Origin of the sequence: Microbacterium sp. PAMC22086, from assembly GCF_019443525.1 — a bacterium.
Classification (GTDB): Bacteria; Actinomycetota; Actinomycetes; order Actinomycetales; family Microbacteriaceae; genus Microbacterium; species Microbacterium maritypicum.
In genome coordinates, this window is record NZ_CP080380.1 from 342014 (window position 1) to 571868 (window position 229855).

Annotated in this window: 210 protein-coding genes, 3 rRNA genes and 8 pseudogenes (2 of these 221 cut by a window edge); 88 read left to right on the top strand and 133 right to left on the bottom strand. The window is 67.8% G+C overall.

Annotated elements, in window-relative coordinates:
- Together KY497_RS01620 and KY497_RS01625 are read right to left on the bottom strand one after the other, a co-directional pair.
- Positions 1-330, bottom strand: partial view of a carbon starvation CstA family protein gene (locus tag KY497_RS01620; protein WP_219869663.1) — the start only. 1956 nt of this gene lie to the left of the window's left edge; the window shows 330 of its 2286 coding nt (coding positions 1-330); it begins with the start codon at positions 328-330; the stop codon falls past the left edge of the window.
- A gap of 184 nt (positions 331-514) precedes the next feature.
- Positions 515-3742: a S8 family serine peptidase gene (locus KY497_RS01625; RefSeq protein ID WP_219869664.1), complete on the bottom strand. Its 3228-nt coding sequence runs from the start codon at positions 3740-3742 to the stop codon at positions 515-517.
- A 187-nt stretch (positions 3743-3929) separates the two neighbouring features.
- Here KY497_RS01625 and KY497_RS01630 point away from each other — a divergent pair, with 187 nt between their 5' ends.
- Positions 3930-4475 (top strand): ECF transporter S component, encoded by a 546-nt coding sequence (locus KY497_RS01630; protein WP_017831382.1) that lies wholly within the window; start codon positions 3930-3932, stop codon positions 4473-4475.
- On the opposite strand, the gene KY497_RS01635 is transcribed toward KY497_RS01630, so the two are convergent.
- Entirely contained in the window at positions 4447-5775 is a 1329-nt protein-coding gene (locus KY497_RS01635) for a heparan-alpha-glucosaminide N-acetyltransferase domain-containing protein (RefSeq protein ID WP_219869665.1), read from the bottom strand. The genes KY497_RS01630 and KY497_RS01635 overlap by 29 nt on opposite strands.
- Before the next feature lie 184 nt (positions 5776-5959).
- Between KY497_RS01635 and KY497_RS01640 the strand changes: the two genes are divergently transcribed.
- The 4 genes from KY497_RS01640 to KY497_RS01655 are packed head-to-tail and all read left to right on the top strand — an operon-like array spanning position 5960 to position 9939.
- Positions 5960-7666: an ABC transporter ATP-binding protein gene (locus KY497_RS01640; RefSeq protein ID WP_219869666.1), complete on the top strand. Its 1707-nt coding sequence runs from the start codon at positions 5960-5962 to the stop codon at positions 7664-7666.
- The gene (locus tag KY497_RS01645; RefSeq protein WP_375140918.1) at positions 7663-8481 is read left to right on the top strand and encodes an energy-coupling factor transporter transmembrane component T; all 819 of its coding nucleotides are present in this window, start codon (positions 7663-7665) and stop codon (positions 8479-8481) included. The genes KY497_RS01640 and KY497_RS01645 overlap by 4 nt, the downstream gene beginning before the upstream one ends.
- 10 nt (positions 8482-8491) lie before the next feature.
- Positions 8492-9367, top strand: coding sequence for a siderophore-interacting protein (locus KY497_RS01650; protein ID WP_141386534.1), 876 nt, complete (start codon positions 8492-8494; stop codon positions 9365-9367).
- Positions 9364-9939 carry an ECF transporter S component gene (locus tag KY497_RS01655; protein ID WP_219869667.1) on the top strand — a complete coding sequence of 192 codons (576 nt, stop codon included), beginning with the start codon at positions 9364-9366 and terminating at the stop codon, positions 9937-9939. Before KY497_RS01650 ends, KY497_RS01655 begins: the two co-directional genes overlap by 4 nt.
- Before the next feature lie 101 nt (positions 9940-10040).
- Here the strand turns inward: KY497_RS01655 and KY497_RS16560 are convergent, their stop codons facing one another.
- From KY497_RS16560 to KY497_RS01670, 4 genes are all read right to left on the bottom strand, one after another.
- Positions 10041-10343: an HNH endonuclease gene (locus KY497_RS16560; protein WP_308813127.1), complete on the bottom strand. Its 303-nt coding sequence runs from the start codon at positions 10341-10343 to the stop codon at positions 10041-10043.
- A complete protein-coding gene (locus KY497_RS01660) occupies positions 10319-11428 on the bottom strand; it encodes a 13E12 repeat family protein (RefSeq protein WP_258185806.1) in 1110 nt (369 codons plus the stop codon). The genes KY497_RS16560 and KY497_RS01660 overlap by 25 nt, the downstream gene beginning before the upstream one ends.
- Positions 11429-11635: 207 nt before the next feature.
- Positions 11636-12799: an acyl-CoA dehydrogenase family protein gene (locus tag KY497_RS01665; RefSeq protein WP_219869668.1), complete on the bottom strand. Its 1164-nt coding sequence runs from the start codon at positions 12797-12799 to the stop codon at positions 11636-11638.
- A 152-nt stretch (positions 12800-12951) separates the two neighbouring features.
- Positions 12952-13881, bottom strand: coding sequence for a M15 family metallopeptidase (locus KY497_RS01670; RefSeq protein ID WP_141386531.1), 930 nt, complete (start codon positions 13879-13881; stop codon positions 12952-12954).
- Between the two features lie 74 nt (positions 13882-13955).
- Between KY497_RS01670 and KY497_RS01675 the strand changes: the two genes are divergently transcribed.
- Both KY497_RS01675 and KY497_RS01680 read left to right on the top strand, forming a co-directional pair.
- Positions 13956-15047 (top strand): Rv2578c family radical SAM protein, encoded by a 1092-nt coding sequence (locus KY497_RS01675; RefSeq protein ID WP_219869669.1) that lies wholly within the window; start codon positions 13956-13958, stop codon positions 15045-15047.
- A gap of 46 nt (positions 15048-15093) precedes the next feature.
- Positions 15094-15633 carry a YaeQ family protein gene (locus tag KY497_RS01680; protein ID WP_141386530.1) on the top strand — a complete coding sequence of 180 codons (540 nt, stop codon included), beginning with the start codon at positions 15094-15096 and terminating at the stop codon, positions 15631-15633.
- A 60-nt stretch (positions 15634-15693) separates the two neighbouring features.
- On the opposite strand, the gene KY497_RS01685 is transcribed toward KY497_RS01680, so the two are convergent.
- Positions 15694-17970 (bottom strand): DEAD/DEAH box helicase, encoded by a 2277-nt coding sequence (locus KY497_RS01685; protein ID WP_141386529.1) that lies wholly within the window; start codon positions 17968-17970, stop codon positions 15694-15696.
- Positions 17971-18251: 281 nt separating this feature from the next.
- Between KY497_RS01685 and KY497_RS01690 the strand changes: the two genes are divergently transcribed.
- On the top strand, positions 18252-19148 hold the full coding sequence (locus KY497_RS01690; protein ID WP_218683057.1) for an aldose 1-epimerase family protein: 897 nt from the start codon (positions 18252-18254) through the stop codon (positions 19146-19148).
- A gap of 144 nt (positions 19149-19292) precedes the next feature.
- Here the strand turns inward: KY497_RS01690 and KY497_RS01695 are convergent, their stop codons facing one another.
- The 5 genes and pseudogenes from KY497_RS01695 to KY497_RS01715 all read right to left on the bottom strand — a co-directional run bounded on the left by KY497_RS01695 (position 19293) and on the right by KY497_RS01715 (position 24816).
- Entirely contained in the window at positions 19293-22505 is a 3213-nt protein-coding gene (locus KY497_RS01695) for an efflux RND transporter permease subunit (RefSeq protein ID WP_219869670.1), read from the bottom strand.
- A gap of 16 nt (positions 22506-22521) precedes the next feature.
- Positions 22522-23109 (bottom strand): TetR/AcrR family transcriptional regulator, encoded by a 588-nt coding sequence (locus KY497_RS01700; RefSeq protein ID WP_219869671.1) that lies wholly within the window; start codon positions 23107-23109, stop codon positions 22522-22524.
- Positions 23110-23249: 140 nt separating this feature from the next.
- Positions 23250-24074 (bottom strand): annotated as a pseudogene (locus KY497_RS01705) (Gfo/Idh/MocA family protein); the annotation flags it as partial.
- Positions 24075-24085: 11 nt separating this feature from the next.
- A complete protein-coding gene (locus KY497_RS01710) occupies positions 24086-24445 on the bottom strand; it encodes a CrcB family protein (protein WP_055876617.1) in 360 nt (119 codons plus the stop codon).
- Complete coding sequence (locus KY497_RS01715; protein ID WP_258185807.1) at positions 24442-24816, bottom strand: CrcB family protein; 375 nt, start codon at positions 24814-24816, stop codon at positions 24442-24444. The genes KY497_RS01710 and KY497_RS01715 overlap by 4 nt, the downstream gene beginning before the upstream one ends.
- A gap of 87 nt (positions 24817-24903) precedes the next feature.
- On the opposite strand from KY497_RS01715, the gene KY497_RS01720 reads away from it, so the two are divergent.
- Positions 24904-26430: an FAD-dependent oxidoreductase gene (locus tag KY497_RS01720; RefSeq protein WP_219869672.1), complete on the top strand. Its 1527-nt coding sequence runs from the start codon at positions 24904-24906 to the stop codon at positions 26428-26430.
- On the opposite strand, the gene KY497_RS01725 is transcribed toward KY497_RS01720, so the two are convergent.
- The 5 genes and pseudogenes from KY497_RS01725 to KY497_RS01750 form a co-directional block, all read right to left on the bottom strand.
- Positions 26399-27238, bottom strand: coding sequence for a nitroreductase family protein (locus tag KY497_RS01725; RefSeq protein ID WP_219869673.1), 840 nt, complete (start codon positions 27236-27238; stop codon positions 26399-26401). The two genes, KY497_RS01720 and KY497_RS01725, sit on opposite strands and share 32 nt — an antisense overlap.
- A 5-nt stretch (positions 27239-27243) precedes the next feature.
- On the bottom strand, positions 27244-27615 hold the full coding sequence (locus KY497_RS01730; RefSeq protein WP_219869674.1) for a hypothetical protein: 372 nt from the start codon (positions 27613-27615) through the stop codon (positions 27244-27246).
- A gap of 142 nt (positions 27616-27757) precedes the next feature.
- Entirely contained in the window at positions 27758-28555 is a 798-nt protein-coding gene (locus KY497_RS01735; RefSeq protein ID WP_141386518.1) for a MerR family transcriptional regulator, read from the bottom strand.
- 139 nt (positions 28556-28694) lie between these two features.
- A pseudogene (locus KY497_RS16565) lies at positions 28695-29672 on the bottom strand (nucleoside hydrolase).
- Positions 29673-29675: 3 nt separating this feature from the next.
- Complete coding sequence (locus tag KY497_RS01750; protein ID WP_219869677.1) at positions 29676-29957, bottom strand: hypothetical protein; 282 nt, start codon at positions 29955-29957, stop codon at positions 29676-29678.
- A 93-nt stretch (positions 29958-30050) separates the two neighbouring features.
- Between KY497_RS01750 and KY497_RS01755 the strand changes: the two genes are divergently transcribed.
- Positions 30051-30206: a hypothetical protein gene (locus KY497_RS01755; RefSeq protein WP_174799556.1), complete on the top strand. Its 156-nt coding sequence runs from the start codon at positions 30051-30053 to the stop codon at positions 30204-30206.
- Between the two features lie 223 nt (positions 30207-30429).
- Here KY497_RS01755 and KY497_RS01760 read toward each other — a convergent pair whose 3' ends face one another.
- Positions 30430-30975 carry a universal stress protein gene (locus KY497_RS01760; RefSeq protein ID WP_017831340.1) on the bottom strand — a complete coding sequence of 182 codons (546 nt, stop codon included), beginning with the start codon at positions 30973-30975 and terminating at the stop codon, positions 30430-30432.
- Between the two features lie 150 nt (positions 30976-31125).
- Between KY497_RS01760 and KY497_RS01765 the strand changes: the two genes are divergently transcribed.
- Positions 31126-31311, top strand: coding sequence for a DUF3073 domain-containing protein (locus KY497_RS01765; RefSeq protein WP_017204296.1), 186 nt, complete (start codon positions 31126-31128; stop codon positions 31309-31311).
- A gap of 128 nt (positions 31312-31439) precedes the next feature.
- Positions 31440-32525 (top strand): MOSC domain-containing protein, encoded by a 1086-nt coding sequence (locus tag KY497_RS01770; protein WP_375140919.1) that lies wholly within the window; start codon positions 31440-31442, stop codon positions 32523-32525.
- Positions 32526-32620: 95 nt separating this feature from the next.
- Here KY497_RS01770 and purF read toward each other — a convergent pair whose 3' ends face one another.
- The 4 genes from purF to KY497_RS01790 form a co-directional block, all read right to left on the bottom strand.
- A complete protein-coding gene (purF, locus tag KY497_RS01775; protein ID WP_017831330.1) occupies positions 32621-34093 on the bottom strand; it encodes an amidophosphoribosyltransferase in 1473 nt (490 codons plus the stop codon).
- Between the two features lie 24 nt (positions 34094-34117).
- Positions 34118-35227: a phosphoribosylformylglycinamidine cyclo-ligase gene (gene purM / locus KY497_RS01780; protein ID WP_219869678.1), complete on the bottom strand. Its 1110-nt coding sequence runs from the start codon at positions 35225-35227 to the stop codon at positions 34118-34120.
- A 108-nt stretch (positions 35228-35335) separates the two neighbouring features.
- Entirely contained in the window at positions 35336-36400 is a 1065-nt protein-coding gene (locus tag KY497_RS01785) for a macro domain-containing protein (RefSeq protein WP_219869679.1), read from the bottom strand.
- Between the two features lie 4 nt (positions 36401-36404).
- Positions 36405-37055: a DUF4433 domain-containing protein gene (locus KY497_RS01790; RefSeq protein WP_219869680.1), complete on the bottom strand. Its 651-nt coding sequence runs from the start codon at positions 37053-37055 to the stop codon at positions 36405-36407.
- A 184-nt stretch (positions 37056-37239) separates the two neighbouring features.
- Here KY497_RS01790 and KY497_RS01795 point away from each other — a divergent pair, with 184 nt between their 5' ends.
- Positions 37240-37845 (top strand): zinc-binding alcohol dehydrogenase, encoded by a 606-nt coding sequence (locus KY497_RS01795; protein ID WP_219869681.1) that lies wholly within the window; start codon positions 37240-37242, stop codon positions 37843-37845.
- Between the two features lie 3 nt (positions 37846-37848).
- Here KY497_RS01795 and KY497_RS01800 read toward each other — a convergent pair whose 3' ends face one another.
- From KY497_RS01800 to KY497_RS01810, 3 genes are all read right to left on the bottom strand, one after another.
- Positions 37849-38163, bottom strand: a complete 315-nt coding sequence (locus tag KY497_RS01800) for a hypothetical protein (RefSeq protein ID WP_017831327.1) — start codon at positions 38161-38163, stop codon at positions 37849-37851.
- Positions 38164-38270: 107 nt separating this feature from the next.
- Complete coding sequence (locus KY497_RS01805; RefSeq protein WP_219869682.1) at positions 38271-38429, bottom strand: hypothetical protein; 159 nt, start codon at positions 38427-38429, stop codon at positions 38271-38273.
- A 70-nt stretch (positions 38430-38499) separates the two neighbouring features.
- A complete protein-coding gene (locus tag KY497_RS01810; RefSeq protein ID WP_210699244.1) occupies positions 38500-38868 on the bottom strand; it encodes a sterol carrier family protein in 369 nt (122 codons plus the stop codon).
- 49 nt (positions 38869-38917) lie between these two features.
- On the opposite strand from KY497_RS01810, the gene KY497_RS01815 reads away from it, so the two are divergent.
- Positions 38918-39592 (top strand): CoA pyrophosphatase, encoded by a 675-nt coding sequence (locus KY497_RS01815; protein ID WP_219869683.1) that lies wholly within the window; start codon positions 38918-38920, stop codon positions 39590-39592.
- Positions 39593-39635: 43 nt separating this feature from the next.
- On the top strand, positions 39636-40913 hold the full coding sequence (gene purD / locus KY497_RS01820) for a phosphoribosylamine--glycine ligase (protein ID WP_219869684.1): 1278 nt from the start codon (positions 39636-39638) through the stop codon (positions 40911-40913).
- Between the two features lie 98 nt (positions 40914-41011).
- Here purD and KY497_RS01825 read toward each other — a convergent pair.
- From KY497_RS01825 to KY497_RS01860, 8 genes and pseudogenes are all read right to left on the bottom strand, one after another.
- Positions 41012-41740, bottom strand: a pseudogene (locus KY497_RS01825) (amino acid ABC transporter ATP-binding protein).
- Positions 41737-42801: an ABC transporter substrate-binding protein/permease gene (locus KY497_RS01830; protein WP_375140920.1), complete on the bottom strand. Its 1065-nt coding sequence runs from the start codon at positions 42799-42801 to the stop codon at positions 41737-41739. The pseudogene KY497_RS01825 and the gene KY497_RS01830 overlap by 4 nt, the downstream one beginning before the upstream one ends.
- Before the next feature lie 278 nt (positions 42802-43079).
- Positions 43080-43634 carry a GNAT family N-acetyltransferase gene (locus KY497_RS01835; RefSeq protein WP_219869685.1) on the bottom strand — a complete coding sequence of 185 codons (555 nt, stop codon included), beginning with the start codon at positions 43632-43634 and terminating at the stop codon, positions 43080-43082.
- Positions 43635-43675: 41 nt separating this feature from the next.
- Complete coding sequence (locus KY497_RS01840) at positions 43676-43912, bottom strand: DUF2442 domain-containing protein (RefSeq protein WP_036323853.1); 237 nt, start codon at positions 43910-43912, stop codon at positions 43676-43678.
- Positions 43893-44129 carry a DUF4160 domain-containing protein gene (locus KY497_RS01845; RefSeq protein ID WP_141386512.1) on the bottom strand — a complete coding sequence of 79 codons (237 nt, stop codon included), beginning with the start codon at positions 44127-44129 and terminating at the stop codon, positions 43893-43895. Before KY497_RS01845 ends, KY497_RS01840 begins: the two co-directional genes overlap by 20 nt.
- A gap of 110 nt (positions 44130-44239) precedes the next feature.
- On the bottom strand, positions 44240-45811 hold the full coding sequence (locus tag KY497_RS01850) for an MFS transporter (protein WP_375140921.1): 1572 nt from the start codon (positions 45809-45811) through the stop codon (positions 44240-44242).
- Complete coding sequence (locus KY497_RS01855; protein ID WP_141386511.1) at positions 45808-46434, bottom strand: PadR family transcriptional regulator; 627 nt, start codon at positions 46432-46434, stop codon at positions 45808-45810. Before KY497_RS01855 ends, KY497_RS01850 begins: the two co-directional genes overlap by 4 nt.
- A gap of 73 nt (positions 46435-46507) precedes the next feature.
- Positions 46508-47056, bottom strand: a complete 549-nt coding sequence (locus KY497_RS01860) for a GNAT family N-acetyltransferase (protein WP_219869686.1) — start codon at positions 47054-47056, stop codon at positions 46508-46510.
- Between the two features lie 75 nt (positions 47057-47131).
- Between KY497_RS01860 and KY497_RS01865 the strand changes: the two genes are divergently transcribed.
- Entirely contained in the window at positions 47132-48010 is an 879-nt protein-coding gene (locus KY497_RS01865) for a phosphoribosylaminoimidazolesuccinocarboxamide synthase (RefSeq protein WP_141386509.1), read from the top strand.
- 238 nt (positions 48011-48248) lie between these two features.
- Positions 48249-49577: a uracil-xanthine permease family protein gene (locus KY497_RS01870; protein ID WP_017831308.1), complete on the top strand. Its 1329-nt coding sequence runs from the start codon at positions 48249-48251 to the stop codon at positions 49575-49577.
- A 98-nt stretch (positions 49578-49675) separates the two neighbouring features.
- Here the strand turns inward: KY497_RS01870 and KY497_RS01875 are convergent, their stop codons facing one another.
- Genes KY497_RS01875 through KY497_RS01890 form a run of 4 tightly spaced genes read right to left on the bottom strand, consistent with a single transcriptional unit; the run spans position 49676 to position 55100 of the window.
- The gene (locus KY497_RS01875) at positions 49676-51415 is read right to left on the bottom strand and encodes a biotin carboxylase N-terminal domain-containing protein (protein WP_219869687.1); all 1740 of its coding nucleotides are present in this window, start codon (positions 51413-51415) and stop codon (positions 49676-49678) included.
- Positions 51412-53031 (bottom strand): urea amidolyase family protein, encoded by a 1620-nt coding sequence (locus KY497_RS01880; protein ID WP_219869688.1) that lies wholly within the window; start codon positions 53029-53031, stop codon positions 51412-51414. Before KY497_RS01880 ends, KY497_RS01875 begins: the two co-directional genes overlap by 4 nt.
- Positions 53032-53050: 19 nt before the next feature.
- Complete coding sequence (locus tag KY497_RS01885; protein ID WP_219869689.1) at positions 53051-53818, bottom strand: LamB/YcsF family protein; 768 nt, start codon at positions 53816-53818, stop codon at positions 53051-53053.
- Between the two features lie 4 nt (positions 53819-53822).
- Positions 53823-55100: an NRAMP family divalent metal transporter gene (locus KY497_RS01890; RefSeq protein WP_055869339.1), complete on the bottom strand. Its 1278-nt coding sequence runs from the start codon at positions 55098-55100 to the stop codon at positions 53823-53825.
- A gap of 1120 nt (positions 55101-56220) precedes the next feature.
- On the opposite strand from KY497_RS01890, the gene KY497_RS01895 reads away from it, so the two are divergent.
- Together KY497_RS01895 and KY497_RS01900 are read left to right on the top strand one after the other, a co-directional pair.
- Entirely contained in the window at positions 56221-56859 is a 639-nt protein-coding gene (locus KY497_RS01895; protein ID WP_219869690.1) for a GntR family transcriptional regulator, read from the top strand.
- 236 nt (positions 56860-57095) lie between these two features.
- Positions 57096-57914: a matrixin family metalloprotease gene (locus KY497_RS01900; protein ID WP_055869336.1), complete on the top strand. Its 819-nt coding sequence runs from the start codon at positions 57096-57098 to the stop codon at positions 57912-57914.
- A gap of 75 nt (positions 57915-57989) precedes the next feature.
- Here KY497_RS01900 and KY497_RS01905 read toward each other — a convergent pair whose 3' ends face one another.
- Complete coding sequence (locus KY497_RS01905) at positions 57990-58676, bottom strand: TetR/AcrR family transcriptional regulator (RefSeq protein WP_082531486.1); 687 nt, start codon at positions 58674-58676, stop codon at positions 57990-57992.
- Positions 58677-58764: 88 nt separating this feature from the next.
- On the opposite strand from KY497_RS01905, the gene KY497_RS01910 reads away from it, so the two are divergent.
- Positions 58765-59046: a hypothetical protein gene (locus tag KY497_RS01910; RefSeq protein WP_141386505.1), complete on the top strand. Its 282-nt coding sequence runs from the start codon at positions 58765-58767 to the stop codon at positions 59044-59046.
- Positions 59047-59157: 111 nt separating this feature from the next.
- Here KY497_RS01910 and KY497_RS01915 read toward each other — a convergent pair whose 3' ends face one another.
- From KY497_RS01915 to KY497_RS01930, 4 genes and pseudogenes are all read right to left on the bottom strand, one after another.
- The gene (locus tag KY497_RS01915) at positions 59158-60153 is read right to left on the bottom strand and encodes a LacI family DNA-binding transcriptional regulator (RefSeq protein WP_127483329.1); all 996 of its coding nucleotides are present in this window, start codon (positions 60151-60153) and stop codon (positions 59158-59160) included.
- 141 nt (positions 60154-60294) lie between these two features.
- Positions 60295-61725 (bottom strand): GH1 family beta-glucosidase, encoded by a 1431-nt coding sequence (locus KY497_RS01920; protein ID WP_219869691.1) that lies wholly within the window; start codon positions 61723-61725, stop codon positions 60295-60297.
- Between the two features lie 5 nt (positions 61726-61730).
- Positions 61731-62621 carry a carbohydrate ABC transporter permease gene (locus tag KY497_RS01925; RefSeq protein ID WP_219869692.1) on the bottom strand — a complete coding sequence of 297 codons (891 nt, stop codon included), beginning with the start codon at positions 62619-62621 and terminating at the stop codon, positions 61731-61733.
- Positions 62618-63433, bottom strand: a pseudogene (locus tag KY497_RS01930) (carbohydrate ABC transporter permease); the annotation flags it as partial. The gene KY497_RS01925 and the pseudogene KY497_RS01930, both read right to left, overlap by 4 nt.
- 178 nt (positions 63434-63611) lie before the next feature.
- Here KY497_RS01930 and KY497_RS01935 point away from each other — a divergent pair.
- From KY497_RS01935 to purQ, 3 genes are all read left to right on the top strand, one after another.
- Entirely contained in the window at positions 63612-64145 is a 534-nt protein-coding gene (locus KY497_RS01935; protein WP_017831296.1) for an adenine phosphoribosyltransferase, read from the top strand.
- Positions 64146-64249: 104 nt separating this feature from the next.
- Complete coding sequence (purS, locus tag KY497_RS01940) at positions 64250-64498, top strand: phosphoribosylformylglycinamidine synthase subunit PurS (RefSeq protein ID WP_017831295.1); 249 nt, start codon at positions 64250-64252, stop codon at positions 64496-64498.
- Positions 64495-65202 carry a phosphoribosylformylglycinamidine synthase subunit PurQ gene (gene purQ / locus KY497_RS01945; RefSeq protein WP_141386501.1) on the top strand — a complete coding sequence of 236 codons (708 nt, stop codon included), beginning with the start codon at positions 64495-64497 and terminating at the stop codon, positions 65200-65202. The genes purS and purQ overlap by 4 nt, the downstream gene beginning before the upstream one ends.
- A 678-nt stretch (positions 65203-65880) precedes the next feature.
- On the opposite strand, the gene KY497_RS01950 is transcribed toward purQ, so the two are convergent.
- Positions 65881-66309, bottom strand: a complete 429-nt coding sequence (locus KY497_RS01950; RefSeq protein ID WP_055869326.1) for a DUF1761 domain-containing protein — start codon at positions 66307-66309, stop codon at positions 65881-65883.
- A gap of 226 nt (positions 66310-66535) precedes the next feature.
- Between KY497_RS01950 and KY497_RS01955 the strand changes: the two genes are divergently transcribed.
- Positions 66536-68206: a glycoside hydrolase family 13 protein gene (locus KY497_RS01955; RefSeq protein ID WP_219869693.1), complete on the top strand. Its 1671-nt coding sequence runs from the start codon at positions 66536-66538 to the stop codon at positions 68204-68206.
- Positions 68207-68292: 86 nt separating this feature from the next.
- Complete coding sequence (locus KY497_RS01960) at positions 68293-69300, top strand: LacI family DNA-binding transcriptional regulator (RefSeq protein ID WP_218682071.1); 1008 nt, start codon at positions 68293-68295, stop codon at positions 69298-69300.
- Here KY497_RS01960 and KY497_RS01965 read toward each other — a convergent pair.
- Entirely contained in the window at positions 69297-70943 is a 1647-nt protein-coding gene (locus KY497_RS01965) for an FAD-dependent oxidoreductase (protein WP_219869694.1), read from the bottom strand. The two genes, KY497_RS01960 and KY497_RS01965, sit on opposite strands and share 4 nt — an antisense overlap.
- Positions 70944-71201: 258 nt before the next feature.
- Between KY497_RS01965 and KY497_RS01970 the strand changes: the two genes are divergently transcribed.
- Complete coding sequence (locus tag KY497_RS01970; protein ID WP_141386496.1) at positions 71202-71489, top strand: metal-sensitive transcriptional regulator; 288 nt, start codon at positions 71202-71204, stop codon at positions 71487-71489.
- Positions 71490-71540: 51 nt separating this feature from the next.
- Here the strand turns inward: KY497_RS01970 and KY497_RS01975 are convergent, their stop codons facing one another.
- From KY497_RS01975 to fdxA, 4 genes are read right to left on the bottom strand one after another with little or no spacing between them, the layout of a single operon-like run.
- On the bottom strand, positions 71541-72170 hold the full coding sequence (locus KY497_RS01975) for a superoxide dismutase (protein ID WP_141386495.1): 630 nt from the start codon (positions 72168-72170) through the stop codon (positions 71541-71543).
- Positions 72171-72182: 12 nt separating this feature from the next.
- The gene (locus KY497_RS01980; protein WP_055869321.1) at positions 72183-72692 is read right to left on the bottom strand and encodes a flavin reductase family protein; all 510 of its coding nucleotides are present in this window, start codon (positions 72690-72692) and stop codon (positions 72183-72185) included.
- The gene (locus KY497_RS01985) at positions 72689-74047 is read right to left on the bottom strand and encodes an FAD-dependent oxidoreductase (RefSeq protein WP_219869695.1); all 1359 of its coding nucleotides are present in this window, start codon (positions 74045-74047) and stop codon (positions 72689-72691) included. Before KY497_RS01985 ends, KY497_RS01980 begins: the two co-directional genes overlap by 4 nt.
- On the bottom strand, positions 74044-74370 hold the full coding sequence (gene fdxA, locus KY497_RS01990; protein WP_055869319.1) for a ferredoxin: 327 nt from the start codon (positions 74368-74370) through the stop codon (positions 74044-74046). Before fdxA ends, KY497_RS01985 begins: the two co-directional genes overlap by 4 nt.
- 117 nt (positions 74371-74487) lie before the next feature.
- On the opposite strand from fdxA, the gene soxR reads away from it, so the two are divergent.
- From soxR to KY497_RS02005, 3 genes are all read left to right on the top strand, one after another.
- On the top strand, positions 74488-74937 hold the full coding sequence (gene soxR / locus KY497_RS01995; RefSeq protein WP_218682218.1) for a redox-sensitive transcriptional activator SoxR: 450 nt from the start codon (positions 74488-74490) through the stop codon (positions 74935-74937).
- A gap of 320 nt (positions 74938-75257) precedes the next feature.
- Positions 75258-75905 carry a TetR/AcrR family transcriptional regulator gene (locus KY497_RS02000; RefSeq protein ID WP_219869696.1) on the top strand — a complete coding sequence of 216 codons (648 nt, stop codon included), beginning with the start codon at positions 75258-75260 and terminating at the stop codon, positions 75903-75905.
- Positions 75906-75958: 53 nt separating this feature from the next.
- Complete coding sequence (locus KY497_RS02005) at positions 75959-77173, top strand: amidohydrolase (RefSeq protein ID WP_219869697.1); 1215 nt, start codon at positions 75959-75961, stop codon at positions 77171-77173.
- A gap of 18 nt (positions 77174-77191) precedes the next feature.
- Here the strand turns inward: KY497_RS02005 and KY497_RS02010 are convergent, their stop codons facing one another.
- From KY497_RS02010 to KY497_RS02050, 9 genes are all read right to left on the bottom strand, one after another.
- On the bottom strand, positions 77192-77446 hold the full coding sequence (locus tag KY497_RS02010) for a hypothetical protein (protein WP_055869309.1): 255 nt from the start codon (positions 77444-77446) through the stop codon (positions 77192-77194).
- A complete protein-coding gene (locus KY497_RS02015) occupies positions 77439-77708 on the bottom strand; it encodes a ribbon-helix-helix domain-containing protein (protein WP_055869308.1) in 270 nt (89 codons plus the stop codon). The genes KY497_RS02010 and KY497_RS02015 overlap by 8 nt, the downstream gene beginning before the upstream one ends.
- Before the next feature lie 71 nt (positions 77709-77779).
- Complete coding sequence (locus KY497_RS02020; protein WP_218682826.1) at positions 77780-78358, bottom strand: hypothetical protein; 579 nt, start codon at positions 78356-78358, stop codon at positions 77780-77782.
- Positions 78359-78362: 4 nt separating this feature from the next.
- Positions 78363-79031 carry a uridine kinase gene (locus KY497_RS02025; protein ID WP_141388202.1) on the bottom strand — a complete coding sequence of 223 codons (669 nt, stop codon included), beginning with the start codon at positions 79029-79031 and terminating at the stop codon, positions 78363-78365.
- A 6-nt stretch (positions 79032-79037) separates the two neighbouring features.
- Positions 79038-80129: a GTP 3',8-cyclase MoaA gene (moaA, locus tag KY497_RS02030; RefSeq protein WP_141388204.1), complete on the bottom strand. Its 1092-nt coding sequence runs from the start codon at positions 80127-80129 to the stop codon at positions 79038-79040.
- A 116-nt stretch (positions 80130-80245) separates the two neighbouring features.
- Positions 80246-81325, bottom strand: coding sequence for a sulfate/molybdate ABC transporter ATP-binding protein (locus KY497_RS02035; RefSeq protein ID WP_219869698.1), 1080 nt, complete (start codon positions 81323-81325; stop codon positions 80246-80248).
- A complete protein-coding gene (gene modB, locus KY497_RS02040) occupies positions 81322-82110 on the bottom strand; it encodes a molybdate ABC transporter permease subunit (protein ID WP_055876433.1) in 789 nt (262 codons plus the stop codon). Before modB ends, KY497_RS02035 begins: the two co-directional genes overlap by 4 nt.
- Positions 82107-82883, bottom strand: coding sequence for a molybdate ABC transporter substrate-binding protein (modA, locus tag KY497_RS02045; RefSeq protein ID WP_141388208.1), 777 nt, complete (start codon positions 82881-82883; stop codon positions 82107-82109). The genes modB and modA overlap by 4 nt, the downstream gene beginning before the upstream one ends.
- 1 nt (position 82884) lies before the next feature.
- On the bottom strand, positions 82885-83277 hold the full coding sequence (locus tag KY497_RS02050; RefSeq protein ID WP_127481664.1) for a molybdopterin-binding protein: 393 nt from the start codon (positions 83275-83277) through the stop codon (positions 82885-82887).
- Between the two features lie 141 nt (positions 83278-83418).
- Between KY497_RS02050 and KY497_RS02055 the strand changes: the two genes are divergently transcribed.
- From KY497_RS02055 to KY497_RS02080, 6 genes are all read left to right on the top strand, one after another.
- Complete coding sequence (locus KY497_RS02055; RefSeq protein ID WP_258185810.1) at positions 83419-84807, top strand: D-alanyl-D-alanine carboxypeptidase family protein; 1389 nt, start codon at positions 83419-83421, stop codon at positions 84805-84807.
- Between the two features lie 85 nt (positions 84808-84892).
- Positions 84893-85672: a triacylglycerol lipase gene (locus KY497_RS02060; protein ID WP_219869699.1), complete on the top strand. Its 780-nt coding sequence runs from the start codon at positions 84893-84895 to the stop codon at positions 85670-85672.
- Positions 85673-85676: 4 nt separating this feature from the next.
- On the top strand, positions 85677-86462 hold the full coding sequence (locus tag KY497_RS02065; protein ID WP_055869299.1) for a HesA/MoeB/ThiF family protein: 786 nt from the start codon (positions 85677-85679) through the stop codon (positions 86460-86462).
- Complete coding sequence (gene glp, locus KY497_RS02070; protein WP_219869700.1) at positions 86459-87694, top strand: gephyrin-like molybdotransferase Glp; 1236 nt, start codon at positions 86459-86461, stop codon at positions 87692-87694. Before KY497_RS02065 ends, glp begins: the two co-directional genes overlap by 4 nt.
- On the top strand, positions 87691-88185 hold the full coding sequence (gene moaC, locus KY497_RS02075) for a cyclic pyranopterin monophosphate synthase MoaC (protein ID WP_219869701.1): 495 nt from the start codon (positions 87691-87693) through the stop codon (positions 88183-88185). Before glp ends, moaC begins: the two co-directional genes overlap by 4 nt.
- Positions 88182-88415 (top strand): MoaD/ThiS family protein, encoded by a 234-nt coding sequence (locus tag KY497_RS02080; protein ID WP_055869296.1) that lies wholly within the window; start codon positions 88182-88184, stop codon positions 88413-88415. The genes moaC and KY497_RS02080 overlap by 4 nt, the downstream gene beginning before the upstream one ends.
- 117 nt (positions 88416-88532) lie before the next feature.
- Here KY497_RS02080 and KY497_RS02085 read toward each other — a convergent pair whose 3' ends face one another.
- From KY497_RS02085 to KY497_RS02110, 6 genes are all read right to left on the bottom strand, one after another.
- Positions 88533-88967 carry a molybdenum cofactor biosynthesis protein MoaE gene (locus tag KY497_RS02085; protein ID WP_017831259.1) on the bottom strand — a complete coding sequence of 145 codons (435 nt, stop codon included), beginning with the start codon at positions 88965-88967 and terminating at the stop codon, positions 88533-88535.
- A complete protein-coding gene (locus tag KY497_RS02090; RefSeq protein WP_055876411.1) occupies positions 88964-89452 on the bottom strand; it encodes a molybdenum cofactor biosynthesis protein B in 489 nt (162 codons plus the stop codon). The genes KY497_RS02085 and KY497_RS02090 overlap by 4 nt, the downstream gene beginning before the upstream one ends.
- Before the next feature lie 41 nt (positions 89453-89493).
- On the bottom strand, positions 89494-91110 hold the full coding sequence (locus tag KY497_RS02095; protein WP_219870279.1) for a molybdopterin-dependent oxidoreductase: 1617 nt from the start codon (positions 91108-91110) through the stop codon (positions 89494-89496).
- 96 nt (positions 91111-91206) lie between these two features.
- Entirely contained in the window at positions 91207-91494 is a 288-nt protein-coding gene (locus KY497_RS02100; RefSeq protein WP_219869702.1) for a hypothetical protein, read from the bottom strand.
- Positions 91495-91556: 62 nt separating this feature from the next.
- Entirely contained in the window at positions 91557-92291 is a 735-nt protein-coding gene (locus tag KY497_RS02105; protein WP_055869293.1) for a GTP pyrophosphokinase family protein, read from the bottom strand.
- A gap of 11 nt (positions 92292-92302) precedes the next feature.
- On the bottom strand, positions 92303-93391 hold the full coding sequence (locus KY497_RS02110) for a VanZ family protein (RefSeq protein WP_258185813.1): 1089 nt from the start codon (positions 93389-93391) through the stop codon (positions 92303-92305).
- A gap of 223 nt (positions 93392-93614) precedes the next feature.
- Between KY497_RS02110 and KY497_RS02115 the strand changes: the two are divergent.
- A pseudogene (locus KY497_RS02115) lies at positions 93615-93953 on the top strand (amino acid permease); the annotation flags it as partial.
- Between the two features lie 232 nt (positions 93954-94185).
- Here the strand turns inward: KY497_RS02115 and KY497_RS02120 are convergent.
- A complete protein-coding gene (locus tag KY497_RS02120) occupies positions 94186-94752 on the bottom strand; it encodes a TetR/AcrR family transcriptional regulator (protein WP_219869703.1) in 567 nt (188 codons plus the stop codon).
- 288 nt (positions 94753-95040) lie between these two features.
- On the opposite strand from KY497_RS02120, the gene KY497_RS16870 reads away from it, so the two are divergent.
- Positions 95041-95256 carry a hypothetical protein gene (locus KY497_RS16870; RefSeq protein ID WP_219869704.1) on the top strand — a complete coding sequence of 72 codons (216 nt, stop codon included), beginning with the start codon at positions 95041-95043 and terminating at the stop codon, positions 95254-95256.
- Positions 95257-95281: 25 nt separating this feature from the next.
- The gene (locus KY497_RS16575; RefSeq protein WP_219869705.1) at positions 95282-95761 is read left to right on the top strand and encodes a helix-turn-helix domain-containing protein; all 480 of its coding nucleotides are present in this window, start codon (positions 95282-95284) and stop codon (positions 95759-95761) included.
- Between the two features lie 215 nt (positions 95762-95976).
- Here KY497_RS16575 and KY497_RS02135 read toward each other — a convergent pair whose 3' ends face one another.
- Entirely contained in the window at positions 95977-96750 is a 774-nt protein-coding gene (locus KY497_RS02135) for a hypothetical protein (protein WP_218682844.1), read from the bottom strand.
- A 243-nt stretch (positions 96751-96993) separates the two neighbouring features.
- Here KY497_RS02135 and KY497_RS02140 point away from each other — a divergent pair, with 243 nt between their 5' ends.
- Both KY497_RS02140 and KY497_RS02145 read left to right on the top strand, forming a co-directional pair.
- On the top strand, positions 96994-97353 hold the full coding sequence (locus KY497_RS02140; RefSeq protein ID WP_141388383.1) for a helix-turn-helix transcriptional regulator: 360 nt from the start codon (positions 96994-96996) through the stop codon (positions 97351-97353).
- A complete protein-coding gene (locus KY497_RS02145) occupies positions 97350-98006 on the top strand; it encodes a cation transporter (RefSeq protein WP_141388386.1) in 657 nt (218 codons plus the stop codon). Before KY497_RS02140 ends, KY497_RS02145 begins: the two co-directional genes overlap by 4 nt.
- A gap of 6 nt (positions 98007-98012) precedes the next feature.
- On the opposite strand, the pseudogene KY497_RS02150 reads toward KY497_RS02145, so the two are convergent.
- A pseudogene (locus tag KY497_RS02150) lies at positions 98013-99049 on the bottom strand (IS30 family transposase).
- 251 nt (positions 99050-99300) lie between these two features.
- Positions 99301-100554, bottom strand: coding sequence for an ISL3 family transposase (locus KY497_RS02155; protein ID WP_219869706.1), 1254 nt, complete (start codon positions 100552-100554; stop codon positions 99301-99303).
- 187 nt (positions 100555-100741) lie between these two features.
- Here KY497_RS02155 and KY497_RS02160 point away from each other — a divergent pair, with 187 nt between their 5' ends.
- Positions 100742-101563, top strand: a complete 822-nt coding sequence (locus KY497_RS02160) for an alpha/beta fold hydrolase (protein ID WP_219870281.1) — start codon at positions 100742-100744, stop codon at positions 101561-101563.
- Positions 101564-101673: 110 nt separating this feature from the next.
- Here KY497_RS02160 and KY497_RS02165 read toward each other — a convergent pair whose 3' ends face one another.
- The 11 genes from KY497_RS02165 to KY497_RS02215 all read right to left on the bottom strand — a co-directional run bounded on the left by KY497_RS02165 (position 101674) and on the right by KY497_RS02215 (position 113193).
- A complete protein-coding gene (locus KY497_RS02165; RefSeq protein WP_219869707.1) occupies positions 101674-102636 on the bottom strand; it encodes a siderophore-interacting protein in 963 nt (320 codons plus the stop codon).
- Positions 102626-103426, bottom strand: a complete 801-nt coding sequence (locus tag KY497_RS02170; RefSeq protein WP_127481648.1) for an ABC transporter ATP-binding protein — start codon at positions 103424-103426, stop codon at positions 102626-102628. The genes KY497_RS02165 and KY497_RS02170 overlap by 11 nt, the downstream gene beginning before the upstream one ends.
- The gene (locus KY497_RS02175) at positions 103423-104505 is read right to left on the bottom strand and encodes an iron chelate uptake ABC transporter family permease subunit (protein WP_141387222.1); all 1083 of its coding nucleotides are present in this window, start codon (positions 104503-104505) and stop codon (positions 103423-103425) included. The genes KY497_RS02170 and KY497_RS02175 overlap by 4 nt, the downstream gene beginning before the upstream one ends.
- On the bottom strand, positions 104502-105551 hold the full coding sequence (locus tag KY497_RS02180; RefSeq protein WP_219869708.1) for an iron ABC transporter permease: 1050 nt from the start codon (positions 105549-105551) through the stop codon (positions 104502-104504). Before KY497_RS02180 ends, KY497_RS02175 begins: the two co-directional genes overlap by 4 nt.
- A 33-nt stretch (positions 105552-105584) precedes the next feature.
- Positions 105585-106610 carry an iron-siderophore ABC transporter substrate-binding protein gene (locus tag KY497_RS02185; RefSeq protein ID WP_055869272.1) on the bottom strand — a complete coding sequence of 342 codons (1026 nt, stop codon included), beginning with the start codon at positions 106608-106610 and terminating at the stop codon, positions 105585-105587.
- A 192-nt stretch (positions 106611-106802) separates the two neighbouring features.
- Complete coding sequence (locus KY497_RS02190; protein WP_017831237.1) at positions 106803-107006, bottom strand: cold-shock protein; 204 nt, start codon at positions 107004-107006, stop codon at positions 106803-106805.
- Between the two features lie 230 nt (positions 107007-107236).
- Positions 107237-108349 carry a DUF998 domain-containing protein gene (locus KY497_RS02195; RefSeq protein WP_258185815.1) on the bottom strand — a complete coding sequence of 371 codons (1113 nt, stop codon included), beginning with the start codon at positions 108347-108349 and terminating at the stop codon, positions 107237-107239.
- Between the two features lie 71 nt (positions 108350-108420).
- Complete coding sequence (locus KY497_RS02200) at positions 108421-109971, bottom strand: hydantoinase/oxoprolinase N-terminal domain-containing protein (RefSeq protein ID WP_219869709.1); 1551 nt, start codon at positions 109969-109971, stop codon at positions 108421-108423.
- A complete protein-coding gene (locus KY497_RS02205; RefSeq protein WP_219869710.1) occupies positions 109971-111119 on the bottom strand; it encodes a DUF917 domain-containing protein in 1149 nt (382 codons plus the stop codon). The genes KY497_RS02200 and KY497_RS02205 overlap by 1 nt, the downstream gene beginning before the upstream one ends.
- Positions 111116-112429 (bottom strand): cytosine permease, encoded by a 1314-nt coding sequence (locus KY497_RS02210; RefSeq protein WP_258185816.1) that lies wholly within the window; start codon positions 112427-112429, stop codon positions 111116-111118. The genes KY497_RS02205 and KY497_RS02210 overlap by 4 nt, the downstream gene beginning before the upstream one ends.
- A gap of 185 nt (positions 112430-112614) precedes the next feature.
- A complete protein-coding gene (locus KY497_RS02215) occupies positions 112615-113193 on the bottom strand; it encodes a TetR/AcrR family transcriptional regulator (RefSeq protein ID WP_055869267.1) in 579 nt (192 codons plus the stop codon).
- Between the two features lie 98 nt (positions 113194-113291).
- Between KY497_RS02215 and KY497_RS02220 the strand changes: the two genes are divergently transcribed.
- Genes KY497_RS02220 through deoD form a run of 6 tightly spaced genes read left to right on the top strand, consistent with a single transcriptional unit; the run spans position 113292 to position 117265 of the window.
- A complete protein-coding gene (locus KY497_RS02220; protein ID WP_055869266.1) occupies positions 113292-114329 on the top strand; it encodes an aromatic acid exporter family protein in 1038 nt (345 codons plus the stop codon).
- Between the two features lie 19 nt (positions 114330-114348).
- The gene (locus KY497_RS02225; RefSeq protein WP_219869712.1) at positions 114349-115017 is read left to right on the top strand and encodes a DNA alkylation repair protein; all 669 of its coding nucleotides are present in this window, start codon (positions 114349-114351) and stop codon (positions 115015-115017) included.
- Positions 114957-115382, top strand: coding sequence for a hypothetical protein (locus tag KY497_RS02230; protein ID WP_229778980.1), 426 nt, complete (start codon positions 114957-114959; stop codon positions 115380-115382). The genes KY497_RS02225 and KY497_RS02230 overlap by 61 nt, the downstream gene beginning before the upstream one ends.
- A 44-nt stretch (positions 115383-115426) precedes the next feature.
- Positions 115427-116020 (top strand): hypothetical protein, encoded by a 594-nt coding sequence (locus KY497_RS02235; protein ID WP_219869713.1) that lies wholly within the window; start codon positions 115427-115429, stop codon positions 116018-116020.
- Entirely contained in the window at positions 116017-116535 is a 519-nt protein-coding gene (locus tag KY497_RS02240) for a hypothetical protein (protein WP_219869714.1), read from the top strand. Before KY497_RS02235 ends, KY497_RS02240 begins: the two co-directional genes overlap by 4 nt.
- A 19-nt stretch (positions 116536-116554) precedes the next feature.
- Entirely contained in the window at positions 116555-117265 is a 711-nt protein-coding gene (deoD, locus tag KY497_RS02245; protein ID WP_141387238.1) for a purine-nucleoside phosphorylase, read from the top strand.
- Positions 117266-117294: 29 nt separating this feature from the next.
- Here the strand turns inward: deoD and putP are convergent, their stop codons facing one another.
- Positions 117295-118806, bottom strand: coding sequence for a sodium/proline symporter PutP (gene putP / locus KY497_RS02250; RefSeq protein WP_219869715.1), 1512 nt, complete (start codon positions 118804-118806; stop codon positions 117295-117297).
- A 151-nt stretch (positions 118807-118957) separates the two neighbouring features.
- On the opposite strand from putP, the gene KY497_RS02255 reads away from it, so the two are divergent.
- Positions 118958-121492, top strand: a complete 2535-nt coding sequence (locus KY497_RS02255; protein ID WP_219869716.1) for an RNA helicase — start codon at positions 118958-118960, stop codon at positions 121490-121492.
- On the opposite strand, the gene KY497_RS02260 is transcribed toward KY497_RS02255, so the two are convergent.
- Genes KY497_RS02260 through KY497_RS02275 form a run of 4 tightly spaced genes read right to left on the bottom strand, consistent with a single transcriptional unit; the run spans position 121470 to position 126350 of the window.
- Complete coding sequence (locus KY497_RS02260; RefSeq protein WP_219869717.1) at positions 121470-123155, bottom strand: ABC transporter ATP-binding protein; 1686 nt, start codon at positions 123153-123155, stop codon at positions 121470-121472. The genes KY497_RS02255 and KY497_RS02260 overlap by 23 nt on opposite strands.
- Positions 123152-124786, bottom strand: a complete 1635-nt coding sequence (locus KY497_RS02265) for an ATP-binding cassette domain-containing protein (RefSeq protein WP_258185817.1) — start codon at positions 124784-124786, stop codon at positions 123152-123154. Before KY497_RS02265 ends, KY497_RS02260 begins: the two co-directional genes overlap by 4 nt.
- Positions 124783-125805: a hypothetical protein gene (locus tag KY497_RS02270; protein WP_219869718.1), complete on the bottom strand. Its 1023-nt coding sequence runs from the start codon at positions 125803-125805 to the stop codon at positions 124783-124785. Before KY497_RS02270 ends, KY497_RS02265 begins: the two co-directional genes overlap by 4 nt.
- 8 nt (positions 125806-125813) lie before the next feature.
- Positions 125814-126350 carry a hypothetical protein gene (locus tag KY497_RS02275; RefSeq protein WP_219869719.1) on the bottom strand — a complete coding sequence of 179 codons (537 nt, stop codon included), beginning with the start codon at positions 126348-126350 and terminating at the stop codon, positions 125814-125816.
- 17 nt (positions 126351-126367) lie between these two features.
- On the opposite strand from KY497_RS02275, the gene KY497_RS02280 reads away from it, so the two are divergent.
- Positions 126368-127171 (top strand): ABC transporter substrate-binding protein, encoded by an 804-nt coding sequence (locus KY497_RS02280; RefSeq protein WP_258185818.1) that lies wholly within the window; start codon positions 126368-126370, stop codon positions 127169-127171.
- A 99-nt stretch (positions 127172-127270) separates the two neighbouring features.
- On the opposite strand, the gene KY497_RS02285 is transcribed toward KY497_RS02280, so the two are convergent.
- The 4 genes from KY497_RS02285 to KY497_RS02300 are packed head-to-tail and all read right to left on the bottom strand — an operon-like array spanning position 127271 to position 128432.
- Complete coding sequence (locus tag KY497_RS02285; RefSeq protein ID WP_219869720.1) at positions 127271-127534, bottom strand: type II toxin-antitoxin system RelE/ParE family toxin; 264 nt, start codon at positions 127532-127534, stop codon at positions 127271-127273.
- The gene (locus tag KY497_RS02290) at positions 127531-127791 is read right to left on the bottom strand and encodes a type II toxin-antitoxin system prevent-host-death family antitoxin (RefSeq protein WP_055869246.1); all 261 of its coding nucleotides are present in this window, start codon (positions 127789-127791) and stop codon (positions 127531-127533) included. Before KY497_RS02290 ends, KY497_RS02285 begins: the two co-directional genes overlap by 4 nt.
- 47 nt (positions 127792-127838) lie before the next feature.
- On the bottom strand, positions 127839-128228 hold the full coding sequence (locus tag KY497_RS02295) for a VOC family protein (RefSeq protein ID WP_029260102.1): 390 nt from the start codon (positions 128226-128228) through the stop codon (positions 127839-127841).
- Between the two features lie 54 nt (positions 128229-128282).
- Positions 128283-128432 carry a hypothetical protein gene (locus tag KY497_RS02300; RefSeq protein WP_167497440.1) on the bottom strand — a complete coding sequence of 50 codons (150 nt, stop codon included), beginning with the start codon at positions 128430-128432 and terminating at the stop codon, positions 128283-128285.
- A gap of 155 nt (positions 128433-128587) precedes the next feature.
- Between KY497_RS02300 and KY497_RS02305 the strand changes: the two genes are divergently transcribed.
- Positions 128588-129058, top strand: coding sequence for a HAMP domain-containing sensor histidine kinase (locus KY497_RS02305; protein ID WP_307723090.1), 471 nt, complete (start codon positions 128588-128590; stop codon positions 129056-129058).
- Between the two features lie 123 nt (positions 129059-129181).
- Here the strand turns inward: KY497_RS02305 and KY497_RS02310 are convergent, their stop codons facing one another.
- Both KY497_RS02310 and KY497_RS02315 read right to left on the bottom strand, forming a co-directional pair.
- On the bottom strand, positions 129182-130702 hold the full coding sequence (locus tag KY497_RS02310; protein ID WP_055876293.1) for an SDR family NAD(P)-dependent oxidoreductase: 1521 nt from the start codon (positions 130700-130702) through the stop codon (positions 129182-129184).
- A gap of 143 nt (positions 130703-130845) precedes the next feature.
- The gene (locus KY497_RS02315) at positions 130846-131034 is read right to left on the bottom strand and encodes an SDR family oxidoreductase (protein WP_229778981.1); all 189 of its coding nucleotides are present in this window, start codon (positions 131032-131034) and stop codon (positions 130846-130848) included.
- A gap of 191 nt (positions 131035-131225) precedes the next feature.
- On the opposite strand from KY497_RS02315, the gene KY497_RS02320 reads away from it, so the two are divergent.
- From KY497_RS02320 to KY497_RS02340, 5 genes are all read left to right on the top strand, one after another.
- Positions 131226-131669 carry a hypothetical protein gene (locus KY497_RS02320; protein ID WP_219869721.1) on the top strand — a complete coding sequence of 148 codons (444 nt, stop codon included), beginning with the start codon at positions 131226-131228 and terminating at the stop codon, positions 131667-131669.
- Positions 131670-131748: 79 nt separating this feature from the next.
- Positions 131749-132819, top strand: coding sequence for a M4 family metallopeptidase (locus KY497_RS02325; RefSeq protein ID WP_141387266.1), 1071 nt, complete (start codon positions 131749-131751; stop codon positions 132817-132819).
- Entirely contained in the window at positions 132794-133099 is a 306-nt protein-coding gene (locus tag KY497_RS02330; RefSeq protein WP_017831187.1) for a protealysin inhibitor emfourin, read from the top strand. The genes KY497_RS02325 and KY497_RS02330 overlap by 26 nt, the downstream gene beginning before the upstream one ends.
- 60 nt (positions 133100-133159) lie before the next feature.
- Complete coding sequence (locus KY497_RS02335; protein WP_151486729.1) at positions 133160-133495, top strand: hypothetical protein; 336 nt, start codon at positions 133160-133162, stop codon at positions 133493-133495.
- 83 nt (positions 133496-133578) lie between these two features.
- Complete coding sequence (locus KY497_RS02340) at positions 133579-133830, top strand: hypothetical protein (RefSeq protein ID WP_219869722.1); 252 nt, start codon at positions 133579-133581, stop codon at positions 133828-133830.
- Here KY497_RS02340 and KY497_RS02345 read toward each other — a convergent pair.
- Positions 133782-134861 carry a mechanosensitive ion channel family protein gene (locus KY497_RS02345; RefSeq protein ID WP_219869723.1) on the bottom strand — a complete coding sequence of 360 codons (1080 nt, stop codon included), beginning with the start codon at positions 134859-134861 and terminating at the stop codon, positions 133782-133784. The genes KY497_RS02340 and KY497_RS02345 overlap by 49 nt on opposite strands.
- A 118-nt stretch (positions 134862-134979) precedes the next feature.
- Between KY497_RS02345 and KY497_RS02350 the strand changes: the two are divergent.
- The 4 genes and pseudogenes from KY497_RS02350 to KY497_RS02365 all read left to right on the top strand — a co-directional run.
- Positions 134980-135543: pseudogene (locus KY497_RS02350) on the top strand (ABC transporter ATP-binding protein); the annotation flags it as partial.
- A 34-nt stretch (positions 135544-135577) separates the two neighbouring features.
- Positions 135578-136360, top strand: coding sequence for a ribonuclease H (locus tag KY497_RS02355; protein WP_219869724.1), 783 nt, complete (start codon positions 135578-135580; stop codon positions 136358-136360).
- Between the two features lie 29 nt (positions 136361-136389).
- Positions 136390-136779 carry a MauE/DoxX family redox-associated membrane protein gene (locus KY497_RS02360; protein ID WP_055876235.1) on the top strand — a complete coding sequence of 130 codons (390 nt, stop codon included), beginning with the start codon at positions 136390-136392 and terminating at the stop codon, positions 136777-136779.
- Between the two features lie 103 nt (positions 136780-136882).
- Positions 136883-137608, top strand: a complete 726-nt coding sequence (locus KY497_RS02365; RefSeq protein ID WP_219869725.1) for a Pr6Pr family membrane protein — start codon at positions 136883-136885, stop codon at positions 137606-137608.
- On the opposite strand, the gene KY497_RS02370 is transcribed toward KY497_RS02365, so the two are convergent.
- On the bottom strand, positions 137599-138951 hold the full coding sequence (locus tag KY497_RS02370) for an FAD-dependent oxidoreductase (protein ID WP_219869726.1): 1353 nt from the start codon (positions 138949-138951) through the stop codon (positions 137599-137601). The genes KY497_RS02365 and KY497_RS02370 overlap by 10 nt on opposite strands.
- 78 nt (positions 138952-139029) lie before the next feature.
- Between KY497_RS02370 and KY497_RS02375 the strand changes: the two genes are divergently transcribed.
- Positions 139030-139872 carry a hypothetical protein gene (locus KY497_RS02375; protein ID WP_219869727.1) on the top strand — a complete coding sequence of 281 codons (843 nt, stop codon included), beginning with the start codon at positions 139030-139032 and terminating at the stop codon, positions 139870-139872.
- 191 nt (positions 139873-140063) lie between these two features.
- Here the strand turns inward: KY497_RS02375 and KY497_RS02380 are convergent, their stop codons facing one another.
- The 5 genes from KY497_RS02380 to KY497_RS02400 are packed head-to-tail and all read right to left on the bottom strand — an operon-like array spanning position 140064 to position 145702.
- Positions 140064-141002 (bottom strand): carbohydrate kinase, encoded by a 939-nt coding sequence (locus KY497_RS02380; protein ID WP_219869728.1) that lies wholly within the window; start codon positions 141000-141002, stop codon positions 140064-140066.
- On the bottom strand, positions 140996-142507 hold the full coding sequence (locus KY497_RS02385) for a glycoside hydrolase family 32 protein (RefSeq protein ID WP_219869729.1): 1512 nt from the start codon (positions 142505-142507) through the stop codon (positions 140996-140998). The genes KY497_RS02380 and KY497_RS02385 overlap by 7 nt, the downstream gene beginning before the upstream one ends.
- A 36-nt stretch (positions 142508-142543) precedes the next feature.
- Positions 142544-143377: a carbohydrate ABC transporter permease gene (locus KY497_RS02390; protein ID WP_055876214.1), complete on the bottom strand. Its 834-nt coding sequence runs from the start codon at positions 143375-143377 to the stop codon at positions 142544-142546.
- Between the two features lie 7 nt (positions 143378-143384).
- Positions 143385-144320 (bottom strand): carbohydrate ABC transporter permease, encoded by a 936-nt coding sequence (locus tag KY497_RS02395; RefSeq protein WP_200935179.1) that lies wholly within the window; start codon positions 144318-144320, stop codon positions 143385-143387.
- Positions 144320-145702, bottom strand: a complete 1383-nt coding sequence (locus KY497_RS02400) for an extracellular solute-binding protein (protein ID WP_218682119.1) — start codon at positions 145700-145702, stop codon at positions 144320-144322. The genes KY497_RS02395 and KY497_RS02400 overlap by 1 nt, the downstream gene beginning before the upstream one ends.
- A gap of 195 nt (positions 145703-145897) precedes the next feature.
- Here KY497_RS02400 and KY497_RS02405 point away from each other — a divergent pair, with 195 nt between their 5' ends.
- Together KY497_RS02405 and KY497_RS02410 are read left to right on the top strand one after the other, a co-directional pair.
- The gene (locus KY497_RS02405; RefSeq protein WP_219869730.1) at positions 145898-146923 is read left to right on the top strand and encodes a LacI family DNA-binding transcriptional regulator; all 1026 of its coding nucleotides are present in this window, start codon (positions 145898-145900) and stop codon (positions 146921-146923) included.
- A 131-nt stretch (positions 146924-147054) separates the two neighbouring features.
- Complete coding sequence (locus KY497_RS02410; protein ID WP_055869213.1) at positions 147055-147807, top strand: SDR family NAD(P)-dependent oxidoreductase; 753 nt, start codon at positions 147055-147057, stop codon at positions 147805-147807.
- A gap of 3 nt (positions 147808-147810) precedes the next feature.
- Here KY497_RS02410 and KY497_RS02415 read toward each other — a convergent pair whose 3' ends face one another.
- Complete coding sequence (locus tag KY497_RS02415; protein WP_258185819.1) at positions 147811-148128, bottom strand: metalloregulator ArsR/SmtB family transcription factor; 318 nt, start codon at positions 148126-148128, stop codon at positions 147811-147813.
- The gene (locus KY497_RS02420) at positions 148125-148598 is read right to left on the bottom strand and encodes an SRPBCC domain-containing protein (RefSeq protein WP_258185820.1); all 474 of its coding nucleotides are present in this window, start codon (positions 148596-148598) and stop codon (positions 148125-148127) included. The genes KY497_RS02415 and KY497_RS02420 overlap by 4 nt, the downstream gene beginning before the upstream one ends.
- Positions 148599-148998: 400 nt before the next feature.
- Between KY497_RS02420 and KY497_RS02425 the strand changes: the two genes are divergently transcribed.
- Positions 148999-150543, top strand: coding sequence for an SDR family oxidoreductase (locus tag KY497_RS02425; protein WP_219869732.1), 1545 nt, complete (start codon positions 148999-149001; stop codon positions 150541-150543).
- A 3-nt stretch (positions 150544-150546) separates the two neighbouring features.
- Here KY497_RS02425 and KY497_RS02430 read toward each other — a convergent pair whose 3' ends face one another.
- The 3 genes from KY497_RS02430 to KY497_RS02440 all read right to left on the bottom strand — a co-directional run bounded on the left by KY497_RS02430 (position 150547) and on the right by KY497_RS02440 (position 155082).
- Positions 150547-152547 carry a BCCT family transporter gene (locus KY497_RS02430; RefSeq protein WP_151486718.1) on the bottom strand — a complete coding sequence of 667 codons (2001 nt, stop codon included), beginning with the start codon at positions 152545-152547 and terminating at the stop codon, positions 150547-150549.
- Positions 152548-152682: 135 nt separating this feature from the next.
- Complete coding sequence (locus tag KY497_RS02435) at positions 152683-154398, bottom strand: AarF/ABC1/UbiB kinase family protein (protein WP_219869733.1); 1716 nt, start codon at positions 154396-154398, stop codon at positions 152683-152685.
- A gap of 48 nt (positions 154399-154446) precedes the next feature.
- Complete coding sequence (locus KY497_RS02440; RefSeq protein ID WP_141387299.1) at positions 154447-155082, bottom strand: PadR family transcriptional regulator; 636 nt, start codon at positions 155080-155082, stop codon at positions 154447-154449.
- 225 nt (positions 155083-155307) lie between these two features.
- Between KY497_RS02440 and KY497_RS02445 the strand changes: the two genes are divergently transcribed.
- The 3 genes from KY497_RS02445 to KY497_RS02455 all read left to right on the top strand — a co-directional run bounded on the left by KY497_RS02445 (position 155308) and on the right by KY497_RS02455 (position 157794).
- Entirely contained in the window at positions 155308-156963 is a 1656-nt protein-coding gene (locus tag KY497_RS02445) for a glycosyltransferase family A protein (RefSeq protein ID WP_219869734.1), read from the top strand.
- 115 nt (positions 156964-157078) lie between these two features.
- Entirely contained in the window at positions 157079-157567 is a 489-nt protein-coding gene (locus KY497_RS02450) for a DUF2975 domain-containing protein (RefSeq protein ID WP_055869207.1), read from the top strand.
- The gene (locus KY497_RS02455) at positions 157567-157794 is read left to right on the top strand and encodes a helix-turn-helix transcriptional regulator (RefSeq protein WP_219869735.1); all 228 of its coding nucleotides are present in this window, start codon (positions 157567-157569) and stop codon (positions 157792-157794) included. The genes KY497_RS02450 and KY497_RS02455 overlap by 1 nt, the downstream gene beginning before the upstream one ends.
- A gap of 71 nt (positions 157795-157865) precedes the next feature.
- Here KY497_RS02455 and KY497_RS02460 read toward each other — a convergent pair whose 3' ends face one another.
- From KY497_RS02460 to hutH, 10 genes are all read right to left on the bottom strand, one after another.
- The gene (locus KY497_RS02460; protein ID WP_219869736.1) at positions 157866-159122 is read right to left on the bottom strand and encodes a hypothetical protein; all 1257 of its coding nucleotides are present in this window, start codon (positions 159120-159122) and stop codon (positions 157866-157868) included.
- A 187-nt stretch (positions 159123-159309) separates the two neighbouring features.
- Positions 159310-159564, bottom strand: coding sequence for a hypothetical protein (locus tag KY497_RS02465; protein ID WP_219869737.1), 255 nt, complete (start codon positions 159562-159564; stop codon positions 159310-159312).
- Complete coding sequence (locus KY497_RS02470) at positions 159512-160378, bottom strand: hypothetical protein (RefSeq protein ID WP_219869738.1); 867 nt, start codon at positions 160376-160378, stop codon at positions 159512-159514. Before KY497_RS02470 ends, KY497_RS02465 begins: the two co-directional genes overlap by 53 nt.
- A 53-nt stretch (positions 160379-160431) precedes the next feature.
- Positions 160432-161358 carry a chitobiase/beta-hexosaminidase C-terminal domain-containing protein gene (locus KY497_RS02475; protein WP_219869739.1) on the bottom strand — a complete coding sequence of 309 codons (927 nt, stop codon included), beginning with the start codon at positions 161356-161358 and terminating at the stop codon, positions 160432-160434.
- 169 nt (positions 161359-161527) lie between these two features.
- The gene (gene panB, locus KY497_RS02480) at positions 161528-162397 is read right to left on the bottom strand and encodes a 3-methyl-2-oxobutanoate hydroxymethyltransferase (RefSeq protein WP_219869740.1); all 870 of its coding nucleotides are present in this window, start codon (positions 162395-162397) and stop codon (positions 161528-161530) included.
- Complete coding sequence (gene panC / locus KY497_RS02485) at positions 162394-163278, bottom strand: pantoate--beta-alanine ligase (protein WP_141387311.1); 885 nt, start codon at positions 163276-163278, stop codon at positions 162394-162396. Before panC ends, panB begins: the two co-directional genes overlap by 4 nt.
- Positions 163275-164036 carry a Rossmann-like and DUF2520 domain-containing protein gene (locus tag KY497_RS02490; RefSeq protein WP_219869741.1) on the bottom strand — a complete coding sequence of 254 codons (762 nt, stop codon included), beginning with the start codon at positions 164034-164036 and terminating at the stop codon, positions 163275-163277. Before KY497_RS02490 ends, panC begins: the two co-directional genes overlap by 4 nt.
- A 189-nt stretch (positions 164037-164225) precedes the next feature.
- Positions 164226-165389, bottom strand: a complete 1164-nt coding sequence (hutI, locus tag KY497_RS02495) for an imidazolonepropionase (RefSeq protein WP_219869742.1) — start codon at positions 165387-165389, stop codon at positions 164226-164228.
- Between the two features lie 12 nt (positions 165390-165401).
- The gene (gene hutU / locus KY497_RS02500; RefSeq protein WP_055869199.1) at positions 165402-167066 is read right to left on the bottom strand and encodes a urocanate hydratase; all 1665 of its coding nucleotides are present in this window, start codon (positions 167064-167066) and stop codon (positions 165402-165404) included.
- Positions 167059-168600, bottom strand: a complete 1542-nt coding sequence (gene hutH / locus KY497_RS02505; protein WP_219869743.1) for a histidine ammonia-lyase — start codon at positions 168598-168600, stop codon at positions 167059-167061. The genes hutU and hutH overlap by 8 nt, the downstream gene beginning before the upstream one ends.
- A 58-nt stretch (positions 168601-168658) precedes the next feature.
- Between hutH and KY497_RS02510 the strand changes: the two genes are divergently transcribed.
- From KY497_RS02510 to KY497_RS02530, 5 genes are all read left to right on the top strand, one after another.
- Entirely contained in the window at positions 168659-169441 is a 783-nt protein-coding gene (locus tag KY497_RS02510; protein ID WP_219869744.1) for an IclR family transcriptional regulator, read from the top strand.
- Positions 169442-169509: 68 nt separating this feature from the next.
- Entirely contained in the window at positions 169510-170718 is a 1209-nt protein-coding gene (locus KY497_RS02515) for an OmpA family protein (RefSeq protein ID WP_219869745.1), read from the top strand.
- A gap of 18 nt (positions 170719-170736) precedes the next feature.
- On the top strand, positions 170737-171270 hold the full coding sequence (locus KY497_RS02520; RefSeq protein ID WP_219869746.1) for a DUF3060 domain-containing protein: 534 nt from the start codon (positions 170737-170739) through the stop codon (positions 171268-171270).
- A complete protein-coding gene (locus KY497_RS02525; RefSeq protein ID WP_219869747.1) occupies positions 171270-171995 on the top strand; it encodes a response regulator transcription factor in 726 nt (241 codons plus the stop codon). The genes KY497_RS02520 and KY497_RS02525 overlap by 1 nt, the downstream gene beginning before the upstream one ends.
- Positions 171992-172927, top strand: a complete 936-nt coding sequence (locus KY497_RS02530; RefSeq protein WP_219869748.1) for a sensor histidine kinase KdpD — start codon at positions 171992-171994, stop codon at positions 172925-172927. The genes KY497_RS02525 and KY497_RS02530 overlap by 4 nt, the downstream gene beginning before the upstream one ends.
- Before the next feature lie 139 nt (positions 172928-173066).
- On the opposite strand, the gene rrf is transcribed toward KY497_RS02530, so the two are convergent.
- The 4 genes from rrf to KY497_RS02550 form a co-directional block, all read right to left on the bottom strand.
- A 5S ribosomal RNA gene (rrf, locus tag KY497_RS02535) occupies positions 173067-173183 on the bottom strand.
- 108 nt (positions 173184-173291) lie between these two features.
- A 23S ribosomal RNA gene (locus KY497_RS02540) occupies positions 173292-176396 on the bottom strand.
- A 418-nt stretch (positions 176397-176814) separates the two neighbouring features.
- A 16S ribosomal RNA gene (locus KY497_RS02545) occupies positions 176815-178338 on the bottom strand.
- The 16S, 23S and 5S rRNA genes sit together here, the layout of an rRNA operon.
- Positions 178339-178870: 532 nt before the next feature.
- Positions 178871-179191: a hypothetical protein gene (locus KY497_RS02550; protein ID WP_258185821.1), complete on the bottom strand. Its 321-nt coding sequence runs from the start codon at positions 179189-179191 to the stop codon at positions 178871-178873.
- 174 nt (positions 179192-179365) lie between these two features.
- Here KY497_RS02550 and KY497_RS02555 point away from each other — a divergent pair, with 174 nt between their 5' ends.
- Both KY497_RS02555 and KY497_RS02560 read left to right on the top strand, forming a co-directional pair.
- Positions 179366-179569, top strand: a complete 204-nt coding sequence (locus KY497_RS02555; RefSeq protein ID WP_219869749.1) for a DUF2283 domain-containing protein — start codon at positions 179366-179368, stop codon at positions 179567-179569.
- 131 nt (positions 179570-179700) lie between these two features.
- Positions 179701-181203 (top strand): SulP family inorganic anion transporter, encoded by a 1503-nt coding sequence (locus tag KY497_RS02560; RefSeq protein WP_219869750.1) that lies wholly within the window; start codon positions 179701-179703, stop codon positions 181201-181203.
- Positions 181204-181362: 159 nt separating this feature from the next.
- Here the strand turns inward: KY497_RS02560 and KY497_RS02565 are convergent, their stop codons facing one another.
- Positions 181363-182046, bottom strand: a complete 684-nt coding sequence (locus KY497_RS02565) for a DUF6994 family protein (RefSeq protein WP_219869751.1) — start codon at positions 182044-182046, stop codon at positions 181363-181365.
- Between the two features lie 20 nt (positions 182047-182066).
- Entirely contained in the window at positions 182067-183161 is a 1095-nt protein-coding gene (locus KY497_RS02570; RefSeq protein WP_258185823.1) for a DNA cytosine methyltransferase, read from the bottom strand.
- Positions 183162-183301: 140 nt separating this feature from the next.
- On the opposite strand from KY497_RS02570, the gene KY497_RS02575 reads away from it, so the two are divergent.
- The gene (locus KY497_RS02575) at positions 183302-183775 is read left to right on the top strand and encodes a very short patch repair endonuclease (RefSeq protein WP_258185955.1); all 474 of its coding nucleotides are present in this window, start codon (positions 183302-183304) and stop codon (positions 183773-183775) included.
- Here the strand turns inward: KY497_RS02575 and drmB are convergent.
- The 3 genes from drmB to KY497_RS02590 are packed head-to-tail and all read right to left on the bottom strand — an operon-like array spanning position 183680 to position 193279.
- On the bottom strand, positions 183680-185458 hold the full coding sequence (gene drmB, locus KY497_RS02580) for a DUF1998 domain-containing protein (RefSeq protein WP_219869753.1): 1779 nt from the start codon (positions 185456-185458) through the stop codon (positions 183680-183682). The genes KY497_RS02575 and drmB overlap by 96 nt on opposite strands.
- A complete protein-coding gene (locus KY497_RS02585) occupies positions 185451-188648 on the bottom strand; it encodes a helicase-related protein (protein WP_219869754.1) in 3198 nt (1065 codons plus the stop codon). The genes drmB and KY497_RS02585 overlap by 8 nt, the downstream gene beginning before the upstream one ends.
- A complete protein-coding gene (locus tag KY497_RS02590; RefSeq protein WP_219869755.1) occupies positions 188645-193279 on the bottom strand; it encodes a DEAD/DEAH box helicase in 4635 nt (1544 codons plus the stop codon). The genes KY497_RS02585 and KY497_RS02590 overlap by 4 nt, the downstream gene beginning before the upstream one ends.
- 256 nt (positions 193280-193535) lie before the next feature.
- Between KY497_RS02590 and KY497_RS02595 the strand changes: the two genes are divergently transcribed.
- From KY497_RS02595 to KY497_RS02610, 4 genes are read left to right on the top strand one after another with little or no spacing between them, the layout of a single operon-like run.
- Complete coding sequence (locus KY497_RS02595) at positions 193536-196385, top strand: DEAD/DEAH box helicase (RefSeq protein ID WP_258185824.1); 2850 nt, start codon at positions 193536-193538, stop codon at positions 196383-196385.
- Between the two features lies 1 nt (position 196386).
- Positions 196387-201084, top strand: coding sequence for a DNA methyltransferase (locus KY497_RS02600; RefSeq protein ID WP_219869756.1), 4698 nt, complete (start codon positions 196387-196389; stop codon positions 201082-201084).
- The gene (locus tag KY497_RS02605) at positions 201081-207461 is read left to right on the top strand and encodes a DEAD/DEAH box helicase (protein ID WP_219869757.1); all 6381 of its coding nucleotides are present in this window, start codon (positions 201081-201083) and stop codon (positions 207459-207461) included. Before KY497_RS02600 ends, KY497_RS02605 begins: the two co-directional genes overlap by 4 nt.
- 1 nt (position 207462) lies before the next feature.
- Entirely contained in the window at positions 207463-209673 is a 2211-nt protein-coding gene (locus tag KY497_RS02610; protein ID WP_219869758.1) for a 3'-5' exonuclease, read from the top strand.
- A gap of 37 nt (positions 209674-209710) precedes the next feature.
- Here the strand turns inward: KY497_RS02610 and KY497_RS02615 are convergent, their stop codons facing one another.
- The 3 genes from KY497_RS02615 to KY497_RS02625 form a co-directional block, all read right to left on the bottom strand.
- Positions 209711-210490 (bottom strand): hypothetical protein, encoded by a 780-nt coding sequence (locus KY497_RS02615; RefSeq protein ID WP_219869759.1) that lies wholly within the window; start codon positions 210488-210490, stop codon positions 209711-209713.
- 33 nt (positions 210491-210523) lie between these two features.
- On the bottom strand, positions 210524-211186 hold the full coding sequence (locus tag KY497_RS02620) for a hypothetical protein (RefSeq protein ID WP_219869760.1): 663 nt from the start codon (positions 211184-211186) through the stop codon (positions 210524-210526).
- A gap of 765 nt (positions 211187-211951) precedes the next feature.
- Positions 211952-212563, bottom strand: coding sequence for a MerR family transcriptional regulator (locus KY497_RS02625; protein ID WP_219869761.1), 612 nt, complete (start codon positions 212561-212563; stop codon positions 211952-211954).
- A gap of 72 nt (positions 212564-212635) precedes the next feature.
- On the opposite strand from KY497_RS02625, the gene KY497_RS02630 reads away from it, so the two are divergent.
- Positions 212636-213145: a DUF4188 domain-containing protein gene (locus KY497_RS02630; protein ID WP_219869762.1), complete on the top strand. Its 510-nt coding sequence runs from the start codon at positions 212636-212638 to the stop codon at positions 213143-213145.
- On the opposite strand, the gene KY497_RS02635 is transcribed toward KY497_RS02630, so the two are convergent.
- A complete protein-coding gene (locus KY497_RS02635) occupies positions 213142-213762 on the bottom strand; it encodes a hypothetical protein (RefSeq protein WP_141385527.1) in 621 nt (206 codons plus the stop codon). The two genes, KY497_RS02630 and KY497_RS02635, sit on opposite strands and share 4 nt — an antisense overlap.
- 200 nt (positions 213763-213962) lie before the next feature.
- On the opposite strand from KY497_RS02635, the gene KY497_RS02640 reads away from it, so the two are divergent.
- A complete protein-coding gene (locus KY497_RS02640; RefSeq protein WP_258185956.1) occupies positions 213963-216044 on the top strand; it encodes a DUF262 domain-containing protein in 2082 nt (693 codons plus the stop codon).
- Positions 216045-216124: 80 nt separating this feature from the next.
- A complete protein-coding gene (locus KY497_RS02645; RefSeq protein WP_219869764.1) occupies positions 216125-216553 on the top strand; it encodes a polynucleotide kinase in 429 nt (142 codons plus the stop codon).
- Here KY497_RS02645 and KY497_RS02650 read toward each other — a convergent pair.
- Entirely contained in the window at positions 216550-217122 is a 573-nt protein-coding gene (locus KY497_RS02650) for a TetR/AcrR family transcriptional regulator (protein ID WP_258185825.1), read from the bottom strand. The two genes, KY497_RS02645 and KY497_RS02650, sit on opposite strands and share 4 nt — an antisense overlap.
- A gap of 86 nt (positions 217123-217208) precedes the next feature.
- Between KY497_RS02650 and KY497_RS02655 the strand changes: the two genes are divergently transcribed.
- Positions 217209-218210, top strand: a complete 1002-nt coding sequence (locus KY497_RS02655; RefSeq protein ID WP_219869765.1) for an SDR family NAD(P)-dependent oxidoreductase — start codon at positions 217209-217211, stop codon at positions 218208-218210.
- A gap of 231 nt (positions 218211-218441) precedes the next feature.
- On the opposite strand, the gene KY497_RS02660 is transcribed toward KY497_RS02655, so the two are convergent.
- Together KY497_RS02660 and KY497_RS02665 are read right to left on the bottom strand one after the other, a co-directional pair.
- Positions 218442-218918: a hypothetical protein gene (locus tag KY497_RS02660; RefSeq protein ID WP_218026588.1), complete on the bottom strand. Its 477-nt coding sequence runs from the start codon at positions 218916-218918 to the stop codon at positions 218442-218444.
- A gap of 39 nt (positions 218919-218957) precedes the next feature.
- On the bottom strand, positions 218958-219734 hold the full coding sequence (locus KY497_RS02665; protein WP_141385533.1) for a hypothetical protein: 777 nt from the start codon (positions 219732-219734) through the stop codon (positions 218958-218960).
- 302 nt (positions 219735-220036) lie between these two features.
- On the opposite strand from KY497_RS02665, the gene KY497_RS02670 reads away from it, so the two are divergent.
- Complete coding sequence (locus KY497_RS02670; protein WP_219869766.1) at positions 220037-220987, top strand: hypothetical protein; 951 nt, start codon at positions 220037-220039, stop codon at positions 220985-220987.
- Between the two features lie 18 nt (positions 220988-221005).
- Positions 221006-222415, top strand: a complete 1410-nt coding sequence (locus KY497_RS02675) for a M1 family aminopeptidase (protein WP_219869767.1) — start codon at positions 221006-221008, stop codon at positions 222413-222415.
- Between the two features lie 99 nt (positions 222416-222514).
- On the opposite strand, the gene KY497_RS02680 is transcribed toward KY497_RS02675, so the two are convergent.
- The 5 genes from KY497_RS02680 to KY497_RS02700 form a co-directional block, all read right to left on the bottom strand.
- Positions 222515-222961: an NUDIX domain-containing protein gene (locus tag KY497_RS02680; RefSeq protein WP_141385535.1), complete on the bottom strand. Its 447-nt coding sequence runs from the start codon at positions 222959-222961 to the stop codon at positions 222515-222517.
- Positions 222962-222986: 25 nt separating this feature from the next.
- Positions 222987-223757, bottom strand: coding sequence for a 3-keto-5-aminohexanoate cleavage protein (locus KY497_RS02685; RefSeq protein WP_219869768.1), 771 nt, complete (start codon positions 223755-223757; stop codon positions 222987-222989).
- A complete protein-coding gene (locus KY497_RS02690) occupies positions 223754-223984 on the bottom strand; it encodes a hypothetical protein (RefSeq protein ID WP_219869769.1) in 231 nt (76 codons plus the stop codon). The genes KY497_RS02685 and KY497_RS02690 overlap by 4 nt, the downstream gene beginning before the upstream one ends.
- 95 nt (positions 223985-224079) lie before the next feature.
- Positions 224080-225276 (bottom strand): MalY/PatB family protein, encoded by a 1197-nt coding sequence (locus tag KY497_RS02695; protein ID WP_219869770.1) that lies wholly within the window; start codon positions 225274-225276, stop codon positions 224080-224082.
- A 295-nt stretch (positions 225277-225571) separates the two neighbouring features.
- Positions 225572-226504 (bottom strand): hypothetical protein, encoded by a 933-nt coding sequence (locus tag KY497_RS02700; RefSeq protein WP_219869771.1) that lies wholly within the window; start codon positions 226502-226504, stop codon positions 225572-225574.
- Positions 226505-226798: 294 nt separating this feature from the next.
- On the opposite strand from KY497_RS02700, the gene purL reads away from it, so the two are divergent.
- The 4 genes and pseudogenes from purL to KY497_RS02720 all read left to right on the top strand — a co-directional run.
- Positions 226799-229129, top strand: a complete 2331-nt coding sequence (gene purL, locus KY497_RS02705) for a phosphoribosylformylglycinamidine synthase subunit PurL (protein WP_219869772.1) — start codon at positions 226799-226801, stop codon at positions 229127-229129.
- Positions 229126-229281: a hypothetical protein gene (locus KY497_RS02710; protein ID WP_170287942.1), complete on the top strand. Its 156-nt coding sequence runs from the start codon at positions 229126-229128 to the stop codon at positions 229279-229281. Before purL ends, KY497_RS02710 begins: the two co-directional genes overlap by 4 nt.
- An 89-nt stretch (positions 229282-229370) precedes the next feature.
- Positions 229371-229721 carry a TraR/DksA C4-type zinc finger protein gene (locus KY497_RS02715; protein WP_219869773.1) on the top strand — a complete coding sequence of 117 codons (351 nt, stop codon included), beginning with the start codon at positions 229371-229373 and terminating at the stop codon, positions 229719-229721.
- A gap of 38 nt (positions 229722-229759) precedes the next feature.
- Positions 229760-229855: pseudogene (locus tag KY497_RS02720) on the top strand (VOC family protein); it runs 363 nt beyond the window's last position.

The following is a 229855-nucleotide window of genomic DNA, read 5'->3' on the forward strand; positions in this document are numbered from 1 at the left end:
CGTGGCCCTGCGGTCATCGGGGCGGGTGATGTACTTCTCGATCACCTTGGAGTAGAACCGATAACCGATGAGGTAGGTGCACACCGCGGCGAACACGAACCAGATCGCGTTGACGGTCTCGCCGCGGACGATCGCGAGCATGGTCCAGGCGACGGCGCCCAGGAGCGCGATCGCGGCCCACAGGATGATCTTCGGCACAGTCCAGCGGTTCGCCTTCTCGTGGTGCTCCTCGGTGAGGGCGACGGAGGGGAGTTTCGGATCGGTGACGATCACGGGCTCGTCGTCGACGAGTCCGGCGCCGTCGCGGCGGCGCGACGAAGGTGCGGTCATGGAGGTCTCCTCGGGATACGCGACGTTGCGTTCCCCCACGTTAGGAAAGCGATGCCGCCGCACGGGGCCGAGCGAGTGGATGCTGCGACGAGCGGCGCGGATCACGCGGTGAACGGATGCGCGCACGCAGCACAGCACCCCGCGGTCCATCGACCACGGGGTGCTGTGCGGTGTCGCGTGCGGACTACTCCCTCTTCTCCCCGCGCGGTGCCGGGGTCTCCGGTGCGGGGGTCTCCGGTGCGGGCGTCGCCGGGGCGCTCGTCTCCGGTGCCGGGGTCTGCGGTGCAGGAGCCTCCGGTGCCGGGGTCTCCGGCGCCGGGGTCTCCGGCGCCGGGGTCTCCGGCGCCGGGGTCTCCGGCGCCGGAGCCTCCGGTGCCTTCGCCTTCGGCACGTCGACCGTCAGCACGGTGCGTACATCGGAGTCGCCGTACTGCACGAGCCCGAGGTAGCGCGTGCCGGCGGTCAGACCGGTCCAGCTGAGGTCGTACGACATCTGCTTACCGCGGACCGCGGCGAGCGGGTTCGGCGTGGCGGTGAGGTCGCCCTCGCCGTCGGGCAGCACGTTGGCGTAGGTCATGTCCCACGTCATCGGGCCCGTCGTGGAGTAGATGTTCGCCACCACGAGGTACGTACCGGCCGTCGGCGACGGGATCGTGACCTGCTCGTCCGCCGAGCCGTTCGCCGAGCGCCAGCGCTGGTAGTACTGCAGGTCGTCCGGGCTCACCACCCGGTACACGGTGAGGTCGAGGTCGCTGCCCTTGTCGTCGGACGAGTCGAGGTCGAACCTCGACAGCGTCGTCCCCTCGGGCACGTTCACGATCCACGACACGTCCTTGTTCGCGTCGCCCGACTTCTCGTCTCCCGAGTGACCGTCGACGGGGTTGTCCGCGTCGGCGAGCATCTCGAACGGCGTCAGACCCGAGAGTCCGAGTGCCAGATCACCGGTGAGGCCGGGGGTGATGTCCACCGTGGTGCTGCCGTCGACGCCGGTGCCCGTGACCTCCGCCGGAGCGTCGGCCGTGACCGGGAACAGCGCGATCGGCGACCGCACCGAGTTCTTCGCACTCGTCCAGGTCAGCGAGCCGGTGGCCCACTGCTCCACGGGGGCGCTGGCGTTGTCGAACGTGACCGTGAAGGTCTTCGTCTGGCCGGGGCGGTCGAACTTGAGCTGCTGAGGTGTGACTTTGATGTTCACTCCCGGCACCGAGGCCTTGGCGGTGAAGGTGCCCTTCTCGGTCGAGGTGACCGTGCGGGTGACGGTCTGCGCGCTGGTCAGCGAGCCGATCGAGATCGACGCCTGGTTCAGATCGCTGCCGTCGATCGGGTCGATGCCGGGGAAGTCCGACAGCCCCTTCCCGTCGAGGAACGCCGCCCAGTCCTTGACCCCGTTGAGGTAGAGCAGACCCGGGTTCAGGTACCGCTTCGGATCGACCTGCCCCGCACCCTGCTCGAACGGGTTCTTGTTCTTCGATCCGTCGGGCAGCACCGTGTCGTAGGCGGTGGTCATCATCGCCGACTTGATCTCAGCCGGCGTCGCCTTGGGACGCTCGCCGAGGTACAGAGCCGCGAGACCTGCGACGTGCGGAGAGGCCATCGACGTGCCGGAGAGGATGCCGAAGGTCGGCTTCTCGCCCGGTGCGTTCTCGGTCGCCGCGAGGATCGCGACACCGGGAGCCGCGACGTCCGGCTTCATGACATCGCTGCCGTCGGCCAGCATCGGTCCGCGGCTCGAGAATCCCGCGATCTGCGGCGTCGGGGTGGTCACGCCCGTGGTGTTCTCACCGACGAGGGTGATCGGACGGTCCACGCCGCCCTGCACGTACGCGAGCACGGCGGCGCGGTGCACGGCGTTCAGGTGCACGGTCGGAACGGCGTGGAAGTCGTTGTCGAGCGAGTCGGCTCCACCGGGCACGTTCACGAGGACCATGCCCATGCCACCGGCGTCCTTGACCACCTGCGACTTCTCGGCGCGGGCGTTGCCTCCGCGATCGCAGACCACGATGTGGCCGGCGACCTTCGCGGGGTCGAGGGTGCCGGGCAGGCAGAGCTGCGGATCGGCGGCTCCTGCGGCGGCGGCATCCACGGCGGCGATCGAGGGACCGGTGACCTTCTGCCCGAACGGCACGCTCACCGAGGCTCCGGCCTGCGCGAATCCGTCGAACTGCACCGTGCCCTCCCAGGTGGGGATGGTGGAGGCGGCGACCGTCGTGTACCAGGGCGATGCGTGATCGGCCGTGACCGGGTCGGGGCCGTCGTTGCCGGCGCTCGTCGCGACGAAGACACCCGCGGCTGCGGCGTTGAAGAACGCGAGGTCCTCCGGAGCCATCACGGTGCTCGCGGCGCCTCCGCCGATGGAGTAGTTGATCACGTCGACGCCGTCGGCGACGGCCTGGTCGATCGCGGCGATCAGGTCGCTCTGCGCGCAGATATCATCCGTGGTCACCGTCGTGTCTGGACCGACGTAGCAGGCCTTGTAGGCCGAGATCTTCGCCGCGGGCGCGACTCCCGAGATCGTGCCGAAATCGACGTTCTCGATGCTGGCCTTGACCTTGAAGTTGCCCGCCGCGGTGCTCGCGGTGTGAGAGCCGTGGCCGTCACCGTCACGGGGCGAGAGGTAGTCGTACTGGAAATCGAAACCGGCCGCCTCAGCTCCGGCGTAGAAGTACTGTCCGCCGATGAGCTTCGACGAGTAGTCGCTCTTGTCCCAGTCCTGGCCCTCGACCATCGCTGCCTGGAACTGCCCGCCGTCCGACTTGTCGAAGTAGACGTAGGTGCCGTCGGTGTAGGGCTGAGCGCCCTTGTTGCGGTTGTGCTGCTTCTTCTGCTTCTTGATCTTCTTGCCCTCGAACGAGGGGTGCTCGGGGGCGATGCCGGTGTCGATCACGCCGACCACGACGCCCTCTCCGGCTTTCTCGACCCCGCCGGTCTGCTGCCACACGCCGCCGCGGCCCTTGCGGTCGTCGCCGAGCCCGAGGTAGTCGGTCGACGTCTGCGCATCGGGGTGACGGATCTCATCCGGGTACACCCCGATGACGTCCTTCGACGCACGAAGCGCGTCGACCTGTTCGCCGCTGAGGTCGGCACTGAAGCCGTTCAGCACCACCTGGTAGGTGGTGTCGGGGGTGACGCCGATGTCGCTGACGAGGTCGGTCTGCTCGGTCTGCAGATGCTCGACATAGCGTTGCGAATCCTGCGACTGCGTCTCCAGCTGCTCGCCTTCGGCGGGCTTGGTGGCCTTCAGACCCGTGACGTCGCCTTCGTAGGTGGCGAGCGGATCCGACTTCATCACCACGATGTAGTGCCCGGGGGTGCCTGCGACGGGGACGGGGTGCGTCACGTCCTCCGTCGCGGCGTAGCCGGTGGTTGCCGTCGATGCGATGAACAGCGTGGCCAGGGTGGTGGCGGCTGCCATCCGGAGGGGTGTTCGACCCATGTGGTGCTCCCGATGATCACGGCGCAGCCGCGTGCTGCACCGCGGCCAACATAGTCCGGCTCTCGGCGATCGACGCAAGATCTGGCCGATCGACCAACCCGCATTCGCCGATCGACCAGGGTTATCCACGGCCGCCCTCCCGATACGTCGACAGTAAGCTGGAGAGGTGGCCCGCACCTCCGTCCTGTCGACCCGCGTACTGCTCGTCTGCGCGGCGATCGGTGTCGCGACGGGCATCCTCGCGGGCATCGCCGGCTGGGTGACGCCTGTCCTGCTGGCCAGTCCGCTGCTGTTCCTCTACGGCCTCGTGCTCGGTTCGCACGTGCTGCCGGGCATCATCGCGCAGGAGGTGCTGCGCCTTCCGCTCGTCGCGCTCATCACCCATGTGTTCGCCGCCCTGATCGCGAGCGCCTTCAACCCCGCCTGGGCGCTGCGCTTCATCGGCACCGCGCTGCTGTTCGGCCTGATCCAGGAGGGGGTGGCCGCCCTCACCCGCTATCGCTCCTGGGGACCGTGGCGCTTCTTCCTCTCGGCGGCGATCATCGGCGTCTTCGTCGCGGTCGTGGTGTTCTTCGCCGCTCACCTCTCGGTGATGCCGCTGTGGGCGCAGCTGCTGTACCTCGCGATCTCCGTGCTCGGACCCATCGCGTGGACCGCTGTCGGCCTCGCGATCGGCTCGGCGCTCAGTCGCGCCGGCGTCGCCCGCCGGTAGGCATCGCTCCCAGCCGTCTCGCGACCGCGCCCGAGATCGAGCTCACGAGCGCTTCGAGCGGACCACGACGCTGCAGCGCGGCCAGGATCGCACCGACGACGAGCGCCCCCAGGATGTGGACCCCGAGGATCCCCGGCCCGAGGTACCACCACGGGATGTCGGCCGGCGCGTCGATCTGACCGACGGACGCCAATGCGACGGTCGCGGCAGCCGCCGCGAGGACGTGGAGCGTGTAGACCGTGAGCGGTGCGGCTCCCGCCGCCCTGATCGGCTCCAGCACGCGGAGGGCGGCCTTCGGGAGGACGCCGGCGAGGAACAGCATGCTCGCGATGACGAAGAGGGCGATGCCGACGCCGCGCAGGATGTCGAGGGTCGTTCCCGTGTGCGGAGTCTGCAGCGCGAGCGCCCACCACTCCGGGGAGAGCGGTGCGCCGAAGCCCGGGGATCCGACCAGGCCGTCGATCGCCTCGGCGGCCTCCACCGGCATCGTCGCGACCACCGCAGCGCGCCCGAAGAGACCGTCGACCAGGGCACTGACCGACACCGCGAGCACGGCGAGAAGAGCGCCGACTCCGGCCATCCAGGCGAGGAGACGGGGCTCCGCCGCATTCCGGCGTGCGCCGATCAGCAGCTTCGCTACGGCCATGCCCACGAGCACGTAGACGATCCAGGTGATGACGGGGTAGGTCCCGGTGACGAAGACCGCCAGCAGAGCCACCAGCGGCTCTCCCCACTGCGGCCAGCTCACACCGCCGCCCTCTCCGACGACGCCGATCATCCCTCGCAGCTGGGCGTTGAGGATGGGGCCGACGACCGCGAGGACTCCTGCCCACACGAGCAGTCCCTTCGCGCCCATCCGCAGGAACGGGATGCTGCCCAGCATCGCCACCCCGAAGTAGACGAGGACGACGACGATGCTCCCCGGCGCCAGGGCGAGCGTGGCCCCGAGCACGATGACGAGGAGACCGCGCACAGCCATCGCCCACCGGGCCGCCGCGATGTGCCCCCGCTCCAGGTAGGAGCGGGTCGCCAGGACCACGCTGATCCCGCCCACGACCGCGAACAGGGTCGACGCGTTCCCGTCGACGACGTTCGACAGCCAGGAGATGTGGCCCGGCATGCCGACCGGCGGGAGGAGGTGCGCGCAGAACATGCCGATGATCGCCAGGAACCGGGCGAAGTCGATGCCGACCATACGGCCGAGCTCTCCCCGGGATCCGGTCCCGCCTTCGCGGCGCGTCGGCGCGCGTCCGCTCTCCTGCGGCTTCGCGATCGCGATCGTGTTCGTGTCTTCTCGCACGTTCTCCCCTTGTTCCGTTCGGCGCACAGAATGCCGCCTCTACGACGATGCCCTGCGGGCGGGCGCAGCGCGTCCGCCTTCGGGACGACCGCTGTCATCCGGAAGAGGGCTTCTGCGCGCATGGATTATCAGGTAAGGCTCAGCTAAGTTAGAGGGGTACGATCCGCCGACCCGGGACTCCACCGTGCGCCCATCCGCGCCCCTGCTCCGCGTGCGTGAGCTCTCGCTCACCCACGCCGATGCGGCGCACCCCTCACCGCGCGATGTGACCTTCGACATCGACGCGGGCGAAGTCGTGCTCCTGCTCGGGCCGTCCGGTTCCGGCAAGTCGACGCTCACCCTCGCGCTGAACGGCCTGATCCCCCACGCGCTCCCCGCGCGTATGGTCGGCACCGTCGAGGCGGGCGGGATCGACACCGCGAGCGCGCAGACGGCCGTGCTGAGCACACAGGTCGCGATGGTCTTCCAGGACCCCGATGCGCAGATCGTCGCCGGAAGCGTCTACGACGAGGTCGCGTTCGGCCCCGAGAACCTGCTGCTCCCGCTCGATGTCGTCGAGAGTCGCGTCGAGGAAGCGCTGCGACGGGTCGGCCTCTGGGATCGGCGCGAGGAGAACCCCGACCATCTCTCCGGCGGAGGGAGGCAGAGACTCGCGATCGCGGGCGCTCTCGCGATGGGATCGGCGCTGATCGTGCTCGACGAGCCGACGGCCAACCTCGACCCCCAGGGCATCGACGACGTGTACGCCGCCCTGGCGGAGGTCGTCGCCGCCGGAGACCGCGCCATCCTGCTCGTGGAGCACAACCTCGACGCGGCGATGGCGTTCGTCACGCGTGCGATCGTGCTCGACCGCGAAGGCCGCGTCGCCTTCGACGGACCGGCCGCCGAGGTCATCCGCGAGCATGCCGATGAGCTGGTAGGGATGGGCGTGTGGCTTCCCGGCGCCACCCTGGCGGCGCTGCGCCTTCGGAGCCAGGGGATCTCCCTCGACCCACTGCCGCTGTCGCCGCAGGAGCTCGCTGCCGCGCTCGAGCGCGAGGGACTCTCCTCCCGCTCCGCCCGGCCGCCCGGCGCCGGAGGTTCCGGGCCGCTGAGCGACCAGAGCGACGGCGAGACGGGACGCCAGGCGCCGCCGATCATCCGCGCCCGCGGGCTGACCGTGCGCCGACGCCGGACGGAGATCCTGCACGGGATCGACCTCGACCTCGAGGCCGGCAGCCTCACGGCCATCGTCGGGGCGAACGGTGCGGGCAAGACCACGCTGATCCAGGCACTCGCGGGCGTCGTCCCCCCACCGCGCGGGCAGGTATCCGTGGACGGCGTCGACGCGGGGGCCGCGTCTCCGCGCGACCTCGCCGCACGCATCGGGTTCGTGTTCCAGAATCCGGAGCACCAGTTCATCGCGGCGACGGTCTTCGACGAGCTGGCCCACGGTCTGCGGCTGCGCCACGTGCCGGATGCCGAGATCTCGGCCCGCGTCGACGAGATGCTCATTCGCTTCGGGCTGGAGCACAAGGCGGACGTGCATCCGTTCCTGCTCTCCGGCGGCGAGAAGCGGCGACTGTCGGTGGGTACCGCGCTGATCACCCGTCCGCGCGTGCTGGCGCTCGACGAACCCACCTTCGGACAGGATCGCGCCAGGGCCGCCGAGCTCCTCAATCTGCTGCAGAACCTGCGTGAGGAGGGCACGACGATCGTGATCGTCACGCATGACCTCCAGCTCGTGGCCGAGCACGCCACTCACGTCGTCGTCCTCGCCGATGGTCGGGTGCGGGCGGTCGGGCCCACCGCCGCTCTTCTGCAGGACGAGCAGCTGTTCGCCGCGGCGGGACTGCGCCTGCCGGCCCTGCAGCGCGTGCTGACCTCCGCCGGGCTTGGAGCGACCTCGTGACCACGGCGACGTTCGACCCTTACGCACGGATGACGGCGACATCGCGGCGACAGTTCCTGTACGCGCTGAACCCGCTCGCGAAGATCGCCGGATTCGCGCCGGCGATGGTGCTGCTGGTCTTCGTGCGGGATCTGGCCACCCCTGTGGCCTTCCTGGTGCTCGCCTACGCCCTGATCCTGGTCGGCGCACGCCTGACGGGCAGACTCCTCGCCCTGCTGCTGCTCGGGCTCCCCGCCGGCATGCTTCTGATCGGTGTCGGCTTCTCGCTGTGGGTCGATGCCGGCCTCGTCGCCGGCAGTGCCCCCGTCCTGCAGATCGGCGACTGGACGCTCTACAGCAGGGCCCTGCTGATCGGTTTCGCGACCGCGCTGCGGCTCGGCTCCATCGTCGCGCTCGCGCTCATCGGCGGACTCACCACCAGCGGCCCCGATCTCGTGCGGGCCAGTGTGCAGCAGCTGCGGGTTCCCTACCGGATCGGCTACACGGCCCTGGCCGCGTTCCGGTTCGTGCCGCGGTTCGGCCATGAGCTGTCGGTGATCAGGGCCGCTCATCGGGTGCGCGGGTATCACGGCGGACGCGGACCCTTCGCGCGCATCGCTCGGGGGTGGGGGTACATCGTGCCGCTGCTGGCCGGGGCCATCCGTCACGCAGAGCGCGTGGCACTCGCGATGGACTCGCGTGCATTCGGTGCGCACTCGACGCGCACAGAACGACACCTCGTCCCGTTCCGCACACGGGACACCGTCTTCACCGTCGCGACCCTGCTGGCGTCGGCGGCGATCTTCGTCGTGTCCTTCCCCTGGCAGCTTCCCTGAAAGGCGCATCGTGGCCTACAGCAAGATGGTCAAACCCGAGTCGGCCGATCTCATCCACCTGGTCGTGCTGCGCACGCAACGGCTGTCGACGCACTGGATCCGTGTGACGCTCGGCGGCGGCGAGATCGAGAAGTTCCGCCCGATGGGGTTCGACCAGTGGTTCCGGCTGTTCCTCCCGATCGGGGGTGATGCGGGCCTGGAGCGGGTGCCGGCGAAGGCGAACAAGGTGTTCGGGTATCTGAAGTTCCTGCGCATCCCCGACGGCGAGCGTCCGGTGATGCGCAACTACAGCGTGCGGGCATTCCGCCCGGCGACCGCGGATGCCGGCGCCGAGATCGACGTGGACTTCGTGCTGCACGGATCGGCGGCCGACGGTACCGCCGGACCGGCCTCGCGGTGGGCCGAGACCTGCCGGCCGGGCGAGCATGTTCTGATCATCGACGAGGGGCTCACGTTCAATCCGCAGCGCGGCGTGGATCGCGTCGTGCTCGTCGGCGATGAGACCGCCCTGCCCGCGATCGCCTCGATCTGTGCCTCGCTTCCGGCCGGCGCCATCGGTACCGCGATCGTGGAGACGCCGAGCGAGGAGGATGCGCTGGAGTTCGCGCATCCCTCGGGCATCGAGGTCGTGCGGATCGTGCGACCGCACGGCGTCGCTCCCGGTTCGCTCGCTCTGGACGCGCTCGCCCGCACAACCCTGCCGGAGGCTCCGTTCCACGCCTATGCGGCGGGCGAGCAGGCGCTCGCCTCCGGCGCCCGCAAGCACCTCGTCGGTGAGCGCGGGGTGGACAAGAATGCGGTGAGCTTCTGCGGGTACTGGCGGGTCGGTGCAGCCTCCCCCGCGTCGAAGGCCGCTCGCGAGGCCGCGGCGGAGCCCCTGGCATGAGCGCGGATGTCGCGGGCCGGTCGCCCCGCACCGGCGGACGATTCCGCTTCCCCACCGTCATCCTGCTGACCTGTGCGGCGCTCGGTGTGGCGGGAGCGGTGCTTCTCGCACCGATGAACTGGTTCTCGACCGTGCTGACCGGGCCGCTCCCGTTCGCGGGCATGGCGCTCGCCGGTCTCTGGCTGCTGCCGTCGGTGATCGCGCTGCGGCTGCTGCATCGTCCGCTCGTCGGACTGCTCGTCGCGCTGATCGCCGGTCTCGTGATGGTGCCGTTCTCCGGATACGGTTTCAGCACCGTGCTGACCAATCTCTGGTGGGCCGCCTTCACGGAGCTGCCGTTCCTGTTCGTGCTCTGGCGCTACTGGGGCACCTGGATGCACTATCTCGGTGCCCTCATCGTGGGCATCGTGTATCCGATCTCGGCGTGGGCGTGGTTCGACCTCGGGTCCATGTCTCTCTTCGCCCAGATCGCCTTCTTCGCCGTGACGATCGCCAGCTGTGTCGGCGGCACGGCCCTCGGCATCCTGATCGCCGACCGTCTCCGCAGGGCGGGAGTCGGCAGGCGCCGCTGAACCGCGCGAGCGCAGCCGCACACGCCGGGCGGTGACATCGCCGGGCCGTGACGTCGAGCCGCGACGTCGTCAGACAGCGACGTGGTCAGGCAGCGACGTGGTCAGGCCGCGATGTCGAAGCGTGCGCGGCCTCCGAGCCTCGGGGTTCGTGCAGAGTCGACGTATCGCGGCGGAATGAACCACACCCGCCCCGCCGCACCGATCCCGCTCCCGCTCCCACTCCCGCTCCCGCTCCCGCTCCCGCTCCCGGCAGTATCGATGCGGATCTGCCACCCGTTGTCGTGGATGCGATGGTGACATGTTTCGCACAGCAGCACCCCGTTGGAGAGATCGGTCGGCCCGTGGTCTCGTCTCCACCATCGAATGTGATGCGCCCTCGTCATCTCCGGCGGCAACCCGCACATCGCGCATCCCCCATCACGCTCCACCAGCGCCAGCCGTTGCGCCCGGGTGAACAACCGCTTCTCCCGTCCCAATCGAGGATCTCGCTGTCTCCGCCGAGAACACACGGGATCACGCCGCCCCCGGCCGCCATCCGCCGCGCGGCCCCGACGCTGACCGGCTGATCGACCCCGTCCACGGTCGCCGACCCCGTGCCGGCCTCCAGATCGTCGAGGTTCATCCGCACGATCACCGTCGCACCGGCGACCGGCGCCCGCTGCTCGCACCCGAGCACGTGCGCGCAGAACACCGCGAGGGCGTCGGCCTGGATCATCGGCACCGTCCGCCGATCCGCATCGGGCGCCTCCGCATCGGGCGCGTCTTTCCGCGCGGCGAACACGGCGGTCACATAGCCCCGGATCGCGGTGACCACGGGCGCAGCGGTCTCGACATCGAGCACCGCGTTCAGATGCACCATTCCCTCACGCTCGAACAGTGTCAGCGCGCGCCTGCCGCGGCGCTCTTCCTCCCGAGGCTCCAGACCATCCGGATCGAGCCATGCTTCTGCACGGACCACGAGCTTTCGCACATGGTCGAGTGCCAGACCTGCCGCCTTCTCCGCCAGCATGCGCTCGGCTTCGACGACACGCTCCACCCCCGTGGCGACCCGACAACGATCGAGCAACCCGATGATCATCGCGGCGGCGGGAGCACCGAGGGCCCCCGATTCCAGCGCCTCGCTCACCAGCGGATACTTCGCCGGCAGACGCGCACCCAGAAGGTCGCTCCGGGGTGCCGTCGCCTCTCCCACCTTGACGAGGCGCGACGCATCACCGGTCGACACCCCCGTGGCTGCCGCGATCAACGTCGCCGGGCTGCGGTAGCCCTGCTGCTTGGCCAGGCTCTCCGCCCCGAGCTCTGGACGCGACTCGCGGGAGATGCACGCCGCCACCGACACATGCACGGCATCCAACCGACGCCGCAGCACCCCGATAGACGCGCTCACCTCGATCAGCTGCTCGCGGGACAGATCCCCGGAGTCACCGGCATCTGACCACGCCTCATCGAGGCGTGACATCGCCTCGTGCAACGCGGTCAATTTCGACATACTCGATTCTACCGCGAACGGTCTCGACATTCGAAGTTATGTTCTATTGAATGCCGGTACGACCAGCATGTCGTGAAGACCGAGAACCGAGTCAGCCGCCAGGAGTGCGTCGCTCCGAATGCCTGGTGGCACCGAGGTCCGGCGATACAGCAGGGACAGGAAGAGGCCCCGGATGTCGCATCCGGGGCCTCTTCTGCGTAGGTGACGTCAGCGCTTGCCGACGATCTGACGGCCGACGAGATCGCGCATGATCTCGTTCGTGCCGCCGTAGATGCGGTGCACGCGAGCATCGGTGAAGGCGCGGGCGATCGGGTACTCCATGATGTAGCCGTAACCGCCGTGCAGCTGCACGCCCGTGTCGAGCACCTCCCACTCGCGCTCGGTAGCCCAGAACTTGACCTTCGCGGCATCCTCGGCGGTGAGCGTGCTGTTCTTGTAGGCGAGCAACGCGCGGTCGATGTACGCCCACATCGCGTCCGTGGTCGCGGCCATGTCGGCGAGCCGGAAGCGGGTGTTCTGGAAGTCGGCGATGCGCTCGCCGAACGCCTCGCGGTCCTTCGTGTAGGCGACGGTCCAGTCGAGGGCGGCCTGCGCGGCTGCGGCTGCGGCGACACCGATCGAGAGACGCTCGAGCGGCAGGTTCAGCATCAGCTGGATGAAGCCCTGACCCTCCTTGCCGCTGATGAGGTTCTCGTCGGGGACGAACACGTCGGTGAAGCTGAGCTCGGCTGTGTCCCAGCCGTGGAAGCCCATCTTGCTGAGCTTCTTGCCCTGGTCGAAGCCCTCCATCCCCTTCTCCACGAGCAGCAGGCTGAAGGCGTCGGGACGGTTGCCCTCACCGGTCTTGACGAAGGTCACGACGACGTCGGCCGTCGTACCGGAGGAGATGAACGTCTTCGCACCGTTGAGGATGTAGCCGCCGTCGACCTTCTTGGCGTTGGTCTTGATGCCACGCAGATCCGAACCCGCACCCGGGTCGGTCATGGCGAGCGCGCCGAGCACCTCGCCCGTGGCCATGCGGGGAAGCCACTTCTCCTTCTGCTCCTGCGTTCCCATGTGCACGAGGTAGGGCACGGCCAGGTCGTCCTGGATGCCGAAGGCACCGGCCAGCGAACCCGCGCCGGAGGCGATGACCTCCTCCATCACGATCGTGCGGAAGCGGTAGTCCTGCAGCATGCCGGCGCCACCGAACTCCTCCGGGACCGACAGGCCGATCAGACCCGCGTCTCCGGCGGCCAGCATCGTCGCCCGGTCGATCTCCCCCGCGGCGTCCCACCGCTCGATCGCCTCGTTGGTCACGTGGCGCTTGACGAAGTCCTTGACCAGGTCCCGGAATGCCTCGTGATCCTCGTCGTAGATGTCGCGTTCCATGCCGTCCTCCTGAACGTCTCATGCATCGTTGCTCCGGCGATTCTACGTCGCACAACCGGTCCAGGACAGGACGTTGTGAGAATGCATCCCATAAAACGTGACACTGGGTACCGCGGTTGTCGGATGCCGCAACCGTGGCGTTCCGCGCCGATTCAGTGCGCGTAGTCGGGGGCGGCCGGCAGCGCGAAGAACTCCTCGAGCGTGTGGAATCCACCCTCGTGATAGGCGGCGGCGAGGTCGACGCCGACATAGCGGAGGTGCCACGGCTCCGGCGCATACCCCGTGACCGGGGTGCCGACCTGCTCGTAGCGCACGATGAATCCGTACTCCCAGGCGTGCGCCGCGACCCAGTCGCTCTGCGCCGTGGCACCGAAGCCGTCGAGTCCGCCGCAGCCCGTCCCGCACGCGACCACGTCGAGCGCGAGACCCGTCTGGTGCTCACTGTGGCCCGGACGCGCCGAGCCGGCATCCGCCTCGGCCTGGCCCTGCGATCGCACGTGCGAGCCGTAGGTCGTCACCTGCAGACCGTACGAGCGGTATCCGTTGTTCGCGCCGATCCGCCCGACACCGGCAGCGACCGCCGCATCCGCCATCTCGCCGACGGCAGCGGCCACGTCGGTGCGCACGCGCCCGGACGGCGTCGTCATCTGCAGCGGCACCGAGGCGAGGTCCGTCGGCTCGTACTCGGGCGGGTTCAGCGGCGACGACTTGTTCACCACGACCCACAGCCGCGCCGGATCACTGAGCGAGATGCAGGGAGCGTTGCCCGCGACGACGGCCTCGCGGAAGGCCGCGCCACCCCCGAACGCCGCGATCGTCGCCGCGTCATCGCCGTTCGCGATCGCCTGCTGCACCGAGGAGTCTGCGCAGGGGTCGGCCGCCGTGGTCGCGGCGACCTTGACCGGCGGGACCTGCATGATCGCGACCGGCACCGGCATCGAGTCGGCGCCGGAGGACGGCACCGGACCGGAACCGATCGACAACAGGACCCCGATCGCGGTCACGGCGACACCGATCGGCAATGCAGGTCCGCGGATCGGGGACCGCGGTGCCGCATGCTGAGGGTGCGGCAGGAAGGGCATTGATCCATCCTCTCATTCGAAGATAGGTTGCAGAGTCGCTTGCGTTAACATCGTCTTTCTGTTCGAATTGTCGAATGAGGTGGCAGGGACAGAAGCTCGGAGAGACGGATGCAGCGGCGCTGCCCGGCCTCGAAGACCGATCGAGCGTCCTGCGCTCCGTCACGACTCCCGAGTTCGCCGGGATGACGTTCCACGAGGTGCTGTCGAAGTCGGCGCTGAATCATGTGCCCGGCGCCTCGCGCATGCCCTTCGCCTGGACGATCAACCCCTATCGGGGGTGTTCGCATGCCTGCGTGTATTGCTTCGCCCGCGGAACCCACGAGTACCTCGACCTCGACGGCGGGGCCGACTTCGACTCGCAGATCGTCGTCAAGGTCAACGTGGTGGAGGTGCTCGAGAAGGAGCTGCGACGCGGCAGCTGGGAGCACGAGACCGTCGCCCTCGGCACCAACACCGACCCGTACCAGCGGGCCGAGGGCAGGTACAAGCTCATGCCCGGCATCATCGAGACCCTCGCCGCGTCCGGCACCCCGATCTCGATCCTCACGAAGGGGACGCTGATCCGCCGGGACATCCCGCTGCTCGTGAAGGCCGCGAAGCGGGTGCCGATCGATGTGCAGATGTCGATCGCGATGTACGACGACGACCTGCAGAAGGCGATCGAGCCCGGGGCTCCGACGACTCAGGCGCGACTCGACACCGTGCGGGCGCTGGCGGATGCCGGGTTCCCGGTGACCGTGTTCCTCATGCCGATCATGCCGCACATGACCGACTCGCTCGCCGCGATCGACAGTGCCCTCGTGCGCATCAAGGAGGCCGGGGCGCGCGCCGTCATCTACGGAGCGCTGCACCTTCGTCCGGGAGTGAAGCCGTGGTTCTTCGAGTGGCTCGGCGAGGCGCGGCCCGAACTGGTGTCGTCTTACCGCGGGCTGTACCCGGGAGCGTCGGCCGAGGCCCCGAAGGGGTACCGACAGTGGCTCGCCAAGCGCACCCGTCCGCTGATCCGCATGCACGGCCTCGACGGCCGCCACGAAGACGATTACTCCCGCCGCGGGTTCCGCCCGGGGCAGGGCCACGTGCAGACGACGGTGTCGACCGCCGCGACCGTGCGCTTCACGCCCAGCGCACGATCCGAGGCGTCACCCGCGCAGCCGATGCTCTTCTGACCCGACGGTCAAGCGCGCATCCCGCAGCCGCGTAGGCTCGGGGATCATGGCGATCGGTTCCACAGTCCACACATTCGAGGTGCAGCTCGCTGACACCGATCGCGGCGTCTACGAGGACTACTCGCTGCGCGTGGCGCGGCATCCGTCCGAGACCGATGCCTACATGCTCACGCGCGTGCTGGCCTACGGGCTCGAGTTCGCCGAGGGCATCGCCTTCGGCGGCAGCATCTCCTCGACCGAGGAACCGGCTGTGCTCGTGCGCGATCTCACCGGCCTCATCACCGCCTGGGTCGAGATCGGTGCGCCCGACGCCGAACGCCTGCACTACGGCAGCAGGCTCGCCGAGCGCACCGTGGTCTACACCCACCGCGACCCCGCCAAGGTGATGGCACCGTGGACGGACAAGCGCATCCACCGCCGCGAGGACATCCGCGTCTACAGCTTCGACCCCGGCTTCATCGACAGCGCGGCCGCCCTCATCGAGCGCCGCAACACCATGACCCTCACCGTGACCGAGAGCGTGATCTACCTCGACCTCAACGGCACGAACCTCACCTCCGCCGTGCACGTGCACGAGCTCTCCTGACCCCGCACACGCGAAAGGCCCCGCCCCGCGGAGGCGGGACAGGGCCTTCGGAGAGGTGACTCAGGCGGTCAGGTCAGCCGCGGTCGGCACGCGACCGGCGATCTCCTCGATCACGTCGTCGTCGAGACGGGCGTTCTCGAACGGCGCGTCGATCTCGGCGCGGTCGAGCAGCTCGGTCATGCGACGCTGGCGCTGACGCGTGATCAGCGTGACGACACGGCCCGAACGACCCGCGCGACCGGTGCGACCCGAGCGGTGCAGGTACGTCTTATACTCGTCCGGCGCATCGGCCTGGACGACCAGGTCGATGTCGTCGACGTGGATGCCGCGGGCGGCGACATCGGTGGCGACGAGCACGTTCACGCGTCCGGACGTCAGACGCTCCAGGTTGCGCGTGCGCTTGGCCTGGTTCAGGTCGCCGTGCAGCGAGACGGCCGGGATGCCGGCGTCGTCGAACTGCTCGGCGAGCATGTCTGCATAGGCACGGGTGCGGGCGAAGACCAGCGTCTTGCCATCGCGGTCGACGAGTGAGGTGAGGATGTCGGCCTTGTCTCGGTGCTCGATCACGAGCACGCGGTGCTCGATCGTGCTGGAGTCCTGGTCCTCTCCCGCGACCTCGTACACGGCCGGGTCGACGAGGAACTCGTCGACGAGAGCCGCGACCTCACGGTCGAGCGTGGCCGAGAACAGCAGCTTCTGGCTGCCGTCGGCGGTGTGACGCAGAATGCGCTGCACCGGCTCGACGAACCCGAGCTCGCACATGTGGTCGGCCTCGTCGAGCACCGCGATGCGGCAGTCCGAGAGGTCGAGCTTGCCCTGGTTGATGAGGTCCTCGACACGACCGGGGGTGCCGATCACGATGTCGACGCCCTTCTTGAGCGCACCCACCTGGCGGCCCTGCGGCACACCACCGTAGATCTGCGTGGTGAACAGGCCGACACTGCGAGCGATCGGCTGGATCGTGCGGTCGATCTGCAGCGCGAGCTCGCGCGTCGGAGCGAGGATGATCGCACGCGGCGACCGTCCGAACTCACGGCGCTTGCCGGCCTGCGACTGCAGCACGCGCTCGACGAGCGGAGCACCGAAGGCGATGGTCTTGCCGGAGCCGGTGCGGCCGCGGGCGAGGACGTCACGCCCTGCGAGCACGGCCGGGATGCTGGCGGCCTGGATCGGGAACGGCGTGGCCGCACCCATACCGACGAGGGTCTCGACGATGTTCGATCCGAGTCCGAGGTCGCCGAAGGTCACACCATCGACCTCGACGGCCGCGACGGACTTCGCCTCGAGGCGCTCGTGCACGACGTCGTCGCCCGGTGCGAACTTCGCTCCGGTCGAGGCCGGACGGCTGGTGGCGTTCCAGTCGTTGCGGCTCGGACGCTCGTTGCGCGCCGGACGCCCCCGGGTGTCGGAGGTCAGCGGGCGCGGGCGCTCGGTGCGGTAGGCGCCGCCGGTCGACGGACGCGAACGCTCGTCGCGGCCACCCTCGTACGAACGCTGCGTGCGGTCGCGGTCGAAGGCACGGCGTGCGCGGTCGGCGTCGAAAGAGCGCTCAGGGCGCGCGGCGCCACGGTCGTTCGACCGGGTCCGGTCGCCGGCACGGTCGTCGCGACGCGGACGCTCGTCGCGGTCGAACCGCGAACGATCGGCACCGCGGTCGTTGTCGAACCGGGGGCGATCTCCACCACGGTCGTTGGCGAACCGGGGACGCTCGGCGCCACGTCGATCGTCGCGACCCGGACGCCCACCATCGCGGTGGTCGTTGTCGCGGAAGCCCTGACGCTGGGTGCCGGCACCGCGGTCGTCACGACGCGCGCGGTCATCGCGGTCGAACCGGGGGCGGTCGCCGCCACGCTCGTCGCGGTAGGTGCCGGGTCCGGTCGGACGCTGTCCGCCGCGATCGTCCCGACGCGGGCGGTCGGCGAAGCGTCCGCCGGCGGTGGGCCGGTCGTTGAAGCGGGGGCGCTCGGAGCGCTCGTCGTTGCGGTGGTGCGGGGCCTCACGACGCCCGGACTCCGCGCGGTTGCGGATGCCGCGGGCCTCGTCGCGGCCGGCGCGCTCAGACGCACCCCAGCGCTGCTTGGGCGCACCCGACTCGGCTTCGGCCGGACGGTAGCCGCGGTGGCCGGCGCTGCGGCTGCCGGGGCGACGGTCGTAACCGCCTGCGGCAGGAGCGGTGCGGCGATCGCCGGCATCCGCTCGTCCACCGCGCTCATCGCGCGCACCGTCACGGGCGGGGCCGCCGTTGTGACGATCGTGGAAGGAGGTCTTCTTCGCGCCGTAGCGCGGCTCGAAGTTCGCGGACGGGCGTCCGCCGCGGGGCTTCTTGTTCTTCGGCATTGCGTGTCTTTCTGTGTTCTCGCACGAGAACAGCGCCGCGCGCACGCGCGAGCACCCTGCGCCTGGTCGAACTCGACCAGCGGGGTTCCGGACTGTCAGCGGCCGGGGCCATTCATGTGATGGTTGATTAGCGTCGAGCGACGCTCACCATCGGCCCCTGGACTCACACTTCACACACATAAAACGTCCGCGCCAACGCGCGGGTGTCCGAAGCCGACCGGTCAAGTGTAGCCGACGCGCCTGAGAGACTGCCGACCCGATGGTGGCCGTACGATGACGAGGTGAGTACCGCTTCCCCCACCGGCGCCCAGATCACCCTCCGACTCGGCGAGGTGGACGCGCAGATCGCTCAGGTCGGCGCATCCCTGCGTTCGCTGCGCATCGGCGGTGTCGACCTCGTGCCGCCGTACCCGTACGACCTGCCCACCCCGGCCTGCTCCGGCGTGGTCCTCACCCCCTGGCCGAACCGGGTGCGAGACGGGGAGTGGGACGACGAGGGCACCACGCGAAGGCTCGCGATCACGGAGCCGAAGCTGCGCAACGCGAGCCACGGCCTGCTGCGATTCACGGCCTACGAGGTGGCGCACACCGACAGCGAAGCCGTGCTGCGGGCGAACATCGTCCCCCAGACCGGGTACCCGTACCTGATCGAGACGACCGCGACGTACGCCCTCACCACCGACGGCATCGAGGTGACGCACACGCTCACCAACCGCTCGAGCACGCCGGCGCCGGTCGCCCTCGGCACGCATCCGTTCGTGACGATCGGCGACGTCGATCCGCACGACCTCGTGCTGCGGGTGCCCGCGGAGGCGGCGTTCGAGACCGACGAGCGGATGCTCCCCACCGGCACCCGACCGGTCGGACCTGAGCTGCGCGAAGGTGTGCGCCTGGGGGATGTCACCCTCGACACCGGATTCACCGATCTCGCACGCGACCCCGACGGGCGCGTGCGCCACTCGCTCACCGCGCCGGACGGTCGTCGCGTCACGCTCTGGCAGGGCGAGGGCTTCGACTACGTGCAGGTGTACACGACGCCCGCCTATCCCGGGCAGAGCCTCGCGGTCGCGATCGAGCCGATGACCGCGCCCGCCGATGCGTTCAACAGCGGCCTCGGCATCCGTCGCCTCTCCCCCGACGAGACCTGGACCCTGCACTGGGGCATCACGCTGTCCTGAGCCCGGCCGCTTGCGCTGTGGGCGGCTCGTTGCGGGGCCGCAGCAGTGAGCACCTCCTCGACGATCACGTGGAAAGGCCCCGAATCACGCATCTGGATGCGGATCCGGGGCCTTTCTGCGGAGGTGATCACCACCCGAGCGCGGCTACTCCCCGCGCTCGCGCAGTTCGCGGCGGGTGAGCTGCGATGCGTGCGGCAGGCCGGAGGCGTCGATCAGCACCGGCTGCCCCGACGCCGCAGCGGCACCGGACGCATCAGGCCCGACCGGAGCATCCGGCGTCGGGGTCCCGCCGGCACCCGCTCCACCGGCCTTGCGAGCCGCACGCCGCTCCTTGGCGCCCTCGACGAGGTTGTAGAGCGTCGGCAGCACGATCAGCGTCAGCACGGTCGACGAGATCAGACCGCCGATCACGACGATCGCGAGCGGCTGCGAGATGAACCCGCCGTGCCCGGTGATGCCCAGAGCCATCGGGGTCAGGGCGAGGATCGTCGCGAGCGCGGTCATCAGGATCGGCCGCAGACGCTTCTCGCCTCCGGCCTTGACCGCCTCGATGGTCGACAGACCCTTCTCTCGATACTGGTTCACGAGGTCGACGAGCACGATCGCGTTCGTCACCACGATGCCGATGAGCATCAGCACCCCGATCAGCGACGCGACGCCGAGCGGCACGCCCGTGAGGATCTGCAGCAGGATCGCACCCGTCGCCGCGAACGGCACCGACACGAGCAGCAGCAGCGGCTGACGCAACGACTTGAACGTCGCGACCATGACCACGTAGACGATCAGGATCGCCGCGAGCATGGCGAGGCCCAGCTGCGAGAACGAGTCGGCCTGCTGCGAGGCGACACCGCCGACCTCGGCGGAGGCTCCGTCGGGCAGGTCGACTGCCGCGAGCGCCTCGTTCACCGACTGCGTGGCGGTGGCGAGGTTGTCGGATGCCGGAGGCACGGTGATCGTCGCCGTCCGACGGCCCTGCTCGGTGGTGATCGAGGTGGGTCCGTTCTGCTGCTCGACGGTGGCGATGTCCTGCAGCTGCACGATGCCGGCGGGGGTCGGGATCGCGAGCGTCCTGAGCGCCTCGACCGTGGTCGGCGGGTTCGGGGTGACGATGTAGACCGTGAGGGCGGTGTCGTCGATCTCGACGGATCCCGCCTGCTGCGGGCGCATGGTGCCCGACACAATGCCTCCGACGGCGACCTCGGAGAGTCCGCGCTGTGCGGCAGCCTCCCGGTTGACCACGACGGCGATGTACGGCAGCGACGCGGCGAGGTTGTCGCTCACCTGGCCGACGCCGTCGCGCCCGTCGAGCTCTTCGACCAGCGTGGTCGTCGCGGTCTGGAGGTCGTCGGAGTTCGAGGCGCTGACCGTGATCTCGATATCGTTCGATCCGAAGCCGGCCGATGCCGAGACGGCCACGTCGCCCACGTCGTCGCCGAGTCCGTCGATCGCATCCTGCACGTCGGCGCGGAGCTTCTCCTGGTCGGCATCCGAGTCGGTCAGCACCGAGTAGGTGACGCCCGCACCGCCGGAGAAGGCATCGCTGAGCGCCGAGCCGCTGGTGCCGATCGAGGCCTGCACATGCTCGATGCCGTCGATGTCGAGGAGGGCATCCTCGACCGCGACCGCGGCATCCGACTTCGCCTGCAGGCTCGCCGACGGGCCGAGGTCCTGCGTGATGGTCATGGTGTTCTGACCGGAGTCGCCGAGGAAGTTGACCTTCATCAGCGGCGCAGCGGCCAGGGTGGCGCCGAGCACGACGACCGCGAGGATCACGGTGATGCCGGAGTGCTTCAGCGTCCAACCCAGGATCGGGCGGTACTGCCGCTGCAGCCAGGTCGGCGGGGCGTCGGGGTGCTCGGGGTCGATCGCGTCGCCGTGCTCGTCGAGCAGCGGCTTGCCGGGCTTGAGGAACCAGTATGCGAGGACCGGCACGATCGTGAGTGCGACCAGGAGCGACGCGACCATCGCGATCGTCACGGTCATCGCGAACGGACGGAACAGCTCGCCGACCATGTCGCCGACGAAGACGATCGGCAGGAACACCGCGACCGTCGTGATGGTAGATGCGGTGATCGCCATGGCGACCTCACGCACCGCGAGACGGATCGCATCGCCCTTGTCGGCATCGCCGACGTAGTGGCGTTTGATGTTCTCGATCACGACGATGGAGTCGTCGACCACTCGACCGATCGCGATCGTGAGCGCGCCGAGCGTGAGCACGTTCAGCGAGTAGCCGAACGCCTGCAACCCGATGAACGTGATGAGCACGCTGGTCGGGATCGAGATCGCCGTGACGAGCGTCGACCGGACCGACAGCAGGAACACGAGGATCACGAGCACAGCGAAGACCAGGCCGAGAAGACCCTCGGTGGCGAGCGTCTCGATCGACTGCACGATGAACGGCGCCTGGTCGAAGATCACCGTGAACTGGGCGTCGGGGAAGGCCTCGCCGATCGTGTCGAGCGCGGCGATCACGCCGTTGGACACCTCGACCGTGTTCGCCGCGGGGAGTTTGGTGATCGAGATCGAGAGCGCGTCCTTGCCGTCCACGCGCGAGATGGAGGTGACGGGGTCGGACTCCTGCACGACCGACGCCACATCGCCGATGGTGGCATCGGTGCCGACCAGCGGAAGCGCGGCGATCTCCTCGACCGAGGTGATCTTCGCCCCGGTCTGGACGGTGAGCGTCTGCCCGTTCTCGGTGATGTCACCGCCGGGGAAGAGCGTGCCGTTCTGCTTCAGGGCATCGCTGATCGCCGTGGTGCTCGTGCCGACGGCGGCGAGCTGCGCGACGTCGGGGGTGATGCTGATGCGCTGCCCGACCCCGCCGACGATCTCTGCGGCGTTGACGCCGTCGACGTCTTCGAGTTCGGGGATCGCGACGGACTCGAGCTCGGCCTGGGCGTTCTCGGCATCCTCGAAACCCGTGACGGCGACCTGGATCACCGGGAAGTCGTCGATCGAGACCGAGAGCACCTGGGGGCTCACATCCTCCGGCAGCTGCGAGGAGATGCGGTTGATCGCCTGCTGGATCTTCTGCTCGGCCGTGGCGAGGTTCGTGCCGTAGGCGAACATCGCCTGCACGATCGACGCGTTGGTGGTGCTGGTCGCCGTGGTCGATTCCAGACCGGGCACGCCCTGGATCGCCGCTTCGACCGGCGTGGACACGTCGTTCTCCACCACCTCGGGCGATGCGCCGGTGTAGGTCGTCATGACCACGAGCGCCGGCAGCTCGAGCGAGGGGATGAGCTCCTGCTTGAGGTTCGTGAGCGCGAGACCGCCGAACACCGCCGCGACGATGGTGATGAGGGCGATGAGCGCGCGGTTCTTCAGGCTCAGGATGGCGAGTTTCGACAAGGCGGTTTCCTCGGTGTCAGGGGGTGGCTGTCGCTGCGGAAGGGGTGGAGACGGCGTCTCCGAGGATCCGCGCCAGTGCGGATTCGATGAAGGACTGGGCGAGGCGATCGTCACGGATCTGCATGCTCCACATGACGCCGTCGATGAAGATCATCGCCGCTCTGGCGCGTTCTTCACCGTAGGTCGGCGCGAGCAGTTCGACGAGGCGGTTCGACAGGTGTCGCGCGAGTTCACGAAGGCGAGGGTCGTGCACGGCTGCCGTGACCACGGCGCGGTCGGCCTGGACGGCGTGGTGGTCGTCCATGCTCTCGAACACGAGAGTGGCGATCACCTCGGGGCTGTCGCCGCGCTCGGCGAGGGTCTGCCGGACACCGTCGAGACGCGCGTCGACCTCTTCGGCGAGCGCACGGAAGGCTGCGGCCCTGAGGTCGTCGAGGGTGTCGAAGTACTGGGTCGTCGCCCCGAGGGGCACCCCGGCGCGCGCGGCGACCATGCGGTGCGTTACGGCCTCTGCGCCCACCTCGACGATGAGCTCTGCGGCAGCGGTGACGATCTCGAGACGGCGCGCTTCAGGGTCACGTCGACGACGCGCACCATGCTTCATCCTGCCCCCTTGGACATCCGTACATGTACGTTTGTACATTTTAGGATTGTGAGGATGCTGGGAGCGGTCCCTCCGAATCGCGCGATGGGTTCCATCCGGGCCGCTGGTGCAGCCGGTCGCGCGATTCGAAGACAGTTGCCTCAGACCAGAGCGGCCTCGACCTGGCCCCGCTCGAAGTAGGCGACGAGCTCGGGATCCAGCGGCGGGATCTCGATCGCCGAGCTGTCACCTCGCAACGACGCGGTGGCGAGGATGCCCGCGGCCACTGCCTCGCGCGCGGCGACGGGAGAGGTCTCGGTCAGACCGCCGTGGCGGACGAACCGCAGGAACTCGGCGACGAGCAGCGCGTCGGCGCCGTCGTGACCCGCATCCGGCACCTCGGGGACGATGAAGGTCTCGTCGGCGTCGGCCGCGCCGGCATGCCGCCGATTCCACAGCTTGACCTCGCTGCCGGCCACATCGCCGAAGTTCTCGATGCGCCCCTCGGTGCCGATCACGGTGTAGTTGCGCCAGTAGTCGGGGGTGAAGTGGCACTGCTGGTACGACGCGAAGATGCCGCCCTCCAGCTGCATGTTCACCATCGAGATGTCTTCGACGTCGACCACGGGGTGGAGTCCCGTGAGCGCGGTGGGCGGCCAGTTGTCCATGCTGAACCAGTCCGGCATCCGCTCCCCCGCCCTGTCGCGGCGGTCGGTGATGTCACCGTAGACGCTCAGCGCCCCCATCGCGGAGACCCGCTCGCTGTAGGCGCCGGCGAGCCAGTGGATGATGTCGATGTCGTGCGCACCCTTCTGCAACAGCAGTCCGGTGGTGCGGCGGCGGTCGGCGTGCCAGTCCTTGAAGTAGAAGTCGCCGCCGTGGCCGACGAAGTGCCGCACCCACACGGCCTTGACCTGGCCGATGCGGCCGCTCTGGATCAGCCCGCGCATGAGCGTGATCACGGGCATGTGCCGCATGTTGTGACCGCACCCCCGGATCAGAAGAGGGAGCCGAGAGCCAGGCCGAGGCCGGCCGCGAGCACGCCGAGCAGCAGCATCCCGATCGCATTGAACGCGGATGCCCGGCGTTCGCCGTCACGCCACAGAGCGACCGTGTCGAGCATCGCCGTGCTGAACGTCGTGTAGCCGCCGAGCAGCCCCGCCCCGAGGAGGAAGGCGGCATCCGGCAGCGCGGCGGTCACGAGACCGAGCGCGAACGATCCCGAGATGTTCACCAGCAGGATGCCCCAGGGGAAGCGGCGTCCGGCCAGACGAGCGACCCCGAGGTCGACGAGATAGCGCAGCACCGCGCCGATCCCTCCGGCGAGCGCGGCACCGAGGAACAGCAGCGGACTCACGATGTCCTCCCGGTGCGGGGGCGACCGAGATGCAGCCCCAGTGCCGCCGCACCGAGACCGAGCACGAGGGTGCCCACGGCGTAGACGATGGCGAGGATCGGCGCGCTCGTCCACAGGTCGAGCGTGCCCGTCATGAAGGCGCTGTACGTCGTGAAGCCTCCGAGCACGCCGGTTCCGAGCATCAGCCGCAGGTCGGCCGATGCCGGAAGACGCGCGGCCAGCACGCCGATCAGCAGCGCCCCGACCACGTTCGCGATGAGCACCGCGACGGGGAATCCCCCGGTGTCCGGGAGCACGAGCCCCAGGCCGAGCCGCGCCGCCGTACCCATCGTGCCGCCGGAGGCGACGAGGAGGATGCGGCGGAAGTTCACGTCCGCCACTGTAGTCCCCGACTGGCAGTGCGCCGTTCGGATGTCAAGGCGGTGGATACCGGATCGCGAACAGCGTTGACTGACGACATGAATCCCCTGTGGAAGCTCGACCGGACACTGCCCGCCGGATCGCCCTTCGAGCCCGGAGCCCTGCACGACGTCGTGATCGTGGGCGCCGGGATCACCGGCCTCTCGACGGCGGTGATGCTCACCAGGGCCGGCCTCGATGTCGCGGTGATCGACGCGGGCGGCATCGCCCAGCTCGCGACGGGCGCGAATACGGGAAAGCTCTCCCTCTTGCAGGGCGCACAGCTCGCGACCATCCGACGGCACCACCCGGCAGCGCTCGTCCGCGCGTACGTCGACGCCAACCGCTCGGGGATGGAGTGGCTGCTCGCGTTCGCGGAACTCGCGGGAGTCCCCTTCACGCGCCACACCGATCACTCGTACGCCCAGGGTCCCGCCGGGAAGGACACCGTCGACGAGCAGCATTCCGCCGCACGCGAGGCGGGCGTGCCGGCGAGGCTGCTGCCGCCCGCCTCGCTCCCCGCGACGCCGTTCCCCGTGGCCGGCGCCGTGGCGCTCGACGATCAGGTCGCGATCGACCCCGTGGCCGTGTCGGTGGCCCTCGCCCAGGAGCTGCTCACCGCGGGCGGCACGCTCCACACCGGCGTCAGAGCGACGAGGACCAGAGCGCTGACCGGACGTGTCGACACCACGCAGGGCCCGCTCTTCGCCGACCACATCGTGCTCGCGACAGGCACCCCGATCACCGATCGCGGGCTGTACTTCGCCAAGACGCGGGGGCTCCGGTCCTACTGCGTGTCCTTCCGGGTGCCGGACGACCTCCCCGAGGGGATGTTCCTCTCCGTCGACGGACCGACGCGCTCCATCCGCCCGGTCACCGCAGCGGACGGCCCCGGCGGCGACGCGCGGCTCGTCGTGGGCGGCAACGGCAACCCGGTCGGACGCTCGGATGGCGAGGCGGCAGCGGTGGAGGATCTCATCGCCTGGACGCAGCTGCACTTCCCCGGCGCCGAGGAGACCCATCGGTGGTCGGCGCAGGACTACGAGTCGCACGACCTCATCCCGTTCGTGGGGGCTATGCCCCGCGGCCTCGGTCGCATCCGCTTCGCGACGGGCTACGCCAAGTGGGGGCTCTCGAACGCTCCCGCCGCCGCGCAACGACTGACCTCCGAGATCCTCGGCACGCCCCGACGCGACCGCCCGAGCTGGATCACGACGATCGGCACGCGCCTGACGGTCCCCGCCGACATCCGTCGTGGGGCCGTGGAGGGCGGCAAGGTCGCCACGGCACTCGTCTCCGGTTGGGCGGATGCCGAAAGTCGCCGCACCCCCGTCCCCCAGCCCGCCGAGGGCGAGGGTGTGGTGGCGAATCGGGCCGGGCGCCCGGTCGCGGTCTCCACCGTGGACGGTGTGACCCGCGCCGTGAGCGGCGTGTGCCCGCACCTGGGCGGGGTGCTCGCCTGGAACGACGCGGAGTGCTCCTGGGACTGCCCGCTGCACGCCTCCCGCTTCGCTCCGGACGGCACGCGTCTGGAGGGTCCGGCGCTGCGGGACCTCACCCCGCTGTCGCCGACGGACCCGGAGTGATGTCGCCGGCGGGAGGGGCACCGTCCCACCCCTGCTGCGGCGTGTCGCCGTTCTCTCGGAACACGTACTGCGACACGAGCTTGCGCTGACTGCTCGACCAGTCGATGGCGGGTCGACGCTGCTCCGGCGGCAGGTAGCCCAGCCGATAGACGGCCATGAGCTCGAGGTCGTCCGGCACCCGCAGCAGCTGCACGATCTCCTCCCAGCGCCCCGGAACCTCCATCGGGAACGAGATGAACTGGATGCCCATGCCGAGCTCGACCGTGGTGAGCCAAACGTTCTCCATCGCCGCGCCCATGCTGAACAACGAGTAGAACGAGGAGAGCTGTCCCGGCCGGTACTCGCTGCGGTCGAGCATCACGCCCAGCAGCAGCGGTGATCCCGCGACGAGCTTCCGGTTCTCGGCGCCGAGGGTCTTCGGCACCCCGAAGGTGTTCATCAGCGTCTGCCCGCGCTTGGTGAACACCTGACTCGTGAACGGCCGAAGAGCGGCGGGCAGCTTGTCGAACAGCATGCCGCTGCGCTTCTCCTCCATCTCGGCCTGGCTGAAGCGGAAGTAGGGCTTGTAGCGCTCGAAGAACGTACCGTTCGACATCGCCTCGGTCATGCTCTCCCCCGAGATGCGGGCGATCTGCTCGATCGTGTCGCGACTCTCGATCACGACGAACCGCCAGGGCTGACTGTTCAGCTGCGAGGGGGCACGCCCTGCGGCCTCCAGGAGGATGCGCTGGTGATCCTCGGAGACGGGGTCGGGGAGGAAAGCGCCGTTCGTGGTCTTGCGGCGTCGGATGGCATCGAGCAGTTCCATACGTTTCACTTCCGGTCGGCGGCGGATAGCGAGAGCACCAGCCCCGCGACGATGAAGGGAGCAGCGGCGAGCGCGACCAGCGGGTGCCGTCGGGTGTGAGTGCCGAGGTAGGGGATCGCCGCGAGGGGCACGGCCGCGGGCAGCAACGCGAGAGCGGCACGGCGCCCGGCGGTGCGGGGACCCCGCGACCAGCCCGCCACGAGGGCGGACACAGAGGTCGCGCACGTCGCGATGTACAGCGCGTGGTGCAGCCAGCGGAAGCGACGGGTGTCGATCAAGCGCAGGGCGACGGATGCTCCGAGTGCGACGTTCACGGCGTAGGCCGTGGCCGCAGCGATGAACAGTCCCGTCGATCCTGGGTCGTCGCGCCGCCTCATGGCATGACCCTACGCCCGGACCCGGGCCACGACCTCCCCCTTGCACCCGGGTGAGGCGGTCCGGTACGCGCTGTGCCCGGACGGAGAAGCCCCCTCGTGCGCGAGATCGCACACGAGGGGGCTTCTGCCGTCGAGCCCGGAGCTACAGGTTGCCGTCCGCGTAGACCCGAAGCGCGTCCCGGACGAACTCGGCGCCGTGCGTGCCTCCGGATGATGTCGCGTAGTTCGCACCGAAGCGCGGGTCCGCGACGTACATCTCGCCGAGCCCGATCACGTACGCCTTGACGTCACCGCCGGAGGCGGCGGCAGGCGTACCCGGGATGCCCGTGAGCCACTCGACGTGACGCCGAGCGACCTCCTGGGCCGCGGGGGACGCCGGATCGATGCCGCTCTCCGCCGCGGCGATCCAGTCGCGCCCGAGGTCGGACACGCGCTGCTGCCAGTCGGTGCGCTCGGCGTCGGTCATCCCCCGCCACCAGCTGTCGCCGTCGGCGTACGCCTTCTCGCCCCAGCGCTCCTCGACCTCCTGCTTGTAGCGGGTGTGATCGAAGCCGTCGAACATGTTCTCTGCCATGAGGTTCTCACCTCCTCTCAATGCCGTGATGGTGGATACGACCGACGCGATCTGCCGCGCCAGCCGGGTCTGCTCTTCGCGCAACAGCGCGAGATGGGTCTCGAGTGCCGTCGCCTCGCTGCCGGCGCCCTCTCCGACGGATGCCGCGCCGAGCACCTCCGCGATCTGCGGCAGTCCGAGTCCGAGCTCGCGCAGCAGCAGGATGCGCTGCAGACGCACGAGCGCCTGTCCGTCGTAGTGCCGGTAGCCGTTGTGGGCGATGCGCGACGGCGGCAGCAGACCGATGTCGTCGTAGTGCCGCAGCGTGCGGCTGGTGGTGCCGGCGAGGCGGGCGATCTCCTGGATCGACCAGTCCTCCTTCTCCATCGCTCCTCCTTCCTTCGCGCTCTGCGTGGGTGTCTTGAACTCTAGAAGTTGACGTTGCGTCAAGGTCAACTCGCTCCTGAAAACGACGAACGGCCTCACCCCTATCCGAGGGTGAGGCCGTTCGTCGGCGAGGCGCGAATCAGTCGGTGGTTGTTCCGAACGCGGTGAGCGAAGCCGTCAGCGCGTCGGCGACCGCCTGAGCATCGATGTCGAACAGCACGTCGACGTTCGGCACACCCTGCCAGCGATCGATCATCTGCACGACGGTCTGTCCGCGGGTGTGCGTGCCGTTCAGCTCGACATCCACACGGAGGTTGCGCACCGTGAACCAGTCGGGGTTGAGGGCATAGGCGACGCAGGGCACGTCGTTGAGGTGCATGCCCTCGGTCTTCCACTCGGGCATCTCGTCGGGGTCATCCTGACGATCCGGGTATCCGATCATCTCGCACAGTGCCAGGCCCATCGGCGAGCGCGACTCCCAGAGCGTGCGGACGTGGTCCGGCGTGAGGGCGAAGCTCCGGGAGACGTCCAGTCCCACCTGCGTGAGGGGCGCGCCGGACTGGATGACGATCTCCGCGGCTTCGGGATCGTTGAAGATGTTCGCACTCGCGACGGGGGTCACGTTGCCTCACGTGAGCGCCGCCCCACCCATGTAGATGATGCGGCGCACCGAGCGCGCGAACTCCGGCTCCAGCTTGATGGCCAGAGCGACATTGGTGAGTGGCGCGAGCGCCATGATCGTCACCTCGCCCGGCGCCGACATGACCGTGTCGATCATCCGACGCACGGCGTCGGGCTCGACCTCTGCATGAGGATCCGGATCCGGGTACTCCCAGAAGCCCACCCCGCCGGGACGGTGGATGTGCTCCGCGAAGTGCGGCTCGCCGACCAGCGGTCGGCTCGCGCCCTTCCAGATGGGCAGGTCGGAACGGCCGGCCACGGCGGCGATCTTGCGGGCGTTCGCCGTGGCGGTGTCGACATCCACGTTGCCGAAGACCGTCGTCAGCGCTTCGATGTGGAAGGCATCCGAGGAGAGCGCCCAGAAAAGCGCCCCCGCGTCGTCGATCCCGGGGTCGGTGTCAATGATCAGTCGTTCCATACTCATACTTTCTGTCATGTCCTAGCGGCGAGCGTGCCGGCCGGACTCTTCACTGAGCGCGGTTGCGTTCGCCATCTTCGCCCGCGCGGCGCGCGCGACGACGAACAGGTACCAGCAGTTGATCGCGATCAACGTGATGTTGAGTGCGACCATGGGCGCGCTGCCGAGCATCAGGTTGTACGCCATGAGCAGCGACGAGGCTCCGAGGTTCAACCAGCGCAGGCGCGAGATCGTCGGCTGCAGGATCGAGATGATCAGGAGAGCACTGCCGGCCCAGCCGACGATCTCGCGCCAGAGATCCATCAGGAGGTCACTTGCCCACGAAGAGGCCGTTGCGCCGCTTCGCGAGGATGTAGAGCACCACGCTGATCGCGCACAGGGTCGCGATGTAGATCGGTGATCAACGCCTTCCGAGCCAGGGTGCGCACCGACCTGCGCACCCATATCGCCAAGGGCGGCACGCTGTCGCCGTCGGTCGTGACCGAGCTCGAGACGGCACTGGACACTGCGGCACGCGGCGTGACGGTCGCCCTGAGCGCTTCCCGGTCGTGAGCGGGTCGACCCGCGCCGCAGCATCTCCGCGGCCGGAAGAGACCCCACGCCGGACAGAGCCTTCCTCTCCGATGACGCAGCCGTCGCTCGGCGCCGCGCCGGTCTTGCACCCCGCACCGTCGGCACGACGTCACGGCATCGTCATCCACAGGGGGTGAGATACACAGAAGAGGCCCCGCAGGCGATACGCCTGCGGGGCCTCTGCTGTGTTCGGAACCGCCCGCTACTGCTCGGGCCAGATCTCCTTCTGCTCGTCCGGCACCGACTCGCCGAGCGGCACGACCAGGATCGAACGATGCTGTCGGTGCGCAAGACGTGCGGCGACCGATCCGGTGAAGAACTCCCTGATCGACTCGCCGATGCCGCGTTTGCGCGTGCCGACGACGATCAGCTGGGCGTCGAGCTTGTTGGCGAGCTGCTTGATGGCCAGGGCCGGGTCACCGACCAGCTGCCGAGCCGTCCAGGTGATGTCGGTCCCCGCCAGAAGCCGGGCGGCCGTGGCCTCGACCGCCTCGAACTCCGCGGCACCGGCGTCGAAGTTGATGTCGATCGGAGCCGAATGGACGTAGCCGTCCGGGTCCTCGTACGTCACGAAGCGCGTGACGTCGACGTGCGCGACGACCAGCGGCGCGCTCAGCAATCGCGCGTAGCGGACAGCCTCGTCGATCACGTGCCGATCCTGGTCGACCTGCATGCCGACGATGACGGCTTTCTGCAGCGCCACGTTCTGTGCGGCCTCGTCGGAGGGAGTAGAGGTGTTGTCGGTCATGGAGATCGTTCCCTTCACCTGCCTGGCGTCGGCCAGAGGGTCTTACCCGCGTGCTATTCTGAATGCTACTCTTACCGGCTTTAGACCGGTGTCGTGAAAAATGCCGCGGGCCTTCAAACCCGCCGCTTAACTCGTGAGGGGGTCTCGCGCATGGGCCGTGGCCGTCAGAAGGCGAAACACACCAAGATCGCCCGCGAACTCAAGGCGTACAGTCCGTCGGTGAACTACTCCGCTCTCGAGCGCGAGTTGGCTCACCCGACCGACGAAGACGCATATGTCGACAAGTGGGCCGATGACTATGCCGACGAAGACGAGGACGAACTAGAGAAGGCCTGACCGCCCCTCTGTTCGTCACACCCGCACGTGGTGCGTGTGTTTCGTCGTGGCCTGGTGCCGAGGAGACAATCTCGGCACCAGTGCTTCATTCGTCGTGCGCGGGGTTCGGCAGCTGAGAGGATCTCCTCATGGCACGCGTCGTCTCCCTCTATCGCCACCCGATCAAGGGGCTCACTCCCGAGCACCGCGACTCCCTGACCGTGCACCCCGACGGCAGAGTCGCCGGCGACCGCGTGCTGGCGTTCCGATTCGCGGATGCCGCTGAGCCGGAGCACCGCGATGGCGTCGATCACTGGCCCAAGGCCAAGGGACTCGCCCTGCAGGACTTCCCCGGTCTCGCCGCGCTGCACACCCGCTACGACGACGAGACGCGGCGCATCCGCATCGAGCACGCCGGCGCGACTCTCGTGGAGGCCGACCTCGACCCACAGGGACGGCGCGATCTCGCGGATGCTCTCTCCGAGTTCGTCCTCGCGACCCCGGAGGGGCGCCGCCTTCGTCGGCCAGGCCGGCTCCCGCTGGTGCTCGTCGGCGACGGGCAGACGCCTCGCTTCCACGACCGCGCGCGCGGCTACGTCTCGGTGCATGGCCGAGGCAGCGTCCGCGCACTGGGAGAAGCGCTCGGGATGGGCATCGACGACCGGCGCTTCCGCTCGAACATCGTGATCGACGACGCCGCTGCGTGGCAGGAGCTCGCGTGGACCGGCGAGGTGTGCATCGGCGATCTCACCTTCCAGACCGCCGGTCCCATCGTGCGCTGCCTCGCGACCCATGCGAATCCCGACACCGGCGTGCGCGACGCGAAGGTGCTCACCACTCTCACGGGAGCGCTCGCGCAGCAGGAACCGACCCTCGGACGCCTGCTGCTGCCCGGCTGGACGCCGTCGGATGACGGCTCGACCCCTGGCGGCGGAGTGATCCACGTCGGTGACGAGGTGCGCGCGCACCACGTTGCCCGAGCCGACCCCCGCGAACACCACGGCCGTCGCCGCGAGCAGGGTCGTCGAATCCACGGCGAAGCCGCGCAGGAGCAACCCCAGAGCCATCAGCGTGATCGCGGCGACGGCCATCCGCTCCAGACCGAATCGGCGCTCGAACAGCGGCGTGAGCAGACCGAAGATCGCGAAGCACACCGGTGGCGCGGCGCCGATCAGGCCGATGACGACCGGCGAGACCGGGAAGTCCGCGGCGACATGATCGATCACCGGGGATAGCGAGGCGACCGCCGAGCGCAGCGAGAACGCCACCAGGACGATCCCCACGAGTGCGAGTGCCCGACCCTGCCACAGCGGTCGTGCGCTCGGCATCGTCATGAGGTCTGCGACCCCTCCACCCAGGCCAGATACTCATCCGATACGGTGCCGGTCACATAGCGGCCGTCGAAGCAGCTCATGTCGAGGTCGGTGAGAACCGATCCCTCGATGATCGCCGCCTTGAGGTCTTCGACCTCCTGATAGACGAGGTGGTCGCAGCCGAGCTCCTCGGCGATCTCGGGAATCGTCCGCCCGTGAGCGATGAGCTCGTGCCGCGAGGGCATGTTGATGCCGTACACGTGCGGGTGCCGCACGGGAGGAGCTGCAGAGGCGAAGGTCACCGAGGCGGCCCCGGCATCCCGCGCCATCTGGATGATCTCCTTCGAAGTGGTCCCGCGCACGATCGAGTCGTCGATGAGGAGCACGTTCTTGCCCTGGAACTCGGTCGACATCGCATTCAGCTTCTGACGGACGCTCTTCTTGCGCACCGCCTGCCCCGGCATGATGAAGGTGCGACCGACATAGCGGTTCTTGTAGAACCCCTCGCGGTACTCGATGCCGAGCTTGCGGGCGACCTCCATCGCGGCGGGGCGCGAGGAGTCGGGGATGGGCATGACCACGTCGATCTTGTCCATCGGCACGTGCTTGGCGATCGTGTCGGCGAGACGATCGCCCATGCGCAGCCGCGACTCGTACACCGAGATGCCGTTCATGACGGAGTCGGGGCGGGCGAGGTAGACGTACTCGAAGGCGCACGGTGCGAGAGTCGCGGCCGTCGCGCACTGCTTGGAGAACAGCTCGCCGTCGTTGGTGATGAAGACGGCCTCGCCGGGCTCGACCTCGCGCACGACCTCGTAGTCGCCGTTCTCGAGCACGAGCGATTCGCTGGCGACGACCCACTCGTCCTTGCCGTGCGCACCGTCGACCGTCGAGGGACGACGACCCAGAATCAGCGGGCGGATGCCGAAGGGGTCGCGGAATGCGAGCAGGCCATAGCCGGCGATCACCGCGATCACCGCATAGGCGCCCTCGATGCGCTCGTGCGTGCGGGCGACGGCCTCGAACACACGCTCGGGGTCGAGATCGACGGTCGAGGTCGTGTTCTGCAGCTCGCCGGCGAGCACGTTGAGCAGCAGCTCGGTGTCGCTCGAGGAGTTGAGGTGACGGCGGTCGCGCTGGGCCATGTCGGCCGTGAGCTCACGGGTGTTGGTGAGGTTGCCGTTGTGGATGAGGATGATGCCGTACGGCGCGTTCACGTAGAACGGCTGCATCTCCTCTTCGTTCGACGCCGTGCCCTTGGTGGCGTAGCGCACGTGACCGAGCCCGACGTTGCCGAGCAGCGCGCGCATGTCGCGGGTGCGGAACGCTTCGCGGACCATGCCCTGCGCCTTGGCGTTGTGCATCACGCCGTTCGCCTCGGCGGTGGCGATGCCCGTCGCATCCTGGCCGCGGTGCTGCAGCAGCAGGAGTGCGTCGTAGATGTCCTGATTGACCGGGGCAGAGCCCACCATTCCGACGATGCCGCACATGGGGTGGTTACTTCATCCGTTTCTTCAGTGGGAGGAGTAGGCGCCCACGAGGCGCACCGCTCCGCCGTCGACGCCCTTGGCGCCCTGTTCGAACTCGCCGGCCGGACGCGCGCCGAAGCCCACGGTCGCGACCTGCCAGGCGGGCATGCCCTCTGCGGCGAGCGCAGCGATGGCGGCATCTTTCTTGTCCTGCGCGATCACCGCGAGGAACCCGATGCCGAGGTTCCAGGTGCCCTCCGCCGACTCGAGCGAGGAACCTGCGATGTCGCTGAGCACGCGGAAGACCGGGCTGGGCGACCACGTGCCGCGATCGACCTCCGCCCAGGTTCCCTGCGGGAGCACACGGGCGAGGTTCGCCGCGATGCCGCCGCCGGTGACGTGGCTGAGCGCGTGAACGCCGCCGCCGAGCGCATCGATGAGGCGCAGCAGCGGGAGCGTGTAGAGGCGGGTCGGCTCGAGGAGGGCCTCACCCCAGGTGGTACCGAAGTCGGCCGCGGTGTCTGCGTAGCTGATGCCCGCGCCGGTGACGATATGGCGAACGAGGGAGTAGCCGTTGGAATGCAGACCGCTGGACTGCACGGCGAGCACGACGTCGCCGTCCTGCACGCGATCGGCGCCGAGGATGGCGTCGGCCTCGACCACGCCGGTGGCGGCACCCGCGACATCGTAGTCGCGCGGCCCGAGGAGACCAGGGTGCTCTGCCGTCTCGCCGCCGACAAGTGCGGTACCCGTGGCGGAGCAGGCCTCGGCGATGCCGCGCACGATGTCGGCGATGCGCTGAGGCACGACCTTGCCGCACGCGATGTAGTCGGTCATGAAGAGCGGCCTGGCACCCACCACGACGATGTCGTCGACGACCATCCCGACCAGGTCCTGCCCGATCGTGTCGTGCTTGTCGATCGCCTGGGCGATCGCGACCTTGGTGCCGACGCCGTCTGTGCTGCTGGCCAGCAGCGGCCGACGATAGCCGAGCAGCGCGCTGGCGTCGAACAGGCCGGCGAATCCGCCGACACCGCCGAGCACTTCGGGTCCGTGCGTCGCGCGCACGGAGGACTTCATCAGCTCGACGGCGAGATCGCCTGCAGCGGTATCGACGCCGGCTTCGGAATAGGGATTGGTGGGGGAGGCAGCCACACCTCGATCCTACCGTCAGCAGCCGGTCCGACTCTCCGCGAAGTCGGGCCTCGGATCCGGACGCCCTCCCCGCCTACGATGGGGCCATGGCCGACAAGCCGCAGTGGCTCATGCAGCAGTCGAGAGCATCCCATGCGAACGCAACGTTGACAGAGCACTACTAACGTGGTTCGGAGTGAACATCCTTGCCTTGCGAGCTGACCACTGCGCAACAGTCATCGATATATCGGAGTCCGTCGCGCCCTCCGGGGCTCGCGACGCCACCCAGTGCACTGTGGCGAGAAGTTCCATGCCGTAAGTTGACTCAAATCCTTCGGCAAGGCTTAGAACTCGCTCCATCCGCATGCGCGTATCTGGGTTTAGCAGAAGTTGAGTTTCAACGACCTCGGACACACCGGGAACGGGGGTGAGGGGCATCGCATCAAGCACCTTCGCACTCCCATCCCCATATCCAGAAAGATAATGTCCCTCAATCTGCTTGAGCACATGTCTCAGATTGTCCGCGTATGGACCGTACCTATTCGGCTTAAAGGCGAGATTGAGTGGCTCGCCCGCGAGCTGCAAGAAGTACATTAGCTTCTGAGTTTCGACCAATGAAGGCTCGGCCATCGCTTGCTTCGCGTAGCGGCTCACCATACCAACCAGAGCCGCACGGCCCGGCGTCATCTTTGGTTTCTCAGAGTTCACCAACATGTCTGAGGGTGAAGGTGCACCCGCCGGCGCGAAGATCCGAGCATCGACATCCGGGATCGCGTCAAATGCATCACGAATACGAGGCTCGACCTCCGCCCAGTCAAGCCCCCCATTCCCACACCCCAGCGGCGGCAAAGCGATTGAGGTGATTCCGAGCTCCTGAATCACATGAACCAAATCAGACAATCCAGCTTCGATGTCCGAAAGCCTGGACTTCGAACGCCAATGGCCTTTGGTTGGGAAATTAATTATGTACTGCGGACCCGTCAGCGTTTGGGTGCTCCAGACCTGCATCCGACCAAGACGAATTTCCCCCCGCTTAGCTGCTGCAGCGTAGTCCTTGAACATCGCCGGAAATGCGTTCTTAAACTGCAGGGCTATTCCCTTACCCATAACGCCCTGCGTGTTGACAGTGTTCACGAGCGCCTCAACGGGAGCCTTGAGTAGGTTCCCTCGCTGTTGGGTGATCATGGCGTTCATACTCCTAGAAATACCAGGGGGCACGGACATCGACAGGGACGGTCGATCCGAAGCCCGCGAGAACCTCGCGAACCTCGTCTGCGACAGTCTCGTTTTGAGTGCGAACAGCACCGATGGCTTCCCACGGCACGCGGTCGTAGGCGAGCGCCTCAGCCATCCGGCGCTCGCGTCGCTCCGGTTCTGCGTCCGTGTTTGCCCAGTAACGCGCCCTCATCAAGTCCCAGTCCACAAATCCATCATCGATCGGGTCACCCAGATCGAAGACACGATACTCCGCGTAGTTGAGTGCAGCGTTCCGATCTGTGAGCACCGGCTGGCACCCAGCCGCCTCCAACCGCTCGAGCGTGGTCACGAAGTAGATCAGCCTTGCGGTTCCGCCCAGGTAGGAAGGGACGTTACCGCTTGCGATCGCAAACATCATCGGGCTGCGCGGCGCAAAGTAGAAGGGCACATAGTCGGCCACGAACCCGCCTGGTGGGACGGGGACGGCACAACGACGCCTCTGGTCCTTGATTCCTCGGTTCCCCACCTCAGTTGTCAGAAGCGAACCCGCGGCAGCGGACGCATCCGAGAGGAGCCCATGCTCGACGATCGTGGACAGATGGTCGACGTGTGTGAAGTGATAGACGATGGTCGGTTGCTTGCGCTCTACCACTTACTCACCACAATCTTTCTGTTCAGTCTCTGCGGGGCTTGTCGAACTGACCCCCGACCAACGCCATGTAAGCAGCATTCAGTTCAATCTTGGCGCACGGACGAGCGTAGGTCATGTGCTCATGCGCACGCGAGCGAAAAGCAGTCTTCGCCGTTCGGCGTGTCACCAGCCCTACGATGGGGCCATGGCCGACAAGCCGCAGTGGCTCATCCGCGAAGACGCGAGCGTTCCGGTGCTCGTCGCGCTCGCGCTGCGGCAGCGCCTCGGGATCAGGGTTCCGGAAGACCTCCCGAGTCTGCGCGAGCTCGCCGTGCGCGCACCGGACGCCGCCGACGCCTCGCCCGCGATCGAGGCGCAGTGGCGCGACTACTGGGACATGACGGTCGAGCCTCGCGCGCATCCCTCCGACGTGCCCCTCGAGCTCATCGACGGATTCGACACACTCGTCGTGCTGCCTGCCCGCGGCGCGGAGGAACTCGCCGACGCTATCGCCCCGCAGGCCACGTCCGCCCTCCTCTACGCGCGGGCCGCACACGACCGGTATGTGAGCTCGATGAAGAGTCACACCGGCGGCGATGCCTACCGCGCCTATGCGAGTGCGATCGCGGAGTTCGAGCGCGAGGTCGGTCGCCGCGCGCATTCGTTCGAGCTGAACGTGCAGGTGCTGCCGTTCTCGCAGCGGGGGATCTGGTGGATCGGAGCACTCACGGTGGCGGTGACCGATGGCCTGCGTCGGGACGTCGTGGCGTTCGACGCCGCGATCCGCCCGGTGATCGCCGAACTCGCGTAGAGGTCAGTCGTCTTCGACGACTGTCTCGCGGTCGACTCGCACGACCCGGTCGTGACGACGGGCGAGGCGCTCCATGATCAGGCCGGCGATGCCGCCGAGCGCGATGCCGATCGGAACCGTCCACAGCAGCAGGAAACCGAACACCTGACCGGGCGGGTAGACGACGTCGAGGGCCTGCGACTCGTCGAAGCTGCCGGTCCAGGTGAGGATGCCGGCCGCGATCACGCCGACCACGACGCCGATGCCCATGAGCACGCCGTACCGCGGCACGCGGCGCACGGTCGCTTCGACGGTCTGGTGGGAGTCGGTGGGGGCCATGCATCCATTGTCCCACCACCGACGGATGCCGCGTACCCGAGATCGGGACGGAGGAACGGCTCTCCCCGCGTCCGCCGCGGGGAGAGCCGTTCCGTGGTGCGCGTCGGCTAGAGCTCGGTCGCCGTGTCGGCGGTCTCGGCCTCGCGGTTGCGGCGGACGATGAGCACACCGCCAGTCGCCGCGAGCAGGATGACGACCAGGCCGCCGACGATCCACGGCCACACCGGGGCGCCTTCGGCGTCAGCAGGCTCGTTCGCGGTGGTCACCACTGCGGTCGCCGCGGAGTCGGAGTCGGGCTTCTCCTCGGCGACGCCGCAGTCGGCGCCGACCGGGATTCTACGGACGCACGGGAAGGACGTCGCTCAGGTCGGCACGCGTGCCGGACGCGTGGATGCGTCCGCCGGACGCGGCATCCGCCCATCGCTCCGCGCCGGTGGAGACGGCGATCCAGGTCGCGGCATCCATCTCGACGACGTTCGGCGGGGTGCCACGGGTGTGTCGAGGACCCTGGATGACCTGGACCGCACCGAACGGCGGCACCCGCACCTCGACACTGTTGCCCGGCGCCTTCTCATCGAGCAGCTGCAGCAGGTAGCGCACGGCGGTGGCGAGGTCGGTGCGCTGCGGCTTCGCACCCGCGGCCTCCGCGGCGCGGACGGCATCGAGAGCCGTGCGTCCGTCCACGATGTCGATCTTCCTGGCCATCAGTCCAGACTACGACCGACCGTGCGAGACGAGTTCTAAGCTCGGACGCATGAGCATGCATCCCCAGGGCGCCCGCGCCGAGCTGCTCGCCGCCGTCGCCGACCACTCGTGGGGAGGGCGCATCCCCCCACTCGCCGACCCGCAGAGTGCCCACGATGCGGCCGTGCTCATCTTGTTCGGCGTGCTCGATCGCATCCCCGCGTCCACCACCGGCCCCGCCGTCGCGCGTGACCTCGACGTGCTGCTGCAGCGGCGCGCGCCCACGCTCTCCTCACATCCCGGACAGGTCTCCTTCCCCGGCGGCCGCGTGGACCCGGGCGATGCCGATGTCGTCGCGACGGCCCTCCGCGAGGCCGAGGAGGAGACCGGGCTCGACCCGACCGGCGTCGAGATCCTGGCCACGCTGCCCGTGATCCCGCTCGCCGCGAGCAACCATCTCGTCACGCCGGTGCTGGCGTGGTGGAGGTCGCCCTCGCGGGTCGTGGCGGTCGACCATGCCGAGACGGTCGAGGTGTTCCGCGTGCCCGTCGCGCAGCTGCTCGACCCGGAGACCCGGTTCACATCGACCATCACACGGATGGGGCACACGTTCCGCGGCCCGGCGTTCGACGTCGACGGCACGATCGTCTGGGGCTTCACCGCGATGGTGCTCGACGCGCTCTTCGACGCGGCCGGTTGGACCGTGCCGTGGGACGCCACCGTAGAGCGGAGCGTCGACCTCTGAGCCGGACCGAAATCCGGAGCTCCACCCTCGGTAGTCTGGACGGGTGAAGATTCTCGTCCTCGGTTCCGGTGCCCGTGAGCACGCGATCATCCTCGCCCTGCGGGCCGAGCAGACGGAGCACGAGATCTTCGTCGCTCCCGGCAACGCCGGCATCGCCCAGGATGCGACCCCTGTCTCGGTCGATCCCCTCGACGGCGGGGCGGTCACCGCATTCGCGCACGAGCACGCGATCGACCTTGTCGTGGTGGGCCCGGAGGCTCCCCTCGTCGCCGGCGTCGCCGATGCCCTGCGGGTACGCGGCATCCCCGTGTTCGGCCCCGGCAAGGCGGCCGCACAGCTGGAGAGCTCGAAGTCGTTCGCGAAGCGGGTCATGGACGCCGCCGGCGTGCCCACCGGTCGCGCCGTCCGCGCCGTCACCACCGCCGAGGTCGAGAGTGCGTTCGACGAACTCGGTGCCCCGTACGTGGTCAAGGCCGACGGTCTAGCTGCGGGCAAGGGTGTCATCGTCACGTCCGACCGCGCCGAGGCCCTCGCGCACGCCGAACAGTATCTTCCCGCCGGCCCGGTGCTGATCGAGGAGTTCCTCTCCGGCCCCGAGGTCTCCCTCTTCTTCCTGAGCGATGGCGACACCGTGCGTGCGCTCAGCCCCGCGCAGGACTTCAAGCGTGCGCTCGACGGCGACGCCGGACCCAACACGGGTGGCATGGGCGCCTATTCGCCGCTGCCCTGGCTCGCCGAGCAGTTCGGCAGCGAGCAGGCCTTCGTCGAGGAGGTCACGCGCGACGTGGCGCTCCCCGTCGTCCGGCAGCTCGACGCCGAGGGCACGCCGTTCATCGGTCTGCTGTACGCGGGGCTGATCCTGACCCCGGCAGGTGTGCGCGTCATCGAGTTCAACGCGCGTTTCGGCGACCCCGAGACGCAGATCGTGCTGCCGCGGCTGGTCACCCCGCTGTCGGAGCTGCTGTTCGCCGCGGCATCCGGAACCCTCGAGGACCAGCCCGAGCCCGTGTTCAGCGACGAGGTCGCGATCACGGTCGTGCTGGCCAGCGAGGGCTACCCCGAGGCGCCGCAGACCGGGCGGCCGATCGAGGGCCTCGCAGACGCCGCCGCCGTCGAAGGCGTCCGCCTCGTGCACGCCGCGACCGCGAGCCCGGATGCGCCCGGTGGATCGCTCATCGCCACGGGCGGCCGTGTGCTGAACGTGGTGGCCGTCGCCTCCGACTTCCGCACTGCGCGCGACCGGGCCTACGAAGCGATCGCCCACATCCGCCTCGACGGATCGCACTACCGCACCGACATCGCCGCCCGCGTCGCCGAGTAGCCTCCGCGAGCGCACGACCTCCCTACGCAGACTTCCCGTGCACTCGGCGAGTGCACGGGAAGTCGATGCGAATGCGTGGAGCGCGGAGCGGACGCCCCTCAGAGGACCTTCGAGAGGAAGTCCTTCAGGCGCTCATTCTTGGGCGAGCCGAAGAGCTCCGCGGGCGGGGCCTCCTCGACGACGACGCCGCCGTCCATGAAGACCGTGCGGCCGGAGACCTCGCGGGCGAAGCCCATCTCGTGCGTCACCAGCACCATGGTCATGCCGGCGGAGGCCAGGTCGCGGATGACCTGCAGCAGCTCGCCGACCATCTCCGGGTCGAGCGCGCTCGTGGCCTCGTCGAACAGCATGATCTCGGGGTCCATCGCGAGTGCACGGGCGATAGCCACGCGCTGCTTCTGCCCGCCGGAAAGGGACGCCGGCTTCGCATCCGCCTTCTCCGAGAGACCGACCCGCTCCAGGAGCGACAGCGCCCGCTCACGCGCCTCGGCCTTCGTCATCTTCCCGCACTCGACCGGCGCGAGCGTGATGTTCTCGAGCACGGTCATGTGCGGGAACAGGTTGAAGTGCTGGAACACCATGCCGATGCGCTAACGCACCTCGTCGAGCTTCACGCTCTTGTCGGTCAGGTCGATGCCGTCGATGACGACGTGTCCCGACGTGGGCTCTTCGAGCTTGTTGAGGCAGCGCAGCAGGGTGGACTTGCCCGAGCCCGAAGGCCCGATGACCGCCACGACCTCGCCGTCCTCCACACCCAGGTTGATGCCCTTGAGCACCTCGTTGTCACCGAACGACTTGTGCAGGTCCTGCACCAGGATCTTGCTCATGCGTTGAACGTCCTCTCCAGGCGGTTCGCGAGCAGCGTCAGCAGCGTGATCACGACGAAGTAGATGATGGCGACGATCGTCAGCACCTGGGCCGACAGGTACGTCGAGGCGATGATCTGACGGGAGACGAACGTCAGCTCCGCGAGGCCGATCACGCTGATCAGCGAAGTGTCCTTGAGGGTGATGATGCCCTGGTTGACGAACGAGGGGATCATGATGCGGAACGCCTGCGGGAGCACGACCTTCTGCATCGTCTTCCAGTGTCCGAGACCCAGCGAGCGCGAGGCCTCGTTCTGTACGGGATCGACGGCCTGGATGCCACCGCGGATGATCTCCGTCATGTACGCACCCGTGTTGAGCGAGAGCGTGATGGCACCGGCGACGAACGGGTTGAACGTGAGGCCCGGGAACAGCTGCGGGATCGCGAAGAACACGAAGAAGGCCTGGATGAGGATCGGCGTGCCGCGGAAGACGTAGACGTAGGCGGTGGCGATCCAGCGGAACGGGGCGAACTTCGACACCCGGCCGAAGCCGAAGATCAGCCCGAGGATGAACGCGGCCACGATGGCGACGATGGTCGCCAGGATCGTGAGCCACAGACCCTCCATGAGCGCCGGCCAGTACTGCACCGCCACCGAGATGATGTCGGTCGGCTGGGCCGATTCCTCACCGCCGGACAGGTATGTGTCGACGATCTCGTCGTACTCGCACGAGGACTTGAGGTTCGCGAGCCCGGCGTTGAACATCTCGATCAGCTCGGGGTTCTGCCCCTTGTTGACCGCGAAGCCGTACTCGCCGCCGAGCTCGGGCTCGCCGATGAGGCGGAAGCCGGAGCCCTGCTGGATGCCGTAGGCCAGCACCGGGAAGTCCTCGAAGTAGCCGACCGCCTGGCCGGCCTTCACGGCATCCACCATGTCGGTCGTGTCCTGGTAGGGCGTGACCCGGAAGCCGTACTCGTCCTTGTTCTCGTCGGCGAAGGTCTGCCCCTGCGTACCGGTCTTGACGGCGACGGTCTTGCCGTCCAGGTCGTCGAGGGACTGGATGTCGCTGGCTTCGAGCACGCCGAGCTGGACACCACTGGTGAAGTACGGCTCGGGTGAACTCGAACGGCGCGAACGTCGTGTCCGTACCGATGACGTACTTGTCGCCGTCGGTCGCGGCGGTGGCGGGTGCGGCTCCGGCGAGGAGCGCTCCGACGGCGACGAAGGCGACGAGCGCGGCAGCACCTGCGGTGCGCACCGAGCGGCGCAGACGGCTCACCGCGGCGGATGGGTTTCGGATCACGACGTGTGCTCCCCGGGTCGACAGCAGCGACCGGACGACCGCCGAGGATCTCGCCCTAGCTCGCGGCGAGTCGTGTGCCCGAAACGTCGATCCAGTAGCGCCGCACCAGGGGCTGCCCGGCTTCTGGCGCATCGATCACGTCTTCGAGCTCGCCACCGGCCCCCTCGATGGTGCGGATGGAGCCGATGTTGTCGTCGTCGCAGGTGAGCATCACGCGGTCGTAGCCGTCGGCCTTCGCGGCGCGCAGCATGAGGCGCAGAGCCTCGCGCACGATCCCCTCGCGACGCCTCGTCGGGATCACGGAGTAGCCGATGTGGCCGCCGAAGCGGCGGAGGTAGTCGTTGAGTTCGCGGCGGAAGGAGAGGAAGCCGACCACCTGGTCCCCCTCGGTGATCCAGTAGTAATCGCACGGCACGTGGCCCTCCGGGAGCACCGCGCCGGGTGTGGCGTACAGCTCTGCACGCTCGACGAACTCCTCGAAAGCGGCCCGGTCGGGGACGAAACCCTTCTCGATACCGCCGCCGGCGATGTGTCCGCCTTCGAACTCGGCCACCGCGGCGGCCCAGGAGTCGAAAAGGTCGATGCTCGGTCGTGAGAGTGCGATCGTCATCGCACGATGACACCACATTCGCCGGACCACCGCAAAACCTGTCAGCGACCTCGGAGGAGATCGGCGATGGAGACATCTTCATCGAGCTGAGGCCAGTGGATGCCCTCCCCGACGCCGATCAAGCGCCAGACCGCACGTTCCGCGACGCTCGCAGCGGCTAGCCGCGGGAACCAGTCGAGAGGAACGCTGATCGTGCGTCCGTCCTTCATCCGCACGTGCAGTTCGCGCTCATCGATCACGACGCCGACCGCGACAGCGTCATCCACCGAAGTGCTCATGCCACGCCTCCTCGATCAGATCGCGTCGGTGTTCGATCAACCGACGAAGCAGTCGCAGCTCTCGGTCGTCGAATCTCGTCTTCGCGGCCGATTCTACTGGCCGCAGCCAGAACTTCGCGGTGAATTCCGCCCGCTCCACGTGCACATGCGGGGGCTCCGATCCCTCGTTGCTGTAGAAGAAGAATCGGTACCCGCGCACTCGCATGACCGTAGGCACGGGGTGACGGTAACGTGATCGCCCTCCCTCTCCAGGGCGCGAACGAAGACGATCCCGAGAGGTGCGGGATACACACCTCTCGGGATCAATCGTGGAGGGAGGGTCGTCGACTACTCGGCGCGTGCAGCCACGGGCGCCGCAGCCTCCGTCTTTTCATAGCGGCCGAGGAACAGCGAGGCGATGAGGGCGACCACCATCACGCACGCCGGCAGCAGGATCGCCTGCGACATTCCTGCGGCGAAGCCTTCGGCCACCTGGGGCGGCAGCGTCCCTCCGGTGGAGCCACCCGCCGGCGAATCGGCGAGACCCGGAAGGTTCGCCTCGAGCCGGGACTGCATGAACGCGGCGATGGAGGCCGAGCCGATGACCGAACCGATGGTCCTGGTGGTGTTGTAGATGCCGGCACCTGCACCCGCCTGGCGCGGCGGGAGCTTGCGCGTCGCGGTCGTGGCGAGCGGACCCCACATTCCGGCGTTGCCGACGCCCATCAGCGCGGAGGGCAGCAGGAACATCCAGATCGCGGTGTCCATGTTGATCAGAGCCGAGTACCAGATGAGTGCCCCGGCGACGCAGAGCAGCCCCGGGATCAGGATGATGCGCGGATCCACGCGGTCGAGCAGCTTCCCCGCGACCGGAGCGAGAACGCCCGAGAGCACGGCCATCGGGATCAGCAGCAGCGCGGCCTCGGTGGGGGTGAGACCGCGCGCGGTCTGGAGGAAGAACATCATCGGCAGCGACATGCTCGTCACCGTGAAGCCGACCGCGGCGATCGCCACGTTCGCTCCCGAGAAGTTGCGGTCGCGGAACAGTTCGAGCGGAACCAGGGGCTCGCTGCGGGTCTTGGCCTGCTGCAGGATGAACAGTCCGAGCACCACGAGTCCCACGATGATCAGGCTCCACACGGAGATCGGACCCCAGATCACACCCCAGTCGTACTTCTCCCCCTCTTGGAGACCGAACACGATGAGGAAGAGGGCCACAGCGCTCAGCACCACGCCCACGACGTCGAAGCGGTGCGGGTGAGTCGCCAGCTTCGGGACCAGGCGCCAGGCGAGCACGAAGGCGACGATGCCGACCGGGATGTTCACGAAGAAGATCCACTCCCAGCCGAACCCGTCCACGAGCAGGCCGCCGACGAGCGGGCCGACGAGGGTGGCGACACCGGCAGTGGCGCCCCAGAGGCCCATCGCGGCGCCGCGGCGGTCCGGCGGGAACGTGCGGGTGATCACGGCCATGGTCTGCGGAGTCATGAACGCGGCACCGAGGCCCTGCACAGCACGAGCGACGATCAGACCCTCGAGGGTCGTCGACAGTCCGCACCACAGCGAGGCGAGAGTGAAGACCGCGAGACCGATCAGGTAGATGTTCTTCGGGCCGAACCGGTCACCCAGGCGTCCGGTGATCAGCAGCGGCACGGCGTAGGCGAGCAGGTAGGCGCTCGTGACCCACACGACGTTGTCCAGGTTGTTCGTGTTCGGGTCGAGCGCCGCCTTGATCGCCGGGTTCGCGACCGACACGATCGTGGTGTCGACGAGGATCATGAAGAAGCCGATGACCAGCGCCCAGAGGGCAGGCCACGGGCTCGTGGGCTTGTGCCCCGCGGAGTAGGTGCCGGTCGACGGACCGGAGGTCGAGGGCACGGACGCCGGCGGGCGGTCTCCGTCGCGAGGGGTATCTGTCATTGCTGTGCTGCCTTTCGCTGAGCGCGGTAGCGGTCTGAGTTCTGGAATGCCGAGGGACCCCACGGCAGGACTTGGGTCTCGAGGCGGTCGAGGAGGGAGTCGAGCCAGCCGAGCTCGGCGGCCAGCAGAGCCTCCTGGCGTTCGATCTCGACGAGCACCTGCTCGGGAACGCTCTTCTCCCGGGCCGCGTGGAGACCGTCGCGGTGCCTCGCGTGATCCTCGACGAGGGCGAGGCGCCTCGCCCTCAGGAGGTCGATGACCTCCGGTCGCTCGAGGTTGTGCGCCTCGGCGAGCGCGATACGGAAGTCCGCAGGGCGATCGATGCGGGGCAGCTCGCGCTGCACCCACGTCATGACCGCTTCGCGTCCGGCATCCGTCAGGGCGTAGATGGTGCGCTCCGGGCGGTTGCCCTCGCGGCCGATGCCCAGCTCGTCGATCAGACCCGCGCGGTGCAGTCGGGAGACCGTGTGGTACAGCGTCCCGTTGGTGATCGTGAGCAGGCGGTCGTCGTGACGGGCGCGCATGAGACGCAGCATCTCATAGGGGTGCATGTCGCCCTCGCGCAGCAGCGCGAGCACCATCACCCCCATGGGGGTGAGCCGATCGACAGCGTCCTTCGCCATGCCCCTCACCTCAAATAGTCCATGTGGACTATACGCCTCTTTCGGCGGAGCGAACAGCTGCGATCCGCCTTCTCTACAGCGACACGGCTGTGAGCTGGGCCGGATCGAGCGGACGGTCTGCGTAGACGAGGCGCCAGACAGACGGATCGGGGTTGCCCGCATCCGGTGCCCTGTGGACGAGTTCGAGGCCGACCTTCTCGGCGACCTTCGCCGACGCATGGTTGTGCTCTACGAGATAGGCGATCACGGGGCGGTCGGGATCGACCGCGCGCGCCTGCTCGACAGCGGCGAACGCGAGTTCGGTGGCGTACCCGTTCCCGTGATGATCGGCCGACAGCCGGTACCCGAGGTTCCACACCGCGTCGCCGAGGAGCGTGCACCCGCCGTTGCCGATCACCTCACCCGTGGAACGCAACCGGACCACCCACGATCCCAACCCGGCACGGGCCCAGCTCGCCTCCCAGCGCGCCATGCCCGCAAGAGTGTCTTCCGGTCGCTGATGCCGAAGGAACGGATAGTGCGTCCACACCCGCGGATCGGCGGAGATCGCGAACAGCGCGTCGAGATCGCCCTCGACGGGACGCGAGAGTCGAAGACGCGGCGTGAGGATGTCGTCCGTCATGCCACCAGGCTAGATCGCCCCTCTGACACCGGGACCACGGCATTCGGTGACCGTGGGAACCGGGATAATGGGCGGGTGAGCACACCTTCAGAAGGCACGGCACAGAGCATCCCCGGCTGGCGGCACATCTACTCGGGCAAGGTCCGCGACCTGTACGCCTCGGAGGATCCGGCGGACACGCGCATCCTCGTCGTGGCCTCCGACCGCGTGAGCGCCTTCGACTTCGTGCTCTCCCCCGGCATCACCGAAAAGGGTGCCCTGCTGACGCGACTGAGCCGCTGGTGGTTCGCACAGCTCTCCGATTTCCCCAACCACATCGCCGAGGGCGAGCTCCCGGACGCGGTCGCCGATCGGGCGATGCTCGCGCAGTCGCTCGAGATGCTGCCGATCGAATGCGTCGTGCGCGGCTACATCACGGGGTCGGGCTGGGTCGAGTACCAGGAGAGCGGCACCGTCTGCGGCATTCCGCTGCCCGCCGGCCTGCAGAACGGCGACCGCCTGCCGGAGCCGCTGTTCACCCCGGCCTACAAGGCACCGATGGGCGAGCACGATGAGAACATCACGTTCGAGCGCGCCGTCGAGCTGGTCGGCGCCGAGCGCGCGGCCGAACTGCGCGACACCTCCCTCGCGATCTACGCCCGCGCGGCGGCGATCGCCGAGGAGAAGGGCCTGATCCTCGCCGACACCAAGTTCGAGTTCGGGACGGATGCCGACGGTACCCTGCGCCTGGCGGACGAGGTGCTCACGAGCGACTCCTCGCGGTACTGGGATGCGGAGGCCTGGCGCACCGGTACGACGCCGAACGAGCGGATGGCGAGCTTCGACAAGCAGATCGTGCGCGACTGGATGGCCGCGCACTGGGACCAGCAGGGCGAGCCGCCTTTGCTTCCGGAAGATATCGTTGCACGCACCGCCGACCGTTACCGCGAGCTGATCGAGCGCCTCGGCGCCTGAGCGCTCCCGATCGCCGGGTCCCGATCTCCGGGTCCCGATCTCCGGGTCCCGACCTCCGGGGTCCGACCTCCGCACAGATGCATGACGATCGGGCGGATGCATGACTCTCGGCCGCGGGCCCCTCATGCATCCGTCGCTCACACCTGCACATGCGAGAGGGTGGGCGCTCAGGGAAAACTCAGGAATCGGTAGTGTTGCTCCGGCACCCCTGCCATCCCCCGAACCTTGAGGAGCCCGCATGGCCCTGTGGAAGCTGCACGGAAACGGCCGCACGGTCGAGCCCGGCGCCGTCGTCCGTCCCGATGAGCGTTTGAACTGGCCCGCCACGATCGCGATCGGTCTCCAGCATGTCGTGGCCATGTTCGGCGCCACGTTCCTGGTGCCGATCATCACCGGGTTCCCGGTCGCCACCACGCTGCTCTTCAGCGGCGTCGGCACGATCCTGTTCCTTCTTGTAACCCGCAACAAGCTGCCCAGCTACCTGGGCTCGTCGTTCGCCTTCATCGCACCGGTCACTGCCGCGACCGCCTCCGCGAACATGGGAACCGCCCTGGCCGGAATCGTCGCGGTCGGTGTGCTCCTGGCGATCATCGGCGTCGTGGTGCACACGGTCGGTGTGAAGTGGGTCGACCGTTTCCTCCCGCCGGTCTTGGCCGGAACCATCGTCGCGCTCATCGGTTTCAACCTCGCGGGCGCAGCGCACAACAACTACGCCGCCGCCCCTGTGACCGCGACGTTCACCCTCGCCATCACGATCCTCTTCGCCGTCGTCTTCCGCGGATTCCTCGGACGCATCTCGATCTTCCTCGGCGTCATCGCCGGGTACATCTTCGCGGCGTTCCGCGGTGAGCTCGACTTCTCGGCCGTGGAGAAGGCCGACTGGGTCGGTCTTCCCACCTTCACCTTCCCGAACTTCACCGAGCCCGGAACCCTTACGGCACTCGCGATGTTCCTCCCGGTCGTCCTCGTGCTGATCGCCGAGAACGTCGGACACGTACGCGGTGTCGCGACCATGACCGGTGACGCGACCGTGAACCAGCAGACCGGCAAGGCGCTGATCGCCGACGGCGTCTCGACGACCCTCGCCGGATTCTTCGGCGGATCGGGCACCACGACCTACGGCGAGAACATCGGCGTGATGGCGTCGACGCGCGTGTACTCCACCGCGGCATACTGGGTGGCCGGCGCAGCCGCGATCCTGCTCAGCCTCTCCCCCAAGTTCGGCGAGGTCATCAACTCGGTGCCCGCCGGTGTGCTCGGCGGCGTGACGACCGCACTGTACGGCCTGATCGGCGTCATCGGCATCAAGATCTGGGTCGACAACCGCGTCGACTTCTCGCGCCCGGTCAACCAGTACACGGCAGCCGTCGCGCTCATCATGGCCGTCGGCGGGTTCATGATCAAGGACGAGGCCTCCGGCTTCGAGCTCGGCGGCATCGTCATCGCCACGGTGGCGGCGATCCTGATCTACCACTTGGGCAACCTGATCGCCCGCCTGCGCAAGACGGGTGCCGACGACCCGAAGCCGCTCGAAGCCGTCGGCCCGCTCGGCGGAGACCCCGCCTGATCACTCCGGCGCATACTCCGGTCGCACTCCGGTCGCACTTTCAGCCGCTCTCGGGCCTCTAAGACGACAGAAAGTGCGACCGGAGCAGGACTGGCTGCTCAGGATATGAGGGCGAGAACGGCGTCAGCGGGAATCATCGCTGCGAGCTCTGCACGCTGCGACAGGATCCCTGCCCGGTGGGCGGCGACCGTGGTCTCCATCTTCATGGCGTCGAGGACCGCGACCGGGTCGCCCTCCCCCACATCGGCTCCGTCGTCGACGAGCCACCGCACGAGCGTGCCCGGAACCGGCGAGCGCAGTTCTGCCGGATCGGCCGTGGGCGTCTCCGCCGCAGGATCAGCCGGCCGACCGAAGCCGGCCAGCAGCGCGGCGGGCAGTCCGAGCACGACCCGTCGCCCGTCGATCTCGACCGGGAAGCGCTGCAGAGCGGCATCCGGCACGACTGCAGGCCGCGCCTGCATCTCCAGCTTCGACAGCAGAGCGCTCTCGATCCACTGCGTGTGCACCGCGAAGGACTCCGTGGCGAAGGCCTCGTCGTCGAGCGCCATCACATCGAACGGGATCACCGTCGCCGGGCCTTCGACGGTGAGCTCGCGCAGAGCCCTCCGCGCGCGCACGATGGCCGCGTCGCGGGACTCGGCGTGCACGATGAGCTTGGCGATCATCGAGTCGAACGCCGGCTGCACGACATCCCCCTCTTCGATGCCGCTGTCCCAGCGCACACCAGGGCCGCCGGGGATCCGCAGCCGCTCGACGCGACCGGGGCTCGGCAGAAAACCGCGGCCGGGGTCCTCAGCGTTGATCCGAAACTCGAAGGCGTGCCCGACCGGGTTCGGTGTCTCGACGATCGACGGGCCTTCCCCGAACGCGATGCGGAACTGCTCGCGCACGAGGTCGGTTCCGGTGACCTCCTCGGTGACCGGATGCTCCACCTGGAGCCGGGTGTTGACCTCGAGGAACGAGATGGTGCCGTCGGCCGCGAGCAGGAACTCCACCGTGCCCGCCCCGCGATACCTCACCTCACCGCAGATCGACCGCGCCGCATCGTGGAACCGTGTGCGCTGCCCGACGGAAAGGCCGGGAGCCGGCGCCTCCTCGATGAGCTTCTGATTTCGACGCTGCATCGAGCAGTCGCGATCGCCGACGACCACGACGCCGCCGAGCCCGTCACCGAGCACCTGCACCTCGATGTGTCGCGGGCTCTCGAGGAAGCGCTCGACGAAGCACTCCCCCCGGCCGAACGCCGCGACCGCCTCACGGGTGGCCGCGTCGAAGGCCTCGGCGACCTCGGACAGCTCCCGCACGACCTTGAGCCCGCGACCGCCCCCGCCGAATGCCGCCTTGATCGCGATGGGGAGTCCGTGCTGCTCGGCGAACGCCACGGCCTCCTCGGGCCCGGCCAGCGGCTCATCGGTGCCGGCAGCCAGCGGCGCTCCGACCTGCTGAGCGATACGGCGGGCGGTCATCTTGTCGCCGAGCGCGTCGATGCTCGCCGGCGTCGGTCCGATCCAGACCAGCCCCACGTCCTCCACGGCCCGCGCGAACGCAGCGCTCTCCGAGAGGAATCCGTATCCGGGGTGCACGGCGGTCGCCCCGGACTTCCGTGCGGCGGCGAGCAGCGCATCGATGGAGAGGTACGTGTCGGCGGCAGTGACACCCCCCAGTCCCACGGCCTCGTCGCCCAGACGCACGTGCAGGGCGTCGGCATCCTGATCCGCATAGACCGCGACGGATGCGTACCCGGCTTCGGCGCAGGCGCGGATGACGCGCACGGCGATCTCCCCGCGATTCGCGATCAGGACCCGCTGCGTGGTCGGCACGGTCGACACGGTGGTCATGAGGACTCCTTGACGGTGAAGCGGAGGCGCACTCCCGGAGCCAGCTGACCTGCGAGGTCGAGACTGCGATCCGTGAGCGCTCCGATGATGGGGTATCCGCCGGTGAGCGGATGGTCGGGCAGGAACAGGACCGGCTGTCCGTCGGGCGGCACCTGGATCGCGCCGGTGACGGCGCCCTCGCTCGGGAGCTCTCCTCCGAGGGCGCGCTCGAGCGGCACCTGGCCCTGCAGTCGGATGCCGACGCGGTCGGAACGCGGCGTGACGGTCCATTCCTGACCGGTGAGGGTCTCGACCGCTGCGGTCGTGAACCAGTCGTCGCGCGGGCCGAGGGTGATCTCCAGGTCGACGAGATCCCCGGGCGCGGGGAGCTCGCGCGCAACGACGGACGGGTCGACGGCGTGCCGGCCGGCGTCGCCGATGGGGAGCACCGTGCCCGCTGTCAGTGCGAGGGGCCCGAGTCCGGCGAGGGTGTCGGCGGCACGACTGCCGAGGGCCGGGGCCGCATCCACTCCACCGCGGACGGCGATGACGTAGCGCAGCCCGCGCTCGGGGTGACCGAGCGTCAGTTCGTCTCCGTCGACGGTGGCGAAGGGCTCGCCGTGCGTGACAGGACGAACGCCTCCTCCGGCCTCTTCCAGCGTGAGCGCGCCGGAAGCCCCTGTGACGGCGGCGACACCGGCTCCGCGGAACCGCAGCACGACACCCCCGACGCTCTCGAGAACCGCAGCCCGGGCCGTATTGCCCACTGCGCGGTTCGCGTCGCGCATCGCCCGGCGGTCCGCCACCCCGGATGCCGAGACCCCGAGCGCGGCATAGCCCGAGCGCCCGGCATCCTGCACCAGCAGCTGCAGCGACGCACGGACGACCTCGACGGCCGCCTCCGCGCCGCGACCCGCGCCCTCCGCATCGGCTGGAGTGGGTTGCGGCGCGGCTCGCCGGGCGGGCTCCAGAGAGCCTCCGGTTCGGTCCAGCCGAGCAGCGTCCAGCCCCATCACGTCCAGCCGAGCCTCGTCCCGCACACGTTCGAACCGCACGGCGGTCCCCGGCGACAGCAGGGCGGGCGGGTCCCGGTCGATGTCCCACATCGCGGCGTCCGTGCGTCCGATGAGCTGCCATCCGCCGGGGCTCTCGCGCGGGTACACCCCGGTGAACTCCCCCGCGAGCGCGACCGATCCGGCGGGCACGCGGGTGCGCGGAGACGCGCGGCGGGGCACATCGAACAGGGGATCGCTGCTCACGACGTATCCGAAGCCCGGGGCGAATCCGGAGAATGCGACCCGCCAGTGGGCAGCGAGGTGCCGGTTCACGAGTTCCTCCGCCGTCACGCCCAGCAGAGATGCCGCTTCCTCGAGGTCCTCGCCGTCGTACCGCACGGGCACCGTGACCTCTCCCGTGCCGGGCAGATGCGCGGTGTCGATCGGCGTCGCGGCGAACGCGGCCGCAAGGTCGGATGCCGAGACGCGAAGCGGATCGAAGCGCACGAGCACGGTGCGGGCGCCGGGGATGCGCTCGACGATGCCGGGAATGCCCTCCCAGGCGAGGTTCAGACGCATCGCCTCGTCGAGGTCGTCCGCCTCGACGAGAAGAGCATGATCGGATGCCGTGCGGATGCGCATCAGACGAGGTGCTCCGTGTTCATCGCGCGCCCGCGAACGGTGCGATCGTGATGCCTACGTCCTGCAGCATCCGCTTGGTCGCAGCCGCCATCGCCACCGAACCAGGGCTGTCGCCGTGCACGCAGATCGACTGGGCGACCACGGGTACGTCGGTGCCGTCGATCGCACGGATCACGCCCTCCGAGGCGAGGCGCACCATGCGCTCCGCGACCGCATCCGGGTCGTGCAGCACGGCCCCCTCCTCGGTACGCGACACCAGCTGCCCGTCGGGCTGATAGGCGCGGTCGGCGAAGGCCTCAGCGGCGACCGCGAGTCCGGCGCGCGCGGCGACATCGAGCACGACGCCCCCGGAGAGCCCCAGCAGGACCAGGCTCGGATCGATCGCGCGGATCGCCGCCACGACGGCCTTCGACTGCCGTTCGTCGCGCGCGATCGTGTTGTAGAGCGCACCATGCGGCTTGACGTACGAGACCCTCCCGCCCACAGCGGCGGCGAGTCCCACGAGAGCACCGAGCTGGTACTCGACGTGCGCCTGCAGCGAGGCCGAGTCGATGTCGACCTTCGTTCGTCCGAAGTTCTCGTAGTCACGGTAGCCAGGATGCGCGCCGATCACGACGCCGCCCTGCACTGCTGCTGCGAGCGTCTCGCGGATGCCCTCAGGGCTCCCCGCATGGAACCCGCATGACACGTTGGCGCTCGTGACGAGGCGCAGCATGCTCGCATCGTCACTGACGATCCGGTCGGCGACGTTCTCGCCGAGGTCCGAGTTCAGGTCGATCGACGTCATGCGATCACGCTCCGATTCCGAGGAAGGCAAAGATGGGGCCGACCGAGACGATCCCCATGTACCAGGTGAGCAGCGTCACGAGCGTACCGGCGACGAGCAGCCACATCGGGTACTTCTTCGAGCCGAGCAGGTCGCGGCGGAACCAGCCGATGTACATGAACACCGTGAGTCCGATCGGCAGGATCAGGCCGTTGAAACCGCCGACGAAGACGAGGATCGCCGCGGGTGCCGTGCCGATCGACAGATACACCGCCAGCGACACCACGATGAAGGCGACGGTCGCCAGCTGCAGGGGCCAGCCGCCCTTGAGCTTCTTGGTGAAGGTGGAGAGGAAGGTGGCGGAGGTGTACGCCGCCCCGATGACCGAGCTGATCGCGGCGGCCCAGAAGATCGCGCCGAAGATGCGGAGTCCGGCATCGCCGAGCACCGCGCCGAACGCCTGACCGGCGGGGTTCGCGCCCTGACCGGAGAGGTCGAGCGTGACACCGGAGGCCACGACCCCGAGGATCGCGAGGAACAGCACGTAACGCATGACACCCGTGACGAGGATGCCGTTGGTCGCCGCACGCATCACGGAGCGGGCGTGCTCCGGTCCGGTGTGGCCGGAGTCGAGGTAGCGGTGGGCGCCGGAGTAGGTGATGTACCCGCCGACGGTTCCGCCGACGATGGTCGTGATGGTGGCGAAGTTCAGTTCATCCGGCGCGAACGTCTGGCGCAGGGCCTCGCCGATCGGCGGCTGCGCGATGACGGCCACGACCACGGTCATGACGATCATGCCGATGCCGAGCACGACCAGCACGACGTCCATCACCGGCCCCGCCTTCTTCACGAGGAAGATGATGATCGCGAGGGCCGCGGTGACGATGCCGCCGAGCTTGGTGTCGATTCCGAGCAGAGCGTTCAGTCCGAGCCCACCACCGGCGATGTTGCCGATGTTGAACGCCAGCCCGCCGATCACGACGAGCACGGCGATCAGGTGCCCCGAGAAGGGGATGGCGCTGTTGGCGAGTTCGCCGGCGCGCTTGCCCGAGGAGGTGATCATGCGCCAGACGTTCAGCTGCACCGCGATGTCGACGAGGATCGAGATGAGGATCGCGAACGCGAAAGCCGCCCCCATCGTCGCCGTGAACGTGGCGGTCTGCGTGATGAAGCCGGGGCCGATGGCGCTGGTGGCCATGAGGAAGATCGCGCCGATGACGGCACTGCGGCCCGCGCGCTTCTTGACGGACGAGAGGCGGGCCTCGTCCTCCGGGGAGAGGGAGGCGGTGGTCTGCTCAGACATGCGGGGGGATTCCCATCGTCGTTGGTGGGTGTCGGGTGACCCCCAGTGTAGAACGGATAAAACCCGATTGTTCAACAATCATGTTACGGCCGTGCTACAGAGCGGTTGCTTTCGTGTAATGGCCCACATGCGACCGCAGAGGTGGAGGTCGTACCCCGCCAGCGTGAACACAGAGTTTCCGCATCGCTACCGCCCGACGCGCGACAAAGGGGTTGGGGTGTGGACGAAGGGAGACGCCACCTGGACAGAGGAATGGTCTTTCCCTCCGTCCAGGCCCGCCCTTCGTCTGTCGGCCAGACGGGGGACAGACAAGAGTCACGCGGGAGACAAGGATGGGAGAGACCCCGGGGAGCCTTGGGGTGCCGATGACAAATGGGGGAACCTCCTGATCAATGCCGGAATTGCGCAGTGGGCTGTCACGGCAGTCGGTGTCGCTTGCGCTCTTCTGTGTGCAGGCACCGCCGGGCTGGGATGTGTGGCGTGCGTCGTCGCGACGGCTGGAGTGATCGGCACGACCGCGGGCACCTGCGTGGCTCAAGCGATGGTCTCCTAGGCCCCGCATGAAGGCACACGTCGCGCTACGCGCCACTATCATCGCCCTCCTGCTCCTCGCAGCAACTCTTCCGCTGCTCGCTCGGATCGACGTCTTCCACGACGCGGTCTGGGCGTTCTGGGGCGTTTCTCTCGTACTGGTGATCGTTGCTCTCGCGCTTAGCATCAAGAACTTCGCGCGAAGGCAAGACGGACCACACGAAAGAAGCGAATAAGGAGAACAGAACGTGAGCAGCACTGTTCACTCATGCGAAACGCTCGGCTGTGTCTTTCAGCCGAGCGTTTTGCGTCGCTTGACCTGGGGGTAGGGGCGTGGAAACCGTTGGCAGTTACTCGATCGTGGGTCCGCACGCTGATGTACCGGTCTGCTGGTGCTCCTGCAGCCCGTCTTTACCGTGCACCAGGACGGCACGATTCGCCTCCACGTCCTCGCGGCTGTTCGCGAGGACCTGGACAGTGTCGGGCACCCGGCGGAGACGGGCGGGATTCGGGGCCCTCCCCAACTGTGCATGTCGGCAGCGCGGCCACCCGCAGACGATCCGACCACGGCGCCACCTACGATGAAGGCATGAACCAGCATGGCGTGCTCGCCGACGTGCTCCGACAGCGCATCATCGACGGCGACTTCGCGCCGGGGTCGCGACTGTCCGAGTCCGCCCTCGCCGAGCAGTTCGATGTCTCGCGCAACACCCTCCGTGAAGCGTTCCGTGTGCTCGCCGAGCAGGGACTCGTCGAGCACATCCCGCATCGCGGCGTCTCGGTGGCGTCGCCGACCATCGCCGATGTGATCGACATCTACCGTGCCCGCCGCGTGATCGAGTGCACGGCGCTGCGCCAGTCCGAGCCGGAGCACCCCGCCGTACAGCTCATGCGCGATGCCCTGGCCGAGGCCGAGGAGCAGCTGTCGCACAAGGACTGGCGGCGCATCGGCAGCGCCAACATGGCCTTCCACGACGCGATCGTCGCCCTCGCCGACAGTGCACGCCTCTCCCGCACCTACCGAGACGTCGCCGCCGAGCTGCGCCTCGTCTTCCTCGAGATCGACGAGCCGCGATCACTGCATGAGCCGTTCGTCCGGCGCAACCGCGCGGTGCTCACCGCGCTGCTGGAGCGCGGGCCCGAAGCGGCCACCGAAGAGCTCGAGCGCTACCTCACGGCATCCGAGCGCAGCGTGTTGGGGGCCTTCGCCCGCATGGGTCACCCCTGACCCCCGACGTCTCGCGACGTCGGACAGCACGTTCGACTAGAACAGCATTCAGTATTTCTGACCTGAGTTCATAAATCTATGAACGTGCCGGGAGATGCCTTGCGATTCCGTGAAAGGCATGGTTACCGTGAGCGGACTTCGGGGCGAACGACGACGCAGAGTTGCCCGCCTTTCTCCCCGGGGGCCGCGCACCGAGGGGGCGCGCGGAATCGTTCAGATCGAAAAGGACCAGTACTTTGCGACTCACGAGAAAACTGGCGTTCGCCGCTACCGCGGCTGCTGCGCTCTGCCTCGGCACGGTCATCCCCGCTGCCGCGAATTCCGCACCCGACGCCGACGACATCCCCACCTTCCAGGAGTTCGAGGCGTCGACCTACCGAGACATCGACGGAGCCTACGTCGTCAACGGGGACGAGGTGATCTCCAACCAGGGCGAACTGCGGTCGTTCTACGAACAGCTCCTCGGCGCCGATCCCGTGACCAACGGCCTCATCGTCAACACGGTCAACAGCATCGACGACAAGTGGTCCGACGCGCAGGCGAGCGCCCTCACCTACTGCGTCAGCACGGCATTCGGTGCACGTCATGCCGACGTCGTGAGCGCGATGGAAAGCGGCGCCGCGCTCTGGGAGGCCGCATCATCGAAGATCGACTTCATCTACGACAGCAGCGCCGATGCCAACTGCACGACGCGCAACAACGCCGTCCTCTTCTCCGTGGAGCCCGTGCAGACGACGCAGTACATCGCCCGGGCCTTCTTCCCGAGCACGGCGCCGCGCCTGCAGAACGTCCTCATCGACGACTCGATCTGGACCCCGGGCTCGTCGTGGACCCCGACGAATGTGCTGGGTCATGAGCTCGGTCACGTGCTCGGCTTCCGCCACGAGCACACCCGCCCCGAGGCCGGCACCTGCTTCGAGGACAACAACTGGCGTCCGCTGACGCCGTATGACTCGTCGTCGATCATGCACTACCCGCAGTGCAACGGATCGTCCGCCGATCTGTCGATGACGAGCGTCGACACCGACGGAGTCGTCGCACTCTACGGAAACTGACACCGTTCACTCGAACGCTGTCAGAATCAGCGGGGCCCGGTCGTTCACGACCGGGCCCCGCGTCCGTACTATTCGTCACGCGGATGCGTCCGCGCGCTCCTCGTCCGAGCGCAGCGCCGCTGTCGCCCGAGGCCGCGGTTCACCGTCGCGGAGGGGGACCGGCGGCGCGATGGGCGTCGTCGGCTCCGGCAGACCGTAGCGCCGGAACATCCAGCGTCGCGCCTCCTCGAGCGGGTAGGTGTCGCCGAAGACGGCGGACTTCACGAACACGCCCTCGATCGTGCTGCGCAGCATGACCTCCTCGAGAGCCGGATCCTCCGCCCCCCGCGCGCGGAACAGGTCGCGAACCGCGTCTTCCGCGGCGGTCGCCGCCGCTTCGTGCCGCGCCTCCGACACCGCGAACAGCCGGTGCGTCGAGGGCTGCTGCTGCATCGCCAGCACGGCCCGCTGCAACGGAATCGCGTAGGCGGTCGCTGTGAGAGCGCCGTCGATCACCGCCGCGAGCATCTCGTCGGGCGTCCCCTCCACTCGGGCGAAGCCGAGCACCGTCTCGAACCAGCGATCGATCACGGCGATGACGAGCTGCTCCTTGCCACCGAAGTGGTAGTTCACGAGCCCCTGTGCGACACCCGCGCGCTGGGTGATCTCCGCGATGCTCGCACCCGCGACGCCGCGCTCGCTGAAGGTCTCGATCGCCGCCTGCAGGATGTTCTCCCTGGCGCGCTCGCGGGCCAGCCGGTTCTGCTCGTCGGAGCGCGCCATGTGGCATCCACCTCCCGAGTCCTGCCGGCCTGTCTTTTTCGAATCGCCCCCTGCCGTATAGATTACTCACTGAATACGCGTTCAATCTATGAACCGACACGGACATCCCCCTGCCCAGGAGCATCAATGCACTCTCGCCGAGGAGTTCCACCGCCGATTCGCGGCACGCACCGAGCTGTATCGCGACGATGACGCCGGAGACATCGCCGCCAGAGCGGGCGTGTCCGTCGGCCTGCGTGGCCAACGGCTGGGCGGCCGCGGGATCTCCGTCTTCGCGCTCGCCGGCACAGCCGCGGTGCTGCTGCTGTCCGCAGGCATCACCGCGTTCTCCTTGTTCGGCGGTGATCTGCTGACGTCGATCTTCGGCTGACCTGCTCAGCCGACACCGACCCACGGCTGTGGGCCTGGCCCGGAGGGGGCGCCAGGGCCACAGCCGTGTTCATCACCTCCGCCGCAGGGCACGCCCCACCGGCGCGACCGCTCAGGCGGAGGCGCGGATCACCAGCTCGGTCGGCAGGATCGTCGTGGTCGGCGGTTCTTCGCCTGCCAGTCGCGACAGCAGGACCCGGGCCATCGCCTCACCCTGCGCGTACATCGGCTGACGCATCGTGGTCAGCTGCGGATCGGTGGTGATGGCGACCGAGGAGTCGTCGAAACCGACCAGGGCGATGTCCTCCGGCACGCGCACACCCGCTGAGCGCAGTGCCGTCAGTGCGCCACGGGCCATCAGGTCGCTCGCGACGAAGATCGCATCCGGTCGTCCGCCGTCGAGCAGCCGTCTGGCGGCTTCCGCTCCGCTCGACTCGCTGTAGTCGCCTTCCTCCTCCGCATACGGAGTGAGTCCGGCGTCCGCGAGAGCCGCGCGGAACCCCTGCACACGATCTTCCGAGGCGACCATCGTGAGCGGACCCGAGATCGTGGCGATGCGCGTGCGCCCGATGTCGATCAGGCGGCGGGTGGCGTTCCTCGCTCCGGCCACGTTGTCGACATCGACGACGTAGTCGCCGTCGCGCCGACGCACGGGGCGTCCACCGAAGACGACCGGCACGGCATCCGCGATCCGATCGACGAACGCGTCGCTCGTGTGATGCGACACGATCAACGCGCCGTCGACGCCGCCGTTGCGCACGAAGCTGGTCATCTTGTCGCCGGGGTCATCGCTCGCGATGAGCAGGTTGAGCAGGTAGTCCGAGCCGCCGAGTGCACCCGTGATCCCGGCGACGATGGCCGCGAAGAACGGGTCGCCGAAGAAGCGGGTGGTGTCCTCCGGCACGATCAGGGCGATCGCGTGCGTCTGCCGGGAGGCGAGGGAGCGTGCCGCGCGGTTGGGCACGTAGTTCAGCTCATCGATCGCGGCGCGCACGGCGGCGAGGGCCTCCGGGCTCACGGCGGTCGACCCGTTCACGACGCGCGACACCGTCGATCGGGAGACACCGGCGGCGGATGCCACCTCTTCGATGGTCGCTCGGGGCGACATCAACGTACGCACTCTTCCATCGCCCTATTCTCACCGGTCGGCGCGGGCTGCGACGACACTCCCCCTCCGCGTCGCGCAAACTGCCGCCTCTCGACCCGGACGGGACCGCTCCGACGATTCGAATCGGGAGCGACGCGCTGATCAGAGCGCGCGGTCGCCGATGATGCGCGCGTACTCCCGCCCCGAGTCCTTGAGGGTGCGCTCCTGGGTGTCGTAGTCGACGCGGACGATGCCGAAGCGCTTGTCGTAGCCCCACGCCCACTCGAAGTTGTCGAACAACGACCAGTAGAAGTAGCCGCGCACGTCTACGCCCGCCTCCGCGGCGTCGAGCACCGCACCGAGGTGCAGTCGCAGGAACTCGGTGCGGTCGGCATCGTGCACGCGCATCTCGCCGTCTTCGACCACCACGACGTCGTCGTAGGCCGCGCCGTTCTCGGTCATGTAGAGCACGGTGCCCGCGGGCTCGGCGTACTCGGTCCAGACGCGCTGCAGCACCCGGGTGAGGCCCTCGGGCTGCACCTCCCAGTTCTGCGCCGTGCGCGGCAGGCCCCGCTCGACCGCGTGGATGTCGTCGCTCGACGGATAGGGGCTGCGCCGCACTCGTGCGGTCTCTGGCTCCGCGGAGACGGGCCCTTCGACCGGCGCCGTGCCCGAGACGAGGTCGCCGTGGTAGTAGTTCACCCCTTGCGTGTCGATGTGCTGCGAGATCGTCTCGAGGTCGCCGTCATGGACCGCCGCCTCGAACCGTGCGACAGCCTCGGCGTCGACCGCCCGGATGTCGTCGACGATGTCGGCCGGGTAGCTGCCGCGGTAGATCGGGTCGAGGAACCAGCGGTTGAACTGTCCGTCCACGCGCCGGGCCGCGTCGACATCGGCCGGGTTCTGCGGATCGGCGGGGTCGGCGACCGTGTGGTTCAGGGTGATGCCGAGGTTGAGCGAGGCATCACGTCCACGGAGCTCCTGCATCGTCCTGCCGTGCGCGAGCAGCAGGTGGTGCGAGGCGAGCAGACCTTCGGCGATGCTGGTGTGCCCCGGTGCGTGCTCGCCGGCGGTGTAGGAGAGGAACGATGAGCACCACGGCTCGTTCAGCGTGGTCCACACGTTCACGCGATCGCCGAGCGCATCGTGCATGGTGCCCGCGTACTCGAGGAAGCGATCGACCGTGTCCCGGTTCGTCCAGCCGCCCGCCTCCTGCAGCGCCTGCGGCATGTCCCAGTGGTACAGCGTCAGCCAGGGCAGGATGTCGGCGCTGAGCAGTTCGTCGACCAGGCGCTCGTAGAAGTCGACACCGGCCGCGTTCACCGCTCCGCCGTCGGGGCGCACCCGCGACCACGACGTCGAGAAACGATACGTCTGCAGGCCGAGCTGCTTCATGAGCGCCACATCCTGCGGGTAGCGGTGATAGTGATCGCAGGCCACATCGCCGTTCTCCGCACCGATCACGGCACCCGGCTCGCGCGAGAAGGCATCCCAGATGGATGCGGTGCGCCCGTCCTCGAACGCCGCCCCTTCGATCTGGTACGCGGCGGTGGCGGCGCCGAACAGGAAGTTCTCGGGGAAGGAGCGGGTCATAGGGGTCATCCTTTCACCGCGCCCGCCATGATGCCACTGACCAGCTGGCGCCCGGCGACCACGAAGAGCACGAGCAGCGGGAGGGTCGCGAGCACCGCGCCGGCGAGCACGATCGAGTAGTCGATGTAGTACCCGGACTGCAGCTGGCTGAGCGCCGTCTGCAGGGTCGGGTTCTGCGGGGAGAGCACGATGAGCGGCCACAGGTAGTCGGTCCACGCGGTCATGAACGTGAAGAGTCCGAGGATCGCCATGGCCGGCCGGGCGGCGGGGAGCCCGACGGTCAGGAAGGTGCGGAACTGATTCGCCCCGTCCATCCTCGCGGCCTCGATCAGCTCGTCCGGGATGACGTCGACCAGATACTGCCGCATGAAGAACACGCCGAACGCGGTGACCAGCGTCGGAACGATGACCGCACCGATCGATCCGGTCCAGCCGAGCTCGCGCATCAGCATGAACAACGGGATGATGCCCAGCTGCGTCGGGATCGCCATGGTCGCGATCACGAAGATCATCAGTCCGTCGCGGCCCTTGAAGCGCAGCTTCGTGAAGGCGTAGCCCGCGAGCGTCGAGAACGTCACGCCCGAGAGCGTGATGATGCCCGAGATGAGGAACGAGTTGCCGAGGGCGAGCCAGAACGGGATCGCGTCGAACACCCGAGCCGCATTGGCGAGGAAGTTGCCGCCGGGGATCAGCGGGAGCGTCTCACCTCGCGTCGCGTTCGTGCCGCTGGCGACCACGACCGACCACCACAGCGGGTAGACGCTGCCGATGATGAACGCGGCCAGGAGGCCGTAGGTGAGGAAGCCGGGGCGGCTGCCGATGCCGGCGGTACCGCCGGCGACGGCTCGGCGCCGGCGGATCTTCTCGGGGACGCTCAGCGCCTGGGTGGCGGTCATCGCGCGTTCTCCTCGGTCGTGGTGGCGATCGTCGATCCGGCGGCGGCCCTGCTCGCCGCCGATCCGGCGGTGCGCGCGCGGCGACGGGCCGCACGGCTCTTAGGGGCGTCTCCGGTGGAGATCCGCCGAGAGATGAGGAAGTTGATCACACCGATCCCGACGATCAGCAGGAACAGCAGGATCGCGACGGCGGATGCCTCTCCGAGGTTTCGTCGGAAGAACGCCAGCTCCCACAGGAACAGCACCGTCGTCTGGAACTGGCGGTCACTGCCGCCGATGCCGCCCGCGGTCGACACGTCGAACAGACGCGGCTCGGCGAAGATCTGCAGCCCGCCGATCGTCGCGGTGATGATGACGAAGATCAGGGTCGGACGGATCGTGGGGATCGTGATGGAGAAGAAGCGTCTCGCCGCTCCCGCCCCGTCGAGCGCTGCGGACTCGTACAGGTCGCGCGGCACAGCCTGCATCGCGGCCAGCAGGATCAGGGCGTTGTAGCCCGTCCAGCGGAAGTTCACCATGACAGCGATCGCGATGTGCGACAGCGCGGTGTTGTGCTTCCACTCCTGGTCGGCGATGCCGATGAGGTTGAGGAGGTTGTTGGCCAGGCCGTCGGCCTCGTTGAAGATGCTCGAGAAGATGATGGCGACGGCGACCGGGGTCACGACGAACGGGATCAGCACGCTCATCCGCCAGAAGGTCGGCGCCCGCAGGCCGCGGTCGAGCAGGTAGGCGATCACGAGGGCCACGGCCAGCTGCGGGATCGCGGAGAGCAGGAAGATGCTCAGGGTGTTGCCGATCGAGTTCCAGAACATCCGGCGGCAGTCACGAGGATCCGGTGGCGGGCACGTGTGTTCACAGTTCACTCCTTTGTGGTGGTCGTGCGGTGTGTGGTGCTTTGGGACGCAGTGGGAGCGCTCCCACGAACTGACCAGTCACTCTATGGGAGCGCTCCACGGTGTCAACCCGGCCGCCGCGGGGTACCCTTGGGCAGTGCCCGAAGCCACCCTGTCCCCCGCCCTCGTCCGCGCCGAAGCCCTGATCCGCAATGTGCCGGACTACCCGCAGCCGGGCATCATCTTCCGCGACATCACGCCTCTCCTCGCCGACGCCGAGGCCCTCCGCGTGACGACCGAGGCGATCATCGAGCCCTTCGCCGGGCAGTTCGACGTGATCGCGGGCATCGAGGCGCGAGGGTTCATCCTCGCCAGCGCCGCCGCCATCGCCGCAGGCGTCGGACTCATCCCGATCCGCAAGGCCGGCAAGCTCCCCCGCCCCGCGGCATCCGTCGACTACGCCCTCGAATACGGCACCGCCACGATCGAGATGCACGACGATCTGCCGGCCGGATCCCGCGTGCTGCTCATCGACGACGTGCTCGCCACCGGAGGAACCCTCGCCGCGGGGCGCGAGCTCGTCGAGCGCCTCGGAAGCCACGTCGTCGGCATCTCGGTGCTCTTCGAGATCGACGGTCTCGGCGGCCGCGAGGCAGTCGGCGACCTGCACACCGTCTTCCACTCCGCGTAGTCGGTCTTCCGCTCCGCGCGGTCGCGCACACGCGCCGGGAAAGAGCGCGGGCCCGGGGCAGTAGACTGGGTGCGCCCGTCCGCCCGCGACTCCCGGAGCCGTTCATGCCCACCATCGTCGTCGACGTCATGCCCAAGCCCGAACTGCTCGACCCGCAGGGGAAGGCCGTCTCCGGCGCCTTCGCCCGCCTCGGCGTCGAGGGCTTCACCGACGTGCGCATCGGCAAGCGCTTCGAGCTCACCGTCGAGGGCGAGGTCACCGACGAGGTTCTCGCCGAGGCCAAGCGCATCGCCGACGAGGTGCTCTCCAACTCCGTGATCGAGGATGTCGTCGGCATCGAGGTCGCCGAGTGACCGTCCGCATCGGCGTCATCACCTTCCCCGGCTCGCTCGACGACCGCGACGCGCAGCGCGCCGTGCGCATCGCCGGTGCCGAGCCCGTCGCGCTGTGGCACGGCTCGCATGACCTCGAGGGCGTCGACGCCCTCGTTCTCCCCGGCGGCTTCAGCTACGGCGACTACCTGCGCGCCGGTGCGATCGCCGCACTCTCGCCGATCATGAGCGAGGTCAAGGACGCCGCGGCGAAGGGCATGCCCGTGCTCGGCATCTGCAACGGCTTCCAGATGCTCGTCGAGGCGCATCTGCTCCCCGGCGGCCTGATCCGCAACAACCACCAGCACTTCGTGCGCCGCGACCAGCGGCTCACGGTGGAGAACTCCGACACCGCCTGGACCAACGCGTTCCGCAACGGCCAGGAGATCGTGATCCCCCTCAAGAACGCCGACGGCGGCTACATCGCCGACGAGCAGACGCTCGACCGCATCGAGGGCGAGGGGCTCGTGGCCTTCCGCTACGCCGGAGTCAACCCGAACGGGTCGCTGCGCGACATCGCCGGCCTCACCAACGAAGCCGGAAACGTGGTCGGCCTGATGCCGCACCCCGAGCACGCCACCGAGGCAGGATTCGGCCCCGACACCTCCCTCGCCATGCGCAGCGGTGTCGACGGACTCGACTTCTTCACCAGCGCCATCGCCGCGGTCGCCCGCGTCGCCGCGTAGCCCCGGGTCACTCGACCGGCAGAGCGAAGGGGCTGTCCCCGGCTGCCGCGAGCAGGTACCACGCGGTCGCACCGGTGTGCAGGCTGGCGTAGTAGAGGTCGCCGAATCCGGAGTCGAGGCCGTCGTTCGACGTCGCGACGATGCCATTGCCGTCGCGGAAGACCGCGCGCGGTGTAGGCGATGATCACGAGCGCGTCGTCGTAGACGAACGAGAGTGTGAAGTCCCAGCTCGGAGTGGTGAAGAACCCGCCCTCGTAGCTGCGCGGCAGACAGTGACCGGCCCCGTCGCAGAACTGATCGACACGCGCATCCAGGAACTCGTACGCCAGCGCGACGGACTGCGCGGCATCCGGAGCGCCCGCCCCGGAGCCCTGGTCGTCCGCCGGCCGGATGGCTCCCCAGGCGGCAGGAGCCGCTCCCACGAGCACGGCCGCGGCGACGAGCGCTGCGGCGATCGTCCACGGCGCCGATCGGCGCGAAGAACCGGACATCGGGACCCCTCGGTCAGAGCCGCGCGCCGTCAGGACCACGCGGGCGGCCCGGAGGCCACGAGACCCACACTGACAGCCCCGTCGAGACCGCAGAAGCGGCGAAAGTCTAGGGATGCCTCTCCCATCGGCGAATCCGATGCGCGGCGATCCGCTGACCGCCCCCGATCCCCGGAGTTCGGGCGGTTCGCTAGGCGATCGCCGGCGGCCAGACGCCGATGATGAGCGCCATGACGACGACGGTCACCAGCTCGTGAGCGATGTTCAGGGTGGTGAGCCTGGTCGAGCGCCCCTCGAACGCGTCATGCGTGATGAAACGGGCGGCCGTGAAGCCCGCCCACAGCGTCACCGCGGTGACGATGGCACCCCAGAAGTACGATCCGCCGTAGAAGTGCCAGGCGATCGAGGAGGCTCCGGCGAGCACCCATGCCGTGATGAAGCTCACGATCACGGTGGTGATGATGGGCCAGACCGCCGTCGCCGCCGGACGGTCCATGTCGACGTTCGCGAGCTTCGACCACCGCGTGCCGAACACCTTCGGGGCATACCAGATCGAGCCGACGATCATGCTCGACGCGGTGGCCAGCAGGACCGCCCAGTAGTTGATCTCGGGAACCATGACAGCCTCCACTCATCGGATGCCTCACCCTACTCCCCGGTTGCGATCGGGCCGCCGGCGACACCGGCATGAGACCGTGACGGATGCATGACCCCCGCGGGCGAAGAGCTCATGCATCCGGCGAATCCTCCTGCAAACGCCCGCACGCCCGCGCACGGCTCCCGTCACCGAACCGATTCGATCCCTGCTCTGGCATGAATGTAAGCGTTTGCACTAGCCTGTTCCCATGGCACAGCTTGAGCAGATCGCAGCCCCCGGTTCCGAGTGGTGGCGCAGCGCCGTCATCTACCAGATCTACCCCCGTTCCTTCGCGGATGCCTCGGGTGATGGCATCGGCGACCTGCCGGGTATCACCAGCCGGCTCGACGCCCTGCAGGAGCTCGGCGTCGACGCGATCTGGCTGAGCCCGTTCATGACCAGCCCGCAGCGTGACGCCGGCTACGACGTGGCCGACTACCGCGACGTCGACCCGCTGTTCGGCACGCTCGCCGACTTCGACGACATGCTCGAAGCGGCCCACGCACGCAACATCCGCGTGGTGGTCGACCTGGTGCCGAACCACTCCTCCGACCAGCACGTCTGGTTCCAGCAGGCACTGAAGGCCGCGCCGGGAAGCCCCGAGCGCGCGCGCTACATCTTCCGCGACGGCAAGGGCGAGAACGGCGAGCTTCCGCCGAACAACTGGGAGTCGGTGTTCGGCGGCGGCATGTGGGAGCGCGTCGTCGAGGCCGACGGCACCCCCGGCCAGTGGTACCTGCACATCTTCGACGCCACCCAGCCCGACTTCGACTGGACCAATGAAGAGGTGCGCGAGGAGTTCCGCTCCATCCTGCGCTTCTGGCTCGACCGCGGTGTCGACGGCTTCCGCGTCGACGTGGCGCACGGCATGATCAAGGCCGACGGCCTGCCCGACTACACGCCCCCGAGCGATGCCGACTCCATGGGCGGCGGCGAGTCGAACGTGCCGTACTGGGGTCAGGACGGCGTGCACGACATCTACCGCGACTGGCACAAGGTGCTCGCCGAATACGACGGCGACCGCGCGCTGTGCGGCGAGGCCTGGATGCCGACGCTCAAGCAGACCGCTCTCTGGGTGCGTCCGGACGAGATGCACCAGACCTTCAACTTCCCGTATCTAATGACGCCGTGGGATGCGAAGGCGCTGGGCGATGTCATCCGCGAGTCCCTCGACGACTTCGGCGCGGTGGGCGCCCCCAGCACCTGGGTGCTGTCGAACCACGACGTCGTGCGCCACGCCTCGCGCCTCGCGCTGACCGCCGAGAACCCCCAGGGCGAGGGCATCGGCCCGAACACCCCGAACAAGCCGGACACCGCGATCGGCCTGGCACGCGCCCGCGCCGCGACCACGCTCATGCTGGCGCTGCCCGGTTCCTCGTACCTGTACCAGGGCGAGGAGCTCGGGCTGCCCGAAGCCATGGAGATCCCGGACGAGTACCGTCAGGACCCGACCTGGTTCCGCACGAACGGCGAGCGCTACGGACGCGACGGATGCCGCGTGCCGCTGCCCTGGGAGGCGGAGGCTCCGGCGTTCGGCTTCAACGACACCGGTCTCTCGTGGCTCCCGCAGCCCGCCGACTGGTCGGCCTACGCCCGCGACGTCGAGGAGGTCGACCCCTCGTCGACGCTCGCGCTGTACAAGCGTCTGCTGGCCGCTCGTCGTGAGCACGGCTTCGGCAGCGGCTCCCTGGTCTGGGAAGACGCCGGTCCCGACGCGGTGGCCTTCCGCCGCGGTGACGTGCACGTGGTCGCGAACCTCGGCACCGCGCCGATCGACCTGCCGGCCGATGCCCTCATGATCCTGCAGAGCCAGCCGTTCGAAGGCGCATCGATCCCGGTCGACACCGCCGTCTGGTACACCACCGCAATCCAGGCCTGACAGGCCCTTCCGGTCGCGATTCCTGCCGCTCACTCCCCCGTGAGACGACAGGAATCGCGACCGGAGCACTTTTCGAGAAGGAACACATGGCCAGCATCGATGAGGTCGCCCGGCTCGCCGGAGTCTCCACCGCGACCGTTTCGCGCGCACTGAGCGGACGCGGCCATGTGTCCGAGTCCGCGAAGGAGAGGGTGCAGGCCGCGGCGCAGTCGCTCGGCTACGTCGTCTCGTCGCGCGCTTCGAGCCTGGCCTCCGGTCGCACCCGCAACGTCGGCGTGATCGTCCCCTTCCTCGACCGGTGGTTCTTCAGCACGGTGCTCTCCGGCGTCTCCGCCGCTCTCATGCGCGCGGGCTACGACATCACGCTGTACAACATCACCGCCGACAAGGACGTGCGCCGCCACGTGTTCGACACGTTCCTGCGTCGACAGCGCGTGGATGCCGTGATCGCGGTGTCGATCGAGCTCGACGAGGACGAGACGCAGCACCTGCTCGACCTCGGGCTTCCCGTGATCGCGATCGGCGGTCCGAACCCGAAGCTCGACACCCTCACGGTCGACGACGTCGCGGTCGCGCAGCTGGCGACCGAGCACCTGATCAGCCTCGGCCACACCGACATCGCGCACATCGGGGCGAACCCCGAGTTCGACATCGACTTCCACATCCCGACCAACCGCCGCCTGGGCTTCGAGAAGGCTCTGGCGAAGGCCGCCCTCCCCCTGAACCATGCCTTCCTCGAACCAGCCGACTTCACGGTCGAGGGCGGATACCGGGCGGCCAAGCAGCTGCTCGGACGCCCGGGACCCCGCCCGACCGCGGTGTTCGCGGCGTCGGATGAGATGGCCATCGGCGCCCTGCTCGCGGCTCGCGACCTCGGCTTCAGCGTGCCGGAGGAGCTGTCGATCGTCGGCATCGACGGGCACGAGCTCGGCGAGTTCTTCCGCCTGACCACGGTCGATCAGTTCCCGCTCGGACAGGGAGAGCGGGCAGCGGATGCGGTGCTTGCGAAGCTCGCCACCCCGGATGCCGTGCACATCCCCTCGGCGCTGCCCTACGAGCTGAACGTGCGCGGGACGACCGCGCGCCTGCTCTAGCCGCGAAGCAGGGTGGCGTCGCGCCAGGTGCGATAGCCGCCGTCGAGGTTGCGCGCGTCGACACCGTGCTGCCGGAGGATCCGGGTGGCGATGTGCCCGCGCAGTCCGACCTGGCAGTGGACCACGACGGGCCCGTCCGGCAGTTCGTCCCGCCGATCCCTGAGCTCATCGACCGGCACGTTGAGGGCACCGGGAATCGCCCCGGCCGCGAACTCCGCGGGCGAGCGCACGTCGATCAAGGTGGCTCCCGCCGTCTGCGCGGCCTCGAGCTCATGCCACTGGATCGTCGGAGTGGTGCCGGTGCGGGTGTTCTCCGCGACGTAGCCGAGGATGTTCACCGCATCCTTCGCCGAGCCGAACTGCGGCGCGTAGGCGAGCTCGAGATGCGCGAGCTCGGCCGCGGGCATGCCGGCCTGCATGGCCGTCGCCACCACGTCGATCCGCTTGTCCACACCGTCCCGCCCGACGATCTGCGCCCCGAGGATGGCGTCGGATCCAGGGTCGGCGAGCAGCTTCATCGACAGCGTCTCGGCACCGGGGTAGTACCCCGCATGGGATCCGGGGTGCACGTGCACGACGTAGAACTCGCGCCCCGCCGCCCGGAGCTGCCGTTCACTCCACCCCACCTTCGCCGCGGCGATCCCGAACACGCGGACGATCCCGGTGCCGAGTGCGGGTCGCACCGTCTCGGTCCGCCCCGCGATGAGATCGGCCACCATGCGGCCGTGCCGGTTCGCGAGGCCGGCCATGGTGATGAGAGCCGTGTCACCGCCCACGAGCTCGAGCTTCTCGACGCCGTCTCCCACAGCGAACACGTCGGGCGCGCTCGTGCGGCACATCGAATCGACCGCGATGCCGCCGGTCTCACCGAGGCGGATGCCGGCGCCCTCCGCCAGCGCCGTCTCCGGCACGACGCCGGAGGCATCGATGACCAGTTGTGCGGCGACCGACGACCCGTCGCTGAGCGTGACGGCGCCGCTCCCCGCCGTGGCGACCTCGACCCCGAGGCGCACGTCGACACCGCGCGCACGGATCTCGGCGGCGATCGGGGCGGCCATCTCCGCATCGAGAGGAGAGAGCAGGTGGGGACCCCGCTGCACGAGGGTGACCGACGCTCCCCGTGCGACGAGGTTCTCGACCGCTTCCAGGCCCGTGTAGCCACCGCCGACGACCACCACCGGCACTCCGGGGCGTGAGAGCGACGCATCGATCACGTCCGCGTCTTCGACCGTCCGCAGACTGCGGACGGGGACGTCGGAGAGGGGCTCATCCCGCCGCGGGCGCGCACCGGTGGCGAGGATCAGCGTGTCGTAGCGCTGCGTGAAGCGGCGCCCGGTCTCGACGTCCATGACCTCGACCACCTTCTGGGCGGTGTCCACGCGCACCACATCGTGACGCACGCGGACGTCGAGTCGGAAGCGGCTGCGCAGCGACGCGGGCGTCTGCAGGAGCAGCGACTCGCGTTCTGCGATCGCGCCTCCCACGTAATAGGGCAGCCCGCAGTTCGCGTAGGAGACCTCGGGTCCGCGTTCGAAGACCACGATCTGCGCGTGCTCGTCGAGCCGGCGCAGGCGCGCAGCCGCCGACATCCCCCCGGCGACACCGCCGACGATGACGACCGTGAGCGGTTCGGCGGACGTCATCGCTGGAACATCCGCGAGAAGAAGCCGCGCTGCGTCTGCTCCTTCGGGTGCCCGGAACACCACTGCGATGCGGGAACCGTTCGCCGCACAGCGTCGACGTGCTCACCGCACCCCGCCCAGGTCGTCTTGCCACAGGTCGTGCAACGGACTGTTCGGCACATTGTTCTCGACTCCTCACCGATACCCCCACGGGTATCTGGGGCTCACTATACCCCAGGGGGTATAGTGAGAAGTCCAGCCGACACTCAGGGAGCGAACATGTCATCCGCAGACGCCGAGACTCAGCGCAAGATCGTCAATCGACTCAAGCGCGCGCAGGGACAGCTCGGGGCCGTCATCGCCGCCGTCGAAAGCGGAGGCGACTGCCGCGCGGTGGTCACACAGCTCGCCGCCGTCACCTCGGCGCTCGACAAGGCGGGCTTCCAGATCATCGCCTCCGCCATGAAGGAGTGCCTGACCGACCCGGAGGCGGAGGCGGAGACGGCCACCGACACCGGTGGGGTGTCGATGGCCGAACTGGAGAGGCTCTTCCTCTCCCTCGCGTGACCGCGAGCACGGCCAGTCGCGCAGATACTCACGGCCGGCCGCACATCACGGTCAGCTCGCGACGATGAGACCCTTCGTCGCCGTGCGGGCTGCCTCGAAGCGACGCTGCACGTCGGGCCAGTTCACCAGCTCCCAGAACGCCTTGACGTAGTCGGCGCGCACGTTGAGGTAGTCGAGGTAGTACGCGTGCTCCCAGACGTCCAGCTGCAGCAGCGGGGTGACGCCGAGTGGGGCATTGCCCTGCTGGTCGAACAGCTGGAAGATCACGGGGCGCGCTCCGACGCTGTCCCACGCCAGCACGGCCCAGCCCGATCCCTGCACGCCGAGCGCGGTCGCGGTGAAGTGCGCGCGGAACGCCTCGATCGACCCGAACGCGTCGACCAGTGCGGCCTCCAGCTCGCCCTCGGGGGCGCCGCCGCCCTCGGGCGAGAGGTTCTCCCAGAACACCGAGTGGTTGATGTGGCCGCCGAGGTTGAACGCGAGGTCCTTCTCGAGCTTGTTGACGTTCGCGAGGTCGCCGGCGCTGCGAGCGGTCGCGAGCTGCTCGAGCGCGGTGTTCGCACCTGTCACGTAGGCCTGGTGGTGCTTGGAGTGGTGCAGCTCCATGATCTTGCCCGAGATGTGCGGCTCGAGGGCCGAGTAGTCGTAGGGCAGCTCAGGGAGCGTGTAGAGAGTGGACATGACGTCTTCCTTTCAGTGGTGGGTGTCGTTCGGAAGGGCGTGGAAGCGGCGGTCGAGGTAGACGAGCGGGCGGCCGGTCGGCCCTGCCAGCACGTCGATGACCTCGGCGATGACGACGGTCGACGAGCCGACCGCCACGGTCTGGATCGTCCGACAGCGCAGTGCCGCCCTGGCCTCGGGGAGATGAGGCTCTCCGGTCGGCAGTGCGGCCCACCCCTGCTCGGGCGTGAATCGCTCGGAGCCACTCACGGCGAAGCTCTGCGCGAGGTCGGCATGCTCGTCGTCGATCAGGTGCACCACGAAGGTCGCAGCCCCCAGGATCGCCCCGGCGGAACCGGTGGCACGGGTCACGGAGAACACGATCGCGGCAGGGTCGACCGCCACAGAGGCGACACTCGACGCCGTGAGACCGACCGGGCCCTCGGGTGTGCTCGCAGTGATGATCGCGACGCCGGCGGGGTGCGTGCGGAACGCGGCCTTGAGCGCCTCGCCGATCGGGGTGGGTACGGGTGTCGCGGTCATCGGCCGGCCTCCATCATCTGTTCCTGCTTGGCATGCATCAGCATCTCCTCACGCTCGACGAGCTTGGTCCGCTCGCGACCGCGGTCGGCGCCGGCGCTGCGCTCGGCCGCATCGATGCGCAGCCACCCGTCGAAGTCGACGGCGTGGGTGAGATGCGCGATCGGGTCGTCGTCGCGGGCTTCGCGCTCCAGGGCGTCGAGGTCGTCCACGAGATGTCCGATGGTCTGTGCGGCGTCCGATTTGGTCGAGCCGATCAGCCCGACCGGGCCGCGCTTGATCCAGCCGGTCGCGTACAGCCGCGGGATCGGTGCGCCCTCCGCGTCCACGACGCGTCCCTCGACGTGAGGAACGACGCCGAGGTCGGCGTCGAACGGCATCCCGGGAACAGGGGTCGAGCGGTAGCCCACGGCACGATAGACCGCCCCGACCTCGTAGCGCAGCAGGTGCCCGGTACCGACCATCCGGCCCAGCTCGTCGGAGGCGGTGCGCTCCATCTCGATGCCCGTCACGGCGTCGGAGCCGAGCAGTCGCACCGGGCGCTGCCACAGGTGCAGGTGGATGCGGCGCGAGGCGGTGCGGCTCGCCGGATCGAGGGCCGCCCACTCGGTCATGGTGCGCACGATGATGCGGCGCTGCGAGAACTGGGCGACCATCCGCTCGGCGTGCTCGTCGAGAGCAAGCTCCTCCGGGTCGACGATCACGTCGACGTCGTCCTGCTCGGCGAGCTCTCGCAGCTCCATGGCCGAGAACCGCACGTCGGCGGGGCCCCGACGGGCGAACAGGTGCACGTCGCGCAGCGGGCTGGCCGCGAGCTGATCGAGCACGGCATCCGGAGTGTCGGTGCGGCTCAGCGCCGAGGCGTGCGTGGCGAGGATCCTCGTCACGTCGAGCGCCACGTTGCCCGCACCGAGCACGGCCACCGTCTCCGCCGTGAGAGGCCAGGTGCGCGGCACATCAGGGTGCCCGTCGTACCAGGCGACGAAATCGGCCGCGCCGAAGGATCCGGGCAGATCGATGCCGGGGATGTCGAGGGCGACGTCGAGGTCTGCCCCCGTCGCCACGATCACCCCGTCGTACGCCGCACGCAGCTCGTCGATCCCGACGTCGACGCCGATCTCGACGTTGCACCGCAGCCGGATGCGCGGGTTCACGAGCACCTCGTGCAGCGCATCGGTGATCTTGCGGATGCGCGGATGGTCGGGGGCGACACCGTAGCGGACCAGGCCGTAGGGCGCCGGCAACTTCTCGAACAGGTCGATCGACGCGTTCGGCACGCGGCCGAGCAGGATGTCGGCGGCGTAGATGCCCGCAGTGCCCGCCCCGACGATGGCGATGCGGGGTTCGACGACGGTCATGCGTGTTCTCCCTGGGGCGCGAGCGCGGCGATGACCGGGTGGTCGAAGGCGAGCATCCCCGTCTTCGCGGCGCCTCCGGGAGATCCGATCTCGTCGAAGAACTCGACGTTGGCCTTGTAGTAGTCCTGCCACTCGTCGGGCAGATCGTCTTCGTAGTAGATGGCCTCGACGGGGCAGACAGGCTCGCAGGCACCGCAGTCCACGCACTCATCCGGGTGGATGTAGAGCGACCGCTCGCCCTCGTAGATGCAGTCGACGGGACACTCGTCGATGCAGGCCTTGTCCTTCACATCGACGCACGGCAGAGCGATCACATAGGTCATCGCGGAGTCTTCGTTCGGGTCACGCTGTCCTCGTTCGGTCGTTCGGCCCGTATCAGGGCCACCTGACAACCGTAAAACCTCAAGTATACTTGAGGTCAAATCGAGGAAGGCACCGGGATGAGTCCGCACGCACCCGACGCGCCGCTGACGATCGGTGAGATGACCAGGCGCACCGGAGTCGCCGCTTCCGCTCTGCACTTCTACGAGTCGCTCGGTCTCATCGCCTCGACCCGCACTCCCGGGAACCAGCGCCGCTACGCCCGGCACATGCTGCGCCGCGTCTCGCTCATCACGGTCGCCAAGCGCCTGGGCATCCCGCTGTCCGACGTGCAGACGGCTTTCGCCGACGTGCCCCTGACCGAGACTCCGAGCCACGCCGACTGGCAGCGGGCCTCGAGGCGCTGGAAGCGCGAACTCGAGAAGCGCCGTGAGGGCATCGAACGACTCGAACGCGAACTCACCGGATGCATCGGCTGCGGCTGCCTGTCGATGAAGGCGTGCGGCCTGCTCAACCCCGACGACGCCCTGGGCACGCAGGGCGCCGGCCCCCAGCGCCTGCAGGACTGACCCCCGACTCGGTGGTGATCGCGCCGTCTGGCTTGGCGATGGTGAGGGATGCGGAGCCGACACCCTCGTCGGATCCACCGCCTGTCGAGCAACCGGCGAGGGCCGATACGCCGAGGGCGGTGATCGCGGTCACGGCGATCAGAGACTTTCTGAGCTTCATTGCTTCTCCTAGGGGCACGGGTCTTTGTGCGGCGTCGTCGGAGGACGGGGAGTCCGCCGACTGTCGTGATTTGCTTACTGTCGAGAAAGTAAGCTTCCGTGAGGTTACCGAGTAGTAAGTTTGATCGCAAGCACAATCCGACGATGGAGAGGAGGCCGCGGTGTCAGACAGCGACCAGACCGTGCGCGTGCGCCCGGCGACCCTCGCGAAGCGCGAGCAGATCCTCAAGGCGGCCGTGGAGATCTTCGGCAACAAGGGGTCGACCAACGGCACCCTGGCCGATGTGGCTGAGCAGGTCGGCATCACGCATGCGGGCGTCCTCCACCACTTCGGCTCGAAGCAGAAGCTGTTGCTCGAGGTGCTCGCCTACCGCGATCAGGCCGACGTCGCGGAGCTCGCCGAGAAGCACATCCCCGGCGGACCCGAGCTGTTCCTGCACCTGGTGCGCACGGCATTCGCGAACGAGAAACGGCCCGGCATCGTGCAGGCGTACACGGTGCTCTCCGCCGAGTCCGTGACCGACGACCACCCCGCCAGGGACTACTTCGAGGAGCGGTACACGACCCTGCGTCGAGAAGTCACCGCCGCATTCCACGAGCTGTGCGCCCAGGAGGGCGTGCGCGATCCGGACACCATCGCCGCAGCCTCCGCCGCGATCCTCGCGGTGATGGACGGCCTGCAGCTGCAGTGGCTCCTGCACCCCGGGACCGTCGAGCTCGGGGAGACGAGCGAGTTCGCGATCCAGGCGATCGTGAACGCCGTGCTGCGCCCGGGGCCGCAACTGCCGACCTACGTGTACCCCGCCTGATCCGTCGATCGCGCACCCTCGGCACGAGCCACTCGCAGGGCTAGGCTCGGGCCATGACGATCGATCTCGAAGCGCTCTACATCGACCTGCACCAGCACCCCGAGCTCTCGTTCCAGGAGACGCGCACCGCCGGCATCGCCGCCCAGCATCTGCGCGACCTGGGCCTCGAGGTCGAAGAGGGCGTTGGAGTCACCGGCGTCGTCGGCGTGCTGCGAAACGGCGAGGGTCCGGTCGTGTGGGTTCGGGCCGACATGGACGCGCTCCCGGTCGCGGAGCAGACCGGCCTGTCGTACGCGAGCACCGCCAAGGGCATCGACCCGGCGGGCACGACCGTTCCCGTCATGCACGCCTGCGGTCACGACATGCACGTCACCGCCATGATCGGCGCGGTCGAGAAGCTCGTCTCCGAGCGCTCCGGCTGGTCGGGAACCCTCGTCGTGCTGATCCAGCCCGCCGAGGAGTACGGCGCCGGGGCGCGCGCGATGCTAGACGACGGCATCCTCGACCGCTACCCGAAGCCCGACGTGGTGCTCGGCCAGCACGTGACGCCGCTTCCCGCCGGCGTGATCGGCGTGCGCAGCGGCACGCAGATGGCGGCCTCCGACGGGCTCACCGTCACCCTGCACGGACGTGGCGGACACGGCTCGCGCCCGCACGCCACGATCGACCCCGTCGTGATGGCGGCAGCCACCGTGATGCGTCTGCAGACCATCGCCTCCCGCGAGATCGATCCGCAGGGCGTCGCGGTCGTGACGGTCGGCTCGATCCACGCCGGCCTCAAGAACAACATCATCCCCGCCGAGGCGAAGCTCGAACTGAGCCTGCGCTACCCGAACGAGGAGACGCGCGAGAAGGTGCTCGCGAGCGTGGAGCGCATCGTGCGGGCCGAGGCCACGGCCTCGGGCGCCGAGCGCGAGCCCGAGATCCGCACCGATCACACGCTGCCGGCCACGATCAACGACGAGCACGCCACCGCACGCGTCACCGCAGCGCTGCAGCGCACGCTGGGCGAGGCGGCCGTCATCGACCCCGGCATGTTCACCGGCAGCGAGGACGTCTCATGGTTCGCCCGCGACGCCGGAGTGCCTCTCGTGTTCTGGTTCTGGGGCGGCATCGACCCCACGCGGTTCGCCGAGGCGGTCGCCGCCGGTCGCCTCGGGGAGGACATCCCCACCAACCACTCGCCGTTCTTCGCGCCAAAGATCCACCCGACGATCGAGGTCGGCGTGACCGCCCTCTCGGCCGCGGCCCGGGAGTTCCTCGCCTAGAGGTGGAAGAGAATCGATCTACAGCTCGTCGAGGTACTGAGCTCGGGCCTTCATCGCGTGGATGATCAGCTCGTAACTGTCGTCGTAGATCAGCACGACGAGCTCGAGGAGGCGGCCTGAAGGGTCGGCGGCGATCATAAGCCAGCGGCGCGGGTCGTCTTCGTCGTCGAGCGGGCGCGAGTGCAGGACATGCTCGACGGCATAAAGCACGGAAGAGTCGTCGAGCTGGTCGCGCCGGTAGTGTTTGCGGGCTGATCGGTGCAGGTCAGGCAACGTGCGCCCACTCGCGCACTGCGGCGCGAATCGCCTCAGAACGCGTGGCGATACCCTCGGCATCAGCGCGCGCTGTCAGCGCTGCGATCGTGGTCGCATCGAGCCGCACAGGGATCACCGCGCCGGGGCCATCGCCCACCGTCGGTCGACCTCGACGCGGTTTCGGGAGTTTCGACAAGTCGTAGCCGGCCTCGGCCTCGTCCGCCCACGCCTGAATCTGCTCGTCAGTGACGGGCTTTCCGTTCACCAGGTGCTCACTCATGCACTTACTGTATACGAAAATCACGGAATTGTGTATACGAAAATAAAGCCCCTCGTTGCCGACTGCCGCGCTCACGCGGCGGCGTGCAGTTTCCGCAGGAAGACGTGCAGGCCGAGGGCGTCTCTCCTGCTCGGCTGTTCAACAGGAAGATGGCGGTGCAGCAGGTCGGCGACCTCTCCCGGAATCGGGTCGATCGCGTGGGCCTTCTTCACGTCTTGGGAGCCGAATCCGGCCAAGAGCGTCACGGACTCGCCGCCCGTGCCCCTCACCTCGACGCGGGCGTAGTCCGTGTCGAGGCGGATCAGCACACGAGCGATGGAGGCCCAGGGGAGCGCTCGCTCCACCCCGGCACCCATGATCCGGATCCCCCCGTCATCCCACTCGATGACGTAGCGCTTCCTTCGCCAGGCGAAGATCCACAACAGGGCGAGCACGATGACGACAGCCACGCCACCGGCGACCGCGACGACACCGGACCTGCCGAGGATGGAATCGGTCTCGAGGGAGATCGCGATCAACGCCGCCGTGGCAGCGGACCCTCCCACAGCCACGCAGCCGACGATGATCGCCACGAGCTGGCGCATGGAGACTCGCGTCGCCCGGATCGTCAGGCGGTACCCGTCACGCCCCTGCCCGATCGGCTCCCACATCCGTTCACCCCCCGTTCCGTCGATACGTCGGCTGCTCGAGGATCGTGTTGTCCCAGACCCACGTCGCCCGCTCCTGCGGCCGGGCCGCTGAGAGGTACAACCGCTGACCGCCGACGTATCTCCGGTTCGACGGCGCCTCCGGGTCCGGGTCATGGTTCCCCGGGAATCGAGCGTTGCCTCGGGGGACGCTGACCTCGAAGGGCGCGTGGACCCAGACCGTCGCGTCCCACACCTTCGCAAGCTCGGGACGCTGGAGGAAGATCCCGTCGACGAGCACGACCCCCGCCGGAGGAACGGCTATCGGAGCGGGGTTGACAGCTTCGTCGCGATCGACGTCCCAGACGCCCGGTGTGATCGAACCATGCACACGCAGGCCGTCGACCACGCACGCGTGGAAGGCATCGTATCTGTACGAACCGGAGTAGAACCCTTCTGGACCTGCACCCGCGGCGACGCGCTCCGCCTTCGGGCGGTGGAATCCGTCGATGCTCACACGGACGACAGGTCTGCTCGAACGTCGCCGCGCGTGATCCGCGAGTTCGCGGGAGAGGTGCGATTTGCCTGCCCCGTCGAAGCCGTCCAGGGCCACCAGGATGCGATTCTCAGGACGAAGGCTCTCGATCTCAGCCCACAGCTGCGTCAGCACGGCCGCGCGCGAGTCGGCGATGCGCACGCCGGCTCAGCCGCCGATCGCGTTCATGCCGCGCGCCGGCTGCAGGAACGAGGGGTCGTTGATCGCGTGTCCCGGGAGCTTGCCGTGCACGCAGGAACGCAGCATCGCGGCGATCCCCCCGGCACGCGCGCCCGGTACGGCGTCGGCCCCGCGAAGCACGTCGACCAGGTCGTACTCGACGTTCGAGAACAGACAGTTGCGCAGCTGACCGTCGGCGGTCAGGCGCAGACGGTCGCAGGCGCCGCAGAACGGGGCGGTGACCGAGGCGATCACACCCACCTCGTGCGGTCCGCCGTCGATGCGCCACTTCTCGGCCGGCGCTCCCCCACGACCCTCGACCGGGTCGAGACGCCAACGCTCGCCCAGGGATGCGAGGATCTCCTCGCGCGTGACCATCGAGGCTCGGTCCCAGGTGTGTCCGGCATCCAGCGGCATCTGCTCGATGAAGCGCAGCTGCGCGCCCATCCTCATCGCGAACTCCACGAGGTCGACCAGCTCGTCGTCGTTGACGCCGCGCATGGCGACCGCGTTCAGCTTGAGAGGGCGGAGGGACGAGGCCGCGGCCGCAGCGATGCCCTCGAACACGTCGTCTAGTCGGTCGCGCCGGGTGAGATCGGCGAAGCGCTGACGGTCGACCGTGTCGATGCTGATGTTGAGGCGCGTGAGTCCGGCATCGATCAGGTCGGGGAGCTTCGGGGCGAGGCTGATGCCGTTGGTGGTCATCGCGACCTCGACGGGGCCGTCCTCCCCCTCGATGCGGGCGATGCGCCGCACGACCTCGACGATGTCGCCTCGCAGCAGCGGCTCGCCGCCGGTGAGGCGGAACGTGCGGATGCCGAGAGCGGCGGCCACCTCGGCGACCTCGACGATCTCGTCGGTGGAGAGGATGCTCGTGCGGGCGAGCCATTCGTTGCCCTGCTCGGGCATGCAATAGGTGCAGCGCAGCGAGCAGCGGTCGGTGAGCGAGATGCGCAGATCACGATGCACACGGCCATGCGTGTCGACGAGACCGCCACCGAGGGCCTCCTGGCCGGCCGCCTGCGGCGCCGATGCGGCGTGCGGCGGGCGCACACCGATCACGACCGGTACGGCCGTCATGGCGCTCCCCCGCTCCCCGTCATCGTTCGAGACTAACCCGCCGAGACCCGGTCGGGGCCGCCTCGGCGACGGCGAGCGGGAGATTGTCAGCGTTGCGACGGCCTTCGCGGGGCTGCTCAGACCACGGATACGAAGCGCACGCGCTCGGGGTCTATCCGCAGGCGGACCTGATCCCCCGGCACGAGCCCGTCCGCTTCGGCGAGCGAGACGTCGACCGCGCACGCCCGGGTCTGCACCCGCACCCCGGCGAGCGTGGATTCGAGTCGTGTGACCTCGGTCTCCCAGGCATCCGATTCCGCATCACCGACGACCTGCACATGCTCGGGACGGAACACTGCGGCGAGCGGCGAGCCCACGATCGCGGCGAGCGCGAGCGAGGCGGCATCCGTGCTCGCGAGACGCCGGTGACCGCTGCGCCACCCGCCGTCCGCCGCGACGCCGACCAGCCAATTGACGCCCGCGATCGAGGCGACGAAGTCCGAGGCGGGCGCAGACAGCACGTCGCGCACGGGTCCGGTCTGCGTGACACGCCCCGACTCGATGACCACGAGACGGTCAGCCAGCGCGACGGCGTCCGCGGCGTCGTGCGTGACCGCGAGCGTGGTGATCCCGGTGAGCTGATCGCGCAGCATCTGTCGGATGTCGCCCGCCGTCGCCGGATCGAGCGCCACCAGCGGTTCGTCGAGCAGCACCGCGCGCGGAGATGCGGCGAGCGCTCTGGCGACCGCGACGCGCTGCCCTTCGCCGCCGGAGAGCTCGCGCGGCATGCGATCCCCCGCTCCGGGGAGTCCGACGCGTGCAAGCCACTCATCGGCCGAGTCGCGCGCGGTGCGGGCGTCCTCTCCTGCCGCGCGAGGGCCGAAGGCGACGTTCTCGCGCACCGACAGGTGGGGGAACAGCCGCGCATCCTGGCCGAGCAGCACGATGCCCCGGTTCATGGGTGCGGTCCGCACGCGCGGAGCGGCGACGCGGTCGACCACGCGTCCGTCGACCTCGATCTCCCCTGCAGTCAGCGGCTCGAGCCCTGCGAGCGCCTGCAGCAGGGTCGATTTGCCTGCACCGCTGGGCCCCATGATGGCGACGGTCTCGCCGACCGCGACCTGCACCGCGACCTCGACGGCGAAGTGCTCGCGTTCGACGATCACCTGCGCCCGCAGCCCCGGCGCTGCGCCGGCGTGGTGCTCCGACGGAGTCATCGTGTCACCCCCGGTCGCCACCCGCGCACCAGCAGCAGTACGACGATCGCGGTGGCGAGCAGCAGCAGCGCGAGGGCGACCGCCGTGCCCTGCGACACTCCCGCTCCGTTGAACGCCGTGTAGATCGCCAGCGGCATGGTCTGCGTGACCCCAGGCCGATTTCCGGCGAACAGCGCCGTCGCCCCGAACTCGCCGATGGCCCGCGCGAAGCACAGCACGACGCCGGCGACGATGCCCGGAGCCGCGAGCGGCAGGGTGATGCGGCGCAGGATCGTCCATCGGCCGGCTCCGAGCGCCGCCGCCGTGCGTTCGTAGTCCACACCCGAGGTGCGTACGGCACCCTCCACGGCCAGCACCAGGAACGGCAGCGCGACGAACGTCTGCGCCAGCACCACCGCCGGGGTGCTGAAGGACAGACCGAGTCCGCCGAGCCACCCTGCACGCCCGAACAGGTACAGCAGCGCGACACCGCCCACCATCGGCGGCAGCACCAGTGGCACCGTGACGACGGCGCGCAGCACCGCTGCCAGTCGAGGGCCGGAGCGGGCGATGTACAGCGCGAGTGGCACGCCCACGATGATGCACACGACGGTGGCCACGAGGCCGGTGCCGAGCGAGAGCAGGAGTGCCGAGAGCGCAGCCTGCGACGTCACATCCGCGAGGAAGGTCGACCACTGCACCCGCGCGACGAGAGCGGTGAGCGGCAGGACCAGGAAGACCAGTCCGACGAGGGCGGGAACCGCGAGAGCGCGCGGAGCGTATCCGTGCGCAGGTGCCGCGCTCACGGGGCTCCGAAGCCGAAGTCCGCCAGGATCCTCTGACCCTCCGCCGACAGCACGAAGGCCACGAACGCCTCGGCCGCCTCGACGTTCGGCGCGTCGGAGAGCGCGGTGATCGGGTAGTGGTTGACGACCTCGTCGGCGCCGTCGGGCACGATCACCTCGACATCGTCACGACCGATCACGTCGGTGGCGTACACGAGTCCGGCGTCGGCTTCGGAGGCGGCGACCTTCGTGAGCACGGCCGTCACGTTCTGCTCGAGACTCGCGGCGTCGACCGTCACGCCCGCCGTGGAGAGCAGCTTCGCGGAGGCCGCACCGCAGGGCACCTCCGGCGCGCACAGCACCGTGGTCACGTCGGCCAGATCGGCCAGTGCCCCGACCCCGCCCGGGTTGCCGGTCGGCACGGCGATCACGAGGGTGTTGGAGGCGAACAACGCAGGATCCACCGCGGCATCGGTCGCCTTGTCCATGTTGGCCTCGTCGGCGGATGCGAACACGTCGGCCGGCGCACCTTCGAGGATCTGCGTGACCAGGGTCGACGAGCCGTCGTACACGGGGCTGAACCGCACGCCCGGGTTCTCGGCGGTGAAGGCCTCTCCGATCGCGTCGAAGGCCCCCCTGAGGGAGGCGGCGGCGTAGACCGTGAGGTCTCCGCTCAGGCCGCCCTCCGCCGTCGTCGGTGTGGCCGTGCTCCCGTCGGCGGTCGCACAGCCCGCGAGGGCGAGCGCGACGGCGGCGAGGACGGCGACGGCGGAACGGCGGAACGGGCGGTTCATGTCAGCCCTTCGGGACCTCGACGACGACCTGGGTCGCCTTGACGGATGCGGTGGCGAGCGAACCGACCTCGAGCTGGAGTTCGCGCACCGCTTCGGACGAGATCAGCGAGACGACCCTATGCGGTCCGGATTGGATGTCGATCTGTGCCATCAACCCGTCGACCTGCACCCGGGTGACGATGCCGACGAAGCGGTTGCGGGCGCTGGAGAGCACGTCTCCGGCCTTCTTCGCCTCCTCCGCGAGGGCGACGGCTCGCGCCGCGACGGCATCCCCGGGGATCTCGGCCGGAACCGCATCGGTGACCGGCAGCAGCCCCTGCTCGATCCATCGACGGACCGTGTCGTCGCTCACCCCGAGCAGCTGCGCGGCACGGGCGATCCGGTAGGTCTGCATGAAGTGAATCTACCGCAGATACGGAGATATCCATCGATAATCTCCGACTCTGCGACTCTGCGTGGCCGATCACTCCCCTCCCACACGCCGCGGTCCCTGTGTCCCCCGAATGGCCGATACCGCGTGCGTCGGATGTCCGACATGATGACTATCACCATGACGGCACCGAATCCACCGGCGGACGACCTGTCCGACTTCGCCGAGCTGATGACGCACGAGCAGGAGTTCCTGTCCCCTCGTGATCTCGTCGATCCGGTGGTCCGCCGAAGGCGCAGGCGCCGGGGTCTCATCATCACGGCGGTCTGCGTCGTCCTGTTGCTGGCCGCGACCGGCGGTTACGTCGGGTGGGCTCTCACCGCTCCCGTCGGTGCGCCCACTATGACCACACAGACACCGCAGGCCCCGACCGTCGATGCGGCGGCGGTCGCCACGCCCCCGGTCGGCGCATCGGCGATCAGCGTCTCCGGCGCGGACGCCTACCTGGGCGAGTCGGCGAGTGGGATCTGGACGTCGAGCGGCACCGGCGAGCCGCTCCCCATCGCGAGCATCACGAAGCTCATCACCGCGTTGGTCATCCTCGAGGCCTCCCCGCTCGCCTCCGCAGAAGACCCCGGACCGACGATCACGTTCGACAAATCCGATCACGACCTCTACGACAGGTACTACGTGATGGGGGCGACCATCGCCCCCATGCCCACCGGCACCTCGATGTCGCTGCGCGATGCCCTGGCCGCCATGCTGATCCCCTCGGCGAGCAACTACGCCGAGGCGCTGTCATCCCGGATCTTCGGATCGCAAAGCGCGTTCCTCGGCGCGACGCGCGACTGGCTCGCCGCCCATGGGCTGACGGGCACGACGATCACCGAGCCCACGGGGATCAGCCCCCGCAACACGAGCACGCCCGCCGACCTCCTGGCGATCGGGAAGCTCGCCGCCGCGAATCCGGTGATCGCTCAGATCGTCGCGACCCCATCGATCTCACTCCCCGGCGCCGGCCCGCTCTACAACACCAACGGACTTCTCGGAACCAGCGGCATCACGGGGTTGAAGACCGGCAGCCTCGGCGAGGGCACCTACAGCCTGCTGTACACCGCGACCCTCGTCGTGGGCGCCACCGACCCTCTCGCGGTGACCGGTGTCGTGCTCGGAGGACCCTCGCGCGAGTCGGTGAACGCCAGCGTGATCGCCACTCTGGACAGCGTCCGCGCCGGTTTCCACCAGGTGCCGGTCGCGACCTCGGGGCAGGAGATCGGCACGATCTCGACGCCGTGGGGCGACACCGCGCGACTGGTCATCGGAGAGGCGCCATCGATCTTCACCTGGTCGGACACGCCGATCACCGTGACGATGGACATCGAGACTCCGCCGACCTATCGGGACGGCTCGGTCGTGGGGAGCGTCACCTGGACCGCGGGCCCGAACACCGTCACCGCCCGGGTCCAGATCAAAGGCAGCATCGACTCGCCGTCCGAGTGGTGGCGACTCACCCACCCGTCCGAGCTCGGCTCGATGACGGATGCCGCGCGCTGAGGCGACACGGGCGATCCGATCGACCGTCGTCAGAGCACCCGCGTTCTGCCCTATCCTGACCGCGTAGGTCTTCGGAAGGAACACCATGGCGGATGCTGTCGTTCTCGTATCGGGTGGTGCTGCCGTGACACCGTTCACGGATCCCGACCGCGCCAGCGGGTCGGGCCTCGCCGCCGGCAACACGCTCACCGCCCTTCGCGCTCATCTTCTCGAGCGTGGCGCTGCGGTCTTCACCGCACCCGCCCGCATCGGAGACGGCGAGGTCCGGGAAGACGCCGGGTGGCAGGGTTTCGCTGATGCGCCCGTCGTGCTGCCCGCGGAGATGACCGTCAACGCGGTCGGCGGGATCGACGAGGGCGGTGCCCGCTTGGCCGCATTCCTGCGGTGGCTCGGCGAGGAACACGGCTTCACCGAGGTCGACCTCGTCGCGCACTCGATGGGCGGGCTGTTCTCCCGCGCGGCGATCCGCCATCTGCAGGGGGCCGGACCGTCGGTGCATCGACTCCTCACCCTCGGCACCCCGTGGGAGGGTTCGCTGCTCGGCGATGTGCTCACCGGCGAGATCTCCGCGAACGACGCCGCCGGCGACGAGGGGACCGCCCAGATCCTGGAGAGATCGCGCAGCTACGCCGCCGAGAACTCGCAGGGCGCTGCCGACCAGGTCTCGCGCCGGTTCCTTCGGGAGTGGAATGCGACGCAGGTCGGAGTGCTCGACACGATCACCGTCACCGCGATCGGCGCCGGGCACAGCATCTTCTTCGCCGACGCCTTCGGCCTGCCGTGGGAGCGGGCGCTCACCTGGGATCCCGAGGTGTTCGCGGTCGTCGACGATGCGCTCCAGGCCAGAACCGGGGGCATACGCTGAACCCATGCAGCCCCTCGTCGCCCCCGTCGCCGCGCTGGACCCCGAAGAACTCGTCCGCACGGCCCGGCACGCGGTGCTCTCCGGCATCGGCGAAGAAGGTCAGCGCCGCCTCAACGCCGCGCATGTCACGATCATCGGCGCGGGAGGGCTCGGCTCCCCCGTGCTGCTCGCCCTGGCCGCCGCGGGAATCGGCACCATCACGGTGATCGACGACGACATCGTGGAGCTCACCAACCTGCAGCGCCAGCTGGCGCACCGGGTGGAGGACATCGGAGCGTTGAAGACCGCATCCGCCGCGCGCGCCATCACCGCCCTCGCTCCGCAGACCGTGGTGACCCAGGTGCCCGAACGCCTCGACGCTGTCAACGCCGAACGCCTGCTCGCCGGCGCCGATGTGGTGGTCGACACGAGCGATTCGTTCGCGACCCGCCGCGATGTGGCCGCGGCGGCCGAAGCGCTCGGACTCCCACTCGTGTGGGGTGCCGTGCAGGAGTGGCATGCGCAGGCCACGGTGTTCTGGTCGGACCCGCCGGAGGGGGAGCCGGTGGTGCTCGCCGACCTCTTCCCGCTGGGCACCGAGGGCGAGCCGCCCAGCTGCGCTCAGGTCGGTGTTCTCGGAGCCCTGTGTGTGCAGGTCGGCGGGCTGCTGGCGGGCGAGGTGATCAAGCTCCTGAGCGGTGCCGGCGAACCGCTGCTCGGTCGGCTCGCGATGATCGATGCGCTCACCTCCCGCCAGCACGAGATACCGATCCGTCCGGCATCCGCGGCGACGAGGGCGGTGCGCGCATGACCGGCCGCCGCACGGTCGAGGAGCAGCTCGCCCGTGTGCTCGATGCCGTCCGCCTGATCGAGAGCGAGACGCGTCCGGTGGCTGATGCCGCAGGACGCACCCTCGCCGCTCCCGCAGCCGCCGCCCACGACATCCCCCTGTTCGACAACTCCGCGATGGACGGCTTCGCCGTGCGCGGCGCCGATGTCGCTGACGCCTCCGAGGAGAACCCGGTCACTCTGCGCGTGGTCGCCGACCTCCCCGCGGGCATCGACCTCGACCCCCCGCTCGGCGTGGGCGAAGCCGCCCGCATCATGACCGGATCCCCCACCCCCACCGACGCCGACGTGATCGTGCCGTTCGAGGACACGGCCGGTGACCTCGCCGACTCGCTCGACGAGGTGAGGGTGTTGCGCGCTCCGGCGAAGCCCGGGGTGTTCGTGCGCCGACGCGGGACCGACCTGCACGCAGGCGACGAGGTCGTGCACGCCGGCGAGCGCCTGGGTCCTTTCCAGCTGGCCGCCGCGGTCGCCGCCGGGGTCGCCGAGGTCTCGGTGACGCGAGCTCCGCGCGTGGCGGTGGTGTCGACCGGGAGCGAACTGCTCGCACCGGGGGAATCCCCCACCCGCGGACGGATCCCCGACTCCAACGGCCCGCTGCTCGAACAGCTGGTCTCCGAGGCCGATGCCGAGGTGGTGCTGGTCGCGCGCGTTCCGGACGAGGCGGACGCCGTCAGGGCGGTGACCGCCGAAGCCCTCGCCCTCGGCGCCGATGTGATCGTGTTCACCGGCGGGGTGAGCGCGGGGGCCTACGAGCCCGTGCGCGGGGCCTTCGACGGCGGCGGACAGGTCGAGTTCAGCGCGGTCGCCATGCAGCCCGGCAAGCCGCAGGCCTTCGGAGTGCTCGATGACGGGTGCCTGGTGTTCGGCCTGCCGGGGAACCCCGTGAGCGTGGCGGTGTCGTTCGAGGTGTTCGTGCGCCCCGCCCTGCTCGCGATGCAGGGGCGTGCCCTGATCCACCGCCCTCGTGCGCCGTTCACCGCCGACGCATCGTGGACGCCGCCCCCGGGACGTCGCCAGTACCTGCCGGCCGTGGTCGACCTCGCCGCGCGCACGGTGCGTCCTGCGACCGCCGGCGGATCGGGATCCCATCTCGCCGGCGGACTCGCACGTGCGCACGCGTTCGCGATCGTGCCGGCCGAGGTCGAGACCGTCGCCGTGGGCGATGTGATCGATGTCATGCTGGTCGGATGAGCTTTCCCCACCTTGACGCCGGCGGCCGCGCGCACATGGTCGATGTGACCGCGAAGCAGCCGACTGTCCGCACCGCGACCGCCCGTGGTTTCGTGCGCTGCAGCACCGACGTGATCGCCGCCCTCCGCGACGGCACCGTACCGAAGGGCGACGTGCTCGCCGTGGCGCGCATCGCCGGTATCCAGGCGGCCAAGTCCACGCCTTCGCTGCTGCCGCTCGCGCACGTGATCGGAGTGCACCGTGCGAGCGTCGAGCTCGACATCGTCGACGACGGCGTTCACATCGAGGCGACGGTGGGCACCGCCGATCGCACCGGGGTGGAGATGGAGGCTCTCACCGCCGTCTCGGTCACCGCTCTGGCGGTCGTCGACATGATCAAGGGCGTCGACCGCGCGGTCGTGATCGAAGACGTGCGCATCGTGGCGAAGTCGGGTGGGCGCTCGGGCGACTGGGTGCGCCCCGGAGAAGCCGCCCCCGGAGAAGCCCGATGACGCGGGTGCGCTACTTCGCCGCCGCCGCAGAGGCCGCGGGGACGGGCGAGGAGGAGCGCGGCGAACGTTCCCTCCTGGCTCTGCGGACCGCCGTCGTGGCTGAGCATCCGGCACTCGCCGACATCCTGCCGCGCTGCGCGGTGCTCGTCGACGGGGTGCGCACCGACGGCGACATCGCTCTCGACGACGCGGAGCTCATCGACGTGCTCCCGCCCTTCGCGGGCGGCTGACAACGCACCACGTGCATGACCGCCGGCCACCTGCATGACCACTGGCCGGCGTTTCCTCCTGCATACGGCAAAACCTCATGCAGGTGACGTGTCGAGAACGGCGATGGTGCGAGGGGCTCAGCCGCCGATGCCCTTCCACGACGACGTCCCGTCGACCTCGAGCTGACGCTTCCACACCGGCAGGTCTGCCTTGATCGCCTCGATGACGGCCCGGCACACCTCGAACGCCTCGGCGCGGTGCTCGGAGGCGACCGCGATCACGACGGCCGCATCGCCGACGTCGAGGCGTCCGATGCGATGGCTCACGGCCACCACGGCGGGGGCCTCCGCTCCGGCACCGGCCTCCTGGGCGATCCTTCGCAGCGCCGCCTCCGCATCGGGGTGCGCGCTGTACTCCAATCCGACCACGGGCGTCTCGGCGTCCGGGTCGTTGTCGCGCACGCGACCGACGAAGGTCGTCACCGCTCCCAGCCGGGGATCTTCGACCGCCGCCAGGTGTGCATCCAGATCGAGTCGCGCTTCCGATACCGCTGCGATTCGCACGTCGTTCATGAGTGGTCTCCGCCCTCCACTTGATCCAGGATGTGCGCGGCGACGCCGAGCACCACGGGTACGCCGGAGGCGACAGCGCGGGTCGAGCCGGGCAGGTTCACCACGAGCATGCCCGCCGGGTCGACGATGCCGGCGAGCCCTCGCGACAGCACGGACAGCGGGGTGTCGGCGAGGCCGCGACGACGCAGCTCCTCGGCGATGCCGGGAAGCTCGCGGGTGATCACACGCCGCGTCCCCTCGGGTGTCAGATCACGCGGGCCGATGCCCGTCCCACCGGTGGTCACGACCAGGCGGATGCCACGTGCGGCGGCTCGGCGCAGGGCGTCCGCCACCGACCCCGCACCGTCGGCGATGACCTCGGCGTCGGGGCAGTGCCACCCTGCCTCACGCAGCAGCCCCACGGCGATCGGGCCTCCCCGATCCTCGCGTTCTCCGGAGAACGAGCGGTCCGAGACGGTGATCACGAGTGCGGGGAACGGGCCCATGGCTCCCACCATAGGCCCGAGCGGGTGACCGCGCACGGGTCTCAGTTGACCCGGATGAGCGAACGCTGCCAGCCCGACGATCCGTTCGGCGCGATGGGTGCCCGCTCCTGGATCTGCAGGTCGCCGTTCTTGTTCACCGCGCGCACCGCGACATAGTGCGTGCCCGGTGTGGCATCCCACTCCATGAACCACTGCACCCAGGTGTCGTCGTTGATCGGCGCCGACAGGGTGGCCTGAACCCAGTCGCCGTCGTCGATGCTCACCTCCACGCGCTCGATGCCGACCGACTGCGCCCAGGCGACTCCGGCGATCGGGATCTTCCCCGCCGCCACCGCCTCGCCGATCTTGGGGGTGTCGACGCGAGAGGCGAACTTGATCGGCGCCTCGGCGCTGTAGCCACGCGGCGTCCAGTACGCCTCATCCTGGGCGAACGTCGTCACCTTGAGCTCCGTGAGCCACTTGGTCGCCGACACGTACCCGTAGAGTCCGGGAACCACCATCCGCACAGGGAAACCGTGCTCGAGCGGGAGCGGTTCACCGTTCATCCCGACGGCGAGGATCGCATCGAGGTCGTCATCGGTGAGTGCCGACAGCGGGGTGCTCGCGGTGTAGCCGTCAACGCTGCGCGAGAGCACCATGTCGGCGCCGGACTTCACACCCGCCTTCTTGAGCACGTCGCGCAACGGCACCCCGAGCCACTTCGCGTTCCCGACGAGCTCGCCGCCGACCTCGTTCGACACGCACGTGAGCGTGATGGCGTACTCGTCGAGGCCCATGTCGAGGATGTCCTGGAAGCTCATCTCCACACGCTGGTCGACCATGCCGTCGATCACCAGACGCCAGGTGTCCGGATCGATCGAGGGAACCGTGAGGGCCGTGTCGACGCGGTAGAAGTCCTTGTTCGGGGTGAACAGCTTGCTGAGTCCGGGGATGTCGAGCTCGGCACCGTCCGGCACCGCGACCGTCGTGCGGGGAGAGGGCAGCTTGAGCGCGCTCCTGATCGCCTCCACCGATGACACGGCCATGCTCACCGTGCGAGCCGTGATGCCCACCACCAGCGCGGATGCTCCGGCGAGAGCGGCGAGGACGAAGAAGCGGCGCCTGTCGATCCCCGGCCGCGCAGGTTCCGCAGCGGCGAGGTCGGCATCGGTCTCAGCGGGCACCGTGTCCTCGTTCTCTTGCCCCGGCGTTGCGACCACGGATGCCCTCCACCCGCGCAGGCGCCGGCACAGGAGAACGAGGACGAACGACCCCGCGACGGTTCCGAGCACCGGCGGCAGGAAGGCGAGCGGGGTCACCGCGGCGCGGGTCACGATCGCCGCGGTCGAGAGCACGCCCGCGATCACCAGCGCGATCACGCCGAGCGGCGGACGCACCAGCTGCAGGATGCCGGCGATCGCCGAGGCGATGAACACCGCGAGACCGAGGCCGGCCAGCAGCGCGATCTTGTCGTATTCGCCGAAGGTGGCGATCGCGAACTCCTTGAAGGGCTGCGGCACGATGTCGATCACGAACCCGCCGACCGCGAGAATCGGACTGGCCGCGCGCGCGAAGAGCAGCGCGAACAGCTCGGCCGTCGCGAGGAAGACGCCACCGCCGATCACGCCCGCGAGGGCGGCCCAGACGAGGAATCTCTTGCCACTGCGGCGCTGCACCATGATCGTCTCCTGTTCCACCGGGTCCGGTGTGATCCCCCGTTGTTCGGAGCCGAGGCGCGATCGGATGTGAGGATCGACGGAAGACGCTCCCGCAGGTCAGAGACGCCGCACGGTGATGGCCTCGCGTCCCTGGAACTGCCGCAGCGTGCGCGTGCAACGGGAGCACAGGATCTCGACCCGACGCGGGTGGCCCTCGCCGCACACGCAGTCGACCGTGACGCGCCACTTCGCCTTGCGCCCGCACGGCTGGTAGCCGTCGTCGTCGCCGTGGTCGCACTCGCACCGCTGCCGTTCGCGGTCGACTCCCGCGAGTTGGTCGATCTTCGCGACTTCGTCGACGTCGGTGTCGGCCTCGACGGCCTCGGCTTCCTGCGTTCTCCCCACCAGCCGATGCTCCCAGGACCGCGGCTGCGCGCGCAACACGCTCTCGCGCGGGCGCGCCCCGGTCAGACCCCGACCACCCGTGGATCGGTGGGAGCGTCCGGGATCGCCGGCGGCGCGGGAGGGGGAGCCGGGGCGAGCTGGCGCTGCGGCACCCCGTGCGCCTCGCGGTGCAGTCGCTCCATGCGGCTGTCGAGTTCGGCGGCGGCATCCGCGGCATCCGAGAGGCTGTCGACGAGGTGCGAGGGCACCTGGTTCGAGAACTTGTAGTAGATCTTGTGCTCGAGGCTCGCCCAGAAGTCCATCGCGATCGTGCGGAACTGCACTTCCACCGGCACCGAGAGCGCACCGGTCGACAGGAACACGGGCACCTCGATGATCGCGTGCAGGCTCTTGTAGCCGTTGGCCTTGGGGTGGGCGATGTAGTCCTTGACCGTGCGCACGGTGACGTCGTCCTGCGCGGTGAGCAGGTCGAACAGTCGGTAGACGTCGGCGACGAAGCTGCAGGTCACGCGCACACCGGCGATGTCGGTGATCTCTGCGCGGATGCGGTCGAAGTCGGGCTCGTCGATGCCCTTGCGGGCGATCTTCTCGACGATGCTGTCGGGCGACTTCAGCCGACTCTTCACGTGCTCGATGGGGTTGTACGCGTGGTCGTGCGTGAACTCGTCGCGCAGGATCGAGATCTTCGTCTCGACCTCGCGCATCCCGAACTCGTACTCGCGCAGGAACCGCTGCAGCTCGTCTCGCAGCACGCGGGCCTGGTTGATCGTGTCCTCGGTGACGTGAACAGTCGTCATGCCCTCGCACGTTACGGCGTCGTGATCGGAAACCGCTGTGGATCCCTGATGTCCGCGCGGGCGTCGACGAGATGCTGACCGGAGAGGACGCCGGGGAGCCCCCGCCCGAAGCGGGTGGTGAACAGCATCACGATCGCGACGAGGATCAGGAGCGACGAGGCGAGATCGAAGAATCCCCCCAGCAGTGCGAGCGCGCTGAGCCCGCCGATGCCGCCCGTCCACCGCAGGAGCCGGGCGAACGGCGCCGGCAGGGGTGAGCCCGTGTACCGCAGCTGCACGGCGATGTCACCGATCGAGCGCCCGCTGATCAGGATCAGCACCAGGAAAAGGGCCGAAGGGACGATGGTTCCCGCGGCGGACGCGAGGCCGCCGTCGAGCACCGCTGCGCGATCGTCGGCCACGAACTGCAGCCACAGCTGCACGGACACACTGACGCCCACGCTCAGGAACCCGAAGGCGAGGCCATCGCACAGCATCGCGAGGGCCCGGCGACCGCGGGTGACAGGACGCGGGAGGTCAGCGTCGGGGCTCGCCTTCGCGCCGCGCAGCGCCCTCGGGACGAGGAGGGCCACTGCGCACCCGACGACGGCGCCCAGCGTGTTCGTCATGAGGTCACCCACGTCGAAGAAGCGGTACGCGCACGGGTAGACGCCCCACACACCGGTCAGCTGCGTGGTCTCGACCAGCAACGACAGACCGAGGCCTGCGGCCAGCGCCGTCAGGATGCCGCGGCCGGCGAGCACGCGGACGAAGAAGCCGAGCGGCACGAACAGCACCACGTTGAACACCAGTTGCAGCAGGGCCGGGTGCCGCAGCGGGTTCCCCGGCGCCGCGAGGGCCTTCTGCACGTCGCGCACGACCGACATTGGATCGGTAATCGCCCCCACGCAGCGGATCGTGTCGGGGTCGGGCAGCGGAAGCAGGGTGTAGGTCCAGATGGCCCAGAAGTAGATGAGGGCCGCGAGCCAGAGCAGCGTGCGCCCGAAGCCGAGTCGCCCGCGCCGCCGGTAGCTGACCGCCACGAACGGCACGAACAGAAGGATGCCGAAAGCCACCCCCACCGCGATCGCGATGAATCCGAGCAACACTTGATCTTCCACCGCGTGCCAGTGTAGCCGCGCCCGTGAGGATTGCGTGAGGACCGCACATCCCACCGTAGGGATTCCGTGAGGATCGCGTGAGGATGCCATCAGGAGGCGTAGTGTCGCCCGACCTGCCAACGAAAACAGGGAGGCCGCGGACGCACCGCCGCGCGCCAAGCGCATCCTCATCGGAGAACCGCTGACGAGTCAGCAGGTCGACGACCAGCTGCTCCCGAAGCGCATGGCTCTGCCGATCTTCGCATCCGATGCCCTCAGCTCGGTGGCCTACGCCCCGCAGGAGCTGGTGATGATCCTGCTGATCGGCGGGCTCACCTTCCTGTCGTTCACGCCACTCGTCGCGATCGCCGTCGTCGTGCTGCTGATCGTGGTCGTGCTCAGCTACCGCCAGCTCATCAAGGCGTACCCGTCGGGCGGTGGCGACTACGAGGTCGCGTCGAAGAACCTCGGCGAGATCCCCGGCGTGATCGTGGCCGCGGCACTCCTGGTCGACTACGTGCTGACCGTGGCCGTGTCGGTCGCCTCCGGTGTCGACAACATCATCTCGGCCGTGCCGGGGCTCGATCGCCATCTGCCTCTTCGCCGGGCTCACCGCCCTCGCCCTCATCACCGGCGTGCACTACGCCGAGAACCCCTGCGACCTCGTCGGGTTCGACTGCACGAATCCGCAGCCCTCCCTGCCCTTCGTGCGTGATTCCATGCGTCGAACGATACGGGGACCGCGAGCGGAGCTCATCGGGGTTGACACCCGATCCCCGTTTCGCTAACCAGGTGAGGCAAATGCGCCTCTCGGATCAGGAGCGAGCGAACGCCGCGTCGATCAGGACTTCGGCGGCACCCCGAGCCTGCACGGCGACGGCCGGATCGGCGGAGATCGCGGCCGTGCTCTGCGCACCCTCGGCGAGGATCGACAGCTGTGGGGCGAGCGCCGCGGGAGCGCCCGTCTCGGCGACCAGGTCTGCCATGTACTGCTGGAACGACGCCTTGTGTGCGCGCACGATCTCGGCGACCTCGGGATTCGTGCCGCCGAGCTCGCCGAATGCGTTGATGAAGGCGCAGCCGCGGAAGTCGTCGGCGCAGAACCAGTTCTCGAGGTATCCGTAGACGGCGAGCAGCCGCGCACGAGGATCGTCACCAGCCCCCGCCACCGCCTCCGACAGCCCCGACTCCCACTGGGCGTGCTTGCGCTCGAGGACCGCCGCGACGATGTCGGTCTTCGCGGGGAAGAGCGAGTAGAGGCGATGCAACGAGACCCCGGCGAACTGACGCAGCTCGTCCATGCCCACGGCCGCGTACCCCTTGCGGTAGTAAAGCTCTTCGGCGGCGGTGAGGATGCGCTCGCGGGCCTCGTCTTCGGTCATGACCAGAAGTCTACTTGACGCGAGAACGAACGTTCTCTACATTGGAGACATCGAGCGAGAACGATCGTTCTCACCGGGATCGAAAGGATCAGGATCATGGGTTACATGGCTCTTGGGACATTCGGTGGGGGTAGGGCTCGCCGGGCGATGATCGGCGGGTAGGGGTCGAGGTCCCCGAGGATCAGAAGCGCTAACCACCTGATCGATCACGAGGACCTCGACGTGCTTCACCCTACTTCGGGGTGCGCTGACGCGCGCTCTGCCGCTGATCCGTGTTCCCGCTGTGACTTGCTGCTCGGTCTGGACGGGGTCCATGTCGAGCACGTCGACCGTCGCGACGGGCTGCTGGTGGTGACGGTCTCGACGCCGGCGGCGCCGATCGGCTGCGCTTCGTGCGGGGTCGTCGCGACGGGTCGTGGGCGTCGACGCCGGCTGCTGCATGACGTGCCCGGGACGACGCGGGTGCGGATCGTGTGGGCGGCAACGCGTGTGGCGGTGCGGTGACGATGGTTGCGCGAAGAAGACGTTCGTGGAGCAAGTGCCCACTTTGGTCGCTCGGCGCGGGTCGATCACGAAGCGCGCCGTCGGCTGGGCGATCGGGCAGCTGCGTCGTGAACACGCCACGGTTCATGGCTTGGCTCGGCAGCTGGGGACGTCGTGGAAGACGGTGTGGCGCGCGGTCGAACCCGAGCTGGTGCGGCTCGCCGCCGACGAAGCCCGGTTCGAGGGTGTCACGACGCTTGGCGTCGATGAGCATGTCTGGCATCACGTCGACCCGCGCAAACGGGGCCCGAAGGAGCTGACCGGGATGGTCGACCTGAGCCGCGATAGTGCGGGAAAGACGCGGTCCAGGCTGCTGGATCTGGTGCCGGGCAGGTCCGGGAAGGCGTATGCGTCCTGGCTCGCAGACCGCGGCGACACCTTCCGCAAGAACGTGCGGGTGGCAGCTCTCGATCCGTTCGCCGGCTACAAGACCGCGATCAACGACAAGCTCGAGGACACCCAATGACCCCCACCGGATGTCCGAAGAGCCCATAATCAACACAGCTGATCCCGCACGATGTCGAGATTCTCCACCACACAGCGGGACGTCACCCCACCGAACCCGGGGCGCTTCATGCGGAAAGCCTTTCACACCCGAAAAATCCAAAGCCCGCCGAAAGCCGCGTTGCTTCCGGGTTCTGTGGGACGGATGAAGCCTTCGTTCGGGGCGCGCGCGGCTGTTCAGCGCGAACGATAGGCCGCGAGATCTATCCACACCGGTTCCCAGACCAGACCCTTCTGGAACAGAACATCATGCGCGGCGCGCTGCGCATCCGGGTCCGGAACCGACCACACCACCCGGTCCTTCGGATAGGCCGAAAATCCATCCGCAGGCAGCCCTGCCTGTTTCAGCACCTCTGCCACGGTATCCGCCAGCGACGAGGGCATGAAGTTGTACCGCAGAACATTGCGCAGCATTTTTCCCTGCACCACAGGGTGAAAGCTGGTGGGATCCTTCAAATAACGCTGACGCGTGTCGCTGAAGCTGCGCCAGACATCGTTGGGTTCACGGGGACTGGGAGCCCCCTGCATTCCGTAGAGAATATCATAGCTGGGAGTTCCCTGAAGGTAGCCATTTCCGGACCTCAGCCCCGCATCAGAAGCCAGGTGCCACCACTCCGTAACGAGCACCTTTTCGTCTTGGGTTGGCGCTCCTACAACCAGCGAGAATACATCATCCCCGCTAGATACGCTTGGCCAGCGCGTCATTTGGAGGTAGCAACTGTCGCCGCTGCTTTCATCCTTCCCCTTCTCAAACAACATAATGTTGACCGGGGGATCCTCAGCAGTCAGCGCTTGCGCAATTCTTTCCTGTTTTGGGGCCCAGGTGCGCGTCTTCAAATGCGCATCAGTGATCAACATCTTATTCAGCCGACCGTCGAAGGTCGCAGCAAAGGCCATGATGAGATCGGCTGAAGCCGGGTGATCCAAATAAAAGCAGGTCTCGAATTTCATACATTCATCTCATGTCACTGCGTGGTGATGATCGTCACGGTAGTGCCTGGGTTGTCGGGACTGCTGCACGAATAGGTGACAGGTTGTAGTCACGCCGCCAGTGCGACGGTCGTGTTCATGATGGTCTCGAACTCGATGGGCGTCAAACGGGCTCTTCGGACGGCGAATTCTGGCGATCGTCGCAACACGGCGGATGTCTAGCTTAACTGGAGGATAGGTCAGCGTTCAATGTATAGTCATTGCATGCTGACTATTGCCTCTCGCCTTGATGTGATGAACAGGCTCGGCCGCGCGATGGCCGATCCCACACGTTCCCGAATTCTGATGTCGCTGCTCGAAGCGCCGAGCTATCCGGCGGTGCTCTCGAGGTCGCTTGAGCTGTCTCGATCGAACGTTTCGAACCATCTGACGTGTCTCCGCGACTGCGGGATCGTGGTCGCCGAGCCCGAGGGTCGCCAGACGCGTTACGAGATCGCGGACCCGCATCTCTCCGCAGCACTGAAGACTCTCGTAGATGTGACGCTGGCCGTTGATGAGAACGCTCCGTGCGTGGATGCGTCGTGCTCTGTGCCCGGATGCTGCGGGACGGGAGCAGACGCATGAGCGCTTCTCTGACCGCCGCGCGGCGATCGAAGCTTCATCGCCGCGTTCGCTTCATCGTCGGATTCACGATCTCCTATAACGTCATCGAAGCGATCGTCGCAATCTGGGCTGGAACCCTCGCTTCGTCGGCGGCGCTGATCGGGTTCGGGCTGGATTCGGTCGTCGAGGTGCTTTCCGCGGCGGCGATCGCCTGGCAGTTCACGAGGAAAGACCCCGAGCGGTGGGAGAAGGTCACCGTCCGAGCGATCGGCCTGGCGTTCTTCGCTCTCGCCGCCTATGTCACGGTCGACGCCGTTGTGAGTCTGATCAGCCAGGAGGGTCCGGAACACAGCCCGCTGGGGCTGGGGATCACTGCTCTGAGCCTGATTATCATGCCACTTCTCGCCTGGTTCGAGGTTCGCACCGGGCGCGAGCTCGATTCGAAGAGCGTGATGGCGGACGCGAAGCAGCTCATCCTCTGCATCTACCTCTCGGGGGCAGTGTTCATCGGCCTGATACTGAACTCGCTGTTCGGTTGGTGGTGGGCGGACTCTGTCGCCGCGCTCGTCGTTGCTGTTCTGGCAATCCGCGAAGGTATCGAGGCATGGCGCGGGGACGTGGAGTCTCCGTTCGAGGTGCTCGAAGATCTTGACGGCGAGGATGACGACGACTGATCGTTCTCAGGCGGCAACCTCCCAGAGCGGCGCAAGGCGCTCGGCTGGCGTTTCCCAGTCGAGCGTCTTGCGTGGACGGGTGTTCAACTCGCGAGCGACAGCTGCGAGTTCTTGCGCGTCGTGAACGCTCAGATCCGTGCTCTTAGGGAGTACTGCCTCAAGAGGCCGTTCGTGTTCTCGTTGCTCCCTCGTTGCCATGGTGAGGCAGGATCACAGAAGTAGACCGGCATCGACGTCGCCTCGGTGAACGAACGGTGCTTGCCCATCTCGCTACCTTGATCCCAAGTCAGCGAGCGGCGGAGATGTGCGGGCAGACGCTCGATCGTCGAAGTGAGCGCCTCGAGCATGGCATCTGCTCCGTGATCTCTCGGCAGATGGACCAGCATCACATAGCGGGTAACGCGCTCAACGAGTGTTCCGATCGCTGAACGGTTGTTCTTGCCGACGATGAGATCCCCCTCCCAATGCCCTGCCTCCTTTCGTGCGTCGACTTGCTGCGGGCGATCGCAGATCATCACCATTGGGTCGCGATATCGGGGCTGGCGCCGCTGAGACTGACGGCGCGATTTTCTCCGAGCACGGCCTGTGCGTAGCGCACGATGCAATTCGCGTCGTAGTCCTCCACGAGCGGGAACGTAGAGGGCGAGATAGATGGTTTCGTGCACAACGCGCATCTCTTCCCTGTCGGGGAACTCTCGGTGCAAGGTTCGGGAGATCTGTTCCGGACTCCATCGCAGATCGAGTTTCGCCTGCACGAAGGCGCGCAGTTCGCCGTTGCCGGCGATCTTGCCCACCTTCGGACGCGGCCGGCGAGAATCTGCGCGTGCCTGTGCGGCATACGGCCGGTAGTCACCGCTGTCAGGATGGGCGTTGCGTGAGATCTCACGGCTGATGGTCGATGGGCTGCGTTTCATCTCCGCCGCGATCGCTCTCAGCGACCATCCGGCGAGCACCCGATCTGCGATGAAGACACGGTCGCGCTCACTCAAGTACCGAGACGACAAACGAGGCCGGTATGGTCGCTCCCCGATGGGTGCGACCATACCGGCCTTTTTCGTTCTGTTGTCGCCTGAGCGCCACCGCTTCGTCGTGCGATATGTCACACCCACGATCTTCGCGGCTTCCCTGAAACCGTACCCATTCGAGATCAGCTCGAAGAACTTCGTTCGCTCCGCGAGGAGCGGCTTCGGCCCTTGTGGGGACCGATCAGCGCGGACGTCAAAAGCCATCTGCAACTCCTGGATTCGATCAGGTGTTGCGACGACCAATAGAACTCAAGGACATCCGGTGGGGGTCATTGGGTGAGTCCGCCGGCGGCGAGGAGCATCCGGAGCCGGTAGTTGTCTCGGTTGCGGTAGCCGCGAGCGAGGCGTCGGTGGAGCTCGATGATCCCGTTCACCGCTTCGGTGCCCCCGTTCGATGATCGCCCGGTCGTGAAGTACGCCAGGAATGCTGAGCGCCAGCGGAGCAACGTCCGGCCGAGGCGGGCTATCTCGGGGATCGGGCAGGTGTGAAACGTGTCGACGACCTTCTCGGCGATCCGCTGCCCTCCGGCGAGGTCCTTCGTGTGGTAGGCGGAGCCCAGCTGCTGTGCGCACTGCCACGCGACGAACACCTCGTCGTGCGCGGGGTCGGCCTCGATCGCGGTGGTCAGCCTGACTCGCTGCTTGTCAGTGAGGTTCTCCGCTCCGGCGCGGAGGATGGTCTGGATCCCGTAGAGCGGATCGCCCTTCCGGCCCCGATGCCCGAGGGTGTCCTGTTGCACCCGACGGCGGACCTCGTCGACCGCGGCGGTGCCGAGCTTGACGACGTGGAACGCGTCGAGCACCGCTGTGGCGTCCTCGAGCTTGTCGTTGATCGCGGTCTTGTAGCCGGCGAACGGATCGAGAGCTGCCACCCGCACGTTCTTGCGGAAGGTGTCGCCGTGGTCTGCGAGCCAGGACGCATACGCCTTCCCGGACCTGCCCGGCACCAGATCCAGCAGCCTGGACCGCGTCTTTCCCGCACTATCGCGGCTCAGGTCGACCATCCCGGTCAGCTCCTTCGGGCCCCGTTTGCGCGGGTCGACGTGATGCCAGACATGCTCATCGACGCCAAGCGTCGTGACACCCTCGAACCGGGCTTCGTCGGCGGCGAGCCGCACCAGCTCGGGTTCGACCGCGCGCCACACCGTCTTCCACGACGTCCCCAGCTGCCGAGCCAAGCCATGAACCGTGGCGTGTTCACGACGCAGCTGCCCGATCGCCCAGCCGACGGCGCGCTTCGTGATCGACCCGCGCCGAGCGACCAAAGTGGGCACTTGCTCCACGAACGTCTTCTTCGCGCAACCATCGTCACCGCACCGCCACACGCGTTGCCGCCACACGATCCGCACCCGCGTCGTCCCGGGCACGTCATGCAGCAGCCGGCGTCGACGCCCACGACCCGTCGCGACGACCCCGCACGAAGCGCAGCCGATCGGCGCCGCCGGCGTCGAGACCGTCACCACCAGCAGCCCGTCGCGACGGTCGACGTGCTCGACATGGACCCCGTCCAGACCGAGCAGCAAGTCACAGCGGGAACACGGATCAGCGGCAGAGCGCGCGTCAGCGCACCCCGAAGTAGGGTGAAGCACGTCGGGGTCCTCGTGATCGATCAGGTGGTTAGCGCTTCTGATCCTCGGGGACCTCGACCCCTACCCGCCGATCATCGCCCGGCGAGCCCTACCCCCACCGAATGTCCCAAGAGCCGGTTACATCACCGTCGGCAACGAGAACAGCACCCCGATCGAGCTCTACTACGAAGACCAGGGATCGGGTCAGCCCGTCGTCCTGATCCACGGCTATCCGCTCGACGGCCACAGCTGGGAGCGCCAGACCCGCGAGCTGCTGGCACAGGGCTATCGCGTCATCACCTACGACCGCCGTGGGTTCGGCGGATCGTCGAAGGTCAACACCGGCTACGACTACGACACCTTCGCCGCCGACCTCCACACGGTGCTGGAGACACTCGACCTGCGCGACGTCGTTCTCGTCGGCTTCTCGATGGGAACGGGAGAGCTCGCCCGCTACGGCCACGAGCGCGTGGCGAAGCTCGCCTTCCTCGCCTCGCTCGAACCGTTCCTCGTGCAGCGCGACGACAACCCCGAGGGTGTTCCGCAGGAGGTCTTCGACGGCATCGCGGCTGCCGGCAAGGGCGACCGCTTCGCGTGGTTCACCGACTTCTACAAGAACTTCTACAACCTCGACGAGAACCTCGGATCGCGCATCAGCGAGCAGGCCGTCACCGGCAGCTGGAATGTGGCCATCGGCAGTGCCCCCGTGGCCGCCTACGCGGTCGTGCCGGCATGGATCGAGGACTTCCGCTCCGACGTGGAGGCCGTGCGCGCCGCCGGCAAGCCCACGCTGATCCTGCACGGCACGAAGGACAACATCCTCCCGATCGACGCGACCGCCCGCCGGTTCCACCAGGCGGTGCCGGAGGCCGACTACGTCGAGGTCGAGGGAGCTCCGCACGGTCTGCTGTGGACCCACGCCGACGAGGTCAACTCCGCACTGAAGACCTTCCTCGCGAAGTAGGTCCTCCGCGCCGCATCCGCCGCCGTCGCCCTTCCGGTCGCTCGAGATCCTCGACAGCGACGGAGAGTGCGACGGGGGCGATGTGCGATCAGGCCGACGCCGGCAGTGCCTCAGCCGCGCATGGCGACACCGCGACGCCAGTAGCCCATGAAGGCCACCTGACCACGATCGATGCCCAGGTCCTTGACCAGGTGGCGACGGAGAGTGGTGACCACGCCGCTCTCCCCCGCGATCCAGAAGTAGCGCTCGACCGGAGCATCAGCCGCGGCGATCTCCTCGCCGAGCCCGGAGTAGTCCGGCGTCTCCCACAGCAGGTCCTCGCCGTCGATGTCCTTCACCCGGATCTCGTCCGTGGCGTCGGCGTCACCCAGGTAGCCGACCACGGCGGGGATCAGGCGCAGGCCGTGCGGCTCACCGGCATCGCGCGGCAGCCAGTGCACCTCGACGCCGGTCGGCACGTCGATGCGCAGGATGTCGGCGGGCGACGGCACCTCGATGAAGGCGACGCCGCGCAGGCCACGAGGTGCGTCCTCCAGAATGCGGGCGATCGCCGGAGCGGCCGTCTCGTCACCCGCGAGCACGACCGATGCGGCGGTGCCGGGGGCGAACTCGGCGCCACCGTGCGCGCCGACATCGACGCCGCGACGCGGTCCGACCAGGTACAGCTCCTGCCCGACCGCGGCCTGGCTCGCCCACAGCGACGCGGGTCCGGTCAGGCCCGGCTCGAGGTGCAGCACGAAATCGACGTCGACCTCGGTCCCGGTCTCGTCGTCGACGCGCAGCTCGCGCACGGAGTAGGTGCGCATCGATCCGCGCTCCTCCTCCGGCACCGCGAGGAAGGCCTGCCACCAGTTGTCCGATGCCCGGTCGAGGTCGGGAAGAACACCGGTCGCGGGCGGGAAGACCAGCTTGATGCGACTGTCGAACACCTCACCCGGCGTGCCGAACTCGCTCAGCTCGTCGCCGCCGAAGGTCACCCGCACGAACGAGGGCGAGACGCGCACGACGGCCCGCACCTCGGCGCGGGTGAGGATGTAGGTCGGACGGTCGGTCGTGGTCGTCTCAGCGGACATGGTGCCTCCCGATGGGTGTGACCATCGGCTTGCCGGAGACCGGATCGATGGTGATCTGATTGGCGAGGCCGAAGACCTCTTCGACGAGTTCGGCGGTGACGATGTCCTTCGGGGCCCCCGCCGCGTGCACCCGACCGTCCTTCATGGCCACCAGCTCGTCCGCATAGCGGGCGGCGAGGTTGAGGTCGTGGAGGACCATCACGATGGTCGTGCCGCGCGAGACGCTCAGATCGGTGAGCAGATCGAGCACCTCGACCTGGTGGGCGACGTCGAGGAACGTCGTCGGCTCGTCCAGCAGCAGGATGTCGGTCTCCTGCGCGAGCGCCATCGCGATCCACACGCGCTGGCGCTGACCGCCAGAGAGCTCATCGACGCTGCGGTCGGCGAGGTCGGAGATGCCGGTCGCGTCGAGGGCATCCGCCACCACCTCGTAGTCGTGGGTGCTCCACCGCGCGAGCATCTTCTGATGCGGGTGCCTTCCGCGACCGACGAGGTCGGCGACGGCGATGCCCTCCGGCGCGACGGGCGACTGCGGCAGCAGACCGAGGATGCGCGCGACCTCCTTGGTGGGGCGGGTGTGCACCGAGGTGCCGTCGAGCACGATCTGGCCTTCGCTCGGAGACAGCAGGCGGGCGAGCGCGCGCAGCAGCGTCGACTTGCCGCATCCGTTCGCGCCCACGATGGTGGTGATGCGACCGGGCGCGATCTGCAGGTCGAGGCCGTCGATGATGGTGCGGTCGCCGTAGGCGAGCGTCACCCCCTCGGCCGACAGGCTGTGCGAGACGGTCATAGCGAACCCCCGGAGCGGTTGGTGCGGATGAGCAGGTAGATCAGATAGGGCGCGCCGACCACGCCGGTGATGACGCCGACGGGGTAGCGGGTGCCGAAGGCGAACTGTCCGATCAGGTCGCCGCCGAGCACGAGCGCGGCGCCGACGAAGGCCGACGGCAGGAGCAGATTCGCCCCCGGACCCGTGATGCGCGCCGCAATGGGTCCGGCCATGAACGCGACGAAGGCGATGGGACCGGTGGCCGCGGTCGCGAAAGCGAGGAGCGCGACCGCACCGAGGATGAGCAGCAGGCGCGTGGCGTTGACCCGGATGCCGAGGCCCGCCGCCGAGTCGTCTCCGAGCTGGAGGGCTCCGAGCGAACGCCCCTGCGACAGCATCAGCGGCACGATGACCACCGCGGCGATCGCCATCGGGAGCACGCGCTCCCACGATGCGTTGTTGAGGCTTCCGGTCAACCACTGCATCGCGGTCTGGATGTCCCAGTTCGCCGCCCTCGACAGCATGTACGAGATGATGCTCTGCAGCATCGCCGCGACCCCGATCCCGATCAGGATGAGTCGGGTGCCGGCGAAGCCGCCCTTGATCGAGAGCAGATAGATCACCAGGGCCGTGGCGACGGCGCCGCCCAGGGCGAGCAGCGACACGACAGGACCGTTGACCGAGAGCACGATGATGCCGAACACGGCCGCGGCACCGGCACCGTTCGAGATGCCGATGATGTCGGGAGACGCGAGCGGATTGCGCAGCATCGTCTGGAAGCAGACACCCGCCATGCCGAAGGCGATCCCGGTGAGGACGGCGAGCACCGCTCGCGGCAGCCGCAGGTCGCCGACGGTGAACGAAGCACCGGGCACGGTCTCACCGAGGATCACGCGGATCACCTCGTCGGGCGTGTAGAACGTGTTTCCCACCATGAGAGCGACCGCGAAGAGGGCGAGCACCAGGACGCCGAGGACGACCGTGGCGACCGCGTGCCGACGGTGACGCGAGCGACGGCCCGCGACGATCCTGGCGATCCGGGCAGATGCCGGCTCGTCCACCCGGTCGAGGGTGTGCACGGCGTGTTCGGTCGACCTCACAGCTCACGCACCTTCTGCCGACGGACGATCCAGATGAAGAACGGCGCTCCGATGATGGCGGTGATGATCCCGACCTGGATCTCCTCCGACGACGGGGCGATCACGCGACCCACGATGTCACTCGCGGTCAGCAGCGCGGCACCGGCGATGGCCGAGAACGGGAGCAGCCAACGGTGATCGGTGCCCACGAGCATGCGGCACACGTGCGGGATGATCAATCCGACGAAGCCGATGGGCCCCGCGATCGCGGTGGCGGCTCCCGCGAGGATCACCGCACCCAGCGCCGAGATCAGGCGCGTGCGGAAGACGTTCTCGCCGAGCCCCTTGGCCATCTCGTCGCCGAGCGCGAGGGAGTTCATCCCCCGGGAGCAGAGGGAGCAGATGAGGGCGCCGACGGCGAGGACGGGTGCCGTGAGGGCGATGCGCGGCCACTCCGCCCCGCCGACGCCGCCGATCTGCCAGGACTGGAACGTCTGCAGCAGATCGACGCGAGGGAGCATGACGGCGCTGATGAGCGAGGCGAAGGCGGCCGAGGTGGCGGCACCCGCGAGGGCGAGCTTGAGGGGAGTCGCTCCCCCGCGGCCGAGCGATCCGACCGTGTAGACGAAGACAGCGGCGATCCCGGCTCCCGCGATCGCGAAGGCCATCTGCCCGTAGGGATCGGCGAGGCCGAAGAAGGCGATGCCGCACACGACGGCCAGCGAGGCGCCGTTCGAGACGCCGAGGATGCCGGGGTCGGCGATGGGGTTCCGCGTCACCGCCTGCATGGTCGCTCCGGAGAGGGCGAGTGCCGCGCCGACGAGGAGCGCGAGGACAGTGCGGGGGATGCGCTTGACGATCGCGGCCTCGGCGATCGTGTCGGTGCGGCCGGTGAGGGCCGCCGCGATGTCGTCGAAGGAGACCGCCCGCACGCCGAACGAGATCGACAGGATGCTGAGGACGACGAGCACCACGATCCCGACGAGGAGCCAGATGGTTCTCACCAGCACCGGGCGCCGCAGGTCTGCGGCGCCCGGTGCCGGTGCGATGACGGTTGCTGAGGTCACTGAGCATTCACTCCGCTGCGGCGGATCGAACGACTACGGCGCGAGCGGTGCAGCCAGGAGCGCGAGGTAGTCGCTGAGGCCCCACGGGATGGACAGCGGCGACGGGTTCGCCGATGCCGCGATGGGGGTGGCGTCCGGAAGGACGGCGATGCGCCCCTCGGCGATGGCGGGGATCTTCGACAGCAGCGGGTCGGCCTGCAGCAAGGGGATGATCGTCTCATCGCCGTACGTGATGAACAGGTCGACGTCATCGAACTTCTGCGCCTCTTCGGCGCTGACCGTCAGGTAGAACTGGTCGCTGTCCTTGTTCTCCTCGACGATCGAGGGGAACGGCAGTCCGAGGCCGTGGAGGTAACCGGGGCGGGTGTCGATCGCCGTGTAGTACCCGACCTGGCTGAGGTCTGTCGGGTCGATGTAGGAGAAGAGGACCTTCTTGTCCTTCAGCACGCTGTTGGCCTCCAGCGCCTTCTGCGCGTCGGCGTCCAGCTGCTCGATCAGAGCCTTGCCCTCCTTCTCGAGGCCGAGGGCCTTGGAGTCCATCTCGATCATGTCGTTGACCGAGGTGCCCCAGGCGACCGTCGGGTACGCGATGACCGGAGCGATCTTGGAGAGGGTGTCGTACTCCTCCTGCGTGAGGCCGGAGTAGGCGGCGAGGATCACGTCGGGCTCGGTATCGGCGACGGCTTCGTAGTCGATGCCGTCGGTCTCGTCGAACAGCACCGGCGTCTCGGCGCCCAGCTCATCGAGCTTCTCCTCGACCCAGGGCAGCACGCCGTTGTCGTCGTCGTCACCCCACGACGCCTTGCTCATGCCGACCGGAACGATGCCCAGTGCCAGCGGCACCTCGTGGTTCGCCCACGCGACGGTAGCGACACGCTCGGGCTTCTCGGTGATCGTGGTCTCGCCGTAGACGTGCTCGACGGTGACGGGGAAGGCGTCGTCGGATGCGGGGTTGCCGCCGGTGGTCGAAGTCGACTCCGGCGCGGAGGACGCACAGGCGGAGAGGCCGATGGCGAGCGCGGCGGCCGCGCCGATGGCGAGGATTCGAGAGGTGCGCACAGGCGTTCCCTTCGGGTTCGGGGTGAGAGGGCGGCGCGGATGAAGCGCCCAGCCTTTGGTAAGCCTGGCCTAATCTAACACGGAGGTTAGGTGAACCTCACCCCGGATCTTCCCGAGGTTCCGACGACGGAGGCACGAAAAAACCGGTCGGATCCGTGAGGATCCGACCGGTTTCAGGAAGTCAGCGCGCGCTCAGAGAGCGCGGATGTTCGCCGCCTGCATGCCCTTGGGGCCACGCTCAGCGTCGAATTCGACCTTCTGGTTCTCGCGGAGCTCCTTGAAACCGGAGCCGGCGATAGCCGAGTAGTGGGCGAAGAGGTCGTCCGAGCCGTCATCGGGAGCGATGAAGCCGAAGCCCTTTTCCGCGTTGAACCATTTCACAGTGCCAGTGGCCATGTGTTTCTACTTTCTGTTGATCTAGCCGCTGTTTTACACGGCTTGTGCATCGCACCGGAAGAACCGGAGGATACGAGTGAGCCTCCCTCCGAACGGAAGGGGCGAAGTTTTCAGGGGATCCGTGCCGAACCAATCGGCGCAGAATTCGGATCCAGATGTCGGGCCACACACGTCGCAGCAAGCGTTCGCGGGCCGGTGATGAATGACGCCTCCGGGAAGAGGCACGTTGCCTACCGTACCACGCCATCCCCGCGAGCGCGCCCCCGACTTTCCGATGGCCCGCCCGAAGGATGCCGGGCGCGCCTCAGCGACGGGCGCGCCGAGGGACGGGACCCCTCAGGTGCGACGATCGCGAGCACGCGGACGAGCGTCGCCATCCACAGCAGTCCGAGCCCCACGACGATCGCCTCGACCGCTGTGGCCGAGTACAGGCCGAGCGGGATCCACAGCACGAGTGCGAGCACGAGGAGCAGCCCGACGCCGACCGAGGTGACCAGGAGCGCACGAGGGTGCCCGGGAATCGAGGTCACGGTGGCCGCGGCCGCCACGGCGAACAGCACGAGCGACGCGAAGGCGGCGATGTCATGCGGGATCGGCACCCGGTTCAGCGGCAGCAGCCCGACCGCGGCGAGCGCGACGCCGGTCGCCGCCCACAGCGCGACGACGACGGCGATGCGGGAGAGGACCCCGTCGCCGCGCAGACGGTGCAGGTCGCGCCCGATGTACGAACCGACGGTCGCGACGAGCAGACCTGCCACGACGAGGGTGCCGTTGAACGCCCACGACCCGGAGCCCAGCTGCGAGAAGTTCCGCTCCCACCAGCGCGGGTCGTCCGCGGTCACCATGGCGAACAGCGTGCCGATCACGAGGAAGCCGAACAGCAGCGCGGCGAGGTCGGCTGTGCGCAGGCCGACACCGGCTCCGAACGCGAAGCGTCCACCGACAGCCGAGACCACCCCCGTCAGGAGCCCTCCGCCGAGCGCCGCGAGCTGCAGCCCTTGGAGACCGGCAGCCAACACCTCGGCGGCGAGCAGCACTCCCATCATCGCGACGGCGCCGAACGCCACAGTGAGGGCGCCCGTCGAGAGGTCGGAGATCACCGCCTGCCAGCGCGGCATCGACCTCGTCTCCCCGCGGCGGTGCATCAGCGTGCTCGCGAGGAAGGCGGCGGAGGCGATCACGCCCGCGATGACGGCGGCCGGCATCGCGAGTGCGCCCTCCCCCGTGAGCGGGCGCGCGTCACCGGCCAGGATGAGCACGGCGACCGCCGCGCCGACCCCGAAGCAGATGACGGTCGCCCAGACCGCCTTCGTCTCGCCGCGCAGCTTCGCGTCCTGCTCCATGCGCCCCATGCAAGCACGCACCTGTGACGGGCGGAAGCCCCGCTCTTCCGAGGTCATTCCGTCAACCGAGGTCAGGCCGCCAGGCGACCGACCGCTCTGGCACGGATGAGCACGGCAGTGCCGTCGGAGTAGGCCACCGGCAGCTCCTCCACCGCGACGACCTCGATCGTCGCCGGGTCCGCGCCCGCGAGCCGCGCGCGCTCGGTCGCCTCGGCGGCGGCATCTGCGCGCGAGGCCCGTTGGTCGGACGGGTCGACCCGGTAGATCTTCTCGACCTGCCCGGCGACCTCGCCGAGGGCCGCGCCCACTGCGTTCGCCGCGCCGAAGTGGTCGGGGCGGATCAGTTCGGCGACCCCGTCGAGCTCGGTCGGAGCGATGATGCCGCCACCCCCGACCAGGATGACCGGGACCGGTGCGGCGTTCGGCTTCATCCGGTCGATCGAGTCCTCGAGGATCTCGCGCATCGCACTCCAGGCCACGGCGCCGACCGTCTCAGGAACCGCGGGAGCCTCGAGACCATCGATCCCGGCCCCGCCGACCGCGAGGGCGATGTCGGTGGCCGTGAGGGTGCTTCCTCCGAAGGCCAGGCCCTCCTGAGGAAGCCGATAGCCGACGCTGTCGGGGCCGACCGTCGTGCCCGACTCGGTCTCGCGGATGATCGTGCCACCGCCGAGTCCGACCGACAGCACGTCGGGCATGCGGAAGTTGGTGCGGATGCCGCCGATCTCGACCGCGTGGGCCGACTGGCGCGGGAACCCGTCGACGAGCACGCCGATGTCGGTCGTGGTGCCGCCGATGTCGACCACCAGGGCATCCGTCGCCCCGGAGAGGTGCGCGGCGCCACGGATGGAGTTCGTGGGCCCGCACCCGATCGTCAGCACCGGGAACTCGAGCGCGTACTCGAGCTGCATGAGGGTGCCGTCGTTCTGGCCAAAGTAGGGCGTGGCGGGGATGCCGCGCTCGCGCAGGGCCGCCACGAAGCCTGCGGCCATCTGCCGGAGCGTCTGCATCAGCGCCGCGTTCAGCACGGTCGCGTTCTCGCGCTCGAGCAGGCCGAGCGAGCCGATGCGCGCCGACCGCGACACGGGAACACCCAGCTCCTCCGTGACGATGGCGGCGACCCGCTCCTCCTGGCTCTCGTCGATCGGGGCGAACACCCCCACGACGGCGACCGCGTCGACCTCGCCGCGCATCCGTGCACAGGCCTCGCGCACGGCATCCTCATCGATAGGGGAGAGCACCCGGCCGTCGACCTCGAAGCCGCCGGCCAGCAGCTGCGCGTGCTCACCGATCGCCGCACGCAGATCGTCCGGCCACCCCTCCAGCGGAGGGACGGCGGTGGTGGCCGGTGCACCGAGTCGGAGGATGCCGACGCGGCCGAGCCCGCGGCGCTCGACGATCGCGTTGGTGCAGTGGGTGGTGCCGAGCATGGCGTGCCCGATGAGGGCGGCGTCGACGCCGGAGGCCGCGAGCACCGCGTCGATCGCCGCGGCCACGCCGTCGCCGGTGTCGGCTGTGGTGGGCCGCTTGACCGAAGCGACGACGTCGAGCCGCTCGTCGAGGATGACGGCGTCGGTGTTCGTGCCGCCGACGTCGATGCCGATGCGATACCTGCCGGCCATCACGCGGCCTCCTCATCCGTCGTGCGCGCACCAGAGCGCTGCGCGATGTCTTCGACCGGAACCCACTCCACGTCGTACCCGAAGTGGGCGGGTCCGGCGGTCTCCAGGCCGATGGGCGTGCGCCACTTGTCGTGGCACGGGATCGCGATCACCGCGACCCGCGCGCCGTACCGGAGGGACTCGGTCGTGATCGGCATGCCCGTCGCCAGGTCGAGCACGGCGATCAGATCGGGGGTCACGGCCGCGAGCACGCCGTCGCGGCGTCCGAGCAGCATCTCGTTCTGGAAATCGAGACGGAACGCGCTCCCCCGGTCGGCGCCGACACCGACCAGCTCGGCCGCGCCGCGCGTGAATCCACCGTCCACGGCGCGCTGCAGATCGGCGACCTTGCCGTCGAACAGCCGCACGGCGTCGAGGTCGGCGCACAGGGCGTCGATGCGCTCATCATCGCGAAGCTCGCGTCCGGCGGCATCCCGGCCCCGCAGGATGCGCCCGATGCGCTGAGCGAGTCCGAGGGTGCCGGGGATCGCGCACTCGCGCACGACGTCGCCGCCGTATGCGTAGTCGATCATGGTCGCCCCTCCGCCCATCTCGACGGTGACGGCCCGCGCGATGCGCTCCGACCATCCGCCGTCGATCGGGCGGCTCACCACCTCATTGCCGTGATGGTCGACCAGCACGGTCGTGCCGGGTCCGTAACCGGCCAGGTGGAAGGTGACCATCTGCGCCTCGGGGAACGCCCGACCCATCGCATCGCCGTCGACCACCGGGAGGCCAGCGAGGGCCGCAGCCGCGATCGGGATCATCGAATTGCCGCCGCCGACCTCGATCGGCATCACCGCTGTCGCTTTGCGACCCACGGCGCGCTCGATAGCGTGCAGGGCCGCGAGCAGCTCGGACTCGGCCTGGATGCGCTCCACGCTCACGGAGGGGGCGCCGATCCCTCCGATCGGGATGACGAAGTCGTCATCTTTCAGGTCGTCGACGGCGATCAGCGGGACCGGCCCGTGCAGGCGGATGAGTCGCTTGGCGATCAGGGAGCCGACATGCGGGTCGCCGCCTCCTCCGGTGCCGAGCACGGCGGCACCGAGGGCGATCTCGTCGATGTCGGCTTCCGTGATCACAGGCGTCGTGACGACAGCGCTCATGCGCTCACCTCATCCGTGACGGGGGCCGACGCCGGCGTCACGCGACGACGCAGCGGCAGCAGCACGAGATACGCGACGAAGCCCACGAGGAGTCCGTCGAGAGCCGAGATCGACGTGAGGGTGAACCAGCCGAAGCCGGGACCATCCGCCGGATTCGTCGTTGCGACGGCCACGAAGATCCCGACCACCCAGGCCGCGATGGACCAGCCGTCGACCAGCGGCACGGTGGCGCCGTGCGCCCAGCGCGCCGTCTTTCGACCCGTGAAGAACGACGCCAGGTACACGCCGCCGTAGGGGGCGATGATCGTGCCGATGACGAGGATGAACTGCACGAAGTAGTCGGCAGCGCCGATCACCCCGACGATGATGCCGATGGCGCCGAGCACGATCGTGACGGTGCGACGGCTCAGCCGCTCGCTGATCGACGCGAACGAGAGTCCGGCCGAGTAGAGGTTGGTCGTGTTCGTGGTCCACTGCGCGAGGATCAGCACGATCACGGCGACACCGCCGAGGCCGAGCGCGAAGAAGATCGCCATCAGCTCGGTGCCGTCCATGATGCGGGCGAGCAGGATCGCGACGACCAGGATGATCGAGTTGCCGAAGAAGAACCCCACGAAACCGGCGATCATGGCCTGCTTCGGGGTCTTCGCCCACCGCGCCATGTCGGGGGCGAGCACGACCCCGAGGATGAAGATGCCCATGACGAGCGACACCGCCCCGCCGAAGGTGAAGGTCGCCTCGACCGGGGCCTGGAGGCCCGCCGCACCGTTCACCGTGAAGGCGACGATGACGCCGACGACCAGCAGCAGAAGCAGCAGCGGCACCGCGAGGGTGCTGAGACGGTTGATGGAGCGGTAGCCCCAGAACGCGGTGATCGCCATGAGCACGCCGCCGATCGCGGTGAACACCTGCACCGGCACGTCGATGCCGGTGAACTCGGCGAACGCGATCTGCGCGTTCGCGCCGAAGAATCCGGCCTGCACGGCGTACCAGCCGACCAGACTCACGGCGATCGCCAGGGCGAGGATCGCGCCGCCGATGCGGCCGAACACGGCGCGGGAGATCATGGCGGTGGAGAGCCCGGTGGCGGCGCCGACGTAGGCGCAGGCCATCGCGAGGAGTCCGAGCAGCAGAGATCCGAGCATCGTCGCGCTGATCGCCGGCCAGAAGGCCATGCCGGAAGCGAGAGAGACGCCGAGGAACGCCCCGGAGAGGTCGATGCCGATCGCAATCCACACGGTGGCGATCGACAGCCAGCTCTTGCGCTGGTCCTGCGGCACGACGCCGTGCTCATAGTCGGTGGTGGTCATCATCTTTTCCTTGAGAAGTGGCCCTGCGAGTCGTCGGCGGGGATTCGGGTTCCCGGAATGCGGACGACTCGCAGGGCGGGTCGGGGCGGCCTGTCTGTGCGGCCGGGTCGTGCGATGCCGGGTCGGAGTTCGTGGCTCCGTGCCGGCGAGGGGCGATGGTGTCCGCCGCATCGGTGCGGCGGGATTCATCGGGACAGGATCGTGGAGAGGTGTCGCCAGGCTTGATCGAAGCGCTCGCGGTAGATCTCGGGCGTGTAGTGGGTGAGCTGGAGGAAGAGGCCGTCCATCACCACGAACACCAGAGCCGTGAAGCCCTCGGCGTCACCGGCGGCGAAGGTGCCTGCCGCGACACCGTCTTCATAGGTCTGGCGCACGGCGGCCGCGAGGGTCGACTCCGAGTCGAGGAAGATCTGTCGCAGCTGCTCGCCACCGGGACCGTACTCGGTGACAGCGGCCCTGAGGCTGAACTCCGCGAGGTCGGGTCGGTCGCGGTAGTACGCCTCGATGCCCCCGAGGATGTGGTGCAGGCGTGCGAGCGGCTCCAACTCGGAGCTGTTCCTGAGGAGCTCGTCGAAGAACGCGGTGTGATCGACCGAGACCCCGGCGTACACCTCGGCGTACAGCGCCTCCTTGCTGGGGAAGTGCGCGTAGAGGGAGGGCGTCTTGATCCCGACGGCCTCGGCGATCTCGCGCAGGCTCGTCTCGGCGTACCCCTGGCGCGCGAAGATCGTGCGGGCCTCCGCGAGGATCGTTGCTCTGGTCATCATCTACCTAACGACTATTAGTTAGGCAGAGCGTAACCCCGCATCTCCCTGCGACGCAAGAGCCACGGGCACAGGACGTCACGACTACCGTGGAGGGCATGCGCATCCCCGCCGCGATCCGCGCCTCCCAGCGCTCCCCGCTGCTGCAGGTCGTGAAGTCGGCCGCGGCGACGATCGCCGCGTGGCTGATCGCCGGATGGGTGTTCCCCGCGCAGCTGCCGGTCTTCGCCGCGATCGCCGCGCTGCTGGTGGTGCAGCCCAGCGTGAACCAGTCGCTGTCGAAGGCGCTCGAGCGCAGCATCGGAGTGATCGCCGGTGTCGTGATCGCCGTCGGGCTGGGACTGCTGTTCGGCTCGCCGAGCTGGATCGTGCTGCTGGCGATCGTCGTGGCGATGCTGGTGGCGTGGATCTTCCGCGCCTCGCCGGGCACGGGCAACCAGGTGGCGATCTCGGCGATGCTGGTGCTGGCGCTGGGGTCGTCGAGTCCCGAGTACGCGTTCGCACGCATCGTGGAGACGCTGATCGGGGTCGCGATCGGCATCGTGGTGAACGCCCTGATCGTGCCTCCGGTTCTGGTGGCACCGGCTCGCCGAGATGTGGGACTGCTCGGCCGCGAGCTCGCCGCCAGCCTCGACCGCCTGGCCGACGCGCTGCCCGAGCCGCAGACGCCGGCGAGGCTGCAGGAGCTGATGCTGGAGGTGCGGCTGCTACGGCCGATGAAGGAGGCCGCAGAGGCATCGATCGCCGCCGGGGAGGAGTCGCTCACCCTGAACCCGCGCCGCTCGACGCACCGAGCCGATCTGCGGGAGATGCGTGCGCTGCTCGACCGGCTCTCCCCTATCGTGACCCAGACGATCGGCATGACCCGCGCCTACTTCGACCACTACGACGATGAGATCGGTGAGGAACCCGCCGTCGCCGCGATCGCCGAGCAGCTGCGGCGAGCCGGGCACGATGTGCGCTTGGCGGTGCAGATCGCCGATGCCTCGCCGGAGCCCGACACCATGACCTCGGCGATCCCCGCGCTCACCGCTCCCCTCGTGATCCGTCCGCCCTCGTCACAGCACTGGATCCTGATCGGCTCGCTCATGGAAGATCTGCGCCGGATCAGGGGAGAGCTGCTCGACGAGGACTGACCCCGCTTACCCTGGAGGCATGTCCGACATGACCGTCGCGGAAGCCCTCGGGGAACTCGCCGCTCTGGAAGACCCGAAGATGCGCGCCGCCAACGAGAAGCGCGGCGACGACCACGGCATCAACCTCAGCCGGATGCGCGCACTGGCGAAGCGGATCAAGACCGACCAGCCCCTCGCGCAGGAGCTGTGGGCCACCGGCGAGACGCCCGCGCGACTGCTGGCTCTGCTGATCTGCCGCCCGCGCGACTTCACCGCCGACGAGCTCGATGCCAGGCTGCGCGAGACACGCCCGCCCAAGGTCAACGACTGGTTCGTCAACTACGTCGCCAAGAAGACGCCGCTCGCCGAGGAGCTGCGGCTGCGCTGGTTCGACGACGCCGACCCGACCGTGGCCGCCGCGGCCTGGTCTCTCACGACCGTGCGCGTGACGAAGGACTCCGACGGTCTGGACCTGCCGCACCTGCTCGACCTGATCGAGCGGGACATGAAGGATGCGCCCGCACGGCTGCAGTGGGCGATGAACGAGACCCTCGCCACGATCGGCATCTTCCATCCGGAGCACCGCGCACGAGCGCTGGAGATCGGCGAGCGCCTGCAGGTACTCGCCGACTACCCGACCGCACCCGGGTGCACCTCGCCGTTCGCACCGCTCTGGATCGGCGAGATCGTCCGGCGCCGCGAGGGCTGACGCAAGATCAACTGAACGCACTCATCGCCGACATCGCGAGCGACATCAACGGCTTCATCGGCGCATCCGTCGTCGACGTCGAGTCGGGCCTGCCGCTCGCTTCGCACTCGGTCCGACCGGACTTCGACCTCGACGTCGCCAGTGCGTACAACAGCGAGATGGTCAAGAACAAGCGGAAGACGATCGACGCTCTCCGCCTCGAGGCCACCCTCGAAGACATGCTGCTGACGCTCGACACCCAGCTGCACCTGATCAAGATGATCGAGGGCGATACCTTCATCTACCTCGCAGCCGACCGTCAGGCGACGAACCTCGCCCTCCTCCGCTCCGCCGTGAACCGCCACGTGGCGGCCTTGAACGCTTGAGCGGCGGGGCCGTCGGAGCCGACAGCCCCGGGAGCGAGTCGTGGGTGCGCACCACCCTGTCGGATCTTCCGACGAGGCGCGCGCGCTGGCGACGCGTGAGCCTGCCGACGCGCTTGCGGCTCGTCTTCGCCGGGCCGGTCGGCGCCGGCAAGACCACAGCGGTGCGCGCGCTGAGCGACGTCGCCCCCGTGGACACCGACGTTCCCATCTCGGCGGGCTCCGCAGAGTACGGCGACGCAGGAAAGAAGACCACCACGGTCGGACTCGACTACGGAGCCTGGAAGCCCACGGCCGAGATCTCGGTGGCCCTCATCGGGTTCCCCGGACAGGACCGCTTCGCCCACGCGCGGCAGAGCTCCTCCTCGTCCGACACGCGCATCCTGCTGTGGTTGCGCGCCGACAGCGAGAGCATCGCCGACGACTGGCTGCCGCGCTTCGCCGGCGACCACCATCGGCTGGCGATCGCCGTGACCCGTTGCACCGACGACGCGATCGACACCGTGCGCGCCGCGCTCACCGAGAGCCTGGAGCGATACGGGATACCGCCCACGCGAGTTCTCGCGACGGACGCCCGCGACCGCGAGAGCGTCATGCGGGCGGCCTGCGCGGCACTGGACCTCCCGGAAGAGGAGTCATGAACGCCTCCACTCGAGCGGATGGCCCCGCTCCGACGACAGAACCGGCATCGGCGCAGGACGCCGTGCTCATGCAGCCGGACCTCGCCGCGAACTGGGCGCTCTGGTCCGGCGTGGTGAGCCAGGCGGCGCTCACCCGGCTGCGTCACCTCGAGGAGCGATTCCCCGAGCTGACGACGGCGGTCCTCTCGACCGCCGACGGCCTGCACATCGCATCGGTCGGCACCCTCGGGGAGACCGGCGACCGCCTGGCCGCCATGAACGGCTCGCTGTTCGCCGTCGCCAGGGCCGAGGCCGAGATCATCTCGCAGGGAACGGAACCGAGCCTTTCCGCCGTGGTCTCGGTGTCGATCGGGCAGAGTCAGCTGTCGCTGCTCAGCTTCATCCTCGCCCCCTACGGTCAGCTGCTCCTGTCGGTGTCGGCGAAGGGGGTGCAGGTGGGGACCGTCATCGTGCAGGCCCGTTCGGCCGCCTACGAGCTCATCACCGCGCTCGGGCTCGCGGGTGCACCGGGATGAGGCTGACTACGCTGACGCCATGAGCACCCACATCGCCGCAGAACCCGGTCAGATCGCCCCCATCGTCCTGTTCCCCGGCGACCCGCTGCGGGCGAAGTGGATCGCCGAGACCTTCCTCGACGATGCCGAGCTGTACTCCCAGACGCGGGGCATGCTGGGCTTCACCGGCACCTGGGAGGGGCACCGCGTCTCGGTGCAGGGCTCCGGCATGGGGCAGCCGTCGATGGCGATCTACGCGAACGAGCTGTTCGACGCCTACGGGGTGCAGACGATCGTTCGCGTCGGCTCGTGCGGCGCGCTGACCGAGAAGGTGAAGATCCGCGACATCATCATCGCGAACGGCGCCAGCACGGACTCCGGCATCAACCGGGTGCGCTTCCATGGCCTCGACTTCGCACCCGTCGCCGACTTCTCGCTGCTGCGCGCCGCGGTCGAGGCGAGTGAGACCGAGCCCCTGGAATCGGCCGTGCACGTGGGTCAGCTGTTCTCGAGCGACCAGTTCTACAGCACGCGCCCCGAGCTCACGGAGCCGTTCGTGCAGCACGGCATCCTGGGCGTCGAGATGGAGGCCGCCGGCCTCTACACGCTCGCGGCGTACCACGGCAGGCGGGCTCTCGCGATCTGCACGGTCAGCGACCACATCGTCACCGGCGAGGAGACCACCGCGCAGGAGCGCGAGCAGACCTTCGGCGACATGATCCGCATCGCCCTGCGCGCCGCGACCGCGTAGCTCGGCGGGCCGCCGCCCCCGCGCGGAAGCTACGGGGTGTCACCGACGGCGTGCGGGCGGGGCAGCGCCAGCATGACGCCGGTGTCGGTGAACTCCTGCTGGATCTCATCGTCGTGCCGGTAGGTGACCAGGCTCACACCGACCGCCGCGATCAGGGCGAACACGAAGGCGGGAAGCAGTTCGTAGAGCCCGGTGTCGAGCGCCTTCCAGATGAACACCGTCGCGGCACCGACGAACATGCCTGCCAGCGCACCCCAGTTGGTGAGCTTGCGCCAGTAGAGGCTGAGCAGGATGACGGGCCCGAATGCGGCGCCGAATCCCGCCCACGCGAACGACACGAGTCCGAGGATCGTGTCGTTCGGCGTGATCGCCAGCACCGCCGCGATGATCGCGACGCCGAGGACCCCGAGTCGCCCCATCAGCATGAGGGTCTTCTGCGAGGGCGGCGTGCGCCGGAACACGCCGTACAGGTCTTCGACGAGCGCCGAGGAGCAGACGATCAGCTGGCTGGAGATCGTGCTCATGATCGCGGCGAGCACGGCCGCGAGCACCAGGCCGGCGACGAACGGATGCAGCAGCGTCTGCGACATGAGAAGCACGACGGTCTCGGGGTTGGCGAGGTCCATGCCCGTCTTGGCGATGTAGGCGAGGCCCACGAGACCCGACAGCACAGCGCCCCCGAGGGAGACGACCATCCAGGAGATGCCGATGCGTCGGGCGCTCTTCGCCTCCTGCGGCGAGCGCAGAGCCATGAACCTCACGATGATGTGCGGCTGTCCGAAGTACCCGAGACCCCAGGCGAGGGAGGAGACGATGGCGAGGACGGTGCCGCCGGTGAGGGCCGTCCCGGAGAGCATCGAGAGGTGGTCCGGCGCGACCTCGTCGATCAGCGCGCCCGTCTCGGCCAATCCACCGATGGCGACGATCGCCGCCACGGGGATCACGATCAGCGCGATCACCATCATGAGTCCCTGCACGACGTCGGTCAGCGACGCTCCGAGGAACCCACCGAAGAGCGTGTACGCGAGGGTGACACCTGTCACCAGCAGCATGCCGGTGAGATAGTCGCCGTCGAACGAGCTCTCGAAGAAGACGCCGCCGGCCACCATGCCCGAGGAGATGTAGAGGGTGAAGAACACGAGGATGACGACGCCGGACACCACGCGGAGCAGTCGCGTCGTGTCGCGGAGCCGATTCTCGAAGAAGCTCGGCACCGTGATGGAGTTGCGCGACACCTGCGTGTATGCGCGAAGACGGGGCGCGACGAGCAGCCAGTTCAGGTAGGCGCCGATCGTGAGGCCGATCGCGATCCACGCCTCGATGAGACCGGACACGTAGATCGCCCCCGGGAGACCCATCACGAGCCAGCCCGACATGTCGGAGGCGCCGGCACTGAGCGCGGCCACCCACGGCGGGAGGTTCCGACCGCCGAGCATGTAGTCCTCGTGATCGCCGGTTCGCCGGAAGGCGATCCAGCCGATGAGCAGCATCCCCGCGAAGTACAGTGCGAGTGCTGCGAACGTGAAGATCTGGTCGGGCATCGTCGTCCCCCCTGGGCGGTGCGGTCACCGCTCCGTGGTCCGTCGATGATGCCACGGGGAGAGTGGCGCCACCTACGAAAGCCGCGCGAATATACCGGCTCAGAATGCCCCGGGCGCGACCGTCGCGGGCGGATGGGATGATCGAGGGACCATGACTTCCACTCCGCGGCTCGATCCCGCCCTCGTTCCGGACGCCGCGGATCCGGATGCCGTCTACCTCGCGTTCGTCGAATGGGCGGAGTCCACCGGCATCAGCCTCTACCCCGCGCAGGACGAGGCGGTCATCGAGATCGTCTCCGGCAACAACCTGATCCTCTCGACCCCCACCGGCACGGGGAAGTCGCTCGTCGCGATCGGCGCGCACTTCAGCGCCCTCGTCGCCGGACGCCGCAGCTACTACACCGCGCCGATCAAGGCGCTCGTGAGCGAGAAGTTCTTCGCGCTGGTCGACGTGTTCGGCGCGGAGAACGTCGGCATGGTCACGGGCGACTCCTCCGTGAACGCCGATGCCCCGATCATCTGCTGCACGGCGGAGATCCTCGCGAACCTCTCGCTGCGCCAGGGCACCGATGCCGACGTCGGTCAGGTCGTGATGGACGAGTTCCACTTCTACGCCGACCCCGACCGCGGCTGGGCATGGCAGGTGCCCCTGCTCGAGCTGCCGCAGGCCCAGTTCATCCTGATGTCGGCGACTCTCGGCGACGTGACAGAGCTCGCGACCGACCTCACCCGGCGCACCGGTCGCGAGACGGCGACCGTGACCGGTGTCGAGCGTCCCGTCCCCTTGCACTTCTTCTATGAGACGACGCCGATCCACGAGACCATCGATGACCTGCTGAGCACGGGGCAGGCACCGATCTACGTCGTGCACTTCTCTCAGGCCGCGGCGATGGAGCGGGCCCAGGCGCTCTCCAGCACGAAGGTCGCCACTCGCGAGCAGCGTGACGAGATCGCGGCGCTGATCGCCGAGTTCCGCTTCACGACCGCGTTCGGCAAGACCCTCTCCCGCTTCCTGCGCGCGGGGATCGGCGTGCACCACGCCGGCATGCTGCCGAAGTACCGACGACTGGTCGAGCAGCTCGCCCAGCGCGGACTGCTGCGCGTGATCTGCGGCACCGACACCCTCGGCGTGGGCATCAACGTGCCGATCCGCACCGTGCTGCTCACCGCGCTCACGAAGTTCGACGGCACCAGGATGCGGCAGCTGAACGCCCGCGAGTTCCATCAGATCGCCGGTCGCGCAGGACGTGCGGGCTACGACACCGCCGGCACGGTGGTTGCACAGGCGCCCGAGCACGAGAGCGAGAACGTCGCGGCCGTGAAGAAGGCCGGCGACGACCCGAAGAAGAAGCGCAAGATCGTCCGCAAGAAGGCGCCGGACGGGTTCGTGTCGTGGGGAGAGCCCTCCTTCCGCAAGCTCATCGACGCCGTGCCGGAGACCCTGACCTCGCACATGCAGATCACCAGCGCGATGATGCTCAACGTGATCGCCCGTGGCGGTGACGTGTTCGCGAATATGCGTGCGCTGGTATACGACAACCATGAGCCGCGGAAGCGCCAACGCGAGCTCGCGATCAGGGCCATCGGCATCTACCGCACGCTCCGCGAATCGGGCATCGTCGAGAAGACCCCGGAGGGAGACATCCGCCTCACGGTCGATCTGCAGCCGAACTTCGCACTCAACCAGCCGCTGTCGCCGTTCGCCCTGGCCGCCTTCGAGCTGCTCGACCCCGATCCCTCCGCCGGCACTGGTACCGGTTCGTATGCGCTCGACATGATCTCGATCGTGGAGTCGACGCTCGACGATCCGCGCGCGGTGCTGAGCCAACAGGAGTTCCAGGCCCGCGGCGAAGCGGTCGCGGCGATGAAGGCCGAGGGCATCGAGTACGACGAGCGCATGGAGCTGCTCGAGCAGATCACCTACCCGAAACCGCTCGACGAGCTGCTGACCGCGGCCTTCGAGACCTTCAGCGCGGCGCAGCCCTGGATCCGCGACTTCGAACTGCACCCCAAGTCGGTCGTGCGCGACATGTACGAGCGCGCCATGTCGTTCGGGGAATATGTCGCGTACTACAAGATCGCGCGCTCCGAGGGCGTGGTGCTGCGCTACCTTTCCGACGCCTACCGGGCGGCCTCGCAGACCATCCCGGAGGAGTTCAAGGACGAGGATCTGCGCGACCTGATCGAATGGCTCGGCGAGCTCGTGCGACAGGTCGACTCCAGCCTGCTCGACGAGTGGGAGGAGCTGATCGCCGGCGTCGACAACGGGCGCTTCGATCCGCACGCGCCCGACGAGCCGATCGTCCCGCCCGCGCCCAAGCGCCTCACGAGCAACATCCGCGCGTTCCGCATCCTGGTGCGCAACGAGCTGTTCCGCCGCGTGCAGCTCGCCGCGAGGGAAGACGTGGACGCGCTGGCCGAGCTCGATCCGGGCTTCGGCGCCGACGCCTGGTCCGATGCCCTCGACGGGTACTTCGCCGACCACGACGAGATCCTCACCGGTGCCGATGCCCGCAGCTCGAAGCTGCTGATCCTCACCGAGGGCGCCACCTCCTGGAGCGTGCGGCAGATCTTCGACGACCCCGCCGGCGATCACGACTGGGGCATCACCGCGACGATCGACCTCGCCGACTCCGACGACGCAGGTCAGGCCGTCGTCACGGTCACCGGAGTGGACCGGCTGTAGCCGCAGCCTCCTCGCGCTCCACACCTTCTCTCTCCACACCGACCACCCGTCCGAATCTCCCCAGCGTCTCCCGCCGGTGGGAGGCGGCGATGACCGTCCCGTCGAAGTCCTCGAGCACATCGGAGATGATGCGCTCCGATTCGGCATCCAGGCTCGCGGTGATCTCGTCGACGATGAGCACCCTCGGCTCCCGGCACAGCGCACGAGCCAGTGCCAGCCGCGCACGCTGACCACCGGAGAGACGCACCCCGTGCTCGCCGAGGTCGTCGTCGAGGGTGATCCAGCCGTCGGCGCCCACCCGCGTGAGCGCGCGACGCAGCTCCTCGTCGGTGCGGGCGTCGGCGCCGCGCACGAGGTTGTCGCGCACGGTGCCGTGGAAGAGTCGCGCATCCTGCTCCACCACGGCCACGGTCCGGCGGAGATCGTCGTCACGGATGCGGCCGAGGGGGTACGCGAGACCTGCGGCATCGACGAGCGCGACCGTGCCCGCAGCGGGATCCCACAGCCGCGCCGCGAGCGCGATGACCGTGCTCTTGCCGGCTCCGGACGGCCCCGCGAGCCCGACGTGCTCCCCGGGATCGACGTCGATCGACCAGCCGGGCAGCACCTCCGTGCGGTCGTCGTACGAGAACGACACCTTCTCGAAGCGCACGCCGAGCGGACCGTCGGGCAGCGGCAGCGGACGATCGATCGGCGACACCACCGGTGGGCGGTCGAGCCCCGCACCCACGCGAGCGGCACTGGCGATCAGCGGATGCAGCTCGGACACGGTGTGCGCGGCATCCGCGACCGCGGCGACTCCGGCCACGGCGAGTGCGATCACGGCGGGCAGCAGCGCGGCCTGTGTGCCCCCGACCGTGCCGTCGAGAGCCAGAGTCGCCGCGATCACGCCGATCACGACAGCGGTGAGGATCAGCTCGCGCATCCCGTCGACGAGGTGGGCGATGGCCTCCCGCCGGCGGCTGATGCGCGCCGACCTCCGCGTTCCCGCGACGGCCTCGCGCACCACCCGATCCTGCAGCCCGTAGGCCAGGATCTCGCGCAGCGCACCGAGCGCGTCGACCAGCCGTTCGGACTGCTCCTCCCGCTCCCGCTGTTCGCGCGCACCGATCCGTCGCGCAGGACCCGCTCCGGCCCCGGCAGTGAGGGCGACCGCCGCCGCGCCACCGAGCATCACGACCCCCGCCACCGGCATCACGAGGAACGCGCACACCAGCGCTCCGGCGAACAGCGTGAGCGCGGCGCCGATCTGAGCGACGGTATGCGCGTAGAAGAACTCCAGCTTCTCGATGTCGGTCATCGCCACGGATGCCGCACGCCCGGAGTGCTCGCGTCGGCGCCCGGGAACGCTGCGCGCGTAGGCGTCGAACAACGCCATCCGCAACCGGGCGAGCACCCGGTAGGCGAGGGCGTGCGAGACGTCCATCTCGCGCCAGGTGAGGAACGTGCGCAGCAGCACGAGGGCGCCAAGCGTGAGCCACCAGCCGACCGGCGGCCACTCCGCGTGCACGACGGCCCCGCCCACACCGAGGGCGGTGAGCACCCCGATGGCCGCGAGGGCGCACAGGCTCGTGGTGGCGATCAGGTAGCTGCCGACGATGCGTCGCCATTCCGGTCTCAGCGGCGGGAGCAACCGGGCGAGGATGCCTGCCGACGAGGTCATGAGGCCTCCTTCACGAGCACTCCGTCGCGGAGCACCCGCACGTCGGCGACTCGGGCCAGGGCCTCGGGACGGTGGCTGATCATGAGCACGATCCTCTCTGCGGCGACGCGTTCGAGCGTCTCGGCCACGGTCAGGGCACTGCGGTCGTCGAGGGCGCTGGTCGGCTCGTCCACGAGCAGCACGCGGCGGTGGGCGAGCAGCGCCCTGGCGAGGGCGAGGCGCTGCCGCTGCCCGCCGGACAGGCTCGTCCCCGCCTCGGCCACCATCGCGTCGAAGCCTCCCGGGATCGCTCGGATCTCATCGAGCACCCCTGCCGCCGCGCACGCGCGTTCCAACGCCTCCTGCCCGGCGTCGAACAGATCGACGTTCTCCCTGATGGTCCCGGCGAACAGGACCGGCCGCTGCGAGACCACGGCCACGTCGCTCGGGTGCAGCGGACGCCCGTCGAGCTGGACCGTGCCCGCCGTGGCCGGCAGGAAGCCGAGCACGAGGTCGAAGAGGGTGGACTTGCCGGCGCCGGACGGGCCCGCGATCGCATGCACCTGGCCGCGCTCGGCGTGGAGCTCGACGCCGCGGAGCACATCGTGATCGGCGCCGGGGTAGCGGTAGGAGAGCCCGGAGATGCGGAGCACGTCGGCGGAGGTCGCCGGTGTCGTCTCGCGCTCCGTCGCAGCTGCGGGCGACCGGCGGAACGCCCCGAGCGCGGAGAGGCCCGGAACGGCCGTGAGCCCGAGGAATCCGGCGTGCCAGTGGCGGGAGAGCTCGCGCACGGGACGGAACGCCTCCGAGGAGAGCAGCAGCAGCGCGTAGACCTCGACGGCCGGCGGCTGCCCGGTCATGACGGAGACGACCGCGAGCCCGGCGGCGATCACCACTCCCGCCTGCACGGCGAAGTCGGTGATGGCGGTCTCCGCGAGCGATGACCGCATCACGCGTTCGGTGGCCGCCCGCAGTGCCTCCGACCTGGTGTGCAGGCGCGACCGCGTGGCCGGCACGTCGCCCAGCGCACGCAGCGTCGACATGCCGCGGAGCGCCTCGAGCAGGTCGCCGCTGAGAGTCTCGTAGCTGTCCCAGTGCTCGAATCCGCGCCGGGCGAGCATCCGCTTCCACAGCAGAGGGCCCAGCACCGCGAGCAGGATCCCTGCGGCGACGCACAGCGCGATCAGGGGTGACAGCACCGCGACCAGGCACACCGCGACCACGCTGCCGACGACGAGCTGCATCACGGCAGGGATGTACTTCGACACGTAGGCGTCGGTGCCGTCGATGCCGTCGCCGAGTGCCAGCTGGGTCGAACCGTCGCGGAGGCGGGCGTCGTGCAGCCGTTCGGGTACGAGGACTGCCGCGACCGCCGCGCCCCGCAGGTCTTCTCTCACCCTTCCGCCCAGGCGGGAGGCGACATCACCCTGCACGAGCGTCAGCAGCATCCGCAGGAGCCCGATCGCGAGTATCGCGCCGATGCCTCCCACGGCCCCCGCTGCGTCGCCGCGCACGAAGGCCGCGAGCGACCAGGCGAGCGCGAGCGCCTGCAGGAGGTGTGTGGCGAACACGAGGAGCAGGAGCAGGATGCTCCCCGTCAGGAGCCAGGGATGCCGTCGCGCCTCGCGCCACAGCTCGGGGACGATCATCATCGTGCACCTCCGGGAGAGTCGAGGAAGGCGAGCGCATGGAGGATCCACCGGTCACCGGTCGCAGAGAAGCCGGAGACGGGGCGGGTGCCCCTGTCCCCGAGGAGCGCGGCCTCGTAGCAGAGGCGAGCCGCGTCGAGATGGGCGCTCCAGAGCGCGGCGTCGACGACGGTCGAAGGGGCCGTGATCGGCACCGACCAGGAGCGGACCTCGGTCGCCCCGCGCACCCAGGCCTGCCCGGAAGCTCTCGCGATGCGCTCGATCGCGGGAGCGGGCGTGCCGCCGATCCGGGCACCGAACTCCGCGGTCGCGGGCGAGCGCCGGGCTCCGAGAGCACGACGAGCCGCGGGATCCGGCACCGGGTCGAGGGGGATCTCGATCGCAGCGAGCGGGATCTCCGGCGCGAGCCCGCGACGGATCCAGGCATCGGCATCCGTCGCGCGAGGCACCCCGAGCAGAGACCGGAGCCGGGTCGAGGGGCCGACCTCCACCGGTCCGGCCTGCACCCCCAGCAGGAAGAGCACGCCGGCGACCGCGTAGGCGGCATCGGCGATCCACAGCGGCCACGCCCGATGCCGGTAGCGCCCGAAGGACCGACCGGGCAGCACCGTGAACACCACGCGCGCGATGCCGTCGTGCGCGGCGGGCGATGGCCATCCGTCCGCACGATCGGCGGCGAGGTCGCGACGGCGGAAGATGCCCTCCTCGTGATCGACCGCCCAGTGCGTGCCGGCCCCGTCGATCAGGTGCGTCTGCACCGGGTAGCACGCCCCGGCCGACGGGACAGGACGCTGACGGATGCGTGTGCTCAGCCCGTCCGCACTCCGATGGAACCGCCCCGGGCGCCAGAGGGCATCCACGAGCTCCCGCACACCCCGGTGGGGTTCATCCGCCACCGCGCCGGTGCGGTGCCAGGCGTTCGTCCGCGGCCCCGGCGGCAACGGACCCGCGGGCAGGCGCGACGTCGGCGCCTCGTCGAGCGGGGCGGGAAGACCCGGGAATGCGCTGATCGATGGGCTCATGGCCGACCTCACATGTGCGGGGCCGGGAGGAGCGTGAAGTCCTCCGGAGCCCCGGTCCACGTCGCGCGCCAGCCGCGATCCTCCGCCGCCTCACGGAACCGCGGCATCCCGAGGTACGAGAACGCCGCCGGAGCGTTGGGCACGAGCCCCGTCACGATCGAGCGCACCACGCGCAGGGCGGTCCGGCGCACATCGGTGGTCGTGAGGTCGCGCGTGAGCACACGGTGTCCACGAGCGCGCAGGCGCTCGTACACCTCGTCCATCGTCACCGGGCTCATCGTGCTCAGCGGATGCACCCCCTGCGCGGGCGCACGGAAGCGACGCGCCTGGTCGTGCACGGTCGGATCGAGCCACACCTGCACGTGCGCTCCGAGGTCGATCACGTTCTCGAACTGCGACCCCGCAGCGGCCGTGTAGTCGGCGTCTGGGCGGAAGTCGAGGGTCAGGCCCTTCGCCATCAACCCCTCGGCGACCGCACGGAACACCCATCCGTCCGCGGTCGTGCAGCCCTGCGTGTAGATCCAGGTGTGCACGGCTTCGAGCACCGCCTTCCGCGCCGCGCGTGCCGGATCGAGCGCTCGCCGATTCCCTCGTCGGTCAAGCGCAGGCCACGGCCCAGAAGCTGCCGGCCGACGTCGCGGGCCTGGCGGCCGAGGTGCCGGTCATCGGCGGAGACTCCCCGCCGAGCCGTGAGGAACTGCTCGCCGTCGAACCCGACTTCGTGTACTCGCCCACCACCTACGAGTTCACCGCTGAGCAGGGCTTCGCCAGCATCGAGCAGCTCGCAGACGCCGGTGTCGCCGCGTACACCGCGACCGGCGGATGCTTCGACCGCCGCATGGAGGGCACCGTCGACGACCTCTTCATCGACCTCGACAACCTCGGCGCGATCTTCCACGTCGAGAAGGAGGCGAACGACCTGATCTCGTCGTCCCAGGCCGAGCTCGCCACCGTCGACACCGCGATCGAGGGGCAGGACCGCCCGCGCGTCGCGCAGGTCTTCGTGGAGGGGACGACCCTCACCGCGATCGGCGCCGGCATCGAGTACGACATCCTGCAGCGCGCCGGCGCCGACAACGTCTTCTCACCGGACGACCCCGCATTCGCCGACTTCTTCGCCGCCGAGATCACCCCGGAATCCCTCGCCGCCGAAGCACCCGATGCACTCGTGTTCGCGGTGACCGACTCCGCGCAGGAGGCCGCTGTCCGCTCGTACCTCGCAGCGACCTTCCCGGACATGCCCGCCGTGCGCGACGGGCGACTGATCGCGGTGCCCTCGACCGACCTGTTCCCCGGCACGCTCGGCAACGTCTCGGCGGTGCGGCTGATCGCCGAGGAGCTCTACCCCGACGCGGTCTTCGACTGACCCGCACCGGCGACACCTCGGGGAGCGTGATCCCCGAGGTGTCGCCGTCGAATGCTCAAGGGGTGTCGCATCAGATCGATCCCGCCCCGAGCGCGGCGTTCAGATCTCGTATACGTCTCGGCGGTGAGCGACCCGCACCACGGTCACGAGCACCTGGTCGTCGATCACTTCGTAGAGAACGCGGTAGTCGCCGATGCGCACCAGCCACGCGTTGTCATAGCCGGAGAGTTTGCGGACCCCATGAGGGCGGGGTTCGCGCTCGAGTTCGGCGATCCCGGAGAGCACCCGTCGACGGATCTGCGCATCGAGTTTGCGTAGCTCTTTGGCGGCCGCTGTGGTGAACTCCACCCGATAGGTGGTCACGCAACTTCCGTGAGGAGCTCATCGAGCGACACACGCTGTCCATCGTCTGCAGCCTTGGCCGCCGCGAACTCGGCCGCATCGCGCGCGGCCTCGAGCTCTTCGAGCAGTTCCAGGTCAGCCACGCTGATCACGACGGCCGTGAGCTTCCCGTGGCGAGTGACGCCCACACGCTCGGAACCATAGGCGACTCCACCGAGGACGTCGGCCAAGCTGTCGCGAAGATCCTTCGACGGGACGCTGCGGCTGATCGTGTTCATGATTTCATTCTACCGCTTATGTACATAAGTGGAAGAAGATACAGAAATCAGGCCTGCATGACAGCGAGCACATTGCCGGCCGGGTCGCGGAACCACGCGATGTCCGGGCCGCGACCGTTGCCGCGGACGATACCGCGCTCATCGGAGGGAAACTCCTCGTCGCTGTAGATCTTGGTCTGCACGCCCCGGGCGATGAGCTCGTCGACCGCGGCATCGACATCCGCCACCGGGAAGTTCAGGATCGTGAAGCTCGCCGGCGTGTGGTTCGGCTTCGAGTAGACGAGGATCGACCCGCCGCTCGGCAGCCGCAGATCGAGGAAGCCCATCGCGTTGCGCTCGACATCGAGCCCGAGGGCCGTGCCGTAGAACTCTTCCGCCGCGTCGATGTCGTCGACGCTGAATCCGCTGAATGCGTTGTCCGCTGTGAAGGCCGCCATGGTTCCAGCATCCGCCGTCCTCCGCCGATTGTCGAGGCCCTTCATCGGCGCCCTTCATCGGCGCAGTCGCGGCACCAGGCGGTCGGTCGCCTGCAAGGGGTCGAACAGTACCCCGAGCCCGCAGCGCATCAGCAGCGCATGCACGCCCAGGCAGATCACGATCACGGCCGCCGTCAGCACGATGGGGCCGATGGCTTCGAGCACCGGCGTCGTCCTCCATCCCGCAGCATCCAGCCCCCCAGCGCGACGTCGATGCGCTGATCGCCCGCCTGCAGGAGGTCAACGCCCGCGCGATCGAACTCACCGAAGCGCTGCTGCTGCTCAGCCGGGCGGACCGTCGCGCGTTCACCCGCGAGATCGTGGATCTGTCGCTCCTCGCGGAAGGAGCGGTCGAGGCGCTGGTGCCGCTCGCCGACCGTCGCGGCGTCGCCGTGGAGGTGGGCGGTGCCCCGGCCCCGGTGCTCGGCTCCTCCACGCTGCTGCCGCAGCTGGTGACGAACCTCGTGCTCAACGCGATCGTGCACAACCTACCGTCGGGTGGGGCCGTCGCCGTGCGGACGCACTCGATGCCCCACGCCGTCGCACTGGTCGTGGAGAACACCGGCGAGCTGCTGCCGGCGCACCGCGTGGCGACGCTCATCGAACCCTTCCAGCGCGGTGCCGAGCGCACCCGCAGCGACGACCATGCCGGGGCGGGACTCGGTCTCGCGATCGTCGACCGCATCACGCAGGCCCACGGGGGCACGCTGGTGCTCACCCCGCGGACGGACGGCGGCCTGATCGTGACGGTGTGGCTGCCGCATCCGTACCCGGTCGAGCCTTCCGCCTGACCAGGCTGCCGTCCCCGTCCCGGTTCAGATGTCGGAAGATCTTCCGGATGCCGGAGCAGATGGGATCTTCGGCCCGACATCCGCCCTTTCTCCCGACGGATGAACCGATACGGGAGCGCGGGCTCACCAGGGGCTGGGCTCGTAGTCCTTCAGGAACACGCCGTGGATGTCTTCGCCGGCCTCGCCGCGCACGATCGGGTCGTACACGCGGGCGGCGCCGTCGACGAGGTCGAGCGGGGCGTGGAAGCCCTCTTCCGCCAGCCGCACCTTCGTGTAGTGCGGACGCTCGTCGGTGATCCACCCGGTGTCGACGGCCGTCATCAGGATGCCGTCCTTCTCGAGCATCTCACCGGCACTGGTGCGCGTGAGCATGTTGAGCGCGGCTTTGGCCATGTTCGTGTGCGGGTGGCCTGGCCCCTTGTAGCGGCGGGAGAACTGCCCCTCCATGGCCGAGACGTTCACCACGTACTTGCGGTGCGAATCCGAGGCAGCCATCGACGCGCGCAGACGGCTGATGAGCAGGAACGGTGCGGTGGTGTTGGCGAGCTGCACCTCGAGCATCTCGAGCGGATCGACCTGCTCGATCGACTGCACCCAGCTGTTCACGCGGTTCACGTCGGGCACGAGGCCGCCGGCGTCGATCGCGGTGCCGTCGGCGTGCTTCTCCAGCGACGACGATCCGGGGGCCATCGCGAGGCGTGCGAGGTCTTCGGCCGTGAGCGCCTGGCCGCCCTGCTCGGCGACCGTGCCGCCGAGGGCAGCGACCGAGAGCAGCGGATGCGCGTCGACGGATGCCTGCAGCGCCTGCGGGTGCGGGTCGGCCGTGTGACCGAAGGTCTCCATCTCGGGCAGCGGTCCGTCGGGAAGCGGCTGCAGCTCTGCATCCGCAAGCAGCGAGTACGCGCCCGGCGAGCGGCGCACGGTCTGCGCGGCGTTGTTGATGAGGATGTCGAGCGGACCCTGCGCGGCGACGGAGTCGGCGAGGCCGATCACCTGGGCGGGGTCGCGCAGGTCGATGCCGACGACGCGCAGACGGTGCAGCCAGTCCGCCGAGTCGGGCAGAGCCGAGAAGCGCCGCACGGCGTCGCGCGGGAATCGGGTGGTGATCGTGGTGTGCGCCCCGTCGCGGAGCAGCCGCAGCGCGATGTGCATGCCGATCTTGGCGCGACCACCCGTGAGCAGGGCGCGCTTGCCGGTGAGGTCGGTACGGGCGTTGCGCTTGCCGTGGCTGAAGCGGGCGCAGTCCGGGCAGAGCTGGTGGTAGAACGCATCCACCTGCGTGTAGGGCTGCTTGCAGATGTAGCAGTTGCGGGGCTTGAGCAGCTCGCCCGCGATCGGGGCGTCGATCACGCTCGTGGCGAGGTCGTTGCCGCGCGTCTCGTCGTCGATGCGGTCGGGCGCTCCGGTGGCGGTGCGGGCGACCACGGCCTTGTCGGCCTCGGCGATCGCATCGCGGATCTCCTTGCGGCGCACCCGCTTGACGGCCTTGAACATCGCCGCGGTCGCATGGCGCACGGCGACGAAGTCCGGATGCTCGTTGTCGATCTGGTGCAGCTCGGCGAGTACGCGAAGAGTCGTGGCGAGATCGTCGGGGTCGACGCCCGGTCCGAGGTCGGGTGCAGCGTCGGAGGGGGCGTCGGTCATTGTGCTGATTTTACGCGAGTGTCCTGGGGGTACGCCCGACCCCGCCCGCGGGGCACATGAGCCTGGCACATGAGCCGGTCGTCGAGCGCACGGCGCGACGTCGAGAGCCCGCGCACTCGACGGAGCGCGCGGGCTCACCGCAGCTACGCGATCCCGCCGCCGTCCACGACGAGCGCCGACCCGGTGACGTACGAGGAGTCGTCGCTCGCGAGCCAGACCACGGCCTGCGCGACCTCGCTCGGCTCGCCCATCCGTCGCAGCGGACGATCAGCGGCTTCGGCGAGGAAGGCGTCGGTGTCCTGCGTGAGCTGACGGGCCTCGTCGCGCAGCAAGATACCGCGTCACGTTCGCACGTGCCATCTCGCTACCTCTTTCATCATTGGAAGATCTAGGTCGGGATCACCCCTTCGGGCGTACTGGTGTTCTGTATACAGAACGCAATCCTGTCAAGGATCGTCGGTCCGGATCGCTCCATCGAGACCATCCCGTGACGTGCCGGTCGCCCGTGGCGCAGACTGGATGCATGACCGATTCCGATCCGCGCCTGCTCGGCCCCGGACTCCTGCCGACGCCGTTCACCGCCGCCGAGATCCGCGACGCCACCGGAACAGGCACCGTGATCCGGCTTCTGCTGGAAGGCCCCGACGGCCCGATGGCCGAGCACGTCAACCGCTTCCACGACACCGATGACGAGGGAGCGACCCTCGACCGCTGGGCCGCGGAGGACCCCAAGGCCGTCGTCTCGAACCGGGTGACCTGGGCCGAGCTGCAGGGCCATGCCGCCTTCGACGCCGGCACCACGAGCGTGTCGACCGTGAGCCTGTCGACACCGCTCGGCGCGCTCACCTGCCGCCGGTACGACACCGACGACGGCATCTTCTGGTTCTCGATCGACCACCCGGGCATGCCCGTGCAGTACGAGTCCGGCGGACTGCGTACGACCGTTCTGAGCATCGAGCGCGACTGACCGGGGCGTCGAGCGGAGAAGTTCCCCGGAACGCGGGCGAGACCGCTCGAACGTCGGCCCTCCGGCGTAGGGTCGCAGCATGAGCAGCACAGCATCCGCACAACATCATGGAGTGGTCCCCTCCTATCTGCTCGCGCGCCTGGCCGAGTCGGGTCGCTTCCCGAAGGCCGCGGCCGCCGCACGGCAGACGCTCACGGCCGGCCGCCCGCCGTTCCGCGCGCGCATCGACCTCTCGATCGACGAGAACGGCGACCTCGTGGCCCAGCTGTCCGAGGCCCCGAACCGCACGATCAGCGATGCGGGCAACATGCAGCAGCTGCCGGGCGCGATCGTGCGCGGCGAAGACGACGGGCCCGTCGAAGACCCCGCGGTCAACGAGGCCTTCGACGGACTCGGCGCCACGTTCGAGATGCTCCTGGCCGCTTTCGATCGCAACTCGCTCGACGATGCCGGGGCGCCGCTCGATGCGACCGTGCACTACGGCGTCGACTACGACAACGCGTTCTGGGACGGCGAGCGCATGGTGTTCGGCGACGGCGACGGCGAGGTGTTCCAGCACTTCACCGGCTCGCTCACCGTCATCGGACACGAACTCGCGCACGGCGTCGTGCAGCACACCGCGAACCTCGAGTACCAGGGCCAGCCCGGCGCACTGAACGAGTCGATCGCCGATGTGTTCGGCGCCCTGACCGAGCAGTACGCCCTCGGCCAGACGGCCGACCAGGCGACGTGGCTGATCGGCGCCGAGATCTTCACCGACGCCTTCGAGGGCGCGGCTCTGCGTTCGATGATCGCGCCGGGCACCGCCTACGACGACGACGAGCTCGGCAAAGACCCGCAGCCCGACCACATGAGCGGCTTCGTGCGCACCACGGAAGACAACGGCGGAGTGCACATCAACTCCGGAATCCCCAACCGCGCGTTCGCCCTCTTCGCGATCGACCTCGGTGGCAAGGCGTGGGAGCGCGCGGGCACCGTCTGGTATCGCGCGCTCACGGGCGGCCTGTCGAGCACCGCGACCTTCACGCAGTTCGCCGATGCCACCGTCGCCGCGGCCGCAGCCGTCGACGCCGCCACAGCCGCAGCGGCTCGACGCGCGTGGACGACCGTGGGAGTCTATGGAGATGAGCGAGTCCCCTCCACCGACTGACGCGCAGGTCGCGATCGCGGTGGTGCGCACCGGCGGCATCGCCGGCATCCGCCGGCAATGGCGGGTGGAGGCCGCGCCCGACGATGCGGTGCACTGGATCGACCTGATCGACCGCTGCCCGTGGGACCAGGAGACGGACGCCGGATCCGGCGCCGACCGGTTCGTGTGGAGCATCCGGGCGCGCACACCGTCGGAGCGCCGCGAACGGGAGCTGCCCGACTCGGCGCTCGACGGCCCCTGGCGCGCGCTCGTCGAAGCCGTGCGTGCGGCCTCCGTCTGAGGCCCCACCGACGTACGCTCGCAGATGAGCCGTCGACCGACGGCGCATCGAAGGGGGATCATGCTGACGACAGACGAAGCCGAACGGCTGCTCGGCGCGGCACGCGAGGCACACACCCGCGGCGACCCCCTGCTGCACCTGCACGTCGAGGTCAGCCGTCTCACCGGAGCCCCGTCATCGTGGGGTTCGGCGGCGAACGAGTGCCACCAGAACGAGAGCGTCGGCTACTTCCTCGGCGAGGTCGAGCGCGTCGGCTGGCGACTCGAGCACACCGGATACGCCTTCGTCGACTCGGGCGCGACCACATCCGATCGGGTGATGAGCACCGGAACGGGCGTGGTGAATCACGGTGCCGTCTCGGGATACTTCACCTTCCGCCGCGCGGCCACGGCCTGACGTCGTCACCCGCGCGGGCCGCATCCGATCAATCCTGTGTGAATCCGGCCTCTTCGCCGCGACGCGGGTTCACAATGGAACCCATGGGACTGTTTCAGCAGAAGCCTGAAGAGCAAGAGAACCAGTGGGTGCTGCCCTCGGAGCCGCTCGAGCGCTCCGAGACGGATGTGCTCGACTCGGCGCCGGTCATCGATCCGCTGTCGATCGGCCTCGGCGCGGAGGCCAGCGGCGACCTGAGCTCTGTCCTGTTCCCGGTCGCACCTCCCGTCCCCGAGGCCGCCGCCACTCACGACTCCGCGGAGCCCACCTCCGATGAAGACCCCGGGGCCGACTGAAGCTCCATCCGTGTGCGGGGCAGCGCCTCGGGGTGCTCGCGCTGCAACCAGCTCATCATCTTCTCGCGCACCTCGCAGCGCAGCGCCCACTGATCGTCGGAGTCCTTCGCCGACATGACCAGCCGCACCGTGACGAACCCGCCCTGCGCATCGGTCACCAGAGCGCTCGCAGACCGGCGGTCCCACGCCGCTGACTCCTCGATGATCCGCTGGAACTCGGCCCGAAGTGGAGCCATCGGCACGCGCCAGTCCAGATCCAGGTACACCGTGCCGAGGATCTTGTCAGACCGCCGCGTCCACGTCTCGATCGGCCGTGAGGTGAAGTAGCCACAGGGGACGACCAACCGACGCTCGTCCCAGATGTACACGACCACGTACGACAGGTTGATCTCTCCGATACGACCCCATTCGCCTTCGATCACGACCACATCGCCGACTCTGATCGCGTCGGTGAACGCCACCTGCACCCCGGCGATCAGGTTGCCGAGGATCGACTGCGCCGCAAGGCCGGCGATGATGCTCGCGATCCCGGCAGAAGCGAGGAGGCTCGTGCCGACCGCCCGCATCTCAGGGAACGTGAACAGCACCGTCCCGAGCGCGAGCACGGCGATGGTGACGAGGACCAGCCTGTGGATCACCAGGAGCTGCGTGCGTCTCCGCCGAGCCTCCGGCCCGAACAGGACGGTCTCCTCGCGAGCGATGAGCCGTTCGAACCCGAACGAGATCGACGCGGCGAGCAACCACGAGCCTGTGAGGATCGTGGTGATCAGGAACAGTCTCGAGACCGGCGGCCACCATTCCTGTTCCGCCGGGGCCGTAACGGCGCAGCCGATCCAGACGGCGACGACCAACGCTGTGGACGCCATCGCGCGTCTCACCCGGCGGGCGAACTCGCGAACCCATATCAGGCGGCGGCTGATCAGCGCCGTGAGCAGGTGCAGCAGTGTGAGGACGGCGGCCACCGAGATGATTGCGACGGCGATCGCCACCGTCGTGCCGAGCCAGGGTTCCCATTCGAAGCCGGAAGACATCCGTCCACCCTAGGCGGCGGCCCTCGATAACACGAACGAGCCGGAGGCGCGGGAAGTCGACGCTGCGCCCCGAGGCGGGAGGCTCGCCGGCGGCGCCTGAAGGCGAGATCACCCCCGTGGTTCGCCCAGTCGCCTCGCCCGACGGATGGGCCTGTTGCCGCAGGACGCGATCGCCCCCGAGGGGATGCGGGTCGCCGACCTGGTCTCGCGCGGCAGGTACCCGCATCACTCGGCGCTGCAGCGCTGGACCTCCGCCGACGACGCCGCCACCCGCGAGGCCCTGGCGGCGACGAACACCGCCGATCTCGCTGAGCGCTACGTCGACCAGCTCTCCGGTGGTCAGCGGCAGCGGGTCTGGGTGGCGCTCCTGCTCGCCCAGCAGACCCCGGTGATGCTGCTCGACGAACCGACGACCTTCCTCGACATCGCTCACCAGTACGAACTGCTCGACCTGCTGCGAGCGCTCAACCAGCAGGGCAAGACGGTGATCGCCGTGCTGCACGACCTCAACCAGGCCGCTCGCTACGCCGACAACCTCGTGCTCATGAAGGAGGGCCGCGTTGTCGCCAGCGGCAACACCTCCGAGCTGATCACGGCGGAGCGGGTCGGCGAGGTCTTCGGCATCGACGCGATCGTGACTCCGGACCCCGTGACCAGGACCCCCATGGTGATTCGTCGGTGACTTCGCCGTCGGCGCCCACGGCTACGGTTGAAGGATGACGATCACCGCCGCCGCAGACGGCTCCGCCCTGGGCAACCCCGGCCCCAACGGCTGGGCCTGGTACATCGACGACGAGAACTGGGCGGCCGGCGGATCCCCGCACGGCACCAACAACCAGGGCGAGCTGCGGGCCGTGCTCGAGCTGCTGCTCGCGACGGCGGGCACCGACGAGAAGCTGCTGATCGAATGCGACAGCCGCTACGTGATCGACTCCGTGACCAAGTGGATGCCGGGGTGGAAGCGCAAGGGCTGGCGCAAGTCCGACGGCGGGCCCGTGCTCAACCGCGACCTGCTGGAGGGCATCGACGAGGCCATCCGGGGCCGGAACGTCGAGTTCTCCTGGGTCAAGGGCCACGCAGGACACCCGCTGAACGAGGCCGCCGACGAGCGCGCGAACGCCGCGGCCAAGGCCTACCAGGCGAAGCAGGAACCGCGACGAGGGCCCGGCTTCACCCGCGCGGCAGACGCCGGAGCCGCCGTCGCCGCGTCGGCACCGGTCGCCGCTTCCTCGTCCGCCGCGCCGTCATCAGCCGCATCGTCATCCGCGCCGTCGAGCACGCCTGCAGCCACAGCTCCCGCGCCCTCCCCCGCGGCCCCGACGTCGGTCGCTGAGCCCCTTTGGGCCGAGGCCGCCGACCTCCTCGACGGGTGGGACGCACCGGCGGACGACCCGATCGAGCTGCGCATCCCCCTCTCCTCCGACGAGCACGCGCGGCTGCGCGACCGCGCCGAGGCTCAGGGCATCTCGCTCGAAGAGGCGCTCCGCCGCCTGATCTGAGCGCAGCGACCGCGGCGTACACTCGCACCATGTCGACTCCCACCCGCACCATCGGCCGTATCTTCCTCGGCGCCTCTCTCGTCTTCGCGGGCGTCTCGCACCTCACGGTGGCGCGCGAGGAGTTCCAGGCGCAGGTCCCCGAGTCGCTGCCGCTGGATCCTGACACCACGGTGCTCGCCTCCGGCGTGGCCGAGATCGCACTCGGATCCGCCCTGCTGCTGGCACGACGCCGTCGGCGCACGGTCGGCACGATCGCCGCTCTGTTCTTCGTCGCCGTGTTCCCCGGTAACGTGGCGCAGTGGATGCACCACCGCGACGGCTTCGGTCTCGACACGGACATGAAGCGCTTCGTGCGGCTGTTCTTCCAGCCCGTGCTCGTCGCGCTGGCGCTGTGGTCGACCCGCGAACCCCGACGCTGACGGGCCGGACCACCCGCACGGACTCACCACTGTCAGGGACGCGTGCCCTCTGCGGCACAACGGGTCCTCCGAGCTGAGGTCCGTAGACTCGGCAGATGAAGGAATGGCGGGTGACGCAGCGGTGAAGGCGCGTACCGTCTTCGGCCTGCTCCGCCTCAGCGCGGCCGCCGTCTGTCTCGTGGCGCTCATCCACCGGCTCGCCTGGGGTCTCGCATCGAACACGATCGCGAGCCAGAACTTCTTCGCCTATCTGACGAACCAGTCGAACATCGCTTTCGTGGTGCTGCTCACCGTCGCCGGCATCCTCGCGCTGCGCCGCGCGAAGGATCCTCGCTGGCTCACCGTCGCCCTGGCACTCGTTCTGACCTGGACGATCACGGCCGGACTCGTGTTCGCGATCCTGGTCTGGCAGGCCGGCATCCGCGGCATCCGCATCGACGTGCCCTGGTCGGATCAGGTGCTGCACTTCTGGCTCCCCGCCGTCACCGTGGCGGCCTGGGCTCTCGCACCCGGTCACCGCTCCGTGCCCTGGCGCGTGATCCCGGTGTCGCTGGCGTACCCGGTGATCTGGGGCGTCGCCACCATGATCCGCGGCCCACTGATCGGCTGGTACCCGTACTACTTCCTCGATCCGCGACAGGTGAGCGGTCCGATGGAGTTCCTGATCTCATCCGCGATCGCGCTCGGCACGTTCGCCGCCGTCGCCACCCTCCTCGTGCTCATCAGCCGCATGCCGGCGCCGAAACGGCTGCGCGGGAAAGCCGAGGGCACTGCGCAGGCATTGACGCCGGAGCAGGCGAGAGCCGGCGAACGGGTCGGTCAGACGTAGAGGGCGAGCGAGGCGAGGGCCGCTTCGATCGCCTCGTCTTCGTCGAGCTTCGCGAACTCCGCTGCCGCCGCGCCGCCGACGATCCCGACGAGCACGTTCTCGCCGGTCGCGGGTCGCAGATTGATCCAGGTCGCGATGGCCACGTCGGCGCCGACGGAGTGCCAGATCGCCTCGTCGTTCTCCCAGAACGGCTCGTCCCACCGCAGCCAGACCGTCTCGATCGCGCCCATGCCGAGTGCCGAGATCGCCCCGCGATTGGAGAACGGCAGGGGCGGGTCGAACTCGATGCTGCGGTCTTGGAGCACGCCGAGTGGAACCGTCACGATGACCCGATCGAATGACAGCGCCTCACCGGTGCCGAGGCGCACGCTCACCCCGGAATCGTCGTAGGCGATGCGGGCGACCGGAGAGTTGAGCCCCACCTTGACCCCGTCGAGAGCCTGCTCGATGAACGGTGCGACATCGCCGGTCGCGGCCTTCGGGTCGCTCATGGGGAGGGGAGGCGCGAACCAGCTCGACAGTTCGTCGGCGCCGGCACCGGTGCGCGCGGCGAGGATCGCGAGCAGGGCCGCGGTCGCCGGATCACTCGGATCGATGCCCGCGGCGGTCAACGCGTCGGTGACCGAGGAGTCTTCGGGGGCGGCCTGCGCCGCAGTCATCGCCGCGTCGAACGGCTGGGGGTCGATCGGGTCGAGGTCGCCCTCGGAGCCGTGCCAGAGCTGACCCGCCAGTTCGACGACGCCGACGTCTCCGCTGCTCATCAGGTCGAGCACCTCGGCGTCGTCCGTGCCGAAGAGCCAGGCGCCGAGCTGCACCGGCAGGGGCCACGAGTCGTCGACGCGGGAGTGCATGCGTCCGCCGACCCGGTCCCTCGCCTCGAAGACGGTGACCTCCATGCCGCCCTCGGCGAGCACAGCGGCAGCGGTGGCGCCGGCGAGCCCTGCCCCCACGACCGCGACGCGCTCCCCCGAGGTCGCCGGGACCAGAAGCTCTTCGGCCGCACGTGTGCCCGAGCTGATCGCACCGCGCAGCGTGCCGGGAGCATCCTCATCCGTCGCCTCGCCTGCGAAGAACAGGCGTGCGTTCACGGGGGCGCCCAGCGCGAGGCGGGTGCCGGCGAGCACGCCGACGGGTGTGAAGCTGGCGGCGCCGAGGGCGTAGGGATCGGTGGTCCAGGTGCTGCGGATGCTGCCGGCTGCGGCGGGGACGCCGGGCGGCGGCTCCGGCTCGCGGGTGCGAGTGGGCGTCGGCGTGGGCGTCGGTTCCGGGGTGCAGGAGGCGAGAAGAACCGAAGCGACACCGGCTCCGGCGCCGAGGAGCAGAGTGCGGCGCGTGATCCTCATCGTGTCGCCACTTTATCCCGAGCGGCCGGGTTCCGCCTGTCGGCGTCCGCCTGCCGCGTTCACAACTCAGGAAGAGGTGTGCCCGCAGACGGCGAAACCGGCCGGATCCTGGCGGATCCGGCCGGTTCGTCCGGAGTTGTGCGCGCTCAGACGGAGAGCAGCTCCCGCTCCAGGCGGGCGAACGACGACTCCATGCCGTCGGCCATGCCGGTGGCGAGGATCATGTCGCGCGTCTCCTTGATCCGCCCGCTCGATGACGTTGACGTCCTCGCGGTGTTCAGTAACGTCAACAATGCGTGGGACAAGTACTGGAACGACTCATACGGCTTCATTTACCGAATCCGGGATGCATACAACGGACTGTCGATTCAGCAGGTCGGCACTCGTGGGCAGGCTGTGCGAGTCTTCTACAACAACGGCGGACACGTCGATGTCGCTCCCGTGTTCTCGCGTGGCGACGGCGTTTATCACCTGCCGAACGGCAGCGGAGGCTGGCTTCTGACCGCTCCAATCGTCGCGAATGAATGGTTCTCCACCCGCAACAGCACACTGAGCCACCACCTCGCACCGATCGTTCGGCTACTCAAGTCCTGGAACCGCGCTCACTCCAAGAGGATGCGGTCATTCCATCTCGAAACAGTTGCAGCAACAATGTTCAGCTCTCTAGGGAGCAACTACCGCGACGGATTGCAGAAGTTCTTCGAGTGGGCACCGAGCTACCTGCACGTCAATGCCCCTGGTGGACAAGGAGGCGACCTCAGCTCGTATCTGAGTCGGAGCGCTCGACAAGACCTGCTCACGTCGCTCTCCTCGGCAGCAGGACGCGCCAAGAAGGCGAACGAGGCGGAAGCGCGTGGCGACCACGCCGAGGCGAGAAAGCAGTGGCGAATCATCCTCGGCGACTCATTCCCGACCGGTTAACGGTAGGTCGCTCGCTATTTGAAGTCGCTCCATCCGGTTAAGAAGCTCGCGAACCGTGCGGTAACAGGCGAGACAGAGCCTGATGAGCAGCGGACCAATTTCATTGAGCCGAGCTCCTGACGCTGGATGTCATCCCACTCCGATTCCGACATGCATGTGACACTGACACCAGGCCATCACACGACCCCGCGTCAGGACACCGAACTGTGCGCCAACTCGTCCAGGTGCGGCGGGGCAGCGCCGGTGCGAGACACCGCGACGGCCGCACTGGCGAGCGCAGTGTCGACGACTCGCTCGAGCGCCCTCAGGAGATCGGCGTCGGGGGCGAAGACCTCGGCGGTGAGCGCCGAAACGAGGCCCCCAGAGACGAGTCCGTAAACGAGGCCGGACATGAAGGCGTCACCGGCACCGATCGTGTCGACCACGCTCACCGGGATCGCCTGCCTCGTCACCGGCCGCCCACCACCCGCGATCGCGAGGGTGCACCCGATGCCACCCCTCGTGACAACGGCCATCCTGGCACCCCGAGCGAGCAGGTGCGCGAGCACATCATCGACAGCGCGACCGGGGTAGAGCCAGTCGGCATCCTCGTCGCTGAGCTTCACGACGTGCGATGCGGCCATGATCGTCTCGACGCGCGCCACGGCTGCAGCTCGTGGTCGGAGAAGCGCCGGCCGGATGTTCGGGTCGTACGTGCGCAGAGTGCGGCTCGAGACCGTTCGGAGCATCGCGCGGACGGCGGTCGCCCCGGGTTCGAGCGACGCACCGATCGACCCGACGTGGATGACGTCGGCCTCCGCCGCCTCGACGATCGCGGTCGACTCGGACAAGGTCCATTCGATGTCGAAGTCGTAGACGTCCGCGCCGTCCGTGCCGATCACGGCGGTGGCACGAGAGGTGCACTCCCCGCCCCTGAGACTCGCCGCGGTCAGAGCGACGCCCTCACGGACGAGATGCTCGCCCAGCATCCGACCGTACTCGTCGTCTCCGATCCGGGTGAGAAATCTCGTATCGATCCCCAGTCTGGCGAGGCCGATGGCCACGTTCATGGGCGATCCGCCCGGGTGGGGCACGCCGTCGACGACATCGACGAGAGCTTCACCGACGACGAGGCAGCGGGTGGTCAGCATCCCCGCTCCGCGACATCGGCGCGCGCCCCGCGCAGCGTTCCTCCGATGACTGCCACGGTGTACGTGCGCGGCGACGCGACGGGGACCAGCGCGGTGAGCACCCTCTCGCCGTTCTGGGCGAACAGCTCGATGGACGACACCCGCTCGTTCAGATCGTCGATCCAGAGGTCCCATCCGACCTCGCGCGGCCGGTCGAGACGCATCGACGGAAACCTGTAAAAGCCCAACGGCATCTTCTCGCCGGAGCGGACGAGTTCGATGCGTCCGCTCGTACGGTCCTGACGGATCACGACCCGACCGTCATCCGATGCCGACTCGATGTGCAGCTCGACGCTCTGCGCATCGCCGAACGTCGCGGTGAAGCCGACCCGCGCGGCTCCGGCGACCCCTTCGGCGAGCACGACGCTGCCGGCCACACCGGCGAGGTCGATGCTCTCGCCGGGATCGAGGTCGACCGCCGGGTGCTGCCGCAGGCGTTCGGCCCCCACTTCGTCGCGCGTGAGCGAGAGCCGGCGAGGTAGCGTCATCGCACTGCGGTGTTCGTCGGAGTCCCCACCCGGTATGCGACCGGCATACTCCCAGTTGTCCATCCAGGCGATGAGCGTCCGCTCGTCGCGAGCCAGACCGTCGAACGTGACACCGGCGTAGCAATCGGGTCCGAAATCGATCCAGCCATAGCGTTCGAGCTCGTCGCGGGACTGACTGCCGTCTCTCAGCAGCGCCCGCGGCGGAGCGGGGTGGGGAACGGAGGCGCGGAATGTCGTACCGTCGAAATCGCCCACCACGTAGTGCGTCCCCGAACCGCCCGCGATACCGCCGGGGTTGAGGCTGATCAACAGCACCCAGCGCACATCGTCGTCATCGCCGTCGACCGCGAGCGGAAACATGTCAGGACACTCCCACACACCGCCGACCGGGCCCGCGGGACCGTACGACGAGAGGAAGGTCCAGGTCGTGAGGTCGTCGGAGCGGTGGAACAGCACCTGGCGGTCTTCGGCCTCGACCGCGACCATCACCCAGTACCCGTCCCCTCCGTCGTCGTACCGGAACACCTTCGGATCGCGGAAGTCGCTCGTGCCGCGGTCGAGCACCGGATTACCGTCGTACTTCGTCCAGACGTACCCGCCGTCCGTGCTGTATGCGAGAGCCTGCGCCTGGCGTCCAGGCGCAGCTGCCGTGTAGAGCGCCACCAACGCCGGATCCTGGTCGGTGCCGAAGCCGGAGGTGTTGCCGTGATCGACCACGACGGAGCCGGAGTAGATCTGCGCCGTGTCGTCCCACAGGATCGCAGGGTCGTGCTCGGTCCATCGCAGGAGATCGGCGCTCGTCGCATGCCCCCAGCTGAGGTTGGCGTGTTCGACACCCTGCGGGTTGTACTGGAAGTACAGGTGGTACAGGCCATCGTGGAAGACGAGACCGTTCGGATCGTTCATCCAGTTGTTGCGCGGAGCGAAGTGCATGCGCGGGCTCGTGGTGCGGACCGGGGGAAGGTCAGTGAGGGTCACCGGGGCAGTCGTCTTTCTACTTGATGGGGGCGTGCGTCACTTGCCGACGCCCGCTGTGAGTCCTTCGCGCAGCGGCTTCTGCCCGAAGAAGAACACCAGGAGCGCAGGGATCATCGAGAGGATCACGCCGGCGAGCACCGTCGAGATGCTGCCGGTGCCGAGGTTGCCCTGCAGCGTCACGAGTCCCAGTGGCAGGGTGAAGTTCTGATCGCTGATGGTCATGATGAGCGGTCGGAAGAACTCGTTCCAGTGATAGTTGAAGGCGAGGATGCCGACGATCGCGAGAGCCGGCGTCGCCAGCGGCAGGTACACGCCGAAGAACGTGCGCCAGGGGCCGGCACCATCGAGCTGAGCGGCCTCACCCAGTTCCGTCGGGATGCCCATGAAGTACTGCCGCATCAGGAACGTGCCGAATGCGGTGGGCAAGGCGGGCACGATGAGCGCCAGGAGGGTGTCGGCGAGGCCCATGCCCCTCACCAGCATGAACACGGGCACGATCGTGACCTGCAGCGGGACCATCATGGTCGCGAGGATCAGGGCGAACAGGATCTTCTTGCTGCGGAACTCGAACTTGGCGAAGACGTAGCCCGCCATCGCGGCAGAGAGCATCTGCCCCGCTGCGACGAGCATCACCACGAGCGCGCTGTTCCAGGCATACAGCCAGAGCGGGATCTTGGTGAAGACGTCGGCGAACGCACCGAATCCGACCGTGACCTCTTGTGTGACGCTGTCAGTGGGCGAGAGCGCCGTGACGAGGGTCCACACGACGGGCCCGAGAGTGAGGAAGGCCGCCAACCCCAGGATGACGAACTTGCCACCCGTGCCGAGGCTGTGTGCCCACGAGCGCTTCGTGATGATTGTCGTAGTCATGATGGCCTCACCCGTAGAAGACGAATCGGCGGCTCAGCCGGAACTGGATGGCCGTGACGAGCATGATGAGAAGCGTCAGCACGATTCCGATGGCGGAGGCGCCACCGAAGTCGAGCTCCCGGAAGGCGGACTCGTAGATCACCATCACGGCGGTTCGGGTCTCATCGCCGGGCCCGCCGCGGGTGAGCACCCACGGCTGATCGAAGATCTGCAGCGCGTTGATGATGGCCATGACCGATGCGACCAGCAGGGTCGGGCTCACCAGGGGCAGCGTGATCATGCGGAACTGCGTCCACCCGGCCGCGCCGTCGAGCGACGACGCCTCGTAGACCTCGCTCGGGATCGCGGCGAGCCCTCCGATGAAGAGCAGGAACGTGAAGCCGAAGTTCTGCCACACGTAGACCAGCAGCACCACGACCTTCGCCCCGAAGCCGGTCGTCAGCCACCCGACGTCGGCGATGCCGATCAGGTTGAGCGTCTGGTTCACGAGCCCGAACTCCTGATTGAACAGATAGGCCATGATCAGGGAGACAGATGCGGCCGACAGGATCAGCGGGAAGAACAGCGACGACCGGAAGAAGGTGCGCAACCACGTCGGCATCTTCGATTGCACGAGGATGGCGAGCACCAATGCGACCGTGAGCTGCAGGATGACCGCCACGATGACGAAGCCGATGGTGTTCAGGAACGACACGCGCACCGTCGGGTTCATCGCGAGGTCGACGAAGTTGTCGACTCCGACGAACACCGGATCGGAGATGATGTCCCAGCGGAAGAACGCCAGGACGAACGATCCGACGATCGGCACGAGGTTGAACAGCCCGAGGCCGATCAGGGTGGGTGCCAGGAAGATCCACACGATCGCGCGCCCGGATCGAGCTGTGGTGCCGGTCTCGCCGCGTGCTCCCGGCGGAACGGTGAGGGTGCGAGTGCTCTCCGACATCATCGTCCTCCCAGCGCGATCTCGAGATCTCGCTGCATCGTCTCAAGGCCCCGGCGTACGCCGGAAGGACCGTTGGTGATGGTCGACACCACGTTCTTGAGCAGGGCCGACTCGACTGCGGCCTGCTGCGGCGGGGCCGGCATCGGGCCGGTGTCGGGGAACTTGTCGAGGGTGTCGTAGAAGACTTCCCAGTGGGCAGGCCCCACCCCCGCGCCGTACAGCTCGGCGTTGAGCGAGCGGCGGGGCAGAGAAGAGTCGGGTCGCGGGTGGGCGATCTTCATCCCTTCCACCGAGACGCAGTACTTGAGCCACTCCCAGGCCTCGTCCTTGCGCGGCGAGGTCTCCATGATCGCGTAGCCGCCCGCGCCGAACTGATGCCGCTGTCCCGACATCCGCGGGAAGTAGGTGACGTCATACGCGTCGTTCGCGACGCCTGCCTCTTCGAGGCCGCGCACCCAGAATCCTCCTGCGGGTGTCATCCCGACCGAGCCGGTTGAGAACAGCGAGACCAGCTCGTTTCCACCGCCCTGCGCGGGGTTCGCCGCAAGGCCCTCCGAGACCATGCGCTCCAGCACGGAGAAGCTCTCGACGGCATGCTCGTTCAGAGCGTCGGCCTGCTTCCACACGTAGCCTCCGCTGCGGGACGGCTGGTCGGGGTAGAAGCGATCCCAGAACCAGTCACCTCCGCCTGCCTTCTCTTCGCGCAGGAAGCTCGTGTTGTTGACGTAGAGCCACGGCACGACACCACCCCAGAGCCGGTTGTTCCAGAAGTACGGGAGGAACTGCTCGGGAGCGCTCTTCTTCATGGAGCGGGCCGTGGTGAGGAACTCCTCCAGAGTCCAGTTGTCGGCGGGGCGTTCTAGCCCCGCGCGCTCCATGGCCTGGGTGCTGTAGAAGACGTTCGCCGCGTTGAAGTTGTCGGGCATCTGGAACAGGCTGCCCTGGTACATGAACGCCTCGATGAGCGTCGGATGCACGTCGTCGAAGTACTCCTGCATCTCGGCCGCGTCCCTGCGCACGAAGTCATCGAGCGGGTGCGCGAGGCGCGAAGCGAAGAGCTGCGAGCCCTCGGTCGCGACCGTGACGACATCCGGGGGCGTGCCCGCCGCGATCATCGTGAGGATCTTCGCGAAGTACTCGCTCCAGTCCTGACCCTGGATGGCGACGATGCGCACCTCGATGCCGGGATGCTTGCGCTGGAATCCGTCGATCAGCGACTGACGCGCCACCGCGTCCTGCGCCGTGCCGAAGAGGGCGACCGTCAGAGTGTCGGTGCCGCGACCCGGGATGTCGGATCCGGTGAGCCGCGGCCACGAGACCACGGTGCCGACGATGCCCAGTCCGATCGCCCCGAACAGCGCCCTGCGAGTGAGATCAACCACGATGTTCTCTCCTGTTTTCGTGACTCCGCAGGCGGGAAGCTGTATCCGCACGGAGATGCTGAATTGATTCAGCACGCCGACATTAGCATCGCGGACCGGGGGCTGCAAGCAGTTTGCTAAATCAATTCAACGCTTGTGGTTCCGCGGGAGCGCCCGCACTGCCTAAGCTGGAGATGTCACGACAGGAGGAAGCCGGTGCCGAAGAACGTCGATCGCAGGCCGACGCTCGCCGATGTCGCCGCGCTCTCGGGCATGTCGAAGACCGCCGTCAGCATGATCCTGAACGACCGGCCGGGTTCGCGCCTCTCCGCCGATGCCGCACGCAGGGTCCGCGCCGCCGCCGAGGAGCTCGGATACCGACCCAATCCCGCAGCTCAGAGCCTGCGGCTCGGCAAGACGAAGACGCTCGGCTTCATCTCCGACCGGATCACGGTGACCCGCTACGCATCCGAGATGATCCGCGGCCTCCTCTCCGCAGCCAAGGAGCACGACTACACCGTTCTGATCGCCGAGACCGAGGGCGATGATGCGAAGATCGCGGATGAGATCCAGGCGATGATCGATCGGCGCGTCGACGGCATCCTGATCGGGTTGCTCGGCGCCCGCATGATCGATGTGCCGCAGACGCCGCACGACGTACCTGTCGTGATCGTGAACGGCACCTCGACGACGGAACATGCCTCGGTGCTCCCCGACGAACGCACCGCCGGGCACGCGATGGCGAAGCTGCTCACCGACGCCGGACACCGACGGATCGGCGTCATCGGCAACAACCCCCGCGCGGTCTCGTCACCGCGCCACTCGGTCACCATCGGCCCCCGATTCGACGGGATCCACGCCGCCTTCGCCGAGGCAGGCATAGAACCGGTCGTCGTCGACGTGTCCGACTGGAACCCCGACGTCGGCTACACGCAGACGATGCGGATGCTCGATGCCCACCCCGATCTCACCGCGATCCTGGCCGGAAACGACGGAGTGGCATTCGGGGCGTATCAGGCGATCGCAGAGCGCGGACTCACGGTGCCGCACGACATCTCGGTCGCGTCGTTCGACGACGAAGAGCTGGCGAGCTTCCAACGACCGGGGCTCACGACCGCGCGCCTGCCCTACGACGTGATCGGGCGCACCGCGGTCGAGATGCTGCTCGGCGACCGCCCTCTGAGCGCGATGCTGATCCCCATGCCCGTCATCGTCCGCGCCTCCATCCGCCACCTGAGCTGACGCACGAGGCGCCGACGTGCGGCATCCATTCACGTGAATCCACCCCCGTCTTTCAGGCGTAGGCTGGAGAGAAGGACGGACCGTCCGAGAAGATCTCCCGGCACCGTGCCCGCCCGGAAGTGGAGTCACTCGTGGCTCAGTACGACGTCTCGAACCGCTCGGCGATCGTGACGGGAGCAGGAAGCGGAATCGGTCGCTCGACCGCCCTCCTGCTGGCGAAGAACGGCGCATCGGTCGTGGTCAACGACCTGAATGCGGATCACGCGAATGCGGTCGTGGAGGAGATCCGCGCGGCCGGCGGCACGGCCGAGGCTTCGGTCGGCGACGCGACGGATGCGGCGTGGATCGCGTCGTCCATCGAACTCGCGAACTCGCTCGCGCCCCTGCGCATCGGCGTCAACAACGCCGGCATCGGCGGTGCCACCGCTCCGACGGCCGAGTACGAGGACGAGGCCTGGGACAAGGTCATCGCGATCAACCTCAACGCGGTCTTCCGCAACATGAAGGCGCAGATCCCGTCGATCCTCGCGAACGGCGGCGGCTCGGTCGTGAACATCGCCTCCATCCTCGGCAGCGTCGGCTTCGCCGGCTCCCCCGCCTACGTCACGGCCAAGCACGGCGTGGTCGGGATGACCAAGTCGGCGGCGCTCGAGTACTCCGCCAAGGGCGTGCGCGTGAACTCGGTGGGCCCCGGCTTCATCGACACCCCGCTGCTGGCGAACATGGGCGACGAGGCGAAGGAGTTCCTCGTGAGCAAGCACCCGATCGGCCGCCTGGGGCAGGCAGACGAGGTCGCGAACCTCATCGCCTTCCTCGCGAGCGACGCCGCGAGCTTCATCACCGGCAGCTACCACCTGGTCGACGGCGGATACACCGCCCTCTGAGACCTACAGCCCCTCCGCGATCTCCTTGATCGCAGCGAGACGACGATCCCACTCGCGTCCGATCGCGTCGAGCTTCGCCGCCGTGGCGGAGAGCTCGGTGCCGACGACGCGGAAGCGCACCTCGCGCCCCACCGGCACGGACTCCACGAGCCCCACCTCCTGCAAGATCGCGAGGTGCTTCGCGATCGCCTGGCGAGACACCGGAAGGCGCCCGGCGAGGGCGGATGCCGAAGCATCCCCCTCGCCGAGAGCCGTCAGGATGCTCCAGCGTGTCTCGTCCGCGAGTGCCGCGAACATGGGCAGCAGGGCTTCTGAGATCACGCTTCGCCTTCCACCAGTGCCACCATCTTGTCCAGCTCCAGGTCCCAGCCCGTGCGATGCGACTCGAGGTTGGCCCGTGGCTCGGACGTGCGCTCGAAGCCGCTCTCGACGACCGTGAGCCGCGTGCCCCCATCCACCTCTTCGAGAGTGAAGGTGAACACGGTCGAGGTCGACTCGTCGATGCTGTCCGGCAGCTTCCCGAGGGCGTCGTCGTTGTTCCAGCGATAGGTGATGCGCCGCGGTTCGTCGTACTCCTCCACGCGAAGGAGAATCACGTCGTAGTCCGGGAACGTCATCGTGCCGGTCGCGCCGACACCGGCGCCGTCGAGCACGGTGCGCCCGAACCAGCGGGAGATGTGCTGCGGCTCGGCCACGGCACGCCACACCTTCTCGACGGGTGCCGCGATCTGGATGCTTCGCCGAACCGAGAACGACTCCTCGTCGACGACGGATGCCTCGTTGTGGGTCATGCTCACCATGATGGGTCCTTTCGGGATCTCCCGCATGTTCCGTCGACCGGTCGGCCAACCGCAATCCCAGGGTTGCACATGCAACCCTGGTGCGCAACCCTCAGGTTGCACTAATCTCCTCACGTCGTGCCACTTGTCGGAGGAAATGACGGATGCAGGAGGAATCGCCGTGCGGGCTCCCTGCATGCGTGCATCCTTCCGACATGTGAACCGTCCGCGCCGGACCGCACGCCCGACGCCTTCCGTCGGCCCGTCCGTCCGTCCGACGCCGCCCGTCCGACGCCTTCCATCCGCCCGTCCGCCCGTCCGCCCGTCCGTCCGGCGCACCGCATCCCTACCGATCGCCGTCACACCCCGCAACCCCGTTCCTCTCGGCGCCCTCCCGGCCTACGCTCGTGGCATGCCCGAACTCACCCAGCCCACCGGCCGCGAAGAGACTCTGCGCGCCGTCCCCCGCGACGACGGATCCGCACCGCGCGCGCTCGTGCTCGGCGCGACCGGATACATCGGCGGTCGGCTGACGCCGCGCCTGCTGAACGCGGGGTACCGGGTGCGGGTGCTGGCACGGGATGCCGCGCGTGCGGCGTCGTTCCCCTGGGGGGCGGACTGCGAGATCGTCGAGGGCTCGGCAGACGATGCGGATGCCGTCGCGAAAGCCATGGACGACGTCGATGTCGTGTACTACCTGATCCACTCGATGTCGGCGGGCAAGGGCTTCGAGGAGAGCGATGAGCGTGCGGCGCAGACGGTCGCCGCTGCCGCGGCACACGCGGGCGTGCATCGCATCGTCTACCTCGGTGGGCTGCATCCGAACGACGCGAAGCTCTCGCCGCACCTGCGCTCGCGTGTGCATGTGGGCGAGATCTTCCTGCGGTCGGGCGTGCCGACCCTCGTGCTGCAGGCCGGAGTCGTGATCGGATCGGGGTCGGCATCGTTCGAGATGATCCGCCACCTCACCGACGTGCTGCCCTACATGCCGGCGCCGAAATGGGTGCGCAATCGCATCCAGCCGATCGCCGTGCGCGATGTGCTGCACTACCTGCTCGGGGCGGCGCGAGTCGACGCCGATGTGAACCGCGCCGTCGACATCGGGGGCCCCGACGTGCTGCGTTACGGCCAGATGATGAACGGCTATGCGGTCGAGGCGGGACTCCGCCAGCGCGCGATCGCCGCCCTCCCGGTGCTGACGCCCGGGCTCGCCTCGCACTGGGTAAACCTGGTGACCCCGGTGCCGCGCTCGATCGCGCGCCCTCTCGTGGCGTCGCTGCAGAACGAGTGCATCATGAAGGACCACGAGGTCGACGAGCTCATCCCCCGCCCCGAGAACGGCCTGACACCCTACCGAGGCGCCGTGGACCTCGCGCTCGGTCGGGTGCGCGGCGACACCATCGAGACCAGCTGGCAGGATTCCGAGGTCTCCGGAGCGCCCAGCGACCCGCTGCCGAGCGACCCGGAGTGGGCCGGACGCACGGTGTTCACCGACTCCCGTTCCGTGACCACCAGCGCCTCACCCGACGAGCTGTGGCGCGTGATCCTCGGCATCGGCGGGGAGAACGGCTGGTACTCCTCGCCGCTGCTCTGGGCCGTGCGCGGGTGGATGGACCGCATCGTCGGCGGTGTCGGACTCCGCCGCGGCCGCCGCAATCGCACGGCCGCGCGCGTCGGCGATGCGATCGACTTCTGGCGCGTCGAGGCCGTGGAGACGGCGGATGCCGGTTCGCTGCTGCGCCTGCGCGCCGAGATGAAGGTCCCTGGCGAGGCATGGCTCGAACTGCGCGCCCTTCCCGACGAAGAAGGCGCCCGCTACGAGCAGCGCGCGATCTTCTTCCCCCGCGGGCTGTCCGGACGACTGTACTGGCTCGCCGTGCTCCCGTTCCACGGGGCGATCTTCGCCGGCATGGCCGCGCGCATCACCGCCACCGCGGAAGCGGCGAAGGCGAAGTAGCGCTCAGTCGGCGCGAGGACGCTCCGGAGCATCTGCCGCATCCGGTGCGACGGGGCCGTCCTCCAGAGCCGCATCGACCACCGCATCCACGTCGGCCGGCGGGATGATGTCGATCGCCTCGGTCGCCGCTTCGTACACCTCGGCGAGCGAGTCGTCGACGGTCGACTCGTCGATCCAGTCGAGGTCGTCCTCGGAGTGGTCGTACTCGACCGCCACGAGAGCGAAGTCGTCGCCGTACTCCTCGAGCCCTGCCATGACGCTGTGCCGCACCGCGGCCTTGGCGTAGCGCTCGCGAAGGATCAGCGGATCACGCCGCAGGTCCTTCATGAAGGCGACCATCATGAACGCCATGATGATCGCGAACGGCAGCGCGGCGATGATGGTCACGTTCTGCAGAGACTTCAGCCCGCTCCCCTCCTCGCCGGTGACGAGCAGCACGGCGGCGATCACGCCGACGAGCGATCCCCAGACGATCGTCACCCAGCGGGTCGGCTCGGGTCGCCCCTGCTGCGACAGGGTGCCCATCACGAGGGACGACGAATCCGCACCGGTGATGAAGAAGATCGAGATGAGCAGGATGAGCAGCACGCTCGTGATCAGCGGGAACGGCAGGTTCTCCAGCACACCGAAGAGCACTTCCTCCGGGGGGTCCACCGTGAGCCCCGCTCCATCCATCTGCTGCTGGATGGCTGTCGAGCCGAAGATCGCGAACCAGACGAGGGAGATGGCCGAGGGGACGAGGATCACGACCGACACGAACTGACGGAGCGTCCGTCCGCGTGAGATCTTCGCGATGAACATGCCCACGAACGGAGACCATGAGATCCACCAGGCCCAGTAGAAGATGGTCCAGCTCGACAGGAAGGCCTGAGCTTCCTCACCCTGTGATGCCGAGCGTGCGATCATCTGCGGCAGATCGCCGACGAACTGCACCGCAATCGAGGGGATGATGTTCAGGATGAGCATCGTCGGGCCGACGAAGAACACGAAGAAGGCGAGCACGAGCGCCATCACCGCATTGATGTTCGACAGCGCACGGATGCCCTTGGAGACTCCCGAGACCGCCGACGCAATGAAGCACGCCGTGAGCAACGCGATGACAGCGATCAGCACACCGTTTCCGAGCTCGCCGATGCCACTGACCAGCTCGACGCCGTGCCCGATCTGCAGAGCGCCGAGACCGAGCGAGGCGGCGGTACCGAACAGCGTGACGATGATCGCGAACACGTCGATCGTGCGACCGAGAGGCCCGGCCGTGCGCCCCTCGCCGAGCAACGGCGCGAAGATCGAGGAGATGAGCGGGGTGCGACCGCGGCGGAACGCCCCATACGCGATGGCGCCGCCGACCAGGGCATAGAACGCCCATGCCTGCGGACCCCAGTGGTAGAGCACCTGCGCCTGAGCCGTGTGCATGGCCTCGAGGGTGTTCGCCTCGACGGTGCCGGGTGGCGGGCTCTCGAAGAACGTCAGCGGCTCAGCCGCGCCCCAGAAGACGAGTCCAATGCCCATGCCCGCGGCGAAGAGCATCGAGATCCAGGAGAACATCGAGAACTCGGGTTCTTCGTCGTCGCGGCCGAGGGGGATGCGACCGTATCGGCTGAAGCCGACGAAGAGCATGAACACCAACACGATCGTGGCGATGGTGGTGAAGAAGAAACCGAAGTACTCCACGACCCAGCCGAGAACCGCAGAGGTGGTGCCGGAGAGGTTGTCGCCGGCGAAGATGCCCCAGGCGATGAAGGAGACGACGAGGGTGACCGCGACTCCGAACACGAGCGGGTCGGTGCGGTAGGTGCGTCCGGTCTCCTCGACCGAGACGCCGGGCACGAGGGCCGGGTGCACACTGCGCGGGGGGACGGCGGCGATGTCGCGGACGATCTTCCTCGCCGTCGCGGTGGCCTTGGTCGGGAGGCGGTTCGCGCCTGTGCCGACGGCATCCGTGCGAGGACGCGGAGGTGTGTGTCCTGCGGAGCGATCGTCGGGCTTCTCGTCAGGGGTCTCCATGGCATCCCATCCTGTCATGCGAGCCGTGGGCCCGCGAAAGCGGAGGACCGGGACCATCGGCCCGATCCGCCGCGTATCGGGGAACGGCGCGGCGACCCGATGCCGTGTGGTGCGGGTTTCCCGAGCGCGCCGCGGTCAACGCGGGCCGCGGCGGCCGAACCCTGCGAACAGGGCGTGCAGCAGCGGAAGCGCCGAGGCGCAGATCAGCGTGATGCCCAAGGGCGCGATCGACGGGACCAGCAGCGCACCGCCGATGAGCAGGGCCGCGAACAGCACTCCCGAGGCGATGCGACGGGCGATGCCTTCGAGGCGATCGAGGCGACGTTCCAGACGCGAGGTGTCGAAGGAGATGTTGCCGTCGTCGATGCGGGTGATGATCCTGTCGATGCGGCCGGGCAGGCTCCAGGTCGTGCTCATCGTGTCCATCGCCTGACTCGCGAAGGCCTGCACGATGTTGCCGCTCTCGTCGCGCAGCAGGCGCCCGGCGTAGGGCTCGGCCGCGTCCCACACGTTGAAGGCCGGGTCGAGCCCGCTGCACATGCCCGAGGTGAGCGACACGGCACGGATGAGCAGCAGCATGTTCTCGGGCAGCTGGAGCGGGAGAGAGCGCACCATGTCGCCGAACTCCTCGGCGAAGTCGCGGAACTCGCGCGGATCGACCTTGCTCAGCTCGGCGAAGCCCATGCCGCCGAAGCGGGCGAACAACGCCGTCAGCGCACGTTCGAGCTCGGCGGTGTCGGCGGAGGGCAGCAGCACGCCGATCTCCTGCGCCGCCGCGACGAGGCCGCGGCTGTCGCGCCCGGCGACGGCGATCAGGAGCATGCGCAGCCCGTCGCGAAGACTCGCGGGGATCTCGGCCATCATCCCGAAGTCGATGAAGGTGAGCCGGAAGCCCCGATCAGAGCCCTGCTCGACCGCGCCCTCCGCAGAGGGCGACGGCGTGACGAAGATGTTGCCGGGGTGGGGGTCGGCGTGTACGAAGCTGTGCGTGAAGACCTGATCGAACATGACCTCGGCGAACACGGCGGCGACGTCGGACGGATCGATGCCGGCCGCGCGAAGAGCGTCGGTGTCGTTGATCTTGATGGCCGTGACGTCCGACAGCGTCAGCACCCGACGCGTCGAGCGCTCCCACACGATCTCGGGGGTGCCGACGCGAGGGTCGCCGGCGAAGTTCTCGCGGAACCGTTCGGCGCTGGCAGCCTCATGAAGGTAGTCGATCTCTTCCAGACTGGTCTCGGCAAACTCCTCCACGAGCGCCGGGGCGTCGACGCGGTCGGCGACCAGGCGCACACGGGTCAGCCACCGCGCGACGCGTCGAAGCGCCGCCAGGTCGACCGCGACGATCTCATCGATGCCCGGACGCTGCACCTTCACCACGACGCCGTCGAGGCCGGTGTCGGCGGCGTCGAGCTCCGAGAGACGGGCACGGTGCACCTGACCGAGGGACGCCGCAGCCACCGGCGTCTCGTCGAACCAGGCATACGCCTGCGCGAGCGGTCGGCCCAGCTCCGCCTCGGCAGCGCGGCGGATGTCGGCGAAGGGCACGGCAGGCACCTCGTCCTGCAGCCCCTCCAGCTCGGCGGTGATCTCCGGAGGCAGCACGTCCAGGCGCGACGACATGAACTGCCCGACCTTGATCATGAGACCGCCGAGCTCGATCGCGAGCGCGTGGAAGCGCCGTGCGAACTTCTGCATGCGCGGTCCACGCGTGCGCTCCGCGACAGCACTCATCCCGAACCGCGGGAGGACGAGCTCGAACCACCAGATCTTGACGAGTTCTCGCGCCGCGAATGAGAGGATGCGACGGTAGCGGGCACGATGGGCGCCCTGCGCCGCGGCATCCTTCATCGCGTCATCCTCTTTTCGCCGCTCCTCACCGGATGCCGCACTGCGCGATCAGTCCTGGGCGAGGATCGAGTACAGCCTACGGCGCGCCTCGTCGAGGATCTCGATGGTCGCCTGCACCTGCTCCGGGCTTCCGCTGCGACCGACCTGGGCGGCCGCCGCTGCGAGGTCTACGCCCGCCTTGGGCAGCGCGTGGAAGCGGGCGTTGTCGCGGTTCCCGTCCTTGCTGGAGGACGACTCCCACGGAGCCGGGGTCTCGGAGCTCTCGTCGGCGATCGCTCGCCCTGCTTCGGTGAGCGAGTAGGTCTTGCGGCCGTTCTGCTCCTCGGCCTCGATGAGTCCTTCATCGGCGAGCAGCTGCAGCGTCGGGTACACGGAGCCGGCACTCGGCTTCCAGGTGCCGCCACTGCGCTCGGCGATCTCGTTGATGATCTGGTAGCCGTGCATGGGCTTCTCGGCGAGGAGCGAGAGCACGGCCGTGCGGACGTCGCCGCGGGCCATGCGCGAGCCTCCGGAAGGGCGGGACTCGAAGGACTTGCGGAGCTGGTCCATCGCCTCGAAGATCGCGGAGGCCGGACCACCGGGGCCCGTTCCGAAGCCGGAGCCGCCGAAGAGTCCGCCGGGTCCGCCGTTGCTCCCTGAGCCGCCGTTGCCGCCGAACGGGTTGGAGGGGAATGCGTTGTTCATGATGACCTCCTGCTGTGGTGAACGATACTCAACGATATATCGTTCATGCTGTGTGTGGGGTGGGAGTCTCCGAGCCCGGAGTGCACACGCCCGGGCATCGCGCAAGCCCGGTGACGCACACAGGAAGTCGTGGTTAGCTCGGTGACTTGTCGACTTGGGGGAGTGAGACGTTTGTCACAGAGTGATCGACCGGAGAACAGCACCAGCACTGGAGACGCCATCCGCGTGAGCGTGGTCGTCCCGGTGTTCCGACCCGGACCCTCGTTCGACGACCTCATCGCTTCGCTCGATCGCCAGACCTTGGGCACCTCGGCCTTCGAGGTGCTCCTGTGCGACGACGGCTCCGGCGAGCCCACCGGCGCGCGCCTGGCGGCCATCGCCCGCGATCGACCCCACGTGCGCGTGCTCTCGCTGGAGCACTCCGGCTGGCCGGGTACGCCCCGCAACCACGGAGTCGATGCCGCCCGCGGAACCTACGTGCAGTTCGTCGACCAGGACGACTACCTGTTCGACGGTGCGCTCGAGAAGCTGTGCGACTACGCCGACCTGAACTCGTCCGACGTGATCGTGGGCAAGGAGGTCGGCATCGGTCGTCGCCTCCCGAGCCGGATCTTCAGCCACGACGTCCCTCGCGCGGTGCTCGGGACCGACCCCCTGCTGGAGATGCTCACACCGCACAAGATGTTCCGCACCTCGTTCCTCCGGGCCAACGGCATCCGTTTCCCCGAGGGCAAGGTGCGACTCGAGGATCATCTGTTCGTGATGCAGGCCTACTTCGCCGCATCGACGATCTCGATCCTGGCGAGCGAGCCCTGCTACGCCTGGGTGAAGGAGCCCGGCAGCGCGAGCTCGTCGCGCATCGACCCCGACACGTACTTCCCCCACCTGGAGACGGTGCTCGATCTCGTCGAGGCGCACACCGAACCCGGGAAGCTGCGTGACCGCCTGCTGCGGCACTGGTTCCGCGGGAAGATCCTGAAACGGCTCTCCGGACGACAGATGGTCCGGTATCCCGACGACTACCGCGACCGCCTCCTCGACGTCGTGACCCCGTTGGTGCAGGAGAAGTTCGGCCCGGGAGTCGATGCCGGCCTCGGCTTCCCCCACCGGATCCGCGCGGCCCTGCTCCGCGCCGGCCGTCGCGATGACCTGCTCGGCCTTGCGCGGTTCGAGGCCGAGACCGTGTGCCGGGCCGTCGTAACCGAAGCGCACTGGTCTCGTGGCGGCGGCCTTCACCTGACCCTCCGCGTGACCCTCACGAGAGACGGCCACGACGCCTTCGTCTTCGAGACGTCGCGCTCCGAGGTGACGTCCTCGGCGCCCACCGACGACGGCGGCTCAGATTCCGCACACCAGAACGCCGCGGCGAAGAGCGTCGGCGCGGCGGATGCCGGATCCACGCCCACGCGCTCGAAGAAGATCATCCGGCTCGTCTCCCTCCCCGTCTCCACGATCGAGGGTCTTCCGGACAACCTGCTGGTCGCCGGCCGAGAACTGCGAAACGACCGGGTCGACCTGTTCCTCCGAGATGGAGAGACCGGCGCCGAACGTCACATCGGCGGCCGGCACCCCCGCAATCTCGACGCCGCCCGCGTCGCGATCGATCCGTTGAAGGTGTTCGGCCCGAGCGACGAGTCGCGCGGAGGCGCCCTGACCGTGAAGGTCCGCCGCGCGGGGTGGACGTTCGAGACCCCGCTCGAGGCCACCCCCGCCGTGCTCGCCCGCGCCGGGCGGTCGCCTCTGCTCGCCGGACGCTCATGCGCTCTCGTGGCGACGGATGACGGCCGCGTCGAGCTCCGCCGCGAATGGCCGGGTGGACGCGTGAAGGACTTCGCCGGACGAACCGCCCGCAGACTCCGCGCTCTCCTGCGGAAGCGCTGAGACCCCTCCGCGGTCTCCATCCGAGGGGGTCTCGACGGTCGCCCGGAGTGATCCGACTTGCCAGATCGAACGAATATCGATAGATTTCCCATGTTCTTCGACGATAGGTCACTCCATGGGAAAACTGACGATCCTCGTGCTGCGCATCGTGATCGCTGTGGCGATGCTCGGCTCCGTGGCGGTGCAGGCCCTGATCGTCCCTCTGCTGTGGCTCGACCTCGGCGAGAACGAGCTGTGGGGCCGGATCTTCCTGGTCTCCCTCGTCGTCCTGGGTGTCGGCACACTCCAGGTCTTCGGCGTGTGCGTGTGGATGCTGCTGACCAGGGTGCGCGCCGGCTCGATCTTCTCGGAGTCCTCCTTCCGGTACGTCGACGTGATCATCGGAGCGATCCTGACGGCTGCGCTGCTCACCTGGATCCTGGCGGCCCTGCTCGCACAGGGATCGATCGCTCCCGGTGTCGTGGCGCTGATCGGGGGCGCAGGAGTGGTGCTCGCCGGAATGGCGCTGCTGGTCGTGGTGATGAAGGCGCTGCTGCGGCAGGCGATCGACCGCGAGGCAGAGGCGCGCTCGTGGCGCTCAGAGCTCGACAACGAGGTGATCTGATGCCCGTCGTGGTCGATATCGATGTGATGATGGCGCGGCGGAAGATGAGCGTCGGCGAAATCGCCGACAGGATCGGCATCACCCCGACCAACCTCGCCGTCTTGAAGAATGGTCGCGCGAAGGCCGTGCGGTTCACGACGCTCGACGCGCTGTGCGCCGTGCTCGAATGCCAGCCGGGCGACCTGTTGCGCTGGGAGCCCGATGGGGGCGCGGGCCGCGCAGACTGACATCACAGCGACGGCGCTCCAGCAGCCGTCAGCCGTCAGCCGTCAGCCGTCGACCGCGATCGCCACCGCCCTCACCACAGAGCTGCGCCCGCGACGGCGCGCATCGCTGGAGTGATCGATGCGAATGCTCCGGGCGACGAGAGGGCGCACAGGCTCTCGACCACCCGCCGCACCGCATATCGATCTCCGGATCCGCGCTCCGCGTCGCCCTCCCGTTGCGATCGCAGTGACCACTCGGAGAACCTCCCACCGTGGCCTCGCCCCTCGTCGACCGCAGCCTCACCGCGCGTGACGGTTTCGGGAAGCTCGTCGAACGCCATGACCGACCCGTCGGCGACGGCCAGCAGCGCGAGGGTGACGGCGCGCAGCTGCCCATGCGGGAACAGCCGCTCCTTGCCGTGCGCTCTCACGACGCCGACGACCCGGAGGAAGCCGCGCGCTTCACCGTTCGCCAGCGCGTGCCCGAGGTGCGTGACCACGATGCGACCGCGCAGCCTGCGCACCGCCTTCGTCTGCCGTGCCAGCAATGCCAGGGCATCGACGGGGTCTGGCACGTCGGACGCCTCCGCGTCGTGCCACCCGAGGTCTTCGACGGCCTCGGCGACGGCCGCGCGGGGCAGCCACCCGGCTACCGGGTCCTGCTCGACGCCGTCAGGGCCGATCCGCGCAACGAGACCCCGCAGACCTGCGGTCGCCGATTCCACGGTCGCCGAGTCCGCGGCCACCTGGCCGGGCGGAGCGGCGTCGATGAGCCCCGTGCCTTCGAGGTGTGCGAGAAGCGCCAGTCGACGGACGGGCGTCAACGACTCGCACAGCGTCACCAGCGAGGAGGAGGCGCGCAGGCCGTCGCCCCGCTCACTCGCAGCGATCGGGTCGAGTCGCGGCTGCACCAGTCCGAAGCGCTGCGCGAGTTCGAACGCCACATGCTCCGCCCGGAACGGTGGTCGCTGCACCTGCCAGCCCGCGGCCTCCGTCTGCTCTTCCGCCTGCACGCGACCCGCATCGACGACGGTGACGCGCGGCTCCCCCATCGTGGTCTCGAACGGTCCGCTGATCGTCACGTCGACCACGTCAGCGACGCCGGGGATCGACACCCGCTGCGTGTTGCCCCTCCAGGACACGAGATCGATGAGGGGCGAGTGGTCGGGCCCGTCTTCAGAGTCGGGCGTCTCGGGCTCGAGCCCGAGGCTCAGCCGGTAGGCCTCCACGATCCAATAGGAGGGCGCGTCGCGCGGCACACCGATGACCCGGGTGAGGTCAGGCCGATCGGTCACCGACATCTCGACGTGAAGAGCCCAGGTGACGTGGACGTGCTCGGAGAGGTTCATCCGCGCAACGCTAGACCTCTCCCGGCCCTGCTCCCCGCCACGAAAGCACGAACTGTCGAGAACTTTTCGAACCTTCTGGTCGTGCAGGAAGACTCGGAGCATGCACCGGTCCTCCGGCGGACGCCGGGAGGCCCTGCGGTGCGAGAGGACACGGCCTCGCCTCACCACAGGGCCCCACCTCTGCATGTCAGCGCAGCACGAACTCCACCGTCGTGACATTGCCGGCGACGTCGTAGACGAGAAGCGTGTTCTCGCCCTTCACCCCGCCGAAGGTCCCCGGCTTCACGAAGTTGAGGTCGGACCAGGCGTTGTTCGTCAGATCCTTCTCGACGCCGTTGAGCGCGATCCGGTCGACCTTGCCGGCATCGTTGAGCTTGAAGCTGACCTTGTCATATCCCGCTGCATCGCCGACCGTGAACGAGCCGCCGGTCTTCACGGTCACCGTGGGGGGCTGTGGCGTCGACGACGACATCGAAGGTCGAGGTCTTCGAGATGTTGCCGGTCGCATCGACCCGGATGTCGATGGACTTCGAGGGGCCGGCCGACGCCGGACTGACGAGCGTGACCTGCGGGCGCGTGGTGTCCGGCACCTCGCCGGCGACGAATGCGACCGAGGTCTTCTCGGAGCGGTTGCCGTACATGTCGACCGCGGTGACCTCGGCGATGTAGCTCGTCCCCTTCGTGAGGGTGAGGAGCGGAGCATCGGCCTGTCGGCCGTTGCGGATGGCGAGCGGGATCTCGAGCACGCTCGGGCGCGGCGCGATCTGGAAGTCGGCGAGCACCTTCGCCCCGGCCCTGATCGGCAGCGCCTCGGCGCCCGTGACCGCGTCGCGGACCCGCACGTCGTAGCCGTACACCGCTTCGTCATCGGTCGCGGCGGGAACACGGAGCACATCGGCCCCGTTCGTCACGATGTGCTCGGGTGCTCCCTGCTGCACCGGAGCGACCGCATCGCGCGCGGCGGCCGTGTAGTCGAAGTTCGCGCGCACCTCTTCGGCGGTGCTGCCGTCGAGGCGGACGGTCCACGTCGGCCCTGCGAGCGTCCCCGCGCTGGCGAACGGGTAGCCGGACTGGTAGCCCCACGCGCCGTTCGTGTAGGTGCGTTCGTCTTCGGCGGCGAAGTTGATCCGGTCGATCTCGGTGCGGTCTGAGTAGACCTCGACGTAGAGGGCCTGCGCGGTGGGGATCGTGAACTCGCCCCAGAGCGCATCGCCGTAGATCTGGTACGCATCGTGGGGAGTCTCGGTGTACGACATGGATCCGTCGTTCACAGCCGTGAAGGCCCCCTGCCAGATGGAGCGCTCGTCGTTCAGGTGCAGGTGCGAATGGCCGGGGAGAAGTAGACGGCCTGCGGGTACCCGGAGAGGTCGCTCGTGAGCGCGGCGTTCGAGGCCTGGGCCCCGTCGTAGACCGTGTTGGCGGTCGGTCGGTGGCCGACGACGAAGATCGGCGTGTTGAGAGCGCCCGACTCGGCCGAGAGGGCGGCGAGACGACCCTGCAGCCACGTGCGCTGCGCGCCCGAGTACCGCTCGGTGTCGATCACGAGGAAGGTCTGACCGTCGATCGTCTTCTCGTAGTAGCCGCCGGACGCGTTGGGGAACCAGTCGCCGTAGTACTTGGCCATGTCGGCGTTGCCCACGTCGTGGTTGCCGTGGGACATCAGGATCGGAGTGTCGTCGAGTCCGAGGCGATCGATGTTCTCGTCGAAGATCGTCTTCACGACCTGGTGGTCGGGCGCGGTGTTGTTGTTGTCGTCGTTGATCTGGTCGCCGTTGGAGATGATCAGGTCGGGATCGGGGTTGATCGAGGCCAGGGTGTCGAAGTGGCTGCTCCAGATGCCCCGGTTCTTGTCGTCGAGGGACGACGTGTGCACGTCGCTCATCACGAAGAACGACAGCTGCGGCTCCTCCTCCGCCTTGATGATGTAGCCCTCGATCTCGGCGGGCGATGTGACACCACCCTTGATCGAGACCGCAGCGAGGTTCGACGTCTCCTCGATGACGAGCGGCTTCTTGTAGATCGGGCTCTTCGCGGTCGGCGTCGAGCCGTCGAGTGTGTACCTGATCTCGGCGCCCTGCGGCGCGGTGAGCGCGACGGTGGCCGACTCGGTGAACCGGCCGCCCTCCTGACTGAACGTCGGTGCGGCCAGTCCGTCAGCGGCGTTCGCCGCGAGGGGGAACGCGACGGCTGCGGCGACGGCCGCGAGCGTGCACACTCCTGCGATCCGTCTCTTCACTTGATCCTCTTCCACGTGTATATCTACGACGCACCGAACCGGCGCTGAGATCGACGCTAGGGAGCCGTTCGAGACAGAGAACAGCGAAAGCAGGAACGTTAGGTAAACAACTTGGCCAAGAGGGCCGGGGATGTCGCCGGAAGAAGTAAATACAAGATCACGAAGGCCCTCAACGTCCCGCGAGCAGCTCCTCGAGGCGCGCGGCCTCTTCTCGCGGCATGGAGTACCCGTGCTCGATCGCCGGGTAGGCACCGGAGCGCACCTCGGCCGCATACGCCTCGACACCCGCGATCGCCGCTGCGCGCAGGTCGGCGTAGCGCTTGACGAACTTGGCGGCTCCGCCGTCGTAGAGCCCGAGCAGATCGTGGAACACGAGCACCTGTCCGTCGGTATCCGCGCCGGCTCCGATGCCGATCACCGGGATGTCGAGCAGCGGCACGAGGGCGGCCGTCACCTCGGCGGGCACCGCCTCGACCACGAGCATCGAGCACCCGGCATCCTGCAACGCCAGCGCATCGTCGATCACGGCGAGCGCGGCCTGGGCGGTGCGCCCCTGCGCGCGGTAGCCTCCGAGCACGACGGCCGTCTGCGGGGTGAGCCCGACGTGCCCGACGACGGGGATGCCCGCCTGCACGAGCGCTCGCGCGCGGTGGACGGTGGTGCCGCCGCGCTCGATCTTCACCAGGTCGCAGCCGGCTTCCTTCACGAAGCGCTGCGCGGTCGCGATGGCCACCTCGTCGGAGGCTTCGTACGAGCCGAACGGCAGGTCGCCGACGAGCAACGGGGCCGCGAGTCCGCGTCGAACAGCCTTGGTCAGCATGAGCATCTCGTCGATCGTGACCGGCACCGTGCTGTCGTAGCCGAGCACGGTCATCGCGGCCGAGTCACCCACGAGGACGACATCGACGCCCGCGGCCTCCGCGATCTGCGCGCTCGGATGGTCGTACGCGGTCACCATGACGATCGGCTCTCCAGCCGCCTTCTTCGCGGCGAGGCCGGCGAGTGTGACCCGCGTGCGGGGAGAAGCATGAGCGCTCATGCGCCGGCCTCCGTCTCTCTGCCGTTCGAAGCTTCCGCCACGCGCAGGACGTGGTTGTCGATCAGTCGTGCGGCCCCGACGTGCGCGGCGACGGCGAGCAGGGCGTCGCGGTCGACCCGTGCGAGGGGGCGTAGTGTCTCGGCGTCGCGAAGCTCGAGGTATTCGGGGTCGATCCCGGCGTCGCCGAGCACGTCGCGCGCGGCGGAGAGGATGCTCCCGGCGGCGGCGTCACCCGCCTCGAACACCGCGGCGCCCGCGTCGAGGGCACGGTTGAGCGCGGTCGCCTGCACACGGGCGGCGGGGTCGAGGTACACGTTGCGCGAGCTCATGGCGAGCCCGTCGGCTTCCCGCACGATCGGGCAGGCGACGATCCGCACGTCGAGGTCGAGGTCCCGCACGACACGGCGGACCACGAGCACCTGCTGCGCGTCCTTCTGCCCGAAGTAGGCGGTGTCGGGCCGGACGATGCCGAACAGCTTCGTGACGACCGTGGCGACCCCGTCGAAGTGGTGCGCCCCACGGCTCGCACCGTCGAGCACGTCGGTGAGGCCCGCGACGTGGATGTTCGTCGCGAAACCCTCGGGGTAGATCTCCGACGGTGCGGGAGCGAAGAGGATGTCGACGCCTGCAGCTTCCGCGAGCGCGGCATCGCGTGCCTCATCGCGCGGGTAGGCGCTGAGGTCTTCGTTCGCGCCGAACTGGGTCGGATTGATGAAGAGCGAGACGACGACCAGGTCGGATACCGCGCGCGCGGCCCGCATCAGCGACAGGTGCCCGTCGTGGAAGGCGCCCATCGTGGGCACGAGACCGATCGTCGAGCCCCCGACCCTCGCTTCGCGGATAGCGGCTCTGACCTCGGGGATCGTGCGGAGGATTCTCATGTGGAGGGCTCCTCGGTTGCAGGGGCGGGGCGGGCGGCGATCGTGCGCGTGACGGCGGCGAGGGCGTCGAACAGGTCGGACAGCTCGAGCTCCGCCGCGGCGGCACGTTGGCGCGCGACGGTCGCCTCATCGCCCCGGGCGATGGGTCCGGTCAGAACCGCAGGAGCACCACTCGCCTCCCAGTTCTCGACCGTCCGCCGCACGAGCGGTGCCAGGAGCGCCCGCGCGTCGTCGCCGGGAACACTCGCGGCGGAGGCGAGCCTCTCCGCGGAGTCGAGGACGGTGAGGAGGAAGTTCGAGGCGAAGGATGCGGCGGCGTGGTAGCTCGCACGGTTAGCGTCGTCGACCGGGAACGGACGAGCGCCGAGGGCGATGGCGAGCTGTTCCGCGACCTCGCGCGCTGCGGACGTACGGCCGGCGACAGCGGCGCCGATGCCGTGGAACACCTCAGCCGGCTCCGTGCCGGTGAAGGTCTGCAACGGGTGGAGGCTGAAATCCACGTCGTCGAGAGGGGTCGCACCGGAGACGTGTCCGAGCACACCGGCATGCGGGCGAGCCGCGAGGGCGGTCTCGGCAATCGCGGCATCCGGCACGCAGAGCACGACGATGTCCGCATCCGGAATTTGCTCCGCGCGGCCGAAAGGGCCGAACACGTCGAACCGCGCCGCGCGCAGCGCCCGCGCGAGTACGCGTCCGAGACGCCCGGCGCCGACGATGGCGATGGTCGTTCCTGGTGCGAGAGAAGAGGGTGTCTGCATGGGATGCCCCGGGTCCGGATCACGCGGTTCGGGTGCCAGAAGTATCCGCCCTTCTCGGCGCCTGCTCCAAATCCGAGAGCATATGACGAAACTGAATGGGCACAATATTTCTCATTATGATCTGTGAACCCTCAATCCACTTGTCATATTGGCTTCGGCGCGGAGCGATCGGCTGAGCGCCCCGTGGCCTCAGCCGATCGCTCGCCCGTCCTTCCAGACCGCCCGCACGAGCGGAACGCCGGGTCGATAGGCGAGGTGGATGCGGGTCGGCGCGTCGAGCAGCACGAGGTCGGCTCTGGCGCCGGGTGCGATCACGCCCACGTCGTCGCGGCGGAGCGCCTTCGCGCCCCCGGCGGTCGCCGCCCAGACCGCCTCGGCCGGAGTCATCCCCATGTCGCGCACGGCCACGGCGATGCAGAACGGCATCGACGAGGTGAAGCTCGACCCCGGGTTCGTGTCGCAGGCGAGGGCCACGGTCACTCCCGCGTCGATGAGGCGGCGGGCGTCGGGATACGGCTGCCGCGTCGAGAACTCGACCCCCGGCAGCAGCGTGAGCACGGTGTCGGAGCCGGCGAGCGCGTCGATGTCGGCATCCGTCAGGTAGGTGCCGTGGTCGATGGATGCCGCACCGAGCTCGACCGCCAGACGCACACCCTCCCCCGGACCGAGCTGGCTCGCATGCACCCGAGGCACGAGGCCGCGCGTGATCCCGGCTTCCAGCACCCGGCGTGACTGCGCCACCGTGAAGGCGCCGGTCTCGCAGAACACGTCGACCCACTTCGCGTGCGGTGCGCAGGCATCGAGCATGGGCCCGGTGACCAGATCGACGTACTCGTCCGGCCGGTCGGCATACTCGGCGGGCACGACGTGCGCTCCGAGGAAGGTCACCTCGGGTGTCACCTCTGCGGCCAGGCGCACGAGGCGCTCCTCGTCGGCGACGCTCAGCCCGTAGCCGCTCTTGATCTCGACGGTCGTCGTGCCCTGCGCGAGCATCTCGTCGAGGAAGCCGCGAAGGCGTGCGCGCAGCTCGTCATCAGTGGCGGCCCGGGTCGCGGCGACGGTCGAGCGGATGCCGCCGGCGGCGTACTTCTGGCCTGCCATGCGGGCCTCGAACTCGGCCGCGCGGTCGCCCGCGAAGACCAGGTGGCTGTGACTGTCGACGAACCCGGGGATCACCGCACGCCCACCGGCGTCGACGACCTCAGCGGCCTCCGGTGCGTCCGCGGCGGCGCCCACCCAGGCGATCCGCTCGCCCTCGATCAGCACCGCGGCATCGAGAACGGTCCCGGTGCGATCGCCGCCGGTGGAGACGTTGGTGGTCAGTTCCGCGATGTTCGTGATGAGCGTCGACATGCCCTCACCCTCTCAGAGCATCGGCACGTTGAGGCCGCGCTCGCGCGCCACCTCACGGGCGTGCTCGTATCCGGCGTCGACGTGCCGCATCACTCCGGTGCCCGGATCGTTCGTCAGCACGCGCTCGAGCTTCTCTGCCGCGAGGGCGCTGCCGTCGGCGACCGTGACCTGACCGGCGTGGATGGAGCGACCGATGCCGACGCCGCCGCCATGGTGCAGCGACACCCAGGAGGCGCCGGATGCCGTGTTGAGCAGGGCGTTCAGCAGGGGCCAGTCGGCGATCGCGTCGGAGCCGTCCTTCATGGCCTCGGTCTCGCGGTACGGCGATGCCACTGAGCCTGCGTCGAGGTGGTCGCGACCGATCACGATCGGGGCCGACAGCTCGCCCGAGGCGACCATCTCGTTGAACTTGAGCCCGGCGAGGTGGCGCTCCTTGTAGCCGAGCCAGCAGATTCGGGCGGGCAGACCCTCGAAGTGCACCTTCTCCCCGGCCTTCTCGAGCCAGCGGTGCAGGGCGGCATCCTCGGGGAAGAGCTCGGCGATGGCCCGGTCGGTCTTGTAGATGTCTTCCGGGTCGCCGGAGAGGGCAGCCCAGCGGAACGGTCCGCGTCCTTCCTCGAACTGCGGGCGGATGTACGCCGGCACGAACCCGGGGAACTCGAACGCCCGGTCGAACCCACCCAGCTGCGCTTCGGCCCTGATCGAGTTGCCGTAGTCGAACACCGCGGCCCCCGCATCCTGGAAGGCCACCATCGCCGCGACGTGTGCGGCCATCGATTCGCGCGAGCGGCGCGTGAACTCCTCCGGGTCGCGCGCGGCCTCGGCCTTCCAGTCCGCGACCGTGATGCCGAGCGGCAGGTAGGCGAGCGGGTCGTGGGCGCTGGTCTGATCGGTCACGATGTCGATCGGCACGCCGCGGCGCCGCAGCTCGGGGAAGACCTCGGCCGCGTTGCCGACCACACCGACCGAGAGGGCTTCGCCCGCCTCCTTGGCGGCGACGACCCGGGCGACGGCCGCATCGAGGTCGGTCGTGTACTCGTCGAGGTAACCGTGCTCCACGCGACGGGCGAGACGCGACTCATCCACATCGACGATCAGCACCGCTCCGTCGTTCAGAGTCACGGCGAGCGGCTGAGCGCCGCCCATGCCACCGGCTCCACCGGTGAGGGTGAGGGTGCCGCGGAGCGAGTCGCGGCCGAGCGAGCGGGCGACGGCCGCGAACGTCTCGTACGTGCCCTGCAGGATCCCCTGCGTGCCGATGTAGATCCAGGATCCGGCGGTCATCTGCCCGTACATGATGAGGCCGAGCTCTTCGAGCTTGCGGAACTCGGGCCAGTTCGCCCAGTCCCCCACCAGGTTGGAGTTGGCGATCAGCACACGCGGCGCCCACTCGTGGGTGCGGAAGACGCCGACCGGCTTGCCCGACTGCACCAGCAGGGTCTCATCCGGTTCGAGCTCGTCGAGAGTGCGCACGATCGCGTCGTACGCCTCCCAGCTGCGCGCGGCCTTGCCGGTGCCGCCGTAGACGACCAGGTCTTCGGGGTGCTCGGCGACCTCGGGATCGAGGTTGTTCATCAGCATGCGCTTGGCGGCTTCGGCGCCCCAGCTCTTCGCGGTGCGCTGGTTGCCGCGGGCGGCGCGGACGACGCGGGGCCCGGATACGGGGGACTCAGCCATGGGTGTGCTCCTTTGCGATGCGGGCGACGGCGCCCGACTGGACGAGTGCGGTGACGGCTTCCATCTCGGGCGAGAGGAAGCGGTCGGGGCCGGGACCGGCGGCGACGGTGCGCACCAGGTCGCGCACGGCGCCGGTCGCGGGTCCGGCCTGCAGCGGGGCGCGCAGGTCGAGGGCGCGGGCACCGGTGAGGATCTCGATCGCGAGCACGCGTCCGAGTCCGTCGATCGCGCGTCGCAGCTTGCGCGCGGCGGCCCACCCCATCGACACGTGGTCTTCCTGCATGGCGGACGACGGGATCGAGTCGACGGATGCCGGCACCGCGAGGCGCTTGAGCTCGGAGACGATTCCGGCGGCCGCGTACTGCGCGATCATGAGACCGGAGTCGACGCCCACCTCATCGGCCAGGAACGGCGGGAGACCGTGGCTGCGGGCCGGATCCAGCGCGCGGTCCGTACGACGCTCGGAGACCGAGGCGACGTCGGCGACCGAGATCGCGAGGAAGTCGAGGACGGCCGCGACGGGAGCGCCGTGGAAGTTGCCGTTGGACTCGATGCGGCCGTCGAGGGTGATGACGGGGTTGTCGATCACGCTGGCGAGCTCGCGCCCGGCGATCAACGCCGCATGGGCGAGGGTGTCGCGCGCGGCGCCGTGCACCTGGGGCGAGCAGCGCAGCGAGTAGGCATCCTGCACGCGGCCGTCGTCCGGTCCCTTGTGGCTCGCGACCATGGGGGAGTCGCCGAGGAACGCGCGCAGGTTCGCCGCCGACGCGGACTGTCCCGTCTGGGCGCGCAGCGCCATCAGATCGGCGGCGAACACGGCGTCGGTGCCGAGCTGCGATTCGACCGACATCGCCGCGGCGATGTCGGCGGTGAGCAGAAGGGTCTCCAGGTCGTGGAGTGCGAGCACCAGCATGCCGAGCATGCCGTCGGTGCCGTTGATGAGTGCCAGCCCCTCCTTCTCGACGAGGGTGAGCGGCTCGATGCCCGCGGCGGCGAGGGCGTCGGATGCGGGAACCAGGGCGCCGGAGGCATCGCGCACGTCGCCTTCGCCCATTGTGGCCAGGGCGATGTGGGCGAGAGGCGCGAGGTCGCCCGAGCAGCCGAGCGAGCCGTACTCGCGCACCACGGGCGTGATGCCGGAGTTGAGCAGGGCCGCGTAGGTCTCGACGACGACCGGGCGGACACCCGTGCGCCCGGAGGCGAGCGTCTGCAGGCGCAGGAGCTGAAGACCGCGGACGACCTCGCGCTCGACCTCGGCGCCCGTTCCGGCGGCGTGCGAGCGGATCAGGCTGGCCTGCAGCTGCAGGCGGCGGTCGGGAGCGATGAACGTGGTCGCGAGGGCCCCGAAGCCGGTGGAGACGCCGTAGTGCGGGTTCGGATCAGCCGCGAGGCCGTCGATCACGCGGCGGGTGTCGGCGACGCGTGCGAGCGCCTCCGCGTCGATCTGCACGGGCGCATCGTGGCGGACGACGGCGACGACAGCGGCGGGAGACAGCGGAGCCGCTCCGACCAGCACGGGGGCAAGTTCGGTCATGTTCTGATTCCACACCCGCGGTGTCGACGGGGATACCCGTTCGTGCGATGCTGTGTCTGTGATCCCAGACAGGAGTGCGGCCTCTCGCGCAACCGAACCGCAGGTCCCGGCGGCCGAGAACACCCTCCGCATCCTCAGCTACCTCGCCGGACGCCCGGCTCCTGTGGCGGCATCTGCGATCGCGCGCGAGCTCGACCTGCCGCGCTCCACGGTCTATCACCTCCTCACCACGCTGGCCGCGCACGGCTTCGTGCTTCATCTCCGTGAGGAGCAGAGATGGGGTCTGGGCACCTCGGCGTTCGAGCTGGCCGGCGGCTACACCCGCCAGCAGCCGCTCGCCCGGCTCGGCCGACCGCTGATCGCCGCGCTTTCCGACCGCCTGGGCGAGAGCGCCCACCTCGCCGTGATGAGCGGTGGCGACGTGCTCTACATCGTCGAGGAGCGCGCACCCCGCCGCCCCGCCCTCGTGACGGATGTCGGCGTACGCCTTCCTGCGCACCTCACCGCGAGCGGGCGGGCGATGCTGGCCGCCCTGCCCCGCGAACAGGTGCGCGCGCTGTATCCGAGCGCGTCGGCGTTCCCCGACCGCACAGGGCTGGGGCCGCGTCGCCCCGCAGAGCTGCGCGAGCTCCTGCGGGAAGTACGAGCACGCGGCTATGCGGTCGAGGACAGCGAGGTGGCAGACGGGCTCCGATCGGTCGGAGCCGTCGTGCGCGACCACACCGGCTGGCCGATCGCCGCGGTGGCTGTCACGTGGGGCGGCGAAGGACATGATGAGCGGACGCTCGCGGATGCCGTCATCGACACCGCGGGTGTTCTGGAGTCGCGGGTCAAACGGTGAGCGGACGTGTCGCAGGCTTGCGACAACTCCGCGACAGTATCGCCACACCGGCTGGATACGCTCTATCCATGACCACCGCCGCACGCACCGCCTCGTCTGCCTCCCGCCGTCGCCGCCAGGGCGTCGCACTCGGACTCCTGGCCTCCCTCGTCGTCACCGGCTGTGCCGCGACGCCGCCGAGCACCCCGAAGCCGAGCGGCGCCCCGACGTCGCCCGATGCCCCGACTTCCGCCGTCGCCACGGTTCCCGGGTACGACGTGGGCCAGTTCCCGCCCGTGCCGCTGTTCGTGCTCCCCGACCTGTCACTGCTGGACTCGTCGGCATCCGCCTTCGCGATCGAGGTCAACGATGCGCTCGCTGACATCCCCGGGGTCACGGCGACACCGGCGCACTGCGATGCCACCGGGAATGTGATCTCCGGCAACGGCACCGCGTTGCTGTACGGCGACGGATCCGGCACCTTCACGGGGCCGGACGGAATCGTGCAGAACTTCGGCGACGGGTCGGGTACCTCCACGATCAACGGCGTCACGATCCAGAACTTCGGCGACGGGTCGGGCAACTACACCGACGGCGCGGTCACGATCCAGAACTTCGGCGACGGCTCCGGCAACTACACCGATGCGACCAAGACCGTGCAGATCTTCGGCGACGGTTCCGGCAACTACACCGACGGCGACGTGAGCATCCAGAACTTCGGCGACGGGTCGGGCACCTACGAGGCCGGGGCCGTGACCATCCAGAACTTCGGCGACGGATCGGGCAACTACACCAGCCGCGACATCACCATCCAGAACTTCGGCGACGGCACGGCACAGGTGAACGGCGAGCGGGTGAAGGCCGAGCCGTTGCCGGTCGTCCCCACGCTCGGGGTGTTCCCGCCGCTGGGCACGCTCGCCCCGTTGGAGTCCTGCGGCACGACCCTCACATTCGAGGACGGGGTGCTGTTCGATTTCGACAAGAGCGACATCCGCGCCGATGCGGCCACCACGCTGGATGCCGTGGCCGACGCGCTCACCGCGCTCGAGGTCGCGCAGGCCTCGGTGTCGGGCCACACGGACGCCATCGGATCGGATGCCGAGAACCAGACGCTGTCGGAGGATCGCGCGGATGCGGTGGTCGATGGCCTCCAGGACCGCGGGGTCGGCACGGCGCTCACCGCCGAAGGCTTCGGGGAGTCCCGGCCTGTCGCCGCGAACGAGATCGACGGGGTCGACAACCCCGCGGGGCGCCAGCTCAACCGACGCGTCGAGATCTTCATCCCGGCGACCTTCTGACACGAGAAGATGGATGCCATGCGCGCTGCACGCCGACACATCGCCGCGATCACTCCCGTGGTGATCGCGGCGCTGCTGCTCACCGGATGCACGGTCCGCATCATCGATCCCTCCGCAGACGAGGTCCGCTCGCCTGCGCCGCAGGAGGCCGGCCCCGCCCCGCAGGATGAGACCACGCCGCGCGCGACCTCGTCACCGGACGAGGGGACAGAGGCGGCACCACCAGCGCTCTCCGCACCGAACGCGGCCGAACGCGAGCGGCTGATCGCTGCGGCCACGATCACGATGACCTGCCCGAGCGGGCCGCTGGACCACGACGGTGCCGTGGTGCGCGTCGAGGGGTCGTGCGCGAGTCTGGTGATCGACATCGATGCGGGCGTCGTGATCGCCGACGACGTCGATGAGCTCCTGCTCCGCGGCTCCGGCACCGTCGTCTATGCCGGGACGATAGGCACGGCGACCGTGTCGGGGAGCGCCAACGAGGTGTACTGGACCGGGCCGACACCGACGCTGGAAGACGACGGCAGCGCGAACTCCCTCGGGCGGGGCTGATGATCACCGAACAGACCGAGCGCCCCCGGATCCTGCTCGTCGACGACGACGAGGCGATCACCGGGGCGCTGGCCGCGTTCCTGGGAAGGAGCGGCTTCGACGTGCGCGTCGCCGAAGACGGGCGCGCAGGTCTGGCCGAGGTGGAGCGCGAGGTGCCCGACCTGGTGGTGTGCGATGTGATCATGCCCCACGTCGACGGACGCGAGTTCGTCCGTCGCATCCGGGGCCGGCAGCTCTGGCTCCCCATCCTCCTGCTCACCCAGGTCGGCGAGTCGTGGGAGCGCAGCGCGGCTCTCGACGAGGGCGCGGACGACTACCTGAACAAGCCCTTCGATCCGCACGAGCTGATCTCGCGCATCCGCGCCGTGCTGCGTCGAAGCTCGCAGGGCGCCGGTGCCCTCCGGGGCTCGCAACGGCTGCAGGCCCTGGACATCACGCTGGATCGCACCGCGCGTCGCGTGTGGCGGGGCGACACCGAACTCACCCTCACCCCGAAAGCACTCACGCTGCTCGAGTACCTGATGCTGCATCCGCAGGAGGTGCACACGCGAGAGCGGCTGCTGTCGGCGCTGTGGGGCTTCGACTTCGCCTCGTCGAGCCGCGCTGTCGACCACCGCATCGCCGAGCTGCGCCGGGTGCTCGGCGACTCCGCAGGAGACGCGCGCCTCATCGAGACCGCGCAGAGCATGGGTTACCTGTTCGTTCCGCGGGTGGTGGGCGCATGACCGACCGCAGGGGCGTGGCACTCGGGGTGGCCTCGGCCGTGCCCGTCGGGGTGTGCGCCCTCGCCGCGGGGGTGATGGCTGCAGCCGGCGACCAGCGCCTTCTCGCGATCGACCTCGCGCTGCCCGGTGCCGTGGTGATCGCGGGTGCCCTCGTCTCCGCCGTTCCGGCGATCATGCTGGTCTTTCATGGCACGCGGCGTCGTGAGCGCACCAGGATGCAGAAGACCGTGGCCGATGCCGCCGCGCAGGCGGCACAGACCGAGCACGCGAATCACCAACGGTTCCTTGCGCGGCTCGATCATGAGCTGAAGAACCCGTTGACCGCGATCCGGGCGACGGCGGCCGCAGCTGCGGTGGAGGATGGATCCTCACTCGACGAGTGGCGGGTGGTGGACACTCAGGCGACGAAGCTGAGCGCTCTGGTGCGGGACCTGCGCAAACTGGCGGAGCTGGAGACGCGCCCCTTGGAGCTCGAGATGGTCGATCTCGAGCAGGTCCTCAGCGAGGCGGTGGCGGCGTTGGCTACCCAGAACCCTGCGGCAGGCGCACGGATGTCGTTGACGGTCACCCGAGTGCCGTGGCCCGTACCACCGCTGCGTGCAGACCTCGACCTGCTGTCGCTTGCGATCGACAACGTGCTGTCCAACGCTGCCAAGTACTCGGCGCAGGGTCCGATCGAGGTGCGGCTGCGTGAACAAGACGGCTGGGCTGTCATCGACGTCGCGGATGCTGGCCGGGGAATCCCTGCGGGAGACCTGCCGACGGTCTTCGATGAGCTCGCGCGGGCCCAGAATGCACGAGACGTCACGGGTTCAGGCATCGGGCTCACGCTCGTCGCCACGGTGATGCGGCATCACGGCGGGGATGTGTCGATCCGCTCCGCCGAGGGCGCCGGCACCGTTCTCACGCTGCGCCTTCCGATCCGCCGTTGAGCTGAACGCTCCCTCGACGTGCGACGTTAACGAAGAAGAGCCACCCCTTGCGGGATGGCTCTTGCTTCTGTTTCGTACGCACTCGCGTGTAAACGCAAAATGGCCACCCAACGATGGGTGGCCATTTTGACTAAAAGGAGTCCGGCGGTGTCCTACTCTCCCACAGGGTCCCCCCTGCAGTACCATCGGCGCTGTGAGGCTTAGCTTCCGGGTTCGGAATGTAACCGGGCGTTTCCCTCACGCTATGGCCGCCGAAACACTATTGATGTTTCAATCAAACACATAACAAAGTCATTGTTGTTATGCGGTTCTCGACCGTACATCGAGAACCACTCAGTGGACGCGTAGCACCAACAAACGGTGTGTTATCAAGTCATCGGCTTATTAGTACCAGTCAGCTGCATGCATTACTGCACTTCCACATCTGGCCTATCAACCCAGTAGTCTGGCTGGGAGCCTCTCACCCGAAGGTATGGAAATCTCATCTTGAGGCCGGCTTCCCGCTTAGATGCTTTCAGCGGTTATCCATCCCGAACGTAGCTAATCAGCGGTGCTCCTGGCGGAACAACTGACACACCAGAGGTTCGTCCAACCCGGTCCTCTCGTACTAGGGTCAGATCCTCTCAAATTTCCTACGCGCGCAGCGGATAGGGACCGAACTGTCTCACGACGTTCTAAACCCAGCTCGCGTACCGCTTTAATGGGCGAACAGCCCAACCCTTGGGACCTACTCCAGCCCCAGGATGCGACGAGCCGACATCGAGGTGCCAAACCATGCCGTCGATATGGACTCTTGGGCAAGATCAGCCTGTTATCCCCGAGGTACCTTTTATCCGTTGAGCGACAGCGCTTCCACAAGCCACTGCCGGATCACTAGTCCCGACTTTCGTCCCTGCTCGACCTGTCAGTCTCACAGTCAAGCTCCCTTGTGCACTTACACTCGACACCTGATTGCCAACCAGGTTGAGGGAACCTTTGGGCGCCTCCGTTACTTTTTGGGAGGCAACCGCCCCAGTTAAACTACCCACCAGGCACTGTCCCTGAACCGGATTACGGTTCGAAGTTAGATATCCAGAGTGACCAGAGTGGTATTTCAACAACGACTCCACACGAACTGGCGTCCATGCTTCAAAGTCTCCCACCTATCCTACACAAGCCACACCGAACACCAATACCAAGCTGTAGTAAAGGTCACGGGGTCTTTCCGTCCTGCTGCGCGTAACGAGCATCTTTACTCGTAATGCAATTTCGCCGAGTTCGCGGTTGAGACAGTTGGGAAGTCGTTACGCCATTCGTGCAGGTCGGAACTTACCCGACAAGGAATTTCGCTACCTTAGGATGGTTATAGTTACCACCGCCGTTTACTGGGGCTTAAATTCTCAGCTTCGCCTTGCGGCTAACCGGTCCTCTTAACCTTCCAGCACCGGGCAGGCGTCAGTCCGTATACATCGTCTTGCGACTTGGCACGGACCTGTGTTTTTAGTAAACAGTCGCTACCCACTAGTCTCTGCGGCCTCCAAACGCTTTCGGGAGTAAATCCCTATACGCCGAAGGCCCCCCTTCTCCCGAAGTTACGGGGGCATTTTGCCGAGTTCCTTAACCACGATTCTCTCGATCTCCTTGGTATTCTCTACCTGACCACCTGAGTCGGTTTGGGGTACGGGCGGCTAGAACCTCGCGTCGATGCTTTTCTTGGCAGCATAGGATCACCCACTTTTTATCCGCATCGTGTCTCAGCCTATGTGAATCGCGGATTTGCCTACGACTCGGCCTACGCACTTGCACCAGGACAACCATCGCCTGGCTTGGGCTACCTTCCTGCGTCACACCTGTTAATACGCTAACCGCACCAGAATGGGGTCGTGCGCTAGGCCCAGAGCGTCACCCCGAAGGGATCAGTCACTGGGATTCAGACACTTAGCACTACTGGATTAGCTTGGGCGGTTCTTCGCCGGTACGGGAATATCAACCCGTTGTCCATCGACTACGCCTGTCGGCCTCGCCTTAGGTCCCGACTTACCCAGGGAAGATTAGCTTGACCCTGGAACCCTTGGTCTTTCGGAGGACGTGTTTCTCACACGTCATTCGCTACTCATGCCTGCATTCTCACTCGTGTAGCCTCCACGGCTGGTTTACACCGCCGCTTCGCTGGCCACACGACGCTCTCCTACCCATCAACACGGCTGGACCACGAAGGCCTACCAATAATGTCAATGCCACAACTTCGGTGGCGTGCTTGAGCCCCGTTACATTGTCGGCGCGGAATCACTTGACCAGTGAGCTATTACGCACTCTTTCAAGGGTGGCTGCTTCTAAGCCAACCTCCTGGTTGTCAAGGCAACTCCACATCCTTTCCCACTTAGCACGCGCTTTGGGACCTTAGTTGGTGGTCTGGGTTGTTTCCCTCTCGACTATGAAGCTTATCCCCCACAGTCTCACTGCTGCGCTCTCACTTACCGGCATTCGGAGTTTGGCTGACGTCAGTAACCTTGTAGGGCCCATCGGCCATCCAGTAGCTCTACCTCCGGCAAGAAACACGCAACGCTGCACCTAAATGCATTTCGGAGAGAACCAGCTATCACGAAGTTTGATTGGCCTTTCACCCCTATCCACAGCTCATCCCCTCAGTTTTCAACCTAAGTGGGTTCGGTCCTCCACGACGTCTTACCGTCGCTTCAACCTGGCCATGGATAGATCACTTCGCTTCGGGTCTAGGACATGCGACTGAATCGCCCTATTCAGACTCGCTTTCGCTACGGCTACCCCACACGGGTTAACCTCGCCACATATCGCTAACTCGCAGGCTCATTCTTCAAAAGGCACGCTGTCACCCCTACTAAGGAGGCTCCAACGGTTTGTAAGCAAACGGTTTCAGGTACTATTTCACTCCCCTCCCGGGGTACTTTTCACCTTTCCCTCACGGTACTTGTCCGCTATCGGTCATCTGGGAGTATTTAGGCTTATCAGGTGGTCCTGACAGATTCACACGGGATTTCACGGGCCCCGTGCTACTTGGGATACTCTTCGCGCCAAGAGAGGCATTTCGACTACGGGGTTGGCACCCTCTATGACCGGCCTTTCAAGACCGTTCGTCTATACCTTCTTGTAACGCCGCCATCTCGGCAGAGATGACTGAAAAGTCCCACAACCCCCAACGTGCAACGCCTGCCGGCTATCACACACGCTAGGTTTAGCCTGTTCCGGTTTCGCTCGCCACTACTAACGGAATCGCGGTTGCTTTCTCTTCCTGTGGGTACTGAGATGTTTCACTTCCCCACGTTCCCTCTACCCGCCCTATATATTCAGGCGGGAGTCACTAGGTCGGCACGCCGCCCAGCGGGGTTTCCCCATTCGGACACCCTCGGATCAAAACTTGCTTATCAGTTCCCCGAGGCTTATCGCAGATTGCTACGTCCTTCTTCGGCTCCAGATGCCAAGGCATCCACCGTTTGCTCTTAAAGACTTGAAATCACATGAGTTTGAATCAGAATCGACTCCAGACTCGAAAGCCTGGAATGAAATTGACTAATGATCTTTAAGATCATCTTGTGCAACCGATCCGAAGATCAGCTGCAAGATGCTCGCGTCCACTGTGTAGTTCTCAAAGTACGGGCGGTGCCCCTCATCGCTTCCCACCAAGGAGAAACAACGAAAGGCCCAGAGTAACCAAATGCTTCCAACCCGAAGGTCAAAGCGCATCCGGTCCCTCAGGACCCAACAGCGTGCAGACACCGGTCCCCTCACCCAGAACCTTCCAACCGCAAGCGGCGTACTAGTTCCGAGATCAGATCTCGATGCCATGTCAAATGTTCCACCCATGAGCTCCCAGCGAAGAACGTATGCCTTCGATCTGGGTTCTGGACTCCGAAGAGTCAGATGCTCCTTAGAAAGGAGGTGATCCAGCCGCACCTTCCGGTACGGCTACCTTGTTACGACTTAGTCCTAATTACCGATCCCACCTTCGACGGCTCCCTCCACAAGGGTTAGGCCACCGGCTTCAGGTGTTACCGACTTTCATGACTTGACGGGCGGTGTGTACAAGACCCGGGAACGTATTCACCGCAGCGTTGCTGATCTGCGATTACTAGCGACTCCGACTTCATGAGGTCGAGTTGCAGACCTCAATCCGAACTGGGACCGGCTTTTTGGGATTCGCTCCACCTCGCGGTATTGCAGCCCTTTGTACCGGCCATTGTAGCATGCGTGAAGCCCAAGACATAAGGGGCATGATGATTTGACGTCATCCCCACCTTCCTCCGAGTTGACCCCGGCAGTATCCCATGAGTTCCCACCATTACGTGCTGGCAACATAGAACGAGGGTTGCGCTCGTTGCGGGACTTAACCCAACATCTCACGACACGAGCTGACGACAACCATGCACCACCTGTTTACGAGTGTCCAAAGAGTTGACCATTTCTGGCCCGTTCTCGTATATGTCAAGCCTTGGTAAGGTTCTTCGCGTTGCATCGAATTAATCCGCATGCTCCGCCGCTTGTGCGGGTCCCCGTCAATTCCTTTGAGTTTTAGCCTTGCGGCCGTACTCCCCAGGCGGGGAACTTAATGCGTTAGCTGCGTCACGGAATCCGTGGAATGGACCCCACAACTAGTTCCCAACGTTTACGGGGTGGACTACCAGGGTATCTAAGCCTGTTTGCTCCCCACCCTTTCGCTCCTCAGCGTCAGTTACGGCCCAGAGATCTGCCTTCGCCATCGGTGTTCCTCCTGATATCTGCGCATTCCACCGCTACACCAGGAATTCCAATCTCCCCTACCGCACTCTAGTCTGCCCGTACCCACTGCAGGCCGGAGGTTGAGCCTCCGGATTTCACAGCAGACGCGACAAACCGCCTACGAGCTCTTTACGCCCAATAATTCCGGATAACGCTTGCGCCCTACGTATTACCGCGGCTGCTGGCACGTAGTTAGCCGGCGCTTTTTCTGCAGGTACCGTCACTTTCGCTTCTTCCCTGCTAAAAGAGGTTTACAACCCGAAGGCCGTCGTCCCTCACGCGGCGTTGCTGCATCAGGCTTGCGCCCATTGTGCAATATTCCCCACTGCTGCCTCCCGTAGGAGTCTGGGCCGTGTCTCAGTCCCAGTGTGGCCGGTCACCCTCTCAGGCCGGCTACCCGTCGACGCCTTGGTGAGCCATTACCTCACCAACAAGCTGATAGGCCGCGAGCCCATCCCCAACCGAAATTCTTTCCAGACGCAGACCATGCGGTCACGTCACATATCCAGTATTAGACGCCGTTTCCAGCGCTTATCCCAGAGTCAGGGGCAGGTTGCTCACGTGTTACTCACCCGTTCGCCACTGATCCCACAGAGCAAGCTCCGTGTTCACCGTTCGACTTGCATGTGTTAAGCACGCCGCCAGCGTTCATCCTGAGCCAGGATCAAACTCTCCGTAAAAAAGAAATGCATACCCCACCGGGAAAACGGTGACGCAGCGAGTTTGATGCTGACCAAAGAGACAAATTCATTGCTGACTTCATCCATTGCCAACCCCCCGGAAGGAGTTGGTCTTTGATCCAAAGGAATTCTCAACTAGCCGAAGCTAGACGAGGATAATTTGGCATTTGACAAGTGCACGCTGTTGAGTTCTCAAGGATCGGATGCTCCCACGACCCAGCCATCACAGCCAGGCCCGAAGGGCAACTTCTCTATCTTACCGATCTCGTTTCCGTTGTCAAGTCCGAGTTTTTCTCGGCCTGACCGTGGGAACGGATCAGCACCTTCATCCTGTTCACTCAGTGAGTGTCTGGGATTCGGGAGGTGTTAGCTGCTTGACGGGAGCCGGTCCGAGGACCTCCGCTCAACCGTTTGGGGCGAACAAGTAATAATTTACGCGGATCCCGGGGATCGGGCAAATCTAGGCCGACCGCCGGGCGTGTCGCGGTCCTGCACCTGCTTATCCGCGCGACTCTCCTACCCCTGTCGTGCCTCACTCCGTGGTCATGGGTGTGGTCGTGACGTCGATGTTGCCGAAGGGGAATGGGCTGAAGACCGTCCAGGAGCCGGGGGCGAACCCCTCCATCGGGATCAGGAAGAACCAGACGCGTGAGACGACGATCGCGACCGCCACGAGGGCCCCGCTGCCATCGATGCCACCAGGACAGGTGGCTCTACTCGCGACCATGAGGGCGGGGTACACCAGCGCGGCGATCACGGCGAGGATCAGAAGGCGACGGATCCTCGCGATGATCAACACTCCGGGGAGTCCAGCGACAGCAGTGGTCTCCGACGGGGTGTGCGGAAGCGACAAGGTGATCTCCTCTGTAGGGGGTCGTCTTCATGATGGCTCAGTGCTTGGCGTGGGGGAAGAGGGGTGGCTCCCTCGTCAGTGGCGTCAGTCGGATCCGTGTCATCGTGGACGGCAAGTCCCGCATCACCATCACCGTCACGAAGGGCTGACATGCGACCCACCTACGATCCCGAAGTGGACGCCGCGTACATGATGCTGGTGGACGCGATTGCGCCCGGCCAAGCGAGGCATCAGGTCGAGGTGCCCCACAACGACGGCATCGCCGGACAGTTCATCCTGGACTTCACCGAGGAGGGGAAGCTCCTCGGTCTAGAGATTCTCTTCGCCTCAGACACACTGCCCGCGTCCGTTCTGGCAGCGGCCGAACCTCTGCAATAGGGCGGGCAGGTGGTCGGGCCGGATGTGTACGACCTCGACCGCGACGGTGACGGGATCGCCTGCGACCGAGACGGCTCCGCCCTACGCTGGAGCGTCTGCCTCATTCTCGAGGCGCCTTCCCCTGGAGCTCTATGTCTGCAACGACGGTCGATGATCGTGCCCGCTACCGGGCGAACCCCTCTGTACTGACGGCGCTGAAGAATCCGCGGATGCTGACCCGCGAGGTGCTGGCAGGTCTCGTCGTCGGACTCGCACTCATCCCCGAGGCCATCGCGTTCTCGGTGATCGCGGGCGTCGACCCCAAGGTGGGGCTGTTCTCGTCGTTCATCATGGCGGTCTCGATCGCGTTCCTCGGCGGGCGGCCGGCGATGGTGACCGCGGCGACCGGAGCCGTCGCGCTCGTAATCGCGCCGGTCGCGCCGATGTACGGGCTCGACTACTTCATTGCGACCGTCATCCTCGCGGGCATCTTCCAGGTGATCCTCGGGGTGGTCGGCGTCGCGAAGCTCATGCGCTTCATCCCCCGCAGCGTCATGGTCGGGTTCGTGAACGCGCTGGCGATCTTCGTGTTCAGCTCGCAGTTCCCTCAGCTGATCGATGTCCCGTGGCTGGTGTATCCGCTGGTGGCGCTCGGAATCGTCGTGATGCTGGTGATGCCGAAGATCACCAAGATCGTGCCGGCGCCGCTGGTGTCGGTGGTCATCGTGACGGGAGTGGTGTTGGCGTTCGGCATCACGGTGCCGACTGTCGGGGACCAGGGCGAGCTGCCGCGGAGCCTGCCCTCTCTCTTCATCCCGAACGTTCCGCTGACGTGGGAGACGTTCACGATCATCGCGCCGTTCGCGCTCGGGGTCGCCGTGGTCGGACTGCTGGAGTCGCTGCTCACCGCGAAGCTCGTCGACGAGATCACCGACACCCACTCGCGCAAGAGTCGCGAGGCGTGGGGGCAGGGCGTGGCGAACGTGCTGTCGGGGATCTTCGGCGGCATGGGCGGCTGCGCCGTGATCGGTCAGACCATGATCAATGTGAAGGCCTCGGGCGCGCGGACCCGCATCTCGACGTTCTGCGCCGGCCTCTTCTTGTTCTTGCTGGTGGTCGTGTTCGGCGACTTCGTCGGGACGATCCCGATGGCAGCGCTCGTGGCCGTGATGATCATGGTAGCGATCGGGGCGTTCGACTGGCATAGCGTGCGTCCGTCAACGTTGAAGCGGATGCCGAAGAGCGAGACGTTCGTGATGGTCTCTACTGTCTTGTTGGTTTTGGTGACGCACAACCTTGCCGTCGGCGTGGTCGGTGGGGTGCTGGTCGCGTCGGTGCTGTTCGTGCGGCGGGTGGCGCACTTCGTCACGGTGACTCGGGTTTTGGGTGTTGATGGGGCTGTCGTTACGTATGTCGTGGAGGGGGAGCTGTTCTTCGCGTCGAGCAATGATCTGACGACGTTGTTCTCGTACTCAGACGATCCCGGTCGCGTCGTGATCGATCTGTCGGGGTCGCATGTGTGGGATGCGTCGACCGTGGCCGCGTTGGATGCGATCGAAACGAAGTATCAGGCGTTGGGGAAGACGGTGGAGATCGTCGGGATGAACGAGAGCAGTCAGCGGATGCGGGGGCGGTTGACGGGTGGGTTCGAGTAGCGACAGTCGGCGGCCCCGGCTCGATCTGGCGCGAACGGTCACGCACGGTCGCTTCGCGAGGCGAACCCATCGCCCTACGACCGGTGCGAGCATTCCGCGCAACTGAGCCGGTGGATACGGATCCATGTGCGATCTACCCCGGGTAAATCGCACAGTTCGCTAGGAGACAGCGCCGAGCATCCTTGAGTTCCGCGATGCGACGAAGTCCAGCTGTCGCGCGCGGAACTGCTTGTACTGCTCGATCGACGTCGGAAGCGGTGACCTTTCGTATCCCTCGAACGGGAGATAGAACCGGACCGCGCCGGTCTCGTCCACGAGGTCCTGAAGCAGGAAGAAGTCGACGTAGCGGTCGAAGCTCTCGAACAGCTCGAAGAAGTCGGCGTAAGCGCGCATCGCCTCGGTGAGCGGACTCTCCTCACAGACGTAATGGCGGCGGATCGCTTCAAGGGTGAGGTCGAATCGGTCCCGAATCCTCGGGTGCGTGCCACGCCGCTGGTTGATCGTCTGTTTGCGGTCGATCCGGTTACGCGGGAACACGAGACGTCCGCCGATGGTGCCGCCATCCCGATGCCACGCGGTGTTCGACTCCTCGCCCATCGCCTCGTAGAAGCCGCGCAGTCGGCCACGGTTCGAATTCGCGAGCGTGTCACTGGAGAGTACGAACTCTCCGAGTTCTGACCGATGACGAAGCACCCGAACCGAGCCGATGCGATCCGCCGTCAGCGTGAAGGTCGAACCCCCGGGAAGCGGCTTGCTCCACAGTCGCCGGTGGTAGCTCTGCAGGAGCGAGCTGTATGAATCAGGATCGCGACGACCGGCGTCGTCCTGGAAGTCGGTAGTCACATCCAGGACTTGAGCACGCTTCATCGGAGCAAGGCGTCGACGGCGTCGACACTGAACGCCGTCGCGAGCAGCCGACCGATCGCCCGTCCGAGTGGGATCGGCACCGCGTTACCGATCTGCCGAGCGATGGCAGTGCGGGAACCCGCGAACCGATACTCGATCGGGAATCCCTGAAGAACCGCGGCCTCGTAGTGAGTGATCGCGCGGTGGGCGAAAGGATGCAGGTACCGCCCTTTCTCCGGCTTGAAGAACTCGGTTCTGATCGTCACCGACGGCCGGTCGAGGTGGAGTCTGCCCATCACGTCGCCAGAGCCGGACTTGTGCTTCCGCCAGCAGGGGGCGAGAAGCTCGTCAGGCAGATCGAATCTGTTACCACCGGGCGGAATCTCGGCGAACCTGCGCAGCGAGATGTCCGCGTAGTCCCGTCCGACATGGAGCTCTCGAGACGCCCATGCTCCGCGGTGCTCCCGACCGTCGATCTCCATCCGACGATCTTCGAGCGAGGGGCCCACCGAATGAGGGATCCCGGCGAAGACCTCGCCGACGCTCACATGATCTTCGCGGTTGTGGGTGGCTTCCGGTAAGCCGATCTCAGGCATGTCTCGATGTCTTCCGATCAGGATCGCGCGTTTGCGAGCCTGAGGCGCCCCGAAGTCCGCGGCATTGAGCACGCTCCATTCGAAGGAGTAGTCGCTGAGGAGACCGCCTGCTCCTGTGGCGTCCGTGAGATCGCGGAACTGAGGCGACTTGGCGAACACGGCGACGTTCTCGAGCACGAAGTACTTCGGTCGGGCTCGGATGATCGTCTCCGCGTATTCCCGCCACAGAGTGTTCCGCTCGTCCTCTGCGTCCTGCTTGCCCAGAGTCGAGAACCCTTGGCACGGCGGCCCCCCGATCACGACGTCCACCGACGGCACCGTCTCCTCGCGCAGCCACTCCTCGATCCCACCCTGATAGGTGATGCCCTCGCCATGATTGAGCGCGAATGTCGCAGCCGCGTCGCGGTCCTTCTCGACGGCTCGGACCACATCGAAGCGCGGAGATGCCTCATGCATGCCCTGACTGAGTCCGCCCGCACCGGCGAATAGATCGAGGACGGAGATCGGGTTCTCCAAGGTGCCTCCCAGGCCTTCGAAACCCACTGCGCAAGTCGGGTTGATCTGATCCTACGGCGTAGCAGGATGGACGGATGGAAGCATCGCTGGCGTCGGAGAGATCCGCATCCTGGCCGACCAGCCCCGGGTCCAGAGCTTCGATGCGCGCGAACCGTGGCCGAGACACCGGCCCTGAACTGCAAGTCAGACGGCTCGTGCACGCGGCGGGCCTCCGATACCGGGGGAACGCACGCCCTGAGCCGGGTCTTCGCCGCACTGCCGACCTCTTGTTCCGGGGAAGTCGAGTCGCCGTGCTGATCGACGGCTGCTTCTGGCACGGGTGCCCCGAGCACCACCAGGCACCGAAGGCCAATGCCGCGTTCTGGTCTGACGAGATCGCGACCAATCGAGCCCGGGACGCCGACACCAACCATGTGCTCAGGAACCGAGGCTGGATGGTCGTGCGCGTCTGGGAGCACGAGATCCGGGCGGACGTCGATCGCGTCGCCGCCCGGATAATCGAAGCCGTCAGAGTGCGCTCAGCCCACCCGCTGCCCGAGCATCGCGTCGAGCACAGGACCGAAGAAGCCGACGACCTTCCCTCCGCCGACGACGAACGTCCTGTCGAGCAGTAGATTCGACGACTCACACGACGTTTCGGGCGCGAGGCTGCAGGCATGGCACGCAGCGAGGTTCAGCCCGTCGATGCTTTGCGGTTCCGACTCGGCGCACACAGGATCGTTCGGGCACCACGCGGCCTGTTCGAGAGCTGCCACGATCGCCGGCACCAGTAGGTCCGGTTCTCCTTGGCGGACAAGACCCCCGAGCGTCCCTTCGACATCTGCCGTGGTCGTGTAGATGAAGACCCCGTAATCGCCGGCGGCCTCGCAGTAGATCCGCTCCTTCAAGGAGGACGCCGTGTACCCGCTGCTGAAAGCCAGCTCCCGCATCAACAGATGCGCGAACGAGTGAAGCAACACGTACTCAGCCGAGACGACATGCAGGCGAAGCCCCAGAGCAGAACCATTCTGATGCTCCAGGAGAGTCTGCTCGAGCGCTCGGACCGAGGGCTGGGATGCCCATTCCTCCACAGCGGCCGCGTCGAAGCGGATGAAGATCCCCTCGCCGTATCCCTCGGCGGCAGGCAGCCAGGACTTCTCGAAGGGCTGTGTCGGCACCGCCGGGACGGCGGTCGCCTCCAGCGAGTACCTGCGGAACCCTCGCGCCGCTCGGACGTCGCGGAGCCGGTCGACCAGGACCACGTCCTGGATCCTCGCGGTGACACCATCGCCGGCATCCTCACCCCTCGGATGCAGCTCGATCGGCCTCGTCACGAAGTCATGCATCGGCGCGGTTCCCGAAACCGCCCGGACGAATGCTTCGAACTCGTCGCCTTGAAGGGTGCTCATGATCTCGCGACGTTCGACGGGTCCGGCGTCATCCACCACCGCCTCGATCTCCTCCGCCGACACCCCGAGGTTCCTGGCCATCTGCGCGATCATGCCGTCGCGCAACGCCGGGACAGCGGCGCCGAGGCTGTCGAACAGCCCGTGACCACGGATCGCGTCCTCTTTGTCAGAACTACGACTGGGGACGGGCGGGATGTCGATGGCGCTCACGGAGTCGCTGAAGTGGAGGCTGGTCGCGCCGCGTTGTTGCGCGTCCAGAGGCTTCCCACAACCGGTCCACTCACTTTCCCAGGGTTGGGTGCCTCTGCAGGTGAATCCGTCTTTGGCCAACGCATCGCGGCGGAGTTCACCCAGCGATCGCTTCGCTCCACAGGCGTCGCATGACACCTGCAGACTGCTCAAGCCGTCACCGACTCCTTCGAGCGTGCGGAAGCGCAATCTCTCGGATGACTTGCAGTCGCCCTCAGATCCACGATGTGTCCAGTCGGCCCATGGAACGTCACCCAGGTGACTGTTCTCAGTGCAGACGAGGACGAACCTCATCGGGACGAGCCGCCCGTCGCACCCGGTCTCGGTGCAGTGTGGAGCCCGACCGGTCTCGAGTTTGGGGCTCCACTTGACCAACCGGCGGCACACCTGACAGAAGAGCCACCCGGGGAACCTGACGAACTCGAGTCCCGGCACCGTTCCCTTCTCAGGTTCGTGGGTCGTCGGGGCCGCCCACAGTTCCTGCACATGCAGGGCATCGGCGAGTCGGGCCGAGTCGACCCGCTCTCGCACCTTCTGAGAAGGCCATTTGTCTCCGGTCGGAACCATGAACGACTGACCGAGGATGTCCACGATCGCCCCCGGACCGTATGGGGCGACCGTCTCGGACGCTCGGATCGTCTTCACCGTCGACTCAACCATTTCGCTCTCCCTTCGCCCGCACCTTCACGACCCTGTCCACGTTCCGCATCGAGTTCATCACCGGCCAGCCCCCTCCCGGCTCGGTGAACTGACGGAGCAAGCGCTCCTCTGGGTCCTTCGACTGGTACACGAGCGACTTTCCGGCTCGCGAAGCCCGCTCGCGTACCTCCACCCAGTCGAGGACGGCCTCGTCGATCTCGACGCCGACCTGTTCCGACTCGCGTTCGTCGGCGCACCTGACGTGCGCCTTCAACAACGAGACCGCCTTCTTCACACCCGCCGAATCGGGGTCGAAATACGCAGCATCGGCGTTGCCGTTCCTGCCTACGCCATGCCTCACGAGGATGACCAGCGCTGCCCGCAGGGCCCGACGTCGCGCCTGCAGCGACCACGGCGTGACGCTCGACGGTTCGACGAACCGGTAATAGGCGCTGTGGTACGCGTTGAACGACTCGAACACCGATCTATCTCGCGGCTTTCCCGATCGGAACATCGTGACGACCAGCCCCGGCGTCGTCCCGCGACCGACACGCGAGGTCGCTTGGATGTACTCGGCGGTCGTCTTCGTGTGGCCGTTCACCAGCATCACCCCGAGCCGCTGGACATCGATTCCGACCGACATGATGTTCGTCGTCGCCAGCGCATCGATCACATCCGCGTTCTCCGGCCCACGTTCGAGCCGCTGCAGGAGGCGGATGAGCTCGTCCGAGGGGACGTTGCCGTTGAGCTCCTCCACCCCTTCGGCGCCCAGGGCGCGGGTCGGCTTCTCGCCGCCGGACCGACGCGCGAGGTTGCTCTGAACGTCATCCCGAAGGATCGTGACCGTACGCCCGAGTTCGCGGAGGCTGTTGTGGTACACCGCGAGTGTCCAGTATCGATCCTTCGCCTCCCCCGCCAACCCGGTGGCGACCGGGGCGTCGAGGAGTTCGGTCGCGATCTGTCCGATCGACCATGAAGGCGTGTGAGCCTGTGGCATGATGCCCAGATAGAGCCTTCCCGCGGCGTCGGGGTCGGGTTCGGAGAAGTGATTGTCCTCAGCGTGCAGCCCCGCAGGCGGGAACGCCTCGACCCTCTTCGCCATCAGCCCCCGGACCTGGTCCTCGGACGCGCGGGTGGTCGCCGTCGAAGCGACCGTCTTGGGCCCTGTGCCGTTCCACCGGAGCAGCGCACCGATGGCGGCCTCATACGCGCCCACGATGGTGCCCAGCGGTCCGGACAGAAGATGCAGCTCATCCTGGATCACGAGCGAGGGTGGATCGCAGATGCTGTCGATCCCGAACATCCGAGACCCGTCCGATATCCAGGCCAGACGCGCGAGTTTGTCGACTGTGGCCACCAGCATCGTCGGAGGGTTCGCGTAGATGCCCTCATCGACGACTTGAACCGGAAGCGTGTCGGAGAAGGGGCAATCGTCATCCGGACAGAAAAACTCGAACCCGTAGGCGCTCGCCTTCACCCCGTATCGGCGATCCTTCGACGTCTTGCGTGGCGGCATGATCGACTCGGCGCACCACGGGCACTCGAGGAGTTGGAAAGGATTGTCCGGTCGACTCTGCTGCCTGGCTTCACGCAACTGCTTCTCGGCCTGCTTGTACGTGCCTGGAGTGGTGGAGTTGCCCAACCAGAGACCGATCGAGAAATCGGGGGCTTCATCGAGCCTCTCATCGTCCGCACGCATCAGTTCCAGCGCGCATATGAGTGTCGCCGCACGCTGGAACTGCTGTGCGGTGAGGAGTCGCATGGTGTAGCGCGTGAGCACAGCCATCCCGCCACCCTTGTGTCCACGGGCCAGCCTGCGTCGGATCATCTCGATCGCGGCTAGGCCGAGGTACGCCTCGGTTTTGCCTCCGCCGGTGGGGAACCAGATCAGATCGACGAGGTCGCGATCGTCATGCGCATCATCGACGGTCGAGGCCAACGCGCTGAGAATGAATCCCAGCTGGAACGGGCGCCACGTCGGTTCGTCCGCGCCTTTGTCATCGAAAAGCTTCCGACCGTAGCGAGTCTCCTTGTTGACGACTTTCCGCTGCCGCAGCATCTGCCATCGCATCGCGGTGTTGGCCATCCGGAACGCCTGCAGCACCTGAGCGTCCTCGCTGAGGACTCGGATGCCTTCCTCGATACGTGCGAGCGCGCGGTGTTGCCGCTCCACGATGCTCTTCGCGATCGCGCGGTCGGCATCATCCAACTCCGAGGCCTCAGCCTCCTGCTCCGAGATCCACTCCGCGTACTCCTGGGCGACGGACGACAACCCCTCAACGAGGTCAGGGACCGCCACCGTGTCATCCGAGAGCCACCGCATCCTGACGGCATCGCCGGCACCCCGCTTCGCGCGGATCGCGCTCACCTCGGTCTGCGGAATGACTGATGTTCGTACGGTGACCGGAGCCGCCTCCGGCACACACTCGACGGCGACGCCATGTCCAATCGCGAACGACGGCTTGTCCCGATAGCGGAATGCCAGTTCGCGATCGTCAGAGGAGACGTGCACGCTCGTCTGCGGATAGGGAAGGAGGCCGGTCTCATCCGAGCACGACAGCTCCACCTGGAAGAGGCACCGCTCCGGGTATCGCTTGGCTTCGCCCGCCGCGACCTCCGCGTCGTTGGACAGCGCCACCGTGGTCAGCCAGCGCCCCCCGTGATGTCTCGAACGCCACGAGAGTTTCGCCCGTCCTTCGAGCACCGACATCTCACCACTCGCGCCGACCTCGATGAACTCGCGACCCGCCACCGGTCGCCGCGTCCACTGCTCATCACTTCCTTTCTCGTACACCCCGGCCGAAAGATCGATGCTCAGCGACGAGCCTCCATGAACGAATGACACCCCCAGCGACGCCGGCGCCCACCCGAACGCACCCGTCAGGTTGACGCCGAGGTCCTCGATCTCGGCGTCACCGCCTTCACCGTCATCGGCCGTCGATTCCCATTCGATCTCCTCCTCTTCGGCCACCGCTCCGGCCGAGTCCTCGACCTCGTCCAGTTCGACAGGAACCGCCGTTCCCTGCTCGACCGGGTAGAGCGTGCCCACCAGGTATGCGTACACGGGGCTGCGCTGCAAGACCTCGCGCTCTCCGTCGAGCGGCCCCAGCCACCGACGTCGCACTTCAGCGACGACTGCAGCCCTTCCTTCGCGCGGATCGGTGATCGACTGAGCGGTGTCGGTCAGAGTGGTCGTCTCGATGTCGGTCATGCCTTGCTCCAGAGATAGTTGAACTCGTTGTATGCGAGGTCTTCACCGAACTGCTCGAAGGTGTCCTCGACGTTGACGATCAGGCACCGCTCAGTGCCGCCGTTCGCGGGCCCACGCAGTCCCCGACCGACCATCTGCAGGTACCGATTCGGGCTGAAGGTCGGGCGGGCGATGTACAGCGCACGGACCTTCGGAGCGTCGAAGCCCTGCGTGAGCAGATCGCAATTGACCAGCACTCGGGTATCGCCGGATTTGAACTGCTCGATCACACGCCTGCGCTGCTGCCTGCGCATGCTTCCGTCGACGGAGTCCGCACTGACGCCCTCCAGCCGCAAGAGAGCAGCGATCGTATGCGCGGATGCCACGGATGCCGCGAAGACGAGGATCGGCCAGCTTGGATCCTGCTCCTTGATGTGCTCGATCACGGTGAGCGTCCGACGCATGTCCTGGCCGATCGCTGCGAGCATGTTCGCCGAGACCTCCTTCATCTTGAGGAATTCGGCGTCCTGCTGACCGACGCCGATCTCGACACCGTTCAGCACCTCATAGTCGACCTCGGAGAGGACGTTCCATGACCTGAGCTGGTGGATTGGATCGTCGGGGTCAAGCGACTCGAGTCGGTTCTCCCCGAACCGCTGAGCGAAGAGGCGATTGATCTCATCGTTTCGTCCGCGGAAAGGGGTAGCGGTGAGCCCGAGCAACGGCCGATCCGTGCGAGCAGCCGTGAGCCCGAGGTTTCGGAGAATGTCCGTGTACGACTTGGACAGAGCAGTATGCGCCTCGTCAATCACCACGATGCCGGGCTGCGTCAGCCATTCATATTGTGGCTCCCCCAAGCGACGCACCAGCGTCGCATCGATCGCGACGACTACATGAAGCTCCTCGTCGGACTCATCGAGTTCGTATCCACCCCAGAACCTACTGACGTCGAGAGGACGCTCGTCCCCGAAGGCTCTCCACACCTCGGTGAACGACTGGATGGCCTGTTCGCACAGCTCTTCGCTCTGGGCGATCCAGAGGAGCGGAGACCTGACTTCCCCCGACTTCATCAGTCGGACCAACGCCTCCACCGTCACACGGGTCTTCCCCGCGCCGGTGGGCAGATACAGAAGCCCACGCCGACCGGTGGATTCCTCTGCGGCAACGAGAGTCCCGATCTTCTCCGCCACCTCCTGCTGATAGTCGTGAAGCGGGTTGAGGGTCAGTCGGCCTTGGATATGGCTCACAGCTGATGGCCGACTCTCACGTGTTCCTGCGAACGACGTGTCGAAACCGAGGTTCTTCACCGCGGCTTGAGCGGCAGGCGACCCGTCCCATCGCTCAGGGACGGCGATACCCCGACGGCGGAGGACGTCTCTGAGTTCGCGAACCGCATCCTGGCCATGCACCCGAAGGAAGAGTTCAGCGACGCCGCGATCGTCGAGAGCCCCGGTGTTGGATTCAACCGCTTCCAGGAGGCCGTCCGGTAGCGCGGTTCGAAGCGAATCCGCATCGACGAGTATCAGCAGTCTCCGCTCGTCGTTGCGTGCTGCTCGCGCCGATGCGATCAGCTCACTGTGACGCATCCGTTCGTCACTGCGAAGCACGCCTCGGACATCGTCCGACGTCAGCCCGAGTTCGAGGGCGGCCGATACCGCGGCGAGCGCGGTCTCCACGTCGAGCGATGCGTCCACGACCACGGAATTGTCCTGATGCGTCATTCGGAGCCGCTTCTTCTTCACGCCTCTCGCGCTCTGGAGTACCCGCTGGATGCTGTCGGCGCGGGTCACGGTGACCTTCGCAAGCAGCATTGCGACATTGCTCTGAAGACTCGGGTGGATGTCGCACAAAGGGACTGCCTCACCTGCGCCGCGGATTTCGATCGACTGGTGAAGTGCGTCCTCGGCGGACATCAGCCCCCATCTGGTCGTCAGGTTCGTACCGTTCTCATCGACAGGGATGTAGGCGACTCCCGACTCGTCGAGATCGGTGATGCCGTCTCCGGCGACCACGACGGCGACCTCTTCCCGAGGCGTCAGAAGGATCCTGCCGTTGGAGATCGCGGGGATACGCTCTGGGATTGCGAGGTCGGACCTGCGCGCGCATTCGACGATCAACTCCGCGAACTCTTCGGGGCGCGTCGCCGGATAGCCTTCCGCGGTCAGAAAACTGGTGAGCATCCCGTCCGGGATCGATTCGACGGTCTTCGGCAGAGGGAGCCCCGCCACGATGTCCGCGTCCGCGACCGGAAGGAACGGCGCGAACCGCCGCAACGACCCTGACAGTGCCTCACCGATCCTACGAGCGCCGATGGAGGTCTGGATCAGCCCGAAGCGGCTTACAGCCCACCACTCCATGGCGGGCATCCGGATCTCGGCTCTGCGCCCCCCGAGAGGGACCACGAGGATGAACTCCGACGCACCCATCCGAGTGAGCACGGCCTGCGTCCATGCGACCCTGTCCTGCTCCGTGAGGTTGTCGAGCAGCAGATCGAGTGGACCGACTCCCGAGAGCTCGGGGATGTCGATTCTCGGAGCCGTCAGCCCGTTCGCCGAAAGGTAGCGCCGCGCGAGGTCTTCGATCGTCGAGACGTACTCGCTCCGAAGACCGTCACGCCAGATGGGGCGATCGCGCTCCGGCACGGTCACCGCGCCAGCAGCAGCACGGACGGCGACGTTCGGAGCCATTGCCGGGTCGATCTGGCGAGTGGGCACATCGCGCGCGATCGAAGCGTCCGCGATGAGGTCAGGCGCTGCACGCCATGTGCCTGCCTGCGTGCGCATCAGAACAGTGACCCCGCGCCGGCGTATGTTCTCGACGGCACTCAACGCTACGCGAGGGGTCGCCGCATCCAGCGCCCTCCAGAGGCGCTCCCAGTCGCTTTCCTCCCAGCGATCGGTCGCCGAGGCCGCGAGCGCCGCGGCCGCCTCGTCGCCCGAGATCTCCCGAAAACCGAAGGCTCGCAGCTCGTCTGCGGCCAGTTCGGCCAAGTCCGCACGCACGAGCTCGACTCCGTCGGGCACGGTGGCATCGGGCACAGGGAGAAGAACTGTCTGATTCTGATCTGCGCGAGCCCACTCTCCGCCCTCCAGGGGAAGGATCCTCGCGGCGACGGCAGCTTGATATGTGGTCGGTGCGCCACGACGAAGGTCAGCGAGAACTCGGAGCGCGGTGAGTGAGCCGCCGGGGTCCTGTTCGTCAGCGAGTTCCGCCAGCCAGCCGGCTGCGCCGGATTCCTGAGGACTCCGTTCGCCTTCCGCACCCCCGAGCAGAGACCTCAGCCGAGCGCGTCGGGCCGGCGTCGAGAAACACTTGGCATGCGGCATCGTTTCACGCGGCGCGCGCCCCTGCCACAACTGGGCGGCCTCGAAACCGATCGGGGTCTTCTCCAGATCTGGCACGCCTCGGAAGTAGGTGGACACTTTGAGCTGTCCGGAGACGTCGGGGATGAGCGGGCGCGACCTCGCGAGGATCGGGACAGCTGCCGAGAGATACGCGTCGGCAGCACTCTTGATCTCTCGCCCTCGAGCGGGGAAGAGGTCGAGATGAGCCGCCGGGTCGTCGACCGTCACGGCGCGCGCCACGACGTCTAGGAAGAGTTGCGCGCCCACCTCGAGCATCGCGGCATTCAGTCTGGAGTTGGGGACGAGGGATGTACGGTCATCGTTCACCTGCCAGGGAGCGTTGAAGATGCCGCTCGCAGTCGTCTCATCGCGAAGCGGGAACCATGCCCAGAGTCGACCTGTGGTCGCACGCACCCCTGGTTGCACGGCATAGGAGATCGTCATCGACTGACGCAGCGCCGTCTCCGGGAGTGTCGAAGAGACATCGATGGTCGGTGTGTAGGTTCGCTCTGCGAAGAGCCAGCGAGTCCGTGTTCCGTCACGATCGACGATGACCACCTCGCCATCCTTCTCCTGGGTCTCCCGCAGGAAGTCGCGCGAGACGGCTGCCGTCCCTGGCCGGCCCTGCAGCGTGATCCGTAACTGGTTGAGCCCTTTGAAGAACAGCAGCGACTCAGGCTTGAACTCTTCCAGCTCGGTGCGCAGACGTGCACCCGCGCGGGTGAGCGGGAGCTTGACGATCGTGGTCGCCCACCCCATCATCTCCGCGAGGTTCTGATCCTCGCGCCGAGCCGTCTCGACATCGATCATGCTGGGCACACGCAGCAGCGGGAAACGGCCTCCGGCGGAGGGGATGCCGGTGAACAGTTCAGCGGTCTCGGGGGCGTTGAACCCGAAGCTCACCGCACGGCTGAAGATCTGCGGATGATCACTGACGCCCAGCACAGACTTGAAACCCAGCCCGAAGCGGCCGATCTCGTCGCCGCGCTTCGAGCTCAGGAACGCGTAGGTGACGGCCGTCAAGCCGTCGGCGTCGAATCCCGCACCCTCGTTGGCGCAATAGAGTGCGCCGTCCGCGAGGCGGAACTCGACCATTCCCGGCGCTCCGCCTGCGGCGAGCGCATCGACCGCGTTCTGCAGCAGCTCCGGTATCTGCCTCGTCCCGTAGCCTCCGGACTTGAAGCTGTCCTCCTGACGGACATGCTCCACCAGTAGATCGTGGTCTTCCTCATAGACGCGCAGCGCCTTGGACTGTCTCTCCGAGATGTGATCCTGCAACGCGGGATCCATCAGCTCCGGCCAGCTCATGTCGAACCTCTCCTCCTGTCAGCGGAACGTTCGTCCGCGCCGAGGCGAGTGCTCAGCCGAGTGACGTTACGGAGGACCTCAGACATTCCCCTTCGAACGCCACCCCCTGGCGATCATTATGGAGGAGGATTCATCCGTCCGCATGAAGTCGAGCCGTCGAATGTCCGACGAGTCGATAAATTCTCCGGCCTCGATCGGATCGATACGATGGCGGAGAGCGGATCGACCGCAGACCGGTCAGGGGAGGTACGAAGTCGTGCAGACATCGCATCAGGATGCCGCTCCGAGCACGCTCAATGTGGCTCCGGGCTCGATCGTCACGGTTCGCGATGCCGACTGGCTCGTGACGAATGCGTCTCCGACACGTGATGGCCTGTTGGTCGAGGTCACCGGACTCTCCGAGTTGGTCCGTGACACCCGCGCTGCCTTCTACGAAGGCCTCGACGACATCGTGCCGCTCGATCCACGCGCCGCGCGGCTTCGCTCCGACACATCCCCAGGACACCGGCAGAGCCGCCTGTGGCTGGAGTCCACCCTGCGCCGCACGCCTCTCCCGCTCGGCGAGGGCGACCTGTCGGTTTCGACGCGGATGCTCACCGACACCCTCGGCTACCAGCGCAGCGCCGTGCGCAAGGCTCTGAGTTCGGCACAGCTCCGCCCTCGCGTCCTCCTCGCCGACACGGTGGGGCTGGGCAAGACGATCGAGATCGGGATGATCCTCTCCGAGCTCGTTCGTCGCGGACGCGGCGAGCGCATCCTCATCGTCACCCCGAAGCACGTGCTCGAACAGATGCAGTTCGAGATGTGGACGCGCTTCGCCCTTCCGTTCGTGCGCCTCGACTCCGTGGGCATCCAGCGCGTGCGTCAGAAGCTGCCCGCCACCCGCAACCCTTTCAGTCTCTATAAGCGCGTGATCATCTCGGTCGACACGCTCAAGCAGGATCGCTATCTCAACCACCTGCGCCGGCAGCAGTGGGATGCCGTCGTCATCGACGAATCACACAACCTCACCGGCGTCACCAAGAACAACGCCCTCGCGCGCGTGCTCGCACCGAACACCGAGGCCCTGATCCTCGCGTCGGCCACTCCCCACAACGGTCGCAAGGAGTCGTTCGCAGAGCTCATCCGTCTGCTCGAGCCCACCGCGGTGTCGCCGAACGGCGACGTCGATCCGCAGGCACTCGATCGCCTCGTGATCCGGCGGCACCGCTACTCCGACGAGGTCAAGCGCGAGGTCGGCGATCAGTGGGCGGAGCGCAAGGAGCTGCAGCATCTGGTCGTCGCCGCGTCACCGGCAGAGGATGCCGTCGCCGACGAGCTCGCCGAGGTCTGGCTATATCCGCAGGTGAGCAGCCCGTATTCGGGTGACAACAAGGGACTGTTCCCCTGGACACTCGCGAAGGCGTACCTGTCGAGCCCGCCGGCTCTGCTGGAGTCCGTGCGCAACCGCATACGGACGCTCGGCGACACCCGCACGCTCGAGCAGGACCGGGAACTCGAAGCACTCCGGCGTCTGGAATCGCTGGCGAGGGACAGCACCGAGGGCGAGTCGGCCAAGCTGACGAAGCTCGTCGCGTACCTCAAGCAGATCGGTATCGCGCGCGGTTCGGCCGAACGGGTGGTCATCTTCTCCGAGAGAGTCGCGACCCTCCATTGGCTGCGATCCCGCCTTCGTGAAGATCTCAAGCTGAAGGACGACCAGGTCGAGATCCTGCACGGTGGCCTCTCCGACGTCGAGCAGCAGGCCGTGGTCGAATCGTTCAAGCAATCGTCGTCACCGATCCGAGTGCTGATCACCGGTGACATCGCGTCGGAGGGAGTGAACCTGCACTCGCAATGCCATGAACTGGTCCACTTCGACATCCCGTGGAGCCTCATCCGCATCGAGCAGCGCAACGGCCGCATCGACCGTTACGGCCAGCAGCACCCACCGCAGATCACGACGATGCTGCTGAGCCCGTCGAACCAGCGATTCTCCGGCGACATGCGCGTGCTGCAGCGTCTCGTCGAACGCGAGAACGAGGCACACGGCGCGCTCGGTGATGCGGCGGTACTCATGGGGGCGTACAGCGTCGCCGCCGAGGAGAAGGCGATCGAGCAGGCGCTGATGAAGGGCAATCCGATCGACGAGGTCGTTCCGGGAGTCACCGACATCGCGGGCGACTCCGATGATCCATGGCGAGCCTTCCTGCAGGGCTACTCAGAGTCGGCCCCCACCGCGGTCTCCGCCACCGTCGATGACGGAGGCACCACCGGCCTCTTCGAGTCGGATGCCGACTACCTGCAGTCCGCCCTGCATGAGGTGTTCGAGACACCGGCCGAGAACCTCGGTGCGGGCGGCGTAGACTGGAAGGTCCACTCCGGATACGGGATGGTCGAGCTCAGCCCGACCGACGACCTGAAGCAACGACTGACCGCCCTGCCGCAGAGCTACCTGCAGGAGCGCAAGGTGCTCGGCGACATGAAGCTCGCGACCACCGAGACCCGGGCCAAGGCCTCGCTCAAGGACGCCCGTGACGACACCTCAGAACGGCAGAGTCTGTGGCCGGACACGCACTACCTCGGACCGTTGCATCCTGTTCTCGACTGGGCAGGTGACCGCGTACTCGCGAAACTCGGTCGAAATGAGGTCTTCGTCGTGCGCGGTGACATACCGGTGCCGACCGTGCTGCTGCTCGGCACCCTCAGCAATGCCCGAGGCCAGGTGATCGCGACGAGCTTCGTGACGGTCTCCGGCGGGATGATCCACCCCTATGCGAGTGCGGGAGAGGCGCTTGCCGACCTCGGCATCACCTCGGCGCATACGAACCCGGGTGCTGTCGAGAGCGTCGAGGCGCTGCAGGATCTCATCCCGCGCGCCGTGGACCGAGCCGTCGCACATCTCGAGGTGACGACCGAGGCCGCGGCGGCCGACGCACGCCGTCGCGTCGACGAATGGTCACAGCGGGTGGAGTCGTGGATCGAGACGTCGGGCGAACTCGTCCAGCGTGCGGATCTCAAAGGTCGACGCTCCGCCGTGAAGGACGAGGAACGCACAGCGCGCTCGATGCTTCCCGCACGACACCTCGCCCGTCCGCTGCTCGTCGTCGTCCCTGAGGAGGCCTGAGATGCCATCGGATGCGTTCATCGTCGGTGAGGACTGGATCAGCGAGCACTACTTCAACACCGAGTCCGCGAAGCAGTCGTTCCAGGGCCGGGTCATCGCCCGCCGCAAGGACTGGGACGAGCGCGAGAGCGCGGGAGAGAAGACGCCCCGGTCGCGTCTCGCTGCGGCAGGAGCCGCACTAACGTCGCTGCTCTCCACCGTCGACACGAATGCCGCGGACGATGCGGTCATCGAGGTCGATGCTGGCCGCCACCGAAGCGAGGTCCTGACTCCCCTCACCGCCGCCCTCGGGTACGAGGATGCTCGTTGGCGCCGCGAGACGAACGGTCCGATCACGCTGCTCGCACCGAAGGACGCCACCGAGGCCTCAGCTGCCCTGGTCTTCGCTCGCCCTGTCGCCGACGTGGTCGATCTCCTGTCGAAGAACAAGCCGACACTTCTCGATCCGTTCCTGCCGGAAGACGCGACCGACGAGGTCGTGTCGGTGGCGCGAGCCCTCTCCTGGTTGTTCACCAGTGATGACGCACCGGCGTTCGCGGTGGTGCTCAGCGGAGCGAAGGCACTCGTCATCGAACGCGAACGCTGGGCCGAAGGCCGCTACCTCGCCGTCGATCTGCAGCTCGTACTCGACCGTAACGAGGTGAAGAAGCGGGGTGGCGAGTTCGATCGAGCCGTTGCTGCGCTCGCCGCGGAGTCGGTCTCACCCGAGGTCGACGGCACCACGTGGTGGACCGAGACGCTCGAGGACTCGGTCAAGCACACCGTCGGAGTGTCGAAGGATCTCCGTGACGGCGTGCGGGAATCGATCGAGATCATCGCCAACGAGGTCGTGCGCCGCCGTGCCGCGCAGGGACTCGACCCGTTGCCCGCGAGCGAGGCGAACACACTGGCCCGGCAGTCCTTGAGATATCTCTACCGTGTGCTGTTCCTGCTTTTCGCCGAAGCGTCGCCCGAACTGCGTGTGCTTCCCGTCGGCGCACCCGAATACGCCCTGGGGTACGGCCTCGACCGGCTGCGCGAACTCGTGCTCGTCGAGCTCGGCGAGGAATCCCGCCACCGCACTCACCTGCACGAGTCGCTCGACACCCTGTTCCGCCTCGTCGACGCCGGCCATGAGAGGTCGATCGCTACCGACGAGGCAGATCTCCCCGAAGGACTCGAGTTCCATCCGCTGAGCGCGGATCTGTTCCGACGAGAGTCCGTCGCGCTGATCGATGCGGCGAAACTCGGCGACGGAGCTCTGCAGCGCGTGCTCTCGCTGCTGTTGCTCACTCGTGAGGAGCGGACCAAAAAGGGCGGAGACCGCGGCTTCATCTCGTACGCCGACCTGGGCATCAACCAGCTCGGGGCCGTGTACGAGGGCCTGATGTCGTATAGCGGCTTCTTCGCCGAGACCGATCTTTTCGAGGTGGCGAAGGACGGCGACTCATCGAAGGGCTCGTGGGTCGTGCCCGTCGAACGCGCGCACGACATCGCGAAGCAGCACTTCGTGATGGCCGAAGACCCGATCACCCACGAGCGGGTGCAGCGGCGGTATCGAGGAGGCGAGTTCGTCTTCCGGCTCTCCGGCCGTGAACGCCAGACCTCCGCGTCGTACTACTCCCCTGAGGTTCTGACGAAGTTCGTGGTGGGTCAAGCACTCGAAGAGCTGCTCGACCAGGACGGTCACACCACGTCGGCGGAAGAGATCCTCGACCTGAGCGTCTGTGAGCCCGCACTCGGCTCGGGCGCGTTCGCCATCGAGGCGGTGCGCCAACTCGCCGACGAGTACCTCAGCCGTCGTGAGCACGAGGTCGGCGAACGTATCGACCCCGACGAGCGCCCGCGCGAGCTGCAGAAGGCCAAGGCCGCGATCGCCCTGCACCAGGTGTACGGCGTCGATCTCAACGCGACCGCGGTGGAACTCGCCGAGATCTCGCTATGGCTCGACACCATGGTCGACGGGCTGCAGGCACCGTGGTTCGGGCTGCGCTTGCGTCGGGGCAACTCGCTCATCGGTGCGAAGCGGGCCGTCTACACGCAGAAGCAGGTCAACGACAAGGCTTGGCTGAAAGACACTCCGACCGACGTGACCGTCTCGGCTCTCGTTGACGACATGCGCGGGGGACGAATCGGCAGCTCGACATCGGGCAAGATCCATCACTTTCTCGTGCCCGCCGAGGGCTGGGGATCTGCCGTGGACGCGAAGGAGGCGAGGGAGCTCGCGCCCGAGGCGCACACCGCACTTCGCGAGTGGCGCAAGACGACCCGCGTGAAGCCGTCGAAGAAGCAGCTCGAGCGGCTCGTCGGACTCGGTCATCGGGTCGAGGCGCTCTGGCAGTTCGCACTGCGGCGCCTCGAGATCGCCGAGAGACAGGTCTCCCGCGAGCTGACCCTCTGGAACGATCCTCGACCGCCACAGGAAGGCGACGAAGCCGTAGTCGGCCGCCTCAAGGTCGAGGCGTTCCTGAATGACGACAGCGGAGCATACCGGCGGCTGAGACGAGTGATGGATGCCTGGTGCGCCCTGTGGTTCTGGCCGCTCACTGACGACCTCACGCAGGGGGCAGCACCACCCAATCTCGACGAATGGCTCGACGGGATCACCGCACTGATCGGCGGCCACTCGCGCGCGACTGCACGCAAAGCCGGTGAGGGCGCCCAGCAGTTCGGCCTGCCGACAGGATGGGACGACCTCGAGGAGGCCGAGAAGGACGACCTCGACTGGTCGAGCGCACTCGACGTCGACGACGCTCTGGCAAGCCACCCTTGGCTTCGAGTCACCGAGCGCATCGCCGACGCGAACGGTTTCTTCCACTGGGAGCTCGACTTCGCGGAAGTGTTCGCGCGCGGTGGTTTCGACCTGCAGGTCGGGAACCCACCGTGGGTGCGGCCCAGGTCGGACGTCGATGCGCTCTTGGCCGAGGGAGACCCATGGTGGCAGTTGGCGGTGAAGCCGACTCAGACCGAGGTCAAGGCCAAGCGCGAGCAGACTCTGGAGATCGAGGGGATCCGAGACCTCGTGGTCGACGGCACCGCCGACGTCGCGTGCACCGCCGCATTCGTCGGTTCTCCGATCGTCTATCCACACCTGGCCGGCCTGCAACCGGATCTGTACAGATGCTTCATGGAGTTGACCTGGTCTCATCTCAGTCCGACGGGGGTCGTGGCTCTGATCCACCCGGAGAGTCACTTCACGGATGAGAAAGCCGGACCTCTGCGTGATGCGACGTACGAGCATCTGAGGCGCCACTGGCAGTTCATCAACGAACTTTCGCTCTTCGAGATCCATAACCTCGTCTCGTACGGCGTGCATGTGTATGGCACCGCACGGAAGCCGCGGTTTCTCATGGCGACCAATCTTTACCACCCGGAGACGGTGGTCGGATCGCTCAGGCACAACGGCGATGGAGCCGAACCTGGGGTCAAGAACGCCGATGGCAAGTGGGACCTCAGCGCCCACAGCGGCCGCATCACGGTCGTCGACGACGATGTGCTGCGGTCATGGCATGGTCTCCTCGAAGACGAGTCCACGCCGATCCGGAATACGCGAATGGTTTACGCGGTCAATCGAGCCACAGCGGCCGTGCTGGCGAAACTCGCCGACGCTCCTCGGCTTGGTTCGCTCGGGCTCGAGTTCTCGCGCGGCTGGGATGAGAGCATCGATCGCAAGAAGGGGATGTTCGACGTGGAATGGGGCGAGGTGGAGTCGTGGGATCAGGCGATCCTGCAGGGTCCACACCTCTTCGTAGGCAACCCGTTCTACAAGTCCCCCAATGCGTCGATGAGCAACAACAAGGACTGGTCGCCGGTGGACCTGGAGACGCTCTCGCCGAATGCGATGCCCGTCACCTCCTACAAGCCAGCCAAGCCACGTGCCGAGTACGACGCGGCCTACACACATTGGGGGCCCGACCGAGTCGCAGCCCGCGATCACTATCGCGTTGCATGGCGCGGCATGGCCGCGAACACCGGTGAACGAACGCTCATCTCCGCGATCGTGCCCCCTGGAGCCGCGCACATTCACGGGATCTCCTCGGCAGGGACGGTGCACTCAGAGATGGCAGTCTTGGACGCGGCAATCGTCACATCGTCTCTCATTGCCGACATGAATGTTCGCGCTGCGCCCAAAAGTGGCATTCCGATCAGCACGATACGCCGCCTTCCCTACCTGATGGACGATCCTCTACGTGATCAGGCCCGCTTGCGAATGGTGCGCCTTCAGTGCCTGACCGACGCGTATGGAGCCTTGTTCAAGCTCGCCGTGGCAAGCGCGGATGAGGAGCGTCTCGAGTGGACCGGAGGCATCGACTACCCGGGGCGCGACAGTCTCGAGTGCCCGCCGAATTGGACTCCGGACGTCCCGCTCCGACGGGCATCCGACCGCCGGCAGGCGCAGGTCGAGATCGACGCGATCGTCGCACTCTCTCTCGGCATCACCGCCGACGAACTCTGCACGATCTACCGCACGCAATTCGCCGTCCTCTACGGCTACGACCGCAACACCTACTTCTATGATGCCAACGGACGTCTCGTCCCGAACGAGGTGCTGAAGGTGTGGCGCCAGAAGGGTGAGACGATCTCACAGGAGGAGCGAACCGCGACGAACGCCTCGGGCAACACCTACGAATACGAGCTGCCGTTCGTCACGCTCGACCGCGAGGCCGACATGCGTCAGGCCTACGCCCACTTCGAGAAGATCCTGCAGGAGCGCTCATGAGTGAACTGCTTCCCTCGCGCGAGGCGGTGCAGATCCGCGAGGCTCTGACCGACTACCTCACCACGACCTTCGCGCTATCGGATGTCGACGCTCAGCGGTCGCTCACCGAGTTCCTCACCGATTCCAAAGCGGGCATCTTCCGTGGTCCGTTCGTCCGGGCGCGCATCCCGTTCCGAGCGGCAGACGACGGATGGCGGGAGACACTCGACTGGTACGAGGGCCACACGCCATACGGCCATCAGGCCGATGCGTTCCGTCGTCTCAGCAGTTCGAACCTCGGGGAGCAGCCCGACGGATCGGTCAAAGAACACCCCCTTCCGACGCTCGTCGTGACCGGTACAGGCTCAGGGAAGACCGAGGCGTTCCTGTATCCGATCCTCGATCACGTGCTGCGCGCGAAAGCCGCGGGCGCTGATGGCGTCAAGGCACTCATCCTCTACCCGATGAACGCGTTGGCGAACGATCAGGCACGACGCATCGCCGAGATGATCCGCGGACATGACGCACTCAAGGGTGTGCGCGCAGCGCTCTACACCGGTGAACAGGCGGGTGCGAAGCGCACACGAGTCACCGACGACGGCCTCATCAACCACCGCGAGACGATTCGCGACGATCCGCCCGACATCCTGCTCACCAACTACAAGATGCTCGACCAGGTGCTGCTGCGCCCGGCCGACCGACCCCTCGTCGAGGCGATGAGCCGGGGCCTGCAGTACCTGGTGCTCGACGAGTTCCACACCTACGACGGCGCGCAGGGCACCGACGTCGCGATGTTGCTGCGGCGACTCGGGCTCGCGTTGCGTCGCTCACGCGGTGACGCGCGACCTCTCGACGCCGAGTTCGAGGCCTTCCCCCTGGGCGACGTGACACCGATCGCGACCAGCGCGACTCTCGGTGACGACGGCGACCCGTCGGGCATGCTCGCGTTCGCGGAGACCGTGTTCGGCCGTCCGTTCGACTCTGCAAGCGTCGTGACCGAGACCCGGCAGTCGGCACGCCTGTGGATCCAGAACGCCCGCGCCGCCGGCCGAGTTCCGACGACCCCGGCGGCCGGCATCAACAATGCTCTCGCCGCGGCTGTCGCCGAGGCCGATATCGCGGAGGACGCATCCTCGTCTGAGATCGCCGCAACAGTGCTCGACCGCCTGTACCCGGCATCCACGGATCCTGACGTGGCGTACACGCACATCGAATGGGCGGATCTACCGGACGAGGACCTCCTGGCGAGCGTCGCTGCCCACCCCCTGATTCACTCCATCGCGCAGGCCGCTGACAAAGCGATCTCGATCGACGACCTCGCCGATCAGCTGCTGCCACGCGGCCTCGGGACCGACGAGACGTTCGAGTCACGGCGCGATCTGCGACGCACCTTCCTCACCCGCGTCTTCGCGATGCTCAGCCATGTGCGCGCACGGGTTGGTCGCGCCGCGCTGTCGATCGACCTCAACATCTGGGTTCGCGAACTGACCCGCATCGACCGGGCTGCCTCCCCCATCGTGCGATTCTCGTGGTCGGATGACGGGCCGAGCGATGCCCTGCTCGACGACGGTGAGTTCGCCGTCTTCCCGGCGATCTATTGCCGTCACTGCGGCCGCAGCGGCTGGGGCGTCGAGCTCGCACCGACCGGCAACGAACTTTCGGCCGATGATGAGAGCATCCGTCGCAACCACGCCTCCCGCGAGACGCGCAGTCGCTTCCGGGCACTGCTGCACGCTCCAGGCGAAGCCGAGTCCTTCGAGGCCGGTACCCCCGTCGCGGGCCTCGCCTGGTTCGATCCCGAGCTGCGTCGCGTCTCGGCGATGCTCCCCGAGGATGACGACGGCACAGCGGTCCACCTGCCGGTCCTGACTCTGACCGGTGATGACGCGAGCGACGACTCGCGCGACGACGTGTGTCCGGCATGTCAGCGCCGCGACGGAATCCGCTTCCTCGGGTCGGCCATGGCGACGATGCTCAGTGTGATCGTGACCACGCTCTTCGGCGACGCCCAGCTCGACCGTGCGGAGAAGAAGGCCCTCATCTTCACCGACAGCGTGCAGGACGCCGCGCACCGGGCCGGATTCGTGCAGAGCCGCGCACACGTGTTCGCGCTGCGCAACGCCATCCGGCAGGCGGTGGGCGATCAGCCTGCTCCGCTCGACGAGATCGTCACCCGCATGGTGCAGCAGGCTGGCGACGACCCTGACGCCAGGTATCGCCTCGTGGCTCCCGAGCTCGTGGAGCGTGAGGACTTCGCGCCGTTCTGGTCGAGCGACACCCTGCGCCAGGTGCCGACCCAGGTGCGCACACGGATCAACCGACGCCTGCTCTTCGACGTGGCGATGGAGTTCGGACTGCACTCCCGCGTCGGACGCACGCTCGAGCTCACCGGCAGTCTGGCGGCAGGCGTCGACGCATCCGACGCCAAGCTCGAGGCGCTCGGCCGGAAGGTGCTGGTCGACGGAGGTTCGGAGACCCTCGAAGGGCTGTCGGCCGCCGACGCGGATCCGGCGATAGTGCTGCGCTGGGTGCGCGGCGTGCTGGAGCGCATGCGCGAACGCGGTGCCGTCGAGCACGAGTGGTTCGCGAAGTACATCGCCGAAGACGGTCGTCGCTGGAACGTGTGGGGTGGGCGCCCCCGCGGCTCAGGTATGCCTGCGTTCCCACCCGGACGCGAGGCACCTGCGTTCCCCCGCGTCGGACCGCACGCGCCGACCGGCACGGACGGGCACCGCACACACCTCGACGTGGTGTCGTCGTCGCAGAGCTGGTTCGCCACGTGGGCGCGCAAGACGCTCTCGGTCACGGCGGCCGAGGGGTCGACACTCACGGCCGCGCTGCTGGCCTCTCTGACGAAGGACGGCCTGCTGCACGGGGTGAACATCGCGACCGGATCCGCCACCGTCTACGCCATCCCCCCGGCATCCGTAATCGTGGCGCCGGTGACCGATGCTGAGCTCTTCGACGGACGAACCCGACTCGTCTGCGACGTCTGCCAGAACCCGGTCACGGGCCTCCCCTCCGCTGTGGCGGCCCTGCGCGACGGGCCGTGTATGTCGGCGCGGTGCCCCGGCAGGCTGCGCACGGCGCAGACCGGTCAGAACTACTACCGCGGCCTGTATGACGAGGGACAGATGCGGCGCGTCGTCGCGCGCGAGCACACCGGTCTTCTCGACGACGATCTGCGGCTGCAGTACGAGAACGCCTTCAAGTCCTCGGCCGACGACCCGTCCGCACCGAACGTGTTGGTGGCCACCCCGACGCTCGAGATGGGCATCGACATCGGCGACCTGTCGACCGTGATGCTCGCAGGACTGCCGCGAACGGTGGCCTCTTACCTGCAGCGGGTCGGCCGCGCCGGACGCCTCACGGGCAACGCACTGTCGATCGCCACAGTCACCGGTCGCGGCGACCAGCTGCCCCGCATGGGTGATCCGCTGTCGGTCATCAACGGCGCAGTCCGCCCGCCGGCCACCTATCTCGACGCCCAGGAGATAGTCCAGCGGCAGTACATCGCGTCTCTGCTCGACCGACGCACCGGGGCCGGGCTCTTGACGCAGACCGACACGCACGACGTGTTGGCGTCCAGCGAACGCGGCACCCTCCTCGGTGATCTGGTCGACGACGCGGACGGCCATCACGAGCAGTACCTCGAAGAGTTCCTCGCCACCCTGCCCGGGGTCGCGCCCACGACGGCCGAGCGACTGCGTGCGTTCGCGGCGCCCGTCAGCGGTGGCGGAACATCGCCACTCGCCGACACGGTGCGCGACGCGGTACAGCGCTGGAACAAGCAGATCGACGTTCTGACCTTCCGCCGAAACGAGATCGCCGATGCGATCCCTGATCTGGAAGCTGCAGCAGATCTCGGCCTCGAGCCTGATGCCGACGAGGCGCTCCGCACCGCGAGGATCACCCACCGTATGCTTGGCCGCCAGCTGAACGAGCTGCACACCGACCATTGGGTCGCTTCGCTCGAGCGATTCGGCCTGTTGCCGAACTACACCCTGCTCGACGACTCGGTGACGCTCGACGCCGCGATCTCGTGGGTCGACCCCGAGACCGGGAGCTGGCAGGAGGATCCGGTGAGCTATCAGCGCGGCGCCTCGGTCGCGATCCAGGAGCTCGCGCCCGGCGCCCATTTCTACGCTCAGGGCTTGGAGATCGAGATCGACGCAGTCGATCTCGGCCCCGGGGGCGAGGCCGTGCAGGAGTGGGCGTTCTGCGCACGATGCGGCCATGGGGGCAACCTCGTGGCGGGCGACGGGGTGAACATCTGTCCGCGGTGCGGCGCGAAGGGGCTGAACGACGTCGCCCAGCGACTTCGCGTGATCGAACTCGACACGGTGTCGGCCATCGCGCGACGCGACGAGGCATCGATCAGCGACCGCAGCGATGAGCGCCGCCGCACGCGCTTCACCGTTCAGGTCGCTGCAGATCTCGACCCGGCAGGCGTGGCCAGGCGCTGGTTCGACGACGAGACGCATTTCGGTGTCACCTACGCACGCGACCTGACCATCCGGTGGCTCAACCTCGGACGACAGACCGCCGGCGGCGAGGCACGGATCATTGCCGGTCGGGAGCATCACGCCCCGCTGTTCCGTGTGTGTGACACGTGCGGCAAGCAGGACTCGCAATCGGGTGGAAACCGCCCCAGCGATCACCGTTCGTGGTGCGCTCGGCGCCGGGAGACCCGAGAGCACACGATCGCGGTCGCGCTCAGCCGCACGCTCGTCACCCAGGGCACGTTCCTGCGTCTCCCCATCGGGATCACGCTCGGCGACTCGCTCGCCGTGCCGAGCCTGGCGGCCGCGCTGATGCGGGGGCTGCGTGAGGTCATGGGCGGCGACCCCGATCATCTTCGCGTCATCTCGACGATCGAGCCCGTGGGTGACGACACCACCGCTGAATCATTGCTCGTGCATGACGCGGTGCCCGGCGGCACGGGCTACCTCGCCGAACTCGCCGATCCGGACCGCATGTTCGAGCTGCTGTCGCGGGCATGGAGGATCGTCCGCGACTGCGAATGCCGCGGTGAGCAGCGCGCCGCATGCCATCGGTGCCTCTTGCCGTATGCGAACGGGAACACGAGCGTCGTCTCCCGTGCGAGCGCCGAGCAGGCGCTCGCGAAGCTGCTGCGCGTGGGCACCGACGATGAGCCCCACGCATTCGTGCCCGTCGAGCAAGACCCGGGAGTCGTGCTCGACGAGTCGACGATCGAGCAGCTGTTCCGGATGCGCTTCATCGAGCGAGCTCAGAAGCTCGGGGGAACCGTGAAGGAGAAGCCCGGCGACTGGGGCAACAAGGTCCAGGTCAGCTTCCCGGGCGACGCGCGCATCTGGAAGCTGAGCCCGCAGGTGTCGCTCGGATTCACGAAGCCTGACTTCGTCCTCGAGCAGCACGGAGGCGGGGCCGATCCGATCGCGATCTACACCGACGGGAAGGCATTCCACGCGAGCATCCTGCACAATCGGCTGGCCGACGATGCCAAGAAGCGGGCGCTCGCACGCAATGGCGGACACCGCGTACTCGCGGTGACATGGGCTGATCTGCAGGACGACGACGCACTGCCCCGCGACTGGATCGACCCCGGCTTCGCCGAGCGGATCGCCCCGATGTATCAGCTTCCGCTGGTGCAGCTCGACCGACTCCACGCCGATCCGTTGACGACGCTCATGGAGTGGATGCAGGACCCCGACGGGGAGGCAAAGCGTCGGGACAAGATCGCTCGTGCAGTACCCATGATGACGAGAAGCGCCGGTGGTCCGGCGCCCGACGTCACGCCCGTGGAAGCCGCAGCCGCGACTTTGCGCGGAACAGCCGATTCGGCTTCGAACGACGCGATGAGCTGGGTCGTGGATCGCGGCGCTCTCGTCCACGCGACTCGGGTGGGCGACCAGGGAGTGTCGGACTTCGCACTCATCATCGATGACCGCGACGCCGCAGTCGGCGCCGAGGGTTTCACGGACGCATGGCGACTCTGGTTGCATCTGTCGAACGTGATCGGTTGGCGACACGATCTCAGCGGTGTCGAGATCCTCGCGCTGTCACAGGTCGTCGACGCGGGTACGGACGCTGGCTCGACGGGCGTGCTCGGCCACGTCGACTTCCCGCTCACGGACATCAGTATCGAGTGGAAGACCCTCGCCGAGGGTGCCACCTCTGCCGAGAAGACCCTGATCGCCGCGCTCGCCGCCACCGCCGGCATCCCGATCCCGAAGATGGGACTCGAGTTGGGCGACGGCATCCCGTTCTCCTTCGTCTGGGAGGACGAGCGCGTCGCGACCGCCTGGGGGCTCGATGATGACGATCGAGAGTCCCTTGCTTCACTCGGATGGACCACAGTGGAACCCGACGCGGATGCGGTCTTGAGCGCCCTCGCCAATGCAGGAAGGAACTGACATGCCCACGATCGTCTGGGGAGCCGCGAAGGACCCGAAGCATGATCAGGCCGTGAAGGCCAAGATCTACACCTTCCTCGGAAAGCTCAGCGACGACGACACCGTGCCGGGACTCCACATCGAGCCGATGCAGAAGCCACGCGATGCGCGTGCGCGTACGGGACGGGTCGACATCCACTGGCGAGCCGTGCTCTTCAAGCTGGAGCCCGCCGGCGACGAGCCCGTCTACGTGTACGCCGGGACATGGCACCACGACGAGGCCATCAAGCGAGCCCGGACGACGACGCTGAGCATGAACCCGGTGAACGGCCTGGCCGTCCTGCGGCAGGAACTCGACACAGCCGATGAGATCGAGCCGCAGGCCGCTGCTGCGGCCCCGCCCATCGCCGATGAGGCCCCTGCGCAGACGACGGCACTCCTCGCCGATCTCGGGTTCTTCGTCACCGACCTGACCGAGGAGTTCGGATTCGACCAGGAGACGGCGGCGGCGGCCTTCCGCATCACCGACGTCGACGCCCTGCTCGACTTCGCGACCGGTCTGGACACCGCCTGGCAGGCGGACGTCCTCGTCGCGATGGGCGCAGGAACCGCTCTGCACCGCATCAAGGAAGAGTTGAAGCTCGACCAGCCTGTCATCATCGACCCTGGCGCAGACGATGACACGAAGCTCGTCGAAGCACTGCGGCATCCCGCGGCGCAGATGCAGTTCACGTTCATCGACGACACCGAGGAACTGCGGCGTGTCATCGAGGGCGGCGATTTCGGCGCGTGGCGTGTGTTCCTGCACCCGGAACAGCGCGAGTACGCCGAGCGCCCCCGCAACGGCTCGTTCCGCCTCACCGGCGGGGCTGGCACCGGCAAGACCGTGGTGCTGTTGCACCGCACTCGACACCTGGCTCGGAAGGACCCTCACGCACGGATCGTGCTGACGACGTTCACACGAGCCCTGGCCGAGAATCTGCGTCGTGACCTGGAGCGACTCGATCCTGACCTCCCGTTCGCGGCGAAGCTGGGAGATCCGGGCATCCTCGTCCGCGGAGTCGATCAGATCGCCTCCGACGTGCGCGCAGCCGCCGGCGGTGCGGCCTTCAGCGATGCGTCCCTGGCGGTCATCGGGTCGTCCCGCGACAGCATGGCGAGCGCCGCAGAGATCGACTGGAAGTCGGCGATCCAGGAGGCCGGCAGCGTGCTGCCGATCGCACTGAGGTCGGCAGCGTTCCTCGACGGCGAGTATACCCAGGTGGTGCTGCCGCACCGCATCCACGAGCTCGACGACTACCTGCTGGTGCGCAGGCCAGGACGCGGCGTCGCACTCGACCGCGGACGACGCACCGCGGTCTGGGCAGTCATCGAGCAGGCGCGCAAGAACCACCGGATCGCCGGAGCGCTCTCGTTCGCCGAGGTGGCTGCCGTCTCGGCAGAGTGGCTGCGGTCGAACGGGCAGACCCTCGCTGATCACGTGCTGATCGACGAAGCCCAGGACCTCGTCCCGTCGAAGTGGCAGTTGCTGCGTGCTCTCGTGGCCGAAGGCCCTGACGACCTCTTCATCGCAGACGACACGCATCAGCGGATCTACGGGCAGCCCACGGTGCTGAAGCGCTACGGCATCGCCGTGCAGGGCAGATCCCGTCGCCTCACACTGAACTACCGCACGACTCTCGAGAACCTGAGATACGCGATGGAGATCCTGTCCGGCGTGGAGTACTCCGATGCCGAAGCAGAAGACGTGACGACCGCGGGCTATCGCTCGTCACGCAGCGGACCGAAGCCGGCCACGCGCCCGTCGAAGTCGGATTCCGCGCAGTTCGACGCGATCGCGGACGACGTGAAGCGATGGATCGCCGAAGGCGTGAAGCCGGAGACGATCGCCATCCTGTCGTCGTCGAACACCTCATCGAAGAAGGTGCAGCAGGGGCTCGGACAGCGCGACGTGGCGGTGGCACTGCTGAACTCGCCTCGCATCACAGGCGGACAGCCGGTCGCGATGACGATGCACAACGCGAAGGGCATGGAGTTTTCACGCGTGGTGTTGTTCGACGTGTCGGACGGCGCCTTCCCCCCAGCGATCGCGTACAAAGGTGTGCCGGACGAGGAGAAGCCCGATCTCGACAAGCGCTTCCGCTCGCTGCTGTACGTCGCGGCGAGCCGCGCGCGCGACGAGCTCGTGGTGACATGGAAGGGATCGCCCAGCGCTCTGCTGCTCGGGGACTGACCGGTTCGAGTGCTCTCGCAGGTCTAGGCGAGATCGGTCAGAATTCGATGCTGGTCGTGATCTCGATGCTTCGGATCGATGTGACCTCACGAGTGAACGAGGCACCGATGGTGACGCCCTTCTTGCCCGACACGGACTCGGCGATCGACAGCGCAGCGCGGAGGTTGGCGTCGGACTCTCGCGTGCCACTGAGAGTCATTCGATAGCTCTGGATCGGGTTGGAACCCGTTCGCATTTCGACGAGTGACCTCAGCTGCTGATTGGTCGCCAGATTGTGGAGGCTCAGGTATTCCAGAGCGGCCTCGGGATCGGGGGCACCGCCACCGAAGATCAGCCGTCCCTCCAGACGGTCGTCGAGTTTGCGTGCGAACTCCTTCGACACATCCGCGTCAGCGCCACCGAAGCCGGGGATGATCGCCCTGATCCCCCCGTTCGTCGCCGTGGTCTGACGCTCGATCTTCGCGTCCTCGAACTGCACGTCCTTCGCACCGAGCAGCTTCGCGACGGTGGCCAGATGGTGGTACTTCGCGCTGGCGAACGACTCGAGCGCGTGCTCGGAGAACTCGAAGACATCGGATTCATACGGATTCTTGATCAGCAAGGATCCGGGAATGAGCTGCCCTGCGGTGCTGAGCAGCTCGCGGACAGCGGCGACCTGAACGTCGTTGCCTGCGGGCATCACGGAGTGCGGAACGATCATCGCATCGAGATCGTCGAGCAGACTGACCGAGTTGGGGTCGCTGGCGATGTCCAGATACAGGCTGTTCTCGGCGACCAGCACTGATCGAGGCGATCTACTGTTCAGAATATCCGTCACGAGTCCCACGCTCCCTGAGTTCGGGAGAGCCTTCTACTGCAGACGGCTCTTGATCCCCTTGAGCAGCCTATCGGCGTCCTTGGACGTGACGAGGCTGCCGACGACGACCGGAGCACCTCCCAGTTGCGCGGAACCGAACTTGATGACGTCGGTATCTTCCACTTGCTTCGCCACCTGCGAGAGGGAAAGACTCCGATCAGGATGCTCGTCTGCCCAGGTGCCCACGAGCAGGATCTTCGGCGCGCTCCCCGGCTGGGCATCGATCCACTTCTTGAACAGCGCGAGATGGGTCTTCACCATCTGGGTGGTGCCGGCGTCCCCACGAGCGACGAGATCCGCCCTGAACAGATACCAGACGTGTTCTGCATCGTCGAACGCATCCTTCCATTCACCGACGTTGAGCCCATTCATGCTGGGAACTTCCCGGGGGACCGCGAAGTCGACCGTCTTGCCCTTGATCTCGACCATAAAACGACCACGATCCTCACCGGATGCCGCGGCCTGCAGCCCTGAGTCCGGGGCGTCGACGTCGCGGAGGAGCCTGATCAGCGCAGTCTTCCCGGTCTGAGGGGCGCCCAAGATCGCTACTGTGCGCTTGTCGAGGATCTTCCAGATCTTCGGAATCGCGGCAAAGATCACCGCACCCCCGAACGTGGCGACGGCGACGATCGGAATAACCATGAGAGGCAATGGCACCGGAACGCTCCCTACGAGTCTCTTGGCGAGCCGCTCGGAGCCCGGCGTTCGAGCACCAGCGGCGGGCCAGGTTCCGCCCAGCCTACTGTGGAGAGGGTTGCTGACCGCCGAGGCCCCAGCCCGACCTCTGCTCCAGGTTCCTCGAAGCGGGTGCAGCGCTCATAAATGCAGGCGACCGCGTCCGTTCGGTCCGGCAAGGCATCCCTGCGTGCAGACCGACCTCACGACGCCATAGGGAATCTTCGGTATGCCGCAGCGTCTGACCGTCCCCCTCTATCAGCTCCCTTGCGTCTGGTCCAGGAGGCTCAGCGGGCTCCTCGATCGTCCTGCGACGAATGCGGCAGTGATCAATGTCGTCGAAAGCTGGATCGTTCGCCGACGCTTGCTCCGACTGCAGAGCGGCGATCTCGGCGGAGCCAAGAGCGACAACGCGTGGTGTTTCTGGCGCGTCGCAGGCGGCCCCGTGATCAACGAACTCTGTGAGGAACTACTCCGCTTGCACCCCTGACGACGGCGATCGATCAATCACTTGGCTCGTTCCGCACGAGAGTGCGAAATCGCAGCGTTCAGCGCTCGATTTCGAACGACGGCTCCTTCTCCGTCTGGGCGGTCAAGCATCGTTTAACGCGCAATCTGCCACCACCACATTGAACCGCGCTTCAGCATCGGAGGCGGCCTTAGCAGGAGCGTGGTGATGATGTGGGCGATCCCGAGGTACGGCCTGCTCCCAGGCCACCGAGGGCAACTTCTAGCTGCGATGTCCAGTCAGCCGGCCCCACCGAATCGCTCCCCCGAGCTCACCTGCTGCGCGACCCGCCGCAGCGCCAACAACAACGGCTCCACCAGCACCGACCCGAGCACCACGTACCGCACGGCAGCCTCCGCAGACTCCCCCGGTACCCCGGCGATCTCCGCATCCGCAATCCGTCGCATGCTCGCGAGGTACTCCGCCATCACCGCGTCCTGCACGCTGAACCCGACACGCTCCAACCCCTGCAGCGCTCGCGCCACCGCATGCAGCACTGCCGGGTCGCACATCCCGGGCTTCCACCCGAGCCCCGCGACGAGACGCTCGGCCTCCGTCAGATCCAGCGCCTCATCCACCGGGGGAGTGATCGCCGCATGCGCCGTTCCGAGCAGGTCGTTCGCACTCGCCGGCGGATCATCCAGCGCCCCGAGCACCCGACGCGTCTCGGCGATGCTCACGCCGGCGTCGAGCAGCGCACGGATCACCCGCAGCCGCTCCACGTGCTTCTCGCCGTATGCGGCCTGAGTCGCAGATGACCGCTCGCCCTCGGGCAGCAGCCCCTCGCGCAGGTAGTACTTGATCGTCGGCACCGTCACGCCGGTCTGCGCGGACAGTTCGGAAATTCTCATGGCCACCTCTTGACTTCGATAGTAGCGCTATCCATTATGGATAGTGACGCTATCCAATCAAGAGGAGTCATCATGTCGAAGGTCATCACGGGCCGCATGACCCACCGCCACGAGGGCGAGCTCGTCGTGTTCCACATCGGGATGCAGATCAACCGCTGGTGGCGCCCCGACCTGTGGATGCCGGCGTTCTTCGCCATGCCGCGGATGCTGCGCGAACTCTCCATCGACCCCGACTCGGGCATGCTCGGCTACCACCTGCTCTTCGGCGCGGGCGGACCCTACGTCGTGCAGTACTGGTCGTCCGTCGACAAGCTCTACGCCTACGCGTCCAGCCCGAACCAGGAGCACCGTCCCGCCTGGACCGCCTTCAACCGCGCCGTCCGCAAGGCTCCGGGAGCGGTGGGCGTGTGGCACGAGACCTTCCGCGTCGACACTGCCGAGAGTGTGTACGTGTCGACGAAGCCGATGGGGCTGCCGAAGGCCACGAAGCTCGTCGAGGTCGGCAAGAGGCACGACCGGGCGCAGGCGCGATTCGCGGACGGGCGAACGGAAGCGACGCACTCTGAGGCCATGGAGAGCTAGCCGCTTCCTTCCACCCGGTCGTCGCTCACCGAGCGAGCACCAGCTTGCCGCTCAAGGCCGCGCTCGGGTGTCCAACACCACGCTTGCTTCATCGGATCCTCGAACGTGATGCACGTCACGGCGTATCGCTGGGCCTTGAGGAGCGGCTCGTAGGCGACGTCCGGACGGGTGACCTGCGGATCCCCCCACGGCTGCTCCGAACCCGCAGCGTTGCTCATGAGCACGTACGAACCCGGCGGCAACGATGTGAAGGCGATAGCCCCACTCGCGCTCCTCACGTTCGAGTTGCCACGCGTCTCGATCCGCACGTCCCGGAAGACCGTGGCACCCTCTCCAGCATTCGTCACAAACACACCGAAGCGCTTGTCCTCGCCCTCGGCCCAGACAACCCACCACGCTTGCAGTTGCCGCGCGATACCCGCGTGCTCCCGAGACTGTTCTCGCGCCCGGGTCTCATCGGCAAAACTCTTGGCGTCCCTGCGCGTCTGATCCGCCGTGGCATTGGCAGCAAGCGCTGATCTCAGGGCAAAGACACTCACCAACGCCGCGGCAACAGCACCGACCGCCCCAAGCCCTTCGAACCAGCTACCAAAGGGGAGGCCTGCCAAAACTGTCATGTTCCGACCATAAATCAAGCTACGCGACGGCTTTAGAGGGCACCGATATGAAGCAACGTTCCAGTTCTCCCGGATGGACAGAGCCACAAGCCGCTGAGAAGATCCCAGCGCTCATAGAATGCAATCGACCACGCCTGATTGGTCCAGCAAGGGAGCACTGGGTGAAGACCGACCTCACGACGCCTCAGGGAATCTTCGGCATGCCGCAGCACCTGACCGTGCCCATCTATCAGCGCCCGTATGTGTGGACCCAGGAGGACCAGTGGGCACCCCTCTGGGGCGACATCAGACGCCTGACTGAGCATCGGATGGACAACCCCGGTTCGAACGCGACGCATTTCCTCGGAGCGGTCGTCACACAAGACGCACCGACCGGTCCTGTAGGTATGCAGGAGTTCCAGATCGTCGATGGCCAGCAAAGGCTGACGACGCTGCAGCTCGCTCTCGACGCGACAGCGGCAGCCTTCGCCGCACGCGATCTGCATGCGCTCGCCGCACGCCTCAACTTCCTGACGCACAACGACAGCAACTTCGTCGGAGACGGAGAGACAGCGTTGAAGCTGCGTCACACGAACAGAGATCGATCCGCGTTCGACGAGGTGATGGTCGCCGAGCCGCCGGTCGATCATGCGGCACTGAGTCACCGTAGCTCACTCCTCACCCAGGCGCACGAGTACTTCGCCTCGCACGTCGGTGCCTGGCTTGACTCCGATCCCGACACTCTGAGCGCGCGAGCAGACGCGCTCGCCATCTCACTCCAGACGGCACTGCAGCTCGTCGTCATCCGTCTGACGTCCGACGAGGACTCGCAGGAGATCTTCGAGACGCTGAACGCACGTGGCACTCCGCTGACTGCAGCCGACCTCATCAAGAACTTCGTCTTCCAGCGGCTGAAAGCAGAAGGCAAGGACACGACGGAGGCGTACCGGAGTTGGCCGTTCGAGACGAAGTTCTGGGAGGCCGAGGTCAGCGTCGGGCGCTTCCCCACGACCCGCAGCGCGCTCTTCCTCGGGCAGTGGCTGATCTCACGAGTCGGCAAGGAAGTGAGCCCTCGCTCCACATTCGCGCGCTTCAAGTTCTTCACCGAACACGAGACCGACCACACGATGTCGGAGCTCCTCGAACTCATCACGGCCCAAGCCGCCACCTACCAGAAACTCACCGAGCGCGCCGCCGATGCGCATGCTGACCTCAACCGCCTGGAGCTCCACGTCTATCGGATGTCGGTGGCTCAGGTGGAGATCACCAAGCCCGTCGTTCTTTGGCTCACCGAACCAGGCAACCCTTATGGACCTGGAACGATCGCCGGTGTGGTCGATGCTGTTGAAAGCTGGATCGTCCGCCGACGCCTGCTACGGCTGCAGAACGGCGATCTCGGCCGAGTTGCCGCCGAGCTGATCTCCGCCGCACGTGGGGCATCCGACGAGGACGTCGTCGACAAGGTCCAGAGACACCTGACGCGCCAACAGTCCACCAGCACGTACTGGCCCGGCGACGAAGAACTCACTGAGACGTTGCGCTCCGTGCCGTTCTATCGGCGCTTTCCCCAACCGATGCAGCGGGTGCTTCTCCAAGCGATCGAAGACTGGTACCGGGGCTACACGCAGATCGGCCCGTCGAAGACAGGCATCAGGATGCACCGAGATAAGAACCAGGTCGAGCATCTACTGCCTCGAGCGTGGCAGTCTCACTGGCCTGTTTCGGATGCGGCCGCAGAGGCCGACCGCGACGAGCACGTGCACCGGCTCGGAAACCTCACCCTCATCACCGGTTCGCTCAACGCCTCGGTTTCCAATGGCCCTTGGCTCGGGGAGGACGGCAAGCGCGCCGCCATCCATCGCCACGATGTTTTTCTCATGAACCGCGCAATCGTCGATTCGTCTGCCGATGGCTGGGACGAGCGGCGCATCGATGAGCGCACGGAAGAGATGATTACGGCCGTCGCGGCCACCTGGCCAGTTCCACAAGGCCACGAGGGCAAGACCATCGACCGGTCGTCACGATTGTCGAAGGCGACGGCGTCATACTCGGACGTGATTGCGGCAGGCCTCCTAGAGGTCGGCGCCACGCTTCAATGCACCGACGGACGGTGGCCCGACGCGCGGGGAACTCTGCTCGCCGGCGGGAGAATGCTCTACGAAGGCAAGACCTACGAGAGCCCAGCTGGGGCAGCGAGGGAAGTACGCGGAGGGAAGAGCGGCAATGCATGGTACTTCTGGCGCGTCGAGGGAGGACCCGTGATCAACGACCTCCGCGAGGAACTCCTGCGCTTGCCTTCCTGACTGCAGCGAACCGTCGGACCTGCCCGAGGCGTGCTTCAGGAGACCCCGTCTTCTCACGAAGAACCCACTCCCCTCGCAACATGCCCACCGATCGCCCGCGCGCCTGGATCTTCGACGTCGACGGCACCCTCGCCCTCATCGGCGACCGCTCGCCGTACGACATGCGAAACGTGGCGATCGACACCCCGAACCACCCGGTCGTCGTCGCAGCACAGGCCTTCGCCGCCCACCCCGACGTCGACGCGCTCATCGTCGTCTCGGGCCGCGACGAGACCGCCCGCCGTGCCACGGAGGCCTGGCTGACGTTCAACGAGATCCCGTTCGACCGCCTCCTGCTCCGCCGCACGGGAGACCAGCGCGCCGACAACATCGTGAAGGCCGAGATCTACGACGCCCACATCGAACCGCATTTCACCGTCGTCGGCGTTGTCGACGACCGTCGCAGCGTAGTCGAGATGTGGCGGTCTCGCGGGCTGACCTGCTTCCAGGTCGCCGACGGAGACTTCTAACCCGCCCCAATCCCCCGCAGCAACCGCACCACCGTCTCCTCGACCCGCTCCGCACTCAGCGGCTGCCCGATCAGCGCAGAGTACGACGCCATCGCGATGAACTGGTCCGCGATCGCGGCCGCATCCACATCCGCCCGCACATCCCCGTCGGCACGTCCGCGCGACACCCGCTCGGCGACCCATTCGCGAATCGGCGCCGCCAACCGCTCGTTCAAGACGAGCCCCAACACGGGGTCAGCCGCGGTCACCTCGATCAGCGCCCGCGCGAGCGCCACACCCTCGGGCCGGGCCAACCCGACGGACATGGCCGAGAACCACGCCCGCAGATCAGCCCCGAGGTCATCCGTCATCGGCACCGACACCTCGGCACCCGGCAGCGATCCTTCGAGCAGTGCCTCGCCGAGGATCGCGGCCTTCGACGGCCACCACCGGTAGATCGTCTGCTTCGACACCTCCGCAGACTCGGCGAGGCCCTCGATCGTCACGGCCTCGTATCCGTCTGCGGCGAGCGCGCGCCGCATCGCCTCCAGCACGGACTGGCGGGCTTTCTCACTGCGAGGACGGGGCACCATTCGAGCGTACCCAGGCGTAGACTGGAACATAAGTAGACGCACCGTTGCGAAACTATAACGGCACCCGAACAAGGAGAACGAGCATGGCCCTCACCGCACACTCCACCATCGGCGACTGGATGAACGACCCGACCGGCGGGCCTCTCATCCGCGGACTCTTCGCACAGACCGGCGCCGACCCCGAGCTACTCACCCCCGTGCTGGGCCTTCCCCTGCAGCAGCTGGTCGCGATGAGTCAGGGCCAGCTTCCCCAGTCGGTGGTCGACAATCTCGTGCGCGCGGCCAACGGCGGCGAGATCCCCGAAGGCGACACCTCCGAGGGCTGGACCGAGAAGCCCACCTCCGGCCGTTTCGCCGGCAAGACCGTGATCGTCACCGGTGCCGCCTCCGGCATCGGCAAGGCCACGGCCTCGCGTATCGCCCGTGAAGGCGGGCGTGTGATCGCCAGCGACATCGCCGCCGAGAAGCTCGACGCCCTCAAGGCGGAGCTCCCGGATGCCGACATCGTCACGGTCGCGGGTGACCTCACGCAGCAGGAGGCGATCGATGCGGTGCTCGCCGCCGCGGGCGACCGCATCGACGGCCTCGCCAACGTCGCCGGCATCAACGACGACTTCTCTCCCGCGGGCGAGACTCCCGACGCCGTCTGGGACCGCGTCATCGCGATCAACCTGACCGCTCCGTTCAAGCTCATGCGCGCGGTCATCCCCGTGATGGAAGCGGCGGGCCAGGGCTCGATCCTCAACGTCTCGAGCGAGGCCGGCCTGCGCGGCAACGCCTCGGGCAACGCCTACACGGCCAGCAAGCACGGCATCATCGGCGTGACCAAGTCGGCAGCCTTCATGTACGGGCCGAAGGGCATCCGCGTGAACTCCGTCGCTCCGGGCGGGGTGGCCACCGGCATCCCGATGCCTCCGAACATGTCGGAGTACGGGTCGGGACGTCTGGGGCCGTTCCAGCAGGCGATCCCGTCCGTCGCGACGGCCGAGCACCTGGCCGCGTCGATCACGTTCCTGCTGTCGGACGACGCCGTGAACATCAACGGGGCCGTGCTTGCGAGCGACGGAGGATGGTCGGTGCAGTAAGCCGCACCGCGATGCCGACGCCCCCCCGACCCGAACGGCGGGGGCGTTTCGCATCTCCGGGCGAATGATGCACGGCTCCCAGGCGTGTGACGCTGCGGCGAGCGCAGCCGTGAACTCTGTGGGAGCCCCTACCCAGGTCGAACGCCCGCGGCATTGCCTTTGACAGACGAAACGCTCCCGCTGCGTCGCGGCGGGAGCGTTTCTGTCAGGAGTCGCACATCCGACGAGCGACTACTCCTGAGCGAGCCTGACCGTCATTGTCGTTCCGAGCGCGGTGACCTCGTACGACAACTCACCGTTCTCGAAAGTAAACGTCTTCGTGTCGTCGCCAGAGGCGAGCAACGCGGTATCGGTCTTCGTCTTGTCGTTCACAGAATCCCACACGAAGGATGTCGACCCGTCGGCCGGTACTTCGATCGTGCCCGCCCAGTAAAGGGACTTCGTGTCGGGCGCGTTCCAGAAGATCTCGATCGTGTCGGCAGTGATTGTGGCGGACTGGAAGCTCTCGGCGTCATTTGAGTTCGTCTGCTTCCACTCACCGGAGAGATCGACGGGCTCGGGCGCTTCTTCCACTTCTTCCGGAGCAGCCGACGAGGAATCGGCCTTCGGGTCGGCAGGTTCGGCCGGAGCCGAGCAGGCGACCGTGCCGAATCCGATCAGTGCGAGAAGAGCGATCGCTGCGGCTGTCTTGCCGGTGGTGATGTTCACTGGTTTCCTTCGAATCGTGATTGCTGAGAACGCGGTGGTTCAGGAGAAATAGCCGCCGACACCCACGGCGTAGCTGTCACAGCTCGCTCCGTAGAGGTCGACGGTGAACGTGCCGGTCGCCCCATCCGCGAGCTCCTGCTGCTCAGTGAAACCCTGGTGCTGCGAAACGATGACGTCACCCTCGAAGCAGAAGATGTTCACGCCGTATGGCCCCGTCGTGTCGGCACCCGTTTTGTTGGTGGCAGCACCGACGATCGCGCTCCCGGAGATGTTCGCCTCTTCCACCGTCAGAGGCGCAGTGTTGTAGGGCGACGTATCGGCCGGGCTGGTGCTGACCGAGAACTCGTACTCCGCACCGTCGGCGATGACTTCGCCGTTCTCGAAGTAGATGTAGGAGAGCCCCACCTCGCCGGGCTGCACGAACGCCGGAATCGTCCCTTGACTCGATCCTGTCGAGACGATGGCTCCGTCGCTGCGCGCGGTGGCTGTCCAGTCGACGTGACCAACGGCTTCCGCCGTGTTGTTGCGGAAAGCGAAGAGCAGGAGCGCACCCAGGCCAGGCTTCTCGAGCGGACCGATCTGGACAACGGACACTTCTCCGGGTTCGCCGTCTTCGAAGTTCGGCGCCGCATTCGTGCCGAGCAAGCCACTGGCGTTGAACGGAAGCGACTCCACCGCGTCCGGCGCCTCGACCTCCTCGGTGGCATCCGGCGTCGATGACGCCGGCGCCTTCTCCGTCGATGGTGCGGGGGCGCTGCAAGAGGTCAAGAGCAGAGCAGCGGCGAGAGCCGCCGCGACGCGGAGTGGAGTTTTCATCAGCCTCACCGTAGCGGCCACCTCGGGCCGAAAATCCCGTCGTTATCGCTTTGAGATGACGGATACGCGGGCCGATCACTCCCACGCCAAAGACTCCTCGTCAAACCAGCATCCTGGACAGGGTCGAACAATTCCCCCGGTCAGCGAACAGAAAAACTCGCCGCAACCGAACCGTGAACGGCACGATATATTGCAGAAACATACGTTCCATACGTTTCATACGCATCCCCAGGGCCACAAGCCTCCCCCCGCACCACGACGACGTGACCGGTCGCCCGCGTTCTGCCTACCTGAAAGCCCCCATGCCTCGACTGACCTCCCCCGCCCGTCGACGATTGATCGCGACTCTTCCGATCACCGCTCTCCTCGCCGGTTCCCTTCTCGCCACCTCTCTTCCCGCGGCAGCGGCCGACGACTCCGTCGCCGGACCCCGCACCTCGGGCGACCCGATGTTCCCGAACATCGGCAACGGCGGCTACGACGCCCTCGACTACGACGTCTCCCTCAGCTGGAGCCCGACCGGCGTCGCCGACGGACTGGTCACCGGCGACATCACCACTGCCACGACGACGATGACCGCCCGCGCCCTCGCTCCGCTGCACGAGTTCTCCCTCGACTTCGAAGGCATGACGGTCGAGGGGGTGACCGTCAACGGCGTCCCTGCCAGCTGGTCGCGCGACATCGACCCGGCTGCGGAGAAGTTCAAGCTCATCGTCACCGTGCCGACCCCGGTGGAAGGGGAGTTCACGGTCGCCGTCACCTACAGCGGCACACCCGTGCGCCACGTCGACAGCGACGGCGCCTTCGAGGGCTGGAACGGCACGAACGACGGAGCTATCCTCCTCGGACAGCCGATCGGCACCATGGCCGGTTTCCCCCACAACAACACCCCGAGCGACAAGGCCACGTACACGATCTCGGTGGATGCCCCTTCGGTTCTCGCCAACGTCTCCGGCGTTCAGGGCGACGCGGCCGTCGCCAGCAACGGCGAACTGCAGTCGAAGACCGTCTCGGGCGAGCGCACCACCTGGGTGTGGCGACAGGACAAGCAGATGGCCTCTGAACTCGTGGTCATCGCGATCGGGCGCTTCGAGGTGATCGAAGGCTCGGTCACCCTGACCGACAACCGCGTCATCCCCTCGTGGTCCTTCATGGACGCGGGACTCAGCGACACCAACAAGACCACCATCCGCAACCGGGTCGCACAGCTGGAGACCATCACCCGCAACCTCGAGAGCATCTACGGCCCCTAACCCGGCAACAGCACCGGCGTGATCGTCGACACCGTGCCCAGCGGGGTCAACTACGCCCTCGAGACACAGGACCGATCGTTCTTCCCGAGCACGAACTCCGTGAACGGCAACACGCTCATCCATGAGCTCGTCCACCAGTGGTACGGCAACAACGTCGCACCGACCACCTGGACCGACATCTGGATCGGCGAGGGGATGGCCACCTGGGGCCCGACCTACTACAACAGTGCCGCAGCCTTCGGCTCGGGAACCAGCACCGAGCAGAGCTACTTCAACTCGTGGAACAACAAGGCCTCGTCGAGCGCGGACTGGAACATCCCCCCGGGCGCCCAGACCGCCTCGAACGAGCTCTACGGCTACCAGACCTACACCCGCAGCGCCCAGTTCTGGGAGGCGCTGAAGATCTCGATCGGCGACGACGCATTCTTCGCTCTGATCAAGGAATGGCAGACGCGCTTCGCCGGCCAGAGCCGCACGAGCGCCGACCTCAAGGCTCTCGCCGAGGAGCTCTCCGGCCGCGACATCACCGCGCTCTGGAACGACTGGATCCTCGAGCCCGGCAAGCCCGCCTGGCCCGACAAGCTGTCCGTCTCGCTGACGGCGACTCCGGCCGCCACGGAACCGCTCGACATCGGCGACACCGCCACTTACACGCTCAGCGCCACCAACACGGGTCGGGTGGCCCTCGCCTCCTCCGTGGTGACGGTCGACCTCAGCGACGTGCTCTCGCGCGCGACGCTGGTGGCTGTGCCGGCGGGCACTGTCCTCGACGGCACGACCCTCACCTGGAGCGTCCCCGCGGGCGTCGCAGCGGGGGCCTCCACCGAGGTGCAGTTCACGGTCGAAGTGGCTGAGGATGCACCGAGCGGTGCCTTCTCGTCGACCGCGCGCGTCGCCACACTCGGCGGCACCTGCGCCACCTGCGTCGCGGAGCTCTCGATCATGGAGGTGCTCGCGCCGACCAGCGTTCCGACCATCACGGGCACCGCGGCGGTCGGACAGACCCTGACCGCGACCTCTGACGGCTGGCCGGCCGGAACCGCGCTCAGCTACTCCTGGGCGATCGACGGCGAGCCCGTCGTGAGCGATGCACCCGCCCTGCGGATGGCCCGCGCGGCCGCGCCGGGCGCCCAGTTCGTCGTTCCGGCGGACGCCCTCGGCAAGCGGATCACGGCCACAGTGACCGGGACGCTCGACGGATTCCGTGCCGGTTCCGTCACGAGTGCGGCCACCGCAGCCGTCGGTCCCGCCCTCAACCCGGGCGGCGGAGTTACGACCCCCGGCGGCGGCACCACTCCCGGCGCCGGCCAGCTGGGACAGACGGGTGCGGAGCTGCCCATCGGCGGCGCAGCCCTCGGCCTGGTGCTGCTCCTGCTGGGCGCGGCATTCGTCGCCCGACGTCGTCGCCACCGCATCGACGCCGCCTGAGACATCGGCGGATGCCGCGGCCCGTTCGCGGCATCCGCCGAGTGCCTCTCGCACTCACCACGACGCCCCGCCGGCGATGTCGGCGGGGCGTCGTGGTTCTCACCGCACGTCGGCCAGCATCCGATCCACCCAGAGCGGATGCGGCAGCTCTGCGATCTCGGCCCGCGTGAACCATCCGACCTCGACGACCTCGTCGTCATCGGGGACGGGTAGGTCGAGCAGCTCGCACGCGAACGCGGTCGAGACGTACGACACGCGATCGCCATTCGGGTACGTCACGACGAGCGATTCCCCACCGTAGGCGCCGACGATTCCCGTGACGCGGACGCGCGCACCGATCTCTTCCTGCAGCTCCCGCACGATCGCCTCATCCGGATCCTCGCCGGGCTCGACACCTCCCCCAAGCAGGCCCCACTCGTCTGAGCCCGCCGTCCGCGCGAGAAGGAAGCGATCCCCCTCGCGGATCACCGCCGTCACCCCGGGCAGCAGCAGAAGGTCATGACCGATCCGGGCACGGATCGACTGGACGTAATCGGAGAACGGCATGGCGGGAGTCTAGGTCGCAGGGCGGTCAGACTCCCCGTAGCCTCGCCACAGCCGCCCGCACGAGCGCGGCGTTGCCCGGTGCCGTCGCACCGTCGGGGAGCAACAGGGTGTCTTCCAACCCGATCCGCGACGCCGCGCCGAACTCGACCGCGAGGTCGAACACCGGCCACGTCGAGCCCTCTTCTCCGTGGAGCAGGATCGGCAGGTCGGGCTCCTCGAGCTCGACGTGGGCGATCATCCCCTCGGCGTGGTCGCGCAGCGTGTCGGTCGGCTCGTCGGGAAGCTCGATGAGCACCCGCAGGCACTCCCCTCTGACGGGCGATCGCTTCCACACCTCGAAACCTGCCGCATCCCACAGCCCCGCCTCGACCGCGACACCTCGTTTCAGCAGCAGCGCGGCCACCTCGTCGGCGCCGGCCTCGTGCCAGTTGACCGACGCGTGATCAGGCAGCTCCGTCCACGTCTCGATGGCCGCGAGACGACGCTCGACATCGGGCTCGGCCCACGCTCCCGTGGTCACACCGACCGGCACGCCAGGGCTCGCGGAGCGCACCGCCCGCACCCACCGTGCGACATCGTCGGCGGCGAGACTGTCGCGCCCCGTGGCATCTTTCGGGTGCACGTGCACCTCGTGCGCGCCCGCCGCCACAGCCCTGGCGGCGTCGTCGGCCACGACCGAGGCATCCGCGCTCAGCCATGGATGCCCGACCGCATCACGGGCGCCGTTGACGCATGCCTGCAACAGCATGCGTCGCTCGGGCACGGGAACCTGATCGGCACCGGAAGTCGCGGTCATCGGCCGATCAGCTCACGCGGGTGCAGATCGTAGGGGAAGGAGTCGACCGAAGGGCCCTCGTCGCTGCGCACCGTGTGCTCGACCTGACGCGCGACCGCGGCACTGCGACCCACCTTCACCGCCTCGGCCTCTCTCAGGAAACTGCTGCCCAACGTCTGCGATTCACCCTCGATGCGGTTGAACCAGATGCCGTTGCGGTGGAACGTCTCGATGTCGCCTGCAGCCATGGGGATCCCTTCTCTTGTCTCCCTTTCTACGTCAGGCCACCGACATCGAGGAGACCCTTGACAGCCTCGACGCCAGGGTTCGAGAGCGCAGGATGTCAGGCCGCGAGACCGGCCCGACGCACGGCAGCGCCCATCGCCGCGAACGCCTCGTCGAGCACCGGACGAGGAGTCGCGAACACGACCCGCGCATGGCCCTCCGCACCGCGCCCGAGCAGGCGTCCCTCTGTCAGCACGACCCCGGCCTGCTCACGGAAGAACGCTGCCGGAGGGCCCGGGATCCCCAGCGCAGACGTGTCGATCCACCCGATGTATGTCGCCTCGGGCACGCGATACACGGCCCCGGGAAGATGCTCGTCCACCAGCGATGCGAGCTGCCGCCGCGCCCCGTCGAGGTACTCGATCACGTCCGCCAGCCAGGGCTTACCCGACCGATACGCCGCCGTCGAGGCGACGACGCCGAGGGTGGCCGCGCCGTGCTGCACCGCGAACCCGAACCGCGTGTACAGCTGCTGATCCGCATCGTTCGAGGTGATCAGCTGCGCGGTCTTCAACCCCGGGATGTTCCACGCCTTCGACGCGCTCGTCCCCGTGACCGTATGCGCGGCAGCAGCCTGCGACACCGACGCGTAGGGCACGAACGGCGCACCGTCGAACCGCAGCGGGGCGTGGATCTCATCCGCGAACACCCGCCCGCCGTGCCGCTCCACGATCTGAGCGATCGCCTCGAGCTCCTCCCGACCGACGATCGTTCCTGTGGGGTTGTGCGGGTTGCAGAGCACGAGTGTCCGCGCCCCCGCGGCGAAGGCCTCGTCGATGCGCTGCAGGTCGTGCTGCCAGCGCCCGTCGACCTCGACACCCGGCACCTCGATCACCGGATGCCCGATCGCCGGCAGGTATGTCAGGAACGGCATGTACGCAGGAGTCGGCACGATCACGGGCGAACCCGCCGGCGCATACTCCTGCACCGCGACCCCGAGAGCCGCCATCACATCCGACACCGGATGCACCCGCTCCGGGTCGACCGCCCAGTCGTACTCGTCGCGCATCCACTCGGCTGTCGCCTCTCCCAGCTCCGTCGCCTGCGGGGGCGAGAGGTAGCCGAGGTTCTCGCCGTCGATCGCCCGGTGCAGCGCCTCCGCGATCTCGGGAGCGACCCCGAAGTCCATCTCCGCCACCCACGCCCCGATGTGGCCGGGATGCAGACTCCACTTGCGACTCTGCGGCCGATCGAGGAAGAGACGGGTACGCGCATCGAACGGATGCGACGCGTGCGAGGAACGGTCCGCGGTCATGATCTGGGTTCCCGCCGGTTCAGCCGACGGCGTGGGTACAGGAGGGGCGCAGGGCGCGGATGTCGGACACGGGAAACTCCATTCACAGCGGGGTCCGACCAATCTACGGACGGCCCCGCGCCGTCGCATTTCACGTTTCCGTGCGTGACGGCGCTTCCCGGCGGTTCATCCGTCGGGAGAGTCGGTTCGTCTGTCGGGAGATCGGACGGATGCAGGAGCAGAACGCGGCGAGTCTTCCTGCATCCGTCCCCGCTCCCTACATCCAGCGCATCCGCGGCGCGGACCCCACAGGGAATCACTGCGGGGCAGGACGGCCCCGGGTCAGATGCTCGATGGTCGCCTCCGCGAGGGACGTGACGGAGGATGCGTCTTCCCCGACGGGAACGGTGAACCGCAGCCAGTCGGCACCGACACGAGCGTCGAGCACCGTCCGGCCGTAGAAGTCGACTCCCGTGAGGGCGGCGTCCGCGCCGGTGAGGGAGACCGGGCTCCCGGCATCGAGCTTCTCGAACGCCCATGCACCGGAGGGAAGGGTGGTGAGTGCGACCAGCGTGGGATCGCCGTACGGGTCCGGCCCCGTCGCGTACATGCAGTACTGCGCTCCTTCACTCGCGAAGTAGATCTCCGCGGCCGTTCCCCACCCGCCGAGCTCGGTGTAGTCCATGATCACGACTTCCCTGCCCAGGATCTCGGACGCCTCCTGCGCGGTGAGCAGCGTCTCGCATCGTGCCCCCGCGATCTTGCTCTGGCCGGGCTCGAAGTCGCGAAGGGTTGCGACAGCCGATGCCAGAACTCCCGCCATCGCCTCGCGAACACGGTCGGCATCGCTCTCGACCAATGCGGAGGACCGCAACGAACCGGTCATGAGCACGTCGCCGTCGCGAAGTTCGATCGTGCACGAGCCGGTGAAGCAGCGGATGCCGTCTCCGGGGATGTCGCTCGCGCCGCGCTCCGCCGCACCGTCGATGATCGCCTGCGCACCAGGCACGACCGCGATGCTCCAGTCCGCGGGGGAGGTCGAGTTGGGGTCCAACTGCACGGGGTCTCCCGCCGAGCACGCTATCCCTCCGGCTTGCTGCATCATGTGCTGCGCCGGCCCCGGATACCAGATCGGTGTGGATGTCAGGCCCAGGACGTCTTTCTCCCCGCCGACAGCCGCACCAAGAACGCCCGCGACGGCGCTGTTCACGTCGGAGCACGTCACATCGAACGCCGCCTCGGGAGCCACGATGGGTTCCTCTGTGGGAGTCGGCGTCGGATCCGGCGCGGAGGCGGAGGGACTCGGCGATACATCGGGGGCAGGAGTGCACCCGGCCATGACCAAGACGGTCGCGAGGCCGAGAGGAGCAAGGAGACGCAGGCGCATATCGCCACCCTAGGATCACCAGGGCGGAAGGCCTGGGTGTTTCATCCAACGATTCGATGAAGGCGGCGGGTTCACGTGCTCCTCCAGCCGAAATCCTGTCGGACGCCGCGCCGGTAGACTGAACCTGCCCCGCCGGCCCCTTCCTTTGGAGTGCGCGTGACCACCGCCCCTGCACCTTCCCACCAGCACGTCCCCGACTCTGTCGAGAACGCGATCGCGACGCCCGAGAAGGAGCAGCCGTACGCGGCTCTCGGACTCAAGCCCGACGAGTACGCGCGCATCAAGGAGATCCTCGGACGCCGCCCCACTTCGGGCGAGCTGGCGATGTACTCCGTCATGTGGTCGGAGCACTGCTCCTATAAGTCGTCCAAGAACTACCTGCGTCGTTTCGGCCAGAAGGTCTCCGACGAGATGAAGGAACGCCTCATGGTGGGCATGGGCCAGAACGCGGGCGTCGTCGACGTCGGCGAGGGCTGGGCCGTCACCTTCAAGGCCGAGTCGCACAACCACCCGTCGTTCATCGAGCCCTTCCAGGGCGCGGCGACCGGTGTCGGCGGCATCGTCCGCGACATCATCTCGATGGGCGCCCGCCCGGTCGCGGTCATGGACGCCCTGCGCTTCGGTGCGATCGACCACCCCGACACCGCCCGCGTCGTGCACGGTGTGACCAGCGGCATCAGCTTCTACGGCAACTGCCTGGGCCTTCCGAACATCGGCGGCGAGACGGTGTTCGATTCCGTCTACCAGGCCAACCCCCTCGTGAACGCGCTCGCGGTGGGCGTGCTGCGTCACGAAGACCTCAAGCTCGCCAACGCGACCGGCGTCGGCAACAAGGTCGTGCTCTTCGGCGCTCGCACGGGTGGCGACGGCATCGGCGGCGCGAGCATCCTGGCCTCTGACTCCTTCGACTCCACCGGTCCGACCAAGCGTCCCGCCGTGCAGGTGGGCGACCCGTTCGCCGAGAAGGTGCTCATCGAGTGCTGCCTGGAGCTGTACCGCGGCGAGCTCGTCGAGGCGATCCAGGACCTGGGCGCGGCCGGCATCTCCTGCGCGACCAGCGAGCTCGCGGCCAACGGCAACAGCGGCATGAAGGTCTCGCTCGACAACGTGCTGCTGCGCGACCCCACGCTCACGGCCGAGGAGATCCTCATGTCGGAGTCGCAGGAGCGCATGATGGCGATCGTCGCCCCCGAGAAGCTCGACGCGTTCCTCGAGGTCGTGAACAAGTGGGAGGTCGAGACCTCCGTGCTCGGCGAGGTCACCGGCGACGGACGCCTCATCATCGACTGGCAGGGCGAGCGCATCGTCGACGTCGACCCCTCGACCGTCGCGGTCGACGGCCCCGTCTACGACCGTCCGGTCGCCTACCCGACGTGGATCGACGCACTGCAGGCGGATGCCGCGGAGAACCTTCCCCGCTCGAACGACCCGGAGACGCTGCGCGAGCAGTTCCTGAGCCTCGTCGCCTCGCCGAACCTGGCCGACACGAGCTGGATCACCAACCAGTACGACTACTACGTGCTCGGCAACACCGCCCTGAGCTTCCCCGACGACGCCGGCATGGTCCGCGTCGACGAGGAGTCGGGTCTCGGCTTCGCGGTCTCGACCGACGCCAACGGCCGCTACTGCCAGCTCGACCCCTACGCGGGTGCGCAGCTGGCCCTCGCCGAGGCGTACCGCAACGTCGCCGTCACCGGTGCCGTTCCCACCGCGATCACCGACTGCCTGAACTTCGGCTCTCCCGAGAACCCCGAGGTCATGTGGCAGTTCGGTCAGACGGTCGACGGCCTGGCCGACGGATGCTACGAGCTGGGCACCCCGGTCACCGGCGGCAACGTCTCGTTCTACAACCAGACGGGCGACGTGCCGATCCACCCGACTCCGCTCGTGGGCGTGCTCGGCATCATCGACGACGTCTCGCGCCGCATCCCCTCCGGATGGCAGGACGAGGGTCAGAACATCTACCTGCTCGGCACCACCTCTACCGAGCTCTCGGGCTCAGCCTGGGCCGATGTGGTGCACCAGCACCTCGGCGGCCTGCCCCCCAAGGTCGACCTCGCTGGCGAGAAGCGCCTCGCCGGTCTGCTGTCGGCGGCTCGCGACGAGTGGCTGATCTCCTCGGCCCACGACCTCTCTGAAGGCGGCCTCGCGCAGGCTCTCGCCGAGGGCGTCATGCGCTTCGGTGTCGGCGCCCGCGTCTGGCTGAACGAGATCATCGAGCGCGACGGTGTGGATGCCGCATCCGCCCTGTTCTCGGAGTCGACCGGCCGCGTGCTGGTGACCGTGCCCCGTGAAGACGACGTGAAGTTCCGCGGTCTGTGCGAAGGACGCGACTACCCGGTGATGCGCATCGGCGTGACCGACAGCGAAGGCGCGAAGCTCGAGGTTCAGGGCGTCTTCACCGTGACGGCCGCCGAACTGCGCGAGCGTTCGCAGGCCACCCTCCCGTCGTACTTCGGCCCGACCGTCACCGAGGTCAGCGCATGAGCGACGTGAGCCGTCAGGACTCGAACGACGAGGACTACGGCGACCTCGGCGAGAAGCGCAACCGACGCATGCGCATCGTGGCGTGGACCGTCATCATCGCGCTCATCCTCGGCGGTGGCGGCGCGACCGTGATCACGCTGCTCCTCGGCTGAACACGGGTCACCGGCCCCGGAAACGGGTCGCCGACCCGGAACACGGCTCACCGGCCCGGGATGTCGGTGGCTGTGCTTAGAGTGGGCGCATGACCGCCGACGCCCGTGACCGCCTGCTCGCACTGCGCGCTCAGGCCGAGGCGCGGGTGCAGGCGACGGCCGCGACGCTCGAGGAGCTCACTCACGACCGGGCGGGCTCGAACGACGACGACGAACACGACCCCGAAGGCGTCACGCTGTCGTCGGAGTGGTCGCGGCTGACCGGGCTCGCCGAGGCCGCAGCATCCGAACTGCGTCAGGTCGACGAGGCACTCGCCCGCATGGACGCCGGCACCTACGGGGTCTGCGCGAACTGCGGGAGACCCATCCCCGCCGGCCGCCTGGAGGCGCGACCGTTCGCGGAGTACTGCGTCTCCTGCGCCGAGCAGCTCGGGCGATAGCCCTGACGTGAGCGATGATCGCGAGTAGCATCCCACCCATGCCCATCGCCCTCGAGAACGTCGGTATCGCCGTCCGCGATCTGGAAGCCACCATCTCCTTCTTCACAGACCTCGGTCTGACCGCGATCGGCCGA

Bases quoted from the DNA above. Each gene is read 5' to 3' on its own strand.
- KY497_RS02210 (WP_258185816.1), bottom strand. From the start codon at position 112,429: ATGACCACCACCGACTATGAGCACGGCGTCGTGCCGCAGGACCAGCGC.
- KY497_RS01925 (WP_219869692.1), bottom strand. From the start codon at position 62,621: ATGACCGCCACCCAGGCGCTGAGCGTCCCCGAGAAGATCCGCCGGCGC.
- KY497_RS02255 (WP_219869716.1), top strand. From the start codon at position 118,958: ATGACTTCCACTCCGCGGCTCGATCCCGCCCTCGTTCCGGACGCCGCG.
- KY497_RS02460 (WP_219869736.1), bottom strand. From the start codon at position 159,122: ATGAACCTCTCCGAGCACGTCCACGTCACCTGGGCTCTTCACGTCGAG.
- KY497_RS01950 (WP_055869326.1), bottom strand. From the start codon at position 66,309: ATGGTTCCCGAGATCAACTACTGGGCGGTCCTGCTGGCCACCGCGTCG.
- hutH (WP_219869743.1), bottom strand. From the start codon at position 168,600: ATGACCGAACTTGCCCCCGTGCTGGTCGGAGCGGCTCCGCTGTCTCCC.
- KY497_RS01910 (WP_141386505.1), top strand. From the start codon at position 58,765: ATGAACCGACACGGACATCCCCCTGCCCAGGAGCATCAATGCACTCTC.
- KY497_RS01795 (WP_219869681.1), top strand. From the start codon at position 37,240: ATGGCCGACAAGCCGCAGTGGCTCATCCGCGAAGACGCGAGCGTTCCG.
- KY497_RS02035 (WP_219869698.1), bottom strand. From the start codon at position 81,325: ATGACTCCGTCGGAGCACCACGCCGGCGCAGCGCCGGGGCTGCGGGCG.
- KY497_RS01685 (WP_141386529.1), bottom strand. From the start codon at position 17,970: ATGCCGAAGAACAAGAAGCCCCGCGGCGGACGCCCGTCCGCGAACTTC.
- KY497_RS02020 (WP_218682826.1), bottom strand. From the start codon at position 78,358: ATGTGGGAGCCGATCGGGCAGGGGCGTGACGGGTACCGCCTGACGATC.
- KY497_RS01875 (WP_219869687.1), bottom strand. From the start codon at position 51,415: ATGACCACCGTGTCGACCGTGCCGACCACGCAGCGGGTCCTGATCGCG.
- KY497_RS16560 (WP_308813127.1), bottom strand. From the start codon at position 10,343: ATGTGCGGGTTGCCGCCGGAGATGACGAGGGCGCATCACATTCGATGG.
- panB (WP_219869740.1), bottom strand. From the start codon at position 162,397: ATGAGCGCTCATGCTTCTCCCCGCACGCGGGTCACACTCGCCGGCCTC.
- KY497_RS01670 (WP_141386531.1), bottom strand. From the start codon at position 13,881: ATGCCCTTCCTGCCGCACCCTCAGCATGCGGCACCGCGGTCCCCGATC.
- KY497_RS01975 (WP_141386495.1), bottom strand. From the start codon at position 72,170: ATGTCCACTCTCTACACGCTCCCTGAGCTGCCCTACGACTACTCGGCC.
- KY497_RS02600 (WP_219869756.1), top strand. From the start codon at position 196,387: ATGCCATCGGATGCGTTCATCGTCGGTGAGGACTGGATCAGCGAGCAC.
- KY497_RS02530 (WP_219869748.1), top strand. From the start codon at position 171,992: ATGACCGACCGCAGGGGCGTGGCACTCGGGGTGGCCTCGGCCGTGCCC.
- KY497_RS01885 (WP_219869689.1), bottom strand. From the start codon at position 53,818: ATGACGTCGATCGACCTGAACTCGGACCTCGGCGAGAACGTCGCCGAC.
- KY497_RS02170 (WP_127481648.1), bottom strand. From the start codon at position 103,426: ATGACCGTCTCGCACAGCCTGTCGGCCGAGGGGGTGACGCTCGCCTAC.
- KY497_RS01725 (WP_219869673.1), bottom strand. From the start codon at position 27,238: ATGGAACTGCTCGATGCCATCCGACGCCGCAAGACCACGAACGGCGCT.
- KY497_RS02585 (WP_219869754.1), bottom strand. From the start codon at position 188,648: ATGACCGACATCGAGACGACCACTCTGACCGACACCGCTCAGTCGATC.
- KY497_RS02295 (WP_029260102.1), bottom strand. From the start codon at position 128,228: ATGGCGGCCTTCACAGCGGACAACGCATTCAGCGGATTCAGCGTCGAC.
- KY497_RS01850 (WP_375140921.1), bottom strand. From the start codon at position 45,811: ATGACAGATACCCCTCGCGACGGAGACCGCCCGCCGGCGTCCGTGCCC.
- KY497_RS02265 (WP_258185817.1), bottom strand. From the start codon at position 124,786: ATGATGATCGTCCCCGAGCTGTGGCGCGAGGCGCGACGGCATCCCTGG.
- KY497_RS01680 (WP_141386530.1), top strand. From the start codon at position 15,094: ATGGCGATCGGTTCCACAGTCCACACATTCGAGGTGCAGCTCGCTGAC.
- KY497_RS02560 (WP_219869750.1), top strand. From the start codon at position 179,701: ATGTCTGCAACGACGGTCGATGATCGTGCCCGCTACCGGGCGAACCCC.
- KY497_RS01920 (WP_219869691.1), bottom strand. From the start codon at position 61,725: ATGACCCGCTCCTTCCCCGAGAACTTCCTGTTCGGCGCCGCCACCGCC.
- KY497_RS02370 (WP_219869726.1), bottom strand. From the start codon at position 138,951: ATGAGGATCACGCGCCGCACTCTGCTCCTCGGCGCCGGAGCCGGTGTC.
- KY497_RS02005 (WP_219869697.1), top strand. From the start codon at position 75,959: ATGACGATCGATCTCGAAGCGCTCTACATCGACCTGCACCAGCACCCC.
- KY497_RS01840 (WP_036323853.1), bottom strand. From the start codon at position 43,912: ATGAGCACTTCGGTGGATGACGCTGTCGCGGTCGGCGTCGTGATCGAT.
- KY497_RS01980 (WP_055869321.1), bottom strand. From the start codon at position 72,692: ATGACCGCGACACCCGTACCCACCCCGATCGGCGAGGCGCTCAAGGCC.
- KY497_RS02575 (WP_258185955.1), top strand. From the start codon at position 183,302: ATGCGCGCGAACCGTGGCCGAGACACCGGCCCTGAACTGCAAGTCAGA.
- KY497_RS02310 (WP_055876293.1), bottom strand. From the start codon at position 130,702: ATGACCGACGCCCCCTCCGACGCTGCACCCGACCTCGGACCGGGCGTC.
- KY497_RS01660 (WP_258185806.1), bottom strand. From the start codon at position 11,428: ATGTCGAAATTGACCGCGTTGCACGAGGCGATGTCACGCCTCGATGAG.
- KY497_RS02695 (WP_219869770.1), bottom strand. From the start codon at position 225,276: ATGACCGCGGACCGTTCCTCGCACGCGTCGCATCCGTTCGATGCGCGT.
- KY497_RS02435 (WP_219869733.1), bottom strand. From the start codon at position 154,398: ATGAAGGATGCCGCGGCGCAGGGCGCCCATCGTGCCCGCTACCGTCGC.
- KY497_RS01665 (WP_219869668.1), bottom strand. From the start codon at position 12,799: ATGGAACGCGACATCTACGACGAGGATCACGAGGCATTCCGGGACCTG.
- KY497_RS01915 (WP_127483329.1), bottom strand. From the start codon at position 60,153: ATGTCGCCCCGAGCGACCATCGAAGAGGTGGCATCCGCCGCCGGTGTC.
- KY497_RS02690 (WP_219869769.1), bottom strand. From the start codon at position 223,984: ATGGCTGCAGGCGACATCGAGACGTTCCACCGCAACGGCATCTGGTTC.
- deoD (WP_141387238.1), top strand. From the start codon at position 116,555: ATGAGCACCCACATCGCCGCAGAACCCGGTCAGATCGCCCCCATCGTC.
- KY497_RS01760 (WP_017831340.1), bottom strand. From the start codon at position 30,975: ATGACCGACAACACCTCTACTCCCTCCGACGAGGCCGCACAGAACGTG.
- moaA (WP_141388204.1), bottom strand. From the start codon at position 80,129: ATGACGGCCGTACCGGTCGTGATCGGTGTGCGCCCGCCGCACGCCGCA.
- KY497_RS01985 (WP_219869695.1), bottom strand. From the start codon at position 74,047: ATGACCGTCGTCGAACCCCGCATCGCCATCGTCGGGGCGGGCACTGCG.
- KY497_RS02225 (WP_219869712.1), top strand. From the start codon at position 114,349: ATGTCCGACATGACCGTCGCGGAAGCCCTCGGGGAACTCGCCGCTCTG.
- KY497_RS01700 (WP_219869671.1), bottom strand. From the start codon at position 23,109: ATGAAGCATGGTGCGCGTCGTCGACGTGACCCTGAAGCGCGCCGTCTC.
- KY497_RS01970 (WP_141386496.1), top strand. From the start codon at position 71,202: ATGTCATCCGCAGACGCCGAGACTCAGCGCAAGATCGTCAATCGACTC.
- KY497_RS02320 (WP_219869721.1), top strand. From the start codon at position 131,226: ATGACCGATTCCGATCCGCGCCTGCTCGGCCCCGGACTCCTGCCGACG.
- KY497_RS02630 (WP_219869762.1), top strand. From the start codon at position 212,636: ATGTCGAAGGTCATCACGGGCCGCATGACCCACCGCCACGAGGGCGAG.
- KY497_RS01785 (WP_219869679.1), bottom strand. From the start codon at position 36,400: ATGAACGCCATGATCACCCAACAGCGAGGGAACCTACTCAAGGCTCCC.
- KY497_RS02085 (WP_017831259.1), bottom strand. From the start codon at position 88,967: ATGAACGACGTGCGAATCGCAGCGGTATCGGAAGCGCGACTCGATCTG.
- KY497_RS01730 (WP_219869674.1), bottom strand. From the start codon at position 27,615: ATGAGGCGGCGCGACGACCCAGGATCGACGGGACTGTTCATCGCTGCG.
- KY497_RS02365 (WP_219869725.1), top strand. From the start codon at position 136,883: ATGGCGGGTGACGCAGCGGTGAAGGCGCGTACCGTCTTCGGCCTGCTC.
- KY497_RS01880 (WP_219869688.1), bottom strand. From the start codon at position 53,031: ATGCGCATCCGCACGGCATCCGATCATGCTCTTCTCGTCGAGGCGGAC.
- KY497_RS02655 (WP_219869765.1), top strand. From the start codon at position 217,209: ATGGCCCTCACCGCACACTCCACCATCGGCGACTGGATGAACGACCCG.
- panC (WP_141387311.1), bottom strand. From the start codon at position 163,278: ATGAGAATCCTCCGCACGATCCCCGAGGTCAGAGCCGCTATCCGCGAA.
- KY497_RS02645 (WP_219869764.1), top strand. From the start codon at position 216,125: ATGCCCACCGATCGCCCGCGCGCCTGGATCTTCGACGTCGACGGCACC.
- KY497_RS02525 (WP_219869747.1), top strand. From the start codon at position 171,270: ATGATCACCGAACAGACCGAGCGCCCCCGGATCCTGCTCGTCGACGAC.
- KY497_RS01655 (WP_219869667.1), top strand. From the start codon at position 9,364: ATGAGCGCGGATGTCGCGGGCCGGTCGCCCCGCACCGGCGGACGATTC.
- KY497_RS02095 (WP_219870279.1), bottom strand. From the start codon at position 91,110: ATGGTGCAGCGCCGCAGTGGCAAGAGATTCCTCGTCTGGGCCGCCCTC.
- KY497_RS02050 (WP_127481664.1), bottom strand. From the start codon at position 83,277: ATGCAGACCTACCGGATCGCCCGTGCCGCGCAGCTGCTCGGGGTGAGC.
- KY497_RS01810 (WP_210699244.1), bottom strand. From the start codon at position 38,868: ATGGCCAGGAAGATCGACATCGTGGACGGACGCACGGCTCTCGATGCC.
- KY497_RS02605 (WP_219869757.1), top strand. From the start codon at position 201,081: ATGAGTGAACTGCTTCCCTCGCGCGAGGCGGTGCAGATCCGCGAGGCT.
- KY497_RS02200 (WP_219869709.1), bottom strand. From the start codon at position 109,971: ATGGCCGGCAGGTATCGCATCGGCATCGACGTCGGCGGCACGAACACC.
- KY497_RS02195 (WP_258185815.1), bottom strand. From the start codon at position 108,349: ATGGAGCAGGACGCGAAGCTGCGCGGCGAGACGAAGGCGGTCTGGGCG.
- KY497_RS02450 (WP_055869207.1), top strand. From the start codon at position 157,079: ATGGGAAAACTGACGATCCTCGTGCTGCGCATCGTGATCGCTGTGGCG.
- KY497_RS02590 (WP_219869755.1), bottom strand. From the start codon at position 193,279: ATGAGCTGGCCGGAGCTGATGGATCCCGCGTTGCAGGATCACATCTCG.
- KY497_RS01890 (WP_055869339.1), bottom strand. From the start codon at position 55,100: ATGTCTGAGCAGACCACCGCCTCCCTCTCCCCGGAGGACGAGGCCCGC.
- KY497_RS01895 (WP_219869690.1), top strand. From the start codon at position 56,221: ATGAACCAGCATGGCGTGCTCGCCGACGTGCTCCGACAGCGCATCATC.
- KY497_RS01965 (WP_219869694.1), bottom strand. From the start codon at position 70,943: ATGACGTCCGCCGAACCGCTCACGGTCGTCATCGTCGGCGGTGTCGCC.
- drmB (WP_219869753.1), bottom strand. From the start codon at position 185,458: ATGGTTGAGTCGACGGTGAAGACGATCCGAGCGTCCGAGACGGTCGCC.
- KY497_RS02680 (WP_141385535.1), bottom strand. From the start codon at position 222,961: ATGCCGTTCTCCGATTACGTCCAGTCGATCCGTGCCCGGATCGGTCAT.
- purS (WP_017831295.1), top strand. From the start codon at position 64,250: ATGCCCACCATCGTCGTCGACGTCATGCCCAAGCCCGAACTGCTCGAC.
- KY497_RS02260 (WP_219869717.1), bottom strand. From the start codon at position 123,155: ATGACCTCGTCGGCAGGCATCCTCGCCCGGTTGCTCCCGCCGCTGAGA.
- KY497_RS02215 (WP_055869267.1), bottom strand. From the start codon at position 113,193: ATGACCAGAGCAACGATCCTCGCGGAGGCCCGCACGATCTTCGCGCGC.
- KY497_RS02710 (WP_170287942.1), top strand. From the start codon at position 229,126: ATGAGCGACGTGAGCCGTCAGGACTCGAACGACGAGGACTACGGCGAC.
- KY497_RS02015 (WP_055869308.1), bottom strand. From the start codon at position 77,708: ATGAGTGAGCACCTGGTGAACGGAAAGCCCGTCACTGACGAGCAGATT.
- KY497_RS01855 (WP_141386511.1), bottom strand. From the start codon at position 46,434: ATGGCGAAGGACGCTGTCGATCGGCTCACCCCCATGGGGGTGATGGTG.
- KY497_RS02355 (WP_219869724.1), top strand. From the start codon at position 135,578: ATGACGATCACCGCCGCCGCAGACGGCTCCGCCCTGGGCAACCCCGGC.
- KY497_RS01955 (WP_219869693.1), top strand. From the start codon at position 66,536: ATGGCACAGCTTGAGCAGATCGCAGCCCCCGGTTCCGAGTGGTGGCGC.
- KY497_RS02135 (WP_218682844.1), bottom strand. From the start codon at position 96,750: ATGAAATTCGAGACCTGCTTTTATTTGGATCACCCGGCTTCAGCCGAT.
- soxR (WP_218682218.1), top strand. From the start codon at position 74,488: ATGAGTCCGCACGCACCCGACGCGCCGCTGACGATCGGTGAGATGACC.
- KY497_RS02610 (WP_219869758.1), top strand. From the start codon at position 207,463: ATGCCCACGATCGTCTGGGGAGCCGCGAAGGACCCGAAGCATGATCAG.
- KY497_RS02665 (WP_141385533.1), bottom strand. From the start codon at position 219,734: ATGAAAACTCCACTCCGCGTCGCGGCGGCTCTCGCCGCTGCTCTGCTC.
- KY497_RS02670 (WP_219869766.1), top strand. From the start codon at position 220,037: ATGCCTCGACTGACCTCCCCCGCCCGTCGACGATTGATCGCGACTCTT.
- KY497_RS02090 (WP_055876411.1), bottom strand. From the start codon at position 89,452: ATGGGCCCGTTCCCCGCACTCGTGATCACCGTCTCGGACCGCTCGTTC.
- KY497_RS02330 (WP_017831187.1), top strand. From the start codon at position 132,794: ATGAGCGAGTCCCCTCCACCGACTGACGCGCAGGTCGCGATCGCGGTG.
- KY497_RS02240 (WP_219869714.1), top strand. From the start codon at position 116,017: ATGAACGCCTCCACTCGAGCGGATGGCCCCGCTCCGACGACAGAACCG.
- KY497_RS02520 (WP_219869746.1), top strand. From the start codon at position 170,737: ATGCGCGCTGCACGCCGACACATCGCCGCGATCACTCCCGTGGTGATC.
- KY497_RS02490 (WP_219869741.1), bottom strand. From the start codon at position 164,036: ATGCAGACACCCTCTTCTCTCGCACCAGGAACGACCATCGCCATCGTC.
- glp (WP_219869700.1), top strand. From the start codon at position 86,459: ATGACCGGCCGCCGCACGGTCGAGGAGCAGCTCGCCCGTGTGCTCGAT.
- KY497_RS02220 (WP_055869266.1), top strand. From the start codon at position 113,292: ATGCGCATCCCCGCCGCGATCCGCGCCTCCCAGCGCTCCCCGCTGCTG.
- putP (WP_219869715.1), bottom strand. From the start codon at position 118,806: ATGCCCGACCAGATCTTCACGTTCGCAGCACTCGCACTGTACTTCGCG.
- KY497_RS02105 (WP_055869293.1), bottom strand. From the start codon at position 92,291: ATGACGACTGTTCACGTCACCGAGGACACGATCAACCAGGCCCGCGTG.
- KY497_RS02515 (WP_219869745.1), top strand. From the start codon at position 169,510: ATGACCACCGCCGCACGCACCGCCTCGTCTGCCTCCCGCCGTCGCCGC.
- KY497_RS02270 (WP_219869718.1), bottom strand. From the start codon at position 125,805: ATGAGCCCATCGATCAGCGCATTCCCGGGTCTTCCCGCCCCGCTCGAC.
- KY497_RS01770 (WP_375140919.1), top strand. From the start codon at position 31,440: ATGGCACGCGTCGTCTCCCTCTATCGCCACCCGATCAAGGGGCTCACT.
- KY497_RS02205 (WP_219869710.1), bottom strand. From the start codon at position 111,119: ATGAGCGCTGTCGTCACGACGCCTGTGATCACGGAAGCCGACATCGAC.
- KY497_RS02145 (WP_141388386.1), top strand. From the start codon at position 97,350: ATGAGCGCTTCTCTGACCGCCGCGCGGCGATCGAAGCTTCATCGCCGC.
- KY497_RS02470 (WP_219869738.1), bottom strand. From the start codon at position 160,378: ATGTCGTACACCGAGACTCCCCACGATGCGTACCAGATCTACGGCGAT.
- KY497_RS01815 (WP_219869683.1), top strand. From the start codon at position 38,918: ATGAGCATGCATCCCCAGGGCGCCCGCGCCGAGCTGCTCGCCGCCGTC.
- purF (WP_017831330.1), bottom strand. From the start codon at position 34,093: ATGTGCGGCATCGTCGGAATGGTGGGCTCTGCCCCGGTCAATCAGGAC.
- KY497_RS01905 (WP_082531486.1), bottom strand. From the start codon at position 58,676: ATGGCGCGCTCCGACGAGCAGAACCGGCTGGCCCGCGAGCGCGCCAGG.
- hutU (WP_055869199.1), bottom strand. From the start codon at position 167,066: ATGGCTGAGTCCCCCGTATCCGGGCCCCGCGTCGTCCGCGCCGCCCGC.
- KY497_RS02080 (WP_055869296.1), top strand. From the start codon at position 88,182: ATGACGCGGGTGCGCTACTTCGCCGCCGCCGCAGAGGCCGCGGGGACG.
- KY497_RS02165 (WP_219869707.1), bottom strand. From the start codon at position 102,636: ATGTCCGCTGAGACGACCACGACCGACCGTCCGACCTACATCCTCACC.
- KY497_RS01870 (WP_017831308.1), top strand. From the start codon at position 48,249: ATGGCCCTGTGGAAGCTGCACGGAAACGGCCGCACGGTCGAGCCCGGC.
- moaC (WP_219869701.1), top strand. From the start codon at position 87,691: ATGAGCTTTCCCCACCTTGACGCCGGCGGCCGCGCGCACATGGTCGAT.
- KY497_RS02455 (WP_219869735.1), top strand. From the start codon at position 157,567: ATGCCCGTCGTGGTCGATATCGATGTGATGATGGCGCGGCGGAAGATG.
- KY497_RS02640 (WP_258185956.1), top strand. From the start codon at position 213,963: ATGCCGCAGCACCTGACCGTGCCCATCTATCAGCGCCCGTATGTGTGG.
- KY497_RS02380 (WP_219869728.1), bottom strand. From the start codon at position 141,002: ATGCTGACCACCCGCTGCCTCGTCGTCGGTGAAGCTCTCGTCGATGTC.
- hutI (WP_219869742.1), bottom strand. From the start codon at position 165,389: ATGTCGACGCTCATCACGAACATCGCGGAACTGACCACCAACGTCTCC.
- KY497_RS02055 (WP_258185810.1), top strand. From the start codon at position 83,419: ATGATGACTATCACCATGACGGCACCGAATCCACCGGCGGACGACCTG.
- KY497_RS01800 (WP_017831327.1), bottom strand. From the start codon at position 38,163: ATGGCCCCCACCGACTCCCACCAGACCGTCGAAGCGACCGTGCGCCGC.
- KY497_RS01765 (WP_017204296.1), top strand. From the start codon at position 31,126: ATGGGCCGTGGCCGTCAGAAGGCGAAACACACCAAGATCGCCCGCGAA.
- KY497_RS02420 (WP_258185820.1), bottom strand. From the start codon at position 148,598: ATGACCCACAACGAGGCATCCGTCGTCGACGAGGAGTCGTTCTCGGTT.
- KY497_RS02440 (WP_141387299.1), bottom strand. From the start codon at position 155,082: ATGAACAACGCATTCCCCTCCAACCCGTTCGGCGGCAACGGCGGCTCA.
- KY497_RS01835 (WP_219869685.1), bottom strand. From the start codon at position 43,634: ATGACGATCGCACTCTCACGACCGAGCATCGACCTTTTCGACTCCTGG.
- KY497_RS02635 (WP_141385527.1), bottom strand. From the start codon at position 213,762: ATGACAGTTTTGGCAGGCCTCCCCTTTGGTAGCTGGTTCGAAGGGCTT.
- fdxA (WP_055869319.1), bottom strand. From the start codon at position 74,370: ATGACCTATGTGATCGCTCTGCCGTGCGTCGATGTGAAGGACAAGGCC.
- KY497_RS02715 (WP_219869773.1), top strand. From the start codon at position 229,371: ATGACCGCCGACGCCCGTGACCGCCTGCTCGCACTGCGCGCTCAGGCC.
- KY497_RS01750 (WP_219869677.1), bottom strand. From the start codon at position 29,957: ATGGATCTCTGGCGCGAGATCGTCGGCTGGGCCGGCAGTGCTCTCCTG.
- KY497_RS02395 (WP_200935179.1), bottom strand. From the start codon at position 144,320: ATGTCGGAGAGCACTCGCACCCTCACCGTTCCGCCGGGAGCACGCGGC.
- KY497_RS02430 (WP_151486718.1), bottom strand. From the start codon at position 152,547: ATGGAGACCCCTGACGAGAAGCCCGACGATCGCTCCGCAGGACACACA.
- KY497_RS01960 (WP_218682071.1), top strand. From the start codon at position 68,293: ATGGCCAGCATCGATGAGGTCGCCCGGCTCGCCGGAGTCTCCACCGCG.
- KY497_RS02120 (WP_219869703.1), bottom strand. From the start codon at position 94,752: ATGACCGAAGACGAGGCCCGCGAGCGCATCCTCACCGCCGCCGAAGAG.
- KY497_RS02065 (WP_055869299.1), top strand. From the start codon at position 85,677: ATGCAGCCCCTCGTCGCCCCCGTCGCCGCGCTGGACCCCGAAGAACTC.
- KY497_RS02325 (WP_141387266.1), top strand. From the start codon at position 131,749: ATGAGCAGCACAGCATCCGCACAACATCATGGAGTGGTCCCCTCCTAT.
- KY497_RS01860 (WP_219869686.1), bottom strand. From the start codon at position 47,056: ATGACGGACGACATCCTCACGCCGCGTCTTCGACTCTCGCGTCCCGTC.
- KY497_RS02345 (WP_219869723.1), bottom strand. From the start codon at position 134,861: ATGTCTTCCGGCTTCGAATGGGAACCCTGGCTCGGCACGACGGTGGCG.
- KY497_RS02625 (WP_219869761.1), bottom strand. From the start codon at position 212,563: ATGAGAATTTCCGAACTGTCCGCGCAGACCGGCGTGACGGTGCCGACG.
- KY497_RS02190 (WP_017831237.1), bottom strand. From the start codon at position 107,006: ATGGCCACTGGCACTGTGAAATGGTTCAACGCGGAAAAGGGCTTCGGC.
- KY497_RS02390 (WP_055876214.1), bottom strand. From the start codon at position 143,377: ATGACTACGACAATCATCACGAAGCGCTCGTGGGCACACAGCCTCGGC.
- KY497_RS02340 (WP_219869722.1), top strand. From the start codon at position 133,579: ATGGGACTGTTTCAGCAGAAGCCTGAAGAGCAAGAGAACCAGTGGGTG.
- KY497_RS02060 (WP_219869699.1), top strand. From the start codon at position 84,893: ATGGCGGATGCTGTCGTTCTCGTATCGGGTGGTGCTGCCGTGACACCG.
- KY497_RS02425 (WP_219869732.1), top strand. From the start codon at position 148,999: ATGCCCGAACTCACCCAGCCCACCGGCCGCGAAGAGACTCTGCGCGCC.
- KY497_RS02140 (WP_141388383.1), top strand. From the start codon at position 96,994: ATGCTGACTATTGCCTCTCGCCTTGATGTGATGAACAGGCTCGGCCGC.
- KY497_RS02360 (WP_055876235.1), top strand. From the start codon at position 136,390: ATGTCGACTCCCACCCGCACCATCGGCCGTATCTTCCTCGGCGCCTCT.
- KY497_RS01735 (WP_141386518.1), bottom strand. From the start codon at position 28,555: ATGGAGAAGGAGGACTGGTCGATCCAGGAGATCGCCCGCCTCGCCGGC.
- KY497_RS02335 (WP_151486729.1), top strand. From the start codon at position 133,160: ATGCTGACGACAGACGAAGCCGAACGGCTGCTCGGCGCGGCACGCGAG.
- KY497_RS01720 (WP_219869672.1), top strand. From the start codon at position 24,904: ATGAATCCCCTGTGGAAGCTCGACCGGACACTGCCCGCCGGATCGCCC.
- KY497_RS02685 (WP_219869768.1), bottom strand. From the start codon at position 223,757: ATGACCGCGACTTCCGGTGCCGATCAGGTTCCCGTGCCCGAGCGACGC.
- modA (WP_141388208.1), bottom strand. From the start codon at position 82,883: ATGAACCGCCCGTTCCGCCGTTCCGCCGTCGCCGTCCTCGCCGCCGTC.
- KY497_RS01675 (WP_219869669.1), top strand. From the start codon at position 13,956: ATGAGGTGGCAGGGACAGAAGCTCGGAGAGACGGATGCAGCGGCGCTG.
- KY497_RS01625 (WP_219869664.1), bottom strand. From the start codon at position 3,742: ATGGCAGCCGCCACCACCCTGGCCACGCTGTTCATCGCATCGACGGCA.
- KY497_RS02290 (WP_055869246.1), bottom strand. From the start codon at position 127,791: ATGAACACGATCAGCCGCAGCGTCCCGTCGAAGGATCTTCGCGACAGC.